This is a genomic window from Pseudomonas sp. ArH3a, from assembly GCF_022648765.1.
GTDB lineage: Bacteria > Pseudomonadota > Gammaproteobacteria > Pseudomonadales > Pseudomonadaceae > Aquipseudomonas.
This window is the reverse complement of record NZ_CP080330.1, coordinates 4472026-4695709: the sequence shown is the minus strand read 5'-3', so window position 1 is coordinate 4695709 and position 223684 is coordinate 4472026. Positions and strand designations below refer to the sequence as shown.

General features: G+C 60.3%; 225 protein-coding genes, 5 tRNA genes and 6 pseudogenes (2 of these 236 running past the window's edge). 148 read left to right on the top strand and 88 right to left on the bottom strand.

Annotated elements, in window-relative coordinates; translation table 11 throughout:
* The 13 genes from K0P33_RS21460 to K0P33_RS21400 form a co-directional block, all read left to right on the top strand.
* Nucleotides 1–599, top strand: partial view of a FimV/HubP family polar landmark protein gene (locus tag K0P33_RS21460; RefSeq protein WP_094953102.1) — the end only. The gene continues 1981 nt to the left of window position 1, outside the view; the window shows 599 of its 2580 coding nt (coding positions 1982–2580); the start codon falls outside the window, past its left edge; the stop codon is at nucleotides 597–599.
* A 231-nt stretch (nucleotides 600–830) separates the two neighbouring features.
* The gene (gene truA / locus K0P33_RS21455; RefSeq protein ID WP_242156093.1) at nucleotides 831–1655 is read left to right on the top strand and encodes a tRNA pseudouridine(38-40) synthase TruA; all 825 of its coding nucleotides are present in this window, start codon (nucleotides 831–833) and stop codon (nucleotides 1653–1655) included.
* A 64-nt stretch (nucleotides 1656–1719) separates the two neighbouring features.
* Nucleotides 1720–2352, top strand: a complete 633-nt coding sequence (locus K0P33_RS21450; RefSeq protein ID WP_242151250.1) for a phosphoribosylanthranilate isomerase — start codon at nucleotides 1720–1722, stop codon at nucleotides 2350–2352.
* Nucleotides 2353–2597: 245 nt separating this feature from the next.
* On the top strand, nucleotides 2598–3518 hold the full coding sequence (gene accD / locus K0P33_RS21445; protein WP_094953099.1) for an acetyl-CoA carboxylase, carboxyltransferase subunit beta: 921 nt from the start codon (nucleotides 2598–2600) through the stop codon (nucleotides 3516–3518).
* Complete coding sequence (gene folC, locus K0P33_RS21440; protein WP_242151248.1) at nucleotides 3515–4822, top strand: bifunctional tetrahydrofolate synthase/dihydrofolate synthase; 1308 nt, start codon at nucleotides 3515–3517, stop codon at nucleotides 4820–4822. The genes accD and folC overlap by 4 nt, the downstream gene beginning before the upstream one ends.
* Nucleotides 4806–5471, top strand: a complete 666-nt coding sequence (locus tag K0P33_RS21435) for an SPOR domain-containing protein (protein WP_094953097.1) — start codon at nucleotides 4806–4808, stop codon at nucleotides 5469–5471. Before folC ends, K0P33_RS21435 begins: the two co-directional genes overlap by 17 nt.
* A gap of 258 nt (nucleotides 5472–5729) precedes the next feature.
* Nucleotides 5730–6287, top strand: coding sequence for a CvpA family protein (locus K0P33_RS21430; RefSeq protein ID WP_003192538.1), 558 nt, complete (start codon nucleotides 5730–5732; stop codon nucleotides 6285–6287).
* A 41-nt stretch (nucleotides 6288–6328) separates the two neighbouring features.
* Nucleotides 6329–7834, top strand: a complete 1506-nt coding sequence (gene purF, locus K0P33_RS21425) for an amidophosphoribosyltransferase (protein WP_094953096.1) — start codon at nucleotides 6329–6331, stop codon at nucleotides 7832–7834.
* Between the two features lie 65 nt (nucleotides 7835–7899).
* Complete coding sequence (locus K0P33_RS21420) at nucleotides 7900–9111, top strand: O-succinylhomoserine sulfhydrylase (RefSeq protein WP_010566994.1); 1212 nt, start codon at nucleotides 7900–7902, stop codon at nucleotides 9109–9111.
* Between the two features lie 11 nt (nucleotides 9112–9122).
* Nucleotides 9123–9887 (top strand): SDR family oxidoreductase, encoded by a 765-nt coding sequence (locus K0P33_RS21415; RefSeq protein ID WP_242151246.1) that lies wholly within the window; start codon nucleotides 9123–9125, stop codon nucleotides 9885–9887.
* Between the two features lie 107 nt (nucleotides 9888–9994).
* Nucleotides 9995–10070: transfer RNA gene (locus K0P33_RS21410), tRNA-Val, on the top strand.
* 54 nt (nucleotides 10071–10124) lie between these two features.
* A tRNA-Asp gene (locus tag K0P33_RS21405) sits at nucleotides 10125–10201 on the top strand.
* Between the two features lie 104 nt (nucleotides 10202–10305).
* Nucleotides 10306–10382 (top strand) — tRNA-Asp (locus K0P33_RS21400).
* Nucleotides 10383–10578: 196 nt separating this feature from the next.
* On the opposite strand, the gene K0P33_RS21395 is transcribed toward K0P33_RS21400, so the two are convergent.
* Nucleotides 10579–11862 (bottom strand): FAD-binding oxidoreductase, encoded by a 1284-nt coding sequence (locus K0P33_RS21395; protein ID WP_094953093.1) that lies wholly within the window; start codon nucleotides 11860–11862, stop codon nucleotides 10579–10581.
* Nucleotides 11863–12046: 184 nt separating this feature from the next.
* Between K0P33_RS21395 and K0P33_RS21390 the strand changes: the two genes are divergently transcribed.
* Nucleotides 12047–12123: transfer RNA gene (locus K0P33_RS21390), tRNA-Val, on the top strand.
* Nucleotides 12124–12231: 108 nt separating this feature from the next.
* On the opposite strand, the gene K0P33_RS21385 is transcribed toward K0P33_RS21390, so the two are convergent.
* The 13 genes from K0P33_RS21385 to K0P33_RS21325 form a co-directional block, all read right to left on the bottom strand.
* Nucleotides 12232–13368, bottom strand: a complete 1137-nt coding sequence (locus K0P33_RS21385; RefSeq protein ID WP_242151244.1) for a tyrosine-type recombinase/integrase — start codon at nucleotides 13366–13368, stop codon at nucleotides 12232–12234.
* Nucleotides 13368–13556, bottom strand: coding sequence for a hypothetical protein (locus K0P33_RS21380; RefSeq protein ID WP_242151242.1), 189 nt, complete (start codon nucleotides 13554–13556; stop codon nucleotides 13368–13370). Before K0P33_RS21380 ends, K0P33_RS21385 begins: the two co-directional genes overlap by 1 nt.
* A gap of 47 nt (nucleotides 13557–13603) precedes the next feature.
* Entirely contained in the window at nucleotides 13604–14320 is a 717-nt protein-coding gene (locus K0P33_RS21375; protein WP_242151239.1) for a hypothetical protein, read from the bottom strand.
* Complete coding sequence (locus K0P33_RS21370) at nucleotides 14313–14480, bottom strand: hypothetical protein (protein ID WP_242151237.1); 168 nt, start codon at nucleotides 14478–14480, stop codon at nucleotides 14313–14315. The genes K0P33_RS21375 and K0P33_RS21370 overlap by 8 nt, the downstream gene beginning before the upstream one ends.
* The gene (locus K0P33_RS21365; RefSeq protein ID WP_242151233.1) at nucleotides 14477–14758 is read right to left on the bottom strand and encodes a hypothetical protein; all 282 of its coding nucleotides are present in this window, start codon (nucleotides 14756–14758) and stop codon (nucleotides 14477–14479) included. The genes K0P33_RS21370 and K0P33_RS21365 overlap by 4 nt, the downstream gene beginning before the upstream one ends.
* A complete protein-coding gene (locus tag K0P33_RS21360; protein WP_242151230.1) occupies nucleotides 14755–15489 on the bottom strand; it encodes a metallophosphoesterase in 735 nt (244 codons plus the stop codon). The genes K0P33_RS21365 and K0P33_RS21360 overlap by 4 nt, the downstream gene beginning before the upstream one ends.
* The gene (locus tag K0P33_RS21355) at nucleotides 15486–16220 is read right to left on the bottom strand and encodes a hypothetical protein (RefSeq protein WP_242151227.1); all 735 of its coding nucleotides are present in this window, start codon (nucleotides 16218–16220) and stop codon (nucleotides 15486–15488) included. The genes K0P33_RS21360 and K0P33_RS21355 overlap by 4 nt, the downstream gene beginning before the upstream one ends.
* Entirely contained in the window at nucleotides 16217–16648 is a 432-nt protein-coding gene (locus K0P33_RS21350) for a hypothetical protein (RefSeq protein WP_242151224.1), read from the bottom strand. The genes K0P33_RS21355 and K0P33_RS21350 overlap by 4 nt, the downstream gene beginning before the upstream one ends.
* Nucleotides 16649–16731: 83 nt before the next feature.
* Nucleotides 16732–17247: a Rha family transcriptional regulator gene (locus K0P33_RS21345; RefSeq protein ID WP_242151221.1), complete on the bottom strand. Its 516-nt coding sequence runs from the start codon at nucleotides 17245–17247 to the stop codon at nucleotides 16732–16734.
* Nucleotides 17248–17273: 26 nt separating this feature from the next.
* Nucleotides 17274–17549: a hypothetical protein gene (locus K0P33_RS21340; RefSeq protein ID WP_242151218.1), complete on the bottom strand. Its 276-nt coding sequence runs from the start codon at nucleotides 17547–17549 to the stop codon at nucleotides 17274–17276.
* Entirely contained in the window at nucleotides 17546–17917 is a 372-nt protein-coding gene (locus K0P33_RS21335; RefSeq protein WP_242151215.1) for a hypothetical protein, read from the bottom strand. Before K0P33_RS21335 ends, K0P33_RS21340 begins: the two co-directional genes overlap by 4 nt.
* A gap of 87 nt (nucleotides 17918–18004) precedes the next feature.
* Nucleotides 18005–18313 carry a LuxR C-terminal-related transcriptional regulator gene (locus K0P33_RS21330; protein ID WP_242151213.1) on the bottom strand — a complete coding sequence of 103 codons (309 nt, stop codon included), beginning with the start codon at nucleotides 18311–18313 and terminating at the stop codon, nucleotides 18005–18007.
* A gap of 159 nt (nucleotides 18314–18472) precedes the next feature.
* Entirely contained in the window at nucleotides 18473–19252 is a 780-nt protein-coding gene (locus tag K0P33_RS21325) for a helix-turn-helix transcriptional regulator (RefSeq protein ID WP_242151211.1), read from the bottom strand.
* A gap of 86 nt (nucleotides 19253–19338) precedes the next feature.
* Here K0P33_RS21325 and K0P33_RS31445 point away from each other — a divergent pair, with 86 nt between their 5' ends.
* The 15 genes from K0P33_RS31445 (at nucleotide 19339) to K0P33_RS21250 (ending at nucleotide 28403) form a co-directional block, all read left to right on the top strand.
* Nucleotides 19339–19632, top strand: a complete 294-nt coding sequence (locus K0P33_RS31445) for a Cro/CI family transcriptional regulator (protein ID WP_347341818.1) — start codon at nucleotides 19339–19341, stop codon at nucleotides 19630–19632.
* Between the two features lie 378 nt (nucleotides 19633–20010).
* Nucleotides 20011–20343, top strand: coding sequence for a hypothetical protein (locus tag K0P33_RS21315; RefSeq protein ID WP_242151208.1), 333 nt, complete (start codon nucleotides 20011–20013; stop codon nucleotides 20341–20343).
* On the top strand, nucleotides 20340–20636 hold the full coding sequence (locus K0P33_RS21310) for a hypothetical protein (protein WP_242151206.1): 297 nt from the start codon (nucleotides 20340–20342) through the stop codon (nucleotides 20634–20636). The genes K0P33_RS21315 and K0P33_RS21310 overlap by 4 nt, the downstream gene beginning before the upstream one ends.
* A complete protein-coding gene (locus tag K0P33_RS21305) occupies nucleotides 20633–20878 on the top strand; it encodes a hypothetical protein (RefSeq protein WP_242151203.1) in 246 nt (81 codons plus the stop codon). The genes K0P33_RS21310 and K0P33_RS21305 overlap by 4 nt, the downstream gene beginning before the upstream one ends.
* Complete coding sequence (locus tag K0P33_RS21300) at nucleotides 20875–21660, top strand: hypothetical protein (protein WP_242151200.1); 786 nt, start codon at nucleotides 20875–20877, stop codon at nucleotides 21658–21660. Before K0P33_RS21305 ends, K0P33_RS21300 begins: the two co-directional genes overlap by 4 nt.
* The gene (locus K0P33_RS21295; protein ID WP_242151197.1) at nucleotides 21657–22250 is read left to right on the top strand and encodes a hypothetical protein; all 594 of its coding nucleotides are present in this window, start codon (nucleotides 21657–21659) and stop codon (nucleotides 22248–22250) included. The genes K0P33_RS21300 and K0P33_RS21295 overlap by 4 nt, the downstream gene beginning before the upstream one ends.
* Nucleotides 22247–22474 carry a hypothetical protein gene (locus K0P33_RS21290; protein ID WP_242151194.1) on the top strand — a complete coding sequence of 76 codons (228 nt, stop codon included), beginning with the start codon at nucleotides 22247–22249 and terminating at the stop codon, nucleotides 22472–22474. Before K0P33_RS21295 ends, K0P33_RS21290 begins: the two co-directional genes overlap by 4 nt.
* Entirely contained in the window at nucleotides 22471–22893 is a 423-nt protein-coding gene (locus K0P33_RS21285; protein ID WP_242151191.1) for a GIY-YIG nuclease family protein, read from the top strand. The genes K0P33_RS21290 and K0P33_RS21285 overlap by 4 nt, the downstream gene beginning before the upstream one ends.
* Nucleotides 22890–23681 carry a helix-turn-helix domain-containing protein gene (locus K0P33_RS21280; RefSeq protein WP_242151188.1) on the top strand — a complete coding sequence of 264 codons (792 nt, stop codon included), beginning with the start codon at nucleotides 22890–22892 and terminating at the stop codon, nucleotides 23679–23681. Before K0P33_RS21285 ends, K0P33_RS21280 begins: the two co-directional genes overlap by 4 nt.
* Nucleotides 23668–24489 carry an ATP-binding protein gene (locus tag K0P33_RS21275; protein WP_242151185.1) on the top strand — a complete coding sequence of 274 codons (822 nt, stop codon included), beginning with the start codon at nucleotides 23668–23670 and terminating at the stop codon, nucleotides 24487–24489. The genes K0P33_RS21280 and K0P33_RS21275 overlap by 14 nt, the downstream gene beginning before the upstream one ends.
* Complete coding sequence (locus tag K0P33_RS21270; protein ID WP_242151182.1) at nucleotides 24486–25922, top strand: DnaB-like helicase C-terminal domain-containing protein; 1437 nt, start codon at nucleotides 24486–24488, stop codon at nucleotides 25920–25922. Before K0P33_RS21275 ends, K0P33_RS21270 begins: the two co-directional genes overlap by 4 nt.
* Nucleotides 25909–26472 carry a hypothetical protein gene (locus K0P33_RS21265; protein WP_242151179.1) on the top strand — a complete coding sequence of 188 codons (564 nt, stop codon included), beginning with the start codon at nucleotides 25909–25911 and terminating at the stop codon, nucleotides 26470–26472. Before K0P33_RS21270 ends, K0P33_RS21265 begins: the two co-directional genes overlap by 14 nt.
* Nucleotides 26469–26768, top strand: a complete 300-nt coding sequence (locus K0P33_RS21260) for a hypothetical protein (protein WP_242151177.1) — start codon at nucleotides 26469–26471, stop codon at nucleotides 26766–26768. Before K0P33_RS21265 ends, K0P33_RS21260 begins: the two co-directional genes overlap by 4 nt.
* Nucleotides 26768–27313: a hypothetical protein gene (locus K0P33_RS21255; protein ID WP_242151174.1), complete on the top strand. Its 546-nt coding sequence runs from the start codon at nucleotides 26768–26770 to the stop codon at nucleotides 27311–27313. Before K0P33_RS21260 ends, K0P33_RS21255 begins: the two co-directional genes overlap by 1 nt.
* 325 nt (nucleotides 27314–27638) lie before the next feature.
* A complete protein-coding gene (locus K0P33_RS21250) occupies nucleotides 27639–28403 on the top strand; it encodes a hypothetical protein (RefSeq protein WP_242151171.1) in 765 nt (254 codons plus the stop codon).
* Between the two features lie 87 nt (nucleotides 28404–28490).
* Here the strand turns inward: K0P33_RS21250 and K0P33_RS21245 are convergent, their stop codons facing one another.
* Nucleotides 28491–29039 carry a hypothetical protein gene (locus tag K0P33_RS21245; protein WP_242151168.1) on the bottom strand — a complete coding sequence of 183 codons (549 nt, stop codon included), beginning with the start codon at nucleotides 29037–29039 and terminating at the stop codon, nucleotides 28491–28493.
* A 105-nt stretch (nucleotides 29040–29144) separates the two neighbouring features.
* Here K0P33_RS21245 and K0P33_RS21240 point away from each other — a divergent pair, with 105 nt between their 5' ends.
* The 31 genes from K0P33_RS21240 to K0P33_RS21090 all read left to right on the top strand — a co-directional run bounded on the left by K0P33_RS21240 (nucleotide 29145) and on the right by K0P33_RS21090 (nucleotide 54120).
* Nucleotides 29145–29483, top strand: a complete 339-nt coding sequence (locus tag K0P33_RS21240; RefSeq protein WP_242156091.1) for an MFS transporter — start codon at nucleotides 29145–29147, stop codon at nucleotides 29481–29483.
* A complete protein-coding gene (locus K0P33_RS21235; RefSeq protein ID WP_242151165.1) occupies nucleotides 29480–29824 on the top strand; it encodes a hypothetical protein in 345 nt (114 codons plus the stop codon). The genes K0P33_RS21240 and K0P33_RS21235 overlap by 4 nt, the downstream gene beginning before the upstream one ends.
* 54 nt (nucleotides 29825–29878) lie before the next feature.
* On the top strand, nucleotides 29879–30055 hold the full coding sequence (locus K0P33_RS21230) for a hypothetical protein (protein WP_242151162.1): 177 nt from the start codon (nucleotides 29879–29881) through the stop codon (nucleotides 30053–30055).
* A 323-nt stretch (nucleotides 30056–30378) separates the two neighbouring features.
* The gene (locus tag K0P33_RS21225) at nucleotides 30379–30669 is read left to right on the top strand and encodes a hypothetical protein (protein ID WP_242151158.1); all 291 of its coding nucleotides are present in this window, start codon (nucleotides 30379–30381) and stop codon (nucleotides 30667–30669) included.
* On the top strand, nucleotides 30666–30857 hold the full coding sequence (locus K0P33_RS21220; RefSeq protein ID WP_242151155.1) for a hypothetical protein: 192 nt from the start codon (nucleotides 30666–30668) through the stop codon (nucleotides 30855–30857). Before K0P33_RS21225 ends, K0P33_RS21220 begins: the two co-directional genes overlap by 4 nt.
* Nucleotides 30857–31174, top strand: a complete 318-nt coding sequence (locus tag K0P33_RS21215; RefSeq protein ID WP_242151152.1) for an HNH endonuclease — start codon at nucleotides 30857–30859, stop codon at nucleotides 31172–31174. The genes K0P33_RS21220 and K0P33_RS21215 overlap by 1 nt, the downstream gene beginning before the upstream one ends.
* Before the next feature lie 140 nt (nucleotides 31175–31314).
* Complete coding sequence (locus tag K0P33_RS21210) at nucleotides 31315–31785, top strand: terminase small subunit (protein ID WP_242151149.1); 471 nt, start codon at nucleotides 31315–31317, stop codon at nucleotides 31783–31785.
* On the top strand, nucleotides 31782–33479 hold the full coding sequence (locus K0P33_RS21205; protein ID WP_242151146.1) for a terminase large subunit: 1698 nt from the start codon (nucleotides 31782–31784) through the stop codon (nucleotides 33477–33479). The genes K0P33_RS21210 and K0P33_RS21205 overlap by 4 nt, the downstream gene beginning before the upstream one ends.
* The gene (locus tag K0P33_RS21200) at nucleotides 33479–34879 is read left to right on the top strand and encodes a phage portal protein (protein WP_242151143.1); all 1401 of its coding nucleotides are present in this window, start codon (nucleotides 33479–33481) and stop codon (nucleotides 34877–34879) included. Before K0P33_RS21205 ends, K0P33_RS21200 begins: the two co-directional genes overlap by 1 nt.
* 14 nt (nucleotides 34880–34893) lie before the next feature.
* Nucleotides 34894–35781: a head maturation protease, ClpP-related gene (locus K0P33_RS21195; protein ID WP_242151140.1), complete on the top strand. Its 888-nt coding sequence runs from the start codon at nucleotides 34894–34896 to the stop codon at nucleotides 35779–35781.
* Nucleotides 35778–36989 (top strand): phage major capsid protein, encoded by a 1212-nt coding sequence (locus K0P33_RS21190; RefSeq protein ID WP_242151137.1) that lies wholly within the window; start codon nucleotides 35778–35780, stop codon nucleotides 36987–36989. Before K0P33_RS21195 ends, K0P33_RS21190 begins: the two co-directional genes overlap by 4 nt.
* A gap of 40 nt (nucleotides 36990–37029) precedes the next feature.
* Nucleotides 37030–37263 (top strand): hypothetical protein, encoded by a 234-nt coding sequence (locus K0P33_RS21185; RefSeq protein ID WP_242151135.1) that lies wholly within the window; start codon nucleotides 37030–37032, stop codon nucleotides 37261–37263.
* Between the two features lies 1 nt (nucleotide 37264).
* Nucleotides 37265–37606, top strand: coding sequence for a head-tail connector protein (locus K0P33_RS21180; protein WP_242151132.1), 342 nt, complete (start codon nucleotides 37265–37267; stop codon nucleotides 37604–37606).
* Complete coding sequence (locus K0P33_RS21175; RefSeq protein WP_242151129.1) at nucleotides 37606–37941, top strand: phage head closure protein; 336 nt, start codon at nucleotides 37606–37608, stop codon at nucleotides 37939–37941. The genes K0P33_RS21180 and K0P33_RS21175 overlap by 1 nt, the downstream gene beginning before the upstream one ends.
* Nucleotides 37934–38401, top strand: coding sequence for an HK97-gp10 family putative phage morphogenesis protein (locus tag K0P33_RS21170; protein ID WP_242151126.1), 468 nt, complete (start codon nucleotides 37934–37936; stop codon nucleotides 38399–38401). The genes K0P33_RS21175 and K0P33_RS21170 overlap by 8 nt, the downstream gene beginning before the upstream one ends.
* Before the next feature lie 5 nt (nucleotides 38402–38406).
* Complete coding sequence (locus K0P33_RS21165; RefSeq protein ID WP_242151123.1) at nucleotides 38407–38772, top strand: DUF3168 domain-containing protein; 366 nt, start codon at nucleotides 38407–38409, stop codon at nucleotides 38770–38772.
* A gap of 67 nt (nucleotides 38773–38839) precedes the next feature.
* Nucleotides 38840–39331, top strand: coding sequence for a phage tail tube protein (locus K0P33_RS21160; RefSeq protein WP_242151120.1), 492 nt, complete (start codon nucleotides 38840–38842; stop codon nucleotides 39329–39331).
* A gap of 9 nt (nucleotides 39332–39340) precedes the next feature.
* The gene (locus K0P33_RS21155; RefSeq protein ID WP_242151117.1) at nucleotides 39341–39676 is read left to right on the top strand and encodes a phage tail assembly chaperone family protein, TAC; all 336 of its coding nucleotides are present in this window, start codon (nucleotides 39341–39343) and stop codon (nucleotides 39674–39676) included.
* A gap of 29 nt (nucleotides 39677–39705) precedes the next feature.
* Nucleotides 39706–39960 (top strand): hypothetical protein, encoded by a 255-nt coding sequence (locus tag K0P33_RS21150; protein WP_242156088.1) that lies wholly within the window; start codon nucleotides 39706–39708, stop codon nucleotides 39958–39960.
* 51 nt (nucleotides 39961–40011) lie between these two features.
* Nucleotides 40012–40413, top strand: a complete 402-nt coding sequence (locus K0P33_RS21145) for a hypothetical protein (RefSeq protein ID WP_242151114.1) — start codon at nucleotides 40012–40014, stop codon at nucleotides 40411–40413.
* Between the two features lie 491 nt (nucleotides 40414–40904).
* A complete protein-coding gene (locus K0P33_RS21140; RefSeq protein ID WP_242151111.1) occupies nucleotides 40905–44378 on the top strand; it encodes a phage tail tape measure protein in 3474 nt (1157 codons plus the stop codon).
* The gene (locus K0P33_RS21135; RefSeq protein WP_242151108.1) at nucleotides 44378–44722 is read left to right on the top strand and encodes a phage tail protein; all 345 of its coding nucleotides are present in this window, start codon (nucleotides 44378–44380) and stop codon (nucleotides 44720–44722) included. Before K0P33_RS21140 ends, K0P33_RS21135 begins: the two co-directional genes overlap by 1 nt.
* Nucleotides 44723–44775: 53 nt before the next feature.
* Nucleotides 44776–45480, top strand: coding sequence for a phage minor tail protein L (locus tag K0P33_RS21130; protein ID WP_010564202.1), 705 nt, complete (start codon nucleotides 44776–44778; stop codon nucleotides 45478–45480).
* A 2-nt stretch (nucleotides 45481–45482) separates the two neighbouring features.
* Nucleotides 45483–46265, top strand: coding sequence for a C40 family peptidase (locus K0P33_RS21125; RefSeq protein ID WP_242151105.1), 783 nt, complete (start codon nucleotides 45483–45485; stop codon nucleotides 46263–46265).
* Complete coding sequence (locus K0P33_RS21120) at nucleotides 46262–46849, top strand: tail assembly protein (RefSeq protein WP_242151102.1); 588 nt, start codon at nucleotides 46262–46264, stop codon at nucleotides 46847–46849. Before K0P33_RS21125 ends, K0P33_RS21120 begins: the two co-directional genes overlap by 4 nt.
* 53 nt (nucleotides 46850–46902) lie before the next feature.
* Nucleotides 46903–50550, top strand: a complete 3648-nt coding sequence (locus K0P33_RS21115) for a DUF1983 domain-containing protein (RefSeq protein WP_242151099.1) — start codon at nucleotides 46903–46905, stop codon at nucleotides 50548–50550.
* Nucleotides 50551–51610: 1060 nt separating this feature from the next.
* Nucleotides 51611–52570 (top strand): phage tail protein, encoded by a 960-nt coding sequence (locus K0P33_RS21110; RefSeq protein ID WP_242149761.1) that lies wholly within the window; start codon nucleotides 51611–51613, stop codon nucleotides 52568–52570.
* Nucleotides 52570–52860: a hypothetical protein gene (locus K0P33_RS21105; RefSeq protein ID WP_242149758.1), complete on the top strand. Its 291-nt coding sequence runs from the start codon at nucleotides 52570–52572 to the stop codon at nucleotides 52858–52860. Before K0P33_RS21110 ends, K0P33_RS21105 begins: the two co-directional genes overlap by 1 nt.
* On the top strand, nucleotides 52857–53111 hold the full coding sequence (locus K0P33_RS21100) for a hypothetical protein (protein WP_242149755.1): 255 nt from the start codon (nucleotides 52857–52859) through the stop codon (nucleotides 53109–53111). Before K0P33_RS21105 ends, K0P33_RS21100 begins: the two co-directional genes overlap by 4 nt.
* Nucleotides 53112–53167: 56 nt before the next feature.
* A complete protein-coding gene (locus tag K0P33_RS21095) occupies nucleotides 53168–53593 on the top strand; it encodes a structural protein (protein WP_242149751.1) in 426 nt (141 codons plus the stop codon).
* A complete protein-coding gene (locus K0P33_RS21090) occupies nucleotides 53590–54120 on the top strand; it encodes a lysis system i-spanin subunit Rz (protein ID WP_242149749.1) in 531 nt (176 codons plus the stop codon). The genes K0P33_RS21095 and K0P33_RS21090 overlap by 4 nt, the downstream gene beginning before the upstream one ends.
* A gap of 710 nt (nucleotides 54121–54830) precedes the next feature.
* Here K0P33_RS21090 and K0P33_RS21085 read toward each other — a convergent pair.
* Nucleotides 54831–55142, bottom strand: coding sequence for a hypothetical protein (locus K0P33_RS21085; RefSeq protein WP_242151095.1), 312 nt, complete (start codon nucleotides 55140–55142; stop codon nucleotides 54831–54833).
* A gap of 73 nt (nucleotides 55143–55215) precedes the next feature.
* On the opposite strand from K0P33_RS21085, the gene K0P33_RS21080 reads away from it, so the two are divergent.
* From K0P33_RS21080 to pcp, 4 genes are all read left to right on the top strand, one after another.
* Nucleotides 55216–55641 carry a GNAT family N-acetyltransferase gene (locus tag K0P33_RS21080; RefSeq protein WP_242151091.1) on the top strand — a complete coding sequence of 142 codons (426 nt, stop codon included), beginning with the start codon at nucleotides 55216–55218 and terminating at the stop codon, nucleotides 55639–55641.
* Nucleotides 55642–55881: 240 nt separating this feature from the next.
* Entirely contained in the window at nucleotides 55882–56598 is a 717-nt protein-coding gene (locus tag K0P33_RS21075; protein ID WP_094952256.1) for a DUF969 domain-containing protein, read from the top strand.
* Nucleotides 56595–57545, top strand: a complete 951-nt coding sequence (locus K0P33_RS21070; RefSeq protein ID WP_094952253.1) for a DUF979 domain-containing protein — start codon at nucleotides 56595–56597, stop codon at nucleotides 57543–57545. Before K0P33_RS21075 ends, K0P33_RS21070 begins: the two co-directional genes overlap by 4 nt.
* Before the next feature lie 7 nt (nucleotides 57546–57552).
* Complete coding sequence (pcp, locus tag K0P33_RS21065) at nucleotides 57553–58191, top strand: pyroglutamyl-peptidase I (protein ID WP_242151089.1); 639 nt, start codon at nucleotides 57553–57555, stop codon at nucleotides 58189–58191.
* Between the two features lie 15 nt (nucleotides 58192–58206).
* Here the strand turns inward: pcp and K0P33_RS21060 are convergent, their stop codons facing one another.
* The 5 genes from K0P33_RS21060 to K0P33_RS21040 all read right to left on the bottom strand — a co-directional run bounded on the left by K0P33_RS21060 (nucleotide 58207) and on the right by K0P33_RS21040 (nucleotide 61895).
* Entirely contained in the window at nucleotides 58207–58431 is a 225-nt protein-coding gene (locus K0P33_RS21060) for a hypothetical protein (protein WP_094952251.1), read from the bottom strand.
* A gap of 209 nt (nucleotides 58432–58640) precedes the next feature.
* A complete protein-coding gene (locus K0P33_RS21055; RefSeq protein ID WP_242151085.1) occupies nucleotides 58641–60041 on the bottom strand; it encodes a heavy metal sensor histidine kinase in 1401 nt (466 codons plus the stop codon).
* Nucleotides 60038–60709 carry a heavy metal response regulator transcription factor gene (locus tag K0P33_RS21050; RefSeq protein WP_094952249.1) on the bottom strand — a complete coding sequence of 224 codons (672 nt, stop codon included), beginning with the start codon at nucleotides 60707–60709 and terminating at the stop codon, nucleotides 60038–60040. Before K0P33_RS21050 ends, K0P33_RS21055 begins: the two co-directional genes overlap by 4 nt.
* Before the next feature lie 42 nt (nucleotides 60710–60751).
* A complete protein-coding gene (locus K0P33_RS21045) occupies nucleotides 60752–61012 on the bottom strand; it encodes a DUF2790 domain-containing protein (protein WP_094952248.1) in 261 nt (86 codons plus the stop codon).
* Nucleotides 61013–61124: 112 nt separating this feature from the next.
* Nucleotides 61125–61895 carry an alpha/beta hydrolase gene (locus tag K0P33_RS21040; RefSeq protein ID WP_094952247.1) on the bottom strand — a complete coding sequence of 257 codons (771 nt, stop codon included), beginning with the start codon at nucleotides 61893–61895 and terminating at the stop codon, nucleotides 61125–61127.
* A 217-nt stretch (nucleotides 61896–62112) separates the two neighbouring features.
* On the opposite strand from K0P33_RS21040, the gene K0P33_RS21035 reads away from it, so the two are divergent.
* Entirely contained in the window at nucleotides 62113–62790 is a 678-nt protein-coding gene (locus K0P33_RS21035; protein WP_242151082.1) for an HAD family hydrolase, read from the top strand.
* 18 nt (nucleotides 62791–62808) lie between these two features.
* On the opposite strand, the gene K0P33_RS21030 is transcribed toward K0P33_RS21035, so the two are convergent.
* From K0P33_RS21030 to csrA, 3 genes are all read right to left on the bottom strand, one after another.
* Nucleotides 62809–63105 (bottom strand): hypothetical protein, encoded by a 297-nt coding sequence (locus K0P33_RS21030; RefSeq protein WP_094952245.1) that lies wholly within the window; start codon nucleotides 63103–63105, stop codon nucleotides 62809–62811.
* 93 nt (nucleotides 63106–63198) lie between these two features.
* Nucleotides 63199–63462, bottom strand: a complete 264-nt coding sequence (locus tag K0P33_RS21025; protein ID WP_094952244.1) for a hypothetical protein — start codon at nucleotides 63460–63462, stop codon at nucleotides 63199–63201.
* A 207-nt stretch (nucleotides 63463–63669) separates the two neighbouring features.
* Entirely contained in the window at nucleotides 63670–63864 is a 195-nt protein-coding gene (gene csrA / locus K0P33_RS21020) for a carbon storage regulator CsrA (protein WP_003192511.1), read from the bottom strand.
* 262 nt (nucleotides 63865–64126) lie between these two features.
* Between csrA and K0P33_RS21015 the strand changes: the two genes are divergently transcribed.
* Nucleotides 64127–64492, top strand: a complete 366-nt coding sequence (locus tag K0P33_RS21015; protein ID WP_094952243.1) for a penicillin-binding protein activator LpoB — start codon at nucleotides 64127–64129, stop codon at nucleotides 64490–64492.
* 111 nt (nucleotides 64493–64603) lie between these two features.
* Here K0P33_RS21015 and K0P33_RS21010 read toward each other — a convergent pair whose 3' ends face one another.
* The 3 genes from K0P33_RS21010 to K0P33_RS21000 form a co-directional block, all read right to left on the bottom strand.
* Nucleotides 64604–65296 carry an endonuclease I family protein gene (locus K0P33_RS21010; protein WP_094952242.1) on the bottom strand — a complete coding sequence of 231 codons (693 nt, stop codon included), beginning with the start codon at nucleotides 65294–65296 and terminating at the stop codon, nucleotides 64604–64606.
* 4 nt (nucleotides 65297–65300) lie between these two features.
* Complete coding sequence (locus tag K0P33_RS21005) at nucleotides 65301–65552, bottom strand: DUF1654 domain-containing protein (protein ID WP_094952241.1); 252 nt, start codon at nucleotides 65550–65552, stop codon at nucleotides 65301–65303.
* Nucleotides 65553–65705: 153 nt separating this feature from the next.
* Complete coding sequence (locus K0P33_RS21000) at nucleotides 65706–66794, bottom strand: asparaginase (RefSeq protein ID WP_094952240.1); 1089 nt, start codon at nucleotides 66792–66794, stop codon at nucleotides 65706–65708.
* Between the two features lie 495 nt (nucleotides 66795–67289).
* Between K0P33_RS21000 and K0P33_RS20995 the strand changes: the two genes are divergently transcribed.
* The 7 genes from K0P33_RS20995 to K0P33_RS20965 are packed head-to-tail and all read left to right on the top strand — an operon-like array spanning nucleotide 67290 to nucleotide 74257.
* Nucleotides 67290–68249, top strand: coding sequence for a sugar ABC transporter substrate-binding protein (locus K0P33_RS20995; RefSeq protein ID WP_094952239.1), 960 nt, complete (start codon nucleotides 67290–67292; stop codon nucleotides 68247–68249).
* A 57-nt stretch (nucleotides 68250–68306) separates the two neighbouring features.
* Complete coding sequence (locus K0P33_RS20990) at nucleotides 68307–69860, top strand: sugar ABC transporter ATP-binding protein (RefSeq protein ID WP_094952238.1); 1554 nt, start codon at nucleotides 68307–68309, stop codon at nucleotides 69858–69860.
* Nucleotides 69857–70834: an ABC transporter permease gene (locus tag K0P33_RS20985; RefSeq protein ID WP_094952237.1), complete on the top strand. Its 978-nt coding sequence runs from the start codon at nucleotides 69857–69859 to the stop codon at nucleotides 70832–70834. The genes K0P33_RS20990 and K0P33_RS20985 overlap by 4 nt, the downstream gene beginning before the upstream one ends.
* A 3-nt stretch (nucleotides 70835–70837) precedes the next feature.
* On the top strand, nucleotides 70838–71860 hold the full coding sequence (locus K0P33_RS20980; protein WP_242151079.1) for a LacI family DNA-binding transcriptional regulator: 1023 nt from the start codon (nucleotides 70838–70840) through the stop codon (nucleotides 71858–71860).
* Nucleotides 71861–71883: 23 nt separating this feature from the next.
* Nucleotides 71884–72801 carry a ribokinase gene (gene rbsK / locus K0P33_RS20975; RefSeq protein ID WP_242151076.1) on the top strand — a complete coding sequence of 306 codons (918 nt, stop codon included), beginning with the start codon at nucleotides 71884–71886 and terminating at the stop codon, nucleotides 72799–72801.
* A complete protein-coding gene (gene rbsD, locus K0P33_RS20970; RefSeq protein WP_094952234.1) occupies nucleotides 72798–73202 on the top strand; it encodes a D-ribose pyranase in 405 nt (134 codons plus the stop codon). Before rbsK ends, rbsD begins: the two co-directional genes overlap by 4 nt.
* A 26-nt stretch (nucleotides 73203–73228) precedes the next feature.
* Nucleotides 73229–74257, top strand: coding sequence for a nucleoside hydrolase (locus K0P33_RS20965; RefSeq protein ID WP_094952233.1), 1029 nt, complete (start codon nucleotides 73229–73231; stop codon nucleotides 74255–74257).
* Between the two features lie 34 nt (nucleotides 74258–74291).
* Here the strand turns inward: K0P33_RS20965 and K0P33_RS20960 are convergent, their stop codons facing one another.
* Nucleotides 74292–74504 carry a hypothetical protein gene (locus K0P33_RS20960; RefSeq protein ID WP_015884938.1) on the bottom strand — a complete coding sequence of 71 codons (213 nt, stop codon included), beginning with the start codon at nucleotides 74502–74504 and terminating at the stop codon, nucleotides 74292–74294.
* A gap of 172 nt (nucleotides 74505–74676) precedes the next feature.
* Between K0P33_RS20960 and K0P33_RS20955 the strand changes: the two genes are divergently transcribed.
* Nucleotides 74677–74982 carry a hypothetical protein gene (locus K0P33_RS20955; RefSeq protein ID WP_094952232.1) on the top strand — a complete coding sequence of 102 codons (306 nt, stop codon included), beginning with the start codon at nucleotides 74677–74679 and terminating at the stop codon, nucleotides 74980–74982.
* A 144-nt stretch (nucleotides 74983–75126) separates the two neighbouring features.
* Nucleotides 75127–75447 (top strand): I78 family peptidase inhibitor, encoded by a 321-nt coding sequence (locus K0P33_RS20950; RefSeq protein WP_242151073.1) that lies wholly within the window; start codon nucleotides 75127–75129, stop codon nucleotides 75445–75447.
* Nucleotides 75448–75521: 74 nt separating this feature from the next.
* Here the strand turns inward: K0P33_RS20950 and K0P33_RS20945 are convergent, their stop codons facing one another.
* Nucleotides 75522–75734 carry a cold-shock protein gene (locus K0P33_RS20945; RefSeq protein ID WP_003234260.1) on the bottom strand — a complete coding sequence of 71 codons (213 nt, stop codon included), beginning with the start codon at nucleotides 75732–75734 and terminating at the stop codon, nucleotides 75522–75524.
* A gap of 289 nt (nucleotides 75735–76023) precedes the next feature.
* Nucleotides 76024–76338 carry a hypothetical protein gene (locus K0P33_RS20940; protein WP_094952230.1) on the bottom strand — a complete coding sequence of 105 codons (315 nt, stop codon included), beginning with the start codon at nucleotides 76336–76338 and terminating at the stop codon, nucleotides 76024–76026.
* A gap of 368 nt (nucleotides 76339–76706) precedes the next feature.
* Between K0P33_RS20940 and thrS the strand changes: the two genes are divergently transcribed.
* The 9 genes from thrS (at nucleotide 76707) to K0P33_RS20895 (ending at nucleotide 84162) form a co-directional block, all read left to right on the top strand.
* Nucleotides 76707–78629 carry a threonine--tRNA ligase gene (gene thrS, locus K0P33_RS20935; protein ID WP_024076468.1) on the top strand — a complete coding sequence of 641 codons (1923 nt, stop codon included), beginning with the start codon at nucleotides 76707–76709 and terminating at the stop codon, nucleotides 78627–78629.
* The gene (gene infC, locus K0P33_RS20930; RefSeq protein ID WP_172979313.1) at nucleotides 78629–79180 is read left to right on the top strand and encodes a translation initiation factor IF-3; all 552 of its coding nucleotides are present in this window, start codon (nucleotides 78629–78631) and stop codon (nucleotides 79178–79180) included. The genes thrS and infC overlap by 1 nt, the downstream gene beginning before the upstream one ends.
* 60 nt (nucleotides 79181–79240) lie before the next feature.
* Nucleotides 79241–79435: a 50S ribosomal protein L35 gene (gene rpmI / locus K0P33_RS20925; protein ID WP_002553160.1), complete on the top strand. Its 195-nt coding sequence runs from the start codon at nucleotides 79241–79243 to the stop codon at nucleotides 79433–79435.
* Between the two features lie 29 nt (nucleotides 79436–79464).
* Entirely contained in the window at nucleotides 79465–79821 is a 357-nt protein-coding gene (gene rplT / locus K0P33_RS20920; RefSeq protein WP_053257052.1) for a 50S ribosomal protein L20, read from the top strand.
* A gap of 109 nt (nucleotides 79822–79930) precedes the next feature.
* Nucleotides 79931–80947 (top strand): phenylalanine--tRNA ligase subunit alpha, encoded by a 1017-nt coding sequence (gene pheS / locus K0P33_RS20915; protein ID WP_094952229.1) that lies wholly within the window; start codon nucleotides 79931–79933, stop codon nucleotides 80945–80947.
* Nucleotides 80948–80973: 26 nt separating this feature from the next.
* A complete protein-coding gene (pheT, locus tag K0P33_RS20910) occupies nucleotides 80974–83352 on the top strand; it encodes a phenylalanine--tRNA ligase subunit beta (protein WP_242151071.1) in 2379 nt (792 codons plus the stop codon).
* A 3-nt stretch (nucleotides 83353–83355) separates the two neighbouring features.
* On the top strand, nucleotides 83356–83658 hold the full coding sequence (gene ihfA, locus K0P33_RS20905; RefSeq protein WP_002553164.1) for an integration host factor subunit alpha: 303 nt from the start codon (nucleotides 83356–83358) through the stop codon (nucleotides 83656–83658).
* Nucleotides 83639–83995: a MerR family transcriptional regulator gene (locus K0P33_RS20900; protein ID WP_003219935.1), complete on the top strand. Its 357-nt coding sequence runs from the start codon at nucleotides 83639–83641 to the stop codon at nucleotides 83993–83995. The genes ihfA and K0P33_RS20900 overlap by 20 nt, the downstream gene beginning before the upstream one ends.
* 90 nt (nucleotides 83996–84085) lie before the next feature.
* Nucleotides 84086–84162: transfer RNA gene (locus K0P33_RS20895), tRNA-Pro, on the top strand.
* A 366-nt stretch (nucleotides 84163–84528) separates the two neighbouring features.
* On the opposite strand, the gene K0P33_RS20890 is transcribed toward K0P33_RS20895, so the two are convergent.
* Both K0P33_RS20890 and K0P33_RS20885 read right to left on the bottom strand, forming a co-directional pair.
* Nucleotides 84529–86304: a sensor domain-containing phosphodiesterase gene (locus K0P33_RS20890; protein ID WP_242151068.1), complete on the bottom strand. Its 1776-nt coding sequence runs from the start codon at nucleotides 86302–86304 to the stop codon at nucleotides 84529–84531.
* Nucleotides 86305–86974: 670 nt separating this feature from the next.
* A complete protein-coding gene (locus tag K0P33_RS20885; RefSeq protein WP_242151065.1) occupies nucleotides 86975–87196 on the bottom strand; it encodes a hypothetical protein in 222 nt (73 codons plus the stop codon).
* A 123-nt stretch (nucleotides 87197–87319) separates the two neighbouring features.
* On the opposite strand from K0P33_RS20885, the gene K0P33_RS20880 reads away from it, so the two are divergent.
* Together K0P33_RS20880 and K0P33_RS20875 are read left to right on the top strand one after the other, a co-directional pair.
* Nucleotides 87320–87721: a hypothetical protein gene (locus tag K0P33_RS20880; protein WP_242156087.1), complete on the top strand. Its 402-nt coding sequence runs from the start codon at nucleotides 87320–87322 to the stop codon at nucleotides 87719–87721.
* Between the two features lie 88 nt (nucleotides 87722–87809).
* Complete coding sequence (locus K0P33_RS20875) at nucleotides 87810–87983, top strand: hypothetical protein (RefSeq protein ID WP_242151062.1); 174 nt, start codon at nucleotides 87810–87812, stop codon at nucleotides 87981–87983.
* A 279-nt stretch (nucleotides 87984–88262) separates the two neighbouring features.
* Here the strand turns inward: K0P33_RS20875 and K0P33_RS20870 are convergent, their stop codons facing one another.
* Entirely contained in the window at nucleotides 88263–88574 is a 312-nt protein-coding gene (locus K0P33_RS20870) for a hypothetical protein (protein WP_242151058.1), read from the bottom strand.
* 196 nt (nucleotides 88575–88770) lie between these two features.
* On the opposite strand from K0P33_RS20870, the pseudogene K0P33_RS20865 reads away from it, so the two are divergent.
* Nucleotides 88771–89205 (top strand): annotated as a pseudogene (locus K0P33_RS20865) (putative metallopeptidase); the annotation flags it as partial.
* 3 nt (nucleotides 89206–89208) lie between these two features.
* Nucleotides 89209–89478, top strand: a pseudogene (locus K0P33_RS20860) (hypothetical protein); the annotation flags it as partial.
* Nucleotides 89479–89527: 49 nt separating this feature from the next.
* Here the strand turns inward: K0P33_RS20860 and K0P33_RS20855 are convergent.
* Entirely contained in the window at nucleotides 89528–90265 is a 738-nt protein-coding gene (locus tag K0P33_RS20855) for a GntR family transcriptional regulator (RefSeq protein WP_242151055.1), read from the bottom strand.
* A 213-nt stretch (nucleotides 90266–90478) separates the two neighbouring features.
* Here K0P33_RS20855 and K0P33_RS20850 point away from each other — a divergent pair, with 213 nt between their 5' ends.
* The 3 genes and pseudogenes from K0P33_RS20850 to K0P33_RS20840 form a co-directional block, all read left to right on the top strand.
* On the top strand, nucleotides 90479–91312 hold the full coding sequence (locus tag K0P33_RS20850; protein ID WP_242151052.1) for an amidohydrolase family protein: 834 nt from the start codon (nucleotides 90479–90481) through the stop codon (nucleotides 91310–91312).
* 30 nt (nucleotides 91313–91342) lie between these two features.
* On the top strand, nucleotides 91343–92641 hold the full coding sequence (locus K0P33_RS20845) for an SLC13 family permease (RefSeq protein ID WP_242151049.1): 1299 nt from the start codon (nucleotides 91343–91345) through the stop codon (nucleotides 92639–92641).
* A 199-nt stretch (nucleotides 92642–92840) separates the two neighbouring features.
* Nucleotides 92841–92978: pseudogene (locus tag K0P33_RS20840) on the top strand (PAS domain-containing protein); the annotation flags it as partial.
* A 262-nt stretch (nucleotides 92979–93240) separates the two neighbouring features.
* Here K0P33_RS20840 and K0P33_RS20835 read toward each other — a convergent pair.
* Together K0P33_RS20835 and K0P33_RS20830 are read right to left on the bottom strand one after the other, a co-directional pair.
* Nucleotides 93241–95232, bottom strand: a complete 1992-nt coding sequence (locus K0P33_RS20835; protein ID WP_242151047.1) for a methyl-accepting chemotaxis protein — start codon at nucleotides 95230–95232, stop codon at nucleotides 93241–93243.
* A gap of 325 nt (nucleotides 95233–95557) precedes the next feature.
* A pseudogene (locus K0P33_RS20830) lies at nucleotides 95558–95824 on the bottom strand (transposase); the annotation flags it as partial.
* A gap of 95 nt (nucleotides 95825–95919) precedes the next feature.
* On the opposite strand from K0P33_RS20830, the gene K0P33_RS20825 reads away from it, so the two are divergent.
* The 22 genes from K0P33_RS20825 to K0P33_RS20720 all read left to right on the top strand — a co-directional run bounded on the left by K0P33_RS20825 (nucleotide 95920) and on the right by K0P33_RS20720 (nucleotide 120311).
* Nucleotides 95920–98325 carry a TonB-dependent receptor gene (locus K0P33_RS20825; protein ID WP_242151044.1) on the top strand — a complete coding sequence of 802 codons (2406 nt, stop codon included), beginning with the start codon at nucleotides 95920–95922 and terminating at the stop codon, nucleotides 98323–98325.
* Nucleotides 98326–98653: 328 nt separating this feature from the next.
* Nucleotides 98654–99574: a Fe(3+) dicitrate ABC transporter substrate-binding protein FecB gene (locus tag K0P33_RS20820; RefSeq protein ID WP_242151039.1), complete on the top strand. Its 921-nt coding sequence runs from the start codon at nucleotides 98654–98656 to the stop codon at nucleotides 99572–99574.
* Nucleotides 99575–99576: 2 nt separating this feature from the next.
* Nucleotides 99577–100566, top strand: a complete 990-nt coding sequence (fecC, locus tag K0P33_RS20815) for an iron-dicitrate ABC transporter permease FecC (RefSeq protein WP_242151036.1) — start codon at nucleotides 99577–99579, stop codon at nucleotides 100564–100566.
* The gene (locus K0P33_RS20810; RefSeq protein WP_242151033.1) at nucleotides 100563–101531 is read left to right on the top strand and encodes an iron chelate uptake ABC transporter family permease subunit; all 969 of its coding nucleotides are present in this window, start codon (nucleotides 100563–100565) and stop codon (nucleotides 101529–101531) included. Before fecC ends, K0P33_RS20810 begins: the two co-directional genes overlap by 4 nt.
* 4 nt (nucleotides 101532–101535) lie before the next feature.
* Entirely contained in the window at nucleotides 101536–102327 is a 792-nt protein-coding gene (gene fecE, locus K0P33_RS20805) for a Fe(3+) dicitrate ABC transporter ATP-binding protein FecE (protein WP_242151028.1), read from the top strand.
* Between the two features lie 468 nt (nucleotides 102328–102795).
* The gene (gene gspE / locus K0P33_RS20800) at nucleotides 102796–104493 is read left to right on the top strand and encodes a type II secretion system ATPase GspE (RefSeq protein WP_242151025.1); all 1698 of its coding nucleotides are present in this window, start codon (nucleotides 102796–102798) and stop codon (nucleotides 104491–104493) included.
* A complete protein-coding gene (gene gspF / locus K0P33_RS20795) occupies nucleotides 104490–105686 on the top strand; it encodes a type II secretion system inner membrane protein GspF (RefSeq protein ID WP_242151022.1) in 1197 nt (398 codons plus the stop codon). The genes gspE and gspF overlap by 4 nt, the downstream gene beginning before the upstream one ends.
* A gap of 20 nt (nucleotides 105687–105706) precedes the next feature.
* Nucleotides 105707–106132: a type II secretion system major pseudopilin GspG gene (gene gspG, locus K0P33_RS20790; protein ID WP_242151020.1), complete on the top strand. Its 426-nt coding sequence runs from the start codon at nucleotides 105707–105709 to the stop codon at nucleotides 106130–106132.
* 7 nt (nucleotides 106133–106139) lie between these two features.
* On the top strand, nucleotides 106140–106565 hold the full coding sequence (locus K0P33_RS20785) for a prepilin-type N-terminal cleavage/methylation domain-containing protein (protein WP_242156085.1): 426 nt from the start codon (nucleotides 106140–106142) through the stop codon (nucleotides 106563–106565).
* On the top strand, nucleotides 106562–106894 hold the full coding sequence (locus K0P33_RS20780; protein ID WP_242151018.1) for a prepilin-type N-terminal cleavage/methylation domain-containing protein: 333 nt from the start codon (nucleotides 106562–106564) through the stop codon (nucleotides 106892–106894). Before K0P33_RS20785 ends, K0P33_RS20780 begins: the two co-directional genes overlap by 4 nt.
* Entirely contained in the window at nucleotides 106891–107499 is a 609-nt protein-coding gene (locus K0P33_RS20775; protein WP_242151015.1) for a prepilin-type N-terminal cleavage/methylation domain-containing protein, read from the top strand. Before K0P33_RS20780 ends, K0P33_RS20775 begins: the two co-directional genes overlap by 4 nt.
* Nucleotides 107496–108197: a general secretion pathway protein GspK gene (locus K0P33_RS20770; protein ID WP_242151013.1), complete on the top strand. Its 702-nt coding sequence runs from the start codon at nucleotides 107496–107498 to the stop codon at nucleotides 108195–108197. The genes K0P33_RS20775 and K0P33_RS20770 overlap by 4 nt, the downstream gene beginning before the upstream one ends.
* Nucleotides 108194–109186 carry a type II secretion system protein GspL gene (locus K0P33_RS20765; protein WP_242151010.1) on the top strand — a complete coding sequence of 331 codons (993 nt, stop codon included), beginning with the start codon at nucleotides 108194–108196 and terminating at the stop codon, nucleotides 109184–109186. Before K0P33_RS20770 ends, K0P33_RS20765 begins: the two co-directional genes overlap by 4 nt.
* The gene (gene gspM / locus K0P33_RS20760) at nucleotides 109161–109760 is read left to right on the top strand and encodes a type II secretion system protein GspM (RefSeq protein ID WP_242151007.1); all 600 of its coding nucleotides are present in this window, start codon (nucleotides 109161–109163) and stop codon (nucleotides 109758–109760) included. The genes K0P33_RS20765 and gspM overlap by 26 nt, the downstream gene beginning before the upstream one ends.
* Nucleotides 109757–110275, top strand: a complete 519-nt coding sequence (locus K0P33_RS20755; RefSeq protein WP_242151004.1) for a general secretion pathway protein GspN — start codon at nucleotides 109757–109759, stop codon at nucleotides 110273–110275. Before gspM ends, K0P33_RS20755 begins: the two co-directional genes overlap by 4 nt.
* Nucleotides 110276–110280: 5 nt before the next feature.
* Entirely contained in the window at nucleotides 110281–112404 is a 2124-nt protein-coding gene (gspD, locus tag K0P33_RS20750) for a type II secretion system secretin GspD (protein ID WP_242151002.1), read from the top strand.
* Nucleotides 112405–113163: 759 nt separating this feature from the next.
* A complete protein-coding gene (locus tag K0P33_RS20745; protein WP_242150999.1) occupies nucleotides 113164–115557 on the top strand; it encodes a TonB-dependent receptor in 2394 nt (797 codons plus the stop codon).
* Nucleotides 115558–115582: 25 nt separating this feature from the next.
* The gene (locus tag K0P33_RS20740) at nucleotides 115583–116548 is read left to right on the top strand and encodes an amino acid ABC transporter permease (RefSeq protein ID WP_242150997.1); all 966 of its coding nucleotides are present in this window, start codon (nucleotides 115583–115585) and stop codon (nucleotides 116546–116548) included.
* Nucleotides 116541–117314 (top strand): amino acid ABC transporter ATP-binding protein, encoded by a 774-nt coding sequence (locus K0P33_RS20735; protein WP_242150994.1) that lies wholly within the window; start codon nucleotides 116541–116543, stop codon nucleotides 117312–117314. Before K0P33_RS20740 ends, K0P33_RS20735 begins: the two co-directional genes overlap by 8 nt.
* Nucleotides 117315–117331: 17 nt before the next feature.
* Nucleotides 117332–118255: an ABC transporter substrate-binding protein gene (locus K0P33_RS20730; protein WP_242150991.1), complete on the top strand. Its 924-nt coding sequence runs from the start codon at nucleotides 117332–117334 to the stop codon at nucleotides 118253–118255.
* 11 nt (nucleotides 118256–118266) lie between these two features.
* The gene (locus K0P33_RS20725) at nucleotides 118267–119850 is read left to right on the top strand and encodes an FAD-dependent oxidoreductase (RefSeq protein WP_242150988.1); all 1584 of its coding nucleotides are present in this window, start codon (nucleotides 118267–118269) and stop codon (nucleotides 119848–119850) included.
* 26 nt (nucleotides 119851–119876) lie between these two features.
* Complete coding sequence (locus tag K0P33_RS20720) at nucleotides 119877–120311, top strand: RidA family protein (protein ID WP_242150985.1); 435 nt, start codon at nucleotides 119877–119879, stop codon at nucleotides 120309–120311.
* Between the two features lie 109 nt (nucleotides 120312–120420).
* On the opposite strand, the gene K0P33_RS20715 is transcribed toward K0P33_RS20720, so the two are convergent.
* From K0P33_RS20715 to K0P33_RS20705, 3 genes are all read right to left on the bottom strand, one after another.
* Nucleotides 120421–121560, bottom strand: a complete 1140-nt coding sequence (locus tag K0P33_RS20715) for a hypothetical protein (protein ID WP_242150983.1) — start codon at nucleotides 121558–121560, stop codon at nucleotides 120421–120423.
* A 137-nt stretch (nucleotides 121561–121697) separates the two neighbouring features.
* Nucleotides 121698–122204, bottom strand: a complete 507-nt coding sequence (locus tag K0P33_RS20710; RefSeq protein WP_242150980.1) for a hypothetical protein — start codon at nucleotides 122202–122204, stop codon at nucleotides 121698–121700.
* The gene (locus tag K0P33_RS20705) at nucleotides 122201–123115 is read right to left on the bottom strand and encodes an NAD synthetase (protein ID WP_242150977.1); all 915 of its coding nucleotides are present in this window, start codon (nucleotides 123113–123115) and stop codon (nucleotides 122201–122203) included. The genes K0P33_RS20710 and K0P33_RS20705 overlap by 4 nt, the downstream gene beginning before the upstream one ends.
* A gap of 186 nt (nucleotides 123116–123301) precedes the next feature.
* Between K0P33_RS20705 and K0P33_RS20700 the strand changes: the two genes are divergently transcribed.
* Nucleotides 123302–123790 (top strand): type VI secretion system tube protein Hcp, encoded by a 489-nt coding sequence (locus K0P33_RS20700; protein ID WP_242150975.1) that lies wholly within the window; start codon nucleotides 123302–123304, stop codon nucleotides 123788–123790.
* Nucleotides 123791–125149: 1359 nt separating this feature from the next.
* Here the strand turns inward: K0P33_RS20700 and K0P33_RS20695 are convergent.
* The 9 genes from K0P33_RS20695 to K0P33_RS20655 all read right to left on the bottom strand — a co-directional run bounded on the left by K0P33_RS20695 (nucleotide 125150) and on the right by K0P33_RS20655 (nucleotide 139003).
* Entirely contained in the window at nucleotides 125150–127660 is a 2511-nt protein-coding gene (locus K0P33_RS20695; RefSeq protein WP_242150974.1) for a fimbria/pilus outer membrane usher protein, read from the bottom strand.
* Between the two features lie 85 nt (nucleotides 127661–127745).
* The gene (locus K0P33_RS20690) at nucleotides 127746–128477 is read right to left on the bottom strand and encodes a molecular chaperone (RefSeq protein WP_242150971.1); all 732 of its coding nucleotides are present in this window, start codon (nucleotides 128475–128477) and stop codon (nucleotides 127746–127748) included.
* A gap of 74 nt (nucleotides 128478–128551) precedes the next feature.
* Nucleotides 128552–129154 carry a fimbrial protein gene (locus K0P33_RS20685; protein WP_094953713.1) on the bottom strand — a complete coding sequence of 201 codons (603 nt, stop codon included), beginning with the start codon at nucleotides 129152–129154 and terminating at the stop codon, nucleotides 128552–128554.
* 194 nt (nucleotides 129155–129348) lie between these two features.
* Nucleotides 129349–129996, bottom strand: a complete 648-nt coding sequence (locus tag K0P33_RS20680) for a response regulator (protein ID WP_094953712.1) — start codon at nucleotides 129994–129996, stop codon at nucleotides 129349–129351.
* A gap of 23 nt (nucleotides 129997–130019) precedes the next feature.
* Nucleotides 130020–133193 (bottom strand): hybrid sensor histidine kinase/response regulator, encoded by a 3174-nt coding sequence (locus K0P33_RS20675; RefSeq protein ID WP_242150969.1) that lies wholly within the window; start codon nucleotides 133191–133193, stop codon nucleotides 130020–130022.
* 83 nt (nucleotides 133194–133276) lie between these two features.
* The gene (locus K0P33_RS20670) at nucleotides 133277–134470 is read right to left on the bottom strand and encodes an EAL domain-containing protein (protein WP_242150966.1); all 1194 of its coding nucleotides are present in this window, start codon (nucleotides 134468–134470) and stop codon (nucleotides 133277–133279) included.
* Nucleotides 134457–137255: an ATP-binding protein gene (locus K0P33_RS20665; protein WP_242150963.1), complete on the bottom strand. Its 2799-nt coding sequence runs from the start codon at nucleotides 137253–137255 to the stop codon at nucleotides 134457–134459. Before K0P33_RS20665 ends, K0P33_RS20670 begins: the two co-directional genes overlap by 14 nt.
* Nucleotides 137256–137312: 57 nt before the next feature.
* A complete protein-coding gene (locus tag K0P33_RS20660; protein WP_242150960.1) occupies nucleotides 137313–138293 on the bottom strand; it encodes a fimbrial protein in 981 nt (326 codons plus the stop codon).
* Between the two features lie 23 nt (nucleotides 138294–138316).
* Nucleotides 138317–139003, bottom strand: coding sequence for a molecular chaperone (locus tag K0P33_RS20655; RefSeq protein ID WP_277933783.1), 687 nt, complete (start codon nucleotides 139001–139003; stop codon nucleotides 138317–138319).
* A gap of 207 nt (nucleotides 139004–139210) precedes the next feature.
* Here K0P33_RS20655 and K0P33_RS20650 point away from each other — a divergent pair, with 207 nt between their 5' ends.
* Nucleotides 139211–139732, top strand: coding sequence for a chemotaxis protein CheY (locus tag K0P33_RS20650; RefSeq protein ID WP_242150954.1), 522 nt, complete (start codon nucleotides 139211–139213; stop codon nucleotides 139730–139732).
* Nucleotides 139733–140040: 308 nt separating this feature from the next.
* On the opposite strand, the pseudogene K0P33_RS20645 reads toward K0P33_RS20650, so the two are convergent.
* A pseudogene (locus tag K0P33_RS20645) lies at nucleotides 140041–141065 on the bottom strand (IS110 family transposase).
* Between the two features lie 527 nt (nucleotides 141066–141592).
* Nucleotides 141593–142669 carry an aldo/keto reductase gene (locus tag K0P33_RS20640; protein WP_242150951.1) on the bottom strand — a complete coding sequence of 359 codons (1077 nt, stop codon included), beginning with the start codon at nucleotides 142667–142669 and terminating at the stop codon, nucleotides 141593–141595.
* Between the two features lie 131 nt (nucleotides 142670–142800).
* On the opposite strand from K0P33_RS20640, the gene K0P33_RS20635 reads away from it, so the two are divergent.
* Nucleotides 142801–143478 (top strand): ATP-binding cassette domain-containing protein, encoded by a 678-nt coding sequence (locus K0P33_RS20635; protein ID WP_094951524.1) that lies wholly within the window; start codon nucleotides 142801–142803, stop codon nucleotides 143476–143478.
* Nucleotides 143475–144266, top strand: coding sequence for an iron export ABC transporter permease subunit FetB (fetB, locus tag K0P33_RS20630; protein WP_094951525.1), 792 nt, complete (start codon nucleotides 143475–143477; stop codon nucleotides 144264–144266). Before K0P33_RS20635 ends, fetB begins: the two co-directional genes overlap by 4 nt.
* 141 nt (nucleotides 144267–144407) lie before the next feature.
* Here fetB and K0P33_RS20625 read toward each other — a convergent pair whose 3' ends face one another.
* The gene (locus K0P33_RS20625; protein WP_242150948.1) at nucleotides 144408–145460 is read right to left on the bottom strand and encodes an L-idonate 5-dehydrogenase; all 1053 of its coding nucleotides are present in this window, start codon (nucleotides 145458–145460) and stop codon (nucleotides 144408–144410) included.
* A 13-nt stretch (nucleotides 145461–145473) separates the two neighbouring features.
* Nucleotides 145474–146247: a glucose 1-dehydrogenase gene (locus K0P33_RS20620; RefSeq protein WP_242150945.1), complete on the bottom strand. Its 774-nt coding sequence runs from the start codon at nucleotides 146245–146247 to the stop codon at nucleotides 145474–145476.
* 147 nt (nucleotides 146248–146394) lie between these two features.
* Between K0P33_RS20620 and K0P33_RS20615 the strand changes: the two genes are divergently transcribed.
* The 5 genes from K0P33_RS20615 to K0P33_RS20595 all read left to right on the top strand — a co-directional run bounded on the left by K0P33_RS20615 (nucleotide 146395) and on the right by K0P33_RS20595 (nucleotide 150869).
* Nucleotides 146395–147267 carry a LysR family transcriptional regulator gene (locus K0P33_RS20615; protein WP_242150942.1) on the top strand — a complete coding sequence of 291 codons (873 nt, stop codon included), beginning with the start codon at nucleotides 146395–146397 and terminating at the stop codon, nucleotides 147265–147267.
* Nucleotides 147268–147371: 104 nt separating this feature from the next.
* Complete coding sequence (locus K0P33_RS20610) at nucleotides 147372–148004, top strand: glutathione S-transferase (protein WP_242150939.1); 633 nt, start codon at nucleotides 147372–147374, stop codon at nucleotides 148002–148004.
* 34 nt (nucleotides 148005–148038) lie between these two features.
* Complete coding sequence (locus tag K0P33_RS20605; protein WP_242150936.1) at nucleotides 148039–148959, top strand: LysR family transcriptional regulator; 921 nt, start codon at nucleotides 148039–148041, stop codon at nucleotides 148957–148959.
* 16 nt (nucleotides 148960–148975) lie between these two features.
* Nucleotides 148976–149860 carry a LysR family transcriptional regulator gene (locus K0P33_RS20600; protein WP_242150934.1) on the top strand — a complete coding sequence of 295 codons (885 nt, stop codon included), beginning with the start codon at nucleotides 148976–148978 and terminating at the stop codon, nucleotides 149858–149860.
* Nucleotides 149861–149939: 79 nt separating this feature from the next.
* Nucleotides 149940–150869 carry a pyridoxamine 5'-phosphate oxidase family protein gene (locus K0P33_RS20595; RefSeq protein WP_242150931.1) on the top strand — a complete coding sequence of 310 codons (930 nt, stop codon included), beginning with the start codon at nucleotides 149940–149942 and terminating at the stop codon, nucleotides 150867–150869.
* 60 nt (nucleotides 150870–150929) lie between these two features.
* Here K0P33_RS20595 and K0P33_RS20590 read toward each other — a convergent pair whose 3' ends face one another.
* Nucleotides 150930–151481, bottom strand: a complete 552-nt coding sequence (locus K0P33_RS20590; RefSeq protein WP_094951533.1) for a Dabb family protein — start codon at nucleotides 151479–151481, stop codon at nucleotides 150930–150932.
* A gap of 311 nt (nucleotides 151482–151792) precedes the next feature.
* Between K0P33_RS20590 and K0P33_RS20585 the strand changes: the two are divergent.
* Nucleotides 151793–152067 (top strand): annotated as a pseudogene (locus K0P33_RS20585) (hypothetical protein); the annotation flags it as partial.
* Nucleotides 152068–152286: 219 nt separating this feature from the next.
* The gene (locus K0P33_RS20580) at nucleotides 152287–152688 is read left to right on the top strand and encodes a Rid family hydrolase (RefSeq protein WP_094951534.1); all 402 of its coding nucleotides are present in this window, start codon (nucleotides 152287–152289) and stop codon (nucleotides 152686–152688) included.
* Between the two features lie 5 nt (nucleotides 152689–152693).
* Here K0P33_RS20580 and K0P33_RS20575 read toward each other — a convergent pair whose 3' ends face one another.
* Together K0P33_RS20575 and K0P33_RS20570 are read right to left on the bottom strand one after the other, a co-directional pair.
* Entirely contained in the window at nucleotides 152694–154115 is a 1422-nt protein-coding gene (locus K0P33_RS20575; protein WP_242150928.1) for an efflux transporter outer membrane subunit, read from the bottom strand.
* Nucleotides 154115–154909, bottom strand: a complete 795-nt coding sequence (locus tag K0P33_RS20570; RefSeq protein WP_242150926.1) for a helix-turn-helix transcriptional regulator — start codon at nucleotides 154907–154909, stop codon at nucleotides 154115–154117. Before K0P33_RS20570 ends, K0P33_RS20575 begins: the two co-directional genes overlap by 1 nt.
* Before the next feature lie 491 nt (nucleotides 154910–155400).
* Here K0P33_RS20570 and K0P33_RS20565 point away from each other — a divergent pair, with 491 nt between their 5' ends.
* The 3 genes from K0P33_RS20565 (at nucleotide 155401) to K0P33_RS20555 (ending at nucleotide 163280) form a co-directional block, all read left to right on the top strand.
* A complete protein-coding gene (locus K0P33_RS20565) occupies nucleotides 155401–161670 on the top strand; it encodes a non-ribosomal peptide synthetase (protein WP_242150923.1) in 6270 nt (2089 codons plus the stop codon).
* A 375-nt stretch (nucleotides 161671–162045) separates the two neighbouring features.
* On the top strand, nucleotides 162046–163017 hold the full coding sequence (locus tag K0P33_RS20560; protein WP_242150920.1) for a hypothetical protein: 972 nt from the start codon (nucleotides 162046–162048) through the stop codon (nucleotides 163015–163017).
* A 65-nt stretch (nucleotides 163018–163082) separates the two neighbouring features.
* Nucleotides 163083–163280 carry a hypothetical protein gene (locus tag K0P33_RS20555; RefSeq protein ID WP_242150917.1) on the top strand — a complete coding sequence of 66 codons (198 nt, stop codon included), beginning with the start codon at nucleotides 163083–163085 and terminating at the stop codon, nucleotides 163278–163280.
* Here K0P33_RS20555 and K0P33_RS20550 read toward each other — a convergent pair.
* The 3 genes from K0P33_RS20550 to K0P33_RS20540 all read right to left on the bottom strand — a co-directional run bounded on the left by K0P33_RS20550 (nucleotide 163261) and on the right by K0P33_RS20540 (nucleotide 167323).
* A complete protein-coding gene (locus tag K0P33_RS20550; protein WP_242150914.1) occupies nucleotides 163261–164778 on the bottom strand; it encodes a glycosyltransferase family 39 protein in 1518 nt (505 codons plus the stop codon). The genes K0P33_RS20555 and K0P33_RS20550 overlap by 20 nt on opposite strands.
* Nucleotides 164779–164803: 25 nt before the next feature.
* A complete protein-coding gene (arnT, locus tag K0P33_RS20545) occupies nucleotides 164804–166459 on the bottom strand; it encodes a lipid IV(A) 4-amino-4-deoxy-L-arabinosyltransferase (protein WP_242150911.1) in 1656 nt (551 codons plus the stop codon).
* A 186-nt stretch (nucleotides 166460–166645) separates the two neighbouring features.
* On the bottom strand, nucleotides 166646–167323 hold the full coding sequence (locus K0P33_RS20540; protein WP_242150908.1) for a histidine phosphatase family protein: 678 nt from the start codon (nucleotides 167321–167323) through the stop codon (nucleotides 166646–166648).
* Nucleotides 167324–167599: 276 nt separating this feature from the next.
* On the opposite strand from K0P33_RS20540, the gene K0P33_RS20535 reads away from it, so the two are divergent.
* From K0P33_RS20535 to K0P33_RS20520, 4 genes are all read left to right on the top strand, one after another.
* Nucleotides 167600–168268 (top strand): ABC transporter ATP-binding protein, encoded by a 669-nt coding sequence (locus K0P33_RS20535; RefSeq protein ID WP_242150905.1) that lies wholly within the window; start codon nucleotides 167600–167602, stop codon nucleotides 168266–168268.
* A gap of 1 nt (nucleotide 168269) precedes the next feature.
* Nucleotides 168270–170732 (top strand): FtsX-like permease family protein, encoded by a 2463-nt coding sequence (locus tag K0P33_RS20530; protein ID WP_242150902.1) that lies wholly within the window; start codon nucleotides 168270–168272, stop codon nucleotides 170730–170732.
* Entirely contained in the window at nucleotides 170722–171786 is a 1065-nt protein-coding gene (locus tag K0P33_RS20525) for a lipocalin-like domain-containing protein (RefSeq protein ID WP_242150898.1), read from the top strand. The genes K0P33_RS20530 and K0P33_RS20525 overlap by 11 nt, the downstream gene beginning before the upstream one ends.
* A gap of 261 nt (nucleotides 171787–172047) precedes the next feature.
* Nucleotides 172048–173493 carry a hypothetical protein gene (locus K0P33_RS20520; protein WP_242150895.1) on the top strand — a complete coding sequence of 482 codons (1446 nt, stop codon included), beginning with the start codon at nucleotides 172048–172050 and terminating at the stop codon, nucleotides 173491–173493.
* A 64-nt stretch (nucleotides 173494–173557) separates the two neighbouring features.
* On the opposite strand, the gene K0P33_RS20515 is transcribed toward K0P33_RS20520, so the two are convergent.
* The gene (locus K0P33_RS20515; protein ID WP_094951545.1) at nucleotides 173558–174229 is read right to left on the bottom strand and encodes a sterol desaturase family protein; all 672 of its coding nucleotides are present in this window, start codon (nucleotides 174227–174229) and stop codon (nucleotides 173558–173560) included.
* Between the two features lie 330 nt (nucleotides 174230–174559).
* On the opposite strand from K0P33_RS20515, the gene K0P33_RS20510 reads away from it, so the two are divergent.
* The 6 genes from K0P33_RS20510 (at nucleotide 174560) to K0P33_RS20485 (ending at nucleotide 181457) form a co-directional block, all read left to right on the top strand.
* Entirely contained in the window at nucleotides 174560–175483 is a 924-nt protein-coding gene (locus tag K0P33_RS20510) for a substrate-binding domain-containing protein (protein WP_242150892.1), read from the top strand.
* Nucleotides 175484–175547: 64 nt separating this feature from the next.
* Complete coding sequence (locus tag K0P33_RS20505) at nucleotides 175548–177056, top strand: sugar ABC transporter ATP-binding protein (protein ID WP_094951547.1); 1509 nt, start codon at nucleotides 175548–175550, stop codon at nucleotides 177054–177056.
* Nucleotides 177022–178014 (top strand): ribose ABC transporter permease, encoded by a 993-nt coding sequence (locus K0P33_RS20500; protein ID WP_094951553.1) that lies wholly within the window; start codon nucleotides 177022–177024, stop codon nucleotides 178012–178014. The genes K0P33_RS20505 and K0P33_RS20500 overlap by 35 nt, the downstream gene beginning before the upstream one ends.
* A gap of 26 nt (nucleotides 178015–178040) precedes the next feature.
* The gene (locus K0P33_RS20495) at nucleotides 178041–179120 is read left to right on the top strand and encodes an alcohol dehydrogenase catalytic domain-containing protein (protein WP_094951548.1); all 1080 of its coding nucleotides are present in this window, start codon (nucleotides 178041–178043) and stop codon (nucleotides 179118–179120) included.
* Between the two features lies 1 nt (nucleotide 179121).
* Nucleotides 179122–180654 carry an FGGY-family carbohydrate kinase gene (locus tag K0P33_RS20490; protein ID WP_242150889.1) on the top strand — a complete coding sequence of 511 codons (1533 nt, stop codon included), beginning with the start codon at nucleotides 179122–179124 and terminating at the stop codon, nucleotides 180652–180654.
* Between the two features lie 77 nt (nucleotides 180655–180731).
* Complete coding sequence (locus K0P33_RS20485) at nucleotides 180732–181457, top strand: SDR family oxidoreductase (protein WP_242150886.1); 726 nt, start codon at nucleotides 180732–180734, stop codon at nucleotides 181455–181457.
* Here K0P33_RS20485 and K0P33_RS20480 read toward each other — a convergent pair.
* From K0P33_RS20480 to K0P33_RS20410, 15 genes are all read right to left on the bottom strand, one after another.
* Entirely contained in the window at nucleotides 181454–182458 is a 1005-nt protein-coding gene (locus K0P33_RS20480; protein ID WP_094951550.1) for a LacI family DNA-binding transcriptional regulator, read from the bottom strand. The genes K0P33_RS20485 and K0P33_RS20480 overlap by 4 nt on opposite strands.
* 58 nt (nucleotides 182459–182516) lie before the next feature.
* Nucleotides 182517–183380: a LysR family transcriptional regulator gene (locus tag K0P33_RS20475; RefSeq protein WP_242150883.1), complete on the bottom strand. Its 864-nt coding sequence runs from the start codon at nucleotides 183378–183380 to the stop codon at nucleotides 182517–182519.
* A gap of 1136 nt (nucleotides 183381–184516) precedes the next feature.
* Nucleotides 184517–184792, bottom strand: coding sequence for a hypothetical protein (locus K0P33_RS20470; protein WP_176462947.1), 276 nt, complete (start codon nucleotides 184790–184792; stop codon nucleotides 184517–184519).
* Nucleotides 184793–184884: 92 nt separating this feature from the next.
* Entirely contained in the window at nucleotides 184885–186285 is a 1401-nt protein-coding gene (locus K0P33_RS20465; RefSeq protein ID WP_242150881.1) for an amidase, read from the bottom strand.
* On the bottom strand, nucleotides 186282–187550 hold the full coding sequence (locus K0P33_RS20460; RefSeq protein WP_094951318.1) for a Zn-dependent hydrolase: 1269 nt from the start codon (nucleotides 187548–187550) through the stop codon (nucleotides 186282–186284). The genes K0P33_RS20465 and K0P33_RS20460 overlap by 4 nt, the downstream gene beginning before the upstream one ends.
* A gap of 13 nt (nucleotides 187551–187563) precedes the next feature.
* Nucleotides 187564–188259: an ABC transporter ATP-binding protein gene (locus K0P33_RS20455; RefSeq protein WP_094951319.1), complete on the bottom strand. Its 696-nt coding sequence runs from the start codon at nucleotides 188257–188259 to the stop codon at nucleotides 187564–187566.
* A complete protein-coding gene (locus K0P33_RS20450; protein ID WP_094951320.1) occupies nucleotides 188259–189008 on the bottom strand; it encodes an ABC transporter ATP-binding protein in 750 nt (249 codons plus the stop codon). The genes K0P33_RS20455 and K0P33_RS20450 overlap by 1 nt, the downstream gene beginning before the upstream one ends.
* A complete protein-coding gene (locus K0P33_RS20445; protein WP_242150878.1) occupies nucleotides 189005–190015 on the bottom strand; it encodes a branched-chain amino acid ABC transporter permease in 1011 nt (336 codons plus the stop codon). Before K0P33_RS20445 ends, K0P33_RS20450 begins: the two co-directional genes overlap by 4 nt.
* 1 nt (nucleotide 190016) lies before the next feature.
* The gene (locus tag K0P33_RS20440) at nucleotides 190017–190877 is read right to left on the bottom strand and encodes a branched-chain amino acid ABC transporter permease (RefSeq protein ID WP_094951322.1); all 861 of its coding nucleotides are present in this window, start codon (nucleotides 190875–190877) and stop codon (nucleotides 190017–190019) included.
* A 58-nt stretch (nucleotides 190878–190935) separates the two neighbouring features.
* Nucleotides 190936–192138, bottom strand: coding sequence for an ABC transporter substrate-binding protein (locus tag K0P33_RS20435; protein WP_094951323.1), 1203 nt, complete (start codon nucleotides 192136–192138; stop codon nucleotides 190936–190938).
* 177 nt (nucleotides 192139–192315) lie between these two features.
* On the bottom strand, nucleotides 192316–193083 hold the full coding sequence (locus tag K0P33_RS20430; RefSeq protein WP_094951324.1) for an FCD domain-containing protein: 768 nt from the start codon (nucleotides 193081–193083) through the stop codon (nucleotides 192316–192318).
* 109 nt (nucleotides 193084–193192) lie between these two features.
* Entirely contained in the window at nucleotides 193193–193954 is a 762-nt protein-coding gene (locus tag K0P33_RS20425) for an alpha/beta fold hydrolase (RefSeq protein WP_094951325.1), read from the bottom strand.
* A gap of 102 nt (nucleotides 193955–194056) precedes the next feature.
* Entirely contained in the window at nucleotides 194057–195472 is a 1416-nt protein-coding gene (locus tag K0P33_RS20420; protein ID WP_094951326.1) for an efflux transporter outer membrane subunit, read from the bottom strand.
* Entirely contained in the window at nucleotides 195465–197438 is a 1974-nt protein-coding gene (locus tag K0P33_RS20415) for a MacB family efflux pump subunit (RefSeq protein WP_242150875.1), read from the bottom strand. The genes K0P33_RS20420 and K0P33_RS20415 overlap by 8 nt, the downstream gene beginning before the upstream one ends.
* A 1-nt stretch (nucleotide 197439) precedes the next feature.
* Nucleotides 197440–198612, bottom strand: coding sequence for an efflux RND transporter periplasmic adaptor subunit (locus K0P33_RS20410; RefSeq protein ID WP_094951328.1), 1173 nt, complete (start codon nucleotides 198610–198612; stop codon nucleotides 197440–197442).
* Between the two features lie 256 nt (nucleotides 198613–198868).
* Here K0P33_RS20410 and K0P33_RS20405 point away from each other — a divergent pair, with 256 nt between their 5' ends.
* The 4 genes from K0P33_RS20405 (at nucleotide 198869) to K0P33_RS20390 (ending at nucleotide 202940) form a co-directional block, all read left to right on the top strand.
* Nucleotides 198869–199351, top strand: coding sequence for a sigma-70 family RNA polymerase sigma factor (locus K0P33_RS20405; RefSeq protein ID WP_094951329.1), 483 nt, complete (start codon nucleotides 198869–198871; stop codon nucleotides 199349–199351).
* 119 nt (nucleotides 199352–199470) lie between these two features.
* Nucleotides 199471–200808: a SidA/IucD/PvdA family monooxygenase gene (locus tag K0P33_RS20400; RefSeq protein ID WP_094951330.1), complete on the top strand. Its 1338-nt coding sequence runs from the start codon at nucleotides 199471–199473 to the stop codon at nucleotides 200806–200808.
* A gap of 66 nt (nucleotides 200809–200874) precedes the next feature.
* Entirely contained in the window at nucleotides 200875–202095 is a 1221-nt protein-coding gene (locus tag K0P33_RS20395) for a putative DNA modification/repair radical SAM protein (protein ID WP_094951331.1), read from the top strand.
* Complete coding sequence (locus K0P33_RS20390; protein WP_242150870.1) at nucleotides 202092–202940, top strand: TIGR03915 family putative DNA repair protein; 849 nt, start codon at nucleotides 202092–202094, stop codon at nucleotides 202938–202940. The genes K0P33_RS20395 and K0P33_RS20390 overlap by 4 nt, the downstream gene beginning before the upstream one ends.
* Here the strand turns inward: K0P33_RS20390 and K0P33_RS20385 are convergent.
* From K0P33_RS20385 to K0P33_RS20350, 8 genes are all read right to left on the bottom strand, one after another.
* Nucleotides 202937–203377: a hypothetical protein gene (locus tag K0P33_RS20385; RefSeq protein WP_141240559.1), complete on the bottom strand. Its 441-nt coding sequence runs from the start codon at nucleotides 203375–203377 to the stop codon at nucleotides 202937–202939. The two genes, K0P33_RS20390 and K0P33_RS20385, sit on opposite strands and share 4 nt — an antisense overlap.
* A 114-nt stretch (nucleotides 203378–203491) precedes the next feature.
* Complete coding sequence (locus K0P33_RS20380) at nucleotides 203492–203989, bottom strand: Lrp/AsnC family transcriptional regulator (RefSeq protein WP_029296543.1); 498 nt, start codon at nucleotides 203987–203989, stop codon at nucleotides 203492–203494.
* 4 nt (nucleotides 203990–203993) lie between these two features.
* Nucleotides 203994–204833: an ATP-binding cassette domain-containing protein gene (locus K0P33_RS20375; RefSeq protein ID WP_242150867.1), complete on the bottom strand. Its 840-nt coding sequence runs from the start codon at nucleotides 204831–204833 to the stop codon at nucleotides 203994–203996.
* Between the two features lie 3 nt (nucleotides 204834–204836).
* Entirely contained in the window at nucleotides 204837–205550 is a 714-nt protein-coding gene (locus K0P33_RS20370) for an ABC transporter permease (RefSeq protein ID WP_242150864.1), read from the bottom strand.
* Complete coding sequence (locus K0P33_RS20365) at nucleotides 205547–206248, bottom strand: ABC transporter permease (protein ID WP_094951335.1); 702 nt, start codon at nucleotides 206246–206248, stop codon at nucleotides 205547–205549. The genes K0P33_RS20370 and K0P33_RS20365 overlap by 4 nt, the downstream gene beginning before the upstream one ends.
* 124 nt (nucleotides 206249–206372) lie before the next feature.
* Entirely contained in the window at nucleotides 206373–207152 is a 780-nt protein-coding gene (locus K0P33_RS20360) for an ABC transporter substrate-binding protein (protein ID WP_242150861.1), read from the bottom strand.
* A gap of 351 nt (nucleotides 207153–207503) precedes the next feature.
* Complete coding sequence (locus K0P33_RS20355; RefSeq protein WP_242150858.1) at nucleotides 207504–208550, bottom strand: ornithine cyclodeaminase; 1047 nt, start codon at nucleotides 208548–208550, stop codon at nucleotides 207504–207506.
* An 11-nt stretch (nucleotides 208551–208561) separates the two neighbouring features.
* A complete protein-coding gene (locus K0P33_RS20350; protein WP_242150855.1) occupies nucleotides 208562–209488 on the bottom strand; it encodes an arginine deiminase-related protein in 927 nt (308 codons plus the stop codon).
* 285 nt (nucleotides 209489–209773) lie between these two features.
* Between K0P33_RS20350 and K0P33_RS20345 the strand changes: the two genes are divergently transcribed.
* Complete coding sequence (locus K0P33_RS20345; RefSeq protein ID WP_094951339.1) at nucleotides 209774–210667, top strand: GNAT family acetyltransferase; 894 nt, start codon at nucleotides 209774–209776, stop codon at nucleotides 210665–210667.
* Nucleotides 210668–210803: 136 nt separating this feature from the next.
* Here K0P33_RS20345 and K0P33_RS20340 read toward each other — a convergent pair whose 3' ends face one another.
* From K0P33_RS20340 to K0P33_RS20320, 5 genes are all read right to left on the bottom strand, one after another.
* Nucleotides 210804–211823: a branched-chain amino acid aminotransferase gene (locus tag K0P33_RS20340; RefSeq protein WP_242150851.1), complete on the bottom strand. Its 1020-nt coding sequence runs from the start codon at nucleotides 211821–211823 to the stop codon at nucleotides 210804–210806.
* A gap of 225 nt (nucleotides 211824–212048) precedes the next feature.
* Nucleotides 212049–213428 carry a dihydrolipoyl dehydrogenase gene (lpdA, locus tag K0P33_RS20335; protein ID WP_242150847.1) on the bottom strand — a complete coding sequence of 460 codons (1380 nt, stop codon included), beginning with the start codon at nucleotides 213426–213428 and terminating at the stop codon, nucleotides 212049–212051.
* A 3-nt stretch (nucleotides 213429–213431) separates the two neighbouring features.
* On the bottom strand, nucleotides 213432–214697 hold the full coding sequence (locus K0P33_RS20330) for a dihydrolipoamide acetyltransferase family protein (RefSeq protein ID WP_242150844.1): 1266 nt from the start codon (nucleotides 214695–214697) through the stop codon (nucleotides 213432–213434).
* Nucleotides 214698–215756: an alpha-ketoacid dehydrogenase subunit beta gene (locus K0P33_RS20325; protein ID WP_053256985.1), complete on the bottom strand. Its 1059-nt coding sequence runs from the start codon at nucleotides 215754–215756 to the stop codon at nucleotides 214698–214700.
* A 1-nt stretch (nucleotide 215757) separates the two neighbouring features.
* Complete coding sequence (locus K0P33_RS20320; protein ID WP_094951343.1) at nucleotides 215758–216993, bottom strand: 3-methyl-2-oxobutanoate dehydrogenase (2-methylpropanoyl-transferring) subunit alpha; 1236 nt, start codon at nucleotides 216991–216993, stop codon at nucleotides 215758–215760.
* A gap of 194 nt (nucleotides 216994–217187) precedes the next feature.
* Here K0P33_RS20320 and K0P33_RS20315 point away from each other — a divergent pair, with 194 nt between their 5' ends.
* From K0P33_RS20315 to K0P33_RS20300, 4 genes are all read left to right on the top strand, one after another.
* Entirely contained in the window at nucleotides 217188–217670 is a 483-nt protein-coding gene (locus tag K0P33_RS20315) for an Lrp/AsnC family transcriptional regulator (protein WP_083357856.1), read from the top strand.
* Nucleotides 217671–217816: 146 nt separating this feature from the next.
* Complete coding sequence (locus tag K0P33_RS20310; protein WP_242150841.1) at nucleotides 217817–218053, top strand: hypothetical protein; 237 nt, start codon at nucleotides 217817–217819, stop codon at nucleotides 218051–218053.
* A 177-nt stretch (nucleotides 218054–218230) separates the two neighbouring features.
* The gene (locus K0P33_RS20305; RefSeq protein WP_263273547.1) at nucleotides 218231–219856 is read left to right on the top strand and encodes a methyl-accepting chemotaxis protein; all 1626 of its coding nucleotides are present in this window, start codon (nucleotides 218231–218233) and stop codon (nucleotides 219854–219856) included.
* Nucleotides 219857–219881: 25 nt separating this feature from the next.
* Nucleotides 219882–221105: an HD-GYP domain-containing protein gene (locus tag K0P33_RS20300; RefSeq protein ID WP_242150836.1), complete on the top strand. Its 1224-nt coding sequence runs from the start codon at nucleotides 219882–219884 to the stop codon at nucleotides 221103–221105.
* Here the strand turns inward: K0P33_RS20300 and K0P33_RS20295 are convergent.
* Nucleotides 221102–221965, bottom strand: coding sequence for an MBL fold metallo-hydrolase (locus K0P33_RS20295; protein ID WP_242150833.1), 864 nt, complete (start codon nucleotides 221963–221965; stop codon nucleotides 221102–221104). The genes K0P33_RS20300 and K0P33_RS20295 overlap by 4 nt on opposite strands.
* A 95-nt stretch (nucleotides 221966–222060) precedes the next feature.
* On the opposite strand from K0P33_RS20295, the gene K0P33_RS20290 reads away from it, so the two are divergent.
* Together K0P33_RS20290 and K0P33_RS20285 are read left to right on the top strand one after the other, a co-directional pair.
* A complete protein-coding gene (locus tag K0P33_RS20290) occupies nucleotides 222061–222396 on the top strand; it encodes a metalloregulator ArsR/SmtB family transcription factor (protein WP_017136253.1) in 336 nt (111 codons plus the stop codon).
* A 48-nt stretch (nucleotides 222397–222444) separates the two neighbouring features.
* Nucleotides 222445–223684, top strand: partial view of an FAD/NAD(P)-binding oxidoreductase gene (locus K0P33_RS20285; RefSeq protein ID WP_242150829.1) — the 5' portion only. It continues 5 nt past the right edge of the window; 1240 of the gene's 1245 nt are visible here — the first part of the coding sequence; the start codon lies at nucleotides 222445–222447; its stop codon lies off the right edge, out of view.

Below are 223684 nucleotides of genomic sequence, written 5' to 3'. Positions count from 1 at the left end.
CTTCACCTGCCGTGGTTCGCCCGGAGGATGAGCTGAGTTTTGAATCTGTCCTGCAGCGCCAGACCGAAGCCAAGACTGCCCCGGACGATCTGTCGGACTTCGACCTGGACCTGCAACTGGAAGCGCCGTCTTCCACCCAAGCTGACGACGATTTCCTTTCCGGCCTTGAAGAGCAGATGAAGGATGTGCAGGCGGCTCAGCCGCCGACGCTCACGCCCGCCGCGTTGGACGACTTGGACCTGCCGGAAGACTTCGACTTGTCCCTGGCTGACGAGCCGCAAGCACCGGCTGCAACCAAGCCGGATGCCTTCGCGTCTGAGTTGGATGACGTCAACGCCGAGCTGGATCGCCTGTCCCAGAGCCTGGAGCATCCGCCGATCGAGCCTTCGTTCACCGCTGAAGACGCCGCGTCGGGCGGTGATGAGCCGGAATTTGATTTCCTCTCCGGCACCGACGAGGTCGCCACCAAGTTGGACCTGGCCCAGGCCTACATCGACATGGGCGATGCCGACGGTGCGCGCGACATCCTTTCCGAAGTGCTGACCGAAGGCGATGAGGCCCAGCGTGGTGAGGCCAAGGAAATGCTCGGCAAAATCTAAGGTGCAACGCAGAACCAATGTGGGAGCTGACTTGCCTGCGATGCGGGCAACTCGGTTTATCTGTTACACCGCATTGATGCAATCGCAGGCAAGCCAGCTCCCACACATCAGGCCTTCGCATGGCTTGCAACAAAAGCGCCCCTCATATCTGCTCCGCCTTTATAATGGCCGCCTTTGCGCAACTCATCGGGCTCTCAGTTCTTGGCAAATATAGATAACGCGGCCGCCGAAATGGCAGCCGCAGGCTTTAATCGCATCGCCCTGGGCGTGGAATACAAAGGCTCGCGCTATCGCGGCTGGCAGCGCCAGGCCTCTGGTGTGCTGACGGTGCAGGAAACCCTCGAAAACGCGTTATCGAAGGTCGCCGATTCGCCGGTGTCGCTGATGTGTGCCGGGCGTACCGACGCCGGTGTGCACGCCTGCGGCCAAGTGGTGCACTTCGATACCCAGGCCGAGCGCACGATGAAGGCGTGGGTGATGGGCGCAAATATCAATTTGCCGCATGACGTCAGCGTCACTTGGGCCAAGGTCATGCGTGCGGATTTTCATGCGCGCTTCAAGGCCATCGCCCGGCGCTACCGCTATGTGATCTACAACGATCAGATCCGCCCGGCGCACCTCAATCAAGAAATCACCTGGAATCACCGCCCGCTGGACGCCGAGCGCATGGCCGAGGCCGCGCAGCATTTGGTCGGCGTGCATGATTTCAGTGCGTTCCGTGCCGGCCAGTGTCAGGCCAAGTCGCCGATCAAGGAAGTGCATCACCTGCGCGTGACCCGTCACGGCAAGATGATCGTGCTGGATATTCGTGCCGGCGCCTTCCTGCACCATATGGTGCGCAACATTGCCGGCGTGTTGATGACCATCGGCACCGGCGAGCGCCCGGTGGAGTGGGCGAAGGAAGTGTTGGAAAGCCGTGTTCGTCGTACCGGCGGGGTGACCGCGCACCCGTTCGGCCTTTATCTGGTGGATGTGGAGTACCGCGACGAGTTCGAATTGCCCGATCGTTTCATCGGGCCACACTTCCTCACAGGTTTCAGCGAACTTGGCGGCTGACGCCCGGAAAAGCTTTTGTTACCATCCGGGACTTTCTCGGTTCAACCCCTGAGGTTTCTACGATATGGCAGCCGTTCGCAGCAAGATTTGCGGGATTACTCGCATAGAAGACGCGCTGGCGGCTGTCGAGGCGGGGGCGGACGCCATTGGTTTGGTGTTTTATGCCAAGAGCCCGCGGGCTGTGAACGTGTTGCAGGCGCGGGCGATCATCGCCGCGCTGCCGCCGTTCGTGACCACCGTGGGCTTGTTCGTCAACGCCAGCCGTTGCGAACTCAACGAAACCCTGGATGCCGTGCAGCTCGACATGCTGCAGTTTCACGGCGACGAAAGCCCTGACGAATGTGAAAGCTACCAGCGCCCGTATATTAAGGCGTTGCGCGTCAAGTCCGGGGATGACATCGCTGCCGCATGTGCTGCCTATACTGGCGCTCGCGCAATCTTGTTGGACACTTATGTCGAAGGTGTGCCCGGTGGTACGGGTGAGGCGTTTGACTGGTCGTTGATACCCGAGGGCCTGAGCAAGCCGATCATCCTGGCCGGTGGGCTCAACCCCGCGAATGTCGGGGCGGCCATTGAGCGGGTCCGGCCGTATGCCGTGGATGTCAGCGGTGGGGTAGAGCAGGGCAAAGGCATCAAGGATCGCCACAAGATTCGCGCGTTCATGCACGCCGTGCGCAACAGCAGTGGCGCGATGTGACGGCTGGCAGTCTGCCGCCGTCCATAACTACCACTGTGTAAAACAGCACCGGCGCCGCCTGCGGGAGGCCCGGAAATGAAGTGGCAACCCTGCGCTGGCAGGTTGTCTGGAAGGCTGAGGGTACAGGCAGGAAATGGCCGGTCGAGCGTCTGACCCCGTCCAGTCTGTGTCATCGCCACATATGAATTTAGCTCAAGGGCATACGCGGGGCTGTGTTCAAGCCACCGGTACTGGAGAAAGAAAGCATGAGCAACTGGTTAGTAGACAAACTGATCCCTTCGATCATGCGTTCCGAGGTGAAGAAAAGCTCGGTTCCTGAAGGTCTGTGGCATAAGTGCCCCTCCTGCGACGCGGTGCTGTACCGCCCGGAGCTGGAAAAGACTCTGGATGTTTGCCCCAAGTGCAACCACCACATGCGTATCGGCGCCCGCGCCCGCATCGACATCTTCCTCGACGCCGATGGCCGTGCCGAGTTGGGTGCTGAGCTGGAGCCGGTTGACCGTCTCAAGTTCCGCGACGGCAAGAAGTACAAGGACCGCCTGACCGCTGCGCAGAAGCAGACCGGTGAGAAAGACGCGCTGATTTCTGTCAGCGGCAAGTTGCTGGGCATGCCGGTGGTGGTTTCCGCATTTGAATTCTCCTTTATGGGCGGCTCCATGGGTGCCATCGTTGGTGAGCGTTTCGTACGTGCCGCCAATTACGCCCTGGAAAACCGTTGCCCGATGATCTGCTTCGCCGCCTCCGGTGGCGCGCGTATGCAGGAAGCGCTGATCTCCCTGATGCAAATGGCCAAGACCTCCGCGGTGCTGGCGCGTCTGCGTGAAGAAGGCATCCCGTTCATCTCCGTGCTGACCGACCCGGTCTACGGTGGTGTTTCCGCCAGCCTGGCGATGCTGGGTGATGTGATCGTCGGCGAACCTAAAGCCCTGATCGGCTTTGCCGGCCCGCGCGTGATCGAGCAGACCGTTCGCGAAAAACTGCCCGAAGGTTTCCAGCGCAGCGAGTTCCTGCTGGAGCACGGCGCCATCGACATGATCATCGCTCGTGGCGAGCTGCGTCCACGCCTGGGTAACCTGCTGGCGCAAATGATGGGCCTGCCGACACCTGTGTACGTCGCGCCTAAAATCGAACCGATTGTTGTGCCGCCGGTGCCTGCAAACCTATGACCCAACGTACCCTGGGCGAATGGCTCGCCTACCTTGAGCAGTTGCATCCGTCAGCCATCGACATGGGCCTGGAGCGCTCGCAACAGGTAGCGGCCCGCCTTGGGTTGGGCCGGCCGGCGCCGCGTGTGATCACGGTGACCGGCACCAACGGCAAAGGCTCTACCTGCGCCTTTGTCGCTGCGCTGCTGCAAGCCCAAGGGCTGAAAGTCGGCATCTACAATTCCCCGCACCTGCTGCGTTATAACGAGCGGGTGCAGCTCAATGGCGTCGAAGCCACTGACGAGCAGCTCTGCGAAGCCTTTGCCGCACTGGATGCCGGGCGGGGTGAGATTTCCCTGACTTACTTCGAAATGGGCACCCTGGCGGCGTTCTGGCTGTTCGAGCGTGCGCAATTGGACGTGGTCGTCCTGGAAGTCGGCTTGGGTGGGCGGCTGGACACGGTCAACGTGGTGGATGCCGACCTGGCGCTGGTCACCAGCATTGGTGTTGACCATGCCGACTACCTGGGCAATACCCGTGAGTCGGTGGCCTTTGAAAAGGCCGGGATCTTGCGCCAGGGCAAGCCTGCGCTGTGTGGTGACCTGGACCCGCCGCAGCCCTTGCTCGACAAGGTGCGCGAGCTGGGTTGCCCGTTTTACTTGCGCGGCCGCGAATTCAATCTCGAGATCGGCGCTCAGCATTGGCGATGGCGTGGGCATGACGCGCGTGGCCAAGTGGTCGAATTACGCGATCTGCCGCTGCTGAACCTACCGATGGAAAACGCCGCGCTCGCGCTGCAAGCCTACCTGCTGCTGGATCTGCCTTGGCATGCCGAGCAGATTGCTGCCACATTGCTGGCAACCCGTGTAGTTGGGCGACTGGATCGTCGCACCTTCGAGTGGGAAGGCAAGCGCCTGAACCTGTTGCTGGATGTGGGGCATAACCCCCACGCCGCTGAGTACTTGGCGCAACGCCTGTCACGCACGCCGCCGGTCGGTCGTCGCCTGGCGGTGTTCGGGTTGTTGGTGGATAAAGACTTGGGCGGCGTAGTTGCGCCGTTGTTGGGCAATGTCCAGGCTTGGGCGGTCGCGCCGCTGGATACGCCGCGCAGTCGCCCGGCTGCTGAGTTGGAAGTGGCTTTGCAGAACCTTGGTGCGTCGGTGGCGTCGTATGCAAGCGTCACCGCTGCGCTTGAAGCGCAGTGCGCGGTGGCCACGGCCGAGGACGAGATTCTGTTGTTCGGATCATTTTATTGTGTTGCCGAGGCGCTAGAGTGGTTGGCCCGGCGCTCCACGGAGGAAGCTGCACATGGCATTACTGGATAGCGCGTACAAGCAGCGAATGGTTGGAGCCCTGGTGTTGGTGGCATTGGCGGTGATTTTCCTGCCGATGCTGTTTTCCCGCCAGGACGAACAGCGCCAGGTAGTGGTTGAGGCTCCGGCTACGCCCCAGGCACCGACGGTGCCTCAGGTTCAGGTTGAGCCGGTGGTGGTGCCCGATCCGCAAGCATTGCCTGAAGAGCCTGTGCCGAGCGATGAGGAGGTGGCTGCGCAGCAGGCGCCGACCATGCCGGTGCAGCCGAGTGTTCCGGTGGTCAAGCCGGCGCCTGCCCCAGCCGCCCCCGTCGTCGCTGCCAAGCCGGCCGCGCCAGCCCCTGCGCCCAAACCGGTGGCGCCGCAACCTGCCGCGCCGGGTAAGCCGGATGTGGGCCAAAGCCGCATCGACCCGAATGGCTTGCCGATCAGTTGGTCGATCCAGCTCGCCAGCCTGGCCAATCGTGATAGCGCCGAAGCCTTGCAGAAAAAACTGCGTACTCAGGGCTACAACGCCTATATCCGCAGTGCTGATGGCAAAAACCGGGTGTTTATCGGGCCGTTGATCGAGCGTGCCGAGGCGGACCGCCTGCGGGACTTGCTGGGTCGCCAGCAGAATCTGAATGGTTTTGTGGTGCGTTTCCAGCCTGAGCGCGGCTGAATAACTGCCAGCTTCTGATTGGAATGCAGGCCGAATGTGGGAGTTGGCTTGCCTGCGATAGCGGTGGCTCAGTCAACAGCGATGTTGGGTGCGCCTGCCTCGTCGCAGGCAAGCCAGCTCCCACATTGTTTTTTGGTGGTCTTGAAAGCGCGTTCGCTCTACACAACCCATTGATTTGCAAAGCACCCGCAATCACAGCTTACCGATAGCCCGGCGCTCTGCTAAAATGCGCCGCCTTATCCGTACGTAGGCTGCACTGTGCCATTTACCTGGGTTGATTGGGCGATCGTTGCAATCGTCGCCATCTCCGCATTGATCAGTCTAAGCCGCGGCTTCGTAAAAGAAGCACTGTCGTTGCTGACCTGGATCATCGCAGGAGTCGTAGCCTGGATGTTCGGTGGTTCACTGTCGGTTTACCTGGCCGGTTACATCGAGACACCTTCGGCTCGCGTCATCGCGGGCTGCGCCATCATGTTCATCGCCACGCTGCTGGTGGGGGCAATGGTCAATTATCTTATTGGCGAGTTGATACGTGTCACCGGCCTCTCAGGGACCGATCGATTTCTCGGCATGGCCTTCGGCGCCGCGCGTGGCGCATTGCTGGTGGTTGTGGCGGTTGGGCTGTTGAGCCTGGGGCCGGTACAGCAGGATTCGTGGTGGCAGGAGTCGGTACTCGTGCCAAAATTTCTATTGGTTGCAGATTGGTCCAAGAACCTCATTTTGGGGTGGAGCAGTCAGTGGCTGGCCAGCGGAATCAGCGTACCCGCTGATCTTCCGTTCAAGGAACACCTCTTACCGGCCAAAACGCCTCAGTAAGCTGTGTTCAGTCAAGATTCATTAAGTAGGGGTTGCGTCGCATGTGTGGCATCGTCGGTATCGTCGGTAAGTCGAACGTCAATCAGGCGCTGTATGACGCGCTAACCGTCCTCCAGCACCGCGGCCAGGACGCTGCCGGTATTGTGACCAGCCACGACGGCCGGTTATTCCTGCGCAAGGACAATGGTCTGGTGCGTGACGTGTTCCATCAGCGTCACATGCAGCGCCTCGTCGGGCACATGGGCATTGGCCATGTGCGTTACCCGACTGCTGGTAGCTCGACCTCGGCCGAAGCTCAACCGTTTTACGTCAACTCGCCTTACGGCATTACCCTGGCGCACAACGGTAACCTGACCAACGTTGAACAGCTGGCCAAGGAGATTTACGAATCTGACCTGCGCCACGTCAACACCAGCTCCGACTCGGAAGTGCTGCTCAACGTGTTCGCCCACGAGCTGGCCCAGCGCGGCAAGCTGCAGCCGACCGAAGAAGACGTGTTCGCTGCCGTGACTGACGTGCACAACCGTTGCGTCGGTGGTTACGCGGTTGTGGCCATGGTCACCGGTTACGGCATCGTCGGTTTCCGCGATCCGCACGGCATCCGCCCGATCGTGTTCGGCCAGCGTCACACCGACGAAGGCGTCGAATACATGATCGCCTCCGAAAGCGTGTCCCTCGACGTGCTGGGCTTCACCCTGATCCGCGACCTCGCGCCGGGCGAAGCGGTCTACATCACCGAAGACGGCAAGTTGCACACTCGTCAATGCGCTGTGGCACCAAAACTAACCCCGTGCATCTTCGAACACGTCTACCTGGCGCGTCCGGATTCGATCATCGACGGCGTTTCGGTGTACAAGGCGCGCCTGCGCATGGGCGAGAAGCTGGCCGAGAAGATCCTGCGCGAGCGTCCTGAGCACGATATCGACGTGGTGATCCCGATCCCGGACACCAGCCGTACCGCTGCGTTGGAACTGGCCAACCACTTGGGCGTCAAGTTCCGCGAAGGCTTCGTCAAGAACCGCTACATCGGCCGCACCTTTATCATGCCCGGCCAGGCTGCGCGCAAGAAGTCGGTACGCCAGAAGCTCAACGCCATCGAACTGGAATTCCGCGGCAAGAACGTGATGCTGGTGGACGATTCCATCGTACGCGGCACCACCTGCAAGCAGATCATCCAGATGGCCCGCGAAGCCGGCGCCAAGAACGTGTACTTCTGTTCTGCTGCACCTGCCGTGCGCTACCCGAACGTGTACGGTATCGACATGCCGAGCGCCCACGAACTGATCGCCCATAACCGTTCGACCCAGGACGTGGCTGACCTGATTGGCGCCGACTGGCTGATCTATCAGGACCTGTCGGACCTGATCGAAGCGGTCGGTGGTGGCAAGATCAAGATCGAGCAGTTCGACTGCGCCGTGTTCGATGGCAAGTACGTGACCGGTGATGTCGATGAGGCTTACCTGAACAAGATCGAGCAGGCGCGTAACGACTCGTCGAAGATCAAGACCCAGGCGGTCAGCGCGATTATCGATCTGTACAACAACTGAGTAAACACCGGCCCTGAGGGGCCGGTTTTGTATCTTAAATAAAGAATTGAGTAAGGAGTCGCAGCATGAGTCAGGAATGGGATGCCGGTCGCTTGGACAGCGACCTCGATGGCGTAGCTTTCGATACCCTGGCTGTGCGCGCTGGCCAGCACCGCACCCCGGAAGGTGAGCACGGTGACCCGATGTTCTTCACCTCCAGCTACGTGTTCCGCACCGCCGCCGACGCCGCCGCGCGTTTTGCCGGTGAAGTGCCGGGTAACGTGTATTCGCGCTACACCAACCCGACCGTGCGTGCGTTCGAGGAGCGTATCGCGGCTCTGGAGGGCGCTGAGCAGGCGGTGGCCACGGCGACCGGCATGGCTGCCATCCTGGCTGTGGTGATGAGCCTGTGCAGCGCTGGCGACCATGTGCTGGTGTCGCGCAGCGTGTTCGGTTCGACCATCAGCCTGTTCGAGAAGTACTTCAAGCGTTTTGGCATCGAAGTGGATTACGTGCCCCTGGCGGACCTGTCCGGTTGGGATGCGGCGATCAAGGCCAACACTAAATTGCTGTTTGTCGAGTCGCCGTCCAACCCGTTGGCCGAGCTGGTGGATATCGCCGCATTGTCCGAAGTGGCGCACGCCAAGGGCGCGATGCTGGTGGTCGACAACTGCTTCTGCACGCCTGCGTTGCAGCAGCCGTTGAAGCTGGGTGCGGACATTGTTGTGCACTCGGCCACCAAGTTCATCGATGGCCAGGGCCGTTGCATGGGCGGTGTAGTTGCTGGCCGCAGTGAGCAGATGAAAGAAGTGGTGGGCTTCTTGCGCACCGCCGGCCCGACTTTGAGCCCGTTCAATGCCTGGATCTTCCTCAAAGGCCTGGAAACCCTCAGCCTGCGCATGAAGGCCCATTGCGCCAATGCCCAGGCCCTGGCCGAGTGGCTGGAGCAGCAGGACGGTATCGAGAAGGTCCACTACGCAGGCCTCAAGAGCCACCCGCAACACGAATTGGCCCAGCGCCAGCAGCGTGGTTTCGGCGCCGTGGTCAGCTTCGAAGTGAAGGGTGGCAAAGAGGGCGCCTGGCGCTTTATCGATGCGACACGCTTGATCTCCATCACCGCCAACCTGGGTGATAGCAAGACCACCATTACGCACCCAAGCACCACCTCCCATGGTCGCCTGGCCCCGCAAGAGCGCGAGGCAGCCGGCATTCGTGACAGCCTGATCCGCATCGCGGTGGGCCTGGAAGATGTGGCTGACTTGCAGGCTGATCTGGCCCGCGGGCTGGCTGCCTTGTGATCGAGTGGTCCATGGAAGCTGCAGCGGCTGGTAACGGCCGTGTCGCACTGGTGACGGGCGCGGCGCGGGGCATTGGCCTGGGCATTGCCGCGTGGTTGATCAGCGAAGGCTGGCAGGTGGTGTTGACCGACCTGGACCGCGAGCGCGGCTCCAAGGTGTCCAAGGTGCTAGGTGACAACGCCTGGTTTATCACCATGGACGTGGCCGACGAAAAACAAGTCGCCCAGGGCGTTGCCGAAGTGTTGGGGCAGTTTGGGCGCCTCGACGCGCTGGTGTGCAACGCGGCGGTAGCCGACCCGCGCAATATCACCCTGGAAAGCCTCGACCTGGCGTATTGGAACCGCGTACTGGCGGTGAACCTCAGTGGGCCGATGCTGCTGGCCAAGCACTGCGCGCCGTACCTGCGTGCCCACGGCGGTGCCATCGTCAACCTGGCGTCGACCCGGGCGCGTCAGTCGGAGCCCGACACCGAGGCCTATGCAGCGAGCAAGGGCGGCCTGCTGGCCTTGACGCACGCGTTGGCCATGAGTCTGGGGCCCGAGGTGCGTGTCAACGCTGTGAGCCCTGGCTGGATCGATGCGCGTGATCCGGCGGCGCGGCGTGCCGAGCCTTTGACCGATGCCGACCATGCCCAGCATCCCGCGGGCAGGGTGGGCACGGTTGAGGACGTGGCGGCGATGGTGGCGTGGTTGCTGTCGCGCCAGGCGGGGTTTGTCACCGGGCAAGAGTTCGTGGTGGACGGCGGCATGAGCAAGAAGATGATTTACACCGAGTAGGGCGGGTAGCCGCCTTGAAGCTATTTTGTCTTTTTCAGAAAAACTTCAAGCAGGCTATTGACTTAGGTCTGCTACCTGCGTAAATTTCGCGGCCTCAACGAAGCAAAGGGTGATTAGCTCAGCTGGGAGAGCATCTGCCTTACAAGCAGAGGGTCGGCGGTTCGATCCCGTCATCACCCACCACTTCTTGAGAGTTTTGCCTTAGGGTAAGACGCAACGTTAAGGTTGCACCGACGCGCAGCGGTAGTTCAGTCGGTTAGAATACCGGCCTGTCACGCCGGGGGTCGCGGGTTCGAGTCCCGTCCGCTGCGCCATATTTCCAGGTTCGACATGTCGAGCTTGAGATTGAACAGCCAAGGCTGATCGATCAGATGTTTAAAGACCGTTGAGGGTTTACGCTCAACTGGTCAAGCGATACGCAGCGGTAGTTCAGTCGGTTAGAATACCGGCCTGTCACGCCGGGGGTCGCGGGTTCGAGTCCCGTCCGCTGCGCCATATCTGCATCAAGGCCCACTGAACGCCTTGAAGCACAAAGAAAGCCACTGGCTGACTTTGATCCGATAGCAAAGACCCTGGTCGAGAGACCGGGGTTTTTTGTGTCTGCGATTTGATAATGAGAACTGTGGGAGTCGGCTTGCCGGCGATGGCGTCTTCAAGATCGCCATCGCCGGCAAGCCGACTCCTACAGGTTTTAAAATCCTAATTTATCCCGCAAACCGTAATACCACGCGCCTAGCGCTGCGAACGGCGTGCGCAACAGTTGCCCACCTGGGAACGGGTAGTGCGGCAGGTCGGCAAACGCATCAAAACGCTCTGCCTGGCCTCTCAGCGCTTCCGCCAGTACCTTGCCTGCCAAGTGCGTGTACGTCACGCCATGGCCGCTGCAGCCCTGTGAGTAATAGATGTTGTCGCCCAGTCGACCGACCTGCGGCAGGCGCGACAGGGTTAGCAGGAAATTACCGGTCCAGGCGTAATCGATTTTCACATCCTTGAGCTGCGGGAAGGCCTTGAGCATCTTCGGGCGGATGATCGCTTCGATATTGGCCGGGTCACGCGCGCCATACACCACGCCGCCGCCAAAGATCAGGCGCTTGTCGCTGGTGAGGCGATAGTAGTCGAGCAGGTAGTTGCAGTCTTCGACGCAATAATCCTGCGGCAGCAACGTCTTGGCCAGCTCATCGCCCAGCGGTGCTGTGGTGATGACCTGGGTGCCACAAGGCATAGATTTGGCCGCCAGCTCCGGTACCAGGTTGCCCAGGTAGGCGTTGCCCGCGACGATGATGAACTTGGCCCTGACTTTGCCTTCGGCGGTGTGCACCACCGGGTTGGCGCCGCGCTCGATGCGTATGGCGGCCGATTGCTCGTAGATCGTGCCGCCCAGGGACTCCACAGCCGCCGCTTCACCCAGTGCCAGGTTGAGCGGATGAATGTGCCCGCCACTCATGTCCAGCAGGCCGCCGACATAGTTGTCACACGCTACAACTTCACGAATACGGCGTTCATCCAGCAACTCAAGCTGCGTATGGCCGTAGCGTTCCCACAGGCGCTGCTGCGACTCCAGATGGCCCATGTGCTTGCTGTTGAGGGCGGCGAACACGCCGCCGTCCTTCAAGTCGCACTGGATCTGATACTTGGCCACACGCTCACGAATGATTTTGCTGCCCTCAAACGCCATTTGCCCTAGCAACTGTGCCTGCTTTGGGCCAACGCTGCGTTCGATCACATCAATGTCACGGCTGTAGCTGTTGACGATTTGCCCACCGTTACGGCCCGACGCGCCAAACCCCACCTTGGCGGCTTCCAGCACCGTGACGCGAAAACCGTTCTCCAGCAGAAACAGCGCGCTGGAAAGACCGGTGTAGCCGGCACCGATCACGCACACATCGGTTTCGACTTCACCTTGCAGTACCGGGCGCGGTGGAACCGCATTCGCGGACGCGGCGTAATACGACTGGGGGTAGGGGGTGTTCGCCATCCTGGAACCTCTGTTTTATATTTTTTACGAGTGCCCAGATCCTACCTGAGTTGAAAATTGCCTGCCAGCCACCCGAAAACGACGGGCGTACCCCCGGCAAATAAATAATTCGCATATTCATAGGGTTAGCTGCAAAAAAGATGTTGACACCCCTCCACAATTCCGTAGAATGCCGCCTCACAGCAGGCACGTAGCTCAGTTGGTTAGAGCACCACCTTGACATGGTGGGGGTCGTTGGTTCGAGTCCAATCGCGCCTACCAAACAAAATCCGCTCTGCTGGGCGGTCTAGAGGGGTCATCGGAAACGGTGACCCCTTTTTGCTTTCTACGATTTGCAAAACTTTTGCAAAACTTTTGCAAAACCCCCACTCAAAACGCCAACTCGGCGCTCACTTCCACGTACTCGATCTGCTTCGCGTCGTGGCCATCTTGATAGTGCCTGGTCATCTTCTCGTCGGCGTGCCCCATGAGTGCCTGGATGTACATCTGTGGGAACTCCTGCTGCTCATAAAGCCATGCGCCCAAAGCGCGAATCTCGTGAAAAGTGGGGCGCTCACCAGTCGGCACGTTGTCGTAGGCGTGAGCCGCGTCACGGGCTTTACTGAACTCCTTGGTCAAGTAGTCAGGTGTGACAGAGGTCCAGTGGTCTTTGGCGTCGATCTGTTCGCGCCGGCGGGCCTTGGGCTTGTAGTGGATCAGGTACGGCGAGACGATTGGGGATCGCAGGCAATCACCAACAACATCGCGCAACGCAGCACCCATATTGATTTTCAGGTGCACTGGGTTTTCGTAACCCTGGGTTTTCCCTGGCGACACGGTGAGCGTGTTCTTCTCCATGTCGGCCGCTGACTTCAACCAGGTCACGATATCTTCCCGGCGCTGAAGGCTGGTCAAGGCCAGGCGGATTGCACGCTTGAGCCAGGGCGGCGTGGTCGCGGCGTTGACGATGGTGCTAAGCCCGTCCACGGTATGCCGCTGGCGCTTCTTCTCTGCCTCCTTCTTGACCAGGGTCAGATCGGCGTTGTTGCGCTCGGCCAGGCCCTTGGCTACCGCAAAGGCGAAGATCTGCACCCACAGCCCGCGGTGCTTCGTGTAAGCGTTGTTGCTGAAGTTGTCCAGGTACTCGGCCATAGCCAGCACGTCCAGTTGCCCGATAAGCCGGTCACCCAGATCCTGCCGGTATCGCTCGAGCTTGAACTTGATTTCCTCCAGGGTGCGCGCGGCATACGAACGATCAGGCAGCCACTCATCCCTGAAGCGCTTTATCAGGTTGCTCACTGTCGGCAGGCGGTCACCGGTCAGCATGGTGAGCAGTGCGCCGTCATCGACTATCAGGGCAGTCAGCTTAGCGTTAGCAGCCCTGGCCAGCTTCACAGCCTCATCCAGTGGCCGGTTGATGCTGGTCATCACGCCCGTGATCGGATTGCGATAGCGCCAGTACTTGCCGTTCGGGTAAAGGTTAGGTGGCAGCTTTCGATTCTTGAGCGTGCGGGGGCGTGCGGCCATTAGCCGATCTCCAGCATCTGGGCCAGCAGCGGATCAGTCGAGCCCATCACCACCGCCTGAAGGTCCACGAAATACATCCCGCCCTTGATCTCTCCGATCACCTCGCCATCCTCAATCCATTTTTTCAATTGCTGCACGCTCGGTTTTCCGCCGGCGTAGCGAAGCTTCCGATACTCGCTGACCTCCATCAGCCGAGGCAGCTTGGCAGTTATTTGCGCAATTACCCTGGACATATCTAACCCCCTTCGTGTCGCGACACGTTTTCGTTGTGCGTGTCTTGTGTCGCGTCACTTTCCTTAATCATCACTGCGTCGATATGAGCATCAAGTGATGCGATGCCAAACAGGCCAGCGAATACCGGCTCAATCCGCCGATACCGCGCCGCGTCCGCTTGATCCCTCCGCCATTCATCGCGCAGCGCCTGAGCCGCTGCGAACAGGGTTCCGTTCTCAGCCTTGAGCTTTTCGCGCTCGGCAACCACCGTCTTTACACGGGATGGTAGGTCGGCGAATCCGTGGCGCTTCAATGGCGCCTCGGGGCCGCGAACTTCGATTGCAGTGTTGCGGAGCAGATCGGAGAGGCGATCACAAAGGTCACCTGCTTCCTGCTCGTCAGCTGTCAGCTTCTCGATCTGATCACGCTGTGCGCGCAAAGCCGCGTCCGGTACCAGGGTGTGCCCCGGCAGGTCGCCGCCCAAGAACGCCAGCAAGGTCTGCGCCTCGCCGTGGTACATGTGGCGCTCGGCCTGGTTCTCGTCCAGGTCGTGCTCGCCATCGACAAATCGTTTGAGTAGCCCGGCCAGCGCCTGGCGCTCGACCAGCAAATCCTTGCCGCTAGACGTTAGCCGGCGGATCTGTGCAACCATCAGATGAACGTCGCCCATTCCTGGCGCTACGCCCTGCTCAGCATCCTTTTGAATCGCTTCAAGATCGCTATCTGCCAGGTTAATCATGATGGGCACCCCGCTGAAAGTGGTCAGCCAGCACCCGGCGCGCGTCAATGCCGCATGATGCCGACATTGCGTAGATCTGGCCAAATGTGGTTTCCCGGCGCTGCAGGGCGTTGAACAGCTCGATCAGACGCTGACCCTTGGTTCCGTTGCGGCGGGTCATAGCTGGAACCCCTTTTGCTGCGGGAGCGGGGTGGCGGTCAATTGTTCGTTTTGGCACATGGAAGCGGCCAGAGAAGCCCGTGCCGATTGGCTTTCGTCGGTGGTGCTGCTGGTGGGCTTCTGTAGGAGCGAACTGTCCGGCAGGCAACTGATGCCGGTGCCGGGGATGATCCAGCAGGTGACGCCGCGCATGCTGTCGTGCTGAACGTCGATGAGCTGCTCGCCGGCGGTGGCCTGGCCAACTACCAGCAGCAGGATTATGGTGATGATGGTTTTCACGGGCGCTCCTCCCAGTCCCAGTGCAGTTTCGGATTGACCGGCGGATAGCATTGGAGCGTGTGCAGATCGATCAGCGTGAAGTGGCCACCCATCCAGGCGCCGGTGTCGATGTGGTAGACGTTGCCGAGGATGGCCGGCTGGCGCACCGGGGTGTGGCCGACGATGACCGCCCGCACCCCACTGACGCCTTCATGGTTCTCGTCCGTGATGCGGCTTCGGGACCACTGGCAAACTGCGTCGACGTTTAGCAGGCCGGGCATCTGACCTGTCAGCGCGTCACGGAGCATCGACCATATGGGGAAGGGGCAGTCGGCGTGCAGGATTCCGACCAGGCCTTCGGGCGTCTCGACCTCGATCGCCACTGGCAGGTCCGCCAGCAGGGCGACGTAACACCCGCGCTCAACAGATGGCAGGCCCAGCATCCAGGCACCGCCGTTGGCTGCGTGGAGATTGCCAGCACGCCCGTCTGGGTCGAAGTGGTAGGCGTCATAGACCATTGCCTCATGGTTGCCCTGTACGGCGAAGAACCACGGCTTGGCCAGCCAGGTATCCACATCGGCAGATTCCGGCCCACGGTCAACCAGATCGCCCACGCTGAACAGCCGGTCGACGGCAGGGTTGAATCCGACTGCATCCAGAGCGGCCTGGAGCTTGGTGAAGTACCCGTGCACGTCCCCGACGGCGAAGTCACGCCCGGCGGTGTTGGCCTCGAATCGCTTGAACTTGTTCATGGTCGAGCCTCCCCGGCGATCATCGCCAACTGGGCCAGCAGGTCATCGGTGCGCCCGTAGAAGCGGCCGGTGTCCTCATTGATGAAGTGGCCCAGTACCTCAGCCACGGCCGGGCTGGCGGTCAATCCGCCCAGGTCGCAAACTGCTACGTTCGTAGCAATATCGGTCGATGGCTCATGCACAAAGGCGTCAACCTTGATCTGCATAACCTTCACCGGGCGAATGCCGTTGCAACCGCTGACCCAGTTGGTATCCGGCACCGCCCACGGGTACATGCCCATCAGCCAGGCCGTTGCGGCGTTCTCTTTCTGGGTGCTTGACCAGTACTGATGGGCGCAACGGAACGCCTGAGGCGCACCCTCACACATGCGATGGTTCCAGTCAGAGAGCTGGAGCAGGTTGCCGCGCATCACGTTCAACTCTTCGATGCTCGGGATATGCCAGCCCCAGGTGCCACGGATGTTCATGCCCAGCACCTTGGTGGCGATGGTGCTGCCCTCTGCGCTCATGGCCAGAGTGTTTGCCATGCCATCGAAGCGGTGAGTGGCTCCACGGATGCGTGGGCGCGGGCCTTCGTGATCCCACCAATGGGCGGAGGTTTCGAAGTCTTGGCCGGCGTCGATCAGCGCGTACTCGGCGCCGTCGAAGTAAATCCGTCCAGCGTAGAAACCGCCGGCGAACGGCTGGCCGATTGCGGGAAGGGCGGCGGGGGATGTCTGGCGGCGCTTCATGGGTGCAATTCCTCGAGGCGGGCCAGGCGAAGGGCGTTGTCGATCTCCATGTCCAGGTCGTGGCCGAAGTAGACGGTTTCGTCTCGGACGACACAGAGGTCTGTATCAACGTCAGTGATTCGATCTCGGTCACGCAGCCACTGGTACCGGCGGGCATCGACGATCATGTGTACGTGCGAGTCTATGTTGAACGGCTCGACGGATTGTCGCGAGGTAGGTGGGGTACCGATCACGCTCAAGGCTAAGCATGCTGTAGCGATCATCCATACGGACACGCCGAAAAATCCGGATACCACTTCAAACTCGGACGAGCTACCGATTAAGCCCGGCGCAAAATGGATAAGCCAAATGGCAGAGGCAAAGATATAGGACAGCATCACGATTAGAAGTAGGAAAATCCGCGCAGGTGTAACTCGCATAGACTTCATTTGCTTTCTCCAGGCAAGCCGAGGGCGTGCCGATAACTTGGCAATCAATAAAGTTTGAGGTGTTGCTTAGGTGTTGCTTGAACTTAGTGAAGTTGGAGTGAGCCTTGGCCGCTCTGTTCGAGAGCCATCATTTCACCCTCGATGATTGGCTTCTTGATCTGCCAGCGGCGCATGGTCTTGCCTGCGAAACTTGCCAGGCTCATTTCCTGTTTGTACTCCAGGCTTATATAGTTTCGGCGCTGCTCGTAGGACAGTGAGCGGAATGTCAGTTCATCCGTCATCCAGTTGAAGGCCTCAATGAACGCCTCTTTCCACGTACCAGCTTTCTTTCCGGTAAAACCCATTACCAAAAACATGAAGCCGTCTTTAGTCATGGTGAACATACGCTGAGCTTTGTTCTGCTCATTGATGTAAGAGGACTCCACAAAATTGCGGAGTCGAAATCCTTCAGAGCATTTGAGGTTGTCGATTGAGCGAAGAACGGTATCGTGCCGCTTGCCGAATTTCTCGGCGACCTTTAACGAATCGGTGGTCGGCTTCCCGTCGTGGGATTGCACCAACTGGCGATAGTCGTCTTCGGTCAAAATCAAATCGGTCATGTTTGCGCCTCCGACTGTGGACGTGATTAAAGGTAACCGTCTGCCGTGCGGGCCTTGACGATCTGGTTAACTTGATCGGGCGTGAACACCAGCGCCGACTGGAAGCCACTGGATGCAGTGCGTGCCCGCTTCGGCTCAAAGCCCAGGCGCATCACATAGCGCCGCGCCGCACTGCGATCCATTTTGATCTTGTCAGCCAGCTCTTTGAGCGTGGTCAGCTTCGGCGTTGAGCTTTCAACGTGAACGCTTGGCGCGGCCTGCTCGCTCGCTTCGGATTCAATCGCGATGGTTACGCTGATCATGGTTGCTGCCTGCTGCACGTAAGTCCGAGGCGGTTTTTCTTATGCTGTATAGCGTTGATGCTTCTACTCAAAGCTATTGCTATATCTCTATCGGCTACTGATGAATTGCACAGAACTCTCAATAGATTGATATCTTCAACACTCCATGACTTCCGCGACTTTTTCGCCTTAGCCCTGGTTTCTTGTCTCGCCGCAATAACAAATGGGCATGTAGATGTTCCCGATTCCTGAATGCGAATAGTCCTGCGTCGACGATCGGCAGCTTTGGCACCATTGAGTTTCCAGCGAGCCTGTGCAGCTTTGCCTTTATCGCTCTGATTCCAGGCTCTGATTTTCTCTGGTGTTCGTGAACTATTTGTTTTTTTCATTTCTGCCTCCGCGCCCGATCACGCAAATCCAAATCAAGTGACGCTTCGCACCGGACAACCACCTCGCCGAAGTGGCTCGCCGCTGCTTTAAGCGACGAACACGCCGGTGTTTTGGTTTTGGTCTTCGTGGCCTTGAGGTGAGGGGCTGGCTGCGCTTGCGAAGCTGATTAGGCCGCGACGAAAGGCTTCGCAAATTAACGCCGCCCGGTTACTAACACGTAGCTTGTAGAAAACACGCTCGATAGATTTTTTGGCGGTGCCGGGGGCGCAACCAATGACTCGGGCGATTTCCTTATTGGCCATGCCTGCGCAGACGGCGAGAGCGGCACGCAGCTCTTGTTCGGCAAGTACGCCGGTTGTGCCTTGGAGCCTGCCAAAATTGATAACCGTGCCCATCTTTTTTATCCACCATGTGCGTTGCTGATGGATAAAAATATAAGTAAATTTATAGAAGTGGGCAAGCAGTATTTTGATTTTTTTTGGTGCGTCTTCGATTTTCGTTAAATGACAGGCGAAAAAAAGCCCGGCGAACCGGGCTCCTATGGCGTGCTTCAGCTAGTAAAAAGATGCGCCCCAGAAGACGCGACCCATGACACGGATGCTGGCGTCTTCCATCTCGCGAACCGTGTATGTCTCGTCTGGATGTTCATAAGCGTTATAGCTTTTCATGCGGACGCCGCCGCCAGGCAGTCGGTAAAGCGCTTTTACCCTGATCTGACCGCCGTGATCTATCACGTACATGCGACCGTCAACCACTTGAGTCTCAAGCAAATGAGCAACCACAGTACCGCCATCCTGCAGTACTGGAATCATCGAGTTCCCAGAGATAGCTACAGCTACGACATTCTGAGGTAAAACCTCCTGTTTACTCAGTATCTCGTCATTGAGATCAAGGTGAAGTTTGACACTGACTTCGACAACCGTCTTCGACGGGTCGTGCGGGTCTTCAAGCTCAACAAGGTAGGGTATTTCCTCTGTAAGGAGCGTACCGGCCGAGGCAAGCCTACTAGCGCTCCTCACCTCTTCGAGCCTCTCGCGCAGCGCATTATTCAGCGCAGCATCATCTTCATGCTCTCCGCGCAGCATTTCTTGAAGCACACCACTTAAAGACGCTGAAAAATCTTCTGGGGAGTGCATTTCGCCTTCACCAGATGCCAACCAAGTGCTGTTAACTCCGCACGCCTGAGCTATCTGGATGAGATATGAGGATCTCAGCGTTTTTCCGGATTCTAGTTGACTAATCGCTGTCTGAGCGATGCCAACCGACTCAGCTAGGCCGGACTGGGTTAGCCCTGCTTTTTTCCGGGCAAGCTTAATTCTTTCGGATAGGTTCATCCGCTGATCCTATAAAGATACTTATGGGGTTGCAAAGAAGTTTGCTTCTGTGCAGTCTATAAAAAGACTTATCAGAGGCCTCCGTCATGGCTGAAAAAATCACTGCACTAATAAATTTCTTCGGTAGTCAGTCGAAGACCGGCGAAGCTCTGGGCGTCTCCCAGGCTACGGTTTCCTACTGGCTGTCAGGCTCACAAAAGGTAAGCCCCGAAAAGGCATTGCTTGCCGAAACCATCACCGATGGCGCCATCAAAGCCTCTTCCCTCTGTGACCTTATCGCTCAGGTCGAAGCTCGCCACAAGGTAGGTGAATCATCCCCTGAATTTCCGATCACCGCACCTGGGCCTGATGGCTCTGTATGCGCATCCAGTGCTTGCTAGGTAGGTACTGTGTGGATGAACAGCCTAATTAACGGACTTACTCGAACGGTCGGCCAAGATGATGCTGTGTATATCACTGATAAGGGATCCAATGCGGCGACGAGTAAGTGCGGTGAGTTCAGTGGATTCCAATTCCACAATTCCGCAACCTCAGCAACAGGCCATCGCCAGGGCCTGTTCAGCGACTTCCAATGGTTGGCTTTTGCCTGCCCAATGAAAAGGAATACGGCATGAGTCAGCACGCCCCATCCCAGTTTTTGTTGTCCGGCTAAATCGCAGGCAACAAAAAGGCCAGCTGTCGAGGCTGGCCTTCGTAAAACCATCGCTTGTGTCGAGCAAGCAACTTTAAAAACTTCTTCGTCTGTGGAGGACGAATCAATGCACCCAAAAAATAGCAACAATCAACCGGTAGCGCAAGACACCCTCACAACTGAGGTTGATTTTTGCAATACACCGATCAGCAACACCGGCACCCAAATGCTCCAAGTCGTTGCCGGCCTTGACTCCCGCGATGCGATCCAAAAGGCGCGCAGCCTCGCTTCTGGTCTCGGTCAGATCTGCCGGCACATGCACGACGGGCTGAACTACGGCGAGATGGTTTATTGCGACGGCATGGAAACCTTGGAGTTTGTCGCCGACAGCATCAGCGCACTTCTCTGGTCCGTCCAGAAAGGCCTTCCCTCCGAGATTGCAGAGAGGGAGCAAGCATGAATATCCCGGCGAATGAAATTAAGGAGCTGGCTGACGAAGCGGAGTTCCAGGTGCTGGCGACTATTGATATTTGCAACTGGGTTGCAGCCATCGCTCGCGCCATCGCTCGCGACGTTGAGACCGGCGGCGCTGATGTCCCGGTGCTGACGGATCTGGCGAAGCACTTCGACGATACAGGCGCCGGCAGTCTCAGCGCTGCGTTCGAACAATTCCGGCAGATTTCCATCCTGCATTCCGCGCCACAAAACAGCGAAACCGAAAACGTGGCGCGGGATTCGGAGGTGAAGCCATGACCAATCCTGCGAACTACAAAGCTGTTGCGAAGAGCATTGAAGAGACCTTGCTCGCTATCGGCCTGCTCTCCGACGTGCTGCTCAATAACGGCGGTTACAAGGGTGAGCCTGGCGATGTGGATAACCCAGCCCAGATCGGTGATCTGAACGAAAGCGGCATCCAGTCGGCAATCAAGCTTCTTGCAGAGTTTGCACATCGTGACTTCTGCCGCATGGCCACTGATATGGGGATTCCAGAATGACCATCGCCAAATTCCAAGGCGGCGATGCCGTCACCATGACCAGCATCGAACTGGTCGACTTCATCAACAGCCACCGCAAGCAGCAGTCTGAGCAGGCCGGCCTGGCGGTAGCCTTTACCGCCCTTCGCCATGATCACTTTATGGAGAAGGTGCCGAAGGTTCTCGGGCATGAGGGTCTCCCGAAATTTCGGGACACCCACCATAACGCTCAGAACGGCCAGGGCTACCCATGCTACCGCTTCCCCAAGCGCGAATCGTGCCTGATGGCTATGTCCTACAGCTACGACCTGCAGGCGGCGGTGTTCGACCACATGACTGATCTGGAGCAGAAGCTGGCCCGCCCGATGACCCAGGCCGAGATCACCGCAGCCAACGCGAACCACCTGGTGGCCGTAGAGCGTCAGCAGCGGGAGCAGCAGGTGGCGCTGGAGCGGATCGAGCGCCGCGTCGAGGACTTGAGCCAGACCGCCGTCTGGGATCACTGCCCGCAGAACTGCCAGTCGCTGACCCGCATCAAGGAAACCATGCTGGCGCGCCACGGGCTTTCCGGCGCCGTTGTCGACTACGTGCTGAAGGCTTGGCCGAACCAGCCGAACCCCGCCGGCATGGTCCGCAACGGCCATGAGGAAGCGCTGGGCTCTCAGTACCTGGTCTGGTCCAAGAGCCACGTCACGGCTGCCTTCCACCGGTTTGTTTCCGAATCCACCATGGTCACCGCCACCCAGGCGACCCACCCATATTTTGAGGGCCGGTTCCGCTTGGTCCAGAAGGTCCAGCCATGAGCAAAGTATTGAGTTTTCCACCGAGGGTGATGCCCGTGGAGCATATCGACGAGGCCCTCTTCGAAAAAAACAATGACGCCGCGCTGTTGTTGAAATGCTTCGAGGTCGTCAAGGACACGCTTGAGGTCATTAGCGAGCCCGAGTACACCATCGAGCAACAGGATGACACGCACATTGATCTGATCCGTGCGTTCTATGCGTTGAAGGTGCTGTTCCGGCGGAGGACGGGCCACGATGCAGACCAGGTTGCCAAAGACCATTTTGACGCAATGAGTCGCCACTTGCTGGGGGGCGAGCCGCGCCCAGAAAACAAAATCCCCGTCGTCGTGTACCCGGCGGAGTGCCTGCCTGACGAAGCGTTCGAAGGCCTGACCGTCCAGCAATTGGCTTGCGCGGCTTTCAACTACAGCGACCGCGTTCGGCGTCTGCTCAACGAGCACTCTCCGACCGGCCTGGCGCTTGACGAGGCCAGGACCTTCTCCATTGATTCCGCCACCGCGCTCCGCCTACTGGTATTGCGGCTGTCTGGCGGCTCACTGGAATCCATGGCCGAGCAGATCAGCCGCAAGCCAGGGGAGACTCTGCAATGACCACCACCAACCCTCTTGCCCCCCCCCAGAAACCCGCCACAGCCGAAGTGATCGCCGGCCCATGGCCTTGCTATTCCGGCTGCCGCCATCTGCCCGAGCGCGAACGCTGGGAGGTATACGGCCTTGCCAAGGCTGGCCGTGCAGCGCTGGAAGACAGGGGCATCGTCATGGATGAGGCCTACGACGACTTCATCACCCGGGTAACGCGGGAGTTGGGCCTATGAGCGACTGGGGATTCGTGTACATCCTTGGTAATCAGGCCATGCCCGGCATCTACAAGGTCGGCACTACCAAGTTTTCACCACATCGTCGGGCCGAGGAGCTTTCTCGCGGTACCGGGGTTCCTCATGAGTACGAGGTCTTCTATTACGCCGAACATTCCAATGCTGCAGCCTGGGAAAAAGCGGTTCATCTACAGCTTGCCGATCGACGCGTCTCTGAGCAGCGCGAGTTCTTCAAGGGGCCGCTCATCGACATCATCAAGGCTGTTGAGGGTGACGGTGAGCATTGCTCGGACTGGGATTCGGACGAGGCAAAAGAAGCTCGTTGGCCTGGGCGGATGTCGCAGAGCGATCCATTGTGGTTCGAGCGCCACCTGCATTCACCTGGCTATCTTGAACGCCTGCGGAGGGATCGCGCATGAGTATCCAGTCTATGGTTTGGGCCCTTGAGCAGCAGGAAATCAAAGATTCCACTTGCCGCCATGTCTTGCTGTGCCTGGCCAACTACGCAGGTAGCGACGGGCGCGGGGCTTTCCCTTCGGCGCTGACCCTTGCTACCGACACCGGCCTATCCGAGCGCACTGTGCGCTACAAGCTGGACGCCCTTGAGGCTGCCGGCCTGATCAAGCGCGGTAATCAGTCGATCGCGGCCGCTTACATCGACCGTCACGACCGTCGCCCTGTGGTGTATGACCTCATCGAAAAACGGGGTGCACCAGATGCACCCCGCTCCGAACGGGGTGCAGATGAAGACGCAACGGGGTGCAGCTCACAACAGAACGGGGTGCAGATGAAGACAGAACGGGGTGCAGCAGCTGCACCCAATACGTCATCTACCCGTCATCTATCCGTTAATAAACCAAAAGAAGGCGCAGACAAGTCTGCTGGTGCCCGAGGGAAGGTTGGGAAGTTCGATCCATTGACTGCCAAGCCGGCCAACGCATCTGAACAAGCCTGGGCTGACTTCTGCGAAATGCGGAAAGCCAAGCGTGCGCCGCTGACCCTTCGAGCATGTGAATTGATCGCCAAGAAGCTGGCCAACCATCCAGAGCCCGATGCGGTGCTGGATAAGTCAACCACCAGCAGCTGGTCGGACATCTACCCAGACTCGGTACTTCCTGGAGCAGGCGCCAAGGCCGGCAATCACCAAAGCGCCGTCCTCAGCGTGCCAACCCACACCCAGGAGATGTACCCCAATGACCGTTTCTAAATTCATCCTGGCGCCAGAACTGGCTGAAACCCGTGCGAAGTCGTGCGGTACTCCAGGGCATAACGCGTTCAAGCAGTCGCTGGTTGAGCAGTTCGACGGATCGTGGAAGCTGAGCACTTGCCCGGCATGCCGCTGGCAGGCGCTGTACAACACGCCAAAGGATCAGGAGGCGCACCTGCAGGCCGTGCTGGAGGTCGCTGCCGAGCGGCTGAATGAAGGCCTGATCGCTACCGGCATCACGCCGCGTTTTCGCAAGTGCACCCTGGGCAGCTACGTCACCGGCGACGACAAGGCCAAGCAGCGTGCACTAAGCATCTGCCGCAAGTACGCCGATAAGTTCGACGAGCATCGTGACGCCGGCCGCGCGCTGATGCTGATGGGCGAGATCGGCACCGGCAAGACGCATCTTGCCTGCGCAATCCTGCAGTGCATCGTCCGCCACGACGGCAGCACAGGCCTGATCGTCACCGCCGAGTCGATCACCCAGGCGGTGACCGATAGCTTCCGCAATAACTCTGGGCCGTCCAAGACGGACCTGATCAACGAGCTGGCGTCTGTCGACCTGCTGGTGATCGATGAGGTGGGTATGCACACCGCGAAGCCCGGGAAGGACTTCACGCCCAGCCTGCTTCACGAAGTGATCGACCGCCGTTACCAGTTGATCAAGCCCACCATCCTGATCAGCAATCAGAAACCGGAGGATCTGCACACCTTCATCGGCCCGCGGGCTGCTGATCGCCTCCGCGAAAATGAGGGCCTGCTGGCGCCGTTCACCTGGAAGTCGGCGCGGTCGGGAGGTTTGGCATGATGGATTACCCTGAAATTGATGAGTCTCCATCGTCCTACCAGCAGGTTCCCGACTCGGCGCTCTACAGCCATGAGGCGGAATACGCGCTCATCGGCAGCATGATCCAGCAGACAGATCTGATCGATGAGGCAGGGGGGAAGCTGTCCGTTGCGGATTTTCACCACCCTGCATGCGCCGAGTTGTTCGAAGTGGTGCTAGGACTACGCTCCAGAGGTCGCGCAGTGGACGTTGTGACCATATGCGAAGCTCGCCCCTACCTTGCCGATCGTCAGAGCTCTGTGGCGGTTGTAGGGATTCTGGTGCAGAACACACCGAGCACCGCGAACTTTGACGAATACGCCCGGGTCGTCAAGCAGCGCTCTGTGGCACGCCGGGTTATCGCCGCCGCGAGAATCATGAGTCAGCGCTTGATTGACGGTGAGGCGCTTGACGAAGTGATGAGTCAGGGCCAGCAGGCTTGGGTATCACTTGAGGCGGAGGGTCTCGACTCGCGCCGCCGTTACCGATTCATCAAGGACATCCTTCCCGAAGCCATCGATGGCGTTGACCGCCGTTTCAATCGGACGGCAAGCCTTGGGTTCGATACAGGGCTGCCGTCGCTTGATGAGTTCATCCCAGGTATCTGCCCTGGCCACGTCGTGGTGGTGGCGGGAACGCCCGGTAGCGGCAAGACCACCCTAGGCCTGGGCATCGCCGAGCGTGTCGCCCTAGTCAAGAACGAGCCGGCGCTGGTGTTCTCGCTGGAAATGACGGACGTCGAGCTGACGAACCGCTCGCTGGCCTCGGTCGGCAGTGTCCAGCTCAAGCACATCAGCGAAGGCCACTCGATGACCGATGCTGATTGGCCTGGCCTTACCTCGGCGGTCAACAAGCTGATGGATGCCCCGCTGATCATGTGCGACGACTCTTCGCTGACCCTGCGGGATATTCGCCAGATCTGTCGGACAGTGAAGCGCGAGCACGGACTGGCGTTCGTCGCCCTGGATTACATCGGCCTGGTCAACGGCGAAACCAAAGCGGCAAGCCGGTACGAGACGGTCACCGAGATCAGCAAAGGCCTGAAGCGCCTGGCAAAGGAGTTGGGTGTGCCGATCGTGGTGCTGGCCCAGCTCAATCGCGGCCCGAGCAATCGCCCCAACAAGCGCCCGACCAAAAGCGACCTGCGCGACTCAGGGCAGATCGAGGCCGACGCCGACGTGGTGATCCTGGTGCATCGCGACGACGAATCCGACGCAGGCAAGGCCGGGGTTACTGAACTGATCGTCGACAAGAACCGGCACGGCCCGACCGGTTCGTGCCGCGTCCAGCACCAGGGTGCATACCACCGGTTTGTGGAGCTGATCGGCAACCCATATCCGTCAGAGGAGGAAGTCGAGATGGGGCGTCCGCTCGCCAGTCGCTTCAAGGGGAGGAAGAACGATGAGAAGTTTTAAGCTGATTGACCGCCTGCTGGGTCGGAAGCCAGAAGTCGAGAAGGCCTATGCAGAAGCGTTGCGTGGCCAGCCGTTCACGCTGGAGCCCGGCATAAAGATTATCGAAGCCCCTCAGTACCCCGAAGCCGAACGCATCGCCGCGTCGATCCGTGACTATCCCGAGGACTGGGCGTGGACGATTAAGGGTTACAAGCTGATTCACACCCCCAGCGGGTTCGTGCTGTGGGTGGCCAACCAGGACTACGGCCTGGCCGAGGTTTACAGCAACGGGGGAAAAGGCGACTTCTCCAAGCCCGAGCAGGCAATCATCTGGCCCGCGGTCGAGGCCTGGCTGGCGCGGCACAAGGTCGGGTTCACCGGGCGACTGCCGAAGCCCAAGATCAGCGGCGGTCACGGTTCGTTCGGTTGTTACGCTGATGGGCTGCCCTGGATGGGGCTCGGCGCATCGCCCAATGAGGCATATCGAGCATGGCGTCACGCGATATCGGCCCAGGCGCGCAATGACATGAAGCCAAACGAATATCTGCAAGTACGGAGTGCCACTCTATGAGTAACGTCACGGCGGCATTGCCGCGCAAGAGCCTGCTGGAACATGAGCGCAAGTTCCTGAAAATCGCCGGGGATGGCCTGGCCCAGGAGAAGGTCGGCGGCGCGCTGGCATTGGCCTGCCTTCTGGATATGGTCGCCAGCTGGCACGCCACCCGGGTCAATATCGAGTTTGGGGATTACTGCAAGCGCTGGGTTGCCGAGGGGAACGCCAAGAGCAAATCGGCTGACAAGCTGCTGCGCAATATCCTTGGCCTGGACGACAACCCACCACCACGTCGAATCCGGAGGGCTGCCTGATGAGCGTGTACCGTGATGCTGCACACTGCATCAGCCGGGTGATGTCGATCGAGATTCACGACGGCACGAAGAAGGCGTCTTGGCAGCGCAAGTACAAGGCGACCTTCGACGACGAGTTGCTGGGCGGTTCGATAAGCGATGACCTGTCGCCGGAGGAGCGCCTGACGCAGGATTCAATGACCAGGGCGACCCTCAAGCGAGCCTTGCCGGATATCCAGTGGCAGGCGCTGGCGGGCAAATACTCGATCAACCAGGATGAAGTGCGAGCTGCCGCTGCCTACCTCACGCCCAGGGTTGTCAGTCCGGCGCACCAGTTGTTCAAGACCAAGTGCGTGATGGCCTGGATGATCCCGGAGCGCCGCAACGGACTGCCTACATCGTTCTACGTGCTGCACAGTTGGGATGCTGACGGCACACCTGAGAGGACGCTACGCCGATGGAGATCGATCACCAAGGCGTGGCTGGATGATCAGGTGAGCTCCGCACACTTCGCGGTCGAGGCGTTGCTGGAGGAGCGTGGCTTGTTGCACCGCGAGGCTGCTTGACAGTGGCCGAGTGACCGCGTAGATTTCGAACCTGCGGTTTGGTGCATCACAGGATGACAACCAAACAAAGAAAGCCCGGCCATTGAGTCGGGCTTTTTTATGCCCAGAATTTATGCGAGAGCGTGGAGCCATAGCCAGGGTGGGCCTTCGGGCGGGCCTGGACGCGGTATCGCCGGTAGTCACGCGTTACGAAAGAACACCGGCAGCTTGAGCGGCTCATTCCATTGCTATTGGGGACGGTTCAAGCGGACGGCGTGGAGAGACACGCAAACCTATTTCGAGGCTCGCCATATCGGCGGGCCTTTTTTGTTCCTGGAGCACAGCAATGATCGATCCTCAAATCCATTCACTGATTGCCCAGGTTCAAGCGAACACCGCCTGGATTGACGCCGAGTCCAGTGGGCGAAGGGTTGCCGACGAGGTGCTGGGTAAGCGGATCGATGCGTTGGAAGCTGCCATTGGCGGCCAAATCCAGAGCGTCGACTACGTGCCGGGTGTGTCCGGTCTGAAGATCGACCTGAAGACAGGCGAGTTCGAACTGAACTCCTGCACCTTCGGCAGCGCGGCCAAAGTGCCTGAGCGCCAGATGGTGTCGGTCGAGGTGTCCAGCTGGAGCAAATACGACTTGCCCAAGAACGCCGCCAACCTGCTCCAGTTCATGCAGGCCGAACTGCAAAAGGTTCCGGAAGAGTATCGCCATGCCGCCGAGTTCGAAGAGTTCGATGCGAGCTACGGCGATGAATCGTTCAATGCTCGCCTGTTCCTGAGCTACTCCCGTCTCGAAACCGAGGAAGAGCTGGCTGATCGCCTGGCTAAGGCGAAAGTGGCCGGCACACGGGTCAGCATTAAGAATGGTCTTTTGACCATCAGCCATGATGGTGTTGTGCGGTGCAAGATCGGCAATCTGGGCCAGCCTGAACCCTTCAAAGTTGAAGGCGACCAGGTCCTCCTCAGTAAGGTCTTTGTCGATGATGGTTCGGTCGAGAAGGCTAACGTCGGCGACCTGATGGGTTCGAACCTCGCTGACCAGGTCAAGGAGTTGATCCGCACGGAACTCATGCCAGGCGGTTTGCTCTGGCGCCGCCGCTAATCCATTCCTTCACTCCCTCACCGGGAGGATGTCAGCAGAGACAGAGCTGGAGGCCGTCCGCTTCCAACTCAATCCGGAGGGTGATCGCTATGGGTGATTTAGGATCTTTTCAAGGAAAACGGTTTGGCGGGCCAGTTCCTCACGCATTTGTGCTTCATCTGGAGCCTGAATGTAAAACTGAATGTCCGCCGTATACGCATACACTTGCTCCTCCTTCAGCCAGTGATTACGCAGCCGCAACTCAAAAGGAATGGCACCATCTGGGAACTGATCACTGCGAGCCAGCGACGTTACGATATTGCGGGACACGATTAGATATGGGTCAGGCACCTCCGCCCACTGACGATTCCTGAAAATAATCGCAACGTACATCGATCGCGTGATGCCGGCTTCAGTCTTCTTTGTTGTGTGCGCGCAGCGGAATGTTTCGAAGTCCTGTCCAGGCCCGTTTATAGCGCGGATTAAATCTTTCAGTTCCGGCTCGCCTTCTAGCTCGGGAATCTCATTGATCCGGTCTGGCTCTTTTGATAGCCAGATCATTGGATGGTGACCGCCCTCCAGATCCGTGGCATAGGGCAGATTCCTATGGCCGGTGGTGAAGGTGATTTGAATACTTGCTGTTTTGTCGCTTTCCATGAGCTGCGTGCGTCCGTCTGGTGTGGAAGCGAGACGATAGCACGGAGCCATATGCCCGCCACTGAGCGGGCTTTTTTATTCATCATGCCCCACGGAGTCGAGCGCATGGAGTATCTACAGCGCCTGCTCGACAAGATCGACAGGTTCGAATTGTTGATTGCGGGCCTGATTGGGGCCGTTGTTGCGAGCTGGTGGCACAAGGACGACTTGTCCGACTGGCGCGCCTGGATGGTGTTCTTGATTACGGGTGTTGCCTGCTCTCTGTACCTGACGAGTATGGTCAGTGCCTACCTGAATGTCACTGAGCCGAAGATCGTCGCCGGGATTGGGTTTCTCCTGGGCACGTTCGGCGGCTCGCTTCTGGCCGCAATCAATCGTGCCATCAAATCCGCTGACCTCTGGGCGCTCATTCGCCAACGGTTCGGGGGAGGCAATCCACCATGAATCTTGAACTGATCAACTCCATCGCCTGCGGCCTGATCGCGTTTTGGGCGACCTGGTGCGTACTGAGCGGGAAGGTGAGGGACGGCATCCTTGGGAAGCTGATCTACACCACGATCGCCATCACTGGCTTCGTTGTCTCGGTGCGCAGCCAGAACATCTTCTTCGGACCGACCACTGCCGGGCTGACGCTGCATGTCGCCCTGGCCTTGGCCGGTGCCCGCCATATCTTCATGGTGACTTACTGGCAGCCGGTGAAAGCCTGGCTCTGCCGCACGCTGCACTGTGAGCACTGCATGGGTTGCCCGAAGGCGCCTGAAGGTATCGAGCGGCGCAAGCAGTAATCCGCGCCACGTTTTCGAATGCGCCAAATCGTGGCGCGAGACAAGGATCACACCATGAGCACAGTCAGCGCCGAGTACTACCAGATCAAAGGCATGGTCAGTGATATGCCCGCCGATGAGCAGGCCGAGGTCGCTCGTGTTGAGGCTCTGGTGATTGAGCTGGCCAAGTCGTCTCAAGCTGCCGCGCTCGGTGTGATCCTGGGTTCCATCAAGCTTTCGCTGGAGGCGTGACCATGACTCACGGTTACAGCAACCCGGTGTGCAAAGGTGATTGGCGTCTCGGCACTGCCTGCGGCACTTGTGCTCGCTGCATCATCACCAAGCCCACACCGCCACCCACTACTGAGTGGCATGGACGCAAGGTAAAGCCCGCACCACCACCCATGCGCACACCACTGCCCGCATCGATCATCCCAGCCACTGGCTCAATGCTGTTGGTGCTGGTGTTCCTCGCTGGTGTAGCGGTAGGCGCCAAGATGGTAGGAGGTTGGTGATGGCTTGCAGTGGATGCGCCGCCCGGCGCGAATGGATCAACAAGTGGAGCAAGATTGCATATGAACGAGCCAAAGAATTCCTTGAGCGTGGTCACGATCCTGCCTCCGCCGAACCAGAAGCCAGGCAGCGCCCAGATGGTACAGGGCACGAAGGTGATGCTGAGCGACGGCAGTGAGCTGACAGGCGTGACCGGCGTCACCTTGAAGGCCTGTGCGGGCGGAGTGTGGGAAGCCACCATCACTTTACTGCCTAAGATCATCCAGCCAGTGAGTGCCGAGGCACGCATCATCCAGGTAGATGTCACTGACCTGCAGTCGCAGTCACGCACTTATTCACAGGCAGCGCGATGAATACGCCACTTGCCCAGTTCTTTCAGGACAGCCTGGAAGAGCAGAAGAAGCAGACGGCAATCCTCGAGCGCATGGCGGAGCAACAGCTACTACTGATCCAGGCACTGGCCGCCGAGCAGGATGATCAAGACCCTGATGCGCTGGCTACCACCTACATGGACGGCACGCCAGTACGCGGGCTGCCCTGATGGCCAAGATACCCAGCCTCAAGTCCAGGCTCACGCCGGTCACTACACGCAAGGTCTCGTCTGTGGCTGATGTCGCAGGTGCTGATAGCTGGGGGTCTGGACGAGGTGGTAGGCCATGGCGCCGTAAGCGTGAGGCGATCCTGATCCGTGACAACTACAGCTGTCGGGTGTGTGGGCTGACCACCAAAGACCTTGAGGTTGACCACATCATCAACGTCGCCCAGGGCGGCACCGATGACGACGGCAACCTCCAGGCGATCTGCATCCCATGCCACAAGGCCAAGACGGCTCGCGAGTCATCAGCTCATCGAGGTTGATGCACGTAATTGGCGTGCTTCATCGGGGCGTTGGCGTGCTACAGAGGGGAGGGGTGGGTCAAGAGTTCACGACCTTTTGTCTCGGACACCACTCCCTCTCTCACGCGCGATTTTTTTCCCTTTTTTAAAGGTTTTTGTTAATGGCGTTAACAAATAAAAAACGCCGTTTTGTCGAATCAAAGGCTTCAGGTGCCTCGAATCGCGAAGCGGCGGAGGCGGCTGGATACGCGGCCGCCAGCGCTTCGGCTGCTGGATCGAGACTCGCAAAAGACCCTGATGTTGTTGCTGCTCTGGAGAAGTTAAAGGCCTCTCGAAATGTTAAAGGCTCTCCAGCTGTATCTGAGCCCGGCGGCGAACAGGTCGAGGGCGAAGAAGAGGGCTTGGTTGATCTGCCAAACACGGATGACCCTCTTGTATGGCTGCTGGCTCTCATGAACGAGCCCAATGCGAAAATCTTCGACCGGCGAAACGCCGCTCAGTCGGCACTCCCGTATTTCCACGGCAAGAAGTCGGGTATGGGGAAGAAGGAGCAAAAACTCGAAGATGCCGCAAAAGTTGGAGCGAACAGCAGGTTCGGTTTGCGCGAACGTCACTTGAAGGCCGTTAAATGAAAACATGGACCACCGCCTGCCCTGAGTGGGAAGACCGTATCGTGCAGGGGCAGTCGCTGGTCCCGCTTGAGCCAATATTTCCTGACCAGGCCGAGGATGCGCTGGACGTGTTCGGCAATCTCCGGATGGTCGATGCTGACGGTAGCCCGTTGATGTCTGACACCTGTCGGGCATGGGTTCTCGACCTGGTGGCCGCGCTATTTGGCGCGTACGACGCAGAGGCCGGCCGCCGGCTGATCACCAATTACTTCCTGATGGTGAGCAAGAAGAACGGGAAAAGCACGATCGCCGCCGGGATCATGCTCACCGCGCTGATCTTGAACACGCGACCGTCAGGAGAGTTCCTGATTCTGGCACCCACTAAGGAGGCTGCCGACAACGCCTTCAAGCCAATCAGAGACATGATCGATGCCGACGATGACCTGAAGGCTCGGTTCCATGTGCAGGAATACAACCGGATCATTACCGACCACCTGAACAAGGCAAACTTGAAAGTTGTCGCTGCAGACTCCGCGACGGTCACTGGCAAAAAAGCTACTGGTGTTTTCATCGACGAGCTTTGGGAGTTTGGCAAGCAGGCCAAGTCGGCCAAGATGCTCGTAGAGGCGACTGGCGGACTGGCTTCTCGGCCTGAAGGCTTCGTGTTCTATTGCACCACTCAATCCGATGAGCCGCCTGCTGGAGTGTTCAAGGCAAAACTTGACTACGCCAGGAACGTCCGTGACGGGAAAATTGAGGATCGCCGTTTCCTCCCCGTGATCTACGAGTTCCCGCAAGAAATGATCAAGCAGGGCGAGCACCGGGACCTGGCAAACGCGCATGTCACCAATCCCAATTGGGGGCTGTCCGTTGACCAGCAGGTTATTGAGCAGAAGTACCAAGAGGCCCAGGCGGAAGGTGAGGGCGCCATTCGCGGGTTTCTCGCAAAGCACCTTAACGTCGAGATCGGGCTGGACCTTCGTTCTGATCGCTGGGCTGGCGCTGATCACTGGGAGGCCGCTGGCGACAAATCGCTGACCTTTGATGAACTGTTGCGGCGTTCAGAAGTGATCGTGGTGGGTATCGATGGTGGCGGGCTGGATGACCTGCTGGGGCTTAGCCTGATTGGTCGCGAGCGCGAAACACGGCGCTGGCTGCACTGGTCGCACGCATGGGCACACAAGATCGCGCTGGACCGCCGAAAAGATATTGTTTCAAACCTGCTCGGCTTTGAAGCAGATGGCGATCTGACCATTGTTGATCGTCCCGGCGACGATGTACTGCAGGTGGCTGACATCATCTGCGAGGTTCGTGACGCAGGCCTCTTGCCGGACAAGCAGGCAATTGGTGTCGACTCAGCTGGCATTGGCGACATCATTGACGAACTGACCACTGAAGAGCGTGGCATAACCATGGAGCAGATCGTTTCGATCTCCCAGGGCTGGAGGCTCAACGGTGCTATCAAGACTACTGAGCGCAAGGTGGCCGGCGGTGAGTTCATTCACGGCGGCACACGGTTGATGGCCTGGTGTGTAGGCAACGCCAGAACGGTCGCAGTAGGTAACGCGATCGCGATCAACAAACAGGTAAGCGGCTCGGCAAAGATTGACCCGCTGATGGCTACCTTCGACGCAACAACGCTCATAGCACTGAACCCGGTGGGTTGCGGTGACCTACAGGGCTTTTTCGATAATCCAATTATGGTGGGGCTTTGATGGCGCGCGAAAAGAAACCCGGGCGAATCAAGGCCACTCTTCAAAATTGGCTTGGTGTGCCCATCGGCTTAAAGGATGGCTCGTTCTGGCAGGAATGGTTCGGCAGTTCGGTTAGTGGGCAGCACGTATCGGTTGATAAGGCCATGCAGCTGTCCACGGTATGGGCCTGCGTCCGCTTGCTCTCGGAGTCGGTATCGACCTTGCCGCTGAAGCTGTACCGGCGTCTTCCGGATGGCTCAAGGGCGCCGGCGACTGACCACCCCCTGTATCGGCTGCTGTGTCGGGTTCCGAACTCGGAAATGACACCGCAGCGCTTCATGCTGCTGGTGGTGGCCAGCATCTGCCTTCGCGGCAACGCTTTCGTCGAGAAGAAAATGTTGGCGGGCCGGATCATCGCGCTGGTGCCGCTTCTGCCGCAGTGCATGCGGGTCAAGCGACAGGACAATGGCCGGCTCGAGTACACCTACACCGAGAACGGTGTCGAGCGTGACATCCCCGAAAAAACCTTGATGCACATCCGCGGCTTTGGCCTGGATGGCGTGTGCGGGATGCTGCCCGTTACCACCGGCAAGGAGATCTTCGGATCAGCCATGGCGGTAGAAGAGGCCGCTGCCAAGGTCTTTGCTCAGGGCATGCAGGCCTCCGGGATTCTCTCCAGCGACAAGACGCTCACCCCGGCACAGCGCGAGCAGTTGCGCAACAGTCTCGGTTCCTTCATGGGCTCCAAGAACGCCGGCAAGATCATGGTGGCCGAGGCGGGGCTGAAGTATCAGGGGATCACGATGAACCCCGAAGCATCGCAGATGCTGGAATCGCGCTCGTTCAGCATTGAGGAGATGTGCCGTTGGTTCCGTGTGCCGCCGTTCATGGTTGGGCACATGGACAAGCAGTCCAGTTGGGCCAGCTCTGTGGAGGCGCAGAACCTGCACTTCCTCACGAACAGTCTGCGCCCGCTCCTGGTGAACATCGAACAGGAAATCACCAGATGCCTGATTGGCGAGGCTGACGCTGACGAATTCTTCGCTGAATTCGCCGTAGAAGGCCTGCTTCGTGCGGATAGTGTCGGCCGCGGGGCCTGGTACAACACAGCACTGCAAAACGGCTGGATGTGTCGCAACGAGGTACGTCGGCTGGAGAACTATCCACCGATTCCCGGCGGAGACACGTTCACTGTTCAGTCGGCGCTCGTGCCGCTCGACCAGCTCGGGAAGCAGTCTGCAGGTATGTCTCCGGCGGCCACCGCCTTCATGTTGCGCATCACCGCTGCAAATCAGAGTGGCGACAAGGAAGCGATCAAGGAGGCGTTCGAGCTGGCATCCAAGGCGCTCGACACCGGAAACCCCGACGGGCCAATGATGGCTCACGCACTGATCTCGCTACCGCGGCTTCTGGCCGCTTGATCCTGGAGCAACCAATGACCCTAAAGACCATTCCGGCGGCGCCGGAGGCTCGGCCGCGCGCGCAGATCCACTGCGACCTGACGCCGAAGGCCTTGGAGCGGTGGAACCCATCGATCAAGGCGGCGAGCACTGACGACAACTCCATTACCATTTATGACCCGATCGGGTTTGACTGGTGGACCGGCGAAGGCGTTACGGCAAAGCGGATCAGCGCCGCGCTGCGATCAATCGGTGACAGCGATGTAACTGTGAAGATCAACAGCCCGGGCGGCGACGTGTTTGAAGGCCTGGCCATCTACAACCTGCTGCGCGAGCACAAAGGCAAGGTAACGGTGCAAATCCTCGGCCTGGCAGCCTCGGCCGCGTCGTTCATCGCAATGGCAGCGGATGAAATCCAGATCGCTCGTGCCGGCTTCTTGATGATCCACAACAGCTGGACCATGGCCGCCGGTGACCGTAACGACATTCGAGAGGTGGCCGACTTCCTCGAGCAGATCGACGGAACACTCGCCGATATATACGCGGTCCGCACCGGTGACCCCATTGAGGCTATGCGCAAGCTCATGGACGTCGAGACCTGGATGGGCGGCGCTGCTGCAATCGACGCCGGTTTTGCAGACAGCCTTCTGGCATCTGACGCCGCAGTCGAGGACGCCAGCGCATCAGCGCCGCACCAGGTTGCTGCCCGCCGTATGGACCTGATCCTCGCAAAACAGGGCATGCCGCGCTCCGAGCGCCGCGCCCTTATTCAAGAACTCAAGGCTGGTACGCCTGGCGCTACTACCTCCGGCAAGCAGAACGCTGCCGCAACCCCGGCCAACCTGGCCGACCCCATTGCCGAACTACAGGCCGCACTTTCGCGGTTCTCGGCAGCAGCTATTCAAACCGGAGAAAAACCATGAGCGACACTACTGCCGAGCTGTTGAAGAACGTCTCCAACGAGCTCAAGAAGGCCACTGACGAATTCAGCAAGCAGGCTGAAAACGCACTGACCGAAGCAAAAAAAGCTGGCAATTTGTCCAACGAAACCAAGGCCGCTGTCGATGAGATGGCCCTGAAGTTCAACAGCCTGACCGAAGCCGAGAAGCAGCTCAAGGCCCAACTCGGCGAACTGGAGCAGGAGTTCGCCCGAATTCCTACCCAGGCAGCTGCCGCTCAGCGCGAAACCCTCGGCGGCACCGTGATCAAGAGCGAAGCTCTGGCCGAGTTCGCAAAAAGCATTCAAGGCAACCGCCGTGTCAGCGTGCCGGTTCACGCCGCGTTGCTCAGCACTGGTGTTGCTGAGGGCGTAGTTGAGCCGCAACGTTTGCCTGGTATCGATGTGATGCCGAAGCAACGACTGTTCATCCGTGATCTGATCGCGCCCGGCCGCACCACCTCCCCGGCGATCTTCTGGGTTCAGCAGACCGGCTTTACCAACGCAGCCCGCGTTGTCGCCGAAAACACCCAGAAACCGTACAGCGACATCCAGTTCAATACCAAGATCACGCCGGTTACCACCATCGCGCACATGTTCAAGGCGTCGAAGCAAATCCTGGATGACTTCGCCCAGCTGCAATCGACCATCGATGCAGAAATGCGCTACGGCCTGAAATACGCCGAAGAGTCGGAAATCCTGTTCGGCGATGGCACTGGTGTGCACCTGCACGGCATCGTGCCGCAGGCTGAAGCTTATTCGGCAGCATTCGAGCCTGACGCGATGACTCAGATCGACCAACTGCGCCTGGCCATGCTCCAGTCTCAGCTGGCGCGCCTGCCTGCGAGCGGGCATGTGCTCCACTTCACCGACTGGGCGAAGATCGAACTGACCAAGGACACTCTGGGTCGCTACATCATCGGCAATCCACTGAGCCTGGCCGGCCCTACATTGTGGGGTTTGCCAGTTGTCGCGACCGAACTGGCAGCGTTCCTCGGCAAATTCTTGACCGGTGCCTTCCAGACCGGCGCGCAGATCTTCGATCGCGAGGACGCCAACGTGGTGATCTCCACCGAGAACGCCGATGACTTCGAGAAGAACATGATCTCGATCCGTTGCGAAGAGCGTCTGGCACTGGCCGTTAAGCGTCCGGAAGCGTTCATCTACGGCACCTTCGCTACTCCAACTCCTTGATATATAGGGGCCGCCCAGGCGGCGGCCCTCGGAGGTCGAAATGAAACTGAAGACCCTCAAGCCGCTTTACCTGGGCGGCAAGACGCTGACGGAGGGATCGCTGTTCATCACAGATGAACAGCACGGCCGCCAGCTTCTGCAAAAAAACTACGCCGTGGAGTGCGATGACGACGGTGAGCCGCTGGTAGATTTGACCGAGCAGGAAGATTCGACGGGTCCGCTGACCAGCGAAAAGGCGGCAGGCAAGCCAGGCGGAAAGAAGAAAGGTTCCTGACATGACGGTTATCCCGATCGATGTGGCCATGCAGCACCTACGGGCTGAAAGCGAGGATCAGAGCTATGTCGAGCTGGTGCTGGAGGCTGCCGAAGACAGTGCGGCGCAGTTTTTGAACCGGCGTTTCTACGCTGATGCTGATGCGCTTGCTACCGCCGTGCTGGCTGGAGACGCCGGTACCGATCCGATCCTGATCAATCCGTCTATCCGGGCAGCCTGCCTGCTCATCGCTGGCAAGCTTTACAACTCGCGAGAGGATGCGGTCACGGGCGTATCTGTCACCGAGCTCCCTGCGGGATCTCAATCGCTGCTGATGCCATATCGCATCGAGATGGGTGTGTGATGAGGGCTGGCGATCTGCGTCACCGCATCAAGTTCCAGAAGCTGGTAAGCGGAATGGACCCCGAAACCATGGAGCCTATAGAGGCTTCGTGGGTTGACGTTGCCACACTGTGGGCGGCGGTTAACCCGCTCAGCGGTCGCGAGTTCATCCAGGCCAAGGCCGCCCAGTCCGAGGAGGTCGGCCGGATAGTGATCCGGTACCGATCTGACATCAAGGCGGCCATGCGCGGAATCGAGGGTGACAGGGTCTACAACATCCAGGCAGTTCTACCCGATCCAAGGTCAGGCCGGGAGTATCTGACCCTGCCTTATTCTGAGGGCGTGAACGATGGCTGACGAGATCAGGTTCAACCTGCAGGGCCTTGATGGCGTTGTGCAGAAGATGCGCGGTTTGGCGCCCAAGCTACAACGCTCCGGGCTCAGGAAAGCCGCCAGGCGCGCCATGAACATCGTCCGGGACGCTGCTCGTGATGCTGCCAAGGCCATCGACGATCCGGAAACCAAGGAAAAGATCTGGAAGAACATCATCACGCAAGAGGCTACCAAGCAATCGCGCCGAGAGGGCGGTGTGGTGATGCGTGTCGGCGTTAGGGGTGGTGCGGGAGCAAACCAGCACAGCAAGGATGCCAGCGGCAACCCTGGCGGCGACACAAGGCACTGGAGGTACATTGAGTTCGGCACCCAGTTCACGCCGGCGGCGCCTTTTATGCGGCCAGCTTTCGCCAACAACATCGACCCGGTCACCAGCCGTTTTGCATCTGAGCTGATGAGTGAGATCGATACTGCATTGAGGTAAACCTGATGTTTGCGCCAATCAATGCGGTGTGCGCTGTCGACCCAGGAGTTATCGCGCTTTTGGGTAGCCCTCCGCAGCGCCTCTACTCATTCGGCGAGGCTGCCCAGGACACAGCAAAGCCTTATGCCGTCTGGCAGGCCATCAGCGGCAGCCCTGAGAACTATCTCGCTGGCCGGCCAGATGCCGACGCGTACACATTGCAGATTGATGTGTACGGCGCGACTGGAGCGTCTGCGCGAGCTGTTGCCAAGGCAATCCGAGACGCGATTGAGCTGAAGGCCTATGTCGTGAGTTGGAATGGCGAGTCGAAAGACCCAGTCACCAAGGTGTACCGCTATAGCTTCGACGTGGACTGGATAGTCCAGCGATAAAGATTCAACCCAACCAAATCACCCCGCCAAGTGCGGGTTTTTTTATGCCCTACATTTGGAGAAAACTATGTCGATTTTGACTCAGGGTACCCAGGTTTTCGCCTTGGTCCCGCCGCTGACCGGTCCCGGCCCGAAGACCGTAATGGCCATCGAGTGCGCCACTTCCTTCGACCCGGGCGGCTCGCCAGCCGAGCAGGTCGAAGACACCTGCCTTGAATCCCAGGAGCGCAGCTACAAAAAAGGCCTGCGCACCCCTGGTCAGGCATCGCTTGGGCTCAACGCTGACCCCAACAACGCGAGCCACATCCGACTGCACCAACTCTCCGAAACCGACGGTGACACCACCATCAAGTGGGTTGTTGGCTGGTCTGACGGTGTTGCGCCGCCGACCCTGAACACCGCTGGCGACGATTTTGAGTTGCCGGAATCTCGCACCTGGTTCGCTTTCCAGGGTTACGTTGCCGACTTCCCGTTCTCGTTCGCTCAGAACGCCGTGGTGGCTTCCACCGTGTCCATTCAGCGTTCCGGCGGTTCCGCCTGGATTCGCAAAACCGCTTAAGGGGCTCGCATGAACCTGGCTCAACTGAAAAAGAAAGGGGGCGTCATTGCTGACGCCCTCGTGCAGCGTGAAGTCGAGTGGAAACACCTCGACGCCAAGGGCAAAGAGGTAGCCGACAAGTTCAAGGTGCACATTCGGCGCCATGCTTTCGGGGTGATGGAGGCCATGTTCGCCGGCGGTGAAGCGGAGCGTTTCAAGAACGCCCGCTACCTGTCGGCGAGCATCATGCTGGGCGACACGGGCAACGAAGAGCTGCCGTTCGAGGACGCTGTAAACCTCGACTCCAGTCTCGGCGTGGTGCTGCTGCAGGCCGTGAATGAGGTCAATAACCCGGTAAAAAACTGACCCCCGCCGATGAGTTGTGGCACGAACTGGTGCTCAACGGAGTCGGCGGGTGCACCATCGCAGAGGCCAAGGCTAACATCTCATACGCTGAGGTGCTGGCATGGGCTGCATATCGGGATAAGTACGGATCGCTGAACCTGGGCCGGCGACTGGAGTTCTCCGGCGCGATCGTGGCGCTCCAGGTCAACCGAATGAACGGAGGCAAAGCAGAGCTCATCGATTTCATGCCGCATGTCTCGCGGTCAGAGGTGAGTCTGGAGCAGGCCATGGAGGAGTGGGCGTGATCACCGCCAAGGATGGTGGTAGATTGCCTTTCTCTTGTATGGAGCGGACACATGATCAGGATATCGCTATTACTTACGGCGCTGTTGCTTGCCGGCTGTCAAACCTCACCTATCAGCCCGAACGATGCTGATAAGGTTTCTGCCGACAGGATATATGCGTATTCAGGGTCGGGCGAATCCCAGCTTTTGATAACGCGTGACAGCGGTTTTTTTGGCGCGGCATGCAGTCATAGAATTTTTATAGATGGAACGCTTTCAGCTCTGATTGGGTCGGGCGAAGTCGTGACTTTCGGCTTGAAAGCGGGAAAGCACGTGGTGTCTATCAAACCGAGCGCCGCTTGTGGCGGCGGCGCCCTGGTAGAGCGGGAAGTAGACTTGCCGCGTGGCGAAATGGTCCGACGTCGAATTTCAATCGGTCCGGGTGGCATTGACTTCTCACCCACTGCGTTTTGATTGCGCATCCACCGGAGCAACGACCATGCAACTGGCAATACTACTGGTCCTGATTGTTATCGCGGTGATTCTTGCGCCTTGGTTGCTGGGGGTCATCGCAGTGCTAGCGGCAGCGTATGGGGTTTGGTTGGTCGCTGGGATCATACTAACCGCTGCTTTTGCCCTAATCGGTCTGGTCATTTACATAGTTAGGATTAGTTTTGCGCCGCGCGATAAAATTTCCAGTAGTTCCGAGTTCAAGATCGCCGAGGCAAACAGGCTGTATCGAGAGAGGGAGTCACTACAGCGTGCAGCAGATGCTGAATCTGAGTTGAAATCTAGAGAAATCCTGGCGCGGACCAATTTGGCGCGCACTATGGTTTGCAAAAACTGCAGCGAATCAATAAAAAAGAACAGCTTGTACTGTCCGAACTGCGGGAAGCCCCCGATATAGGAAGTCTGCTTTTTTAAAACCCACTCTGGTGGGTTTTTTTATGTCTGGAGAAAAGTAAATGGCATCTCGATCGCTCGGCACGCTGACCCTGGATCTGATCGCCCGCATTGGCGGTTTCCAGCAGGGCATGGATCGGGCTTCCCGGTCTGTAGCCAGCACCGGCGCCGCCGCTGATGCCGCATCTGCACGCATCCAGGCCCTACAGGGTCAGTTCCTGTCGCTTTCCAGTATTACATCAAAGATTGCCGGGCCTCTGGCGGCTGCCTTCAGCGTAAATAGCGTGTATCAGGCCACCGAGGCCTATAGCTCTCTCACAAACCGTCTCAAGCTTGTAACGAGCGGCTCGGACGAGCTCGTGAAGGCTCAGAAGGCTGTGTTCGATATTGCACAAAGCTCTCGACAGCCTTTGTCGGCGACCGCGGAGCTTTATCAGCGGATTGCCACAAACCAATCTGCCCTCAAGCTATCTGGAGAGGGTGTTGCTGGGGTTGTTGGGACTATCAGTAAGACTCTGGCGATCTCTGGCGCATCAGCGGAAAGCGCCAACGCCGCACTCATCCAATTGGGTCAGGCTTTTGCATCTGGCGTGCTGCGCGGCGAAGAGCTGAACTCTGTCATGGAGCAGGCTCCGGCCCTGTCCCAGGCAATCGCGGCGGGCATGGGCAAAACAGTCGGCGAACTCCGGACCATGGGGGCGGCTGGCGAGCTGACAGCCAAAGCGGTAGTAAGCGCATTGCAAAGCCAAGCTGGCGCGGTTGACACCCTCTTCGCCAAGACTGCAACGACCATCGGCAACAGTTTTACTGCCATCAGCAACTCCATGACCAGGTTCGTCGGCGAGCTTGATCAGGCGACTGGCGCAAGTTCAAGAGTTGCAGCTGAATTTGTCGGCCTGTCGAAAGCTATAGATAACGGCCTTCCAGCAGCGATGAGCGCGGTAACCAAAAACTCAGAGGCGCTTTCCCAGGCACTGACTACTGGGCTTTACGTTGCGCTAGGTCGAGTGGCTGGAGGGTATGCCGCACTGATTCCGGCAACGATTGCTAAATCTATGGCGACCGCGCAGGAGGCCAAGGCAAGTTTGGCGGCCGCTTCTGCTGCTACAAGAAAAGCCGAAGTTGATTTGGTCTCCGCCAAAAATGCCGTTCAGGTCGCCATGCTGAATAGGCGGCTGGCTGTAACGGTCACTGAGGTCATGATTGCAGAAAACGCCTTGAGCGCAGCGAAGGCCAAGGCACTAGCGCTGACTGAGCGTCTAACCGTCGCAAGGGGCGCGGAAGCTGCGGCTAACGTCCTTGTCACAAGCACATCAACCGCGGCAGGTATTGCCATGGGGCTCGCCACAAGGGCCGCCACAGCACTGACTGCGGCTGGGCGCGGCCTACTTGCCCTGATGGGTGGTCCGGTTGGGTTGCTGTTCATTGCCGGAGCAGTCGCTCTTTCATTTGCAGATTTCAGAAGTAGCAGCGATAAGGCAAGGGAGGGCTTGGAGCAGCTCAGAGGGCCAATGGATGATGTTATTGCTCGCTTTAAGGCGATGACCGAAGAGCAGAAAGCGGGTGCAATGGTCCGCTGGAGTGAAGCGCAGGTTGAGGCGGTTAAAGCTGCAAAATCGGAGCTTGATACACTTCAGGCAACCCTAAAAAAGGGCGTTCTTGGTTCCGACTCCCTTTCGTTGCCCGCGAGGATTGCCGGTTCGAGTAGTGATCAGACTATCCAGCGAGCAAAGGCGTACAAAGAGCTGAGCGATCGCATCGAGAGCGCTGCGAGAAGCGGGCAATCCCTGATTCCTATCCTCGAAGAGGCCGGGAAAATTCCGGGCGTGTCACCCAAGTTGGTGGACGAGCTAAAGAAGCGTGCCGAAGCCTGGTCGACGCAAGATCAGGTAGTCAAGGAGTCGGTAGAGCGTCAGCGAGTTCTAAGTGGTGAGATGGGTAAAACGGCAGCAGCCACTGCGACCAGCACTCAGGCCGCAACCGGTCTTACGGCCGCTGGCGAGAAGTACCTGAAAACCCTGCAGGGCCAGGTCGGAGCACTGCAAGACAATAACGACGCCGTCAAAGAAGCGTCGCGCTACCTTGACGAGCACAAAGACCTGTCGGAGGCTGATCGGGTTGCAATTATGTCCGCTGCCCATGCGAAAAAGGCAGCAGCAGAAGCAAACAAGGCGGCAACTGCCGAAATCAAAAGCAACACCTCGGCGATCAAGACCAACCTCAAAACTTTCGAGGATGCTCAGGAAAACTATAAACGCCAGATCGCCCTGATCGACGAATCCTCCGGGAAGCGCAAAAGCGCCACCGAAGTGGATAAGTTGGCGTTTGAGATTGCCAGCGGAAACTACGCAAAACTCAGCGATCAGCGGAAGTCGGAGCTTTCTGGCCTGGCTGCCGAACTGGACGCTAAAAAGGCCTTGGTCAAGGCCAACGAGGACGCTGCCAAGCTTTCGGCGCTGAAGTTTAATCTCAGCGAGAGCAACCAGTCGGCCAAGGACGGGTTTGACCAAGAGTTGGCGGGAGCCGGGCAGGGCGACGAGTACAGGGCCCGGCTCAAGGAGTTCCTCTCGATTGATCAGGACTTCAACAAACAGCGCCGGGAAATGTACAAGGAGTACAAAGAGGCAACGCTGGCCGGTGATCCTGATGCAGAGGAAAACTACAACAAGGAAACCGCGCTCCTCGAGGAAGCTCTGGCAGAGCGAATTGTCATCCAGCAGGACTACTACAACCAACTCGACGAAGCTCAATCGAATTGGATGGATGGGGTCAGTGATGCCTGGCAGAACTATGTAGACGCCGCGACAAACTATTCGGCGATGGCGGCGGAGGCAACGACCTCGGTGCTTGATGGCGCGAAAAGCGGTCTGAGCACCTTCCTGTCTGATGTTGCGAGTGGTGCTGAAACCGCAGGCGATGCGCTGGGCAACCTGGTTGCCGACTTCGCAAAGTCAACGCTACAGGCGCTCTCTGATATGGCGGCTCAGTGGCTGGTTTATCAGGCTGTGCAGTTGGTGGTGGGCAAAACTACCCAATCGACCGCATTGGCCGGAATGGTTGGCAATGCCCAGGCGGCTTCGTTCCAGGCCCAACTGAACGCTTACGCGTCCACGGCGGGCATCCCGCTTGTTGGTCCCGCGTTGGCTCCAGCCGCCGCCCTTGCCGCTGCGGCTGCTACGGCGCCTATGGTTGCTGGAGTTGCTTCGGCGGCCATGGTGGGTATGGCGCACGACGGCATGGGCAGCATTCCCAAAGAAGGCACATGGCTTCTGGATGGTGGCGAGCGTGTGGTCGCGCCCGAGCAAAACAAGGATCTGACCAACTTCCTCGCCCGCCAGACAGCGGTCACTGACTCTTCCGGTGGCGGTGGTGGTATTCACATCAATGCACCCGTCACCGTCCAAGCCCAGCCAGGCATGAGCGGAGATGATGCTCGAAAACAAGGTGAAGCAGCCGGCCAAGGCCTGGTCTCTGAAATTCGCCGAGTGCTTCAAGGTGAAATGGGGCAGGGCGGCTTGCTCTGGAGGCGAGTCTGATGGCGGAAACATTCAGCTACTGCGTTCAACTGGGCGGCGACGGAGAGATTGACCAGCGCACATGGGAGAACGATTTCGGCGATGGGTATACCCAGGCTGGCGGCATCGGCATCAACACCAAAAGCGAGAACTGGAACCTGACGCACTCTGGCGTCATGGCTCCCGGTGAGGAGTTGCTGAAGGTGCGAGATTTCATCGACCGGCACGAAGGTTACAAGGCGTTTATCTGGACGCCGCCGGGCGGGGTGCAGGGCCGATATCGCTGCAAGGGCTACAAGTCCAAGCCGCTGGGCGCTGGCCTGTGGACGCTATCGTTCACCTTCAAGCAGACCTTCACGCCTTAACAGCAACCATCAACGACCCCGCCAAGTGCGGGGTTTCTTGTTTCTGGGGCCCTATGAATTACAACACCGATATCCAAAAGCTTGAGCCGGGCAACCAGATCAGGCTGTACGAGCTGGACGCTACGCGCCTGGGCGGCCTTCTCTGGCGCTTCCACGGTCATGCTCATGAAGGCGACATCATCTGGCAGGGACAGCTGTATTCGCCGCTCCAGATCGAGGCGAAGGGCTTCGACATCCGCGGGGATGGTCGGCCAGCAACACCCACGCTGCAGGTAGACGATGAGCTGGGCGGCGTGCGCGGGGCGATCACTGCCCTGTGCTTCCAGTTCCGCGACCTGGCCGGCGCCCGGGTGAAGGTGATCGAGACTTTCCGCCACTTCCTGGATGCCGCCAACTTCCCCGACGGCAACCCAGAAGCCAGCAACCAATCGAAAACGAACCTCTGGTTTATCGAGCAGAAGACCGAGGCGCTGCCGAGCATCTCGGTCACGTTCTCGCTGTCCAGTCCCACGGATATGGAAGGGCAGATGCTTCCATCCCAGCAGATCACCAAGCTCTGCCGGTGGGCCTGCCGTGGCGGGTACCGGCAGGAGGCCTGTGCCTACACCGGCACAGCGATGTTCGACAAAAAGAACCAGCCTACGGATAACCCGGCGCTGGACCGCTGCGGCGGCTGGTGGAGCAGCTGCAAGCTTCGGGGCAATACCCGCCGGTTTGGTGGGTCCATGGGCGCGAGCCTTATCGCAAGTTCGAGGTAGCGATGCGCATCAATCAAAAATTGCAGGACGAGATCCGCGCGCACGCCGAGCGTGTCTATCCGGTCGAGGCGTGCGGTGTCCTGATCAAGTCGGCTGTCGGGCGCGAATACGTGCCCTGCGGGAACCTGGCCACCACGCCGCGCGAACACTTCCAGATCGATCACAAGGACATGGCCCAGGCGGAAGATCGGGGTGAGGTGCTGGCGATCATCCACAGCCACCCCGACAAGGCGCCGACGCCGAGCATGGCCGACCGCGTCAGTTGCGAGCTGCATGAATTGCCTTGGGGCATTGTCGGATGGCCCGGCGGTGACTTCGAGTGGTTCAAGCCTTCGGGCTTCCAGGCACCGCTGCTGGGTCGGGACTTCTCCCATGGGCTGCTTGATTGTTGGGCGGCGTGCCGCGACTGGTATGCCCGGGAGGCGGGCTTGCAGCTGCCGAACTTCGAACGTTCCGATCTCTGGTGGGAGGAGAAAGACGGCCCGAGCCTCTACGAAGACAACTTCGCGGCCACCGGTTTCTACCAGGTTAACGAGGCACGGCGTGGCGACATGCTGGTGTTGCAAATCCCAACCCCGGGCCGGGAGTGCTACTTCCCCAATCACGCGGTGATTTACCTGGGTGATGAGCCGGCGCTGACCAGTGAGCCAGCGCCGAAGCTGGGCGGGTCAGGCCCGTTCATTTACCACCACATGCCAGGCCGCTTGGCGGCCCGCGAGATCTACGGCTGGTCGATGGCCAGCCGCGTCAAACTTATTCTCCGGCACAAGGACTACCGCCCATGACCATGCGCACCATCAAGCTCGGCGGGGTGCTGGGCAAGAAGTTCGGCAAGGAATACCAGCTCGACCTGTACGGAATCCACGATGCCACGGCAGCGCTGTGCGCTATGAAACCTGGCTTTGAGAAGTTCATGCGAACAGCTCATGAGCGCGGCATGGTCTTCGCGGTGTTCGTCGATGAGCGCAACGTCAGCCAGCAGGAGCTTGAGCTGGTTGGGCGTACCGAGGGTGATATCCGTATTCAGCCGATCATCCAGGGAAGCAAGCAGGCGGGAATGTTTCAAACTCTGCTCGGGGTGGTACTGATCGTGGCGGGCCTGTTCACTGGTGGTACTACCTCTGCGCTTGGCCTGGGCTTGCTCGCAGCCGGCGCCGCTGTTGGCCTGGGCGGCGTTGTGCAAATGCTGTCCCCGACCACCAAAGCAAATGCTGAGGGCAAGAACGACGACGGAAACAACCCCAGCTACGGCTTCGGCGGAGCGGTAACCACTATCGCTCAGGGCAATCCATACCCGCTGCTTTACGGCGAGCGGGAGATTGGCGGCGCCGTCGAGTCTGGCGGGATCTACACCCAAGACAACATCTGATCGTTCCACCTTAAACAACCCGCTTCGGCGGGTTTTTGCATTCTGGAGGGCGCATGAGCGCAGTAGCAAAGAAGCAGCGCCGTGTCGTACCACGCAAACGCCGCGCCGTAATTGGCAGCAAGGGCGGCGAAGCCAAGCAGAAGCAGCCAAGCGTTGCCCTGAACGGTGTTCCATCGATCTCTACTGCGCGAATCGTTTATATGTGGAGCTGGGGGCCTATCGTTGGGCCGGTCGATGGTTTGCGTTCGGTCAAGCTGAATGGCACTCCTGCCCAGGCTGCTGACGGCACGATCAATTACCCCGGCCTGAAATGGCAGTTCCGCTCGGGCGAACTGAACCAGGACCGGCTTGAGGGGATCACGGAAGCCAGCAACGAGATCGACGTCAAGAAAGAGCTGCTCTACGGCACCCCTTGGCTGCATACCATTACCAACTCTGTTATCGACGCAATCCGGCTTCGGCTCAGCTGGCCGGCTCTGCGCCGCCAAGACGCATCGGGCAACATCGACGGTGTGCGTATCGATTACGCCGTGGATGTTTCGACCGACAACGGGCCCTATGTTGAGGTATTGGCTACTGCGGTTGATCGCAAGAACGTCACAGAGTACGAGCGCGCCCACCGCATTGAGTTGCCCGCCGGTAGCCGCTGGACGATCCGCGTACGCCGCTTGACTCCGAATGCTAACTCCGACCTGGTCGCTGACCAAATGATCGTTAAGGCCATTGCTGAAGTAGTGGACAGCGATCAGGAGTACCCGCTGACATCCGTCGGGTGCGTTGAGTATGACGCCCAAACCTTCGGCGGGGATATCGCCAAGATCGCCGTGCTGATGCGCGGCCGCATCATCCGCGTGCCTGCCAACTACGACGCCGCGACCCGCACTTACGCGACGTCAGGCACCGGTACAAGCAATGGTATTTGGGACGGCACCTTCAAGGAGGCTTACACCAACAATCCGGCGTTCATTTTCTACGACCTGGTGCTCGACCCCTATTACGGTCTCGGCAACAGGATCGACGCAACCATGGTTGATCGCTGGTCGCTGTACCGCATCGCGCAGTACTGCGATCAGATGATTCCAGACGGCAAAGGCGGCATGGAGCCGCGCTTCACTTGCAACCTGTATCTCCAAAAACAGGCCGAGGCGTACGCGGTGCTGCAAGACCTGGCCTCGATCTTCCACGGCTTGGCCTACTGGGACGGCAGCCAGATCGTGGTCAACGCCGATATGCCGGGAGACCCGGTGTACACCTACAACCAAACGCAGATACTCAACTCGGGAGCCATCAAGTACGAGGGCACCCGTGCGCGTGACCGGCACAGCTTATACACGGTGTCGTGGGACAATCCGGACCAGGGCTTCGAGACGGACAAAGAGCCGGTCTTCGACGATGAGGCCATGGTCGAGCTTGGCGGAATTGTGCGTGAAACGTCGATTGACGCCATTGGCTGTACATCCCTTGGCCAAGCCCAGCGCGCCGGACAGTGGGCAGCGCTCACGGAGAAACTGCAAACCCAGGGGGCCGTCTTCCGTGTCGGGCTCGACGGCGATATCCCCAAGCCTGGACAAGTTATCGCCGTGGCTGATCCCATGCTGGTCGGCCGCAACAACGGTGGCAGGATATCGGCGGCGGCTGGCCGCGTGGTCACGCTGGACCGCGATACCGTGGTGCCGGTCGGCGCGCGGCTTATGGTCAACCTGCCAAGCGGAAAGTCAGAGGGGCGGGTGGTCAAGTCGGTCTCCGGCCGGGACGTGACGCTGATGGCTGATTTCAGCGAGCAGCCTCAAGCGGAGGCAGGGTGGATTCTGGACTATGAGGACCTGAAGCTGATGCAGTTCTACGTCCGCAACGTGACGCGGCCGGAGTGGCACCAGTTCCAGTTCGAAGTGATCCAGCACGACCCGAGCAAGTTTGACGCGATCGACAACGGCGCCGTGGTCGACATCCGCCCGATTACCGGTATTCCAGCGGGCAGTCAGGACGCTCCGGCCCGGGTGATGCTCAGCCAGCACGTTGTCATCGAGCAGGGGATTGCCGTGACGGTCATGTCCATCGCCTGGGACGCCGCGCCGGGCGCTGTGGCTTATGACGTCGAATGGAAGTGGGGCGCGCGCGAGTGGATCACCTTGCCGCGCACGCCTGAGCAAATGGTCGACGTGCGTGGGATCTACGCCGGGCAGTATATGGCCAGGGTTCGGGCGGTGAGCGCGCTCAATGTGTCCTCGATCCCGGCCACTTCGGCACTGACCAATCTGGAAGGAAAGGTCGGCCTCCCGCCTGCGGTGGCGTTCCTGACCACCACCAGCGAGCTGTTCGGGATCAGCATCAAGTGGGGCTTCCCACCAGGTGCAGAGGACACCCAGCGCACAGAAGTCTGGTATGGGCCTGCGAACGATCTTGGAGCCTCTACCAAGCTGGCCGACCTGTCATACCCGCAGGCCGACTACCGCATGCAGCAGCTACAGGCAGGTGCAACGCTGTTCTTCTGGGCGCGGCTTGTGGACCGCACCGGCAACATCGGGCCGTTCTATCCCGTAGTGGGCGGCGTCATGGGGCAGGCCAGCTCAGAAGCCAGCCCAATCCTTGAACTGCTCACCGGCAAGATCACCAAGACCGAGCTTGGCGAGGATCTGCTCAGCGACATCGAGAAGATCCCCGGCCTGCAGGATCAAATCGACGCGCTTGACGACATCCTGCTGTACGACGCTGCGAAAACCTATGTCGCTGGCGACACCGTGCGCCAGGGCCCGCGGCTTTATCAGGCCATTGCCAGCGTGCCGGCCAACAAGCCACCACCGAACGCTACCTACTGGCTGGACGTGGGGCAGACGGTTGGCTCTGTCGGCGCATTGGCGCAACAGGTCGCACTGAACAAAACCAGCATCGAAACCGTTGACGGTAAGGTTACTGCGCAAGGCTCAACGCTGAATGTGCTGCGCGCAGCTACTCGGGATGACAGTGGTAGCGGTGCGAAGGCAGATGCGTTGAAAGGCTGGGCCAGCACTGCAGCAATTGCTACTCAAGAAAAGGTCATCGCCTCAAACGAAGAAGCATCGGCACAGCGCCTCACAACCGTGGATGCCAAGGTCAACCAAAACGCCGCCAATGTGACGCTTCTGGAAAGCACGGTAGCCAACAACAAGCAGGCTTCAGCCCAGCAAATCAGCCAAGTCAATGCGGAGGTGGCTACAGCTAAAGATGGCGTCGCCACAAACAAGGCTGATATTCAGCAGACGGCATCAGCGCTTGCAAAAACCAATGGTGACCTGGCGACCATTTGGTCGGTGAAGATGGAAACCACGGCGGGCGGGCAGAAATATGGGGCGTCGTTCGGCCTGGGCCTGCAGGTCGATCCATCCGGGGTGTCTTCGCAGTTCGTGGTCAGGGCTGACACATTCATGTTGCTGAACTTGAACAACGGCACTCCTGTGTCGCCGTTCTCGGTATCTGGCGGCCAGACGTTTGTCAGTTCGGCGTTTATCCAAGACGGCACGATCACCAACGCCAAGATCGGCGAGTACATCAGCTCCACCAACTATATCGCCGGTCAGCAGGGGTGGATTCTCAAGAAAGACGGAACGTTCGAAATCAACGGGATTGTCCCCGGTCAAGGGCGATCCATGATGACGAACAGATCGATGCGTTTTTGGGACGTGAACAACGTCAAGCGCGTTCAAATCGGAGATCTGACCGAATGAGTGCAGGCATGAGGGTGTGGGGGGCGAACGGTGTACTACAGCTGGATGAAAACTCATTCACCGTTCGCGTGATTTATTCAGCAGTAGTTCAAAAAGTAGCAGGGGAGGCAAGAAGTAGGTTCATCTCCATACCTGGCGCTACACCAGCATCATGTGCGGCAATCTGTCTACCAAGCACTGGCTCTTGGAGCGGTAGCTCGAATGGGCAAGACGCCAATGTCTCTCAGTACGATGCTCAAGTTGTCTCGGGTGGGGTAATTGTGTGGTTTGGAAATCGCAATATGCCCGATGGGAGATTAGGAGTATCTCCACAAAGATTATTAGTGTTGAGGTATAGGTAATGTCCTATGGATTAAGATTTACCAATAACTCAGATGTCGTGACTCTTGACTCTGAGTTTTCTAGGCTCGTAGTGCTTTTCTCTGCAAGGTACGTAGGGAGTGCAACTTTTCCCTATCCTATAACCTCGGCTGAGCCGCCGTTGATTTTTGTAAGGCCGGACAGCAACGCGGTATTTCAGTGGATTAGAATTACCGGATCACCTGGAAACTGGACGGGCTGGGTAAACTCCTCATCTACCGGCATTGCGGGTACTTATTTCCTAGCAGCCTACCAGGCTCGAGAAACCGAGACTTATGGTATGCGGCTATGGGATGGCAGTTCGAAACTTTTATTTGATAGCGGTACACCCTGTGCGCAGTTTACGAGTGTAGTTGCCGGCTGGAGTTTTCTAGGGGCTACAAACACTTCCGTAGGTAGGTGGTCGTTTAATTGGTCTACCACCGCCCCACTAAGTAGTGGCGACTATATGCTGATAAACACAATCGCTATGGACCTTCCGGGAGGCAGCACTTACTCTAAGCTGAGCTGCTCCTGGGACTATGCAAATAACAGGGTTTTGGTTTTGCTGCAGAATATCGGCGATTACAACGGTAGCAGTTTTTTTCTACCATTATTATTTGCAAAACCAGTTTCATAGACTGGGCGCGCACTCAAAACTTGAGCGGGTTTTTATTGCCTGGAGAAAAATATGGTTTGGCAAAGAGCAGGGACAGTTGCAGTGCAGAATGGCAGCAACACTGTCGTCGGCACGAACGTAGATTTCGCCGCCAGCAGCCGGAATGGCGATTCATTTGTTGGCCCAGACGGGGCGACGTACGAGCTGGCGAACGTCGCAAGCTCCACGGTGATATCGATCCTGCCGCCTTACAAAGGTCCGACAGTCAGTGGCGCGGCGTACGCCATCATGCCCGTGCAGGGCTACGACAAGATGCTTTCTGACGCCTTCAATGCGCTGAACAATCAGTTTGGGGCGAAGCTGGCGGCGCTGGGTACCACTGGCAACTACGACATTCTGCCCGTGGTCAAGGGCGGCACCGGCAGCAACAGCGCATCTGGCGCGCAGTCGAGCCTTGGGCTTAAAGATGCCAGCGCGGCGCTATTGCTTGCAAACCTTGGGATAAGGGGGAGCGCAACAGGGTTCGGTATAAACGGTTTATATGTGGGATGGAATGGTGAGAGTGCGTCGGGGTCCGCGAACTTCATCGTAAACCGAGGCGGGGGCCTTGGGGGTTTCAGCTTTCGCAGTGTTAACAGCAACAATACGGAAAGCGGCCCGATCACGACGTTGTCTTATGAGGGCGTCCTCAACGTTCCCGGGGGGATTCAGCTAAACGGAAAGAACTTGGTTGAGCGAGGCTCGAACGCAAACGGTGACTATGTCCGACTAGCTGACGGCACTCAGATCTGCTGGAAGCGCATAACGACGGACGCTTCAAGCAACGCAATCGGGGCGATTTACGGCAGCGGTGCTTTCGGCGCAGGCCCGTTCCCAGCATCCTTTACCGAGATCCCCAAGATTGTCCATTCCGGGTACATCGCCTCTGGCACAGTCAATGCGATGTGGTCGTCTTGCTACAGCACGCCTTCGCAAACTAGCTGGGGTAACTATCGGATGCTGTCCGCTGGCTCCTACGGGGCGGGTTACATTGATGTTGTAGCAGTGGGGAGGTGGTTCTGATGATTATAAAGTTTTCACCACAGCGCAGAGACGATGAACTTACAGTCAGCAAACGAAGTGATGTGCTGACCATCAATGGAGAGCGCTTCGATTTTCGAGAGCTGCCAGAGGGCGCTGTTTTGCCGGCTTCGGCAGTTGAGTGCGAGTTTGTCGTAGGCGATGTCACGCGAAAAAATGGCGAGCTGATTGTTACGCTGCTTTTGCCTTACGGCCCTGATGCAACCGAGGCAGCAAAATTCCCCGCCGATATCGTCAGCCCGCCTGACGGAAACGTGAGTCTTCCCCAATGAAAAACATTGATTTCAGCAAGATGGTGACTGTCGAGCAGCGCGAGAAAGAAGACCGCCGGGCAACGCTTGAGGCTGTTTTGGCTTCTCGCCGGGCCGCGTACCTGGCCGAATCTGATCCGCTTCGCCTGGAGGCTGACTACGACGCAATGAGCCAGGGCCGTGAACCGGACTATGCGAAGTGGTTTGCGTCGGTTGCAGCCATCAAGGCGCGCTTCCCGCTTCCAGCGACCGATGACACTACCGATTCCTGATCAGCAACAGCACACCACGGCCGCCTTGTGCGGTTTTTTTTCGCCTGGAGAAAAGTATGCCGACCACAGAAACTCGAGGGGTGCGGAACAACAACCCTGGAAATATTGACTACAACCCGGCCAACGACTGGAAGGGTCAACTCAAGCCAGACCTAGCTATTGAGAAGCGCTTTGCCCGGTTCGACACGCCTGAGAACGGTATCCGCGCCTTGGGTAAGGCGCTGCTGACCTACCAGCGTAAGCATGGGCTGAAGACGGTCAAGGCCATCATCAGCCGCTGGGCGCCATCGGTGGAGAACGACACGGCCGCCTATGTGCGCGCGGTTGAGGCGAACACCGGGACCCGCCCGGGCGCCGAGGTGGACCTTTCGCAGCCCTTGGTGATGTCCGGTTTCGTCAAGGCGATCATCCATCATGAAAACGCGGGGTATGCCTATCCCGCCGCCGTTCTGGCTGAAGGCGTGCGGCGGGCGCTGGCATGACGCCGGTGCAGAAGCTGGTCGGTCTGGCTGTGCTGGTTCTGGTGCTGATGGCCGGCGTCTGCGGCGTGACCTGGCAGGTTCAGGATTGGCGCCTGGGCAAGAAGCTCGCCGAGCAGATCGCGGAGCAGCGCATTGCGCACCAGAAAGACCTGGACGCAATCACCGGCGAGGCCTGGCGTCAGCAGGCCGCCGAGCAGGACAAGCGGCTGGCCACCGAGCGGCAGCTCGCCACCCTGGACCAACAACACACCAAGGAATTATCCGATGCTCAGCGCAACCAGGCTCTTCTGCGTGACCACCTTGCTACTACTGAGTTGCGGTTGTCAGTCCTTCTCGACGCCACGGATCCAGCCAGTGGTTGCAACGTGCCTGCCGCCGCCGGCACCGTCGGCTTGGTTCATGCAGCCCGTAGAGCCCAACTTGACCCAGCGCATGCTCAAAGAATTATCGCCATCACCGACGACGGGGATAACGCCGTGATCGCGTTGCATGCCTGTCAATCGTACGTTAGGGCGATCAATCGCTGACCTACATTCGTGGGTGTGAAAATCAACATGGCTGATTCCGCAGTTTGTCAACGGGGCTTCATGGCGATTCGCCCGATCTGTCAACCTGCGCAAAATCGCAAGTTGGCTGCTCACGACAAAATCGACGCAAAATATTCCGGAAATTATTCCTGGTGATGCCTACGGTTTGGATTTGGTGTTCGTCGGCAGGACGCCGGGGGAGGATAATCCTGTAGCAATATACAGCGCTAAGTTATTGATTCTTATAGGGCGTTATCGGCGTTTTTAGGGTTGCTGAAAATACCGTGATTCTCTTTGCTATCAATAGCTTAGGATCGCATCACGGTCACCTTGACATGGTGGGGGTCGTTGGTTCGAGTCCAATCGCGCCTACCAAACAAAATCCGCTCTGCTGGGCGGTCTAGAAGGGCTCACCGAAAGGTGGGCCCTTTTTTGTTGTCTGGAACTCAAGCAAAGCTTCGCCAAGCCGCTTTACGGCTCGCTTTAACGCGGGGGATTTGCTCAACAGAACAGCGTAGCCACCGATAACAGGCAGATGATTTGCACCACCATCTGGCAGCGTATCTCACCATTCGTTGTCGCCATATACATTTGTCCGGCGTACATAGTGGCTACCTCATTGTCGGCAATTCTTCATCGGCATTAGTGCCGTGCTCGATGCGCAGAAACGCGCAGTGGCTCTATTGAGTATAGGTCCGTAACAGGATTCGTCACGAATGAGCCGATTTAACGCGATTGAGCACACTGTCCCCGGCCTGCGTCGGCAAGCGATACACGTCAATCAACCCCAGTATCCCAGCCAGCGCCACGCCGACGAACGCCACCCGAAAATCCCCGGCGCCAGCCTGTATCTCATGCCCGTTCATCGCGATGGACGCGCGCAACAACAGCGCCGCAATCGACACGCTCAAGCCCATGACCTGTTGGAACGCCATGCTGAACAGCGCCGACGCCTCGCTCGTGCGGGCTTTGGGCTCATCGGCGAAGCCAATCCGGGTCAGTCCTGGGCTCGCACGTTCCAATCACCGTGCCTGCATTGCCAGCGTCGGATTGGGCATACTGGCGTGCAACTGAATTCAACCCAGGGAGCTTGCAATGGAATTGGCAATGGAGGTGTCGTTCGACGTCACGGCAGAGGAGCGTGAGGCCATCCTCAAACCGCTGAGGGCCTATAACCTCAGCCATACCGGCGACATGGCGTTTGAAACGGTCGGGATTTTCTTGCGCGACCCCGCCACCCAGGAAGTGGTCGGTGGCCTCTACGGGAAGATTTCCCACGGGTGGCTGTTCATTGAGCTCTTGAGCATCCCCGACCAGATGCGCACACAAGGTACCGGCACGCGTTTGATGTGCGCCGCTGAAGACCTGGCCCGTCAGCGGGGATGTGTCGGGATCTGGCTGGACACCTTCAGCTTCCAGGCGCCGGGGTTCTATCGAAAGCTGGGCTTCAGCGAGGTTGGCCACATTGCCGATTACCCACCGGGCCACCAACGGTATTTTTTCCAAAAACGCCTGGCCTGAATCCCGTGCGGCGCCAGATCACCTGGCGCCATTCATCCACAAAATTTATTGGTTTGCAGCAACAATTTTTCTTGTTGGACACCTCCCGCCCCCAAGCAGCACAGTTGCCGCCACTGACGCTCGACCTTCAAGGTCAACAATAAAAACCGCGCCGGGCTGCACGCCACTTTCATGCTGTGAACGCTTTGTTCACATCCTGCTGCAATGGCGCCGCAACGCGCATTCAAGGACCTCATCGTCATGCAAACTGTTGTGAACCTATGGCCGTTGATCGGCGTGCTTGTCATCGTGGTTGGCTTCGTCTTGCGCTTCAATCCGCTGCTGGTGGTCACCGCTGCTGCCATCGTCACCGGGCTCGCCGCGCACTTTCCGTTGGAAAAAATCCTCGCCAGCATGGGCGATGGTTTCCTTCAGACCCGTGCCTTGCAACTCATCCTGTTATTGCCCCTGGCGGTCATCGGCCTGCTGGAGCGCCATGGCCTGCGCTTGCATGCGCAGAACTGGATTGCGCGCTTCGAGCGCGCCACGGTCGGGCGTTTGTTAATCATCTACTTGTTTGTGCGCGAGTCCACGGCGGCCATGGGCCTGACCAGCCTGGGCGGACATCCGCAGATGGTACGGCCACTGCTGGCGCCGATGGCCGAAGGTGCGGCAGAAAAACGCTACGGCAAGTTGCCGGACAAGGTGCGCCACAAGGTGCTGGCCATGTGTGCGGCGACCGATAACGTCGGGCTGTTTTTCGGTGAAGACATCTTTGTCGCCTTTGGCGCGATTGCACTGATGCACACCTTCCTGTTGGGCTCGGGAATTGATGTGGAGCCGTTGCACATTGCGGTGTGGGGCATCCCGACGGCGATTTGTGCGTTTATCATCCATGCGATTCGCCTGCATCGATTTGATCGAAGGCTCACCCGTGAGATGACACCTGCTGCCGCCCCAGTGGAGGCTGCGCAATGATCATCTCTATCCAATACCTGTACTGGCTGGCCGGCGTTTTGTTGCTGATTACCGCGGGCATGATTCTGTTCGATCGAACCCATCCAAAACGCTGGTCCACCGCCTTGTTCTGGTTGCTGTTTGCCATCCCGTTCTTGGTCGGTGAGCGCCTGCCATCGGTGGTGATTGGTGCCGGCGTGGTAGTGATGGCATTGATTGCGGGCCTGGGTGGCGTTGGCCGTGGCAAGCACATCGAACTGCATGACAAAGCATCCCGTGCGAGTGCCGCCCGCCTGGGGCACAAATTGTTTATTCCGGCGTTGGCGATTCCCTTGACCACGGTGATTGGCTCGGTGCTGCTCAAGCACACTGAAATTGGCGGCGTGCCGCTGCTGGACCCCAAAAACACGACGTTTGTATCCTTGGGCATCGGTTGCCTGATCGCGCTGGGCCTGGCGTGCTGGCTGACCCGCGACACTCCTGTGCAAGCCTTGCGCGAATCCCGACGTCTGACTGAAGCCCTGGGCTGGGCCATGGTGTTGCCTCAAATGCTGGCAATGCTCGGGTTGTTGTTCAATGAAGCCGGCGTCGGCACGGCTGTCGCCCATGTCACCACCACCTACATCAATCTGGATTTCAAGTTGGTAGCGGTGATGGTTTACGTATTGGGCATGGCGCTGTTCACCGTGATTATGGGTAATGGTTTCGCGGCTTTCCCAGTCATGACCGGCGGAGTCGGTGTGCCGGTGCTGGTAGGTATCTATGGGGGTAACCCGGCGGTGATGGCGGCGATCGGCATGTTCTCCGGCTACTGCGGTACGCTGATGACGCCAATGGCCGCCAACTTCAATATCGTCCCGGCGGCGTTGCTGGAGTTGCCGGATAAGAACGCGGTCATCAAGGCTCAACTGCCGACTGCGTTGATGATGCTGGTGGTCAATATTGTCCTGCTCTATCTGTTGATGTGAGGCCAAGATGCAAACTGTGTTGTTGACGGGCTTCGAGCCCTTTGATCAAGACCTGATCAACCCCTCCTGGGAGGCCGCGCGCCAGTTGGATGGCGTGCAATTAGGCGGGGATGTGCAAATTGTTGCGCGTCGACTGCCCTGTGCATTTGCCACGGCGGGAGACTGCCTGACGCAGTTCATCGCCGAATTGCGCCCGGTGATGGTGATTGCCACGGGGCTAGGGCCCGGGCGTGGTGATATTTCGATTGAGCGGGTGGCGATCAACGTGAACGATGCCCGCATCCCCGACAATTTAGGGGAGCAACCTATCGACACAGCGGTGATAGTCGGAGGGCCGGCGGCCTACTTCACTACGTTGCCGATCAAGGCGATGGTCAAGGCGGTGCGCGAGGCAGGCATTGCTGCATCGGTGTCGCAGACGGCCGGGACATTCGTGTGTAATCAGGTGTTTTACCTGTTGCAGCATGCGCTTGCCGGTACGGCTATACGCAGTGGTTTTATCCATGTGCCACCCAGCCCGCCGCAAGAGGTTTCGGCGCAACCTTCGATGGCGCTGGTGACGTTGGTTGAAGGTTTACGTGTTGCGGTACAGGCGGCCTGGGACACGCAGGTCGATATTCTGCAAACCGGTGGGCAGGTCAGTTGACCTGCCGAACTGATCTTAGCTGGCCAACAGTCGGGTCAGGCCAAAGGTAATGGCGCAGGCCAGCCCCGTCATTGCGAACGCAGTGGCCACGTACCATTTGATCAGATTCAGCTCCGTTGTCGCCAGGTCCGCTCGGGTGGCGAAGTGCTTTTCAAACGAGTCTGCTTTGCTTGAAACGGCGAATAGCTTCTCTTTCATGTCAGCCAGCCCCTTCTCCAATAAACCCAAGCGTTTTTCCATACCTGAACCTCCGTCATTGCCTCCGCCGGCTCTACCTTGAGCCGGGATGTTCAGCGCTTTCGTCCCACCGAGTTGATAGTGTTTTCTCTCCAAAGCATTACACCTGTTCAAAATGTGAGATAGCGCTTGGGAAAGAAGAATAGTCGGAGTCGACGCTCATTGTGAGCGACAATTTTTTGCAAAATAACACACGGTTCTGGTCGGGGCTTTCAGGCTTCCCGCCTCGGGAAAAACAACTCAAAACAGGTCACCCCCGCCTGGCTGGTGACGCTGTAACGACCGTTATGCAATTGCATGATGGTGGCAACAATCGATAACCCCAGCCCATTGGACTGGGCTGAACGTTCCCGTGATTCGTCTACCCGGTAGAATCGCTCAAACAGTCTGGGCAGATGCTCGGCGGGGATGGTTTCGCCCCTGTTGCTGACGCTCAGGCTGATGCCTTCTACAGTGGGCGTCGCTCGAATGACCAGCTCCGAACCCGGCGCGCCGTATTTGATGGCGTTGGCACACAAGTTTGCCAGCGCCCGGCGCAACAGCATCGGTTCGGCCCAGATCAACCCTTCGCCCTGCGCGAGAATGCTGATATCCACATCGCTCGCCAACCCGTCGAAGTAGTCAGCCATCCGTTGCACTTCATCCGCCGCACTGAGTTCCTGGCGCTGGCGCAGGGCGCTGGCCGGGTCGGTGCGGGCAAGGAACAGCATGTTGTCGAGCATCCGCGCCAATCGTTCGAGCTCTTCGACGTTGGACGCCAGCAGTTGCTGGTAGCTCTCGATAGTGCGGCTCTGCTGCAAGGCGACTTGGGTTTCGCCCAGCAGGTTGTTGATCGGCGTGCGCAGTTCGTGAGCCATGTCGGTGGACACCTGGCCCAGTTGCACAAAACCCTTGGCCAGCCGCTCGAGCATGGTGTTGAACGAGTCGATCATCGGCAGCAGCTCTTTCGGCGCGCCGTGGCTGTCGAGGCGTTCGGCCAGGTTGCCTACGCCGATGCCTTGGGCGTGTGTGGCCAGGCGCCGCAATGGCAGCAGCCCACGGTACACCAGCAGGTAACCGACTAAGGCGAGGATGACCGCTGCGATGCTGGCCAGGACAAACACGCTCAAGCGATAGTTGGCGAGCATCGCGGTGCGTTCGGTCATCAAGCGCCCGGTGGTGACCTGCAGGCTGCCAAGGTCGCCCGAGTCGATGGAGGCGGCCACGGTGGCGAAGGGTACGCCGTTCACGCCGGGTAAATGGTGCACGTCGGAAAAGCCCAGTTCATGGTCTTTTGGCACAGGAGGCACGGACGGCATGTCGATGTTGCCTGGGTTAACCAGCAGCAATGGCTTCTGGCCGGGCGCCGCGATGCTTAGCACCGACTCGCTGTTACCCAGCATGTTCTGGAACAGCTCCGGCTTGGTCTTGATCAGGTCCAGGGTGTTGCTGTCGTTGAGTAGGTTGCGCAACTGGTCGGCGCGATAGATCAGCGCCGCGTCGTCACGCTTGATCAGTTCACGCTCAAGCTCGCGGTACAGCGTCACGCCCAGGGTGGCCAGCAGGGCGAAGGCGAGCAGGGCGAAGATCAGCGCCAGGCGCAGGGTCAGCGAATAGTGGCGGCGAGTGTTCATGGCTGCGTGTCGAAGCGGTAGCCAATGCCGCGCACGCTGTGGATCAACTTGAGCTGGAACGGGTCATCGATTTTCAGGCGCAGGCGCCGCACGGCGACATCGACCACATTCGTGTCGCTGTCGAAATTCATGTCCCAGACGCGCGAGGCAATCATCGAGCGTGACAGCACTTGGTCTTGATGGGTGGCGAACAGGTGCAGCAGGGCGAACTCCTTATTGGTCAGGGTGATGCGCGTACCGGCGCGGGTGACGCGACGTTTGAGTACATCGATTTGCAGGTCGGCGATGTGAAGGTGTTCTTCTTCGCGGCTCGGGCCGCGACGGGTCAGGGTGCGCAAGCGCGCGACCAGCTCGGCGAAGGAGAACGGCTTGATCAAGTAATCGTCGGCGCCCAGTTCCAGGCCTTTGATGCGGTCGGCGATGTCGTCACGGGCGGTCAGGAACAGCACCGGCGTGTCGGCTTCTTTGCGCAGGCGGCGCAGCACTTCCCAACCGTCCATTTTTGGCATCATTACATCCAGCACGATCACGTCGAATGGCGTTTCCAGCGCCTGGTGCAACCCGTCCACGCCATCACGGGCAAGGCTCACGGAGTAACCCAGTTCCTGCAGGCCGTTGAGTAAGTAATTGCCGGCCTTGGGTTCGTCTTCGACTACGAGGATGTTCATGGGAAATGCCCTGGTGCTGTGCGTGGCGCAAGTGTAGCCCGATCAATTGTCACTGGCGCAACCGGTGCCCTGTACCTGGTAGTCCAGCACATGTTCACGGCCTTGGTGGTCGAGGTAGTCGAGGCGGGCGGGGACGATGCCGCATTGGCCGTAGGTGTCGGTGCTCGACAGCACTTTATCGACGTCCAAGTGCACGAAAAAACCGGTCTTGTCGTGGATCACGCTCGTGGCAGGGGTTGTGTCGGCGGCAAACGCGGAACCGCTGGCAAGCAAAGCGGCAAAGCCTAAGGTAAACAGTTTCATGGCAGTAGCTCTCTTTAAGGGTTGGCTGCCGGGTCTTGGCAGTGAGTTCACAGTAACCAGGCGCCCCAAACAGCCAACCAACAGGATCATGACAAGTTCGTAATGAAGGGATTTAAGGTTGGCGACCGGACGCTTCGAGGATCAGGTCGGTGATTTCCTTGGCGTGGGACACCAGCGACAAGTGGCTGGACGGCAGCTCGAGGGTGGTGGCGTTCATGCGTTTGGCGAGGAAGCGTTCCAGGTCTGGGCTGATGGTCTGGTCGTTGCTCGACACGGCGTACCAGGACGGCTTGGTGTGCCAGGCGGCGTTGACGGTGCGGCCGCTGAACAACGTCTTGGTGATCGGTTGTTGCACGGCGTACAGCTCCAGCGCCTTGGCGCGCGGCACGTCGGCGGCGAAGTACTTGAGGAAGGCGTCCTGGTTCAGGGTGAGGTAGCCGTTGTGATCCTCCACGCCGGCACGCACTGGCATGGTCGGGTATTGGGCGGAGAGTGCGACGAAGTCTTCGTTGGCGTCCGGCGCGCGGGCGGCGACGTACACCAGTGCGCTGACCTTCGGGTCGACCCCGGCGTCGCTGACCACGGTACCGGCGTAGGAATGGCCGACCAGCACGGTAGGGCCGTCCTGTTGGTCCAGCACGCGGTGGGTGGCGGCGACGTCATCGGCTACCGAGGTCAGCGGGTTTTGTACGGCGGTCACGTGCAGGCCGGCAGCCTGGAGCCGGGTGATCACCTCGGACCAGCTTGAACCGTCAGCCCAGGAGCCGTGGACCAGCACTACGTTGTTGGCTTTGACCGGCGAGACCGTGCTGGCCATGGCGGTACCGGTGCCCAGTATCAACAGGCTGGCGGCGATCAGGCAGAGTTTGCTGGCAGGTTTCATGGCTTGGACCCTTTTCATCAGTGGGAAGCGGCGTCAACCGGTGTAGGTGACTGAGGACTCCACTGTATGAAGTGAGGGTGCTGATAAGACTTACAGCTTCATTACAAGCGTGTAATGGATTGGAATGGGTATTCGTGCTCAGCGTTTACAAGCACGGAGGGGAGCCGTAGATTGCATCGGGGTCAGCATTTGTTACCGATTAAAAGGAAGCCAAGCAGTGTCCAGTCCCGGTCCAGCCGTATTTACCCAACGTTTCCGCGCCTTCCTGTTCGATATGGATGGGACCCTGCTCAACTCTATCGCTGCTGCTGAGCGGGTGTGGAGCATCTGGGCTGAACGCCACGGCCTGGATGTGGTGGCCTTCTTGAGCACTATTCATGGTGCGCGGGCCATCGATACCATTACCCGTCAAGCGCTTCCCGGCGTCGATCCTGAGGCTGAAGCGCAGTGGATCACCGAGGCGGAGTTGAATGATGTCGAGGGTGTTGTTGCGCTTCCCGGCGCCATCGAATTTTTAAACCGTTTGCCCGGCGATCAATGGGCGTTGGTGACCTCTGCGCCCAAGGAGCTGGCCTTACGCAGGCTGCACGCTGCGGGTATTTCCCCGCCGGCGGTGCTGGTCACGGCCGAAGATGTGGGGCGCGGCAAGCCGGACCCGGCCTGCTATGTGCTGGGCGCGCAGCGTCTGGGCGTACCCGTGCAGGACTGCCTGGTGTTCGAGGATGCGCCGGTGGGCATTCGAGCAGGGGAGGCGGCGGGAGCGACGGTAGTGGTGGTGACTTCGACGCACCTGACGCCGATGGTCACACAGCATGCTGCTATTAATGGGTATGAGCAGGTGCAGGTCCTGCGCGATGGTGACGGCATGCTGTGTTTGCAGAACGTCGCGGGCTGAAACGAAAAAGCCGAGCCGTTACCGGTCTTTGCCTTCTTGCGAAGAGGTGTGATCAGGTGAAGTTTGCAGCCGGTTGCTGCGCATTCCCTGGCGCGACATCACCCTCTCCCTGAGGATTTCATTGGCAAGCCGGGCAATCGCTTCGACGCCGTGATAATGCGCGCGCACGGTTCCGGTAATCGCAAAATGGTCGGTCTGCGGGCCACTCAGGATGGCCGAGAGTGTGCTGTCGGCGTGGAGCGTACAGGTGATTTTGTAGCTGGGCAGACGGGCTGCCAGTGCAGATTCGATCTGGGATTTGCTGAGGGTATCCATCTGCTTAATGCCTATGACTGATCGTGCAAGCCCAAGCACAGATCTTGCTACGGGGCTGTAAATGCCGGCGATTTGATAGCGTGTTACCGCCCATCAGCCTACAGACTTTTGATGTGTGCGGTGATCTGCTCGCTGGCACAATTTGCGTTGGATGGTCACCTGTATTGGCTTTAAACAGAACACAAACAGGTAGCCGCACAAGAACAGCGTCAGGTCCAGCCAGGGGGGAGCGTCACTGGCACTTGTACCTTCAATCTCGTACCTCAAGCCATATTCCAGGCCTGCAAAAACCAGCGCGATCAGCAGTGCGATCATCCAGGAATGGGTGACAAAGTGTTGCATTGAGGTGCGCCTCATCGACGTACTCCTGAGTGCGCTCAGATGTCGGCAGAATGGGTCACAAGATTTGGCTGTGCAGCCCGCCACAAGTTTCAGGAGTGAAGAAGGTTTCATCTTGTACTGACGATGAAGAGACGAGGCTCTGGGCGCAAGAAAGCGCTAAGAGGCCGAAAGGGTCTTCGCCAGCCGTTACAGTGAACGAAAAGGCTGGCTACTGAGGGCGCTTCAAGGCGTCTGGTTTTTGTCCGGTGCAGTCAGGCCGGCCTGGATGCGCTGGTAAATCTCCTCGCGATGCACGGCAACGTCCTTGGGTGCGTTGATGCCGATTCGTACTTGCTGGCCGCTAACGCCCAGGATGGTGATCGTAATGTCATCACCGATGTTTATGCTTTCACCGACTTTGCGGGTGAGTATAAGCATGGACTTCTCCTTGATTACTTTTAAGGACACATGTTTCAGACAGGGCAGGTGTCGGATGTGTGTAGCTTACTGCTAAGCGCTTCCCTGTGACTGCCTCTTTTAGGACGCATAGAGGCGACATTAATTCCCATGCCGGCATCATACAGGTCTGCGATACATCATTCGCATTGTTTAAGCCAACGTTTATGACGGCCAGAATAGACAGTGAATGATAAAGTTGCCTCTTTATCCTTAAAGGAGCAGCGCAGTGCGTAAAGTAGCGATGGCAATGGCGGTGTTGGCATTGGCTGGTTGCGGTGAAGGCAAACCTGTCGAAGCGCCCAAGGCCAAGCCTGCCGTGACTGAAAGCCAGCCACAAATCGGTGCGATTGCCGCTCAGGAATGGGACGTTTGGGTCGGGCCGCCGGACCACAAGCTGCAGGCACTCACTGACCTGACCGCCTGGTTGCTGGAACATGGGTTCAATTTTTACATCGTAAAGGTAGACGGCAAGGATGAGGTATTGCTGGGGCCGTTCGCCAGCAAGGCCGAGGCCGAAGCCAAGCAGGCGCTATTGACCGAAAAGCTGGCCCGCGCCAAGAAAAACGACACCGAGTCGCAGGTTATCGAGCACAAGACTGCGCAGTAACGTAGGGGCTGGCCATTGTAGGAGCCAGCTTGCTCGCGAAAAGCTCAAAGCCGCCGCGTTTATCCAAGATACGCGCGTTATCGTTGACGTCTTTCGCGCGCAAGCTCGCACCTACACGCCGCAGGCCTTCAGGTTCACTGCGCCGACAAACTCATTGCCACGCCCCATTACACAAGCCACCGTTTGGTTGCGCTGGCGTTCCCAGGCTTGCACCGGGTAAGTCTTGTTCCAAGCCTCGTACAGTTGGCGATCCTGTTTGGACAGGCGCAGGCCGTATTGTTTGCTCATGTAGAAATACGTTCGGGCAATCATCCCGCGAATGGATGGGCGCGGCATGACCTTCTTGGCCTTGAAGTCCACCTGGGTCAGGCATGAGCCGTACTGACCGCGTTGAACCGGCAGCCAGCCAAAACTGAAGTTGTTACGGTCGCCATTAACCTCACCGATGCTCGGCACCAAGTTGTGCAAGTCCGCTTCGGCGCGCTTGAACACGTCATCAACGCGCGTACAGTTTTTGCGCCCACCGTTCTGCCAGCACTGGCGCTGGTGCCCGATCTGCCAGGCCGGGACGATATGCTCCCATTCGATACGTGCGGCGCGGTTGGCATTTTTGCGTGGGATGTAACCGCAGGCTTTCAAATTCACCCGGTTGCCGGTGTATTTGCAGCCGCAGTAAAACTCCGTGGATTGTGGGGCGTAGAGCTTCCAGGCGACTTTCTTGGCTTCGCTGAAGGTTCGAGGCGCCTGGGCGTTGGCGCTAATGGCAAAAAACAAACAAAACAAAGCAGTCAAGCGGGCACTCATTGAATCAATCTTCCTTCGGCACAACCCAGAAAATTTGCACGCCGCCGTCGTCCCGATAGGCGAGGGTGACGTTGTCGTTCTCTGCAATTTCTTCCAGCAAGCGCGCCCATTCCTCTTCCGGTTCCTCCGGCAAACGGAAGATCAACGCTGCCTTGGCTTTCTGGGCATTGGTCGAATTGATGATTTTTTGCACGCGAACGGCCAGGCTTGCGTAGGCATCAGGTGGGGTTGGTGCTGCGGAAGAGGACTTTGCCACGGAGCATTCCTTAGTTTGCTGTATGTGTATACAGTATTTAACTATGAGGAATTTCGCAACTGCTTAAAATTCAAGACATTCGAGGGCGGCTGTAGCGGGGCGGTGTGGGGAGATAGAGGCGAGTAAACTCGCCCCTACAGGTGCCACCAGGAATCAATATTCCCAGAACATCCGTTGCAGCTCTTTGCTGTCCTGGGTCTTGGTCAGGGCAACCATCGCCAGAATCCGCGCTTTCTGCGGGTTCAAGTCATGGGCAGCCACCCAGTCGTACTTGTCGTCAGGCTGTTCGGCATTGCGCAGTACGAAACCGCCGGCATTCACGTGGGAAGAGCGAATGATCTGCACGCCTTGCTTGCGCAGTTCCTGCAGGGCAGGCACTACCTTGGAAGACACCGAACCGTTGCCGGTACCCGCATGGATGATGGCTTTGGCGCCGGCCTGGGCCAGGGCCTTGACGGCGGTGTCGCTCACGTTGCCGTAACCGTAGGCGATTTCCACGTCCGGCAGGCTCTTGATGGTCTTGATGTCGAATTCAGAATCCATGGTGTGGCGCTTGGCAGGCAGGCGGAACCAGTAGGATTTGCCTTCAACCACCATGCCCAGTGGGCCCCATGGGCTCTTGAACGCTTCGGTCTTGATGTTGATCATCTTGCTGACGTCGCGACCCGATTGGATCTCGTCGTTCATGGTGACTAGCACGCCCTTGCCGCGTGCATCTTTGCTGCTGGCCACGGCCACGGCGTTGTACAGGTTGAGCATGCCGTCTGCCGACATCGCGGTGCCTGGGCGCATCGAGCCGACTACCACGATTGGCTTGTCGGTTTTTTCCACCAAGTTCAGGAAGTAGGCGGTTTCTTCCAGGGTGTCGGTACCGTGGGTGATGACGATGCCGTCCACGTCCTTGTTGTCGGCCAGTTCAGCAACACGGCGACCCAGTTGCAGCAGGTTTTCATTGTTGATGCTTTCGGAAGCAATTTGCATCACTTGCTCGCCGCGCACATTGGCGATCTGGCTAAGCTCAGGAACACCGGCGATCAACTGCTCGATGCCGACTTTGGCCGCCTGGTAGGTAGCGCTGTTGGCGGCGCTGGCGCCGGCCCCGGCAATTGTGCCGCCGGTGGCGAGAATCACCACATTGGACAGTTTGGTCTTGGTTTCAACGTCCTTTGCCTGGGCGGCAACGGGGAACAGCAGCAGGAGGGCGAGGGCGCCCGGAACAAAGGTCTTCAGTGCAGATTTCATTATTTTTCTCTCTGGCTTTTGATGAGTGCTGTAGCCGGTTCATCTAGAACACCCGGGCAGTTCTGAACGCCGCCGAGGTGCTGAGAAAGAGCAGGATTTGTACCAAGCCGATTGTGTCTGTAAATATAATTTAACGTGTTGATTTAAAACAATTTATGTTGATTTTTCAGATTGATCGGAAAGACGCCTGTCCGGCTTTCCGAACGACAAGACAGTATTACGTTCGGTTGTCCGAAAACCACGATGGAATATCGACAGGTTGTGTATGACCTGGGTGTCACGGCCTGTCGCTTTAGAGAACGACTGGGGGAGGGCGATGTTTAATCAGATCAATGGTAGGGCGTAGGTGCAGAGGCCAAAGGGCTTGGATGAAAGACGTTTTTCACCCGTTGACAAATCTCGGCAAGGTTCTCATAGTTTGAACAACGCAAACGTTTGCGAGATGTTTCATTGTGCAAGCGTTGCTCACAATAATCATAAGATCGGAGTGAACCCATGAAGCTGCCATTTGCTGGACGTCTTCTTGCTGTCGCTGTGCTTGCTGCCGCATCCGCTGCTCTACCTATTTCCTCTGCATTTGCTGATGACGCCGCCGCCAAACCCAAGGTCGGCCTGGTGATGAAATCCCTCGCTAATGAATTCTTCGTCACCATGCAGGACGGCGCCAAGTCCTATCAGAAAGAACACGCCGCCGACTTTGACATGATCACCAACGGCATCAAGAACGAAACCGATACCAGTGCACAGATCGATATCGTCAACCAGATGATCCTCGCCAAAGTAAACGCCATCGTGATCGCCCCTGCCGACTCCAAGGCATTGGTGACCGTGCTGAAGAAAGCCTCCGATGCCGGCATCAAGATCGTCAACATCGACAACCGCCTGGATCCGGACGTACTGAAAAGCAAAAACCTCAATATCCCGTTCGTAGGCCCGGACAACCGCAAAGGCTCCAAGCTGGTGGGTGACTACCTGGCCAAACAACTGGCCTCGGGCGATAAAGTCGGCATCATCGAAGGTGTACCGACCACCACCAACGCCCAACAGCGCACCGCAGGCTACAAGGATGCGATGGACGCCGCAGGTATGAAGATTGTCTCCACCCAATCGGGCAACTGGGAAATCGACCAGGGCCAGAAAGTCGCGTCTGCCATGTTGAGCGAATACCCGGACCTCAAGGCACTGTTGGCCGGTAACGACAACATGGCGCTGGGCGCTGTCTCTGCCGTACGTGCAGCGGGCAAGGCCGGCAAAGTGCTGGTCGTGGGCTACGACAACATTGAAGCCATCAAGCCGATGTTGCAGGACGGCCGGGTCTTGGCGACCGCCGACCAGGCCGCTGCTCAGCAGGCCGTGTTCGGTATCCAGAACGCGCTCAAGCTGGTCAAGGGTGAGAAAGTCGATGCCAAAGATGGCGTGATCGAAACCCCGGTCGAACTCGTTCTCAAGAAGTAATCCTGGCAGTACCCAACAGCGCCCGCTCGTCCTGAGCGGGCGCCTGGAGATTTTCCTATGTCATCTTCCGCCCCGAACGCTGTCCTCTCGGTCAGCGGTATCGGCAAGACCTATGCCCAACCGGTTCTATCCGACATCACCCTCACGCTCAATCGCGGGGAAGTGCTGGCGCTGACCGGTGAGAACGGCGCAGGTAAAAGTACGCTGTCGAAAATTATCGGCGGGCTGGTCACGCCGACCACCGGGCACATGCAGTTCAATGGTCAGGATTTCCGCCCCGGCAGCCGCACCCAGGCTGAAGAGCTGGGCGTGCGCATGGTCATGCAGGAACTCAATCTGCTGCCAACACTGACCGTGGCCGAAAACCTGTTCCTGGATAACCTGCCCAGCAAATGTGGTTGGATCAGCCGCAAGCAATTGCGCAAAGCCGCGATCGAGGCTATGGCCCAGGTCGGCCTGGATGCGATCGACCCGGACACCCTGGTTGGCACCTTGGGCATTGGCCATCAACAAATGGTCGAAATCGCCCGCAACCTGATCGGCGACTGCCATGTTCTGATCCTCGACGAGCCCACGGCGATGCTGACCGCGCGTGAAGTCGAAATGCTCTTTGAGCAAATCACCCGCCTGCAGGCCCGCGGCGTGGCGATCATTTATATTTCGCACCGGCTGGAAGAACTGGCCCGTGTCGCCCAGCGTATTGCGGTATTGCGCGACGGCAAGCTGGTCTGCGTCGAGCCGATGGCCAATTACAACAGTGAGCAACTGGTCACCTTGATGGTTGGTCGCGAGTTGGGTGAAAAAATCGACCTGGGCCCGCGCACCATCGGCGGTCCCGCCTTGACCGTGAAAGGGTTGACCCGCTCGGACAAGGTTCGCGATGTGTCCTTTGAAGTGCGCGCCGGTGAGATCTATGGCATCTCCGGCCTGATCGGCGCTGGCCGCACTGAGTTGTTGCGACTGATCTTCGGCGCGGACCTGGCGGACAGCGGCACTGTCGCCTTGGGTTCGCCAGCCAAGGTGGTGAGCATCCGTTCCCCGGTGGATGCGGTCGGCCATGGCATCGCCCTGATCACCGAAGACCGCAAAGGCGAAGGCCTGCTGCTGACCCAGTCCATCAGCGCCAACATTGCCTTGGGCAACATGCCGGAAATCTCCGGCGGCGGTGTGGTGAACAGCCGCGACGAAACCGCCTTGGCCAAGCGTCAGATCGATGCCATGCGCATTCGCAGCTCCAGCCCGGCGCAGCTGGTGTCCGAGCTGTCGGGCGGCAACCAGCAGAAAGTCGTGATCGGCCGTTGGCTGGAGCGCGATTGCGCGGTGATGCTGTTCGATGAACCGACTCGGGGTATCGACGTCGGCGCCAAGTTCGACATTTATGCCTTGCTCGGCGAATTGACTCGCCAGGGCAAAGCGCTGGTGGTGGTCTCCAGTGATCTGCGGGAACTGATGCTGATCTGCGACCGCATCGGTGTGTTGTCCGCCGGGCGCCTGATCGAGACCTTCGAGCGCGACAGCTGGACCCAGGACGAATTGCTCGCCGCCGCCTTTGCCGGCTACCAAAAACGTGACGCGCTGCTCAATGACGCAGTGCTTAGGGAAACCCCATGAAAACCACAACTTCCCCCGGTAAAACCGGCGGTAACTTCTACGGCCTGGGCACCTACCTGGGGCTGGCCGGCGCTTTGTTGGCGATGATTGCGCTGTTCTCGGTGCTGAGCGACCACTTCCTGTCCTATGACACCTTCAGCACCCTGGCCAACCAGATTCCGGACCTGATGGTGCTGGCGGTGGGCATGACGTTCATCCTGATCATCGGCGGCATCGACCTGTCGGTAGGTTCGGTGCTGGCATTGGCCGCATCGGCGGTCAGTGTGGCGATTCTCGGCTGGGGCTGGAGCGTTCTGCCGGCAGCGCTGCTCGGCATGGGCTGCGCCGCGTTGGCTGGCACCATCACTGGCTCGATCACCGTGGCTTGGCGCATTCCGTCGTTCATCGTGTCGCTCGGTGTGCTGGAAATGGCGCGTGGCGTGGCCTACCAGATGACCGGCTCGCGCACCGCCTATATCGGTGACTCGTATGCCTGGCTGTCGAACCCGGTTGCCTTCGGGATTTCACCGTCGTTTATCATCGCCCTGCTGGTGATCATCGCCGCTCAGTTGGTGTTGACGCGCACGGTGTTTGGTCGCTACCTGATCGGTATCGGCACCAACGAAGAGGCCGTGCGCCTGGCCGGGATCAATCCAAAGCCCTACAAGATCCTGGTGTTCAGCCTGATGGGCCTGTTGGCCGGTGTGGCGGCGCTGTTCCAGATTTCGCGCCTGGAAGCGGCGGACCCGAATGCCGGCTCCGGCCTTGAACTGCAGGTGATCGCCGCTGTGGTCATCGGCGGTACCAGCCTGATGGGCGGGCGCGGTTCGGTCATCAGTACGTTCTTCGGTGTGTTGATTATTTCGGTATTGGCCGCCGGCCTTGCGCAGATCGGTGCCACCGAGCCCACCAAACGCATCATCACCGGTGCTGTGATCGTGATTGCTGTGGTCCTCGACACCTACCGCAGCCAGCGCGCCAGTCGGCGGGGCTAAACCATGGCAACGATCAAGGATGTGGCAGCGCTTGCAGGTATTTCCTACACCACCGTGTCGCATGTGGTGAACAAGACGCGGCCGGTCAGCGAACCTGTGCGGATCAAGGTGGAGGCGGCGATCAAGCAGCTCGACTACGTGCCGAGTGCGGTCGCGCGATCGCTCAAGGCCAAGACTACCGCCACCATCGGCTTGTTGGTGCCCAACAGTCTGAACCCGTATTTTGCGGAGTTGGCCCGGGGGATCGAGGATTACTGCGAGCGTAATGGCTATTGCGTGATCCTCTGCAACTCCGACGACAACGCTGAAAAGCAGCGCAGTTATTTGCGCGTGTTGCTGGAGAAACGCATCGACGGCTTGATCGTCACCTCGGTGGGGGGCGACGACAGTGGCCTCGCCGCCGGTTTGAGTGCGGTGCGCACGCCCATGGTGATCGTCGACCGTGCGCTGGACGGCATTGATGTCGACCTGGTGCGCATCGACCACGAGGAGGGCGCTTACCTCGCGACCCGGCACTTGCTCGAACTCGGTCACCGCGACATCGCCTGTATCGGTGGCCCCGGCCACACCCGCGTGGCGCAGATGCGTTTGGCGGGGTATCACCGCGCGCTGCGTGAGGCGGGCGTGGAAGTGGCGGCGAATCGCACCTTGGAAAGCGACTTCACCAGCACCGGCGGATATGCGGCGGCGGTGCAGTTGCTGTCGGAAAATTCGCCCAGCGCGATATTCGCCAGTAACGATATGATTGGTTTCGGCGTGTTACGTGCCGCGGCCGAGCGCAATATTCGCGTGCCTGGCGAGCTGTCGGTGATCGGGTTCGATGATATTCAAATGGGCCGTTACGTGTACCCCGCGTTGACCACGGTCGGGCAGTCGATCGTGCAACTGGGCGAGACGGCCGCCGAGCTTTTACTGCGACGAATTGCAACACCCCAACTGCCGATCGATCAACGCATCGTGACGCCGAGTATTGTTTTGCGTGAGTCGACGGCGCCCTTTGCCGGTGTGTTCGCCCAATACCGCTGAACCGAATTGATGAGTAATGATGTATGCCCGCAAAAGTAGTGGTAATAGGCAGCTTGAACATGGACCTGGTCACCCGCGCCAGCCGGTTGCCACGCGCCGGTGAAACCCTGATCGGCCAAACGTTTTCCACCGTCCCCGGTGGCAAGGGCGCTAACCAGGCGGTGGCTGCGGCGCGTCTTGGGGCGGATGTGGCGATGGTCGGCTGCGTCGGCACGGACGCCTACGGCACCCAGTTGCGCGAGGCTTTATTGGTTGAGGGCATTGATTGCCAGGCTGTGAGCACCGTCGACGGTTCCAGCGGCGTGGCGCTGATTGTGGTGGATGACAGCAGCCAGAACGCGATTGTGATCGTGGCTGGCAGTAACGGTGAGCTGACCCCCGACTCGTTGCAAGTCGCTGATGCGGTGTTACAAGCCGCCGAGGTGATCGTCTGCCAGCTGGAAACCCCGCTGCACACCGTAGGCCATGCCCTGAAACGCGGTCGTGAATTGGGCAAAACGGTGATCCTTAACCCGGCGCCGGCCAGTGGCCCCTTGCCTGCCGAGTGGTACGCCTCGATCGATTACCTGATTCCCAATGAAAGTGAAGCCAGCGCATTAAGTGGCGTGACGGTCGACTCCCTCGACAGTGCCAAGGTCGCCGCAACGCAGCTGATCAAGGCGGGTGCCGGCAAGGTCATCATCACCCTCGGTGCTCAGGGCGCGTTGTTTGCCGATGGCCAAGGTTTTGAGCATTTGGTGGCGCCCAAGGTCAAGGCGGTGGATACCACGGCTGCCGGCGACACCTTTGTCGGTGGTTTTGCCGCAGCGCTCGCCAATGGCAAGAGCGAAGCCGAGGCCATCCGCTTTGGCCAGATGGCGGCAGCCTTGTCCGTGACTCGCGCCGGTGCGCAACCCTCTATTCCTACGCTGCACGACGTGCAAGGTTTTGTGCCCTCATGAAAAAGACACCTCTGCTCAATATTGCCCTGTCGCGCGTGATCGCATCTCTCGGTCACGGCGACATCCTGGTGATCGGCGATGCCGGCCTGCCTGTGCCGCCAGGTGTCGAGCTGATCGACCTGGCGCTAACCCAGGGCATTCCCGACTTCATCAGCACCCTGCGCATTGTGCTCAGCGAAATGCAGGTGGAAAGCCATGTGTTGGCCGAAGAAATCCTGCTCAAGCAACCGCCTGCGCTCGCCGAACTCAACAGCCTGACTGAGCAGGCAGCCCTCGGCGAGCGCCGTCTGGTCAGCCATGAAGAATTCAAGCAACTGAGCCGCAAGGCCCGCGCCGTGGTGCGCACTGGCGAGTGCCAGCCTTATTGCAATATCGCGCTGGTGTCCGGCGTAACCTTCTAGAGTTCCCCTACGACAAGGAGTGTTTCATGCAACGTGGTCTTCCAACCCTGAAAAACCTGTTTCGGAGTGTCCTGCTTTTGTCCGCGCTCACTGCAGCCAGCGCCCATGCGGCGGAAAAAATCGACCTGATCATCGACACCGACCCAGGCGCCGACGATGTGGTGGCGTTGCTGTTTGCAATGGCCTCACCCCAGGAATTGAGCATTCGTGCACTGACCACCGTCGCCGGTAACGTGCGCCTCGACAAAACCTCCCGTAACGCGCGACTGGCCCGTGAGTGGGCAGGGCGCGAGGATATTCCGGTGTACGCAGGCGCACCCAAACCGATGCTGCGCACGCCGATCTACGCCGAGAACATTCACGGTAAGGAAGGTATCTCCGGCGTTGCCGTGCACGAGCCGAAAAAAGGCCTGGCTGAGGGCAATGCCGTTGATTACCTGATCAAGACCCTCAGCACCGCCAAGCCGCACAGCATTACCATCGCCATGCTCGGCCCACAGACCAACCTGGCATTGGCGCTGACCCAGGCGCCGGAAATCACTCAAGGCATCAAAGAAGTGGTGGTGATGGGCGGTGCGCACTTCAACGGCGGCAACATCACGCCGGTGGCTGAGTTCAACTTGTTCGCGGACCCTATCGCGGCTGAGATCGTGCTCAAAAGTGGCGTCAAGCTGACTTACCTGCCGCTGGACGTGACCCACAAGGTGCTGACCAGTGACGCGCGGATGAAACAGATCGCCGACATCAAGAACAACGCGAGCAAAGTCGTTGGCGATATTCTGAATGAATACGTCAAAGGCGATATGGAGCACTACGGCATCCCAGGCGGCCCAGTGCACGATGCCACGGTCATTGCCTACCTGCTCAAGCCTGAGCTGTTCAGCGGGCGTGAAGTGAACGTGGTGGTGGACAGCCGTGAAGGCCCGACCTTCGGCCAGACCATCGTCGATTGGTACGATGGCCTGAAACAACCGAAGAACGCGTTCTGGGTTGAGAACGGCGACGCCCAAGGCTTCTTCGATCTGCTGACCGAGCGCCTGGCGCGTCTGAAGTAATGAGTTTGCCGGTCGGCGTTCGCCGGCCGGTTCTTTATTCGCGCTCGGGGTTGTGAGCGCCCATGTGATCGGCCGGGTATTTCTCGAATATCTGGCCGATGAACGCCTGAGCGGCCTGAGTGCCGAGCTCTTTGACCAGCAGGTCGATTCCAATGATTGCCAACTCCTCCGGGCTTCCGGGGCTGTAGGAGCTTTGTCCTTGGGGCCACTTGGCTTTGATGTCGGCTTGGAGGGTAACAGTGGTCATGGGTGTCTCGCGGAGTTGGAAGTACTGGGCAGTGCGCTAAAACGCGGTTCTTACCGGGGCAGTTAACCATTTTTGGCGGGCGTATGGCACTGCTACTTAGGCATGAGATGCTTCGGGATGAGGCAGACGCTGTGCGACACTGTGCCTCAATTTAATTGCCGGGGAACGCCAGGTGCAGATCGATTTGAAAAACCCCGAGAACCTGACGCTGGACGCTGTCCGTCAGCTGCTGGCCAGTGCCAGTGACGATGAACATACGCAGTTGCGGGTCACTAAGGCCGGTGTCGCCTACATTTCTTCAGGGGTGGTGGGTGGCACTGATATTGGAGGCTTGCTGTTTCGTCTTGAAACCTGGGCCAAAGGTTCTGGTTACGTCGGTAACGTCGCGGCCAGCGATGAAGTCTGGGTCATGCAGATTTTCAACGCGCTCAAGCAGAACTGGCCAACACCGCCGTTCGACTACATCGACATCTACTGAATACGTTCATATCTGGTGACGATTGACTGAGCGAATGCTCGCCCTGAGTCAGGCAGACTTGCCTACGGGCGATTTACGTCTTGAAACCAATCTGCCAGATCGCTGTCGCACGATCTCTGTCCATTTTTAATCATAGGAGGCTTCATGCCTTGGAAGCTCGCATCATTCGGTACTTTGTTGGCAGCACTCGCTTTGGCGGGTTGCAGCACCCCAGGTGCCTCTGAGCCAGCCAAAGACGCCGCCGTGACCGATGCCGGTCATAGCCGCTGTGAGTCGAAAGCTGCCGAGTTCGCGATCGGCCAGAAAGCCTCGCCTCAACTGCTGGATCAGGCGCGTACCCGTGCCGGTGCGCAGAACGCGCGGATCCTCAGGCCTAGCGACATGGTCACCCTGGAATACCGCTCAGACCGCCTGAACCTGAGCACCGACGATAACTTGGTGATCACGCGGGTCAACTGCGGCTGAGCACCTCGCGGCTTTTGCAACGCGCATAAAAAACCCCGTCACATGGACGGGGTTTTTTTTAGCTCAGCGGAGAATTACTCGCCGCGAACCTGTGCAGCTTGCATACCCTTTTGGCCTTTCTCAGCCACGAAGGAAACGGTTTGGCCTTCTTTCAGGCTTTTGAAACCGTCGCTTTCGATAGCTTTGAAGTGTACGAACAGGTCGTCACCGCCACCTTGAGGAGTGATGAAGCCGAAGCCTTTTTCATCGTTGAACCATTTAACGGTGCCGGTTTGGCGATTAGACATGGTGTATCTCCAAGAAACATATATTTTCAGTAGTGCTGTGCTGCTCAGGCCAACTGGGCACACCGAGCTATCATAGTCGAAATGTTCGACTTGGGAGCCCCCCCAAGGCATTGTTTGCTAATCAATAGCGTTGCGTTTAGTGCTTTGGTCGGCTGAAAGCCCCGAACTACGGGGCTTTCGCGCGAAATATCAGCTGTTAAAAAAAGCCGTAAAAGCTGCGTAATTTGTGAGAAATAGCAGTTTTCAGGCGGTTTTTTCAGCACGGCGACCGTCTGATCAGTGGTCGATCTTACTTTTTCTTCACCACTTTGCAGGACGAAATGGCCGCGACAGCTTTGTTTTTAAGCTGCGGGCTGGCGTTCTGGTTGGTCATGAGCTCTTTGATTTCTGCAGTGCTCAATTCGGCGTTGATCTTGTCCGCGCCACATTCGCAATGGTCTTTGGCGGTTTTGGCGTCTACGTTCTGGCTGGCAGCTGCGCTGCAGTCTTTGACGAAGCTGTCACGTGCGCCCGCTGGCCAGTTCGACGGGGCAGCGGCCTGCGCGCCGAGGGAAAGAATAGTCAGGGATGCGGCGAGAGCGAGGGATGAGGTGAAACGCATCATGTGGATGCTCCTTTGGGTCGAGGACGAACGGCGATTCTCGGGGTGTTTGAGGCGTGGCGTACAGCTCAAGTTCACTTTTGCAGCTATAAAGCCTGGAATTTGTCTTTACACAAGATAGCGTCGGCGCGATGACCGTTCATCTGTGCTAGGATCTTGCGCTTGGCTAAATCCGGGCGTGCCAATTGCCGCCTTGCCATGTTTCTTTTTAGCTCACTCCAGTCACTCTGGTTCGATTATCGGTTGGCCGAAAGGCTCCTGCCGCTGTAAGGCAGGCGTTCAGCAATGAACGGCCTGGTGTTGGATCTTGTACTGGCTCATCCCAACCCACGTGACCTTTGGTAGGGGTCACCACTAGGAGAGGAGGCGCCATGCCAACTATTACTCTTCCCGACGGCAGTCAACGTTCATTCGATCATTCGGTTTCAGTCGCCGAGGTCGCCGCATCCATTGGTGCAGGCCTGGCCAAGGCCACCGTGGCCGGCAAGGTCGACGGCAAGCTGGTTGACGCCAGCGACCTGATCACCTCAGACGCCAGCCTGCAAATCATCACGCCCAAGGATCAAGAGGGGCTGGAGATCATTCGCCACTCTTGCGCGCACCTGATTGGCCATGCGGTCAAGCAGCTGTACCCGACGGCGAAAATGGTCATCGGCCCGGTCATCGATGAAGGCTTCTATTACGACATCGCCTACGAACGCCCTTTCACGCCGGACGACCTGGCCGCGATCGAGCAGCGCATGCACGCGCTGATCGAAAAAGATTACGACGTGATCAAGAAGGTCACCCCGCGCGCTGAAGTGATCGACGTGTTCACTGCTCGTGGCGAAGACTACAAGCTGCGTCTGGTGGAAGACATGCCGGACGAGCAGGCCATGGGCCTGTACTACCACGAAGAATATGTCGACATGTGCCGCGGTCCGCACGTGCCGAACACACGCTTCCTCAAGTCGTTCAAGCTGACCAAGTTGTCCGGTGCCTACTGGCGCGGCGACGCAAAGAACGAGCAACTGCAGCGGATCTACGGCACTGCCTGGGCTGACAAGAAGCAGCTGGCGGCCTACATCCAGCGCATCGAAGAAGCCGAGAAGCGCGATCACCGCAAGATCGGCAAGCGCCTGAACCTGTTCCACCTTCAGGAAGAAGCGCCGGGGATGGTGTTCTGGCACCCGAACGGCTGGACCCTGTACCAAGTGCTCGAGCAGTACATGCGCAAAGTGCAGCGCGAAAACGGCTACCTGGAGATCAAGACTCCCCAGGTCGTTGATCGCAGCCTGTGGGAGAAATCCGGGCACTGGGCCAACTACGCCGACAACATGTTCACCACTCAGTCGGAAAACCGCGACTACGCCATCAAGCCAATGAACTGCCCGTGCCACGTGCAGGTGTTCAACCAGGGCCTGAAGAGCTACCGCGAGTTGCCGATGCGCCTGGCCGAGTTCGGTGCCTGCCACCGTAACGAGCCATCGGGTGCACTGCACGGCATCATGCGTGTGCGCGGCTTCACTCAGGACGACGCCCACATCTTCTGCACCGAAGAGCAGATGCAGGCTGAATCCGCTGCGTTCATCAAGCTGACCATGGACGTTTATCGCGATTTCGGTTTCACCGAAGTCGAAATGAAGCTGTCCACTCGTCCGGAAAAACGCGTCGGTTCCGACGAGCTGTGGGATCGCGCCGAAGCTGCACTGGCCGCAGCCCTAGACAGCGCGGGCCTTGCGTACGATTTGCAGCCGGGTGAGGGCGCCTTCTACGGTCCTAAAATCGAGTTCTCGCTGAAAGATTGTCTTGGCCGTGTCTGGCAATGTGGTACTTTGCAGCTCGATTTTAACCTGCCGATCCGTTTGGGAGCCGAATACGTCTCCGAAGACAACAGCCGTAAACACCCGGTTATGCTGCACCGGGCGATCCTCGGCTCGTTCGAACGGTTTGTCGGGATCCTGATCGAGCACTACGAGGGTGCATTCCCCGCGTGGCTGGCTCCGACCCAGGCAGTGATCATGAATATCACTGATAAACAGGCCGATTTTGCTGCTGAAGTTGAAAAAACTCTCAACGAAAGCGGATTTCGTGCCAAGTCCGACTTGAGAAATGAAAAGATCGGCTTTAAAATCCGTGAGCATACTTTGCTCAAGGTTCCCTATCTTTTGGTTATCGGAGATCGGGAAGTCGAGATGCAGACTGTCGCTGTGCGTACTCGTGAAGGTGCTGACCTGGGCTCGATGCCCGTCGCCCAGTTCGCTGAGTTCCTCGCGCAAGCGGTTTCCCGGCGTGGTCGCCCAGATTCGGAGTAATTATTATTAAGCGTGAAATGAGACAAGATAAACGAGCTGCACCGAAAGCCCCGATCAACGAGAATATCTCGGCACGCGAGGTTCGGTTAATTGGCGCTGACGGCGAGCAGATTGGCATCGTCTCGATTGATGAAGCGCTTCGTATTGCTGAAGAGTCCAAATTGGACCTGGTGGAAATCTCCGCCGACGCAATCCCACCCGTTTGCCGGGTGATGGACTACGGCAAGTCGATCTTCGAGAAGAAGAAGCAGGTTGCCGCAGCGAAGAAGAACCAGAAGCAGATTCAAGTAAAAGAAATCAAGTTTCGTCCAGGGACGGAGGAAGGGGATTACCAGGTAAAACTGCGCAACCTGGTACGTTTCCTGAGTGATGGGGACAGGGCCAAGGTATCCTTGCGATTCCGCGGCCGTGAGATGGCCCACCAGGAGCTGGGGATGGAACTCCTCAAGCGGGTTGAAGGTGACCTGCTGGAGTACGGTTCCGTCGAGCAGCATCCTAAGATGGAAGGACGCCAGCTGATTATGGTCATCGCCCCGAAAAAGAAGAAGTAATCAACAGGGCACGGCAGGCCTTCTGATTATGTTTATCAACTGAATGCGGAGTATCCGAACATGCCAAAGATGAAGACTAAAAGTGGTGCTGCTAAGCGGTTTCTGAAAACTGCTAACGGTATCAAGCACAAGCACGCTTTCAAGAGCCACATCCTGACCAAAATGTCGACCAAGCGTAAGCGTCAATTGCGCGGTAGCAGCTTGCTGCATCCGTCTGACGTGGCAAAAGTCGAGCGCATGCTGCGCCTTCGTTAATTTTGGATCAAGAATAGAGGAAGTAACTCATGGCTCGTGTAAAGCGTGGCGTCATTGCCCGTAAACGTCACAAAAAAATTCTGAAACTCGCTAAAGGCTACTACGGCGCACGCTCACGCGTATTCCGTGTTGCCAAGCAAGCGGTAATCAAGGCAGGCCAATACGCCTACCGTGACCGTCGTCAGAAAAAACGTCAGTTCCGCGCTCTGTGGATCGCTCGTATCAACGCTGGTGCACGTGTTAACGGTCTGTCCTACAGCCGTTTCATCGCTGGCCTGAAAAAAGCGTCCATCGAAATCGACCGTAAGGTTCTGGCTGAACTGGCCGTGAACGATAAAGCGGTGTTTGCTGCGATTGTCGAGAAAGCTAAAGCCACCTTGGCTTAAGTACCCCCGACAGTCACCTTGGGTTACTCCTGTAGCTCAAGGTGGTAAACGTCATAAATAGGGGAAGAGCCTTCAAGCTCTTCCCCTATTTTGTATCTGGAGTCTGTACATGGAAAACCTGGACGCGCTCGTCGCTCAAGCTCTCGAGGCTGTGCAAAGCGCTGAAGATATCAATGCCCTGGAGCAAATCCGGGTTCACTACCTTGGCAAAAAAGGTGAATTGACTCAGGTGATGAAGACCCTGGGGAATTTGCCGGCTGAAGAGCGTCCGCAAGTCGGTGCGCTGATCAACGTCGCCAAGGAGCGTGTCACTGAGGTTCTCAATGCGCGCAAGGCGTCGCTCGAGGAGGCCGATCTTGCGGCCAAGCTCGCCGCCGAGTCCATTGACGTGACCTTGCCTGGCCGTGGCCAGGCCTCGGGCGGTCTACATCCGATCACCCGGACTCTGGAACGTATCGAGCAGTTCTTCACCCACATCGGCTACGGCATTGCCGAAGGCCCTGAGGTCGAAGACGACTATCACAACTTCGAGGCGCTCAACATCCCAGGCCATCACCCGGCCCGGTCGATGCACGACACCTTCTATTTCAACGCGAACATGCTGTTGCGCACCCATACCTCGCCGGTACAGGTCCGCACCATGGAAGCGACCAAGCCGCCGATCCGCATCGTCTGCCCAGGCCGTGTGTACCGTAGCGACTCCGATATCACCCACTCGCCGATGTTCCACCAGGTTGAAGGCCTGCTGGTTGATCGCGATATCAATTTCGCCGACCTCAAAGGCACCATCGAAGAATTCCTGCGGGTGTTTTTCGAGAAAGAGCTGGCGGTGCGTTTTCGTCCATCGTTCTTCCCGTTCACCGAGCCGTCCGCTGAAGTCGATATGGAATGCGTGATGTGCAGCGGTAAAGGCTGCCGTGTCTGCAAACAGACCGGCTGGCTGGAAGTGATGGGCTGCGGCATGGTTCACCCCAACGTACTGCGCATGTCCGGGATCGACCCGGAAGAGTTCTCGGGCTTTGCCTTCGGCATGGGCGTTGAGCGTCTGGCCATGCTGCGTTACGGCGTGAACGACTTGCGTCTGTTCTTCGACAACGACTTGCGGTTCCTCGCGCAATTTCGCTAGTCGTAACGAATCTTTAGGAGAGCAGGATGAAATTCAGTGAACAATGGCTGCGTGGCTGGGTAAGCCCGCAGGTAGATCGCGACGAGCTGGTTGCTCGTCTGTCGATGGCCGGTCTTGAGGTCGATAGCGTTACGCCGGCCGCCGGTGTTTTCAGCGGTGTGGTCGTGGGCGAAGTGCTGAGCACCGAGCAACATCCCGATGCCGACAAATTGCGTGTGTGCCAGGTCAGCAATGGCGCGCAGACTTTCCAGGTCGTGTGCGGTGCGCCAAACGTGCGCCCGGGCCTGAAGATTCCGTTCGCCATGATCGGCGCCGAACTGCCGGGCGACTTCAAGATCAAGAAAGCCAAGCTGCGTGGCGTTGAGTCCAACGGCATGCTCTGCTCACAGGCTGAGCTGCAAGTGGGCGAGGGCAACGATGGCCTGATGGAGCTGCCGGCCGACGCGCCAGTGGGCCAGGACGTTCGTGTCTACCTGGAACTGGAAGACGCCAGCATCGAGGTCGACCTGACCCCGAACCGTGGCGACTGCCTGTCCCTGGCGGGTCTGGCGCGTGAAGTGGGTGCGCTGTACAACGCCCCCGTCACTCGTCCCGTGGTTGCCGCCGTACCCGCTGTGCACGACGAAGTGCGCTCTATCGAAGTGCTGGCACCCAACGCTTGCCCACGTTACCTGGGCCGCGTGATCCGCAATGTCGACCTGTCCAAGCCAACCCCACTGTGGATGGTTGAGCGCCTGCGTCGCGCCGACGTACGCAGCATTGACGCCGCCGTCGATATCACCAACTACGTGATGCTCGAGTTGGGCCAACCGCTGCATGCGTTCGATCTTGCCGAAATCAACGGCGGCATCCGCGTACGCATGGCCGAAGAAGGTGAGAAGCTGGTACTGCTCGACGGCCAGGAAGTAACCCTGCGCGCTGACACGCTGGTGATCGCCGACCATTCCCGCGCACTGGCCATTGCCGGCGTGATGGGGGGCGAGCACAGCGGCGTGTCCGCGACCACGCGTGACATTTTCCTTGAAAGTGCGTTCTTTGATCAGATCGTCATCGCTGGCAAGGCCCGTTCCTACGGCTTGCACACCGATGCTTCGCACCGCTATGAGCGTGGCGTGGACTGGAAGCTGGCCCGTGAAGCCATGGAGCGCGCCACTGGCCTGCTGCTGGAAATCACCGGAGGCGAAGCTGGCCCGATCACTGAAAGCGTGAGCGAGCAGCACCTGCCGTCCGTTGCACCGATCACCCTGCGCGCCAAGAGCGTCGAGCAAATGCTCGGTCTGGTGATCGAGCCTGCTCAAATCGAGCAACTGCTGTCGGCGCTCGGCCTGGGTATTTCCGCTGGCGGGGAAGGGCAGTGGCACGTTGAAGTGCCAAGCTATCGTTTCGACATCAGCCTGGAAGTCGACCTGATCGAAGAGCTGGCCCGCCTATATGGCTACAACCGCCTGCCGGTTCGCTACCCGCAAGCGCGTCTCGCGCCGCAGCCTAAAGCAGAAGCGCGTGCGCACCTGCCTGAACTGCGTCGTTTGCTGGTTGCCCGTGGCTATCAGGAAGCGGTGACCTACAGCTTCATCGACCCGAAACAGTTCGAACTGTTCAACCCGGGCGTAGAACCGCTGCTGTTGGCCAACCCGATCTCCAACGACATGGCGGCCATGCGTTCGTCGCTGTGGCCGGGCCTGGTGAAAGCACTTTCCCACAACTTGAACCGTCAGCAAGACCGCGTGCGCATGTTCGAAAGCGGCCTGCGTTTCGTCGGCCAACTCGACGGCCTGAAGCAAGAGCCGATGCTGGCTGGCGTGGTGTGCGGCAGCCGCCTGCCGGAAGGCTGGGCACAGGGCCGTGACGGCGTGGATTTCTTCGACGTTAAAGCGGATGTGGAAGCGGTATTGGGCTTCGCCGGCGCACTCGACGATTTCACCTTCGTGCCAGGCAGTCACCCGGCGTTGCACCCGGGCCAGACCGCGCGTATCGAGCGCGAAGGGCGTTTGGTAGGCTTCGTCGGCGCCATCCACCCGGAGCTGTCGAAAACCCTAGGTCTGGACCGTCCAGTGTTCGTTTTTGAGCTGGTCTTGGCTGAAGTTGCATCGGGCAAAATGCCTAAATTCAGCGAGTTGTCGCGCTTCCCTGAAGTGCGTCGTGACTTGGCCCTGATCGCCGACCGTGAAGTGGCCGCCACTGCCGTTCTGGATGTAATCCGTGAAAATGCAGGGGAATGGCTGACAGACCTCAGGCTATTTGACGTCTATCAGGGTAAAGGCATTGATCCGCATAGAAAAAGCCTTGCAGTTGGCTTGACCTGGCAGCATCCATCGCGCACTCTTAATGACGATGAGGTGAATACCACGACACAAAATATCCTCACCTCGCTCGAACAAAGGTTGAACGCCACGTTAAGGAAGTGACGTATGGGGGCTTTGACGAAAGCTGAGATGGCGGAACGTCTGTACGAAGAGCTGGGTCTGAACAAACGCGAAGCCAAGGAATTGGTCGAGCTGTTTTTTGAAGAAATCAGGCACGCTCTGGAAGACAATGAGCAGGTCAAACTGTCCGGTTTCGGCAACTTTGACCTGCGGGACAAACGCCAGCGGCCTGGCCGCAATCCAAAAACGGGAGAAGAAATCCCGATCACGGCTCGCCGTGTGGTCACCTTTCGTCCAGGGCAGAAGTTGAAGGCCCGAGTTGAGGCTTATGCTGGAACCAAGTCATAACGACGAGCTACCCGTCATCCCAGGCAAACGCTACTTCACCATTGGTGAAGTCAGCGAGCTCTGTGCGGTCAAACCGCACGTGCTGCGCTATTGGGAGCAGGAGTTTCCTCAACTCAACCCCGTCAAACGCACCGGGAACCGTCGGTATTATCAGCGCCAGGATGTGCTGATGATCCGACAGATCCGTGCGTTGCTGTACGACCAGGGGTTCACCATCAGCGGCGCACGCCAGCGTATGTCCGGTGATGAAGCCAAAGACGACACCACCCAATACAAGCAAATGATCCGTCAGATGATCTCCGAACTCGAAGATGTGCTGGTTGTTCTGAAGAAGTGATACAAGCTTTTAAAATACTTCCACATTTCAAAAGCTTGCGGTATATTCCGGATCGCTTCGTAGCGAAGCGAACCCAGTAACACGCCTAGTCGGGGCGTAGCGCAGTCCGGTAGCGCACTAGCATGGGGTGCTAGGGGTCGAGTGTTCGAATCACTCCGTCCCGACCATTATTCCTGAGTAAAATCAGACACGTGAGCCGATCAGATAGATCGGCTTTTTTGTGTCTGCGCAAAATTGGCGCAAAACTACCCGGTGATTTCGCTGATATTCAGGTCCGGAATCGCCTCCGACCAGATAATTTTCTCGTGGTCTCGCTGGTAGTACAGACATTACCAATTGGGACAACGACGGCAAACCAGAGTCGCCCCGGTACCTCTGGCGCTGACAGTGGCACAGGAACTGCTTGATGCAGAGTGAAACCTTTGCTGCGTAGCACATTGCTGTAGCAGCGAGGTGAGACGGATGCTATCTGAGAAAACCTTCATTGATGGGGCGGGAGCTCAAGCACGCTACCCGCCGGATCATTCGGCCTATCAAGAGCCGGTGCTGAAGCCGCCTTGTTCCAGCCATTTTTCCAACAAACTCGCCTGCAGAGGCTTAGTGATCAGGTACCCTTGAGCCTCTGTACAACCCCAGCTAGTAATGAGATCAAGGATGTTGTCGGTCTCAACGCCCTCTGCTACGACTCTATACCCCAGCCCCCTTGAGAGTTCGATCAGCGTCTTAACTAGTTGTTTGTCTTTTTCATTCGTGTTGATGTTGCTAATCAGTGACTGGTCGAGTTTTACCGTATGTATCGGAAGTTGACGCAAGTATGTCCAGTTACTATAGCCAGTACCAAAGTCATCTACGGAAATCTCAATTCCCAATCCGCGCACGCGCTCTAGCTGTTTAATAACCATCTGAGGATCTGATATGAGCATGCTCTCGGTGAATTCAAGCTCAATACTTTCCGGGTAAAGGTCTCCGTTTTGCATGTGTTCTATAATTTTTTCTACCAATTTTGAGTTTTCAAGGTCGCTGACGGTCACGTTCATAGCGACTCTTAACTCAATGCCTCTCGTTCTCCAATCTTTCGTTTGGTCCACTACCGCATCAAGCACCCAGAAAGTTATTGACTGCATTAATGCAGTTTTAACGGCGAGAGGTATAAACTCTGCCGGACTAATCGGGCCGAGTGTCGGATGATTCCACCGGATCAACGCTTCTACGCTTTCGCACGCGAGGCTGGGCAAATTGACTTTCGGATGGAACACTAGACTCAGTTGCTCGGTAGATCGAACTGCATCCGGTAGAGAACTCAATAGTGCAAACGCGCGTTGCTGGGCTGCATCCAGTTCAGCCTGGTAAAGCGACCATCCCAAGTTTCTTGCTCTCGCATCGTCAGCTGCCCCAACCACCAAGCGCAGCCAATCCTTCTCTTCTGCATCGGCAATTTCCAAAACTCCTATGCCTGCCTGCATAAGTATTGGAATGTCTTGACAGTCAACCGGCGTTTCAAAGCTCGAAAGAATTTTTAAGCAGAGATCTTCAACAGGTTCGCGAGCATTGAGAAGAAAGCCAAAGCGGGTGGGGCTGATTTTGTACAAAAGTAAATTTTTTGGTAACAAAGACAGGAGTCGAGCCTTTACATTAAGCATTAGCAATTGCGCAAAACTATAGCCAAGTGCTTTTACTACATCATTCAAAAATTTTGGTGAGATAATATCTACGGCATATAGGTTCTGTGGTATGCCGCTAGAGCTCGCTTGGCGAATATCTTCTTCAAGTCGGAGCCGGTTAAATAGTCCAGTAGGCTGGTCTATATAGTTACGGGAGCGTAAGCCCACAATCCGCATCACGACCAGTTGAGCAAAATAAACGAGCATTCCGGCGTCTCGTTTGCTCATAGGCCCTCTTGGCGAGGTGTCAATTACGCATAGACTGCCTAACGAGAAACCGTCACTTGTGAGAAGTGGTGCGCTAGCGTAATAGCGAATGAAGGGGAGGCCTGTTACCAAAGGGTTATCTTTGAAGTGATCGTCCTTTTGCGCATCCAAGATCTCCACAGGCTCTCTATCACGCAGTGAGTGCGCGCAGAACGAAGCGCTCCGTGGTGTTGCGCGCTGTTCAATCCCTATCCGAGCCCTGAACCATTGTTCGTGCTTGTCAACGATCGAAATCAATGCGATCGGAGCGCTGAAGTACTCAGATGTCATTGAAATCATCTTTTCGAAGACTTCGTCATCTTGGTCATTTTGCGGGCAAAGGTCCGCAACGCGTCGTAAGCGTTCAGTTTCGTAGTCAGGGATGGGAGCGTCTGCGTCCATGATTAACCTCGTGTAACACTGTCCTGTGGCTAGACGTTATCAGACCCCTAAAAAGTCGTCATTTGCCTCCGAAGCGTCTAAGAACTATAGCTGCAATCTTGGGCCATCGGCGGCTATCTGTTTTCTGCCAGCCTTCAGGAGGAAAGAGACCGCAAGATCTCGCCCCTCCTTGTAAACAGCACGAAATACACCTGGGCTACTGAAAAAATGTTGCAACAAGTGAGAAAGCATTTACCCATGCTGTCGATCTTGCGCGTTAGGGATTGATACTGAAGCCCGGCCAATGAGTAGGGCTTTTTTGTAGGTGCTTGAAGGGACTCTGGTCATGGGGATTTCTGCACAAAGCATCGCCGCCGAACTCATGGGGCAGGTCGAGAAGCTCCTACCGGCGCGTCCTCTAGTGAGCGGTGGATTTCATCATTTTGTTATCCGAGCGTCGGTAACCGCTGAGGTAAGTCCTACGATGTCGTCCGAAGCCTTCGATATTTTTCTGTGCAAACTTGCAGACGAGTGTCGTGAGTGGTCAGTCGAAATCAGTGGCAGCTTGGACGATTTGGTGATCACTTTCTCTAGGTGAGCCCACGGGTAATTGAACCCCGATTTTTAAGAACAAATCTATGCGAAAAGCCCGGAAATGCGATCCAGGCTTTTTTGGGTCCCTCATTCAGGTTTAAGCATTGTCGCGGCCATCGCCGGAAGGTTCGCCCGTTTTGCTAGGCCAATTGCGATGGCAATCAATCACGGACACATCTTCTCCTTGCGCGTGCATGCGACGCAGGTAAGACACTGGTCGTACGTCGCTTGATTCAAAAGGAGACCATGTGCAGACAGCATGGTCGCCATGCTCTTTTATCGATTCGTTGAGTAGCCTGATCAATTCGCTGGCTTTCATAGGATTCCATGCCTTATTGGATCTGGATTGTTCGCTCCGCGTACCTGCCTCGACAATAGCACTCAACTAACAGCCCGCCACTGCGCGGGCTTTTTCTTTTTCATGCCCTACGAAGTCGAGCGCATGGAGTATCTACAGCGCCTGCTCGACAAAATCGACAGGTTCGAATTGTTTATCTCGGGCCTGGGTGGCGCTGTGATCGCCAGCTGGTGGCATAAGGACGACTTGAACGACTGGCGTGCTTGGATGATCTTCCTCATCACCGGCATGGCCTGCTCGATCTATTTGACGAGCATGGTCAGCACCTACCTGGGTGTGACCGAGCCGAAGATCGTCGCCGGCATTGGTAAGGCGCATCGCTTTCGCATAGTCCGCTTCAAGGTCATCGGGCAGCGATTCACAATCCAGCTTGGCTGTAGCCATCAGTTGGGGCTTCGTCGTAGCTGTAGCGGGAGGCCTGCGCAGCCATTGCCGGGCCAGCGAGAAGTAACGCACAGAGATATAAGCGTCCGTGCATTGGTTTGAAGTCTCGAAATGTCAAAGTTAGCGGAGTATACCCGGCCAATGGGCGACACGTTTTCGGATGCGCCAAATCGTGGCGCGAGGTTTTCAGATGAACAACGTCACCCGCCTGCGCCACGCGCTCCCGATGAGCCAGGACAGCAACAAGGCCCTGACTGATCTGGATAGCGCCATCGCCAAGGCAATCGACGCAGCAAGGGCTGCTGGATCGCCTCAGGGCTTAGTTGTCGCTGAGTTGCGCGGACACGCCTACGCGCAAACCTGAATCATGGTGAATTGAGGTTGGTAGCAGTACCAGAGTGATGAGGATTATTGCTCGGATGGACTTTCGCATAGGTAACACCTGTTTAAGTGGGACACCTACACATCTTCCAGACTAAGGCCTTTCAAATCACCTCAACTAAATGCAGTTACTGATACCTCGCTTTCAGCCACTACTTAATCAGACCGAGACAATTTATGACATCTAAGCAACCTGACTGGGAGGCAATCGAACGTGCCTGCCGGGCCGGGCTGAGAGTCGGCGGGCCTGAGAGGCCTCGTTTTACTTCACGTATTTGACGGTTGCGCTAACCAGCAACTGGTCGTTGACCGTAACCTTGCAAAAGCGCTTCGAAACTGTTTTGTTATCAATCGCGAGTGTGGGGGCGCATTGCAAGAACACCTTTTTACCCTTCCAGTCCTGAGCTACACCAGCAGTCGTTGCGCTCGCATACTCTTTCATGAATTTGCGATTCCAAGGTCCGAAATACACCTCCGGTTCGCCGCCTCCGAAGAAACCAGATTCCTGCGTGGCGCAGATCGTACCTTCTACCCTTTCGCCGTCGATGATATTGGCGTCGGTATAGCAATTCATCAGGCCGTTCCAAGCGTCTAGATCTACTGGCCCCCTGTTAACCCAGGTAGAGGCAGTAACGCATCCTGAGAGGGTTGCGACTGCGAGAGCGCTAAGGCAAATGCATTTAATACGAGACATTGAATTGAGCTTCCTTGCTTTTTGAAGCCGTCACCAATACCCGTAACACGCCACAATTTCAAGTTCAGGGTGATCCATGGAAAGGCCATACCCACCATCGTCACTTCTTGAGCTGTCCGAGCTTTCCGACTTTGGCATCCGACTGACTCCGGCTCCTGATGTGTGGGAATGGCTTCAGGCCGAGATCCTTGCCGCCACCGGCAGCATTCACAACGAAGATCACGCCCATCTACTGGATGCAGACATTCGGATCATGTGGGCGTCGTCGAGCTTCGAGAAGCAGGGCAGAACAGTCCTGGGCCAGGCCGAACGGGTAGCGTTCCGCGCCGGCGGCTGGCAGAAAGCCCGGATGGAGCAACAGATGCGTGATTGGTTCGGCGATGTGCCGGCCTTCATCATCGCCCTGGCTACTGACTACTGCGCCGAGTGCAACGACCTTGAGTTCTGCGCACTCATCGAACACGAGCGCTATCACCTGGCTCACGCGACCGACAAGTACGGTCAACCAGCATGCAAGGTGGATGAATTCTTCAACCGCCGCACCGAGCGCTTGCGCGGTGACTACGATAAATAGCTTAAGGCCATCAGCGAGCGCGCTGAGAAGGCAGAGTCCTTCGCTGCCAAGTTCCAGGGCAAAGTCCTGGGCGATTCGGTACGTGGTGCTGCACTGAAAGCCGGCGCGCTGCCCGAAGCAACCGACGACATCATCCTGCGCGCCAAGGGCATGTTCACCCTTAACGAAGATGGCGATGCGGTCGCCGTTGATGAGTCCGGCCTGGTCATCCTCGTAAAGACGGCAAGCGTTGCTGCGCCGGGCCGCCTTGCCACTGGGTTCATGAGATATCGATCTGGTACCTGAACCCCTCGGCCGCTGCGCGGGAAATTCGGTATTCGAGCGGGGAGCGGTCATAGCCCAGGGCGGTGCGCTCGATGGTGACGACCGGGGCGCCTTCTTTGATCGAAAGGATTTTGGCGATGGCCCGGTCGGCTTGCTCCACGGTGAGGGTCTCGGTCGCCGAGCCGATACATTGGCCGCATTGGGTTTCATAAAACGGGTAGAGCAGTTTGCCGAAGCTTTCGGAATTAATGTCCAGCAATGCGCCGAACCGTGTGACGGGGAGCCAGATATCCTCGTGAAACAGTGTGCGGCTTTCAACCATCCGCAGCCGCTCCAGGTGCACGACGTCTTCGTCGTCCTGCAACTTCAGTGCTGTTGCCACCGGCTGTGAGGGTTTTTGCCGGTTCTTTGCCAGGATGCGGCTGGTCGGTATTTCGCGCCCACCCGCGGCATTCACTTGCCTGAAGAATCGCGCCAGTGAGGCATCGAAGTTGGGGCGGCGCACGTAGGTGCCACGGCCCTGGCTGCGCAGGAGCAGGCCTTCATTGACCAGCGTGTCCACGGCCTTTCGTACCGTGCCGATGGCCACACCATAGTGTTTGGTGAGCTCGGCCTCCGTGGGGATGGGCGAGCCTGGCATCCATTCGCCAGTGCCGATCTTGGCGAGCATTTCTTCTCGCAGGCGCTGATAGAGCGGCAAGCGCTCGTCGTATCCGAGGGTAGGGGTGTTCATTTTTCTTTGATTCCTTTTCGGCATGCGGAGCCACTTTATCACCTGCGTGAGGTTTGACAGATATCTATCCCTGAATATATGGTGATCTAGTCATATATATGAATTTGCGGCGTCTACACACATGCTGACGATGACAGATTGGGCCAAAGGGCCTGGTTTCTCAGGGGCGGCAGGTGATTTGCCATAACAACAAACGATCGGGGTTATCTGTTTATGACCAGCCTTCACCCGCCTGCCTTCACCGGTGTGGACACGCACGCCCACGTCTTCCTCCAGGATCTGCCGATGGTTGCCAACCGTCGCTACAGCCCGCGTTACAACGCTTTGGTGGAGCAATACCTGGATCACCTGGATCGCCACGGTTTTTCACACGGCGTGTTGATTCAGCCGAGCTTTCTGGGCACCGACAATCACTTCATGCTCGACGCGTTGCGCCGTTATCCGCAGCGCTTGCGTGGGGTGGCGGTGGTGGATGTCGACGTCAGCGAAACCCAGTTGGACGAATTGGCCGAAGCCGGTGTAGTCGGCATCCGTTTGAATCTCATTGGTAAGGCGCTGGCGGATTACAGCGGCCCAGCCTGGAGCGCTCTGTTCCAGCGGTTGGCGCTGCGGGGATGGCAAGTGGAAATTCAGCGCGGCATCGATGACCTGGCGCTGATCGTATCGGCCATCAGGGCCTGCGGTGTCACCGTGGTCATTGATCATTTCGGCCTGCCGACGGGGGGCATCAATGCCGGGCACCCCAACCATCAGGCGTTTCTTGAGTTGCTGAACGATGACGGGGTGTGGCTCAAGCTGTCCGCCGCGTACCGCAGTCAATCCGATCTGGCCCAGGCATCGCATGCGCTGGCTCTGGTGCGCGACGCGAGTGGCGGTCTCCAGCGACTCGTCTGGGGCAGCGATTGGCCCAACACTCAGTTTGAACAGCAGACGGACTATGCCCGGCAAGTGGCTTTCCTCGAAGGCTTGCTGCCGGACGCGACCGAGCGGGCGCATGTGCTCAAGGACAACCCAGCGAAGCTGTTTGGCTTCGACATTTCACGCTAAACGATCAATAACAATAATAGGACTTCCATCATGATGAGCCTGCTCGTCGTCGCGGCAATCGTTGTCGCCGTCGCCCTGGGTTACAAGACCAAGATCAACATCGGTCTGTTCGCCATCGCTTTTGCTTACCTGATCGGCTGTTACGGCATGGGGTTGAGCCCGTCCGAAGTCATCAGTCTGTGGCCGCTGAAGATTTTCTTCATCATCTTCTCGGTTTGTCTGTTCTACAGTTTTGCCACCGTCAATGGCACGCTTGAAAAACTGGCGGAGCATCTGATTTATCGATGCCGGTCGATGCCTCAACTGTTGCCGTTCGCGGTCTTCTTCACGGCAACCACCCTCTCGGCGATGGGGGCGGGCTACTACACAGTGCTGGCGTTCATGGCGCCCATCACGCTGCTGCTGTGTGAGCGCACCGGGATGAGCCTGATCACGGGCGGCATGGCGGTCAACTATGGCGCCTTGAGCGGAGCCAACTTCGTCTCCAGCCAGAGTGGTATCATTTTTCGTGGCTTGATGGCCAATGCCGGCATCCCGGAAAACGAGGCCTTTATCAACGCCGCAGCGATTTTCGCCAGTACCCTGGTGATACCGCTGGCGGTGATTTCGGTATTGGTGTTTCTCACCGGCCACGGCAAGGCGATGAAGGCGTGCGCTTATGCGGCCGCCGTGCCGACGGCGCTGAACCGCGAGCAGAAAGCCACCCTGTGGCTGACGTTGGCGATGATGGTGATCGTGCTGGCGGCGCCCATCGCGCAAATTGTCTTCCCGGACAACTCCACGGTGAGCTTCATCAATTCGAAGATGGACATCGGTTTGATCGCCAGCCTGTTCTCGGTGATCGCGCTCTTGCTGAAACTGGGCGACGAACGCAAGGCCATGGCGTCCGTGCCCTGGGGCACGTTGATCATGATCTGCGGTGTGGGCATGCTGATTTCGGTCGCGATCAAGGCTGGGACCATCGACTTGCTGGCATCGTGGATGGGCAATAGCATTGCGCCGATCATGGTGCCGATTGTCTTCGGTGTGGTGGCGGCGTTCATGTCGCTGTTCTCCAGCACGCTGGGGGTGGTGACGCCGGCGCTGTTCCCGTTGGTGCCACCGCTTGCCACGGCACTGGGGCTCGATCCGATGATCCTGTTCGTGGCCATCGTCGTGGGCGCTCAAGCCACCGCCATCTCGCCGTTCTCCTCGGGTGGCAGCTTGATATTAGGCTCATGTACCACGGAGCAGAGCCGCAGCTCACTGTTCCAGCAGCTCCTGTTTCGCGCAGCGCCTCTTGGCTTTGTCGCAGCACTGGTGTTCAACACTGTCCTGACGTTCGTCTAAGCACGGCTCTTCACGGCCCGGCGCCTTTGCCGAGCCGATGCGTTTGGCACGTCGATCAACCAATAGGGAAAAATGACCCTCATTGATGAGCTGGGAAGTGTGCAGGCCATCCGATAACGGTCAAATCGAATGGGATTGCTTGCCGCCGCCCATCACGTTAAGGCTTTGATCGCGCTATCTGAAGCGGACACTGAAGCCCATGCCCGTTGATTTACGAGCGCTCTATCCAAAATTGATCCACCTGAAGCTGGACACGGTGTTCGTCGTCGACCTGGGCAACCAGATTGCGTTTGTCAGTGACGCCTGTGAGGCACTGCTGGGTTATCGCGCCGAGGAATGGAGGTTATTCAGCCGAGTGTTGGTAACCCCCCTGTCACGTGCGTTCTCCTGCGCTGGGTGGGTGGTCCTTGGATAAGCAGTAAGCTTGCGTTGCTCCTTCATCTAATCACTCCAGGCCTACAGAGCTGGGCAGTCGAGCCTTTCCCGGCGCCTGCAAGGGTGCTTAGGTGTCAACGCCAACCAAAAAGGGACCTCCAGAGGGGCACTTTTACATTGGCGGTAACACTTAGGACTCAACACGGGCGGTTCATGCGCCCATATCACTGACGGCTCATGCCCCCCAGGCGCAGCGACAAGTCCTGCATGCCCTGGCTGAGGGTGCTTAGGCTGGCCGCGTCGCGGGCGCCTTCCTCGCTGGCGGTATGGATGCGCACGGCCAGCTCATTGATTTCCTGAGTCACATGGCTCTGTTCCTGGGCCGCCACGGCAATCTGCTGCGTGCGCTGAACGATATCGTCGAAGCCGAGCACCGTGGTGCCCAGCGAGGTCGCCAGCAGATCGGCCTGGGCCACCACCGAGCGGGTACGCTCCTGGCCGGCGACCATGGTGCTGACGGCGGTGACCGAAGCCTGGCGCAATTCGGCGATCATCTGTTGGATTTCGTCCGCCGAAACCTGGGTGCGTCCAGCCAGGGTGCGCACCTCGTCGGCCACCACGGCGAAGCCGCGGCCCTGTTCGCCGGCCCGGGCGGCCTCGATGGCGGCATTGAGCGCGAGCAGGTTGGTCTGCGCGGAGATCGACTTGATTACGTCGAGTACTCCGCTAACCCCTTCGATATCCTGGCCGAGGCGGGTGATCGCGGTGGCCACGCTGCCGATGTCGCTGCTCAGGGAGACGATGGCCTGGCTGTTCTGGGTCACGTGGCCCTGGCTTTCGCGCGCTGTACGGAGGGATTTCTCGGCAGTGTTGGAACAGTCGCTGGTGGTGTGTGCGACCTCCTGGGCACTCGACGACATTTCCGTTACAGCGGTGGCGAGCAAGGTGTTGTCCAGGCGTTGGGTCTCCGCCCGCTCGGCCATGACTACCGACAACCGCGCAACGTCGTCGGCTTGGCGTAGCAGCTTCGAGGACTCATCGGCAATGGTGCGTAGCATCTGCCGGAGGCTGCCGGCGTAGCGGTTGACCGCGCCGCGCAGCAGGCCGATTTCATCCGCACGCAGAATATCCAGCTCGGCCGCGCCGGCGCCTTGCTGCTCGCCCAGACGGTTGATTTGCAGAGTGGTTTCGTCGATCTGCCTTAGCAGCGTGCGCCCCGCTAGCCATGCCAAGCCGAAAATAAGCAGCAGCACTGGTACCAGGGTAGTGAGGATGTCGATGGTCAGGCGGCTGGCGATCGCGGTCATCTGCGCTTTCGGCGTGACTAGGCCAATCACCCAGCCACTGGCGTTGATGCGCGTCAGGCTGACGTAGCCGGCCGAGCCGAGTCGGCTGTCGTCCTCAATGGCGAAGGTATGCGCCTGCTGCTGGCCGGTCTTGCGCCATTGCGTCACGTTGTTGAACCATGGCGCGCTGTTCAGCAAGCCGGTTTCGTCAGCTACAGCCTGACCTTGGCCGACTGGGAAATAGAGCACCTTGCCCGAGGTGTCCAGGGCGAAGGCATAGCCGCCGGTCACGTTGCCGTTTGCCTTGAGAAAGTCTGCCAGGCCGGTGAGGGTCAGGTCGATGGTGGCGACCCCGGCGAAGCGCTGGTCGCGGGTGTAGCCAATGGTGCAGGTGGTCATCAGGATCTTGCTGATCGGGTCCTCATAGGCGTCCGACCAATTGCAGTGACCATCTTTGCCGGTCTTCCCCTGGGCGTACCAGTCGGCTGCATGGTAGGCCTCGGCCTGTGGCGCGTTGTATTCCTCGGAGTAGCCCAGGCTGCCCTGGTTGCGCGCCCAGTAGAAGCTCCGCCTTTCGACCCCGGGAGTGAAGGCATTCGGCTCGGGCCAGAGGCCACCGCCGGCCACCGCCGTGTCGCCCTGGGAATCGATGATGCGCGCAAGGCTCGGCTTGACCAGCTCCACGTCGTTGGGCAGGGTCGCGCCGAGGCTGGCCATGGCACCCACCCGTCCGTCGATTTCGGCTAGCTTGATGGTCAACTGGCGCGCGATGGCCACCGCCGATTGCTGCGCGCTCTGGGTATTCGACGCGATCAGCTTGGGCTCGCCACTGAGCACCATCACCGCGTAGATGGAGCCGGCGGTGACCAGCACGATAGCGCCCATCGCCAAGCTGAAGCGCGACATGACTTTTACAGGCAGCAGGCGCATGGCCGTCTCCTTGGGGAGTAAGAGAACCGGCGCCCTAGGCGAACGGCAAACACAGTATCATCTGGAACTATCGGCGCCTTACCAGGAATCATGAGGGCGCCGGACCAATAAACTGCACCTTTGGACGGTCATCAAGCCGCCGTGTCCGCCAATTCAAGGCCAGTTGATCGATACCCTTGCGGCCGCTGATCAGTGGCCCGATCGCGCAAGATATTTATCTCTACTTCGCAGGCTTGACCGAAACGACCTCAATGAACCTCTACTTTTTTCCGTGCCATCTTCGTCGCGTCCAGTTCAGCCTGAAGCGTGCTTAACGTATCGGCCTCGTGCGCTTGGGCTTTTGCTTTTTCTCAGTCGTCGTTGGCACGGTTTGCAACGCCTGAAGCTCTGCTTCAACCGCCGCGATATCGGTATCAATCAGGTCATCTAGCAGGCTGGCCTGCTCAGGATTCATCTGCTCGCTACGCTTGGCAAACTTCAATCGCTTGAGTTGGGTGATCTCGTGAGTCAGTTTCTCAATGACCGTTTGATCGCGGTTGATCTTCTTGCTCATTGTCTCGACTTGCGAGAGCACCAGCGCCCTTAGCTCGATACTTCACCACCGGTAGAAAAACTATCGAAGGCTGTCCCTTTTTTTCACCTCGCCTGTCATTCCAGGTAAGAGAATTAAATCGAGAGCTTCCGCCAATGCCCGCCGTCTCACCCTTGCGCCTGCGCCCGCTGCTGAACCTGAGCCTGATGCTAAGCCTCAGCGCCAGCCCGTTGTTCATCCCCCTCAGCTATGCCGAAGACAGCGCCGCTCGCCGCAGCTACCAGGTTCCGGCGGGCAGTCTCAGCTCGGCGTTGACCCGTTTTGCCGGGCTTTCGGGTGTCAATCTGTCGGTGGACCCAGCGCTGGTCAGCGGTCGCAGCAGCAGTGGCTTGGTTGGCGAATACGGCGTGGAGGAGGGCTTTGCGCGTTTGCTGCAAGGCTCCGGCCTGCAGCTGCAACCGATGGGTGATCAGGCCTACATGCTGGTGCCAGTGCCGGAGGACAGTAGCCTGCAATTGGCGCCAACGTCGATCGTCGCCACCACCGGGCTTGAGGGCGGCGATACCTACGCGGGCGGCCAAGTGGCACGCCGTGGCTCGCAAGGCCTGCTCGGTTCGCGGGATTTCATGGAAACGCCGTTCAGCATGACCACTTACACCGAGGAGGCGGTGAAGAACCAGCAGGCGCGCACCCTCGGCGACCTGATCGCCAGCGACCCATCGGTGCGCGCCACCAACCCGGCCGGTGGGCGTTATGAGCAGTTCACCATTCGCGGCTTCAGCCTGTTCAACAGTGATGTGGCCTACAACGGCCTCTACGGCGTATTGCCGACGTACACCATCGACATGGAAATGGCCGAGCGCGTCGACATTCTCAAAGGCCCCAGCCAGTTGATCAATGGCATCTCACCGCGCGGCAGTGTGGGCGGTGGGATCAACGTGGTGCCCAAGCGCGCCACCGACAGAGACATCAACTCGTTCACCGGCACCTGGGCCTCCGGCAGCCAGGCGGGCGGCGCGGTGGATGTGGGCCGGCGTTTTGGCGAGGACAATAAATTCGGCATCCGTTTCAATGGCGTGAAGCAGTCCGGCGATACCGAATGGGATCACCAGAGCGTCGACCGTGAGATGGCCGTGTTAGGCCTGGATTTTCGTGGCGAACGCCTGCGCCTTTCCACCGACATCGGCCACACCGAACGCGACACCGACGCCCCGCAGGAGCGCGTGCAGGTCGGGCCGAATGCCAGGGTGCCGAGTGCTAACGACGTGCGCCGCAATTACGCGCAATCCTGGAGCAAGGCCAGCACCAATGACACGTTTGGCACTGTTAACGGCGAGTTCGACCTCAGTGACAGCGTGATGCTCTACGGCGGCGTGGGCGCGCGTAAAAGTAATCACGACTTCCTGCGCCACGCGGTATCCGTCACCAATAATGCCGGGGGGTTCAGCGTGCAGCCGCGTGATTTCACCCGCGACGAAAACGTGCGGACCGCCACGGCGGGTGTGCGCAGCTGGTTCCACACGGGGCCCGTCAGCCATGAGTTAAACTTGGCTGCCAGCTATTTTTATATGGACTTTGAAAACGGCGGTGCGCGCTATGCGTCAGCGCCGAGCAACCTCTACAACCCGGTGCAAACCCCCACGCCGTCGCGGCCCACACGTTTCGACGCCAAGGTCTACACCGAGAATAAGTTCAGCGGCGTGGCACTCTCCGACACCCTGGGCTTCTTCGACGACCGCCTGCTGCTGACCCTTGGCGCGCGCTGGCAGCGGGTGAAAGTGGACGACTGGAGCGACAACGTCAAAGGCGACACTGCCTATGACGAGGAAAAAATCTCGCCATCGGGCGGCATCCTCTTCAAAGCCACCGACAAGTTGTCGCTGTACGCCAACTACATGGAAGGCCTGAGCCAGGGCAAGATCGCACCGTCTACGTCGATCAACGAAGATGAAATCTTCCCGCCGTTTATCAGCCGCCAGGTCGAAGTGGGCGCCAAATATGACGCCGGGGCCTTTGCCCTCACCGCCGCCGTGTTCCGCATCAAGCAGCCCGCCTATGAAACCAACGCCACCACGCGGGTGTTCGGGCCCAATGGCAAGCGCCAGAACGACGGGGTGGAAGTCAGCGTGTTCGGTGAGCCACTCAAGGGCTTTCGCCTGCTCGGTGGCGTGATGTACATCGACAGCGAACTGACCCACACCACCAACGGCACCTACGACGGCAACCGCGCACCGGCCACGCCCAAGTACAACGTCAACCTGGGGGCTGAATGGGATGTGCCGACGCTCGAGGGTTTGACCCTGACCAGTCGCGGCATTTACTCCAGCTCGCAGTACCTGGACCAGTCCAACGTCAAGCAAATCGATGCCTGGAACCGTATCGACGTGGGCGCGCGCTACGCCTTCAAGGTCGATGACAAGCACATCACCTTGCGGGCGAATGTCGAGAACGTCGCCGATAGACGCTACTGGAGCTCGGCCGGGGCCTCGGATGACAGTGAGCCGGGCTTGACTCTGTCGACGCCGCGTACGTACCTGCTCTCGGCCACCGTCGACTTTTAACGGCGCAATCTGCAGGCTTCTTGTGGCGAGCGAGGCTGTCGTGGCGAGCGGGCTTGCCCTAATGCCGTTCAGTTAAGCGCAGATCCCCTGTGGGAGCGGCGGTGCGACGATTTGACTTGCCCGCGAAAGCGGTGGGTCAGTCAACATCCATGTTTGCTCGGCCGACGTCATCGCGGGCAAGCCCGCTCGCCACAGAATGTGCGCAGCGGCTGTAAATGAAAAAGCGTTAATAAGAATGTTTTTTGATTGCATCGCCCCGATATGGAATAGTACCCGCCGTTTTCCCCAGCCGGTCTAGCTGGGATGTTCCAACGCCGAGGTCCTTGTCATGCGAATGCTGCGCTCCATCCCGACCCTTGCCGCCTGCCTCCTGGCGTTTTCTTCAAGCGTGTTAAGCGCTGCCCCCATCGACCTCAATGACGGCCAGCACGCGGTGCACTTGCCGGATGCGCCCAAGCGCGTGGTGGTGCTGGAGTTTTCCTTCCTCGACAGCCTCGCCGCCGTTGACGTCACCCCGGTCGGTGCCGCCGACGATGGCGATGCCAACCGCGTATTGCCGCGTGTGCGCCAGGCCATCGGCCAGTGGAAATCCGTGGGCCTACGCTCGCAACCGAGCATCGAGGAAATCGCCCGGCTCAAGCCGGACCTGATCGTCGCCGACCTCAATCGCCACCAGGCGCTGTACAGCGACCTGTCGAGCATCGCGCCGACGTTGCTGTTGCCATCGCGCGGCGAGGACTACCAGGGCAGCCTGAAATCCGCCGAGCTGATCGGCAAGGCGCTCGGTAAAAGCCCGCAGATGGAGGCGCGCATCGCGCAGAACCGTGAGCACTTGCAGGCAATCGCCAAACAGATCCCCGCGGGTGCCAGCGTGCTGTTCGGCGTCGCGCGCGAGGACAGTTTTTCCGTGCACGGCCCGGACTCCTACGCCGGCAGTGTGCTGGAGGCTATCGGCCTGAAAGTGCCGTCGGTACGCGCCAAGGCCGCCCCCACCGAATTTGTCAGCCTGGAACAACTGCTCGCGCTGGACCCGGGCTGGTTGCTGGTGGGTCACTACCGTCGCCCAAGCATTGTCGACACCTGGAGCAAGCAGCCGCTGTGGCAGGTGCTCGGTGCCGTGCGCAATCACCACGTCGCTGAAGTCGATGGCGACAGCTGGGCACGTAATCGCGGTGTCTTGGCGTCTGAGCAAATCGCCGAAGATGCCTTGGCCATTCTCAAGGGCGGCAAAGCCGTATTGAGCCAATAAGCATGGGGCGAAGTCTCGCGGCGGCAAGCATTGTGCTGCTGGGCGCCTTGCTGTTCTGGCTGTCTTTGTACAGCTGGTCACCGTTCACCATCACCGCAGCAGATGCGTGGAATGGCCTGGTTCATCAGGGCAGTGTGGGCGGCAATATGGCCTATATCGTCGCCCAACTGCGGGTGCCTCGGGCCGTGTGCGCGGCATTGGTGGGTGCCTGCCTGGGCCTGGCCGGTGCGCTGATGCAGGGCATTACCCGCAACCGCCTGGCCTCGCCGTCGCTGTTTGGCGTGACGGCGGGTGCGGCGTTGGGGTTGGCGTTGTTCTCGACCGGGTTGGTCGCGCCACCCTTTGCCGGTGGTGCGTTGTTGATGACCTGCCTGGGCGGCGCATTAGCCTGGGTCACCGTGTTCAGCCTTGGCGGTGCGTGGTCGCCGACCACCGCCCAAGGTCGATTGGTATTGGCCGGCGTGGCTGTCGCCGCATTGTGCGCAGCGTTGACCCGGCTCACGGTGATTCTGGTCGAGGCCCAGGCACAAAGCGTGCTGAACTGGCTGGCTGGGTCGTTAGCCAACGTCGGCGCGGCCCAGGTGCAATTGCTCTGGCCTTGCACCCTAATCGGCGGCCTGTGGGCGCAGTGGTGCGCGCCGCGCTTGAACCTGATCAACCTCGGCGAAGACGCCGCACGCTCGTTGGGCGTCGGCATTGGCAGCCTGCGCTTGCAGGTGTTTATCGCCAGCCTGTTGCTGGTGGGTGCGAGTGTCTGCGCCGTCGGCCCGATTGGTTTCGTCGGGCTGATCGCGCCGAATATCATTCGGCAATTTCTCGGCAATGACTACCGCTGGCTGATTCCACTCAGTGCGGCGTTGGGCGGGGTGATCGTGCTGGGCGCCGACTTGCTCAGCCGCGCCGTGGCCTTTCCAGTGGAAACGCCCGCCGGTGTGGTCACCGCACTGATCGGCGCGCCGTTCTTCCTCTTTCTGGCCAGGCGCGCGTTATGACTCAGCCACGATTACGCCTGTGGCTGCTGCTCGGTGGGTTGCTGGTCGCGACCTTTATCAGCCTCAGCGCCGGCACCGTATGGCTCACGCCGCAAACGGTGCTGGAGCGTCTGCTGGCCCACAACGCCCTCGACTTCGAAGTTTGGAACCATCGCCTGCCGCGCAGCCTGATCGCCATCCTCGCCGGTTGCGCATTCGGCCTGGCCGGGGCGATTGTGCAGGGTGTGATTCGCAATCCACTGGCCTCGCCGGAAATCCTCGGCGTCACCCAAGGCGCCGGGCTGGCGCTGACCGTGGCGATCATCAGCTGGCCGCACCTGCCGATTGCCTGGCTGCCATTGGTGGCGTGTCTGGGGGGTGCCGGTGGCGCCTTGTTGCTGGCGCTGTACAACACCGGCGTGAGTTTTTCCGGGGTACGGTTTGCGCTGTCCGGTGTGGCGATTGCGGTGACTTTATCCAGCATCACCGAGTTCCTGATCCTGTCCCATCCGCTGGACATCAACACCGCCTTGCTCGCCCTGACCGGCAGTTTGTGGAGCCGCAACTGGCACCATGTCGCGTTGGTGCTGCCGTTCCTGCTGCTGATCCCGCTGGGCCTGTGCCTGGCCAAACCGCTGAACCTGATTGCCCTTGGCGACGAAGCCGCCCACAGCCTCGGCACCGCACTGACTCGCACACGCTGGTTGGCGATGGCCTGCGCGGTGGTGCTCACCAGCCTGGGCGTCGGGGTGATCGGGCCGATTGGATTTATCGGCCTGGTCGCGCCGCACATGGCGCGGCGGCTGGTGGGCGGGCATCACCAGTACCTGCTGCCGGCCGCCATGCTGATCGGCGCGCTGTTGCTGGTGCTGGCCGACACCCTCGGGCGCACGTTGATCGCGCCCAGCGAAATCCCTGCGGGGGTTCTCACGGCGGTGATTGGCGCGCCGTATTTTCTTTGGTTACTGGCACGGTTCAAGGGCTGATGACATGAGCATTCTACAGGCACATCAACTCGACATCGGCTACGGCGCCACGCGCATCGTGCAGGGTTTGTCGTTCGCACCGCCAGCGGGTCGCGTTACTGCACTCATCGGGCCGAACGGTTGCGGCAAGTCCACGTTGCTCAAGGCCTTCGCGCGCATCCTCAAGCCCACCCAGGGCGAATTGACCTTGGACGGCCAAGCCTACGCCAGCCTGACCTCCCGCCAGTTGGCACAGCAGATCGCGTTTTTGCCCCAAGTGCTGCCGGTGCCGGAAGGTGTCAGTGTGCGCCAACTGGTCGCTTACGGCCGCAGCCCACATAACTCGCTGTGGGGCCGCCTGAGCGGCAGCGATCAATCCCATGTGACCCAAGCCATGCAGCGCCTGGAACTGGACGCCCTGGCCGACCGCGCCCTGGCCGACTTGTCCGGCGGCCAGCGCCAACGCGCCTGGCTGGCCATGGTGCTGGCGCAGAACGCGCCGGTGGTGTTACTCGACGAGCCCACCACCTACCTCGACATCAGCCATCAGGTCGAACTGCTCGACCTGATGGGCGAACTGGCCGCCGAAGGCAAAACCGTGATCACCGTGCTGCACGACATCAACCAGGCCTGCCGCTACGCCGACCACCTGGCGGTGATGCACGCTGGCAAGCTGGTCGCCGACGGTGCGCCGGCCCAAGTGATCAGCGCCGAACTGATGCGCCAAGTGTTCGATGTGCAAGTGCAGATCATGCAGGAGCCGGTGGCCGGCACGCCGATGTGTCTGGTGGAGAAGAGCACCCGCCCTCAAGCCTGACGCAATTCAAAATGTGGGAGCTGGCTTGCCTGCGATCACGGTGTATCAGTCACTGAATACATGAACTGACATGCCTTCTTCGTGAGCAAGCGCGCTCCCACATTTTTTGACCTCAGTTGCCAAGTTTTGATGTTGTTCCGGTTGAGGGCGAAGTTCAGCGCTTGAATAGGTTGGCGTGTCGTTTGATTGAGCGTGAGAGTGCCTGAATAACTAGCGAAGTGGCTAATTGCAACTAGCCAGCCCCGGTTCTCGTCTGCGAGGCCTGTAAATCAAGGGTTGTACAGGAAAGCCAGGACAGCCCCAGCCTATTCATTTCAGTTTGTTTCCCGCCTTCCGGAACTAGACTTGCAACTTCCAGTCGATTAACCCAGTTAACTCCGACTGCGGCGTGGCGAACTAATGGCACTGTTTTCGCAATGCCACTAGTTCCAAATAGCCATACTTTCTCGCAACTAGACACCCCACATCATGTCGTCAACACCCACCGATGCCTGCCATTTGCAGATCCCGCACACCGACCACGTGTGCGCGTGGCTGATGCGGCACGCTGGGTTGAAAACCGTCGACCTGGAGCGTGCTCGGCGTTTGTCCACGCACGGCAGCGACTTGGTTGGGTTGCTCACGCGCCTGGGGTTGGTCTCGGAACTCGAACTGGCTCGCGCCTGGGCCGACCTGCTGGGTGCGCCGCTGTTGCTGGCCGATGCCGCGCCGCCGTTGCTCGACCCGTTGCCCGTACTCACCGAACGTTTTATGCGCCACTACCAAGTGGTGCCCATGGGCTGGGCCCACGGTGGTCTGCGCGTATTGGCGGCCAACCCGGCGCAACTCTATCCCTTTCAGGCCCTGGCCTACGCCTGCCAGGTGCCGGTGTGGCTGGCCATCGGCCCGCGCACTGAAGTCGACACGCTGATCGAGCGCTACTACGGCCAGGGCCGCTCCGCCATGGGCACCTTGATCGAAAACCTCGATGAGCAGGGCGGCGCGCTGGAGGATATCGAACACCTCAAGGACATGGCCTCCGAAGCGCCGGTGATCCGCCTGGTCAACCTGATCCTGCAGCGCGCGGTGGAACAGCGTGCGTCGGATATCCATATCGAGCCCTTCGAAAACCAGCTCAAGGTGCGCTACCGCATCGACGGCGTGCTGCACGACGCCGAGGCGCCGCCGGCCAGTTCGTCGGCGGCGGTGATCTCGCGGGTGAAGATCATGGCGCGCCTGGACATCGCCGAACGGCGCCTGCCCCAGGACGGGCGGATCATGCTGCGCATCCAGGGCAAGGAACTGGATTTGCGCGTGTCCACGGTGCCCACCAGCTTTGGCGAGTCGGTGGTGATGCGCCTACTCGACCGGCAAACCGTGCAGTTCGACTTCCAAAGCCTGGGCTTTGACGGCCAGCGCCTGGCGGCGTTTCTCGACCTGCTCGAACGCCCCCACGGCATCCTGCTGGTCACCGGGCCCACCGGTTCCGGCAAAACCACCACGCTCTACACCGCGCTTTCGCGGCTCAACACCGCCGAACGCAAGATCATCACCGTCGAAGACCCGGTGGAATACCAGCTCGAAGGCATCAACCAGATCCAGGTCAAACCCGCCATCGGCCTGGACTTCGCCGGCGCGCTGCGCGCCATCGTGCGCCAGGATCCGGACGTGATCATGATCGGCGAAATCCGCGACCTGGAAACCTGCCGCATCGCCATCCAATCCTCGCTCACCGGCCACCTCGTGCTCTCCACCCTGCACACCAACAGCGCCGCCGCGAGCATCACGCGGCTGCTGGACATGGGCGTGGAAAGCTACCTGATCGCCTCGACGGTCAGCGGCATTCTCGCCCAGCGCCTGGTGCGGCGCCTGGACCCGGCGACCCGCGTGGCGTTTGCAGCACCGCCGGAATTGATCGAGGAACATGGCCTGGATCGCTTGACCGACCAACGCCCGATCCTGCTCTACCAAGGCAGTTACCACGGCCGCAGCGCAATCACCGAACTGCTGGTGATGAACGACGAACTGCGCAGCCTGCTGACGCGTCACGCCGACGCCGCCACCCTGGAGCAGGCCGCGCGCCGCGCCGGTTTGCGCACCTTGCATGAAGAAGGCTTGCGCCAGGCGCTGGCGGGCATTACCTCATTGGAAGAAGTGCTGCGCGTGACCCGTGGAGACGGCGCGTGAGCCGCTTCAAGTTTCGCGCGTTGGACAGCCAGGGCGTGGCCCAGAGCGGCACGCTGCAAGCCCAGGACCAAGCTGCCGCCATCGCCGTGCTGCACAAGCGCGGCTTGTTGCTGCTGCACATCGAAGCGGCCGGCAGCCCGAGGTTGCGCAACACGCGCGGGCAATTGAAGGGCGCCGCATTGGTAAGTTTTACCCAACAACTGGCCACCTTACTGGGCGCTGGTCAGCCGCTGGAGCGCTCGCTGAGCTTGCTGCTCAAGCAGCCCGGCCAACCCCAGGTGCGCGCGCTGATCGAGCGCATCCGCGACCACGTCAAGGCGGGCAAGCCGTTATCCGCCGCGCTGGAGGAGGAGGGCGAGAGCTTCTCGCCGCTGTACCTGAGCATGGTGCGCGCCGGTGAAGCCGGTGGCGCGCTGGAAAGCACCTTGCGCCAACTCAGCGACTACCTGGAGCGCAGCCAGTTGCTGCGCGGCGAAGTGATCAATGCGCTGATCTACCCGGCGTTCCTGGTGGTCGGCGTGTTGGGTTCGCTGGCGCTGTTGCTGGCGTACGTGGTACCGCAATTCGTGCCGATTTTCCAGGATTTGGGCGTGCCGATCCCGCTGATCACCGAGGTGATTCTCGCCCTTGGCCAGTTTCTTGGTGCCTATGGCTTGGTGCTGCTGGCCGCGATCATCACGGCCAGCTGGCTGGTGGCGGCACGCCTGCGCGATCCGCTGCGGCGGCAACGCTACGACCGGCGCCTGCTCGGCGTTCGCGTGATCGGCCCGCTGTTGCAACGGGTCGAAGCGGCCCGCCTGACCCGCACCCTCGGCACCTTGCTCAGCAATGGCGTGGCGTTGCTGCAAGCGCTGGTCATCGCCCGGCAAGTTTGCACCAACCGCGCCCTGCAGGCCCAGGTGGCGGAGGCGGCGGAATCGGTAAAAGGCGGCGGCACCCTCGCCAGTGCGTTCGGCGCTCAGCCGCTGTTGCCGGAACTGGCCCTGCAAATGATTGAAGTCGGCGAACAAGCCGGTGAACTGGACAGCATGTTGCTCAAGGTTGCCGAGGTGTTCGACGTCGAGGCCAAGCGCGGCATCGACCGCCTGCTGGCCGCGCTGGTGCCGTCCCTGACCGTGGTCATGGCCGTGCTGGTGGCGGTGATCATGCTGGCGATCATGCTGCCGCTGATGAGCCTGACCAGCAACATATGAACCTTCAAGGAGCTATACCGATGAGACACCTTCAGCCCAGATCAGCACGCCGCCAACGCGGTTTTACCTTGCTGGAAATGCTCGCGGTGATCGTGCTGCTGGGCATTGTCGCAACCATCGTGGTGCGCCAGGTCGGCGGCAATGTGGACAAGGGTAAGTACGGCGCGGGCAAGGCGCAACTGGCCGGCTTGAGCATGAAAGTCGACAGCTATGCACTGGACGTCGGCGCACCGCCCAACAGCCTGCAACAGCTGGTGGACAAGCCCGCCAATGCTTCCAGCTGGGCCGGGCCCTACGCCAAGCCTTCCGAACTCAAGGACCCGTTCGGCCATGCCTTCGGCTATCGCTACCCCGGTGAGCACGGCGCCTTCGACCTGATCTTCTTCGGCCAGGACGGCCAGCCGGGCGGCGATGGCTACAGCGCCGACCTGGGCAATTGGGAATAACCTCGCCATGACCCAGCGCGGCTTTACCCTGCTGGAGATGCTGGTGGTGATCCTGTTGATCGGCCTCGCCGCCGGGTTGTTGGGGCTGGGTGTGCGCCAGGGTTTGCAGGTGGCCAAAGAGCGCCGCGCGGTCGGGCAGATGGTCGACGCGCTGCGCACCACGCGGGCCTTGGCGGTGGTCAGCGGCGCGGCGGCGCGCACCGAGTTTGATCTGCAACAGATGACGTTCCAGGCGCCGGGCCGCGCGCTGCAACGCTGGCCGTCTGAGCTGAGCATGACCTTGCACAGCGCCGAACAGGCCGGCTCCGCCTTCGAGTTTTACCCCGACGGCAGTTCCACCGGCGGCCATCTGCTGTTAGCCAATGGCACTCGGCGTTGGCGCATTGACGTTGGTTGGCTGACCGGCAGCGTGCAGTCCAAGGCGCTGCCATGAAATACCAAACGGGCTTCACCTTGCTTGAAATGCTCGCCGCGCTGACGCTGATGGCGGTGGGCAGCACGGTGTTGCTGGTGGCTTTCGGCCAAAGCGCACGTTCGCTGGCGCAAGTCGCCCATAGCGACCGCCTCACCCACGCGGCGCTGACTGTGTTCGATCAGGAGGCGGCGGGGCCGCTGGCCGAGGGTGTCAGCCAGGGCAATCTGGATGGCATCCGCTGGCAACTGACCAGCACCCGCCAACAGCCCCGTGTATTTCGCCTCGACCTGATTGTCAGCGAAGGGCCGCACCACGCTCGTTTCAGTACCTTGAAGGCCCGCCTGTGAAGCGCCGCGAGCAGGGCTTCACCTTGCTGGAAATCCTCGTGGTATTGAGCTTGCTGTCGGTGTTGCTGATGCTGGTGGGCGGCGCATTGCTGGGCGCCAATCGCGCGGTGGCCAAGGCCCAGCGCTACACCACCAGCCTGGATGAGATGCGCGCCGCCCAGCAGTTTTTGCGCACGGCGATCAGCGAGGCGCTGCCGTTGGACGTCACCGAAGACGACAGCCAAACGGACGGTTTTTTTCTTGGTACACCCGAGCGCTTGCAGTTCGTGGCGACTTTGCCGGGTGTACTCGGTGGCGGGATTCAGCGGTTCACCTTGCAACAGCGCGAGCAGCAATTGCAGGTGGCGTTTTCTCAGCTGGAATCCCACACCAACATCGCCCGCAGTGAGCCGCAAGTGCTGCTGAAAAACGTCGCGGGTTTACAGTTCAGTTATCGCGGCGTATCGCCGCTGGGCCAAGCCACAGGATGGATTAGTGAATGGCCATGGCCCAGGCGATTGCCAGCAGCGGTGCGCATCGCCGCCAGCCTCGACGGCCCGCTGCCGTGGGTCACCCAGGTGATTGCCCTGCGCCTGAACCTTTCCAGCGGAGCGCTCGAAGAATGAAGCGCCAACGCGGCGCGGCGCTGTTGCTGGTGCTGTGGGCGCTGGCCTTGCTCAGTGTGTTGCTTGGCGGCCTGGCCGGTTGGGTGCAGCTGGAAAGCCGCCAGGCCCTGTGGCTGCGCCAGCACACCCAGACCCTGCTGGCTGCCGAGGCCGGTATCGCCCTGGCCATGGCGGATCGGCACTGGATCGCCGACGGCCGTGACATCCCGCTGACCTTCGACGACGCCCAGTTGCACGTCAGCCTGCGCAGCGAGCGCGGCAAGCTGTACCTGATCAACGCCGAGGCGGATGACTTCATGCGCCTGGCCCTGGCCTGCGGCGCTACCCAGGCCCAGGCCGGCCAACTGCTCAAGGCCCTCGAGGCGCGCCGCAAGCAGGGCTTGCCGCCGTTTCGGGTGCTTGAAGAAGTGCGCCAACTGCCCGGCATGACGCAAACGCTGTACAGCCAATTGCTGCCGGAAATCACCTTGTGGAGTGACCTGGATCGCCCCGATCCGGCCTTCGCCAGCCCGCTGATGCGCAAGGCGCTGAACCTGCCGCACCAGAACGCTGAAGGCGCTGACCCAGGTGTTGTGCTGATGGTCGACAGCCGCGCACAGCGCCCCGGCGGCTATCAGGCACGCCTGCAAATCACCGTTTTATTGAGCCCCTCGGAGGACAGCGCGCAACCCTACCGGGTGCTGCGTTGGCAAGAATGAATCGACTGGAACCCATCGCCCGGCACTGGCGCGGCAGCCAGCTGCAACAAGGCTGGCGCCTGTGGCTCGCGGAACTGCGCGCCTGTGTGCCGAATTGGCTGGCGCTGCACGAGCCGCCAGAGCAGATCTACCACTGGCCCTTGAGCGAACCTGCCGTACCCGGCAGCACGCGCCAGGTGCTGATGCTCGCGCCCGACGCCGTGCTGTTGCAAACCGTGCAACTGCCGCTGGCCGCTGCGCGCAACCTGACCGCCGTGGTCGGTTACGAGCTGGATCGCTACACCCCCTTCGAGGCTGACCAGCTGTACTTCGTCGCGCGCCAGGAGCAACGCACCGCCACGCATCTGCAGGTCACGCTGGTGGCGATCCTGCGCGAACAACTGGACCAGATCCTCAGCGACTGCGCCGCCCTCGGCGTGCACCCTCATCGGGTGGATGTGAACCACCTGGGCATCGACTTGCTCCCGGCGCCGCTGCGCCCGCGCCAACGGCCCACCGGCAAAGGCCTGCAACGCAGCCTGCCGTGGCTGTGCGGTGCCTTGTTGATCGCGGCGATGCTGCTGTGGCTCAACGACCGCCAGCGCGTGCTCGACGCCATGCACGCCAGCGTACAGCAGCAAAAAGCCCAGGTCGCCGAGGTGCACGCCTTGCGCCAACAACTGCTCAACACCCGCGGCGCGGCGCAATACCTGACCCGGCGCAAACTGGCGCAGCCGCCCTTGGCCGCGTTGCTCAATGACCTCACCACCTGCCTGCCCGCCGACACCTGGCTCGACCAGTTGGACGTCAAGGACGGCGAGATTTCCTTCTCCGGGCAAAGTGCCAAGGCCAGCGCGCTGATCACCCGCATCAAGGGCTGCCACAGCCTGGAAAACGCCCAGTTCGAAGGGGTGATTCAACCCGACGCGCGCACCGGCAAAGACCAGTTCGCCTTGCGTGCCCACCTACGCCAGGAGGCCGCCGATGCGCCGACCCCTCACACCCCGTGAACGTCGCGGCGCGGCCTTACTGTTGCTGGCCGTGGTCGTTGGCGCGGCCTACTGGCTGTTGATCGACAGCTGGTTCGCCGGGCCCCTGCGTGACATGGGCGAACAGGCCGAGCAATTGCGCGAGCAGCAGCAACGCTACGCCGGCGTGGTTCGCCAAGGCGATGCGCTGCGCCAGCAACTGCAACAGGCCCGCCAGGACCCGGCCAGTAGCACCAGCTTGTTGCCGGGGGATGACCCCGACGTGGTGGCCGCCGACCTGATGCAGCGCCTCGCCGACCTGATCAACAGCCACGCCACGCTCGGTGGCGGCTGCAGCCTGACCCAACGTAAGCCGATCACCCCGGAGCAGGATGAAGGCGAGCCGTATCGCCAGGTCAAGGTCAGCCTCACGCTCAACTGCGCGATTGAGCCGCTGGAAGCGGTGCTGCATGAGCTGGAGTACCAGCCGCCGTTTCTGTTTGTGGACGAACTGCGCATCCGCCGTGGCCAGCAGGCGCCGGCCTCGGGTGGTGCGGGAAAACTGCTGGTGCACCTGCTGGTGCGCGGCTATCTGCAACCGCAGGTGGCGCGATGATCGGCGCGTTGCGCCCCTTGGAATGGGGCCTGCTCGGCCTGGCCGGGTTACTCGGCGTGTTGATGGCGGTCATCCTCAGCAGCATCGGTGATGAACCGCAGTGGCTGCCCGAACCGGCCGCCCGCGCGCATCCTTCGGCCAGTGTGCAAGTGGCGCCGAACGTGGCGCTGGATAGCCTCGCCGCCACCTGGCAGGCGCCGCTGTTCAGCCCTGATCGCAGCCCCGATAGCGTGGTCGGCAAGGCGCGGGTTTCGAGCCTGGCCAACCTGACCCTCAGCGGCATCATGATCACCGACAACCTGCAAATGGCGATGCTCAAACAGGCCGATGGCCGCCCGCTGACGGTGCGCCTGGGCCAGACGCTGCCCAACGGCTGGCGCCTGGAACACCTGACGCCGCAATACGCCCGTTTTGCCCTGGATGGCCGCACACACACCTTGAACCTCTACGCCAAGCGCCTGCCACCGCCGTCCACCCGGCCCCCGATTACTCTTCCCCGCGAGCCCTTCCCTTGATCGACATGCGCACCTCAACATTTTGCCTGGCCACCGCCCTTGCACTGGGCGGCTGTGGCGCCTTGCCCGACCGCCTCGACCCGGACGAAGATCTGCTGCGCGAAGCCATGCAGGGCACCGGTTCGCAACGCCCGCCGAGTGAGGCACCTGCGCCCGAAAGCCCCCAGCCTGCGGTCAAGTCAGCGCCGCAGCGCCAGGTGATCCGTGGCAACCAGCAGTTCGTGCGCCCGCCCGGCGCAACACCGAGCGCGAAGGAGCAGGGCGGCGACATCGTGTTCAACTTCGCCGACCAGCCAATCGAAGCGGTGATCAACAGCGTGATGGGCGACCTGCTGCACGAGAACTACAGCATCGCCCAGGGCGTGAAAGGCAACGTCAGCTTTTCCACCTCCAAACCGGTGGATAAGCAGCAGGCGCTGTCGATTCTGGAAACCCTGTTGTCCTGGACCGACAACGCGATGATCCGCCAGGGCCAGCGCTACGTGATCCTGCCCGCCGACCAGGCTGTGGCGGGCAAGCTGGTGCCGCAGATGCATGTGGCTGCGCCGTCCAGCGGCCTCTCTGCGCGCTTGTTCCCACTGCGGTATATCTCCGCCACCGAAATGCAAAAACTGCTCAAGCCGTTCGCCCGCGAGAATGCCTTTTTGCTGGTGGACCCGGCGCGCAATCTCCTCAGCTTGGCTGGCACCCCAGAGGAGCTGGCTAACTATCAGGAGACCATCGACACCTTTGATGTGGACTGGCTCAAGGGCATGTCCGTGGGGGTGTTCGGCCTGCAACGCGCGTCGGTGGCCGAGTTGATGCCCGAGCTGCAAGCCATGTTTGGCCCGGACAGCGGCATGCCGTTGGCGGGGATGTTGCGCTTTCTGCCCATCGAACGGACCAACTCGGTGGTGGCGATTTCTTCGCAGCCGCAGTACCTCAGCGAGGTGGGTGACTGGATCCGCACCATCGACGAAGGCGGCGGTAATGAACCGCAGATGTATGTGTACGACGTACGCAACATGAAGGCCTCGGACCTGGCCAAGTACCTGCGGCAGATCTACGGCAATGACGCGATCAAGGACGACACCCCGGCCAAGGTTGCGCCGGGGTTGCGCACCACCACCTTGTCATCGCTCAACAGTAACGCTGCTGGTATGCAGAACACGCCGGCGCCTGCCTCAGAACCTGAGCAAACGCCTGAAGTCGCCGAGCCTGCGCCGGATAAAAGCCTTGAGGCCGGTACGCGTATTACTGCGCAGAAAAGCAGTAACCAACTGCTGGTGCGCACGCGTGCGGCGCAATGGAAAGAGATCGAGGCGGCGATCAAACGTCTCGATAATCCGCCCCTTCAGGTGCAGATCGAGACGCGCATTCTTGAGGTCAAGTTGACCGGGGAGCTGGACCTTGGGGTGCAGTGGTATTTGGGGCGGCTGGCGGGGAATTCCTCGAGTAAGACGGTGGCGAATGCGTCCGGCAGCCAAGGCGCGTTGGGCGGTGGCGGGGCGGGGTTGGGGGCGTCGGATTCGTTGTTCTATTCGTTTGTCAGTGCCAATTTGCAGGTGGCGTTGCATGCGTTGGAGACTAATGGGCGTACGCAGGTGCTGTCGGCGCCGTCGTTGGTGGTGATGAATAACCAGCCGGCGCAGATTCAGGTGGGGGATAACATTCCCATCAGCCAGACCACGGTGAATACCGGCAACGCCGATTCCACGTTGAGCAGTGTTGAGTATGTGCAGACTGGGGTGATTCTGGATGTGGTGCCGCGCATCAATCCGGGGGGGTTGGTGTATATGGATATTCAGCAGCAGGTCAGTGATGCTGAGAGTCAGAGTGGTACGAGTGATACGCCGGTGAATCCGCGTATTTCGACGCGGTCGGTGTCGACGCAGGTGGCGGTGCAGAGTGGGCAGACGGTGTTGTTGGGGGGGTTGATCAAGCAGGACAACGCTGAAAGTGTCAGCGCCGTGCCGTATTTGGGCAAGATTCCTGGGTTGCGGTGGTTGTTTGGTAATACCAGCAAGTCCAAGGATCGGACGGAGTTGATTGTGTTGATTACGCCCAGGGTGATTACCAGCAGCAGCCAGGCGCGGCAGGTGACGGATGATTATCGGCAGCAGATGCAGCTGCTGCGGCCGGCAAAATGAAGTGAAGGAACGCGGTAGAAAATGTGGGCGCTGGCTTGCCTGCGATGGCGGTAGCTCGAGTACATATCCGTTGCTGCGGTAACGGCGGCCTATGGTTCCGCTCTTGCAGCCAGCCCTTTCAAGGTCTTTGATAAAATGCCCCAAAACTCCAGTCAAGGTGACGAAAGCGATGTGGGCAGAAGTTCTAGCGCGGTTTGAGAAAAAAGCACCGACCAGTGTCATGACTAGAGTGATATTGGAACAGGCTGTTCCTGCCGAATGGGTCGATCAGGTGTGACGATCGTTCCCACGCTCTGCGTGGGAACGCCGCCCTGGACGCTCCGCATCCTGCTTTTGGCGCACGGTTTAAGTGGTGCGCAAGGGTGACGCGCAGCGTCACAGGAGGCACCCCCACGCAGAGCGTGGGAACGATCAAGACATTATTTATTTGAATAAAAATATTAATAAATAATGAAAGTAGAGAATATTAGCTTATGCCCAAATAGCATTATATTTTTAAAATCCATTCCGTTATGTTTGATCGCAACAGCCTACCCCTGACCTCGGATGGTACCCAGCGTGATTCAGATTCTGCGCGCCATAACCGGGCAATGACCCCGCGGCAGAATCGTTGGAAGGAGTTCAACGTATGTTGCCAATTCAAACCTCTCGCTTGCCCCACACCTAGTTTCCAATCGCCGACACACCCTGGAAAAAACCGAGCACCGCGCACGATCGCGCGACTGCCCGACTTCGCGATCTGGAAAGTATGGAGTGGCCATGAAACACGTTTTACACCCCACCACCGCACTGGCGCTGGCCCTGCTGGCAAGCACGGCCCAGGCTCAGGACGACAGCACCCTGTCCACCGTGGTGGTCACCGGCAACCGGGGCGCCGAGCAGCGCACCGTCACCAGCAGCCCGGTGCCAATCGATGTGGTCAGCGCCAAGCAACTGCAAAGCACCGGCAAGCCCGGTTTGATGGAAGCCCTGAGCGCGGTGATCCCGTCGCTGACCCTGCCGGAAAAAACCGGTTGGGACGCCAGCGGCATTGCCCGTGCTCCCAACCTGCGTGGCCTGAGTGCCGCCGAAGTGCTGGTGCTGGTCAACGGCAAGCGCCGCCACACCAGCGCCACCTTGAACATCAACGGCATCAACACCGGCGCGGCCCCCGCTGACCTCGACTTGATCCCGATCAGCGCCATCGACCATGTAGAAGTACTGCGCGACGGCGCCGCCGCTCAATACGGCTCGGATGCCATCGCTGGGGTGATTAACGTGATCCTCAAGGCCGACACCAGCGGCACCTCGGTGACCAACGTCGGCCAAGGCTACGACGGCAAGAAGCAGACCGTGCAGCAAAGTCTCAACAAGGGTTTTGAAATCGGCAACGGCGGCATTGTGCAGTTGGCCCTGGATGCGCGCAGCCAGAACGACGACAACAAGGCCAGCGCCAACGGCTACACCTATGAACAAGCCTACGGCCTGGCAGGCAAATCCACCTATGGCGGCTACGGCACGCCCAAGACCAACCTGCTGACCCTGGGCTACAACGCCGAGCTGCCGATTGATGACAGCTTGAGCCTGTATTCCTTCACCACCTACTCGCGGCGCAAGGCCGAGCAGGGGCAGAATTTCCGCTTGCCGACCATCACCAACACCATCACCACCGGGCCGAATGGCTACCCGGCCGGGTACACGCCGACCTGGTACATCGACGAGGACGATTTCCAGGCCGCGTTCGGCGGCAAAGGCACCGTCGGCGCGTGGGACTGGGACCTGTCCACCACCTACGGGCGCAACGAAGCGGAGCAGGGCACCACCCACAACCAGAACCCGTCGCTGGGCGAGTACACGCCGAACAGCTTCACCTCCGGCACCTGGATTTCCACCGAACTGACCACCAACCTCGACTTCAAGCGCGGCTTCGATGTCGGCCTGCAGAAGCCGCTGGACCTGTCCTACGGCTTCGAGCATCGGCGCGACACTTATGAGGTGCAGGCCGGTGACTACGCGTCCTATGCCAACGGCGGCTACTGCGTGGCGCCGGGCAATTGCGCGTCGTCCGGGGCCCAGGTCACCAACGGCATTTCACCCGATGAAGAAAGCAGCGCCTCGCGCAACAGCCTCGCCAGCTATGTCGATGTAGGCTTCAACCCCTTGCCGGACTGGTACGTCGGCACCGCGTTTCGCTATGAGCATTACAACGAAGGCGTCGGCGCGACCCGCAGCGGTAAGCTGACCACGCGCTACGATTTCACTCCGCAGTTCGCCGTGCGCGCCACGGTCAGTAATGGCTTCCGTGCGCCGTCCCTGGCCAACAGCCTGTTCAGCGCGCGCTCGACGACCTATGGCGTGGTTGACGGCGTGTATCAGTCGATCAACTACGGCGTGCTGCCAGTGGGTTCGGCGGCGGCCAAAGCCCTTGGCGCACAAGAGTTGAAACCCGAGCGCTCGACCAACTTCAGCCTCGGTTTCACCCTGACGCCCACCGACCGTTTGAACTTCACCGCCGACGCCTACGTGATCAACCTGCGTGACCGCATCACCCTGACCGGCACCTTGCTCGGCCCGCAAGTCACCCAGGTCCTGCAGAGCAACGGTATCAACTCCACCTCTGGCGGCCAGTACTTCATCAACGGCGCCGACACCCGCACCAAAGGCGTGGACCTGGTCAGCAACTACAACCAGGACATCGGCCAGTACGGCGCGTTGAAATGGACGGCAGCGTTCAACTGGAACCAGACCAAGATCCTCAACTACAAGGCATCCACCGACATCCTCGGTACGTCCTACGATTTGATGGACCGTCAGGCCCGGGGCCTGATCACCGATGTGCAGCCCAAGACCAAGCTGATCCTGGGCGGCGACTGGAGCATCGACCGCTTCAACCTCAACCTGGCCTTGACCCGCTACGGCTCGTACAAAGAGGTCAACGTCTCCGCCGACCGTAGCCTGGACCGCGTCTACAGCGCCAAGTGGATCACCGACCTCGACCTTGGCTACAACCTCACCAAAGACCTGAACATCGCCGTCGGCGCCAAGAACCTGTTCGACGTTTACCCCAAGAAACAAGGCGTGCCGAGCCGCACCATGCTCGCCAGCTACGGCACGTATTCGCCCTACGGTTTTACCGGCGGGTACTACTACACCCGGCTGACTTACGCCTTCTAAGGCCGCTACCCGCGAGGAATAGAACATGCCCATTGTCGCCAAAACCTATGACCTGATCGAAGATGTCAGCCCGGTTCCCCAGCGCCGCGTCGCAACGCCCATCAAGGCTCTGCACGTGGTGCCGGCCCGACACCCGTGGCGCTGGGCCGGGTCGATTTTCGCCGCGCTGGTGCTGCTCGCCATCGTGCATTCGCTGGCCACCAACCCGCGTTGGGAGTGGGGCGTATTCGGCCAGTGGTTCTTCTCGCCGTCGGTGCTGCGGGGCCTGGGCCAGACGCTGTTGCTGACGCTGCTCAGCACGGTGTTCAGCATCATCCTCGGTACCGCGCTGGCCCTGGCGCGGTTGTCGGGCTCGCCGCTGCTGGCGGCGTTGGCCTGGGGTTACATCTGGTTTTTCCGCTCGATGCCGGCGCTGCTGGTGCTGATCATCCTCTACAACTTTGCCTACCTGTATGACCACATCGTGCTCGGCGTGCCGTTCACCAGCGTGGTGTTCGCCGAATGGTCGACGGTGGATGTGCTCAGCCAATTCACCGTGGCGGTGTTGGGCCTGAGCCTGATGCAAGCGGCCTACGCGGCGGAGATTATTCGCGGCGGCCTGATCGGTGTGGATGCCGGCCAGCATGAAGCGGCGTCGGCCTTGGGTTTGCCGGCCTCGCGACGCATCTTCCGGATCATCCTGCCCCAGGCGCTGCGCTCGATTTTGCCCTCGGGTTTCAACGAAATCATCGGTCTGGTCAAGGGCACGTCCATCGTCTACGTGCTGGCCTTGCCGGAGCTGTTCTACACCGTGCAGGTCATCTACAACCGCACCCAGGCGGTGATCCCGCTGCTGATTGTGGCGACCGTGTGGTACCTGATCATCACCACCGTGCTGACCAGCGCCCAGTACTACGTCGAGCGTCATTTCGCCCGTGGCACCGCGCGCGTGCTGCCGCCGACGCCGCTGCAACGTATCCGCCGCTGGCTCAAGGAGAAAACCCATGAGTGACGCACGCGCCGGGCGCATCCAGATCCAGGGCGTGGGCAAGCGCTTTGGCAACCAGCAGGTGCTCAACGACATCGACCTGACCATCGACCCGGGCAAGGTCACGGTGATTCTCGGGCCCTCCGGTTCGGGCAAATCCACCTTGCTGCGCACCATCAACCACCTGGAGAAGATCGACAGCGGGCACATCACCATCGACGGTGAATACGTCGGCTACCGGCGCAAGGGTGACCTGCTCTACGAATTGAAAGAACGCGAGATCCTCAAACGGCGCATCGACGTGGGCTTCGTGTTCCAGAACTTCAACCTGTTCCCGCACCTCACCGCCTGGGAAAACATCGCCGAGGCGCCATTGGCCCACAAGCGCTGGAGCAAGGCCGAGGCGCAGGCCAAGGCGTCCGAGCTGCTGGCCAAGGTCGGCCTGGCGGACAAGGTCGATGCCTACCCGCGCCAGCTTTCCGGTGGCCAGCAACAGCGCGTGGCCATTGCCCGCGCCCTGGCGCTGGACCCCAAGGTGCTGCTGTTTGATGAGCCCACCTCAGCCCTCGACCCCGAATTGGTGGGCGAGGTGCTCGACGTGATCAAGGGCCTGACCCAACTGGGCGTGACCCTGGTGATCGTCACCCACGAGATCGGTTTCGCCCGGGAGGTGGCCGACCACGTGGTGTTTCTCTGCGACGGCCAACTGATCGAAGAAGGCCCGCCCGAACAGATTTTCCGCCAACCCCGACATCCCCGCACCGTGGCCTTTCTCGGCAAGGTGCTTTAGTTCAAGGAGAGACCGCCATGTTCATCAATACCGCCCGTGTGGCCCTGCTGGCGCTTGCTGTCAGCACTGCGCAAAGCGCATTCGCCGTGCAACAGGTCGACCTCAGCCCCGACCGTGTGCGCATTCATGTACCGCGCAACGAAGCGGCCATCGCGCAGATCCCGCCGGGCTTCAAGTTCGCCCAGCCGGGCAAGTTCACCGTGGCCGTGTCCGGCGTGGCCGGGCCACCGTTGGCGCTGCTGGCCAATGACGACAAGACCACCATCGGCAGCGAGGCCGACACCGCGCAGTTGGTCGCCGACAGCCTTGGCCTTCAACTTAACGTGGTGCAGACCAGTTGGGAGGATTGGCCGCTGGGCGTCAGCTCAGGCAAGTACGACGCGGTGATCAGCAACGTCACCGTGACCGAAGCACGCAAGAAACGCTTTGACTTCGCCACCTACCGCCAGGACGTGCTCGGGTTTTATGTGAAGAGCACCAGCAAAGTCACCGAGATCAAACAGGCTTCGGACATTGCCGGGCTAAAGATCATCGTCGGCTCCGGCACCAACCAGGAAAAGGTCCTGCTGGCGTGGAACGAGGCGAATGAAAAGGCCGGCATCAAACCGGCGCTGTTGCAGTACTTCGACGACCAGGCCGCCGCGCAACTGGCGGTGCAATCGGGGCGCAGCGATGCGCTGTTCGGGCCCAACTCGGTGTACGCCTACTCGGCGGCGATCACCGGTGGCATCAAGCGCGTCGGCACGGTCAATGGTGGTTGGCCGTTGAAGGCCGATATCGCGGTGACCACGCGCAAAGACAATGGCTTGGTCCAGCCGATCCACACCGCCCTGGAAGGCGCGATTGCCGGTGGCCAATACGAACAGGTGCTGCAACGTTGGGGCCTTGATATTGAGCGCGTCGACAAGTCGCTGATCAACCCACCGGGCCTGCCGGACTAGGAGTGGCGAACATGGGACTGACACGACGTGAAGCGCTGTCGAGCATTGCCGCTGTGGGCGGTGAGCAGGCAGTCAAGGATGCGCTGGCGGTATTGGGTTTGGGGCCGTCGTCGCATCGGCGCCCGCAACCGCTGAAACTTAAGGCCGGCCTGGGGCAGGGCACTCGTGTGCTGGTGTTAGGCGCGGGGATTGCCGGGCTGGTCACTGCGCTGGAACTGACCCGCGCTGGTTTTGATGTGCAAGTGCTGGAAGCAAGGGATCGGGCTGGCGGGCGCACCTGGACCCTGCGCAATGGCGACCGTGTGGACTACAAGGACGGCCGCACGCAAACCGTGGCCTTCGATCCGGGCCTGTATTTCAACGCTGGGCCTGCACGTATTCCCAGCCAGCACCGCACGATCCTCGACTACTGCAGCGAACTGGGCGTGCCGCTGGAAGTGCTGGTCAACAGCAGCCATGGCGCCCAGGTGCGCCCGGACCTGCAACAGCCGGCATTCACCGTCGGCCAGGCGATCAACGATGCGCGTGGACACCTCTCCGGCTTGTTGGCCAAGGCGGTGCAGCGCGACGCACTCGATGACGTATTGAGCGGCGAGGAACGCACGCGCTTGCTGGCTTTCTTGCAGGTCTATGGCGACCTGTCGCAAGAGCTGGCCTATGAAGGCAGCTTGCGCGCCGGTCACCTGGAATCGCCCGCGCACCCCGGTGCATTGCCCGCCAGCCGCAGCCCATTGGCGCTGGATCGCTTGCTGCATCCCGAGCTGTGGGGCGCATTGCTGCACACTGAGTTCCCTGAGTTCTCAGCGACCATGTTCCAACCGGTCGGCGGCATGGACCGCATCACCGACGCCTTCTACCAACGCGTCAACGAACACGTGCAACTGGGTGCCCAGGTGCGCCAAATCCGTCAGTCGGACGACGGCGTGGCGGTGACTTACCACGACACGCACAGCGGTCGCGAACAGGTGGTGCGCGCCGATTATCTGGTCTCGACATTGCCGCTGCCGCTGCTGGCCAAACTCGACACCGACTTCAGCGACCCGATCAAGGCTGCGTTGCTCAGCACCCGCAGCGATCAGGCCACCAAAGTGGCATGGCAATCGCCGCGCTTCTGGGAAACCGACTACCGCACCTACGGCGGTCTGTCATGGATCGAGCACCCGGCGCGATTGCTCTGGTATCCAAGTAACGACCTCAACACCCGCGAAGGCTTGCTGGTGGCCGGTTACGTAACGGGTGAGGGCGCCGACGTGTTTGGCGCGCAAGCGTTCGAGCAGCAGTACGCCACCTCCAAGGAGGCCGTGGAGCTGTTGCATCCGGGTTATTCCAAACACCTGCGCAACCCGCTGGCGGTGTCTTGGGAACAGATTCCCTACAGCGAAGGCCCGTGGCTGCAACGCGAACACTTCCCGGCTGACGCCAGCAGCTTGTTGGAACAAGCCCATGGCCGCGTGTACTTCGCCGGTGACGGCCTGGTGCAAAGTGGCGTGGGTATCTGGCAGGAATCGGCGGCCAACTCGGCGCGGCATGTGGTTGCGCAATTGGCTGAACGGGTGACTCAACAACGAGATATTGCGGCACTTGCCGCGTCATAAATAGCCGCCTTTAAGGGAGCAACACCATGAGCGACAGCATTCAGCGTACCAGCGTCGGCGATTTTCCAATCTCGCAAACCGTCACCGTGCCGGCCTCTGCCAGCCTGATTTTCGTTAGCGGCACCTTGCCCGATCTGGCCGACGCGCAGGCCCCGGCAGGCACGCCTGCGGCGTATGGTGATACCGAAGTGCAAACGGTGTCGGTGTTCAACAAACTGCGCAAGATCCTTCAACAGCAAGACCTGGACCTGGGCGATATCGTGCAGTTGCGGGTGTTTTTGGTCGGCGCCGAAGAGACCGCCGGCAAGCTGGATTTCGCCGGGTTGCAGCGCGGTTATACGCAGTTCTTCGGCACGCCTGAGCAGCCGAACAAACCGGCGCGCACCGCGTTGCAAGTGGTGGCGTTGCCGTTGCCGGGGGCGTTGGTGGAAGTCGAAGCGATCGCGGCCCGTACGGCGTAATTGTTTGCAGTGAGCAGGTTTATTGTGGCGAGCGGCCCCGCTCGCCACAACAAGTCCGGCAGACACAACAAGCCCGCTTGCTACAGGAGCATCATTCGTTGGCAGATGCCTAGGCACCCTTGCCGGGCACTTGCCAGATCTGCTCGCGCACCGATTCGCCGAGCCACACCATGCCATGCATGAAGGTATCGCGCTCCTGTGGCGTGGTGAGGGGGAAACAGGCGTAGTGCGTGTGCGCCATGACCCTGAGTTCTTCGGCCCACGCCCGCTTTTCCTGCTCATTATCGAGGTTGCAGCCCTCAAGGACGTGGGCTGGCATGAAGGTGCTCAACTCCATGGGCAGCGCATCGCAGGTGCCCAGGCGTGCGTTGATCGTGGAACTGCAGATTTCTACGGTCAGCCCGCTAATGCCCTTGGCCAGGAGCTTTTTCAGTGGCTTGATCTTATTGTTGGCGGCGAAATTCGTGGATTTGAGCAGGGTGTTGTAATGCGGCTTGAAATGGTTGATCAAGGCGGCTTCCGCCAGCGTAATCACCTCATCGCGATTCAAACGCACACTGCGCAGCCGCTCGAAATGCTCCGACTCCTCCTGCTCGCTGGCCACAGGCTCAGCATTGAAGTCACCGCCGTTGCTGATCATTGTCCTGCCGTGCTCGAATCGGTAGAGCAAAATCGACACCTCCAGCTCCGGGCTGTTGGTCGAGGTTTCTGCGAGGATGCGTTGCAGGGTGGTGTGGTTCAACAGCCGGTCCACCGCCGTACGCGCGTGAACCTTGCCGATGCCCTGGCCGACATAGAGCACGTTCATGTCCCGATGGTTCGCTTGCAGGGCACTGGTCGCGTTTGCCACCACGATATGCGCGGCGGTGGTCATTTGCCGTGAGGTCGAGAGGATGGTCAGGTGCGTACCGTTGGGCGCGACGATCACCTGTTCGATGTCATCCTGATCGTCATGCCCGATGCGCGGGATGTCATAACGGAAGGGGATCGACTGCACGCCCTGTTCGTCCATCACGATAAAACTGCCGTGCGCTGATCGACCGAGCAGGTACAGGTCATCAGGGTTGATCAGCACCCGCCGCCTGGCGGTGATCAGGTAGATATTGCTGCCGGCAATCGTCTCTCGGAAATGGCCATCGCCCTTGGCGCGGTAGAGGTCGGCGGGCGTCAATACCGACGGCGGGCTGGAATAGAGATGGGTTGCCCCTTCGGCAGAAAACTGTCGAATGATCGAGTCCATGTTGGTCATTGTTCCGTCCTTGCGGGGCTGCGCGCAACGGCAGCGTCGCGCCGCAGTTTGTCAAAAATGCGGGGCCATGGGCACTGACTGAATGGATAGGTATTCAGTTTCTGCGCGTGGGATGTGCACATGAATGGGGCCAGGGCTTACCACCATTTCCAGCGGCCCTGGTTTTTTAGGGAGGTGATGATGGCTTCGCGTTTGTGGCGGATTTCTACCATCTTGTGGCGTAGTTCGCGGCAGCGGTTGCTGTTGAGGATCAGTAGGCCGGTCAGCGGGCCGAGGAGTGTCATGGAGTAGAGGTAGACGTTGGGGCCGTAGGCAATGGTGGGCAGTGATACCAGCAGGCATATGAGGTATATCGCGACGTTTAGCCAGGCCCACTGTATGCGCCCGTACAGCACTTGGTATTTGGCAATGGCAAATACAGCGCCAAGTCCGGCCGCGCCGAAAAAAGATGTCTTGGTCGCAAAGCCTATGGGGTACGTCGAGAGATAAGTGAGCATTGCAAGGATCGCCGCCAAGGCGATCGAGAAACACCCGAGAAGCGCATCGCCCCAGATTATCGGCATATAGCGCTTGAGTAATTGCCAAGGATCTTCAATGAACGCAGCTGAGTAATAGTGGTTTTTTTTCTCCGTCCGGTTGTTCATTGATTGATTTCCTCGTAAACACCCAAGGCCAATGTTCTGACGTTTCCGGATATTGTACTGCTGGTGAGGCTCAGCGAAGCGGCTGCTGCATCCATTATATGGGCGGCGGTTGCCTGTTGTATCTGTGTAGCACTTATACGTTTTGGCAGATTTCCAGCAGCTTTTTCAAGCTTCAGCTGTTTGAATGTTAGGCTCGGATCGCGGATTCTGAGCAACTCATCGTTCAGTTTCTTGCGTTCTTGCCGGGTGAGGCCTTTGAGTACTTGGCGAGTCGTTTTTCCGGTTACTTTTGTGGTTGTAGTGACTACTTTCACTGTGACCATTGCCGATGTGGCAACGCCTAGCAAAGCAACACCGTCCAGCACGACTGTCGCAGCCTGATACCAAGTTTCGTTATCCAAGTAGTCATTAAACTCAGGAAAGGCTGCCTCTGACCCGGTTCGTATAACACCAGAGATGCATTGAGCGGTACTCGCAACGACTGCTGCTTTCCCGATGAATGAAATCACCGAACTGGCTCCGGCAGTGAAAGGCATCAATGCAGTCCCGCTCGCAACCACCAACCAACTCAACAGTACACCCGTACACGCCACCGTAGTATTCAGCGCCTCCTTCATCAGCTCCGACTCCCGCGGCTCATGCTCCAACATCCGCTTGAACTCCGCAGGCCCGACGTAGCGAGGCGCCTCACGCAACACCACCTTCTTCGGCACTACGCTGCACACCGTCTGAAACTCACGCAGTACCACCACGTTAAACACTTCGTCGATATACACCACGCCCGCACCAATCAGCGCCGGATCAGCGTCAATGGCGAAGAACAACTTACGTAGATCAATACTGCTTTCAATGCGCTGACGCGTAGTGCGGTGGGCCGTGGGGAATCCATCTTTCAACACGGAGGCCGTCATCCTTAACTCCTGGTTTTTGCGGGAGCCCAGAGCGTAAAGACGTGCACGCATCTATGAATGTCGGAAGGTTCGCCAATTCACGTCGGGTGCGTCTCTATCATGCTTTGGCGTCTTGCGTGCGCCGTGGCGGCTGAGGAAAAGTGCGCCCCGCGTCACTACCGACGCACACCAAGGCAGGGAGCAAACATGGCCGTCGATATGTTTTTAAAACTGGGCGATATCAAGGGCGAATCCAGGGATCAAGCCCATCGCGACGAGATCGATATCACCCACTGGGCCTGGGGAATGTCGCAGTCGGGTTCGATGCACAGCGGTACGGGCGGCGGTGCGGGCAAGGTCAATATTGCCAACCTGAACCTGACAAAGCCGCTGGATAAATCCAGCCCTAACCTGATGATGGCCTGCGCCAGCGGCAAGCATTATCCGGACGCGAAACTGGTGGTGCGCAAGGCGGGAGGCGCGAGCCCGGTGGAGTATCTGGTGATCACCCTGAAGGAAGTCATGGTGGTGTCCTACAGCAGCAGTGCTGAAAACGGCGCCGATGTGTTGCAAGACAGCTTCGCCCTGAACTTCGCCACCGTCGACGTCAGCTACCAGCCGCAGAAAGCCGACGGCGGCAAGGACGGCGGGCCGGTGAAGTTTGGCTGGAACATCCGGCAGAACGTGAAGGCCTGAGGCCCAGCCAACCCTTATTCTTCCAACTGCAGCGTATCGGTAGCAGCTTAGCCAATGTGGGAGCGGGCTTGCCCGCGATAGCTGTCTGAAGGTCACCGAATGCATGAGCTGACACACCGTTATCGCGGCATAGGTATCTACGCAACTTTTTGTGTGTGATGGGTTTAGGTAGATTGAGTACATATCCGTTGCTGCGGTAACGGCGGCTTATGGTTTCGCTCTTACAGCGAGTCACTTTTTTACAAACGCCTAAAAAAGTAACCAAAAAACGCTTTGCCCCACCACTCGGTGCCTCGCTAAGGCTCGGCATGCCCGCACGCAGGCTTGAATCCGTGGGCCGCCGCGATGGGCCATCCTTGGCCCAGCGCGGCTAACCCGGCGTCCTGCCGGGTTACCCACGGATTCAAGCCTGCGTTCGGCCATCGTGGTTAACGGGGCCTGTCAGATCAAAAGCAGATCAAGATCAAAAGCAAGAGCACGGCGGCCTAGTAGCCGACCTGAGTGGTTGAAGCAAAAGCAGGGCAACAGCAAAGCAGCACCACTTCTACCTGATGAAATGAGTTCCAAATGTGGGAGCGGGCTTGCTCGCGAATGCGGTGTGTCAGTCAACTCACTTGTATCTGACCCACCGCATTCGCGAGCAAGCCCGCTCCCACAGTTTTGACCGAGTTCAACTGCCAGCACCGCAGTGCTCTGCTTTTCTGTGGGAGCTGGCTTGTCGGATCGCCGCACCGCTGCGATGCAGACAGCTCGGTCTATCAGTGACACACAGTTGATGCCATCGCAGGCAAGCCAGCTCCCACATTTGATTGAGTTTCAGCTTCCACTATCAGGTCGGCTGTCAGGCAGCCTCGGCTTTGCTTTTGATTTGCTTCAACCACTCAGGTCGGCTACTAGGCCGCCGTGCTCTTGCTTTTGATCTTGATCTGCTGTTGATCTTGATCTTAGGCGCCCCGTTAAACCACGCTGGCCGAACGCAGGTATTACGGAGCGGGTAAACCGGCAGGACGCCGGTTTAGCCGCGATGGGCCAGGGACGGGCCATCGCGGCGGCCCGCGGAGTAATGCCTGCGTTCGGGCACACCGAGCCTAGGCGAGGTGCCGAGTGGTGGGGCAAGAGCCCTTTTGGTTACTTTTGGCTGGGCCGGCATTCCGGGCTCTTTTCCAAAAGTGACCCGCCGTAAGGGCGGAACCCATATCAGCCAATACCGCAGCAACGGATATGTACCCAGCGGCCCCGTGACAACCACAGCACTCACCCCGTAAAAAAGATGTGTAGATACCTATGGCTATCGAAGGCAAGCCCGCTCCCACATTTGGATTTTTATACATCAGAGAGAGGGTGTAGATATCGCCCCCTTCAAGGCGTGCACACCAACGCCTGGCGCTCATAGTTCAGCGCTTTATTCTGCGGGGGCAACGCATAGGTTGCACTGCACTGCTGCTCACCCCACTTGATAACCAACGTGCCCTGATCCTCCTCCACCAACGCCAGCGCATTGCCATTCGGGTCCGCAATCGCCAGTTGCTTGCCGTTCGCGTCCTCCAGCGAAGCCCCAAACGACAGCGGCTTGCGCTGCGCATCAAACAACTCAAACAACACCCGCCGCCCGGTGGTGCCGCTGTAGTGCGCCACCACGATTGCGCCACGGCGCGGCACCACTTGTTGGGTGGCGTTGGTGATTTCCACATCGCCGCCCAGGTCGCGGGTGTCCAGGCTCACCCAGTTCACCCGGTAGGGCTGGGCGTTGGGGATTACCGCGTAGCCGTTGTAGCCGGTCTCTACACCGCTGTAGCTGCTGATTTTTGCCCCGGAGATACCCGGCACTTCGGCCAGCGCGAAGGTCTCGCTGACAGTCTGCCCCAGGTTGATGCCGCCTGCGTGAGCGACCACGGAGCCTGCGAGGTTGAGGTTCTGTGAGTTGTAGCCCTGGCCCTGGCTGTAGCCGAGGCTGACGTCCGCTACCGAGGTGCGGCTGTTGATGTTCGCCGAGCCGGAATCGCCGCTGGTGTCGCTGTGGCCGGCCTGTACCGAATAGAACGTGTCGCTGGTGTCGGCGACGTAACCATTGATGCCCGCCTGGGTGGTGGTGTCGCCATGCTGCCGGCTGGTGGTGACAAACGCCCGTGGCGCGCGGGCCTGGCTGCCCAGCGGGAAGGAAATCGACAGGTTCACCTGGGTGTCGCTGCTCGGCTGGCCAAAGGTGACGATTTGCTTGGTGCGCGTCACGCCGAGGTTGTAGCTCAGGTCGCCCCAGTTGCTGGTGTAGCCGGCGGAAAAACTCTGCGAGCCGCCGCGGTTCCAGTAGCGCTGGTCGCTGGCGTTCACGTACACGCTGCCGAACTCGCTGTTGCGCCCGATACTCTGGTTGATGGTCAGGTCGGTGCGGGTTTTCGAATGGCCGGTGCGCACGCGCACATCCTGGCTGCTGTCTTCGACATGGTCGGTGAGGGTGCGGTAGCCCTCGGTGGAGTAGCGGTACGCGGCCAGGGTGAAGTTGGTGTCGGTGCCGGTAAAGGTTTTTGCATACAGCGCCCGCACGCTGCTGCCCTGGGTGGTTTTGCCCTGCGCCTTGCTGGAGGAGTGAGTGGTGTCCAGCGAGAAGGCGCCGAACGAGGTGTTCTTACCGGCGCCGATGGACAGCGCGTTGTAGTCCTCGCTGGTCTGCAAGCCGACAATCGCGCTGAGGTTGCTGGTCAAGCCGTAGGCCAGGGTGCCGCTGAGAAAACGCGGAGTCGCCAGGCCGTCCGCGTTGCTTTTGAACGTGCCCGCCGAGAGGCTGTACTTCACCTGACCTTCACGCACCATGATCGGCAAACTGGAAAACGCCTGCATCGTCACGCGGCGCGTGCCGTCGGCTTCGATCACGGTGATTTGCAGGTCGCCGTTGGAGCCGCTGGGGTAGATGTCGTTGATCTCGAACGGCCCCGGTGCGACGTTGGCGGTGTAGAGGATGTAGTCGTTCTGGCGGATTTCCACTGTCGCGTTGGTCTGCGCCACGCCACGGATCACCGGCGCATAACCGCGCTCGCTGTCGGCGCGCATGCCGTCATCGGAGGCGAGCTTGAGGCCGCGATAACGCACGCTGTCGAACAGGTCGGTGTCGGAGAAAATCTCACCGGCGCTGAACTGGCCCTTGATCGCGGTCACGTCGTGTTGCAGGTACGTGCGGTTGCTGGTGTAGGTGTTCGAACGCCCGGTGCCGCCGCTCAGGTTCGACTCGTTGCGCAAGCGCCAGGCGCCCAGGTTGATGCCGTTGCGCAGGCCGAGGTTATTCGAGATGCGGGTTTTGTAGTCGCCTGCAGTGCGGCTGCTGTTGAGCTGGTAGTTGACGAACGCGGCGGGCACGCCTTCATCCCATAACTGCGGGTCGACGTAACCGCGCAGGCCACGCTGCATGGCCACTTGCGGGATGCTCGCCATCAAACGCAGGCGGCTGCTGTCGTAGCGCACGCTGGCGTCCTCGATCATCTCAGAGAGGGCGTAGCAATCCTGCGGCTGCTGCGGGTCGATTTTGCCTTCGGCCTGCAAACGGTGCATGTCAACGCCCAACTGCTTGAGCAAATCGAGGGTCAGGCAGGCTTCGACCCGGCCGTTTTTCGGGTTGCGCTTGAAGTCGATGTCGCGCCGGCCCACCAGTACTTCGTTGCTGTACAGGTCGACGCGGTAATTGCCCGGCAGCACGCTGTTTGCCGAGAGCAACTGCTGCAAATCGACCGATGACTGGGAGCCTTGCAAAAAGGTGGTGTTGAAGGTTTCCGCAGCCTCGTCCGCCATTGCCCAGGCCGGCAGGCTGGCGGCAATCGCAAGCGACAGCGTCTTCAACTTCAGTGCGCCACGCGCGGGCCTGTTACTGGAAAGAAAAGACATGCGAAGACCTGTGACATCCCTGATTGGCGAACAGGCGGGCACGCAAACACGCACGCGAAGTGAGCCTGTGGGTTAGAGAAAAGGCTTAGGGTTTGAGGCGTGATTCAGTCGCGTGCGCGGCGACGCCTGACAGGGGAGCGGTGTAGTGGTTCTGCGCGCCGTAGTCATTGATGCTGGAAAACGACAGTTGCACCGAGCCAGCCGCGGGTGGCGTCTTGAGCGGGAACTGTTTTTCCTCGCCGGGCGCGATCATGGTCGAATCGCTGGCCAGCTGCGCCTGCACCTTAATGTCGGCCATGGACACGTGGTACAGCGTCGGGTTTTTCACCTGCAACAGGGTCTGTGCGCCGTGCTTGGCCAGCGACCATTCAAGCTGTGCAGGGGCCTGCAACGCACTGCCGGTGAGGCCAGCAGGGCGGTAAAAAATCTTGATGCGTTGGCGGATGGCCAACTGCAAGGTGTTCTCGGCCTCACTGGCCTTGGGGATTTCCTGCACATTCAGCCACACCACCGACTCGCGGTCCGTGGGCATGCCGGTGCCTTCGTACAAGATGCGCAGCAGTTGCTGTTCCTTGGCGAATACGCGGGCCAATGGCGGGGTGACGGCAAACGGTGCGCGGCTGGCGCTGGCGTCGTTCATGTCGACCCAGGATTGAATCAACACATCCTGGTTGCCGTTGCGCACGGTGATGTTGGCTTCTTTGTGGTCGCCATCAAATACGATACGGGTGGCGTTCAATGAAATGCTGGCGGCGGCCTGGGTAGCCATAAGCATGCCCAGCAGCCCCAGGCTTGCGGCGATATAACGAGGCAGCATGAGGGTTATCCGGTGTAATCAAAGAGAATGGCGAGGCCGTTTGGCCTCGCGCGATCGGTGCTCGGGGCGCCGAGTTACTCGTATTGCAGGATGAACGGCAGGGTGGCATCACCGCGACCGGCGGTGGATGCACCGGCGGCACCCGTGGTGACGTAGGCAGCCGCGAAGCTCAGGGTGGCGTCGCCGCCCGCAGTGCCTTGGCCGTGCATGGCGCTTTCAATGCGTGCGGTGCTTGTCGAGCTGAGGTCGATCAAGGTGCCTGTGCTGTCGAGCAGGGCGATACCGACGTTTTGCGCGGTAGCCGAACCTGGGTTCAGGGCCAATACTTTCTTGCCGTTGACCAGACCCGAACCGCCATTGTTGGCATCAAAGATCATCGCGACTTTGGTGCCCTGGTTGCAGTTGACGTTCAGGTTGAAGTCTTTGGCGGTCACACGGCCGGCGGTTGGGTTTTCCGCAGTGCCCATGTCCTTGATCGAAACGTTGCCCATGTCCACCGAAATAGTGCGGTCAGAGTTGGCGCCGTCTACCGAGCAGGCGTCGTTGTTGATCACGCCGGTGAAGGTGATTTTACCGCTGCCGCCCAGGGTAGGCGTCGGTACCGGATCAACGGCAAATGCACTGCCGGAAGCGGCGATAATGGCCGAGGCGATAACAGCCAGGGAAAACTTCTTCATGATGATGTCCGTAAGTGTTAGTTGGAAAATGCTGTTGTTGAACTGCGAGGAAAGAATAAGAGGCGAGGCGCTGCGAGCGAATAAGACGATTCTTATAAGCCGCGCTATAGACGGGTTAGTTGCACCGCAAGGCAGGTGGGGAACCAGCAAATAAAGGGCCAAGCCATTGCCTGGGAATGGCTTGCACGTTGTGCTTAGTTGAAGATGTTGCGCGCCAGGCAATAGGCGAGAAGGTCCTGGTCGCTGCTCACTTCCAGTTTGCGCATGGCGGATATTTTTTGTGCACTGATGGTCTTTGAACTGCGGTTCTGGCTGCGTGCAATATCACTCACGCTCATGCCGGAAATAAACAAACGCAGGATCTCGAACTCTTTGGGCGACAAGCTGGTAAAACGCTCGTCGATGGCCGTGAGGGTCTCGATCACCGAGGTCTTGGGCGGCTCCAGGCTGCGATAGGCGCTCTGTTGTGCAATGGCCTTGAGTGCCAGTTGAATCTCGGTGTGCAACTGGCTTTTCTGGATGATGCCGACCACGCCCAGCTCTTGCAGGCGAGTGAGGATAAGGTGATTGGAGATCATCGTCAGGATCAGGATCTGCACCTGCGGAAAATGCCGTTTCAGGTACTCCACCAGCTTCAGGCCATCACCATAGGGCGAGTCGCCCGGCATGTTGTAGTCGGTGATCACAATGTCGGCGCCCTGATGCTGCAACAGCTCGATCAGGCCCGCCGAACATACCGCTTCGCCCACGACTTGAAAGCGTGTGTCGCGCTCCACCAGCTCGCGTACCCCAAGCAGCACGATTGGGTGATCGTCCGCGATAACCACGTTGAATTTTTTCATAAAGGGCCGTCCGTAGTGCCAGTTCAAGTGAGGGAAGTGTGCCCGGGCTGGAGAGTTTCCAGGACGGCCGACAGTCGCTGCATCACAGTCTTCACCTTGAGCTCAAGTGAAGTGTCGAGGCTGCCGCGGTTCAATGCGCTTTCCAGTTCGATGCAGGCCTGGGCCAAGTCGAGCGCCTGCACCGCGCCCAAAGCGCCGGAGGCCGAATGCAGCAGCTGGCCGAGGGTGCGCGCGTCGCGCTGCGCCAGTGCCGCGCCGATCCGCTGCAAATCCTGCTGCACGCTGCTGATGAACAGCGGGCGCATCTTGTCCGACAGCTGCACGCTGTCGTCGAACGTCTCGGGCGGTGGTTCCACCGGTGGCTTGACTTTGCACTGCTTGACCAACTGCGCGCGCAAGGTTTGCAGACTCAAAGGTTTGACGATCCAGGCATTCATGCCCACCGCCAGGCAGCGCACGCCTTCTTCGCGCATGGCGTTGGCGGTTACGCCGATAATCGGCAACTGCCGGTCATGCGCCCTGAGGGCCTTGGTCAGTTCATAGCCATTCATCAAGGGCATGTTCACGTCAGTCAGCACCAGGTCGAACGCCTGCGGTTGCCACAGTTGCAGCGCCTGTTCACCGTTGGCCGCAAGGGTCACCGAGCAGCCGAGCGCCTCCAGTTGTTCCTTGATGATCGCCTGGTTGACTGGATTATCCTCCGCCACCAGGATGCGCAGCCCCAGCCGCCCTGCGCTTTGCGGTAGGGCGGCCGGCGGATGCTCGTGCTTGTCGTGCTGCGCCAACGACACGGTGGCGGCAATGGCGCGCACGTCGTGCATGTCCACAACCCAGCCCTGTTTCGTGTGCCGTGGCGGGGTGTGTGCGCCCGGCATGCACAGCACGCGTTGGCCGGGCCAGGGGCGGGGGGGCTCATTGGGCAGCACATCGACCAGCACCGCGTGGCGGCTGTCCTGTTCGGGCGTGGACGCCGCCAGGGCTGCCGTAATACCCAAACGATTGAGCCAGTCACACAGCGACTGCGCCAACTCACGCACCGGCGCCTGCACATACACAGGCGTTGGGCTGGGTTCGATCAGCGGTGTGTTGGTCAGGGCACCGCTGCACAACGGCAGGCGTATTTTCAGGGTAAAGCTGCTGCCCAGGCCCGGTTCGCTGACCACCTTGATTTCACCGTCCATCATCTGCGCCAGCCAGCGGCAAATCGACAGCCCCAGCCCGGCGCCGCCTTCACTGGCGGTGTCCGGTGCCTGGTAAAACACGTCGAACAGCTTGGCCTGCTGCGTTTCGGGAATGCCCACACCGGAGTCTGTGACCTGCCATTCGAGGTCGACGTTGTCGGCGTCGAATGTGGTCACTCTGGCGCGAATGACCACGCGTCCGATATCGGTGAACTTGATGGCGTTGCTCACCAGGTTATTGAGGATCTGGCGGATACGCATCGGGTCGCCCATTACACAGTCCGGCAGCTGCGGATCGATGCAGCTATAGAGTTGCAAACCCTTACGCTGGGCGAAGGCGGCGTAGGTGTGCAACGTGTCTTCGAGCATGTCCAGCGGGCAGAACTCCACGGCTTCAATCGCCATTTGCCCGGCCTCGATTTTCGATACGTCCAGCACATCGCTGATCAACTGGAACAGCGTGGCGGAGGAACGCTGGATCGTATGCAGGTAAGTTTGCTGATGGGGGTCCAGGTCGGTCAGGCCGAGCAGTTCCAGCGTGCCGAGCACGCCATACAACGGGGTGCGAATTTCATGACTCATGGTCGCCAGGAACAGCGTCTTGGCCTTGTTGGCGGCATCGGCGGCGCGGCGGGCGTCCTCCAAGGTCTGGGCGTCGTCGATATGCCGAGAGATGTCGTTGAACGCATACAGGCGCACGTCCTCGGCCTGATAACGGGTGGAGACAAAGCCGACTTGCAAGTGCCGGCCTTCGATCTCAAGGTGCGTTTCGCCGCTCTCGGCGCTGTCGTGCATACCGGCCAGGGTGGCCACCAGGTGTGCAGTGCCCGGCCATTGCTGGGCGCGTTGGTTCTCGATCAACACCTTGGCGTCGCTGCGCCGTACCACACACAAACCGGTGGGGGCGGTGTCGATAATCACGCGGCTGAACGCCACGCTTTCGGCAATCCGTTCGTGGGCCAGGCGCGCCGGCGCGATAACCTGGCGCCGGTACCAGCGGCTGCCGGCCCAGCCCAGGGTAATCAGGCTGCCGAGCAGCAGCGCCAGGGTGCTCAACGGCCACAAAGCCGAATGAAAGAAGTGTGAGTAGTTCAGGCCATAGATCGCGCTCCAGGGCTGGGCGCCCGCCTGGGTAATCTTGAATTCAAAGCCGTCTGCGTTGAAGTGCACGCCATCGCTGAGCGGCGCTCCCACTTCGGGGCCGATCAACCGGTTGCCATCGGGGGCAATCAGGGTAAAGCGGTCAAATGCCGAGTGTTCCAGGGCGCGTTGCACGTCGTCGACCTGAGCCATGTCGAGCAGGGTGCCGACCACCGCCTGGCCCTGGCCGTCGAGGGGCAGGCCGATGTAAGCCAGCAGGTGCTCGGACCCGGGGCCTGCCTGCCAGTACACGCGGTTCTGTTCCAGTGGTTGTGGCGTCTGCTCAAGGGTTTGTTGCACTGCGTTAACCAGCGCCACCAAGTTGCCGGTTTCCTCGGTGCTTTCCCGGCGCTGGTAGCCCACCGACGGTACGGTGATGGCGTAGTTCGCCTGGCGATTGAGCAGAAAGGTTTGCGGCGCCTCATACGGCGATGACGACCAGAAGGCGCTGAAATAACTAGTTAGGTGCGCGCCCAGGGCAAATATCTGCGGCCGGGTGGCGGGGCTGACCTGTTGTTCATCGAATTTGACGCTGAACGGTACCGAAAACGAATACTTCTGGCCTTCGTACAGCGTGCGGTGGTTGTCGACCATGCGGCTTTTCAGGCTGACATGAACCTTGGTGGCGCGCAGCAGTTCGGCCTGGATGCCCGGGTGTGTCAGGCTCTTGAGGTACGACTCCTGTTCCGCCAGGTTCTCCATCAGGCGCGCGAAATGAAAGCGTGTCGCGCCGTAGCGGGTTTCGACCCCGCGTTGCAGTGACCAGTAGTTGGTCAACACCAACAGTAACGCGATACCGAGCAGCACCATCAGCCCTTTGTTCAGGCGCAATGAGCTGCGGGTAAAGGCTTCGAGGACCGCATTGTTGTGCTTCATCAGGGGTTTCCGCAAGCGCAGGATAAATCGGCACAGGATGGAGCTTACTCCTTACTATCGAACAGATAATCCCTGGCCGCCAACTAGTGAGATGTCGCGGGGCCATCATTGTTCAGTAGTTGTTGAAATTGTTCAGAAGAAACCGCGTGAGAAATCAGGAAACCCTGCACCTGATTGCAGTCAATCTTGCGCAGCAGGGCCAGTTGCTGCGGTGTCTCGACACCTTCGGCGACCACGGTCAGGCCGAGTTTGCGGCCCAGCGCGATAATGCTCGCCAACGCCTGGGCCATCCCTTCGTTGTCGTGGCAGCCCTGCACCAGCGACTGGTCGATCTTCAATTCGGTAAACGGCGTGGACACAAGATTCAGGTACGAGCTGTAGCCCTTGCCGAAATCATCCTGCGACAGGCCGAAGCCCTTGATGCGCAGGCGGCAGGCGCCGGCGTAGAAGTTGCTGATGTCCTGGGGCACCGAGCATTCCATCAGCTCGAAGCAGATCATTCCCGGGATGCCGTCGTGGTGCAGCACAAATTCCAGCAGGCGGTCGGCCAGGTCGTGGCTGTTGAGCAGGTGGGTGGGCAGGTTGATCGATACCGGGATTTCGTAGCCACGCTGGCGCCAGCGTTCCTGGGCGTGGATCGCCTGCTTGAGCACCACCCACAATAGTCGCTCCTCCAGCTCGAATGCCTTGATCGCCGGCAGGAACGCAGCGGGCAGCATCACGCCTTGCTCGGGGTGCATCCAGCGCACCAGTGCTTCGGCGGCGACAATGCGCCCGTTGGCCAGGGACTTTTTCGGCTGGAACCAGGCTTGGAGCTGGCCTGAGCTCATGGCCTGGACCAGGGTGTGGCGGTCGATGTCCAAGTGTTCGGGCAATGCCGGGGAGGGCTTGCGCACGCTGTTCCTGAGCTGGTCCACCAGGCTGCGCAGGGCGTCGGCGGCGACGGGCTTGGAGATCAGCCCGATCACTTCCACATCGAGGTTTTTCGCCACCAGGCTTGCCGCCATCAACATACGCCGCGACGCCGCGCTCATGATCGCCAGCGCCGGTTTGCAACGCAGGCTGGCCAGGCACTGGATAAATTGCACGCCGTCCATGCCGGGCATCAGCAGGTCGGTCAGTACCAAGTCGAAATCGCGCTTACGCAGACGCTCCAGTGCTTCTTTGCCGTCCTCGGCGGTTTCGAGCATGAAATCCCCCAACTCACTGAGCAGGTGCTGCAGGTAGACGTGCTGCAGGGGATGGTCCTCAACGATCAAAATACTAAGGGGCTTCATGGGTGATCCGTGCATAAGGCGCCAGGGAGTTGAATAGAGCCCGCAACGCAAAGGGTTTGACCAGGCAATGGTTCATGCCGGCGGCCAGGCACAGGTCGGCCTCGCCGCGCATGGCGTTGGCGGTAGCCCCGATAATCGGCAACGGGCAGCCCTGGCGGCGCAGTTCGCGTGCCAGGTCATAGCCGTTGATGTGGGGCATGTTCACGTCCGTCAACACCACGTCGAAGTTGCCGGCGGTGTACAGCTGCAACGCTTCCTGACCATCGGCCGCCAGCTCCACGGTGCAGCCGAGTTCTTCGAGTTGGTCACGCAAAATCAGCTGGTTGATGATGTTGTCCTCGGCCACCAGCAGGTGCAGGTTGAGTTTGTTCAGGTCACTCTGGCGCGTCTGCTCACCGGCGCGGGCCACCCACAGCCCTTGGGCCTGGCTCACGGCCTGATGAATTGCGCCGAGGTGGTTGAGGTTGACGTGCCAGGCGCCGGCTTCGGCCTCCTGCGCGGTGCAGGCGTTACTGCTGACGTGGATCACCGGGCCCGGCCACTCGGGTGCCAGCAATGGGTCGACACTGCCGGGGTGCACTTGCAGCAGCAGATGGTTTTCCGGCAGCGTCGGCAGGCCGGCCTGGGCGCGAGCCCCCCAGCGGCGCAGCCAGCCGCTGATGGAGTGCGCCAGCTCTTGGATCGGCGACACCACGTAAATGGTCTCGGCCAACAGCGGGGTCATCGGTGGGGTCGGTGCTTCCTCCAGCGGCAGGATTAGACTGAAACTGCTGCCCAGCCCCAGTTCGCTGACCATGCGGATATTGCCATTCATCAATTCGGTCAGACGCTGGCAGATTGGTAAGCCCAGGCCGGTGCCGGCGACCACGTTAGTGTTGCCTTCGCTCTGGTAGAACGGCTCGAAAATCATCGCCTGGTCTTCCTGGGCGATGCCTTTGCCGGTGTCTGAAACCTGCCACAACAGGCTTGAGCGCTCGCCATCGCGGCCAAGCACTTTGACCCGCAGCACCACGCGCCCGTAGTCGGTGAACTTCACCGCGTTGTTCAGCAAATTGTTGAGAATCTGGCGGATGCGCGTCACGTCGCCGATCAGCCGCTCCGGCAACTTCGGGTCGAAGCAGGCATACAATTGCAGACCCTTGCCCTGGGCGGCTGCGGCGTAGCCCTGGATGATTTCGTGGACGAGGTCCAGCGGTGAAAACTCGCTCATTTCCAGCGCCAACTGCCCGGCCTCGATCTTCGACACGTCCAGCACGTCGCAGATCAGTTGCAGCAGGGTCGAAGATGAGCCTTCGATGGCATGCAGATAGTCTTTTTGCTGGGCGTCCAGTTGCGTGCGTGCCAGCAATTCCAGGGTGCCGAGCACGCCGTATAGCGGCGTGCGGATTTCATGGCTCATGGTCGCCAAGAACAAGGTCTTGGCCGCGTTGGCGGCGTCTGCCGACTGCCGCGCTTCTTCCAGCGCCGCCTCGACTTGCTTGCGCGCACTGATATCGCTGAAGGCGCAAAACAACACGTCCTCGCCCCTGTAGCGGGTCGGCGCGCTGCTCAGGTACAGGTGGCGGCCGTCGATGGTTTCAAAGTAATCGCTGCGTTCGGACGGTTCACCGGCGTAGGCCTGCTCGATCCAACCAGCGCGCAATGCCTTGCACTCCGGGCCGTTGCCCAGCCATTGCTGGGCCAGGGTGTTTTCCAGTACCACCTGGCCGTCGGTGCGGCGCAGCACACACAGCGCAACGGGCGCGGTCTGGATCACATCGCGGCCGAACGCCTCGCTCTCGATCAACGCCTGGATGCGGTGGATCGAGGGAATGATGAAGCGCTGGTCGACCCGACGCATCACCAGCCAGATCAGCGCCAGACTGAACAGGCAGAACAGCAGCGAACCCAGTAGCTGTTTCCACAATCCGTTGACCACCGCGCGCAGGTCGATGGAGTACATCAACTGCCAATCCGAGGATTTCAGGTGTTTGCGGATCACCAGGTGATCGGGCAGCAAACCGCTGCCGACAAAGCCGAAGAAGCTTTCTTCGCCGGGCCGCAGGTGTTGCTGGCGTGCCTGCGTGTCATCGCTGTTGGTAAACACCAGCGTGCCTTGGGCGTTGAGCATCATGAACTCGCCAGCGCTCTGGTCGCTGAGGGTTGAGGACACTTCGCGGCTTTCCATTTCCAGGCCCAGCCAGCCGGAAGTGGGGTCTTGGCGGTCCAGGCGGATGAAAATATACAGGTGCGAATGGTGCTCGGTGCGGTCGCTCAGCCACAGCTCGCTGAGCATGGCCGGGTCGCTGTGCTGTAGGGCTTTGAGGCGGTTGAGCATGCACTTGGACATCGGCAGCACCTGCGTGGTCGCGTCGTACAGCCGCACCACTTGCGGGTTGGGGCCGGCGTTCACATAAAGCAGGTTGAGCTGCTTGGCCTTGAGGTAGTCGCGCATGCGCGCGGTCAGCCAGATGCTCCACTGGTTGCCCGGCGTGTCGCCCAGTTGCAGGTGTTGTTCTTCCGGCGAAGAGAGGTAAACCCTGGACTGCTTGCGTACCGCCGACAGGCTCAGGCTTTCGAGCAAGGCTTCGCGGTTGGTGAAAAAGGTGTGGGCTTCGGCGATAGCGCTGCTCATGTAGCCGCGGCGCTGGGAGATATCGTTATTGAAGGTCGACAGCAGAAAGGTATACACCCCGCTCAGGATGCCGATGAGCAGCACGGTCGCGAAAATACGAAGCAGCCTTCTGGCTGCTTCGGGTCGGGAGAGGACGGGGTTGATTTGGAGCAGATAACTTTTCAATCGCATCGGCGGACTTTAAGCGTCGACCTTTGCGCGTGGCATAAGACGATCCTTAAAAACCCGCTACTTGTAGTACATATCCACCACCACCGCGGCGTCGAATGCGCCGGGAATCGGCAGGGTGCGCCACTTCAGGTCAGCACGAAATTCATCGTGGCTCTGGCCCAGGCCCATCAGCTCCTGCAGGGTGAACCAGTTGTTGAACGGTAACGGTTGCTGGCTCTCGGCGCGGGACAACGAGATGCCCACCGATTTGTTGTTATCCGGCACCAGCAAGCCGTTAATCACGCTGCCGCCGCCCGGCGTGGTGGCGAAGCGTGCGCTGACGGTGTAGGGCGTGTCGCAACCCTTGCGCAGGTTCAGGCTGAAGTTCGCGGTGCTGGCGACTTCACCGATTGAAAACTTACGCGAGGGCATAGGGAAGTTGACCACGCTGGGGGTGATGGTCAGCTCGGGCGTGCAGGGCACGAAGCGGATGCCGTTCATGCCGGTGACCACGTAGTTGAAGTTGCTGTTGGGCCGTGAGTTGAGCCCGCGCACGCCGTCGAGCTGGAACACGCGGTACGAGGTCAGGGTACTGGCCTGGCCGCTGGGTGGCGTGGGGTCGTACTTCTCGATGTACACGCTGAAGTTGAGCGTGAAGCGCGCCTTGTCCCAGCCGATGCAGTTGGAGGTGCAGCCGCGGTCGGAAAAAAAACCGGTGCCGACCTTGCCGGTACTTTGCGTAATCGGCTGGTTGTTATAACGAATGCCCACGCGGATACCCGTTCCGATGCTGACGTTGCCCGGGTTGACGTAGAAGTACACTTCTTCGCGGCCGACTTTGTAGTCGTCCTTGCAGATCACATTGGTGGAGCGCGGGCCGGACTCCCAGATGATGCTGCCGTTGGGTGCATCGGCAGCTACCGCCAGCGCGGTGCCTAGTGCCTCTTGGGTAATGATCGAGCCGGTGCCGTCTTCACGGCAGGCCAGTGCGTGGCTGGTCGCGGGCAGGACCGCGCAGGCCCACAGCAGCATGGGTAAAAAGCGTTTGGTCAGTGACATTGGTGTAAATACCCCGCGAATCATCAGTTGAGTGCCGCGCGATGGCGGGCCTGCAAACCGATATCGGTGATTTCGGTGAAATGGAGGGTGGTGCCCTTGGGCAAGGGGCTTGGCACGGTCAGGGTTTTGCTCTCGTACGGCTTGAGCAGCAGGTAATCGCTGAGCGCCTCGTTGTCGGTTTGCAGGTTCACCAGCGACAGGTGAAACGCGCTGGGGTTACGGACCGTGACGGTGCGCCCGTCGCCGCTGCTCCACACCAACTGCTGCACCGCTTCAGCCGAGCCACCTTGGAGCGCGGGCGGCCGATAGAACAGCTTGAGCCGCTGGCGTATCGCAAATTGCACGCTGTTGGGGTCTTCGGGCTTGAGCGGGATTTCCATGATATTCAGCCAGAACAGCGATTCACGATCGGTGGGCAAGCCTTCACCGGCATACAGGATGCGCAACTGGTGATGCTCGCCGGCACCCAGTTGCACCAGCGGCTCGGTGGCGGCAAACGGCACGGTGCGCTCGCCGCCTTCGTCCTCGCCGGTGATCCAGGTTTGCACCACCACCTCACGCGGTGCCTGGTTGACCACGCCGATGTTGGCTGCCTTGTCCTGGCCAAAATAGATCAGGCGCGTACCTTCGATCTTCAGCGCGGCGCTGGCAGGCGGCGGTGCCAGGGCCAGCAGCCCGCAGGCTAAAATCACCATTCTGAGTAGAAACATGAGCAAGGATGGATTCCATGGGAGCGTGTGGGAACGCAGCCCATGGTAGGGGGCGGGTGGGGCGAGGGCTTTCAGGCGATTCTTAAAAGTGGGCAGGTGTACCCCGTTGCCGTTTCAGAATCGCCTTAAAGTCAGGTTTCACCCCTGACGGGTAACGTGTTCAGCGTTGAATGATCGACGCGGATGCCCACCTGTCAGGTTTACCCTATGTCCAATAAAGCGTTACGCCTTCTGATTGCCGATGCAGACCTGCTGCAACGGATCAAGATTGAGAAAATGCTCAACCAGTTGGGCTATTACCGCATCGCCCCCTTGAGCTCGTTCGACGAGCTGCAGGCGTTAACACGCGTGGACGGCGTAGCGTTTGACCTGTTGATTATCAACACCGCGCTGGTGCACTCGCGGCAGGTCAACCTGTTGAAGTACTGCCACGACAACCCGCTGATTCGCCACACGCTGATCTATGACGGGCAATGCGCGCAGAGTTCGGTGGTGTCGGTATCGGTGAGCCAGACCCTGCACCTGTCGTTGTCACAATCGCCGGACTTCAACTCCCTGCGCCGCTGCATGGAGATTGTCGACCCGGACCATAGCCTGCCACCCGTTGAGCGGCCGACACTGCGCGCCGTCGACAGCCGCGTCAGCCACCTGTCGACGGCGCCGCGCGGCCTCTACCAGGGCGACCCGGCGGTGATAGCGTGTGCGGTCGGGTTGTCGCCCAAGCGCTGAGCGCTATGGCGCAGCATCAGCCACGCCAGACGGGCAGGTGGTCGTCGCCCAGCTCCCACATCTATGGTTACCCCCTTTTCTGCAATACTGTCTTTGATGGCGTGTATGGCTTGCTTTCATCTATTCGGCGTCTGAGTGGGGTATTGGCCCCGCGCCTCGATGAGAATTGATGCCCAACGACCCTAATTATTTGGACGGCCTTTCAGCCGTGTGGGAGCTCAGGGTTGTCGTCAGGCCGGTTGGCCGTTCACGTCATCTGTTATCCAGCATCGCAAAACCAGGTGGGTGGTGCTTGGGTGACAGCAGGGTCAAGCGTTCATCGCGCTTGGCCCTGCATCAAATTCAGTGTGGTTTGCCGCGATCGACCAAGCGATTCTTGCCAGCTTGTTGGCTAGCGCGCAGACCACTAAATTGGAGTGCCGATGGCCTGCCAGCAGCTTGCGAACCCAATCGGCCAAACTCCCTTTTGCTTATCCAAGTGCATCAAGTAGATACGGGCACATTGAACAAACAAGCGTCGCTGGTTTCGATCTCCGCGCTTGCTGATGCCCAAAAGTACGGTTTTACCGCCAGTAGAATGCTGCTTTGGCACAAGTCCTATCGAGGCTGAATAGCCTCGACCACATTTGAACTGCTTGCCATCGCCCAACTCCGCAGCCAAGACGCTGGAGGTGATCGGGCCAACGCAGGGAATTGTCATCAAACGAGAAGCCAGATCATCTTCAGCGACTTGGCTCTCAACTTCTTTGTCGAGAACCTTAACCTGACGATCCAGGTAGACGTAGTGGTCATACAGCCCTTGCAGCAGCTTTTTGATCAGCCCATGAAATGAGGCTGTTTCGAGTAACGCGGGCACCTCTTTGACTGATTTAAAGCCCGGTGCCAAGCTGACACCCACCTCCAAAAGCCCTGCATGAATTCGATTAACGGCGGCTGTGCGTTCCTTGATAAGCGAGTCGCGGACCGAGTTGAGCATGGCCAACGCTTGCTGAGCTTGGGTTTTACTGGTACGAAACGCATCGTTGGGCGACTAGCTGCCTCACAAATCGCTTCGGCATCAGCGAAGTCGTTTTATTGCTTTTACGTAAGGGCGCACGAGATGAGGAGCAATAAGTTTGGGGGTGTGTCCCAGCATGGCGACTTGTTGCGCCATGAAGTGGGCGCCGCCGCAGGCTTCCATCACAACAGTACAAGGCTCGATGGAAGCTAAATGCTGGAGCAATCCTGCTCGATTAAACTTTTTGCGCAGCAGTACATGGCCACGCTCATCTTGTTCGTGAGCGTGATAGCTGTGCTTACCAAGGTCAACGGCGGTGATGTCTACTTTGCTCATGGCTGCGGTCTCCGATAGATCCCCCTGTGAAAGCTTAGTGGGCGTTCACAGGGGGCGGCGGGGGTAGCCATCTCATTATTTGATTGAGTTTCAGCTTCCAGGATCAGGTCGACTGTCAGGCCGCCTCGGCTTCGGCTTGCTTTTGATCTGCTTTTGATCTTGATCTTAGGCGCCCCGTTAAACCACGCTGGCCGAACGCAGGCATTACTCCGCGGCGGCCCGCGGAGTAATGCCTGCGTTCGGGCACACCGAGCCTAGGCGAGGTGGCGAGTGGTGGGACAAGAGCCCTTTTGGTTACTTTTGGCTGGGCCGGCATTCCGGGCTCTTTTCCAAAAGTGACCCGCCGTAAGGGCGGAACCCATATCAGCCAATACCGCAGCAACGGATATGTACCCAGCGGCCCCGTGACAACCACAGCACTCACCCCATATACCTATGCTGCGATGCGGGCACCTCGGTCTGTCAGTGACACACAGTTGATGCCATCGCGGGCAAGCCCGCTCCCACATTTGAATAGCTGTCGTCCCTTACTTATCTGTTCTGGCATCCATGGTCTTTTGATGCTCAGCCAGGAACGGTTGCTCCGCCGGGTCAAAGCGGTCAATCCCGGCGGTAAAACGATGCCAGTATGGATACAACGGCTGGCGACGGGTCACCGCTTCGATACGTGAAGACTGTTCTTCTGTGAGTTTCAGTTCGGTCGCCGCGAGGTTGTCGCGCAGGTGTTCTTCGGTGCGAGCGCCGACGATCAGCGAGGTAATGCCCGGGCGATCCTTGAGCCACGCCAGGCACGTGCGCGCGACCGACACGCCATGCTCATCGCCCACGGCGGCGAGAGTTTCGATGATGTCCAGCGCACGTTCCTGGTCATGTACATAGGGTTCCGGCCAGCCGCTGCCCTGGCGGGTATTGGCCGGTGGCTTGTGCCCGCGCCGGGTCGAGCCGGTCAGCAGGCCTTCGCCCATCGGGCCCCACACCAGCGTGCCGATGGACTGGTCGAGCGCCAGCGGCAGCAATTCGTACTCGGCCTCGCGGGATTCGGGCGTGTAGTAAATCTGCTGGGTGATGGGTTTGAGCATGCCGTGAAGCTCAGCCTTGCCCAGGGTTTTCATCATCTGCCAGGCGGTGAAGTTGCTGGTGCCGAAGTAGCGAATCTTGCCCGAGCCAACTAACAGCCGCAGCGCTTCGAGGGTTTCCTCGATCGGCGTCAGGCCGTCCCAGTTGTGCAATTGGTAGAGGTCGATGTGGTCGGTGCCCAGGCGCTTCAAACTGGCTTCGCAGGCGCGGATCAGGTGGTAACGCGAGGAGCCGGAGTTGTTCGGGTTGTTGTTCACGGGGCTACGGCCCTTGGTGGCCAGCAGGATGTCGTGGCGCTTGTCGCCCAAGGCTTTTCCCACCACTTCTTCGGCTAGGCCGTGGGAGTAGAGGTCGGCGGTGTCGACCATATTTACCCCGGCGTCGAACGCGATGTCGAACATGCGCTTGGCCTGGGGCACGTCCACCGAACCGCATTTTTCGAATTCGGCGCGACCGCCGAAGGGCACGGTGCCCAGGATGATTTCGGATACCAGCAGGCCCGAATGGCCCAGTTGTCGGTAGAGCATGTCGCCTCCTGTTTTACGTTGCACGTGAAGGTGTGAACGACATGAAGGGCGATAGTTTGAATTTTTTCATGAAATCTTCGTGCACCTGCCGCACCATTGCACCAACAGGATTTAAGAGGAACACCGCGTCCATGAGCGCACTGATAGAAACCCGCGCCCTCACGCGCCGGGATGAGCGCCGCCAAGTGGCCTTGCTCCACCCCACGGATTTCACCCTGAACCGCGCCGACCGCGTGTCGATCACCGGCTCGTCCGGCTCGGGTAAAAGCGTGTTCCTGCGCGCGCTGGCGCTGCTGGATGCGCCCAGCGCCGGGCAGATTTTGTGGAATGGCCAACCAATCGCCAATGCAGAGATTCCCCACTACCGCAGCCACATCAGCTACTTGTCGCAACGCCCGGCGCTGCTTGAAGGCACGGTGGAAGACAACCTGCGTTTTCCCTTCAGCCTCAAGACCCTGCGCAAGCGCAGCTTCGATTTGCAGGCCGTCACCACGCTGTTGGAGCATGCCGGTAAAGCCCCGGACTTTCTGCAGAAAAACGCCGGTGACTTGTCGGGCGGTGAGTCCCAGGTGGTCTCGTTGATTCGCACCTTGCAACTGAACCCCGAAGTGCTGTTGCTCGATGAACCTACTGCCGCCCTCGATCCCACGTCATCGCGTGATGTGGAAGCGCTGATCGACGCCTGGTTTGCCGGCGATAACTCGCGCGCTTTCATCTGGGTGTCCCACGACCTCGACCAGGCCCAACGCATGAGCGCCATCCACCTGCACATGAGCGCGGGCGTGCTGAGTGGAGCGGCACAGCCATGAACTATCAAAACCTCACCGCGCTGGACATGGGCATCGCTGCCTCGCTGATCCTGATCAACGGCGCGCTGTCATTGCTGTTGCGCCTGGGCCTTGGTCGACAATTGCTGTGGGCGGCGGTGCGCACTGTGGTGCAACTGTTGGCCATCGGTTATCTGCTGGGCTGGGTGTTCGAGTTCGCCTACTGGTACGTGGTGCTGCCGCTGATGTGCGCAATGACCTTGATCGCCGGCCTGTCGGCGGCGGGGCGTGGGCGCAGGACCTATCGCGGGCAACGGGTCGACAGCATCCTGTCGGTGTGGGGCAGCTCGTGGCTGGTCACGGCGGTGGGTTTGTTTGCGGTGATCCGCATCCACCCGTGGTACGAGCCGCAATATGCGATTCCGATTTTGGGGATGATCCTTGGCAACACCCTGACCGGTGTGTCCTTGGGGATTGAGCGTATGACCCAGGAACTGACCTCCGGGCGAAATACCATCGAGATGATCCTGGCGCTCGGCGGTTCACGCTGGGAAGCCGCCCAGGAAGCGATTCGCCAGGCGGTGCGCGCCGGGATGATCCCCACGTTGAACCAGATGACCGTGGTCGGCATCGTCAGCCTGCCCGGCATGATGACCGGCCAGGTGCTGGCGGGGGAGAGCCCGGTGGACGCAGTGCGGTATCAGATCGTGATCATGTTTCTGATTGCCGCGTCGTCGGCGCTGGGTACGGTGGGAGCGGTGCTGCTCACGTACCGGCGGCTGTTTTCTACGAGCCACCGGTTTTTGCGCGATCGTCTCGAAGAACGCTGACAGAGCAGCCAACTCAGCTCAAATGTGGGAGCTGGCTTGCCTGCGATAGCGGTGTATCAGTCGCCGAATAAGTTGACTGAACCACTGTTATCGCAGCCTCGCTAAAGCTCGACAGCTCCCACAGGGTTTAGCGGGAAGGCTTCAATCCAAATCCGCCACACCAAAATCCAGCACCACTTTCATCGCCTGAGTCTTATCCGCCGCCAACTCAAACGCCTTGACCGCCTCGCCAAACGGCACGGTATGGGAGATCACCGGGCGCACATCCACGATCTGACGATTGAGCAAGTCCACCGCCTGGGCAAACTCCGAATGGAAGCGGAACGTGCCACGCGTATCAATCTCGCGGCTGACCAGCAGATTCAACGGCAACGACACATCACCGCCCAAGCCCACCGTCACCAGGACGCCACGTGGGGCGATGCATTCCAGGCCGTTGCGCAGAGCCTGGGCGCTGCCGGAGACTTCGAACATCACGTCGAAGTAGCCCTTTTCGGCGCTGTAGCGCTTAAGCGCATCGGCGCCGTCGGCAAGGTTGTGGGTGCGTGTGGCGCCCATTTTTTCGGCGCAGGCGAGGGCGCTGGCGGACAGGTCCACGGCCACGATTTCACCGGCACCGGCGGCGCGCAGGCTGCCAATCAGCAGGTTGCCGATGGGGCCGCAGCCGGTCACCAACACGCGTTTGCCGAACACCGCGCCGGCACGTTGAATCGCGTGCAAGCCCACTGACAAGGGCTCGGCCAGTGCACCCTCGGCGAGGCTGACGTGGTCGGCCAGTCGATGGGCCTGATGGGCCTCGATCACCAAGCTCTGGCGAAACGCGCCCTGGATATGCGGAAAGGGCATCGCGCTGCCGTAGAAACGCATGTTCAGGCAATGATTCGGCAGGCCCTGGTGGCAATACCGGCAACCGCCGCACGGGCGTGATGGCGACACCGCAATGCGCTGGCCAGCCTTGAACAACCCGGCCTCGCTGCCCACGGCGTCGATCACCGCCGACACTTCATGGCCGAGCACCATCGGCTCGCGCAGGCGCACGGTGCCGAAACCGCCGTGCTGGTAGTAGTGCAAATCCGAACCGCAGATACCGCCACGGGCGATGCGTACGCGCAGTTGGTCGGGGGCGAGGGTTTGCGGTTCGTCCAGGGGATCGACCCGCAGGTCTTTTGAGGCATGGCAAACGATAGCGTGCATAAGGCTCTCCGGGTTACAGCGACGCAGTAATACCACCGTCGACGTACAGAATATGACCGTTGACGAAGCTGGCGGCGTCGCTGGCCAGGAAGACGGCAGCGCCGGCCAACTCGGCCACGTCGCCCCAACGGCGGCTTGGCGTGCGTTGCTCCAGCCAGTCGCTGAACGCGGGGTTGGCCACCAGGTTGGCGTTGAGTTCGGTCTTGAAATAGCCAGGGCCGATGCCGTTGATCGTTAACCCATGCGGGCCCCAATCGATGGCCATGCCCTTGGTGAGCATTTTTAACGCGCCTTTGCTCGCCGCATACGGCGCGATCCCCGGGCGCCCCAATTCACTTTGCACCGAGCAGATATTGATGATGCGCCCACGTTTGCGCGGGATCATCACCCGTGCCACGGCCTGGCCAACGAAGAATGCGCTGTCGAGGTTGGTGCTGATCAGCTCGCGCCAGTGCTGCTCGCTGTAGTCTTCCAGCGGGCCACGGCGTTGCATGCCGGCATTGTTGACGAGGATTTCCAGTGGCCCCAGGCGCGCTTCGATATCGGCCACAGCGGCCTGGGTCGCCGCGCTGTCGGTCACGTCAAACGCCTGGGTGTGCACCTCCAGGCCCTCCAACGTCAGCGTGGCCGCTGCATCGCGCAAGGTGCTGCGGTTGCGCCCGTTAAGCACCACCCGCGCACCGGCCTGCGCCAGGCCACGGGCAATCGCCAGGCCGATACCGGCGCTGGAACCGGTGACCAGCGCGAGCCGGCCATCGAGGCGGAAGGTGTCTAAAACGCTGTGCATGAGGCGGCTCTCCTGGCGTGCTTAGTGTTATAAGCAAAACCGTTTTAGGGTTGCTTGGATGGGCTTCACTTCACTCCTGCGAGGGCTGCAGGTCCAATGTTCATTTATGATTGAGTGATCAAATTCTGTGATAACCAGGAAGGCTTTATGGAGCTAAAGCACTTGCGCGCCTTTGTGGTGCTCGCCCAGGAGCTGCATTTCGGCCGCGCGGCGGTGCAGCTGTCGATCGTGCAACCGGCGCTGAGCATGCAGATCAAGTTGCTGGAAAGTGGCCTGGGTGTGCGCCTGCTGGATCGCAATCGCCACTCGGTGACGCTGACTGAAGCGGGGCGCGCGTTCCTGCCTGAAGCCCAGGCCACGTTGCACCAGGCTGCGCGGGCGGCGGATGCGGCGCGGGCGTCCAGCCGTGGCGAAATCGGCCGGGTGCGCCTGGGGTTTGTGTCTTCGGTGCTGCCGCAGCTGTTGCCGGCGTTGATCCGCGCGGTGCATCAGCGCTACCCGCGTATCGAGCTGGAACTCAAGGACATGCCCGGCCCCGATCAAGCCGCGGCCTTGAAAAACGGCCAGCTGGATTTCGGCCTGATGCGCCTGCCCGCCGCGCACCCTGGCGTGCAGACCCGCGCCGTATTGCGCGAAAGCTTTTGCGTGGCCTTGCCCATCGATCATCCCTTGGCGGCCCAGGAAACACTCCAGCCCACGGATTTGCTCAACGTGCCGGTGTACATCCTCGCGCGGCGTTACGCGCCGGGGTTTTACGACGAGTTTATCCACGCGTTGGGCATCACCCTGGACATCGCCTCGGAACTGGGCGAGTTCACCACCATGCTTGCGCTGGTCTCGGCAGGGCTGGGCGTTGGAGTGTTGCCGCAGCAAGCGGCGCGGGCATTGCCGGCCAATTGTGTGTCGCGGCACTTGGAACTGGGGGCGTATCAGGCCAGCACCGGGCTGGCCTGGACTGAGTTGGACAGCGCAGTGAAAACCACGTTGTTTAATCTGATCGTGGAATTATTTGGCGAATGATTGTTTCACCCGGTGAAATACTGGATTGTAAATCCTGGTGATTCCATCGATCAGGGCGGCGGTAGACTATGCCAGGCCTCGATCCCCCACCTTTGGAGCCTTTCATGTCTCAGCCTGCGATCAAACTCTATGGTTTCCCGCTGTCCGGCCACTCTCATCGGGTTGAGCTGATGCTGTCGTTGTTGGGCTTGCCCAAGGAATTTATCTTGGTGGACCTCAAGCAAGGCGTCCAGAAATCCCAGGATTTTATCGCCAGCCTCAACAGCTTTGGCCAGGTGCCCGTGATTGACGACAACGGCACCGTATTGGCCGATTCCAATGCGATCCTAGTCTACCTGGCGAACACCTATGGCAACGGCCAGTGGCTGCCGACCGATCCTGTCGGCCAAGCATGCGTGCAGCGCTGGCTGTCGGCCGCTGCCGGGCAACTTCACGTTGGGCCGGCTGCGGCGCGACTGGCCGTGGTGTTTGGCGCCGATGTTGATACCGTCACCGCGATCAACCACTCTCACGCCCTGTTGAAGTTGGTGGAGCAGCAACTGAGCCAAAGCCGCTTCCTGGCCAGCGAACACCCGAGCATTGCCGATATCGCCTTTTACACCTACGTGGCCCACGCGCCGGAAGGCAATGTGTCACTGGCCGACTACCCTCAAGTGCGCGCCTGGCTTACCAGCATTGAAGCATTGCCGGGCTTCGTGGGCATGCCGCGCACGGCCGTTGGCCTGCAAGCACAGTAATGTGAATACCCTGTAGCTATTAGAGTGAACGCCGATGGACCGATTTCATGAAATGCAGGTGTTTCTCGCGGTGGCCGAGGAGGAGGGCTTCGCCGCTGCTGCGCGCCGCCTGAACACTTCGCCGCCGAGCGTGACCCGGGCCATCGCCGCCATGGAACAACGCATCGGCACTCAACTGCTGGCACGCACCACCCGCAGCTTGCACTTGACCGAGGCCGGTCAGCGTTACCTGGAAGATTGTCGGCGTATCCTCGCCGAATTGGATGAAGCTGAAGAAGCCGCGGCAGGCAGTTATTCCATCCCCTGTGGGCACTTGACGGTGACCGCGCCGGTGCTGTTCGGCGAGCTGTATGTGGCGCCAGTGCTGGGCGATTACCTGGACCGCTTTCCCCTGGTGAATATCAACGCCTTGCTGGTCGACCGCGTGGTCAACATGACCGATGAAGGCGTCGACGTGGCCGTGCGTATCGGCCATTTGCAGGAACCGGGGCAGCAGGCGATCAAGGTCGGCGAAGTGCGCCGAGTGGTGTGCGCCGCGCCCGGTTATCTCGACCAGCACGGGCGCCCGTCGCGGCCTGAGCAGCTGCGTGAAGCGAAGGTCGTCACCCCGTCCTCCAGCCAGTTGGTGAGTGAATGGCGGTTTGTCGACGGCGGCCAGCCGCTGACGGTGCCCATCGAACCGCGTTTGGTAGTCACGGCGAACAATGCCGCGATTAACGTGGCGCGGCTGGGTTGGGGCGTGACGCGGGTGCTGTCCTACCAGGTCGCGGCTTCGGTGGCGGCAGGGGAGCTGGAGATCGTGCTGGAGGATTTTGAGCCGGCGCCGCTACCGATCCAGGTGGTGTTCCTCAAGAGCGGCCGCGTACCGGCCAAGGTCCACACCTTTGTCGACTTCCTCACCCATCGCCTCGGGCAGGACGCGGCCCTGAACCCGGCGATGAAGCAGCGCGGCTGATGGAGCGACGCGCCTAATGGAACGTTATCGCGACATGCAGCTGTTTGCGGCGCTTGCCGGGCAACCCAGCCTGGCTTCGGCGGCGCGTCATGCGCAGGTCTCTGGCCCGACTTTGGCCCGCGCGATTGCCCGCCTGGAAGCACGCCTGCACGTGCCTTTGCTGCTGCGTACGACGCAGGGTGTGAGCCTGACCGAGGCGGGCAACGCCTACATGACCGACTGTGTGCGCCTACTGGCCGCCGTGGACGCCGCCGAGGCCTCGGCCAAAGGCTTGCACGTGCAGCCCCAGGGCAATCTGCAGGTATTTTTGCCGGTGCTGTTCAGCCGCTACGTGATGGCGCCGGTGTTGGCGGCTTACATGGCCCGTTACCCTGACGTGCGTCTCGTCGCCCGCTATCACGACTATTACCCCAACCTGCACGAAGAGGGGCTGGACGTGGCGGTACTGGTGGGCGAACTGCCCAGTTCGTCGCTGATCGCCCGGTCGGTGGGGCAGGTGCGGCCTATCCTTTGCGCCAGCCCCGGCTACCTCGCCACTCATGGTGAGCCGATGCACCCCGATGACCTCAAGCGCCACCACCTGATCGCCAACGCCGATCGGGTGCACTGGGACTTTCAAGGTTATTCACTCAAGACCCGCGCGCGCCTGAGTTGCGCCACGGTGCAAGGCACGATCAATGCGGCCGTGCACGGTGCAGGGTTGATTCGCTGCCTGAGCTACCCGGTTCACGAACATCGGGTGAGCGGCCAATTGCGCCGCGTGTTGCCAGCCTTTGAAGGGCCGCCGTTGCCGGTGCACGTGGTCTACCGCGAGGGCCGCAATGCGCCGATGCGCGTGCGCAGTTTTGTCGACCACTGCGTGGCGGCGCTGCGTGAACATCCGGCATTTCAGTTGGCGTAATAGTGGATTGCCTGGCGTGGGTATTCTCTCGATGGGTGGCTGAGCTTAGCCTGGGCCCATCCACTATGAGGTGATCGCCATGAACCTGATCGAACAATCCCCCTGGCATGCCGGCGAACGGCAGATGCAGGAAAGTGCCGGCGTTGCCGAGCGCATGGCAGTGGTTGGGCCCAAGGTGATCCGTGATCATTTGCCGGAACAGCATCGGGATTTTTATCCGTTGCTGCCTTATCTGGTGCTCGGTGCGGTGGATGCACAGGGCATCCCGTGGGCGACACTGCTGGAAGGCGCGCCGGGGTTTGCCCATTCACCGGATCCGCAGACGTTACAGGTCGACAGCATGCCGTCCAAGGGTGACCCGGCGCTGCCTGCAATACTCCGTGGCGGGTCTGTGGGCCTGCTGGGCATCGACCTCAACACCCGGCGCCGCAACCGCATGAATGGCCGCATCGGCCGCCTCGATCACGAGGGTTTCTCGGTCGACGTGGTGCACACGTTCGGCAACTGCCCCAAGTACATCCAACTGCGCCCGGTCGATGCGATTGCGCGTAAACCCGGCACCCTGGCCGAGCGTTCCAACAGTCTGGATGATACGGCACAGGCCATGATCCGAAACGCCGACACCTTCTTCGTCGCAAGCTTCGTTGACGTGCAAGGCCAACGTTCGGTAGACGTCTCCCATCGCGGCGGCAATACCGGTTTTGTGCGCGTCGACGGCAACGTGCTGACCATCCCTGACTTCGCCGGCAACCTGTTCTTCAATACCTTGGGCAACCTGTCGGCGAACCCGGTGGCGGGGTTGTTGTTTATCGATTTCGAGTCGGGCGACGTGCTGCAGATTGCCGGGCGCACCTCACTGATCCTCAGCGGCCCCGAAGTGGCGGCGTTTGAGGGCGCGCAGCGGTTGTGGACGGTGACCGTTGAACATATGGTGCGCCGCCCGGCGGCATTGGCGTTGAGGTGGCAGTTTGCAGGGTTTTCGCCCCATAGCTTGGCGATGGGGAATTAATGCCAGGCCAGCGAACACGCTCGATCTAGTGTCTCATCCACCCCTGTCTGCGCGCGCCGATCAGTGCTTGTCAGCGGCAAAGTCGAAGACCAGTACGCCCTGTTGGCCTTCGGCAAGCAGTGGGCCGACAAACGTTTTGAATTCGGCATGCTTAGGGTCGTAGTACTTCGCGTCCTCTACAATCGGCGCCCCCACATAATAATTTCGATCACCCTCGGACTTGAAGCGCACCACGAAGGCTTGTTCAAACCCATGGTCTACACCTTCGCCGCTGTTCTGTTTGCCGGTGATGATGGATGTGATGTAACGCTTGCCTGACCGCTTGGCGATCTGTTCAAGCGCCAGAAAACGTTTTTTGACCTCGGCTTTTTGTTTGTCGGTGACCGTATCTTTATAGCGAAACAGCACGATATGTTCGACGCGGCCGGGTTTGTAACCCGGTGCAGTAAAGCGTTTAAGACCCTCGCGCGTTATTTCAGCCTGCAGTGTTTGTCTCTGGGTGGCGGCTTGAGCATCAGGCGCCGGCGTTTGTGCGAATGCTGCGTTGGTACCAAGCAGCAGCCCTGCGGTGAACAGTGTGGTTTGAAGAGTGTTACGAACAAAACGAATCATGGGGTCGTATCCTTATATTGGGTTGCTTCAATGTTGGCCATTGGCACTGTCTAATCTTGAGTACTGCCTGTGACACCTCACACTCTTCAGGACTGGCGCCGTGTGGCAGCGTATGACAGAGCTGTTAACCAGTTGGTCGGATGAAATCCGAAACCTGTGTAAGAGTAGTCTGTGTGGCGGGTGACGTAGGGCACAGCCCTGGCCGACAATCGCGATCACCCGCGCGGGGTCTACACCAGCCCAGTGGCGATGTATTGGTCGCCGAAAGCAATCGCCCGCCGATGCCTGAAAGCGCCACCGATGGCGGTGCCGGCCTGACCTTCTCCGATGCGTGTGGCATGCCGGCGGCGTTTGCCAATGGTGTGTTTGTCGGTGAGCACGGTTCGTAGAACCGCAACCCGCTGGCACGCCCATCGACTTCCTGACTGGTTTTCTCAACGCCGCAGGTGAAGCTCAAAGTCGGCCAGTGGGAGTGACCCTGGACGCACAGGGCGCGCTGCTGGTGGCGGATGACGTGGGCAATAAGGTCTGGCGGGTGACCCAACGCCGCCGCACCGCTGCGATGGCATCAACGGTGTCTCGCTGATAGACCGAGGTGTCTGCATCGCAGGCAAGCCAGCTCCCACAGCAAACCAGAGCACTGCGGTGCTGGCAGTTAAACTCGCTCCCACAAGGGACCACCGCTCTATTCAGCGACGGTATACGCCCGACACAGTTCTGCCAAAATGTTGCTGGATGTTGAACCGTCAGATTGAGCAAAGCCTATGGGTTAGCCTTGTTTTCCCACCGACAACAAGGACTCGTCATGCAACGTAAGGTCATCAACCCCACAACGGTATTCAACTCCCTGCAATACGGCTTCAGCCAGGCTATCGAAGTGCCTGATGGTCGGCGCATCCTGCTTTCCGGCCAGGTGGGTGTGGATGCCGAAGAGCGAACCGTCGGGCCTGGTATCGCCGAGCAAACCGCCACCGCGTTAGACAATATCGAAAAGGTGCTGGCCGAGGTCGGCGGCGATCTGGCCCATGTGATCATGCTGCGGCTGTACATCGCCGAGCCTGCGCGTGATCAGCAGGAGCCGATCGCGCAAGCCCTTCGCCAGCGTTTCCCGCACAACCCGCCGCCGTCTTCATGGATCATCGTCAGCGGGTTGTCGTTGCCGCAGTGGTTGATCGAGATTGAAGCGGAGGCGGTGATTGCGCATTAATCACCTCAGCGCCGTGACAGCACCGACGCATCCCCCCATGCGCCACCCAACGCCGTATACAGGTTCACCTCCGCCACCAACTGCGCCAACCGGTCCACAATCAGCGCCTGTTGTGAACTGAACAACGAACGCTGTGCATCGAGAAACGTCAGGTTGCTGTCCACGCCGCTGCGGTAGCGGTGTTGGGCCAGGTCGTAATAAGCCTGGTTGGCGGCGACGAAATCGCGTTGCGCCTCCAACTGGTCGTTGAAGGTTTGGCGGGCAGCGAGGCCGTCGGCGACTTCCTGAAACGCTGTCTGGATCGACTTTTCGTACTGCGCCACGCTGATGTCTTTTTGCAGTTTCGCGTAATCGAGGCTGGCGCGCAGGCTGCCGGCGTTGAAGATCGGCAGGTTGATCTGCGGCTGGAAGGTCCAGGTGCCCGAACCACCCTTGAACAGCCCCGACAGCTCCTTGCTCGCGCTGCCGGCATTGGCGGTGAGGGTGACCGAAGGAAAGAACGCCGCGCGGGCCGCACCGATATTCGCGTTGGCCGCCTGCAGTTGATATTCGGCCTGGAGGATATCCGGGCGCCGTTGCAGCAGGTCCGAGGGCAAACCGGCCGGCACGCGCGCCACCCAGTCAGCGGCGAGTGGCCGCGATGGCAGGTTTTCATCCACCGGGCCGCCCACCAGCAGGGCGAGGTTGTTGAGGTCTTGGGCGACTTGGCGTTCGTAACGGGCCACGCTGGCGCGGGTGCTTTCCACGGCCGTGCGCGCTTGCACCACGTCCAGCGCTGAAGCCTTGCCCGCGTTTTTGCTGCGGCTGGTGAGTTGCCAGCTGTGGTCGTTGGCTACCAGCGTCTGCTGGGCCAGGGCCAGCAGTTCCTGGTCGGCGCGCCAGGTCAGGTAGGCATTCGCCACATTGGCCACCAGGCTCAGTTGCGTGCTGCGCCGTGCTTCTTCGGTGCCAAAATACGTGAGCATCGCCTGTTCGCTGAGGCTGCGCACACGGCCGAACAGGTCCAGTTCATACGCGCTGAGCCCCAGGGTGGCGGAATAGTTGGAAGTGATCGCGGACTTGCCCGTGCCAGTCACGCCCCCCGGCAACTTCTGGCGTTTGCCGGCACCGCTGGCCGACACGGCCGGAAACAGGTCTGCACGTTGGATCCGGTACTGCGCCTGGAAGGCCTGCACATTCAGCGCCGCGACACGCAGGTCGCGGTTGTTGACCAGTGCCGCGCCAATCAGCTGTTGCAAGGCCGGGTCGTGGAACAGCTGCTGCCAGTCCGGTGTAACCGCCACGGTACCGGCCTGCGCCAGGCTGTAGACCCCGCCTTGGGGGTACTGCACAGGCACCGGCGCCGCCGGCCGTTGGTACTCGGGGATCAACGAACAGCCGCCGAGCATCCAGGCCATGCTTACGCTGGTGAGCATCCATTTATTCATCAGGCGCCAACCATCCATTTGGCCAAACCATGCCGGCCACTCACGCCCAACTTGGCAGCAGCGCGCTTGAGGTAGGTTTCGATCGAGCTGTTTTTCACGCTGAGTTTTTCCGCCATTTGCGGCACGGTGCCGCCGGTCAACAAGCCCAGGCACACCTCCTGCTCGCGCGCCGACAGGGTGATATCGCTGAGGGACAAACGCTTGTAGAACTCGCGCTGCAACTGCGATTGCTCAAGTGGGTTGTGGGCCGGCTCAATCGCGTTGTGCGACGCCTGGCGCAGGATCTGCGCATGCCGCTCCATCAGCGGCAGCAGGGTGTCTGACAGGCATTTGAGAAACGACAATTCGGCCAGGGAAAACCCCTGCTGGGTCGGCAGGCGATAGAACGAAATCACACAGCGGCGATTGCCCTGGCGCGAAACCAGGTTGCACTGGTGCGAACTGCCACGCGGGTGTTCGCTGTTGGTCTTGGCCTTCAACTGGATCAACAGCGGGTCCTGCATGCGCAGCATTTGCCGCAGCAGTGGGTGGTCCCTCAGCGGGTGTGCAGCCTGCGGCGCAGACACATCCTTTTTCAGCCCGGCACTGCCTAGCAGCTTGATCTCGCGCACGCTGTCGCGCAGTTCATCCAGGGTCCATTCACTGAGGTCAACCAGATGAATGGGCACCCACTTGTCCACCAAATGCAGCATGTTGGCAGCGAAGTCTTCGTGGCCGCTGTTTGAAATCAACTCTCCCATTTCGGCATAAAAATGCGGGCTGTGGGTGTCGCCAATACTACGGGTCAGACTCATAGCCATCTCATCCTTGATGTCGAAAACCGTCAACGGGCACCCTGGGTCCGCGTCGGGTCGCTCCGTACTGCTTGAACGTTACTCGGCGTTCGAGATTTTATTTAGCCATAGGGATTTGTCCTACGTATGTAGCGGAAACGAGGGACACAAGTTGACATAAAAACCACGTCATTAATTCGACGTTTCTGACGGGGTATTCCGCCTACGAAAAGCGCAGTGGATTTTTTATAGTGAATTAACTAGTTGATTAATAATGAGAAAATAATTTAATGGCAATCGTTCGGCGAGCTGGACATCGGCCAGATATAGCCAATCTCCTACAGCCCTTTAATCGTTTCAGCAATGAACCTTCAGCCAAGCCCATTTCCATCCGTTTGGATGTCCGGGTTTCGGGTGACAGACAGCCCCCGACCCCCATGCTCAAATCCGGCACATTCGTCGTAATGGGCCACCCTGCGCGGCCAGTGCCTGACACCCATGAGAAGGATCTTATGCAGCATTCCGCAAGCTTGCCGGCCAGCTTCCCCCTCACCGCCGCCCAACAGGACATCTGGCTCGACCAGATGCGTGTGGGCGACTCGCCGCTGTACAACATTGGTGGTTATTTGGATATTGCCGGTGCCATAGCACCGGACTTGATCCAACGCGCCGTCGAATTGCTGGTGGCCAAGCACGACGCGTTGCGTACCCAGCTGCACACCGACGCCCACGGCTTGCCCCGGCAAACCTTCGCCCCGGCGTTGGCGGTAGAGGTGACGCAGCACGACTTCTCCACCCGGCCCGACCCGCAGGCGGCAGCCCAGGCATGGATACAGGTGCAAATGGCCCGGCCCTATGCCATGGCCGGCGAGCCGCTGTTTGATTGTTTCCTGTTCAAGCTCGACGAAGACCACTACCGCCTCGGCATCCAGGCCCATCACCTGATTCTCGACGGCTGGGGCTTTGGCCAAATGGTGCAATCCCTGGCGCGCCTCTACACCGACCTGCAACACGGTCGGCAACCGGAGCCGCAGGCGCCGTCCTATATCGACTTTATCGACTCCGACCAGCACTACCTCCAATCCGCCCGTTACGCCCGCGACCGCGCCTATTGGCTGGACAAATACCAGCAACTGCCCGAGCCGTTATTGACGCCCCGGCACACCGCCCAAGCGCCGAGCAACACCTTCGTGGAAGCGTTCCCGGTGGCGCTGCTCAACCGCATGGAGCAAGTGGCCAACCGTTACCAGGCCTCGGCGTTCCATGTGTTGCTGGCGGCGATGTACGTGTATTTCACCCGCACCAGCCAGCGTGATGAGTGGGTGGTGGGGCTGCCGATTCTTAACCGCTCCAACGCGCGGTTTCGCGCCACTGTGGGCTTGTTCACCCAGGTCAGTGCGGTGCGTTTTCAATTCAGCGAACAGCTGTCGTTCAGCGCATTGGTGCGCGGCGTGCGCGACCAGCTCAAACAGGATTTGCGCCATCAGCGTTTTCCTTTAAGCGAGATGAACCGGGAGCTGGGCCTGCGCCGCAGCGGGCGCGGCCAGTTGTTCGACCTGTCGGTGTCCTTCGAGCAGGACGACCACGACCTGCGTTACGGCCAGGTGCAGGCCCGGGCGATCAAGGTGTCCAACCACCATGAACCGCTGCCGATTGCTATCCACCTGCGCAGCAACCGTTACCAAGCCACCGCGTGCCTGCACTGCGTGTACAACGAGGCGTACTTCAAGCACGACGAAGTGCAGGCGTTGGCACAGCGCTTTAGCTGGCTGCTGGAGCAAGGGCTGGAAAATACTGCGTTGACAGTCGCTGAGTTTTGCCTGGTGACGCCGGCCGAACAGGCGCAGTTGCAGCAGTGGAACGCCACCGCGCAGCCCAACGCTGCCACGCAAACCCTGCACGGGCGGATCGAAGCCCAGGCCACGCGTACACCGGATGCCGTAGCGGCGGTGTTTCAGGGCCGGCAACTGACCTACACCCAACTCGACCAACAAGCCAACGCCTTGGCCCAGCAACTGCTGGAGCACGGCGTACAGCCGGATGACCGCGTGGCGATTGTGGCCCGGCGCGGGCTGGACACTTTGGTCGGGCTGTTGGCGATCCTCAAGTCCGGCGCCTGCTATGTGCCGGTGGACCCGGCCCATCCCGCCGAGCGCCTGAACTATTTGCTGCACGACAGCGCCCCCGTGGCGGTGCTGACCCAGCAGGATTTACTGCATCGCCTGCCTGCCTTGGATGTTCCGGTGCTCCGCCTGGGCGGCCCGGCCGTGTACCTCGCCAACAGCCCGCGCGTCGCGGTCACGCCGTCCAATCTTGCCTATGTGATCTACACCTCCGGCTCCACCGGGCTGCCCAAGGGCGTGATGGTCGAGCACCACAGCGTGTTGAACCTGGTGGACTGGCACTGCCAGGCGTTCAACCTGCACGCGGGCAGCCACACCGCCAGCCTGGCCGGGTTTGGTTTTGATGCGATGGCCTGGGAAGTCTGGCCGGCGTTATGTGTAGGCGCGACGCTGCACTTGCCGCCGGCACAGGATGACGCGCTGGACCTTGATGCACTGCTGAGCTGGTGGCGCGCGCAGCCGTTGGAGGTGTGCTTCCTGCCGACACCGGTGGCCGAGTACGCGTTCAGCCAGCGCCTGGATCACCCGACCCTGCGCACCTTGCTGATCGGCGGCGACCGCCTGCGCGCCTTCCCTCGGGCGCAGACCTTCGAGGTGATCAACAACTACGGCCCCACCGAAGCCACGGTGGTCGCCACTTCCGGGCGTGTCGAGGCGGGCCGGCCGCTGCATATCGGCGCGCCTGTGGCCAATGCCAAAGTCTACTTGCTGGATGAGCATCAACGCCCGGTGCCCATCGGCGTGGCGGGGGAGTTGTACGTCGGTGGCAAGGGTGTGGCGCGGGGTTACCTGAATCTGCCTGAACTGAGTGCCGAGCGTTTCCTTGAAGATCCCTTTAATGATGGCCGCATGTACCGCACCGGCGATCTGGCGCGGTGGCTGCCGGACGGCAACCTTGACTACCTGGGCCGCAATGACGACCAAGTGAAAATCCGTGGCGTGCGGATCGAGTTGGGCGAAATCGAAGCCGCGTTGGCCACCCATCCGGCGCTCAAGGAAGCCGTGGTGCAGTGTCGCGAAGGGCAATTGCTGGCCTGGTTTATCGAGCAGCACAGCGTTGATATCGAAGCGCTGCGCGCCCATCTGCAAGCCTCGTTGCCGGACTACATGCTGCCTGTCGCCTATGTGAGGCTAGACGTGTTGCCCCTCACCGCCAACGGCAAACTCGACCGCAAGGCTTTGCCTGCACCCACGCAAGCCGCGTTCGTCACGCGCCTATTTGAAGCGCCGCACGAGGGCGCGGAAACCACCCTGGCGCAGATCTGGACCGAGCTGCTGCAGGTTCAGCAGGTGGGGCGCCACGACCATTTCTTCGAACTGGGCGGGCACTCGCTGCTGGCCGTGCAACTGGTGCAGCGCATGCGTGATGCCGGGTTGCGCGCCGACGTGCCGGTATTGTTCGGCCAGCCGACCCTCGCGGCGCTGGCAGCAGCCAGTGTTGGCCGCGAAGAGCAGGTGCCAGCCAATCGAATTCCGCTGGGTTGCACTCACATCACGGCAGATAAGCTCGCGCTGGCCGAGCTGGATCAGGCCAGCCTTGATCGCATCGTCGCGGGCATTCCAGGAGGGGCCGCCAATGTGCAGGAAATCTACCCGCTGGCGCCGTTGCAGGAAGGCTTGCTGTATCACCACCTCACCGACGAACGCGATCCGTACCAGCAACACGCGATGTTCAGCTTTGCCAGCCGCGAGCAGTTGGATGCGTTTGCCCAAGCCTTGCAACAGGTGATCAACCGTCACGACATCCTGCGCACCAGCCTGGTGTGGGATGCCCTTGAGCAGCCGATGCAAGTGGTATGGCGCGAAGCGCAGTTGCGGGTTGAACCCCTGCGCGCCCAGCCTGCACCGCTGGATTTGCGCCAGGCGCCCTTGATGGCCCTGGACTACGCCGAAGAACCGCACAACCAGCGTTGGATTGCTAAGTTACGCTTCCATCACCTGGTCAACGACGCCACCTCGACCACCGTGCTGGTGGATGAAATCCGCGCCCACCTGCTCGGCCAGCAGGCGCAACTGCCGGCGCCGGTGCCGTATCGCAACGTGGTCGCGCAGACCCGTTCACCGGCGCGTCAGGCTGCGCACGAGGCGTTCTTCCGCGAGCGCCTGGCCGATATTGACGAGCCGACTCTGGCGTTCGGCTTGCAGGACCGCCAGGTGGATCGGGCTGAAATTGAAGCGTTCGAACAGCCGCTCAGCGAGTCCCTCAACCAACGCTTGCGGGCGCAGGCGCGAGCCTTGGGTGTGAGTGCGGCCAGCCTGTTTCACCTGGCCTGGGCGCACGTGCTCAGCCGCGTCGCGGGCCGCGATGACGTGGTGTTCGGCACCGTACTGCTGGGTCGTTTGCAGGCGGGCGAGGGCGCCGACCGCGCGTTGGGCATGTTCATCAACACCTTGCCGTTGCGCGTGCGCCTGGCCGGGCAAACCGTGCTCGATGCACTCCACGACACCCACGTGCAGCTCAGCGCCTTGCTCGCCCATGAACAGGCCTCGCTCGCGTTGGCTCAGCGTTGCAGCAGCGCGTCGCCGCTGTTCAACAGCCTGCTCAACTACCGCCACACCTCTGCCGACACAGACTTGAACCTGGTGCCGGGCATTGCCTTGCTCAGCAGCGAAGACATCCTCAGTTACCCGCTGATGCTCACCGTTGACGACATTGCCAGCGGCTTTCGCCTCAAGGCCAAGGCGCCGCGCAAGGTCGGCGCAGAGCGCCTGCTGGGCTACCTCGACACGGCCTTGCACGGCCTGGCGCATGCACTTGAACACGCACCCAGCACGCCATTACGCGCCGTGCAGGTGCTGCCTGCCAGCGAACTGCACAGGCTATTGGTGGACTTCAACGCCACCGACACTGACTATCCCGAGACCCTCACGCTACCGGCGTTGTTCGAAGCCCGCGCGCGGCACATCCCGCATGCCATCGCGGTGCAGGCTGGCGAGCAACAACTGACTTACCGCGAGCTGAACGACCGCGCGAATCAGCTCGCCTTCCACCTGCGTGAGCGCGGGGTGCAGCCGGATTCGCGGGTGGCGCTGTGCGTCGAGCGCGGGTTGGATCTGGTCGTCGGTTTGCTGGGGATTCTCAAGGCGGGCGGCGCCTATGTGCCGCTCGACCCAGGCTACCCACGCGAGCGCCTGGCCTACATGCTCAACGACAGCCAACCGGTGGCGCTGCTGGTGCACGCCGCCACCCGCGAGCTGCCAGGCGAGGTGTTTATCCCGGTGATCGATTTTGACCACAACGGCTGGAGCCAGGCGCCCATCGGTAATCCTTCGGTGCCCGGCTTGACCGTCGCCAACCTGGCCTACGTGATGTACACCTCGGGCTCCACCGGCACGCCAAAAGGCGTGATGATCGAACACCGCGGCCTGGGCAACCTGATGCGCTGGGGCTCCCAGCTGTGCCCAAATGCCGAAGGCGGCGCCTTGTTGCAGCGTGCGCCGTTCAGCTTCGACGGCTCGGTGTGGGAACTGTTCTGGCCGCTCGCCAACGGTATGCGCCTGGTGCTTGCACGGCCCGATGGGCATCGTGAACCGGCTTACCTGGCGCAGGTGATTCGCGAGCAGCAGGTCACGGTGATCAAGTTCGTGCCGGCGATGTTGCAGCAGTTCCTCGAGCTGGAAGAGTCGGCCTTGTGCACCAGCCTCACCGACGTGCTGTGCGGCGGCGGCGAACTGACCCAAGCCCTGGCCCGTGGCGTGCAGGCGCGCTTGCCCAAGGTGCGTTTGCACAACGTCTATGGCCCTACCGAAGCCACGGTGGACAGCAGCGCCTGGACCTTGGAACCCGGCGAGCCTGTGCCTGCCCTGCAACTGCCGATTGGCCGGGCGATTAACAACACGCGTCTGTATGTGTTGGACGACCACGACGCGCCAGTGCCGATGGGCGTCAGCGGCCAATTGCACATCGGCGGCGTTGGCGTGGCCCGGGGTTATTTGGGCTTGGAGCAGATGACCGCCGAGCGCTTTATCGACAGCCCGTTTGTGGCCGGTGACCGGCTGTACCGCACCGGCGACTTGGTGCGTTACCTGTCGGACGGCAACCTGGAGTTCTTGGGGCGCAATGACTTCCAGGTCAAGCTGCGCGGCGTGCGGCTGGAGCTGGGTGAAATCGAGTCACGCCTGGCGGCGCACCCGGCATTGCGTGAAGTGGCGGTGCTGATTCGTGATGAGCGTTTGGTGGCGTACTTCACCCTGCGTGGGCAAGCGCCGGGCCTGGATGCCTTGCGCGCCTATGTGCTGGAGCAATTGCCGGAATATATGGTGCCGGCGGCCTTTGTGCAGCTTGATGTGTTGCCGCTCAACCCAGCGGGCAAACTCGATCGTAAGGCACTGCCCGAACCTGGGTTTGATGCAGTGGTCAGCCGGGCTTATGAAGCGCCCGTGGGCGAATTGGAAACCTTGATGTCAGGCATTTGGGCGGATGTGTTGAAGCTGGAGCGGGTAGGGCGGCATGACCACTTCTTCGAGCTGGGTGGGCATTCCTTGCTGGCGGTGAATCTGGTGGCGCGGATGCGTAAGGCTGGGTTGGAAGTGGATGCGCGGACTTTGTTCAGCCAGCCGACACTGGCGCAGCTCGCGGCTTGCACTGCGACACAGGTGCAACAGGTGGAAGTGCCTCAAACCGCCATCCCTCAACTCAACCGACGCCGCCGAATTTGAGTACTGGGCATGGCCAATGTGGGAGCTGGCTTGCGTGCGATGCAGGCACCTCGGTGTATCAGTGACACACCGTTGATGCCATCGCAGGCAAGCCAGCTCCCACATTTTTTTACAGTGTTTAGGTAGCAGCTCACCACAATTTCGAAGATTCAAGTCTTCTTTCTGCAATTAAAAGAGACACAGCTTACTGGCCCTTTACAAACCATGACCAAATGCCACTAACCCCAAGGTACACACTGATGAATCAGCCGAGGGTATGGAGCATTCGCAGGCGTAAAATCCAGTCGTACATTCAGTGGAACCACCTTCAGTGTCCTGACCACCGCACAGACAGCTATCACCGATAGCTCGGCGTACCCGTCTGGACGCCGCAAGATGTTGATCAAGAAGGTGCATATGACCCTGTCCGTTAGTAATTCTCAGCCTCAAGGCTTTTATCATCACGCGCATAAAACCAGCCACCCCAATGCGCAAACCCCAACGTTAACCTTCGATACAAACCCCGTTCGTACGGTGTCTACACTCTCGCCAAAGCCCCCGGCAGTGCTAGGTGAACTCAACGTGTCGAACCTGCCTTCGCGCGAGGAAGCCAGGCCCGCGGATGATCATCGCTCAGCAATGGAGGTCTACTACGACAACCCAATTTTGAGCCGGGGAATACTCTCGGCGAGTTGGGATAGAAGTGCGCAAGGTCAGGCGCGCAGGGCTACATTGATTGATGATCTGAAGGGGCAGGTGGGTGACTTTAGCTCCGACAATACTGACCCCCAATCTCGTGCTGACGCCATGTTTCGCCTGGCACGTGTGGTTAATTACATTGATAACGATGCCGGCGTAGAAAGGGTCGGAAGCGCGCGGATTGGAGATGGTTTTTTGGACACTGTCGGCTCCCATCGTTCTTCCTCCGAAGCGGGCCGCCTGATGGCGTTCGGTAGGCGTGGTTATGACGCGCTGGAGAGTTTTTCCATCGGCCGAGCGATTGATGACAAGCGCACGGTGGAAGAAATTACAGCGGGCCCTTTGTTCAAGGGGCTTTACGCGGCCCTGAATGATGAAGAACTGGACGCCTTCAAGTCGCGAGTAGGCGGGGATTGGGAGCGCGCCTCTCTCCCTCCTTCCGTCAGAGCTGATCTTGCTGCTACTGCAGAGCGAGTGCTGCAAATCATCGACAGAAAAGGTGGCGAAGAGTCGACCCCCGATAACGGCAAGATAGATGGTCTGTCAATTTGGGTTCCCCTTATTTCTGAAGCGTTTCTATCGAGCGTCCATTACACGCGCCCGGGCTCTGAAGCGGCCCGGGTGGGACAGTTCGCCAATAAAGGTTTTTCCGCTTTACACCAAAAGTAATAGCGCTCTGCGGGTGGAGGCTTTGATAGTCACCGACGCGTACCAACCCCACGCCGGCCCACAAGTTGGCTGACACTGCCAGCTGCCGCGTGCAGAAGTTCGGCGGTGCGTGCGTAGTGGGCGTCGTGTTCGCGAAGGTCGCCCTGGGCGCGTACGGCCACCCACTGAGGTTGGAAAAACCGCAGGCGGTGCTGGCGGCGTTCCACACACTGATGAATGCCCGTGGCCTTCTGATGGGGCCTGTCAGCGTGGCACAGGAATGAATGCCACGCTGCCGCCTGAACGTTTCTGAAACAGCCGCTCGCCATTGTCCGGCTGCGTGGTAATCACCTTGTGATCCGCGCCCAGGTAGGCCAACGGCGTCGGGTCGTCCTTGGAGTACTGCGCGACGATGATGGTGTGCTGCGGGTCAAACCCCTGGCCGCTGGTTTTTACCAGCCAGGCCATGAGTGCGGCGCTGTCGCCCTGGCGCGGGAAGTCTTGGTTCTCGCTCACGTAGTAGAACGGTTTGCCGCCATTTTGCAGGTACATCGGCAACTTGTTATCGACCTCCACCAGCACCATCTGCCATTGATTCCACGGCGCGCTTTTCACCGCCTCGGCTTGCACATCCTCGGCAAAGCGGGTTACGCCGCCATTGCCGGTGGTCCAGGGGTAGAGCACGCCCAGCAGCAACAGCAACAACCCGGCGGTGATGCCAAAACCCTTTTGCCAGCGCGGCCAACTGGCCGGTTTTTTCTGCAGGCGTTCACTCAGCCACCAGGCGCCCAACAATTGGGCAAACGGTACCAGCGGCAGCACGTAGTAACTGCGGCGGCTGCCGCTGGCGGTAAAGAACACAAACAGCAGGCCCAGGCCCCATACCAGCCAGCGCACGTTGGGTGGCGTTTGGCGCCAGTGACGCAGCGCCAGCCACACGCCGAGCAGCCAGCACGGCGCCCAGGGCAGGGTGTAGGCGGGCAGGTAGATCAGGTAGGTGTAGATCGGCCCCATATGGTCGAACGGGTCGAAAAAACGCACCACGTTTTCCTTGAACACCAGGTCAAGGCCGCTCTCGCCGTAGGTCGGCGCCCCATACACATGCGACAGCACGAAGGGAATCGCATAGAACGCCGCGGCAATCAGCATCGCCAGCAGCAGGCGCAGGTTGAGGTGGCGTTTGTAGCGGTGTTCGCTGAGCAGGTGCGGCAACAGCACCAGGCCCGGCAGCACAAAGCCGATCAAGCCTTTGAACAGCGACGTCGCCGCCAGCAGCAGAAAAAACACCGTGTAGCGCCCCAGCCGGGTGTCATCCGGCCCGCGCCAATACCACCACACCGACGCCAGCACGCCACACACAGTCAGTACATCGGCGGTGGCGACCCGCGCCCAGAACAGAAAGTAGAAGGTGGTGGCCAGCATCCAGCCGGCGATCAGCCCGGTGCCTTTACGAAACAGGCGTTCGCCGATCAGGTACACCAGCCAGACGCTCAACCACGCCGCGATCACCGACGACAGGCGCAGCGACCACGGGCCAAGCCCGCCCATCAGGTTGGCAGAGGCGGTGATCAGCCAGTAGGACGGCAGCGGCTTGTCGTAGTACGGCGCGCCTTTGAGATAAGGGTCGAAGTAGTCGCCACTCTGCAACATCTGCAATGCGATGTTGGCCCACCGAGTTTCCGGCCCCCACAGGTCGCGACTGCCCAGCCCCAGCAGCAGAAGCAGCGCCGAGACGCCCAGCAGCAGCACCAGGGCGCCGCGTTCGGTTTTCCAGAAACTCATGGGCTTACTCGCCGTGGGCGTAACGTTAAGGAATTTTCGGGTAGATGATCAGTAGCATGGCGCCTTTGCGATAGCGCTTGCCTCCCGGCGGCAATTGCCCTTCTTCGCGATGCTCGCTGGTGCTTCTGACGCGCATCAGCACCCCGACCGAACCTTGCTGGCGCGCATCGGCGAGCCAGGTCTGAATGCTGTCCAGATCGACTTTGCGGTGCACCGAATCCGCATATTTGAGGCCGTAGCTCAGTTCGCCCCGGGTGTCATAAAAAGCCACTTCAGGCCGCCGCAGTCGCCAGGACAATGCGGACGCCGAGCCCAGTTCATTGCTGATAAGAGCATGGGTTTGTTGCAGTTCATCCAGATGCTGGAGGACGAACTGATCGGGCATTGCGGTATCCGTGACTTCTTCCGGCATGCCAGCCGGCAGCAGGGCGACCAGCAAGCCGATGCCCAGTGCGGGCATGGCCCACAGCGTCAGCGGGCGGAAGGCTTGCAGCACGTTGGCCAGTATCCAACCCAGCAGCACGATAAAGGTCAGGGACAGGCTGTACATCTCAGCGTGGCTGTTGCTGTACAGCGGGTCATCGATTTGCAGGTAAATCAGTGCCGCCATCGCAGCCACGCCGATGGCGAGGTTGAGCAGGCCGTTGACCCGCAGGGCGCGGATTTTGCCGCGGTTGATCAGGTCGGTCACGGCATGGCCCATCAGCAACGCCAGCGGCAGCAGGCACGGCATGATGTAGGTGGGCAGCTTGCCGTTGCTCAGGCTGAAAAAAACCAGGGGCAGCAGCAACCACAAGCCGAGGAAAATAATCGCCGGCTGGCCTTTGTCTTTCCAGGCCTTGAGCGCTGTGCTTGGCAACAACGCCGCCCACGGCAGGCACGCCACGACCATGATCGGCAGGAAGAACCACCAGGCCCGCGCATGCTGTGCTTTGTCGGAGGAAAAGCGGCGGATGTGCTCGTGCCAGAAAAAGAAGCGCCAGTAGTCCGGTTCCTGCAGATGAATCGCCCACACCCACGGCAGGCACAGCAGCAGCGCGACCCCAATGGCGATCGGGCCGTAGCGCAGCAATTCACCCAAGCGTCGCTGCCAAAGCATGTACGGCACGGCAATCAGCACGGGCAACAGCCAGGCCAGAAAGCCCTTGGTCATAAAACCCATGGCGCAGGCCACGCCCAGCACTGCCCAGGCGCCCATCCGGCCACGCGAGGTGCGGTTGTCCAGCGCAAACCACAGCGCAACCAGGCTGAGGTTGACCCATAAGGTGAATTGCGGGTCGAGGTTGGAGTAACCCGCTTGCCCGGCCACCAGCCCAAAGCTCATGTAGAGCAGGGCGCAGGCGAAGCTCTTGCGTGGGTCGTTCCACAGGCGGCGTGCGATGAGGTAAGCCAGTATCACGCTCAGGCCGGTGGTCAACGCCGAGGCGATGCGCACGCCGAACAGGTTTTCGCCAAACACTGCCTGGCCAAGGGCGATCAGCCAATAGCCGGCAGCGGGTTTTTCGAAATAGCGCACACCCATGAAGTGCGGTGCGACCCAGTTGCCGCTCAGGAGCATTTCCTGGCTGATCTGGGCGTAGCGGGTTTCATCCGGGGTCCATAAACCGTGCAGGCCCATGGGCAATAGATAAAACACGGCGAAGGCCAGTAACAATAGCGGTAAGGGTTTCAGGCGGGTCATGAAAACGTCGCTCCTTGACGTTTAAAGGTGAAGTAAGGGGGCAGGTTAGTAAGAGTAGAAAGGATCACAAAGTTCACTAAGTCGATGAAAGTATTCATGACGTCCAGAAGTAACAGGTGCAACTAAACTTGCCAGAGCAGGCCTGTCGTATTCCTGAACATGGGACGTGATATATGTAAAAAAGTGTTAGAGCTTTTTCAGTACGGCGGCCCAGGCTTGGCTGTTCATGATGCCCAGTGTCTCGAACTTGCCGTTGGTTTTTACGCGTATGAACAGGGCGCTGCCGTACTGAGGGAACGCCGCGCGGGGGAAGCCCAGCGTGGTTTCGAAATCGGCGATACAGCCACTGTGGGTGACAAAAACCAGGTTGCGTGCGGGCTGTTTGTGGCTGAGCAGTTCTTCGCCCATGTCCTTGCCGCAGATAGCTTTTTCGCTGGTAGTCAGATCGGCTGCTTTGCCGAACATAAACTGCGAGGTCTGAACGGTGCGCAGGGCGGGGCTGGCAAGCACATCGCTGTAGCCCATGCCCAGCTTCGTAAAGGCCTTGCCCAGCTCTTGGGCGCGTTGAGTGCCTAAGACTGTCAGGCCTTCAGGTGAACCGAAGCAGGGGTTTGTCGAGCGGTCGCATCGCTCTTCGTGGCGCACCAGCACAATCAGGTCGCCGTCGCGCCAGGCGGGCAGCACTTGTGAGGTCAGCAAGCGATTGCCGACGCCCAGGTCACGCGGCGATGACGGCCACATCAGGAAAGCGGTGAGCAGCAGGGCAATGACGGCGAGACCCGCCCACCACTTTTGCATTTTTTTGAAATAGCCCCGGCGTGAGCGCGGTTTGGTCAGAGTAAGGTCAACCACATCATTCACCATGGGCACTGTCAGCAGTGTTTTTTATTAAGTAGGCGCAACGCATTGACGAATTCCCATAAGGGAATGGGAGGCTGTCACAGGGCTGCTGTCTTTTTGCTGAACATCTGGCGGTTAAAAGTTGCCGTGGCTGGCAACTAATAAGTTGCCGAGTATCGGCGCGTGGCGGGCAATTTAGAGGGGCGAGGGTGGGCAAGCAGTGAAATCCATGTGAAAAATTTGCGTAGGGCCGACGGTCAGCCGTTATGCTCGTTCGGAGTCCTTCGAACGAGCGTTCTTATGTTGCAGGTGCAAGGTGTCCTAAAAAGCTACGCCACCCCGCAGGGCCCGCTTGCAGTGCTGGCGGGCGTTGACTTGTTCCTGGGTGAGCGTAGCAGCCTGGCGCTGATGGGCGAGTCCGGCAGCGGAAAAAGCACATTGCTGCATCTGGTGGCCGGGCTTGATCAGGTGGATGGCGGCAGCATTCAGGTGGGCGAGCAGCGCCTGGACCAACTCAGCGAAGCGCAGCTGGCCCACTGGCGGCGGACTGAAATCGGCCTGGTGTTCCAACAGTTCAACCTGATCGGCAGTTTGCGCGTGGACGACAACCTGGCATTCCAGGCGCGGTTGGCGGGGCGCTTTGATCCGCAGTGGCAGGCGCAGTTGGTGGAGCGCCTGGGGTTGGGCGATTTGCTCAGGCGCTATCCCGAGCAACTGTCCGGCGGCCAACAGCAACGGGTTGCGGTGGGGCGTGCGTTGGCGTCGCGCCCTGGCTTGCTGCTGGCCGATGAGCCGACCGGCAATCTCGACGAAGCCACCAGCGATGAAGTGCTGCAACTGTTGCTCGACCTGTTGCGCGACAGCCCCACCAGCCTGTTGATGGTCACGCACAGCCCGCGCATCGCCGCGCGCCTGGACCAGCAAGTGGTGTTGCACCGCGGTCGTGTCGTGCCTGCGGACGCGCGCTGAGATGGCGGTGTTTTATTGGGCGTTGCGTGCGCTGATCAGCCATTGGCGGCGCCACCCGGTGCAGTTTTTCAGCGTGCTGACCGGCCTGTGGCTGGCGACCGCGCTGTTGACCGGTGTGCAGGCCCTTAACAGCCAGGCGCGGGACAGTTATGCACGCGCCAGCCAACTGATCGGCGGTGAGCCGCAAGCCAGCCTGAGTGCGCCAGACGGCGCCAGCTTCCCCCAAGCACTGTTTGCCGAGCTGCGCCGCGCTGGTTGGCCGGTGTCGCCGGTGGTGCAGGGCCGGTTGCTGCTCAAGGGGCATGAAGCACAACGCCTGCAGCTGATGGGCATCGACCCGCTGTCGTTGCCCGGCGGCGGCGCGGTGGCGGGGCAGCGCTTGAGCCAGGCGCAAATGCTGGCTTTTTTCAACCCGCCGGGGCGTACCTGGATCGCACCGCAAACCTTGTTGGCCCTGGGGTTGCACGAAGGTGAGCAACCGCTGACCGCGAGCGGGCAGGCCTTGCCGCCGTTGCAGGCTCAACCGGACATGGCGCCGGGCCTGTTGCTGACCGATATCGGCTTCGCCCAGTCGCTGCTGGAAATGCCCGGCCAACTGTCGCGCCTGCTGCTGGACAAGGCCTTTGCCGCCCGCCATCCCACACCGCCTGCCGCGCTGCAACTCAAGCAGGGCGAGGACAACAACCTTGCGCGCCTCACCGAAAGCTTTCACCTGAACCTCGACGCCCTGGGCTTTTTGTCGTTTGTGGTGGGCTTGTTTATTGTGCACGCCGCCATCGGCCTGGCACTGGAGCAACGCCGTGGATTGCTGCGCACCTTGCGTGCCTGCGGGGTCAGTGCGCGCATGCTGATCCTGAGCCTGGGCGTCGAACTCGGCGTGTTGTCGTTGCTCGGTGGCGTGCTCGGCGTCGCCAGCGGTTACCTGCTGGCCAGCCTGTTGCTGCCGGATGTGGCCGCCAGTTTACGCGGCCTTTACGGCGCCGAGGTGCCGGGCCAATTGAGCCTCAGCCCATGGTGGTGGATGGCCGGCTTGGGCCTGAGCCTGCTCGGCGCATTGCTCGCAGGTGGCAGCAGCCTGTGGCGGGCGGCGCGTTTGCCGCTGCTGGCGCTGGCCAATGCCCAAGCCTGGCATGACGCGCACGGGCGCTGGCTGCGGCGCCAGGGTTGGGTGGCGGCGACCGCGCTGGTGATCGCGCTGCTGGCGCTGTGGCTGGGCGACAGCCTGGCTGCCGGGTTTGTGTTGATGGCGGCTTTGCTGTTGGGGGCAGCGCTCGGTTTGCCGGTGGTGCTCAACGGCCTGCTGACGGCGGTGCTCGGGCGTAGCCGTTCAGTGCTCGGTCAGTGGTTTTTGGCCGACTGCCGCCAGCAGTTGCCGGCCTTGAGCCTGGCGCTGATGGCGTTGCTGCTGGCCTTGGCGGCGAACATCGGTGCAGGTTCGATGACCTCGGGCTTTCGCCAGACCTTCAATAACTGGTTGGAGCAACGTCTCACGGCCGAGCTGTACCTCAACCCGCAAACCCCGGCCCAGGCCGAGCAGCTCAGCACCTGGTTGGCGCAGCAACCGCTCGTGCAAGCGGTGCTGCCCACCTGGCAGGTCGCGGTGCAGTTGCAGGGCTGGCCGGCGGACGTGTTCGGCGTGGTCGACGACCCCACTTATCGTCAGCACTGGCCGTTACTGGAGCGCGTGAGCGAGCCTTGGGACCAGTTGCTGCAAGGCGACACGGTGATGCTCAGCGAACAACTGGCGCGGCGCTTGAAGGTGCGACTCGGCGATGCGGTCGTTATTCCCACGCCTGAGGGCGTGTGGTCACCCAAGGTGGTGGGGGTTTACGCCGACTACGGCAACCCCAAAGGCCATCTGCTGGTCAATGCCAAGCACCTGCTGGCGCACTGGCCGGGGCTGACACCGGCCCGCTTCAACCTGCGGGTGCTGCCGCAGAATGTGCCGCCGCTGGTGCGCGAGGTGCAACGTGCGTTTGCATTGGAAGACAGCCGCATCGTCGATCAACAGCAACTCAAAGGCTGGTCGAGCCAGGTGTTCGAACGCACCTTTGCCGCAACGGCTGCGTTGAACAGCCTCACCCTCGGTGTCGCCGGGGTGGCGTTGTTTATCAGCCTGCTGACCCAGAGCCAAAGCCGCCTGGGCCAACTCGCACCGCTGTGGGCGCTGGGTGTGACGCGTCGGCAATTGATGGTGCTCAACCTGGGCCAGACCTGGCTGCTGGCGGTGCTGACCTTGGTGTTGGCGTTGCCGTTGGGCCTGCTGCTGGCGTGGTGCCTGGACGCGGTGATCAACGTGCAGGCATTCGGCTGGCGCCTGCCGTTGCAGGTATTCCCGTGGCAGCTTGCGCAATTGTTGGGGCTGGCGCTGCTGGCCACCTTGCTGGCCTCGGCCTGGCCGCTGTGGCAGTTGTACCGCAGCCGCCCGGCGGATTTGCTGAGGACGTTTGCCAATGAAGATTAAAGCGCTGCTGTGGGCTGCTGTGTTGCTGCTGACGGCCTGTGACAAGGCGCCAGCGCCGCCAGAAAGCTTCGCAGGCCTGGGCAACGATGCCGCGGACTTTGCCCAGGTGGTGCCCGGTAAAGTGTTCAGCTTTCCTGAGGATCACGGCCCCCATGATGGCTTTCGCATCGAGTGGTGGTACGTCACCGCCAACCTCAAGGACGCCCAAGGCAATGTGTTCGGCGTGCAATGGACGCTGTTTCGCAACGCGCTGAAGGCGGGGCCGACGCAGCCCGGCTGGCACGACTCCACCATCTGGCTTGGCCACGCCGCCGTGACGTCCGCCACCCAGCACTACGCCGCCGAACGCTTCGCCCGTGGCGGCATCGGGCAAGCGGGGGCCCAGGCCGTGCCATTCAATGCCTGGATCGACGACTGGAATTTCGTCACCCGCCCCGGCGCCGTGAGCGCCTTGGCGGATATGCAACTCACTGCCTGCGGCCCGCAGTTCGCCTACGACTTGCACCTGACCTCCAGCCGCCCGTTGGTGCTGCAAGGCGATAACGGCTACAGCCGCAAGTCCGATCAGGGGCAAGCGTCCTACTACTACAGCCAGCCATTTTTTACCGCGACCGGCAGCGTCAGCATCGACGGCAAGACCTACCAGGTCAGTGGCCCCGCCTGGCTCGACCGCGAATGGAGCAGCCAACCTCTGGCGGCCAGCCAAACTGGCTGGGACTGGTTTTCCCTGCACCTGGACCGTGGCGAGCAGTTGATGCTGTTTCGGGTGCGGCAAAAAGACGGCGCGGGTTACCTGACCGGCACCTGGATCGACCCGCAGGGCCACACCCAGACCCTGCGCAATGAAGATATTCAGCTCACACCCTTGTCCACCACCGCCATCGACGGGCGTCCTGTCCCTACGCGCTGGTCGCTGAAAATCCCAAGCAAACACCTGGATATCACCCCCCAGGCCGTCAACCCGAAGGCGTGGATGAACCTGAGCATCCCGTACTGGGAAGGGCCCGTGCAGTTTGAAGGTGGCGTGGGCTATCTGGAGATGACGGGGTATTAAACGCGCCTTTTTGTAGGCGCTGTTTCTCTGCCAGGCGGGCAGCAACTCTGGGGACGAAACCGGCGACGCGTCAGGTTTAGTCGCATGGGACTAATGATTGATAGGGGCTTTAGAAGACGTTCGTTTTTCTGCACCTATTTTTCCAGGCGACTATTTTTTTCAAAAAAAGCACTGTTCATTTATCCAGTAGTGTCCTACATTTCACCCTAGGTGACCGGATGTCACCTGAGCTTCAATTTTTTAACTATGGATGGATAAAAAATGAAATCGAAAAAAGCCTTTATGCTGGGCGCGGCCATGGTGGCCTCCTGCTTCGTTTCGGCCTTCGCCCTGGCCGAACCAAGCCTCCCGAAACTCAGCGCAGAAACGCTCAAGCAGGCCGTGGGTAACGCGCTGAACCCCGGCGGTACGCTGGAGTCGATCCAGGTCTCGGACGCGCTCAAGCAAAAGCTCAACGCGGCGAAGGCCGGCAAGGCCAAGGCGCCTGCGAGCAAGGCGGCCCCCAGCAACGTGGCGGTCGACACCAAGGTTGGCGAGTTGAAGAAACCCGACCAGGCGCAAATGAAAGACGCTGCGATTGCTGCATTCACGCCGCTGTTTCCAACCCTGGATATCAACACGCTGTACACCCTTACCGGGGTGGAGACCGGTGCGCAAATCGCCTACCACTTCAACCTGCCGAAAAACGCGCGGGTCCAGGTACAGTTGCTGAACCAGAGCGCCGGTACCGACATGTCATTGACCCTGTTCCACGATGATGGCCAGGGTAACCTGACGCCATTGGGCACCTCCGATAACGCTGGCAATGCCGATGAATACCTCAACGGTGTGCTGGCGGCCGGTGACTATTACTGGTTCATGGTGGCCAATACCGCGAGCAACTCGCAGTTCAGTTTCGGCGTGGCGGTGGATAGCAATATCGATGCTTATGAACCCAACGACACCCCGCAAACCGCATTTGCGCTGCCGGATGGGTTGAACCAGGTGTCGGGCAACCTCGATAGCGTCAACGATGTCGATTACTTCGACTTCACCTCGTTGCGCGGCCAAGGCGTGGGTATGTTCCTCGGCGATGACGGCGCGGGCACACGCAACCAGTGGATTTTCGAGCGCTTTGATGGCAATAACTGGGTGGAAGTCCCGCAAGGTTCCACCTCGACTTACCCGAACTTGACCCCGGGCTACACCGTCAAGGTGCGTGTGCGGGCCAACCCGGCGGTAGCACTGAACCCGCAGGCGCAATATAAGTTGAGCCTGGGTTCGGCGCCACGCCTGGACCAGTACGACGTAAACGGCGACAACGTGGTGCGCATCCCCAGCTCGATCTACCAACTGGCCACCCAGGCGGCGCGCAGCCTGAGCTGGAGCACCCGATGGTCTGACAGTACCGGTGCACCCTTGCGCGGTGTCACCCCGGTACTTCGGGTCGACAAGCGCTTCAGTGGCCCCTACAACTGGGTCAATTACGAGGCCAGGACCGGCATCACTGGTGCAGCTTCGGGCAATGTCGACCTGGGCACTTGCTCCGGCGACTACCACGTGGTCTACCCGGACAGTGGGTCCGGCCAGACGTACAACTGGGATACCTGGTTCAACGAGGGTGGCTGGCGCATCGAGCTCAAGGAGTTTCCGGGTGTGGGCGTGGGCGGCAATATCTCGCAGTACGTCAGCCTGGGTCATATCTGCAGCCAGCGCATCGTGCGCTGATCGATTGACTTGAGTGAGGCAGGGGGCAGTCCATTTGGACTGCCCCTTTTTCGTTGGTGAGCGCCTACTTTGAGTTGTCGCGTGGGGCAGGCTCCCAGTGCAGGGTGCCGAACAGGTAATCCATCAGCGGTAGCACGATATTGAAATTGCGCCCCTGCATCAGCTCGCGCCGATGATGCAGGGCGTGCAGTTGGTGCATCTGGCGAATCCAAGGCAGGCGTGCCACGCGGTGTTCGGCGGGCAGGTGTTCGCAGGCGTGGAACACTTCGTAAAGCAGATAGCCCAGGATCATGCACCCGGCAAACAGCCCGGCGACGTTCGGGCTCAGGTGTTTGAGCAGCCACCAGGCGGGGAAGGTGATAGCCAGGCTATGCAGCACTATCAGCCAGGCGGGGAACAGGATCACGCGCCAGTCCCGGGGGCTGTCGTAGGTCATATGGCCGGGGGTGAAGAAGCTGTGATGGTCGCCGGTGTGGCGCGCGTAAAACAGTTTGGCGAGGGCGTGTTTGTGGTGGCCGAGGTGGCGGTGGACGAGGTAGATACACAGGTTGAAGAACACCAGGGTCAGGGGCACCGTCAGCCACTGGAGTGGGGTGATGTGTTCGGTGGAGGACCAGGCCAGGGTGATGCAGAAAATGCCGTAGCCGAGCACGAAACAGGCGTGGAGCCATGGGTTGTAATGGGGATTCACGTTGGCGCGATAACGGGCGCGGAAGGTCTCGGTAGGGTGGGCCATGGCGGTCAGCTCGGTGTTTTTTGTTAGAGGGTGAGCTTAGTTGGTGGTGGGGAATGTGCGAGTTTTTGCCGGCTACGCGATCAAAGGTGGGAGCTGGCTTGTCGGGTCGCCGCACCGCTGCGATGCAGGTACCTCGGTGTACCAGGCATAGCGAGTGGATGCCATCGCAGGCAAGCCAGCTCCCACATTTGATCAGGGTGGGCCAGGAAGGGTATCCAGCCCCGGGCGACCAATGGGGGCTTGCACAGCCTCCATTTACTTGCTAGTTTCTCGCAAAATGTTATCGATAACATTTGCTCTAAAAATAAAAACAAAACAGAGAACTACGCCATGAAAATGCTCCCGAAGACCCTGTGTTTACTGGCTGTTAGCATCACCCTCGGCTCTACCTCCCCAGCGTTCGCCGACGCCGCCAAACCCATCCGTATCGGCGCCTCCTTCCAGGAAATCAACAACCCCTATTTCGTCACCATGAAAAACGCCCTGGAAGAAGCCAGTGCAACCATCGGTGCAAAACTGATCATCACTGACGCTCGCCACGACGTGTCCAAGCAAGTCAGCGACGTCGAAGACATGCTGCAAAAAGGCATCGACATCCTGCTGATCAACCCCACCGATTCGGTCGGCGTGCAGTCGGCGGTCAAATCCGCCCACGCCGCCGGTGTGGTGGTGGTCGCGGTAGACGCCCAGGCCGACGGCCCGCTGGACTCCTTCGTCGGTTCGAAGAACTTCGACGCCGGCTTCCAGGCCTGTGAATACCTGGCCAAGAATATCGGCGACAAAGGCAACATCGCGATCCTCGACGGCATCGCCGTGGTGCCGATCCTCGAGCGTGTGCGCGGCTGCAAAGAGGCCGTGGCCAAGCACCCGGACATCAAAATCGTGAGCATCCAGAACGGCAAGCAGGAACGTGACCAGGCGCTGACCGTCACCGAAAACATGCTGCAGGCCCAGCCCACGCTCAAAGGCATTTTCAGCGTGAATGACAACGGCTCCCTCGGCGCGCTCTCGGCCATCGAAGCCAGTGGCCTGGACGTGAAACTGGTGAGCGTCGACGGCGCGCCGGAAGCGATCAAGGCGATCCAGAAACCCGGCAGCAAGTTCATCGCCACCTCGGCGCAATACCCGCGCGACCAGATCCGTCTGGCCCTGGGCATCGCCCTGGCCAAGAAGTGGGGCTCGCAAGTGCCCGCCACCATCCCGGTGGACATCACCTTGATCGACCAGGCCAAAGCCAAGGACTTCAGCTGGTAAATCGCCCAGGCCCCATGTGATCCGTGGGGCCTAGGTCATTCCTTCTGAATACGAGGTCGGTGGTATGAGCAGTCTTCTCAAGCTGGAAAATATCTGTAAGCGTTACCCGGGCGTACAGGCCCTCAAGGCCATCAACTTGCAAGTGGAGCGCGGCGAGATTCATGCTTTGCTCGGCGAAAATGGCGCGGGCAAGTCGACCCTGATGAAGATCCTCGGCGGTGTCGAACATCAGGACGAAGGGCAGATCCTGATCGACGGCCAGGCGCAGCAGTTCGCGACCTACCGCGATGCGATTGCCGCCGGTATTGGCATCGTGTTCCAGGAGTTCAGCCTGATTCCCTACCTCACGGCGGTGGAAAATATCTTCCTCGGCCACGAGTTGAGCAATCGCTTCGGCCTGCTGCGCAAGCGCGAGATGGTCGAGGCGGCCGAGGCGTTGTTCAAGCGTTTGGGCGTGAGCATCGACCTGCAATGCGCGGTCAAGCACCTGAGTGTGGCCGAGCAGCAGTTTGTCGAAATTGCCAAGGCCCTGGCCCTGGATGCGCGCCTGCTGGTGCTTGATGAGCCGACCGCGACGCTGACGCCCAGCGAAGCCGAGCTGCTGTTCGAGATCATGCGCGAACTCAAGCGCCAAGGCGTGGCGGTGATTTTTATCTCTCATCACCTTGAGGAAATCTTCCAGGTTTGCGACCGCATCAGCGTATTGCGCGACGGCGGCAATGTCGGCGTAACCGATGTGGCTGACAGTGACATCGACCGCCTCGTCGAGATGATGGTCGGCCGTCGCCTGGAAAGCAGTTTTCCGCCCAAACCGACCACAGCGCGTGGCCCGTTGTTACTGGAGGTCAAGGACATCCAACTGGTGCGTAACGGCCCCCACAACAGCTTCCAACTGCACAAAGGCGAGATCCTCGGGTTTGCCGGTTTGGTCGGTTCCGGCCGCACTGAACTGGCACTGGGCATGATGGGCGCGCTGCCCTCAGTCAGCAAAGAGGTGTGGCTGCGTGGCGAAAAAGTCACCCTTGATGACCCGGCCCAAGCCCTGGCCCACGGCATCGGCCTGCTGCCCGAAAGCCGCAAGAGCGAAGGCTTGATCACCGATTTCAGCATTCGCGAAAACATCTCCCTGAACAACCTGCCCAAATACCAGAATGCCTCGGGGCTGATCGACAAGGCCAAGGAGTGCGCCAGCGTCGAAGACCTGATGCGCCAGCTGTCGATCAAAGCGCCCAGCGGCGAGAGCCGAGTGTTCAACCTCAGCGGCGGCAACCAGCAAAAGGTTGTGATTGCGCGCTGGATCAACCACCACTGCGACGTGCTGGTGTTCGACGAACCCACGCGCGGCATCGACGTCGGCGCCAAGGCGCAGATCTACGCCTTGATGCGCAGCCTCACCGAACAGGGTTACGCCATCATCATGATTTCCTCTGAACTGCCCGAAGTCATCGGCATGTGCGACCGCGTCGCCGTGTTCCACAAAGGCGCCATCGTCAAGGTACTCGAAGCGTCTGCCGTCAACCCACAAGAGGTCATGCGCCATGCAACAGGGGGCTCAAGTGAATACGTCCATTAACACCGGCGACACCGGCCGGCTGCGCCTGCACCTGGCGCGGCTGGTGCGCTCGCCGGCCTTCTATCCATTCGTGGGGCTGGTGGTGGTGACCCTGGTGATGATCCTCGCCAGCGACACCTTCCTGACCACCAGCAACCTGTCGAACATTGCTCGCCAGGTGTCGATCAACGCGATTATCGCGGTGGGCATGACCTGCGTGATTCTCACCGGTGGCATCGACTTGTCGGTAGGGCCGGTGATGGCGCTGTCCGGCACCTTGACCGCCGGTTTGATGGTCGCGGGCCTGCCGCCGGGCCTGGCGATTGGCGCCGGGATGCTGATTGGCGTGGCCTTCGGCATCGGCAACGGGCTGTTCGTCGCCTACCTGCACATGCCGCCAATCATCGTCACCCTGGCGACCATGGGCATCGCCCGTGGCCTGGGCCTGATGTACACCGACGGTTACCCGATTTCCGGGTTGCCGGAGTGGTTCGGCTTCTTCGGCCGCCAACGCCTGTTCGGCATCGAAGTGCCGATCCTGATCATGCTCATCACCTACTTCGCCGCCTACGTGCTGCTGCAGCACACGCGCATCGGCCGCTACATCTATGCCATCGGCGGCAATGAAGAAGCGGTGCGTTTGTCGGGCGTGCGCGCGGCGCGCTTCAAGCTGCTGGTGTATGGCATCAGCGGCCTGACGGCGGCGATTGCCGGGTTGGTGCTGACCTCACGCTTGATGAGCGGCCAGCCGAATGCCGGCGTGTCGTTCGAGCTGGATGCGATTGCTGCCGTGGTACTCGGCGGCGCCTCGATTGCCGGCGGGCGCGGGGTCATCGTCGGCACCTTGCTCGGCGCGATGTTGCTCGGCGTATTGAACAACGGCCTGAACATGCTCGGCGTATCGCCCTACGTTCAGAGCGTGATCAAAGGCGCAATCATTTTGCTGGCGATCTTTATCAGCCGTCAGCGCCATAAATAAACTCATCTGACTACAGGACTGCACCCATGGACAAGCACACCGAAATGCAAGCCGTCGTCTGCCACGGCCCCAAAGACTATCGCCTGCAGCGCATCAGCAAACCCCAGGCGCGCCCCAATGAACTGGTGATCCGCATCGCCGCCTGCGGCATCTGCGCCAGTGACTGCAAATGCCACTCGGGCGCGGCGATGTTCTGGGGCGGCGATAACCCGTGGGTCAAAGCGCCCGTAGTGCCGGGCCATGAGTTTTTCGGCTATGTGGTTGAAGTGGGCGAGGGCGCCGAGGAGCACTTTGAAGTCGCCGTCGGCGACAAAGTGATCGCCGAGCAGATCGTGCCGTGCGCCAAGTGCCGCTTCTGCAAGTCGGGCAAATACTGGATGTGCGAAGTGCACAACATCTTCGGCTTCCAGCGTGAAGTGGCCGAAGGCGGCATGGCCCAGTACATGCGCATTCCCAAGACCGCCATCGTGCACAAAATTCCCGAATCGGTGTCGCTGGAGGACTCGGCGCTGGTGGAGCCGATGGCCTGCTCGATCCACACCGTCAACCGCGGTGAAATCCAGCTCGATGACGTGGTGGTGATTGCCGGTGCCGGCACGCTCGGGCTGTGCATGGTCCAGGTCGCCGCATTGAAGACGCCGAAAAAACTGGTGGTGATCGACATGGTCGACGAGCGCCTGGAGCTGGCCAAGCAATTCGGCGCCGACGTGGTGATCAACCCATCGCGCGACAACGCCCGCGAGATCATCAACGGCCTCACCGATCATTACGGCTGCGACGTGTACATCGAAACCACCGGCGTGCCGGCCGGTGTGACCCAAGGCCTGGACCTGATCCGCAAGCTCGGGCGCTTTGTCGAGTTCAGCGTGTTCGGCGCCGAAACCAGCGTCGACTGGTCGATCATCGGTGACCGCAAGGAGCTGGACGTGCGTGGCGCGCACCTCGGCCCGTATTGCTACCCGATCGCCATCGACCTGTTCGAACGCGGCCTGGTCACCTCCAAAGGCATCGTCACCCATGACTTCCCGCTGGATAACTTTGCCGAAGCGTTCGAGCTGGCCAACTCGACCAAGTCGATCAAGGTGCTGTTGAAACCGGTGATTTGAAATGAATTATGTGATGGGTGTGGACATAGGAACCCAGAGCACCAAGGCGCTGCTCGTGGATGCTCAAGGCACGATCATCGCCCAGCACAGCCAGGGGTATCGAGTGGATACCCCGAAAGTGCGCTGGGCCGAACAATGGCCGCAGGTCTGGCTGGAGGCCGTCGAGGCGTGCGTGGCGCAGTGCATGGCCAAGGCCGGCGTGGCCGCGCAGCAGGTCAAGGCACTGTGCATCAGCAGCCTGTACGGCGGCTCGGGGATTGCCGTGGATGCGCAGATCACGCCGCTGCACCCGTGCCTGATCTGGATGGACCGCCGCGCCGGCGAGCAGGTGGCGTGGGTGCGTGAGCATGTGGACCTGGAACGTTTGTTCGCGGTCACGGGCAACTCGGTGGACAGCTACTACGGCTTCACCAAGATGCTCTGGCTCAAGCAGCATCAGCCGCAAGTGTGGGCAGAAACACGTTACCTGCTGCCGCCCAACAGCTATATCAACTGGTGCCTGACCGGTGAGCTGGCGGTGGACCACAGCAGCGCCGGCAATATTGGCGGCGTCTACGACGTGGCGCAACGGCGCTGGTCCGAGGAGATGCTGGCGGCACTCGAGATTCCGTTGGCGATGATGCCCGAGCGGCTGGTGTATTCCGGTGAAGTCGTAGGCGGGCTGCTGGAAACCTGGGCTACGCGCCTTGGTTTACAGGCGGGGACGCCGATTCTTGCCGGTGGCGTCGATGCGGCCATGGCAACGTTGGCGGCCGGTGTCACGCAACCGGGCAACCACGTGGCGATGATCGGCACCAGTATGTGCTGGGGCTACCTGAACCAGCAGGTGGACGCGCGTCACGGGTTGGTGAGCATGCCGCATGTCTACAACGGCCACCGGGACCTGTACATCTTTGGCGGCGCGATCACCGCCGGGGCGTCGGTCAGTTGGTTTCGCGAGCAGTTCTGCCAGGCCGAGGAGCAGCAGGCCAAAGCCACCGGGCAGGACAGCCTGGTGTTGCTGGAGCAGAGCGCGATGAAGGTGCCGGCGGGCAGCGAAGGCTTGTTGTTCCTGCCGTACTTGATGGGCGAACGCAGCCCGGTGTGGGATGACCGCGCCAGCGGCAGTTTTGTCGGGCTGAACCTGTACCACAGCCGCATCCACCTGTACCGCGCGGTGCTCGAAGGCGTGAGTTTCGCCCTGCGCCACAACATCGACGCCGGCACGCAAGGCGCCCACTCGCTGGACCCGCGCCTGATTGTGGTGGGTGGCGCGAGCCATTCGGATTTGTGGATGCAGATTATTGCGGATGTCACCCGCTACCCGGTCTACACCATTGTGCAGGAGGTGGAAGCGGCGCTGGGCGCGGCGTTGCTGGCGGCGCATACGGTGGGGTTGGTGAGTGACGGGCAGATGGAGACGGGCTGGGTGCAGTTGGAACTGCGCGCGCAGCCCAAGCGCGAGAATGTCGCGGTCTATGACCAGGCGTTTGCGGCGTATCTAAAGCTGTATCCAGCCCTCAAACCCATCATGCACAGCCTGCAAAACAACTGAAACAACGCGGTCCAGAAATGTGGGAGCAGGCAAGCCAGCTCCCACAGGGGATCTTCATTGCCTATGGAATAGTGACCATGAACGCAGCCTTCAACTTCACCCACCAGCGCATCCTCGTCACCGGCGCGAGCAGTGGCATCGGCCACCAAATCGCCCTGCAACTGATCGCCAGCGGCGCCGAGGTCTTTGCCCTCGGCCGTGACGCCAAGGCCTTGGCCAAACTGGGCTGCAACACGGTCTGTGTGGACATCGCCGACAGCGCCGCGCTCGACAAAGCCCTGCATGACCTGCCGCCACTGCACGGCCTGGTCAACTGCGCCGGCATCTCGCGCTTGGAACCCGCCGCGGCGATCAGCGCTGATGCTTTCGACCCGGTGATGCAGGTCAACGCCCGCGCCGCCGCCCAGGTCGCCAGTCGGGTGGCGGCCAAGATGATCGAAGCGAAAGTCGCCGGCAGCATCGTCAATGTCTCCAGCCAAGCCTCATTGGTCGCGCTGGACGATCACCTCGCCTACTGCGCCTCCAAAGCCGCACTGGACGCGATCACCCGCGTGCAATGCGCCGAATGGGGCCGTTTCGGTATACGCGTCAACAGCGTTAACCCCACCGTCACGCTCACACCCATGGCGACCATGGCCTGGTCCGACCCGGCCAAGCGCGACCCAGCGCTGGCGGCCATTCCGTTGGGGCGTTTCGCTGAAACCGTGGAAGTCGCACTGCCGGTGCTATTCCTGCTCAGCGACGCCGCGAGCATGATCAGCGGCGTAAGCCTGCCGATTGATGGCGGCTACACCAGCCGCTAGCCGTTTTCCAAAACGCCTGTGATCACCACTTTGTCCCGTGGTTTGTACGGATCTTCCAGGCGATCAAGCAGCAGGCGTACCGCGCTGCTGCCGGCCAAGGAGGCGTCGTGGGCCACGCAGGCGATGGGCACACCGAAGATATCGGCGAAGGGCAGGCGGTCAATGCCGCAGATGGTCAGGCTGTCGTGGGGGATGTTGTGCATGCGCAAGGCGCGCAACGCGCCGAGGGTGATCAACTGGTTGAAGCCCATGATCGCGTCCGGCGCCGTGTGTTCGGCCAGGTAGTCGAGGGTGTGCAGGTACGACGGCATCAGCGTGTAGTCGCCGGCCTGCACTTCAACCTGAATATGCGGATGGTCGGCGAGCACTTCGCGCAGGCCCTTGAGGCGCTCCACAGTGATACGCGAATGCGCGGGCCCGGTCAGCACCAGCAGGCGCTTGAGCTCGGGTGTCTGGCGCAGCAGGTAGTGCGCGGCCTGGATGCCGCTGTGGTAGTTGTCGAGCACCACACGGCTGAACGGGCTGTCGTGAATCGTACGGTCGAGCAGCACCACCGGGGTTTTGCCGTTGCCCAGGCGCTCCAGGTAATCAGGCTGGTAGCTCGGCTCATCGGAGACCGGCGACAAGATGATCCCCGCCACGCGGTAGCCCAGCAGGGTGTCGACGGCTTTGCTTTCCAGTTCTTCGAGCTCGTCGGTGTCCACCAGCATGATGGTGTAGCCGTGCTGTTTGGCCTCGCGGGAAATCGCCTTGATCATTTCGCTGTAGAACGGGTTGTCCACCGACGCCGTGATCACGCCGATGATCAGGCTTTCACTGCGCTTGAGCCCACGGGCAAAGGCGTTCGGCACGTAATCCAGCTCCCGCGCGACTTCGAGAATGCGCGCCAGGGTGGCGGGTTTGACCAGGTCGGGCTTGCTCAGCGCGCGGGACACCGTGATGGTGGTCATGCCGACCCGTTTGGCGATGTCGCTGATGGTGACGGACTTTTTCTTGTTCATCGCTAAGGCTGCAAAAGGAAACATCCGCAGGCTAGCATGCGCGCAGGTGTAGGGTGATTCAAATCAGCGGGTCCCAGCGTTGTGACCAGTCACTTTCGGCTTTGACCACATCGCGCAGCAACGCCAGTGCCTGTTGCAACACCGCCGAATCCCGCGCCCGTGAGTACACCAGGTAAGTCGGGAAACTGAACTCCGGCGCCTTCGGCACGCGCTGCATCACGCCGCTGTCCAGGTAGCTTTGCACCACGCGCGTGCGGAAATAACCGGCGCCGCCGTTTTCCAGGATGTACTGCAAGGCTAGCGGCCCGAGGTTGAAACTCAGCGCGGCGCGGGCCTTGTCGGGTAGGGCGGCGTCATGCTGCTGGCGAAACCCTGGGCCCCAGTCGATGTAGACGTACGGGTCGGGTTTGCTCACCAACTGCACCAGGATCAGTTTTTCTTCCAGCACCTGCTCTACCTGCAACCCTGGCCAGTATTGGGGTTGGAACACTAGGGCGGCGTCGAGCACGCCCAGTTCCAGTTGGCGCAGCAGGTATTCGCCTTCGCGTACTTCGGTACGCAAGGCGTGCCCCGGGATATGTTCGCGCAGGGCTTGGGCCCAGCCGAGCATCAGTGGGTTGCACAGGCTGACCTCACCGCCGATATGCAGCACATTGCGGTAGCCGTCGGGCAGCGGTAGGTCACGTTTTGCGGCTTCCCAGGTTTGCAGCAGCTGGTTGGCGTAGACCACAAAGGCCTCGCCGTCGGCGGTCAGGCGTGCACCGGCGCGGTTGCGGATGAACAGCGTGCTGTTGAGCTGGCTTTCGAGGTTTTTCACGCGTGCGGTGATGGCGGTCTGGGTGACGTGCAGTTTCTCGGCCGCTGCGGCCAGGCTGCCGCAGCGGGTTATTTCGAGGAAGGTGCGTGCCAGTTCGATGTCCATGAAGCCCCCGGGGATGAATGGGGGGCATTGTAGTGGAATGTGTTCAACGCTGTGGGAGGTGGGTTGCCTGTGATGGTGCTTCTTTAGGCGGATTGAGTACATATCCGTTGCTGCGGTAACGGCGGCTATTGGTTCCGCCCTTACGGCGGGTCACTTTTGGAAAAGAGCCCCAAAAGTAACCAAAAGGGCTCTTGCCCCACCACTCGGTGCCTCGCCTAGGCTCGGCATGCCCTCACTCCGGCTTGAATCCGTGGGCCGCCGCCATGGGCCATCCTTGGCCCATCGCGGCTAACCCGGCGTCCTGCCGGGTTACCCACGGATTCAAGCCTGCGTTCGGCCATCGTGGTTTAACGGGGCGCCTAAGATCAAAAGCAAGAGCACGGCGGCCTAGTAGCCGACCTGAGTGGTTGAAGCAAAAGCAGGGCAAAAACAGAGCAGAGCAGAAGCAGAGCACCACCCTATCTAGCTGATGTAATGAGATCCCAATGTGGGGGCGGGCTTGCTCGCGAAGGCGGTGGGTCAGTCAGCTCATATGTAACTGCCCCACCGCCTTCGCGAGCAAGCCCGCTCCCACAATTTTGACCGAGTTTAGCTGCCAGCACCGTGGCACTCTGTTTTTCTGTGGGAGCTGGCTTGCCTGCGATGCAGACACCTCGGTGTATCAGGCATAGCCAGTTGATGCCATCGCAGGCAAGCCAGCTCCCACATTAGATTGAGTTCAGTTTCAAATATCAGGTCGGCTGTCAGGCCGCCTCGGCAGTGCTTTTGATTTAACCTCTCAGGTCGGCTACTAGGCCGCCGTGCTCTTGCTTTTGATCTTGATCTTGATCTTAGGCGCCCCGTTAAACCACGCTGGCCGAACGCAGGCTTTGGAGCGTGGGTAAACCGGCAGGACGCCGGTTTAGCCGCGATGGGCCAAGGATGGCCCATGGCGGCGGCCCACGGTCCAAAGCCTGCGTGAGGGCACACCGAGCCTAGGCGAGGTGCCGAGTGGTGGGGCAAGAGCCCTTTTGGTTACTTTTGGGGCTCTTTTCCAAAAGTGACCCGCCGTAAGGGCGGAACCCTACGAAGCCGTTACCGCAGCAACGGATATGTACTCAATCTACCCAAAAATTCAGCTAAAGATTACCTGACCGTCACTGAAAACCGACGGACCAGCTTTGCGTCGTCTGGTCTTCATGACGCTGCTCCAGGTCATGTTCATACGTGCAGCGTGGGCCCTTGCAGTTGTACTCGAATGTCACCGGCGGCTGGGTCGTAACCGGGAACAACGATTTGGCCGTCGCCGGTGCAGCCTGTGGCGCAGCCTCGGTGGCAGGGGCTTCGTAGGTCAGGTCCAGCGCTGTGGCGTGGGCCATGGCCGGCAGGATGGCGAGCACTGCACTCGCCAGAACGGTCCTAGTGAATAGCATCAGAAACAATCCGCGCAACAAAATTGAAGCGCGAATTATAAGCCAGATCCAACCACAGATGCACAGCGCAACCCGCGGTCGAAAGCCACAGTTCAGAGCACGCACGGTGCTTCAAGGTGGTCGGCGGGGAACGCCTTTGCATAGGCCTGGCACACCCGCAGCACCTGTTCATCCGCAAACCGCGCGGCCACCACATGCAGGCCCACCGGCAAGCCATTCGCCGCCAGCCCGCACGGCACCGACGCCGCCGGTTGCTGGGTGAGGTTGAAGGGATAGGTAAACGGCGTCCATTGCATCCACTCAGTCATACCCGAACCCGGCGGCACGTTGTGCCCAGCCTCGAACGCGGTGATCGGCATCATCGGCGAAACCAGCACATCGTAATGCTCGTGGAACGCGGCCATCCGCGCGACCAGTGCAGCACGCGCTTCGAGGGCGTCGTTAAAGTCGCCCAGGCTCAGGTGCTCGCCGCGTTGTGCAATGCGCAGCAGGCCCGGGTCCAGCAGCTGTTTTTGCGCCTCGCTCATCGTGCTGGTCAGGCGTGCGGCGCCGGCGGCCCATAAGGTACTGAACACCTGCAGAGGGTCACTGAACCCCGGGTCGATCTGCTCGACATGTGCGCCCAGTTGCACCAAACCGTCAACCGCTTGGGCGACGACTTTGGCCACTTGCGGATCGACATCCACATAACCGAATGTGGGGCTGTAGGCCACACGCAAGCCTTTCAAATCTGTACCTGGGGTGAGCCATGGCGTGGTCCGTGGCGCGCCGATCAGGCCATCGCGCGCATCCGGCTGCGCGACGGTTTGCAGCATCAGCACGGTGTCTTCCACCGTGCGGGTCATCGGCCCCAGGTGCGACAGAATGGTCATGGAACTGGCTGGCCATTGCGGCACATAGCCGAAGGTCGGCTTGATGCCGAAAGTGCCGGTAAACGCACACGGAATCCGAATCGAGCCGCCGGCATCGCTGCCCTGGTGCAGCACGCCCAGGTTCAACGCCGCCGCCGCCCCCGCGCCACCGGATGAGCCACCCGCCGTGGTGCGCGTGTCCCACGGGTTGCGGGTGATGCCGTACAGCGGGTTGTCGGTGACGCCTTTCCAGCCGAATTCCGGGGTGGTGGTCTTGCCCAGCAACACCGCGCCGGCCTTGCGCATCAAGGCTGAGAAGGGCGCATCCACGTTCCACGGCCCGTCGGCGGATGATGTGCGCGAGCCCTTGCGGGTGGGCATGCCGAGCGTCAACGTCAGGTCTTTGATGGATGCAGGCACACCGTCCAGCGCGCCGCAGGGTTGACCCTTGAGCCAGCGTTGCTCCGAGGCGCGCGCAGCGTTCAATGCGCCTTCCGGATCGACATGGCAGTAGGCGTTCACCACCGGGTTGTAGCGCTCGATACGCAGCAAAGCGTCTTCGGTGACCTCCACCGGCGACAGGCTCTTGTCACGAAAATGCTGCAGCAGTTGCACCGCTGTCAGTTGCCCCATCTCACTCATGCCAGCTCCCCCTGTGCCGCGTTGACCATGGCGCGCAGCAACACCGCGCAGCCTGCCGCCAGGTCATCCGGCGCAGCGTTTTCGATTTCGTTGTGGCTGATGCCGCCTTCGCACGGCACAAAAATCATCCCGGCCGGGCCGAGTTCGGCGACGAAAATCGCGTCATGCCCGGCGCCGCTGACGATGTCCATATGGCTCAAGCCCAAAGCTGCTGCGCCATCGCGCACCGCGTTGACGCAGGCCGGGTTGAAGTCCAGCGGCGGGAAGTCGGCGGTGGGCGTCAGTTCAAACGTCAACCCATGCCGGGCAGCGGTGGCTTCGATCACGCCGCGCACTTCATCGACCATGGCCTGCAGCTTGTCGGCATGCAGGTGACGCAGGTCGAGGGTCATGTGCACCTGGCCGGGAATCACGTTGCGTGAACCGGGGTGCAGGCTCAGGCAGCCAACGGTGCCGCAAGCGTGCGGTTGTTGCTGATGGGCGATACGGTTCACCGCGCTGACCACCTCGGCGGCGCCGACCAGCGCGTCCTTGCGCAGGTGCATGGGCGTGGGGCCGGCGTGGGCTTCGACGCCGGTGAGGGTCAGGTCGAACCACTTCTGGCCCAGGCAACCCATGACCACGCCGATGGTGGTGGCCTGGTCTTCCAACACCGGGCCTTGCTCGATGTGTGCCTCGAAATATGCGCCCACCGCGTGGCCGAGCACCGCGCGCGAACCGGCATAGCCGATGCGCTGCAGTTCGGCTCCCACCGACAGGCCTTGCTCGTCGAGTTTGTCGAGGGTGTCCTGCAAGTCGAACTGACCGGCAAAGACCCCGGAGCCCATCATGCACGGCGGGAAGCGCGAGCCTTCTTCGTTGGTCCACACCACCACTTCAATCGGCGCTTGGGTCTCAATGCCGAGGTCATTCAAGGTGCGGATCACTTCCAGCCCGGCCATCACCCCGTAGCAGCCGTCAAACTTGCCGCCGGTGGGTTGGGTGTCGATATGGCTGCCGGTCATCACCGGGGGCAGGGCGGGATTACGACCTGCGCGACGGGCGAAAATATTGCCGATGGCGTCGACACTCACGCTGCACCCGGCCGCCTCGCACCACTGTACAAACAGGTCGCGGGCCTGGCGGTCCAGATCGGTGAGCGCCAGACGGCACACGCCGCCTTTGACGGTAGCGCCGAGTTGGGCCAGGTCCATCAGCGATTGCCACAGGCGGTCGCGGTTGATCAGCGGGGCGTTGCTCTGGAGCGGTTGCGCAAAACTATTCATGGGCAGTCTCCGGTCAGGCGCTCAGCGCCAAGTAGCGGTTCTTGATCGTCGGGTCGGCGCGGAACGCAGCAGCACTGCCCTCGTAGACCACGCGGCCTTGTTCGAGTACGTAATGGCGGTCGGCGAGCTTGTCGCAGACCATCAGGTTCTGTTCCACCAGCAGCACCGGCAGGCCGTCGTCCTTGACCTTGCGCAGGATCTTCACCAGCTCGTCGACGATCACCGGCGCCAGGCCTTCGGTGGGCTCATCGAGGATCAGCAGCTTGGGGTCGTTGAGCAGCGCGCGGGCGATGGCGAGCATCTGTTGCTCGCCGCCGGAGAGGGCGTGGCCGGCGTTTTTGCGCCGCTCCTTGAGGCGCGGGAACATGCCGTACACATCTTCCAGCTGCCAGCGGCTGGTCTTACGCACGGCGATGCGCAGGTTTTCTTCGACGGTGAGCAGGCGGAAGATCCCGCGATTTTCCGGCACCAGCGCCAAACCCCGGCGGGCGATTTCAAAGATCTTTTGCCCCACCAGCGCCTGGCCGTTGAAATGAATCTGGCCCTGGCGCGGGCAGATAATCCCGAGGATGCTGCGCAGTGTGGTGGTCTTGCCGGCGCCATTACGCCCCAGCAACGTCACCAGCTCGCCGGGGTTGACGGTCAGCGACACGCCTTCCAGCACATGGCTCTTGTCGTAGTAGGAATGGATGTTTTCGACGATCAGCATCAGGCAGCCTCCCCAAGGTATGCAGTGCGCACGCGCTCATCGGCGCGCACAAATTGCGGCGTGCCTTCCACCAGGATCTGGCCGTGGCTCATCACGGTGATGCGTTGGCTGATGGACATGACGATGCTCATGTTGTGTTCGATCAACAGCACCGTGTGGTCGCGGCCCAGGTCGCTGATCAGTTGGGTCATGATCGGGATGTCATCGATGCCCATGCCCGAGGTGGGCTCGTCGAGCATCAACAGTTTGGGCTTGGAGCAGATCGACATGCCCACCTCCAGCACGCGTTGCTGGCCGTGGGACAACTCGCCAGCCAGGGTGTCGGCGCGGGCGGTGAGCTGCAGGCGCTCCAGTACCTGGTCGGCCATCTCCAGGTGTTCGCGTTTGCTGTCGACCCGGCGCCAGAAATTCAGGGCGCGCGCACCGTCGCGGCCTTGGGCGGCCAGGCGCAGGTTCTCGCGCACGCTGAGGTTCTGGAACAGGCTGGTGAGCTGGAACGAGCGCGCCATGCCCAGGCCGACGCGGGCGTGAGCCGGTTTGCGCATCAGGTTCTTGCCGTCGAAATGAATCGCCCCGGCGGTGGCCTGGCGTTCGCCGGTGAGGCAGTGGAACAGGCTGGTCTTGCCCGCGCCGTTGGGGCCGATGATGGTGTGGATGGTGCCGGCTTCGACCTTGAGGTTGACGCCGTTCACCGCATGGAACGCGCCGTAGGCCAGCGCCAGGTTTTTGGTTTCCAATAGGATGCTCATAGCCCTTGCTCCTTGGCGACAACGGCGGTTTTGCGACTGCCACGTACGCGTTCGAACAGCGACGACAACCCGCCCCACAAGCCACCGCGCATGAAGATCACCACCAGGATCAGGATCACCCCCAACAGCATCAGCCAGCGCGGCCACAGGTCGGAGAGGAAATCCCCCAGCAGCACGATGGAACCGGCGCCCAGCAAGGAGCCGAACAGCGAGCCGGTGCCGCCGACGATGGTCATGATCAGGATGTTTTCGGACATCGCCAGGTCGATATTCGACAGCGGCACAAAGTGCAGCAGCATCGCGTACAACGCCCCGGCAATCCCGGTGACCGCGCCGGACAGCACGAACACCAGGATCTTGAAGTGTCGCGTGTCGTAGCCGATCGCCGAGGCGCGGGTTTCGTTTTCGCGGATCGCCATCAAGGTGCTGCCGAACGGCGAGGCGATCACCCGGCGCGCGCCGATAAAGATCAGCAGGAACAGCACCGCGACAAAGCCGTAGAACGCGCGGGCGTCGGCCAACGACAGCAGCACGGTTTCACCGATGCGGATTTCCGGGCGCGGCACGCTGAGCAGGCCGTTGTCACCGCCGGTCCAGTCGCTCAAGGTGTAGGCGACGAAGTAGGCCATCTGGCTGAACGCCAGGGTCAGCATCACGAAGTAAATGCCGGTGCGCCGAATCGCCAGGGCGCCCACCAGCAACGCCAGGAACCCACCGGCCACGGCGGCGCCGAGCAGGGCGGTGAACAGGCCCAGTTGCAGGTGGATCATCAGCAGCGCTGCGCAGTAGGCGCCGGCACCGAAGAAGATGCCTTGGCCGAAAGACAACAGGCCGGTGTAGCCCAGCAACAGGTTGCAGGCCAGGGCGGCCATGGCGAAGATCAGGATTTCGGTGGCCAAGGTTGCCGAGGGCAAGATCAACGGCAAGCCGATCAGCACCGCCAGCACCCACAGCAACATGGCTTTGGACTGGGTTTTAGCAAAGGGCAGGGGTTTTTTTTCGCTCATGTCAGGCTCTCCCAAACAGGCCGTAAGGGCGTACCAGAATCACCACGGCCATTGCGCCGTAGATCATCAGGCTCGCGCCTTGGGGCCAGAGTGTGGTCATCAGGCTTTGCACCACGCCCACCAGTAAACCGCCGACCAGCGCGCCGCTGAACGAACCCATGCCGCCGATTACCACCACCACGAAGGCCACGCCGAGAATCTCCGGGCCGACGAAGGGTTGCGCACCGCGCAAGGGCGCAAACAGCACACCGGCAACGCCGGCCAGGGCCACGCCGAGGGCGAAGGTCATGGAGAACAGGCGCAAGATATTGGTGCCCAGCAGCGACACGGTTTCAGTGCTTTCACTGCCGGCCCGCACCAGGGCGCCAAAGCGCGTGCGTTCCAGCAGCAGCCACAGGCCCAGGCCGACCAGCCCGGAGAACACAATGAGGAACAGGCGGTAGTAGGGGTAGACGAAGTCGCCGACCACTAGCACGCCGCGCAGCAGTTCCGGCACGGCGACGCTTTTACCGACCGGGCCCCAGATCATCACGCTGGCTTCCTGGATGATCAGTGCGATCCCCAGGGTCACCAGGATCTGGAACATGTGCGGCAGGTGGTAAATTCGCTGGATCAACACGCGCTCGATCACCCACGCCAGTGCGGCCACCACCAGCGGCGCGATCAGCAGCGCCAGCCAGAAGTTGCCGGTGAGGCTTACGGCGGTGTAGCAGATGTAGGCGCCCAGCAGGAAGAACGCGCCGTGGGCGAAGTTGACGAAGTTGAGCAGGCCGAAAATGATCGTCAGCCCGACGGCGATCAGGAAGTAGATCATCCCCAAGCCAAGGCCGTTGAGAATCTGGAACAGGTAAAGATTAAGCATGCAGGAACCCTCAGCAGGACGCTGCTCGCGCAGCCCTGCGGTGCACTGTTTCAGGGGATCAGGCGAGCGTGCAGCCCGTCGCCTCGACCGGCGGGAACGACTGGCCGGCGCTGAGCACTTTGGCCAGGTCGTCCTTGTCGGCCATGTCGCCGGCGGCTTTGCCGATCATCAGGTAGTAATCCTTGATCACCTGGTGGTCGCCGGCACGGATTGATTCCTTGCCGGTCGGGCCGTCGAAGCTCAGGCCTTGCATGGCCTTGGCCACGGTCGGGCCATCAACGCTGCCGGTGGCGATGATGGTGTCGAGCATGACCTTGGTGCTGATGTAGTCAGCAGCCAGCGGGTAGGTAGGGTTGATGCCATATTTGGCCTGGGTCAGCTTGACCAGTTCGCGGTTGAGCGGGCTGTCGACCTGGTGCCAGTACTGCGCGCCGAGGTACACGCCTTCGAGCACGTCGCTGCCCAGCTCCTGGAACTGGTCGAGGCCGGCAGACCACACCAGCAGCACTTTCATGCGCTCCTTGATGCCGAAGTTCACTGCCTGGCGCAGGGTGTTGGACGACTGGCTGCCGAAGTTGAGCAGCACCAGCACGTCAGGCTTGGCGGCGATGGCGTTGGTCAGGTAACCGGAGAACTCCTGCTCTTGCAACGAGTGGTAGCTGTTGCCGACGTGCTCCAGGCCGCTTTCCTTGAGCACGGTCTTGGCGCCTTCGAGCAAGGCCTCGCCGAACACGTATTGCGGGGTGATGGTGTACCAGCGCTTGGCGTCCGGCAGCAGCTTGATCAGCGGCACGATGGTTTCGCGAATCGCGCCGTAGGTGGGCACCGACCAGCGAAACGTCGCGCTGTTGCAGTCCTTACCGGTGACTTCATCGGCACCCACCGGGGTCATGAACACGCCGCCGACCTTGCTGACTTCCTTGGCCACCGCCAATGCCGATGACGACAGCGTGCAACCCTGGAAGAACCGCGCGCCGTCCTGCTGGATGGCCTCCTGCACCTTGCGCACCGCCCTGCCGGCGTTGCCTTCGGTGTCGATGACTTTGTAGTTCAGCGCCCGCCCGAGAATCTGCGGGTGTTGTTCCACCGCCAGGCGCGAACCCATGTCGGCAAACTTGCCATAGCTGGCAAAGGCGCCGGACATGGACTTGAGGCCGTAAAAGGTAAAGGGCTCGGCGGCGAATGCAGAGCGCACACTCAGCGGAAGGCTGAGCGCGGCGGCGGCGGTGAGACTGGCTTTCAACAACGTACGACGCTGCATGGGGTGACTCCCTGGTTTAGTTATTGGCAGGAGCGGCAATGGCGATACGGTGGAGCAGGGCCTGTGGGCAGGCCTTTTATTGGATAAGGCGATTTATTGGGCGACTCGGTCAAATGTGGGAGCTGGCTTGCCAGCTCCCACATTGATTGGGTTTGCACAGGTGGATCTGTGGTGTTCTTAAGAGTGATCAAACTCCAGCAAAAAGTGCGGGCTGACCTCGCCTTCCAGCGCAGTCATGTGGTGTTCGGCATCGCACATGTGTTCGTGCATCAAGCTGCGCACCGCGCATTCATCACCCGCGCGAAAGGCGCTCAGCAACTGCTTGTGGTAGTCGAGGTTGGCCGCGTCGAACTGCTTGCGCTTGGGTTTGTAAGCTTTTTTCAGCACCACCAGATCGCGCAGCAAGTCGTTGAGAAACTGCGCCATGAAACTCAGCAGCGGGTTGGGGCAGGCCTTGGCCAGCAGGTTGTGGAACTCCAACTCTGCCAGGCGTTGTTCGCGCTGGCCGGCTTCGCTGTCTTCCGGCGCGCTGCAAAAATCCACGTTGTCTTGCAGGGCCTGGTAATCCTCTTCGCTCAGGCGCCCGAGCACCGACACCGCCAGTTCCACTTCGATGACCTTGCGCAGCTGGTACACCTGCTCGCCATCCAGATGTTGGAAGTGCAGGTAGTTACGCAACGCGCGGCTGGCGGGCTCGGTGCCGGCCTGGTTCAAGTAAGCCCCGCCACTGGGGCCGGTGCGCGTGCTCACCAAACCTTCCACTTCCAGGGCCTTGAGCGCCTCACGGGCTGAGCCTTTGGAGCACTGGAAGCTTTCCATCAGCTCGCGCTCCGTGGGCAGGCGATCGCCGGGTTTCAAGGCGTCGGTGACGATCGAGCGCTTGACCGACTCCACAATCACATCGGAGAGCTTCTGGCGTTTGCGGCGCAAAGGGCGGCTGAGCATGGTGGTCTATTGATCCTATTAATGCGGATTAATAGCACTTAATAACGATTGGGCGAGAGCGTCAACGCAGGGTGTCGTTTTCGGCATTAAGAGGTCGTAAACGCGGTGACTATTCCCAGCTGCCGAGGTCGAGGCAGCGTGTGGAGGCGGGTGGCTGTTTGCCGGACACCAGGAAATCGCCCACCCAGCGGTTGACGCACCCGGCGGTGGCGGTGCCGGGCTTAGTCGAGTCCTTGAGCAGCAATTGCTCGACGCCGGTGGGCGGTGGCTCAGCTCGCCCGGCGTTGACCAAGACCATGCGTGCGACGCGCTCGGGAAACAACGCCGTATAGCGGCTGCCGAGCCGGGTGGCATCGGCGTTGCCGAGGTAGTTGAGCTGCGCCTCGCCCAGTTGTGCGCGTACAAATTCCATATCTCGCGCAGCTTGCTCGACTCCGGATTCCTCGCTCAGGTCGCGGGCGCTCAGTTCAATCACGTCATAACGGTTGGTCAAGGTGCGATAGGCCTGGGTGGCGTAGGACTCCCAGCGGCTGACCAAATGGATGGCAAAGGTAACGCCTTGGCCTTTTTGCGGCTCGCCGGCCTGGATGAACACCACGCCTTCGCGGTTGAGCGGGTGCCGGGCGCCGACACGGGTCAGGGCCAGGCGCACGTTGCCGCGCTTGGGCGCGGCATAGTCGCGGGGCACGCTCACGCTGCCGCATTGGGTGCGATCCAGCACCTCGGGGTCCGGTTGGTGAAAGGCGGGGAAGGGGCAATCCAACAGCCAGTCAATCGCGGTGGGCGCGATCAGGGGCTCGGCAAACCCCCGGCCTGCGATCAGCCAGAGGCAGAGGCACGCCAGGCTTTTTACAAAAACGCTGGGTTTCATCTAGAGGTACCGGGCAGACGTCTGAGGACGGCTTTTTACCAAGTACCAGGGGTAGACGAATGTAGGTTTATTAAACGGTTTGTGTAGGAAATCGGAGTTTTGTTATCGGGTGTCGGCGTTCCAGCCGCCGCCTAATGCTTTGTACAGCGCAATGCTGGCTTGCAGGCGTGACAGCCGCAGTTGCACGTTCAAGTCCTGGGCCGCGTACAGCGTGCGTTGGGTTTCCAGCACAGTCAGCAAATCTTCGGCACCCGCCTGGTAGCGGCTTTCGGCGATCTGGAAGGCGGTCTGGGCCTGCAGCAATTCTTCGGCTTGCCATTGGCGCTGCTCATCCAGGCGCGTGATGCTGCTGAGGGATTTCTCCACGTCGGCAAAGCCATTGATGATTGCGCCGCGATAGGTTTGCAGCAGCTCGTCCTGGCGCGCGCGAGCCTTGTCGCGTTCGGCGCTTAAACGGCCATTGTTGAAAATCGGCGCCACCAGGCCCGAGGTCAGGGTGTAGAACGGGCTGCGTAAAATGTCTGCGGCCTTGTCCGAACCTGAGCCCAGGGTCGCGCCCAAGGTCACTGTGGGCAGCATCGCCGCGCGTGCCACCGTGACGTCGGCACTGGCCGCGGCCAGCTGTGCTTCGGCCTGGGCCAGGTCAGGGCGACGGCTCAGCAGTTGGCTGGGCACGCCCGGGCCAATGGTCGGCCAAGTCAGCGCCTGGAACGGCTCGGTACCCAGGTTGAGGGCTTGCACGGGCTGGCCGAGCAGGGCGGCCAGCGTGATCTGCGATTCTTGCGCCACTTGCTGAATCAGCGGCAGTTGCCGTTGCTGGCTGGCCACCAGGCTTTTCTGTTGGGCCAGTTCCAGGGCAGTGGCGGAGCCGGCATCGAAGCGGGTTTGCACCAGGTCGAGCACATTGCGCGCGTTCGCCAGGTTCAACGCGGCGATCTGTAGTTGTTGGCGTGCAGCGAGGGTTTGCGCGTAGCGGTCGGCCACGTTGCTGAGCAGGGTTAGCTCTACCGTGGCCTGGTCGAATTCGCTGGCGCGCAGGGTTTGCACGGCGCTATCGCGGGCGGCGGCGCGGCCACCCCAGAAATCCACTTCATAGCTGGCCGTCAGATTGGCGCCGAAGCTGTCGACGGTCTTGTCGCTTTGCGTGGCATCCAATGTCGAGTTGCCGCTGCCGCGCAGCAGCTTTTGACGGCTGGCGGTGAGGTTGAAATTCACCTCGGGTAACAAGGGCGCGCCGGCAATCACGGCACTGGCCTGGGCCTGGCGCACCCGCGCCATGGCGGCGGCCACGTTATAGCTGTCACGCCGCGCCTGATCGATCAGGCGGTTGAGTTGCGGGCTGCCGAATTGTGTCCACCAGCGCTGGTTGGTCGCCTGGGCTGCCTCTCGCTCGGCGTATTGCCACGCAGCAGGCGGCGCAATGCCGCTGTCGACGGCAGGCGGGTTACCGGCGCAGGCGTTGAGCAACAGGCACAGGCTGAGCACCGACAAGCGCGGTGTGAGGGTTTGTTTATTCACTGGTCAACGCCTTAACCGGATCGAGCCGGGCAGCTTTACGGGCCGGCATAAAGCCGAATACGACACCGGTGACCAGCGCACAGCCAAATGCGCCCAATACCGCCACCAGGGAAAACTGCACGGCCACTTCGGCCAGCACCAGCACGCCGCCGACCAGCAGCGCCAATGCGACGCCGCACAGACCGCCGACCACCGAGAGCATTACCGCCTCGGTGAGAAACTGGCGCAGGATGTCGCGCTGACGCGCACCGGTGGCTATGCGAATGCCAATTTCGCGGGTGCGTTCACGCACGGTCATCAGCATGATATTCATCACGCCGATCCCGCCCACCAGTAGGGAAATTGCCGCAATCGAACCGAGCATCAACGACAGCGTGTTCGCCGTGCGCGCCTCGGCCTGGATCATCGCCGCACTGTTGGTCAACTGGTAGTCACGCTTGCCGTTGTGCAGTTTGAGCATCAACTGGTCGATAGCCTGTTCGGCCTCATGCACCTTGCGCGCATCGGCGGCGGCAATTACCACGTATTCAGGGTTATAGGTGCCGAACAGGCGCACGCTGGCGGCGGTGTAGGGGATGGCGACACGGTCGTCGCTGTCTTCACTGCCGGAGCTGGAGCCTTTTTCCGCCAGCACGCCAATGATCTGGAATGGCACGTTTTCGATCAAGATGTATTGGCCAAGCGGGCTGGCGACGTTCTTGAACAGTTTCTCGCGGATACGATGGCCGATCACCGCGACCGTAGCCCCGGCCCGTTCGTCGGCCGCAGTGAAGTAGCTGCCCTCAACCACCGGCCAGTTGAAAATCTCCGGGAAGTTGACGTCATTGCCGCCCACGTACGCCAGGTAGTCCAGGTTGCCGAAGCGCACCCCGGCGTAGCTACCGTTGACCGGCATGATGCGCTTGACCTGGGGCAGTTCCGCCAAGGCCGCGACGTCGTTGAGGGTTACGATACCCGGCGGCGTACGCGGGTTAGGCGATGAACCACTGAGGTAGATGATGTTGGAACCGAACGCGCCCATCTGCGCCATGACCTGGCGCTTGCTGCCTTCGCCCACCGCCAGCATCACCACCACCGACGCCACGCCGATGATGATCCCCAACAGCGTCAGCGCGGTGCGGAAGCGGTTGATCCACATCACCCGCCAGGCCGCTTGCACCGCGTCCAGCAGTTCGGCTTTCCAGGCGCCGTTGTGTTCGGCCCCGTCGGCCAGGCGCTGGCGCAGGTCCACGGCTTGCAGTGCGTCGCTGTTGGCCGTGACGGGCACGTGGGTGTCACTGCGCGCTGAGTCGCTGATGATCAGGCCATCGCTGATCTCGATGATGCGGTTGGCGTGCGCCGCGACTTCGCGGTCGTGGGTAATCAAAATGACCACGTGGCCCTGGCTTGCCAGTTCATCCAGCAGCAGCATCACCTCGGCGCCGCTGTGGCTGTCGAGGGCACCGGTGGGTTCGTCGGCGAGGATGATATGCCCGCCGTTCATCAGTGCGCGGGCAATCGAGACGCGCTGTTGCTGGCCACCGGAGAGCTGGTGTGGGCGGTTGTTGGTACGGTCAGCCAGGCCCAGGCGGGTGAGCAGGGCCTTGGCGCGGGCGTGGCGTTCGGCGGCGCTGATGCCGGCATAGATCGCCGGCATCTCGACGTTTTCCTGGGCCGAGCCCGACGGGATCAGGTGGTAACCCTGGAACACGAAACCAAAGGCTTCGCGGCGCAGCCAGGCCAGTGCGTCGCTGTCCAGGTGCGCGACGTTTTCCCCGGCGAACAGGTAGTCGCCCACGGTGGGGCGGTCGAGGCAGCCGAGGATATTCATCAGCGTGGATTTGCCGGAGCCCGAGGCGCCGACGATGGCGACGAACTCTCCGGCATGGATCGACAGGTCGATCCCGCGCAATACATCGACCTGCGGGCTGTCGCCGCCGCCGTAAGATTTGCAGATGTTCTTGAGTTCAATCAGCGGCGTGGTCAAATCAACCTCCGCTGCCGTCGGCCGGGCCGATCAGCAGGTGATCGCCTTCGTTCAGGCCGTCCAGCACTTCTACCCGCAGGCGGTCGCTGATGCCCAGGCGCACTTCGCGTTCCTGGATGGCGCCGTTTTTGGCCACGACCCGGGCGATCTGCTTGTCGCTGCCTTGGCTGCCGAGCAGGGCGGCGACCGGCACAGTAAGGGCGTCCTTGACTTGGCTGGCGACGAAAAACACCTGGGTGGTCATCTCGGCCATCAACGCGTTGTCGCTGTTGTCCACGTCCAGCAGCACGGTGTACAGCACTACGCGGCCGCTGCCGGTTTTGCTGGTGCTGTTGGGGCTGCCATTGCCCTGGCTGGCTTCATTGAGCGGCTTGGGCGGGATCGGCAGGATCTGGCGCACGGTGCTGGTCCAGCGCCGTTTGCCGCCGGCGAGGGTGGTGAAATAGGCGCTCATGCCTGGTTTAACGTGGCCGATGTCGGCTTCGGACACCTCGGCCCACACGGTCATCGGCGACAATTTGGCGATGCGCAGGATCAGCGGCGTCTGTTGCTGGGCGTTGAGGGTCTGGCCGACCCGCGCGTCCACCGCCACCACGGTGCCGCTCATGGGCGCGTAGATGCGTGTATAGCCCAGCTCAGCCTCGTCACTGCGCAGGCTGGCCTGGGCCTGGCGGATCTGCGCCTGGAACATGTCGACCCGGGCCTGGGTGGCAGTTAGTTCGGCCCTGGCGGTTTGCACGTCTTCTTCGCGGGTGGCGTTGCCTGCAACCAGGCGTTGCTGGCGCTGGTATTTCTGGCGGGCGAGTTCGTGCTGGGCTTTCTGTTCCTGCAACTGGGCCTTGAGGTTTTCAATGGCGTAGCGGCTGGCATCGAGCTTGGCCTGTTGCGTGGCGGGGTCAATTTCCACCAGCAGCTCGCCTTCCTCGACGTGGTCACCCGCTTCCACGTGGATCTTGCGGATCTGCCCGGACGCCTGGGCGCCCACGTCGACATACCGGCGTGGTTGCAGGGTGCCCAGTGCGGTGACGCTGTTTTCAATGTTGCCGCGGGTTACGGTGACCGTGGGCAGGCTGTCGCGGCCCGGCGGCAGCACTTGCCAGGCCACCACCGCAAGGATGGGGAACAGGCACGCGACAACAAGCAGGGCGCGTCGGGCGGGGCGAGGGCGTTTCATGCATTGGTTCCAGCCAGGAAATTGAGGCCGCATTGGCGGAGGGCTGACAGTTATACGAGAAAATTGCCCGAGAATTTAGGTGTTTACATACGCGGTAACAGCTCTATCGAATAAAAAAATCGTACGTTGATGCAAGACTTCTTTAAAACTAGATGAGAATTACTATAAATTGCACGTACTCAAACTGCCATCATTCATGGCCTGCCTTCTTTAGCACTCAAGGATTAGATGCCGCCTACCCTGGCGGCCGGGAGTCATGTTGGAAAACTACTATCGCGAGCTGGTGTGTTTCCTCAACGCCAAGCTGGGCAACCGTCAGGTGGCCGAGGATGTGGTGCATGACGCTTATGTCCGGGTGCTGGAGCGCGCAAGCGACACGCCGATCGACCAACCGCGCGCGTTTTTGTACCGCACGGCACTTAACCTGGTGATCGACGGCCACCGGCGCAACGCTTTGCGCCAGTGCGAACCCCTTGAGGTGCTCGATAACGAAGGGCGTTTCGCCCCCAGTTCACCGCATGTCAGCCACGATCAGGGCCAACGCCTGGAAATGCTCGAACGTGCCCTGGCCGAACTGCCGGCGGCCTGCCGCGACAGCTTCCTGCTGCGCAAACTCGAGGGCCTGTCCCACCTGCAAATCGCCGAGCGCCTGAGTATTTCCCGCAGCGTGGTGGAAAAACATATCGTCAACGCCATGAAGCATTGCCGGGTGCGCATGCGTGAGTGGGAAGCGCACTGATCAACGATCAGTTAAATTTTATTTCATTGTCCTCGTTTCCTATCAACACATGACCTGTTGTTCAGGTCTTGAAGGTATTCCCGCCCCACCGCCAAGGGGCTTATCCAGAGGACACTGGAATGACACAGGCAATTGCTTCGCCCGCGGTTCACGACCTGATCGGTATCGGTTTCGGCCCTTCGAACCTGGCGCTGGCCATCGCCCTGCAGGAGCGCGAAAAAGCCCAGGGCAAACTGGACGTCCTGTTTCTCGACAAACAGGCCGACTACCGCTGGCACGGCAATACCCTGGTGACCCAGAGCGAGCTGCAGATTTCGTTCCTCAAGGACTTGGTGACCTTGCGCAACCCCACCAGCCCGTACTCCTTCGTCAACTACCTCAAGGCCCACGACCGGCTGGTGGACTTCATCAACCTGGGCACCTTTTACCCGTGCCGCATGGAGTACAACGACTACCTGCGCTGGGTCGCGGGGCAGTTCCAGCCGCAGGCCAGCTATGGCGAGGAAGTGCTGGCCATCGAGCCGATCCTGCATCAGCAACAGGTTGAAGCGTTGCGCGTGATCTCCCGGGATGCGCAGGGTGACCAGCATGTGCGCACCACCCGTTCGGTGGTGGTCAGCGCCGGCGGCACACCGCGTGTACCCGAAGCGTTCAAAGGCCTCAAGGATGACGGCCGGGTGTTCCACCATTCCCAATACCTGGCGCGTATGGCCCAACAGCCGTGCGTTGAAGGCAAGGCGATGCGCATTGCAATCATCGGCGGTGGTCAGAGCGCGGCTGAAGCCTTTATCGACCTCAACGACAGCTTCCCATCGGTGCAGGTCGACATGATCCTGCGCGGTTCGGCGCTCAAGCCCGCCGATGACAGCCCGTTCGTCAACGAAGTGTTCTCGCCGGCGTTTACTGACCTGGTGTTCCAGCAAGTCGGCGCCGAGCGCGAGCGCCTGGTGGCTGAATACCAGAACACCAACTATTCGGTGGTGGACCTGGACCTGATCGAGCGCATCTATGGCATTTTCTATCGCCAGAAAGTCTCCGGCGTTGCTCGCCAGGCTTTCCGCACCATGACCGTGGTCGAGAAAGCCAGCGCCAGCCCGCTGGGCATCGAACTGGCCTTGCGCAACAACGCCAGCGGCGAGACCAGTGTCAGCCATTACGATGCCGTGATCCTGGCCACCGGCTACGAACGCCAGATGCACCGCGAACTGCTGGCACCCTTGGAAGCCTACATGGGCGACTTCGAGGTGGCGCGCGACTACCGCATCGTCACCGACGAGCGCTGCAAGGCCGGCATCTATATCCAGGGCTTCAGCCAGGCCAGCCATGGGTTGAGCGATACCTTGCTGTCGGTACTGCCGATTCGCGCGGATGAGATTGCGGCGTCGTTGTATGAGCATGACCGTCACCGTGGCAAAGCGCGTTCGGTGCAGGACGTGTTGCTCGCCACTGCGAGCTGACAGGCAACACTTGTGACATCGGGGGCTCGCTGATACTGTACAAAAAACCAGTATCGGTAGCCCTCCATGCAATTGATCGAAAAACTCAGCATCCTCGCCGACGCCGCCAAGTACGACGCTTCCTGCGCCAGCAGTGGCGCGCCCAAGCGCAGCTCCGAAGGCAAAGCCGGCCTGGGTTCGACCGATGGCATGGGCATCTGCCACAGCTACACCCCCGACGGCCGTTGCGTGTCGCTGCTCAAGGTGTTGCTGACCAATTTCTGCCTCTACGACTGCCAATACTGCGTCAATCGCCGCTCCAGCGACGTGCCCCGTGCACGTTTCAGCCCGGAGGAGGTGGTCACCCTGACCCTGGATTTCTACCGGCGCAATTGCGTCAGCGGGCTGTTCCTCAGTTCCGGCATCATCCGTTCGGCCGACTACACCATGGAACAGTTGGTGCGGGTGGCGAAACTGCTGCGCGAAGAGCATGACTTTCGCGGCTACATTCACCTCAAGACCATTCCCGAAGCCGACCCGGCGCTGATCGCCGAGGCCGGGCGCTATGCTGACCGGCTCAGCGTGAATATCGAACTGCCCACCGATGCCAGCCTGCAAACCCTGGCGCCGGAGAAGCAGATCGTTTCGATCAAGCAAGCCATGCAGACCATTTATACCGGCGAGCAAACCGTCCTCAACGAGCCACGCGCGCCGCGTTTCGCTCCGGCCGGGCAGAGCACGCAGATGATTGTCGGCGCCGACGACACCGACGACAGCACCATCTTGCATGGCGCCGAAGCGCTGTATGGCAACTACAAGCTGCGCCGCGTGTATTACTCGGCGTTCAGCCCCATCCCCAACAGCCCGAAAAGCGTGCCCCTGGCCGCGCCGCCGTTGATGCGCGAACACCGCTTGTACCAGGCGGACTTTCTGCTGCGTAGTTACGGCTTCAGTGCCAACGAACTGTTCCAAGGGCCGGGCCATCTGGCGCTGGATATCGACCCCAAGCTGGCCTGGGCCCTGGAGCATCGCGAGGTGTTTCCCCTGGATCTGAACCGCGCCGAACCGACCTTGATCGCGCGAATCCCCGGCATCGGCCTGCGCACCACTCAGCGTCTGGTGGACCTGCGCCGCGAGCGCAAGATCCGTTTCGAAGACCTGGCGCGCATGCGCTGCGTGCTGGCCAAGGCCAAGCCGTTTTTCATCACCAGCGACTACCACCCGCAACAGGCCGAGAGCACCAGCGTGCTGCTGCGCGAGCAACTGCGCGATCGCCCGCAGCCACAGCAAATGGGGTTGTGGGGATGATCAGCCTGGAATGCGACAACCTGTTCAGCACCTGGCGTGAGCAGGCGCGCTGGCTGCTCAGCCATCAGGTCGACCCCAGCAAAGTAAGCTGGGGTGAGGTGCACGTGGCGGACCTGTTTGCCACCGACGAGTCCATTCCTGAAGAGCTTGGGCCGTTCCAGGCGCGGATTCCCAAAGCCTTGTTGGAACTGCTGGAATCGGCGGCTTGCTATCACGGCGATCAGCGTTGGAGTTTGCTCTACGAGGTGTTGTGGCGGGTCAGTCATGGCGACCGTACGGCCATGCTGGCAGGTGACAAACTGGGCAGCGAGTTACAGCGGCGGATCAAGCAGGTCAGCCGCGAAGCCCATCACTTGCATGCATTTGTGCGGTTTATTGCCGTGCCCGCAGAGGCTGGCCCTGAGCTGCCGGAGTACGTGGCCTGGCATGAGCCGGCCCACGACATATTGAAATCAGCCAGCCAGCACTTTATCGGGCGCATGGGCCGCCATCGCTGGATGATCGCCACGCCGTTGGATGGGGTTTACTACGATGGTGAGCAGTTGATTCATCAACGGCAGTGCCCCGAGGCGTGGCAGCAACTGGCGCAAAATGTCGAAGACCCGCATAGCGCCATGTGGCTGACCTACTACAGCCACATCTTCAACCCGGCGCGCTTGAACCCCAAGGTAATGGAGGGGCACTTGCCCAGCCGGTTCTGGAAGAACTTGCCGGAGGGTAAGTTGATCCCGGGGTTGATCAGTGAGGCGCGGACGGGCAAACAGAAGGATGGGCAGGCGAAGCTTGTAGGCGCCAAGCCTGGTAAGCGAATTGCGAACCCTATCAATGCGGGAGCTGTTGTTTAGTTCGTGCGCGGGGTGGGGCTTTGCGCGGGAGGGCTGATGAACTGCTTCAGCGGCGAATCCAGGTCATCGGTTTTAACCGGCGGGCGAAAGTCTTGAGTGCTGGCAGGTATCACATTCTTCAATGCGTAATCGGCGCCGGAAGGTTGAGTGCCTGAAGGGGTGGGTTGGCTTGCAACGCCAGGCAGCTCTTTCAGGCAGTTCTCTTTCTCGATGCCCTCCGGGAAATCACGACAGGCCTGTTCGCGGTTTTTGCGAATACACCGTTCTCGTTCTGCAGGCACCAGGCGATTCTGACAAGAAGCCCCCGACAATATCCCGACGACTACCTTAAACCACGCGGCTGAAGCGTCGCTGCCGGCTGGGGCTGCCTGAGCGGCAGGCGAGAGGAGGCAAGTGAACAGTGCGCAAATCAATAATGACGTTTTGATGGTGTTCATCCTTGAAACGGCCAATCAGCAGTAAGCTCGGTATAGCATCGTGGTGTTTCAAACTGCAACATGATGGTCGTTCCCACGCTCTGCGTGGGAGCGATTTATAGCGATGGACGGTGTTCAGGCCAGCTCAGTCGCGGTGTTTTTGACCACCGCCAACTCCGGATGCGCCACCAACTTATCAATGTGCAACTCGTCATTATTCAACCACGTCTCCGTCAGCACCCGGTAATGCTCCATATCGCGGCAGCGCATGCGCAGGCTGTAGTCGAACGGCCCGCTGATCAGTTGGCATTCGAACACCTGCGGGCAAGCTTTGACGCACGCCTCGAAAGCCTTCTGCGCCGAGCGCCCGCTCTGATTGGACAAGGCCACCAGCACCAGCAGCGACAGCCCCGGCGAGACCATCTGCACATCGATGATCGCCCCGTAACCGCGAATCACGCCGCGTCGTTCCAATTTGCGCACCCGTTCCAGGCAGGGCCTGGGCGTCAAATGCACCAGCGACGAGAGTTTTTCGTAGGTGATACGCCCTTGGTGCCGCAACACGTCGATGATGGCCTCATCGATGCGGTCCAGCGCAGGGGAAGAGTGGGGTCCGTTGGCCTTGGTATCCATGAGTTCACTTCAAACGATTGGAAAGAAATTGCTGCAAGCGCTCGCTGCTGGGGTGGTCGAGAATCTCGGCGCCGCCTTGCTCCTCGACACGGCCCTGGTGCAAGAACAGCACTTGGCTGGACACCTGGCGGGCAAAGCCCATTTCGTGGGTGACCATCAGCATGGTACGACCTTCCTCGGCCAACGTCTGTATGACTTTGAGGACTTCTCCTACAAGTTCAGGGTCCAGCGCTGACGTTGGTTCGTCGAACAGAATGATTTCCGGCTCCATCGCCAGCGCCCGTGCGATGGCCACGCGCTGTTGCTGGCCGCCGGAGAGAAACGCCGGGTATTGGTCTGCCACACGGCCCGGTAAGCCGACTTTGTCCAGGTACATGCGCGCGCGTTTTTCTGCCTCGGCCGCGCTGACATTCAGCACGCGGCGCGGGGCCATGGTGATGTTTTCCAGCACGGTCATGTGGCTCCATAGGTTGAAGTGCTGGAACACCATGGCCAGGCGCGTGCGCAGGTTCTGCAATTGCGCCTGCTGCGGCGCGCGGGTGCCGGCGCGGCCTGGCTGCATTTCGATGCTGATGCCGTCGAGAGTAATCACCCCGGCGTCTGGCTGTTCGAGAAAGTTGATGCAGCGCAGCATCGTGCTTTTGCCCGAGCCGCTGGCGCCGATTAGGCTGATCACATCGCCCTGGCGCGCATTGAGGGACACGCCCTTGAGCACTTCGTGGTCGCCGTAGCGTTTGTGAATGCCTTCGACCTGGAGCTTGATCGCGGCCGTGTGGGCGACGGTTTGTGCAGAAGGCGCTACATCAACAGGATAAGTAGCCAGAGCCTGCGCGGACTGATTCATGGGTTAGCCTCGGGTAGGAACAAGAAAACGCATCCAGCGACGTTCGGCCAGTCGAAACAGGCCCACCAGTGCAAAGGACAGCAGCATGTAGAGCAGGGCGGCGATGCCGAACGCCTGGAACGTCAGGAACGTCTCGGCGTTGGCGTCGCGGGCCACCTTGAGGATGTCGGCGACGGTGGCGGTGAATGCCAGGGAAGTGGCGTGCAGCATCAGGATCATTTCATTGCTGTAGGCCGGCAACGCTCGGCGCAACGCGGCGGGCAACACCACAAACAGGTTCAGCCGCCAGCCGTGTAGACCGTAGGCGCGCGCCGCCTCGATTTCGCCATGGGGAATATTGCGGATCGCCCCGGCGAAGATTTCCACGGTGTAGGCACAGGTGTTCAGCACAAATGCCAGCAGCGTGCAGTTCAGCGCATTGCGGAAAAACTGGTTGAGCAGAGCGTTGTCCTGCACCACTTCCAGGCTGTACAGCCCGGTGTAGCAAATCAGCAATTGGATATACAGCGGCGTGCCACGAAACAGGTAGGTGTAGACCTCCACCGGCCAGCGCAGCCAGAAGTGCTCCGACACGCGGGCCAGCGCCAGTGGGATCGACAGGGCAAAGCCTGCGACCACCGAGATGATAAACAGCCATAAGGTCATGGCCACACCGGACAACCCCGCGCCATCGCTGAACAGGTAGGCCAGGCCGTATTGCTGGAACAGTTCGATCATCGTGCCATCCCCTTGATGCCGAGGTTATAGCGCCGCTCGAGGCGCTTGAAGATGCGGTTGGAGAGGGTGGTGATCACCAGGTACACCAGGCCGGCAAGGATCAGGAAATACAACGGTTCGTTGGTGCTCTTGCCGGCGTTTTGCGCGGCTTTAACCAGGTCCGACAGGCCGATGATCGACACCAGTGCGGTGGACTTGAGCAGCACCAGCCAGTTATTGCCCAGGCCCGGCAGGGCAAAGCGCATCAGTTGTGGGAACAGCACCAGGTGAAACCGCTGCCAACGGCTCAAGCCGTAGGCGGTCGCGGCTTCCAGTTGGCCTACCGGCACGCTGAGGATCGCGCCACGGAAGTTCTCGGTGAAATACGCGCCGTAGATAAAGCCCAGGGTGATCACCCCGGCGGTAAACGGATCGATTTCAAAGTAGTCCCAGCCGAACACTTCGCTCAGGTCGTTGAGCCACAGTTGCAGGCTGTAGAAAATTAGCAGGATCAGTACCAGGTCCGGCACGCTGCGGATCAGTGTGGTGTAGAGCGTGGCCGGCACGCGCAGCCAGTTGACGCTGGAGAGCTTGGCGCCGGCGGCGATCAGGCCCAGGGTGAGGCTTAGTGCCAGCGCCAGGAACGCCAGCTTGACCGTCATCCAGGCACCCTGGGCGAGCATCGGGCCGTAGCCTTGCAGGTTGAGGAGTTCGTTCATGGGGGGTATCTCTAAAGGACGCAGACATTCCCCTGTGGGAGCGGGCTTGCTCGCGAAGGCGGTTTATCAGGCACACATTCAGCGACTGACACTGCGCATTCGCGAGCAAGCCCGCTCCCACAGGTTACTCGTTGTAGATATCTTGATCGCCGAAGTACTTCTTCTGGATCTGCGCATAAGTGCCATCGGCCTGGACGGCGGCGATGCCTTTGTTGATCAGCGCGCGTAGCTCAGCGTCGTTCTTGCGCAAGCCCATGGCGATGTCCAGGGGCAGGGTCGGGTCCTTGAAGGCCGGGCCGGTCTTGAAGTCGGCGCCTTCAGGCTTGGACAGGAAGTTGAGCTGCGCTTCGAGCTTGTCGGTGAGGGTGGCATCGAGGCGGCCGTTCTGCAGGTCGGCGTAGTTCTGCTCCTGGGACTGGTACGCCTTGATCTGGGCGCCGAGCTTGGCCAGGTGCGCCCGCGCGTAGGCTTCTTGCAGCGAACCTTGCAGCACGCCGACTTGCTTGCCTTTCAGGGATTCGGGGGTGTCGCCGAAGTCGGCGCTTTTACGGGTGATCACCGAGGTGGGGCTGAGGAACAGCCGGTCGGTGAAGTCGATGACTTTTTCGCGCGCCGGCGTCACGGCCATGGAGGACATGATCGCGTCGAACTTGCGCGCGCGCAGGGCTGGGATCATGCCGTCGAATTCGTTGTGCACCCAGGTGCATTTGACGTCGAGCTTGGCGCAGATGGCGTTGCCCAACTCGATATCAAAACCTTGCAGGCTGCCGTCGGCGGCTACGGATTCGAAGGGAGGGTACTCGGGGAATACGCCGAAGCGGATTTCTTTCCAGTCTTGGGCGTGGGCGGCGCTGGCGCACAGTGGCAACAGCAACGCAGCGAAGAGTGATCGCAGTGGAGTCATGGGGCGTCCCTATATTTTGTAATTGATGTCAGGGCAGTTATTGGATAAAGCAACGTTCTTTCGGTGTGGCTTTTGTTGTTGTGAAGGCGTTTTTCTGTGGCGAGGGGGCAAGCCCGCTCGCCACAACACGCCCGCCTGGCACAACAGGTGTGTTCAGCGCAGTGAGTCTGCTGGGCACAGAGAATGCTTCATGGTAGTGCGTTTTTTGTGTCGTTTACCCCGTGCATAAAGCGCGAATTGCGCTGTTAAAAAGCGCAATGCAGCGGAATCGGCTGCGGCATGCGCTGAATCGGCTTTTCAAGGTGTAAGTTGTGGCCCGCCCTGGGCGCAAAGCGGCAGGCCAGAGCGGTCTCAGGCGCGCTTTTTCTGCTGTGCGCGCGGTTGTTGCGCCAGGCGTGCGAACAGGTCTTTCGGGTCGGCCAGGTCCGGCACCAGCTCAAGCGTGCTGCCGATATCCAGTGCCTTGGCCACGTCGAGCACGTAACGCAGCGCCGAGTAGTCTTCGATGGCAAAACCCACCGAGTCGAACAGGGTGATCTGGCGCGCGTTTTCGCGGCCGGGTTGCTGGCCGTTGATGACTTGCCACAGCTCGGTCACCGGCGAATCTACCGGCATGTGCTGGATCTCACCTTCGATGCGGCTTTGCGGTTCGTACTCGACGATCACCCGGGCGCGTTCGACGATACGTCGGTCCAGCTCGGTCTTGCCCGGGCAGTCACCGCCCACGGCGTTGAGGTGCATGCCGGGCTCGATCATTTCATCCGTCAGAATGGTCGCGTAGGCCTTGTCCGCCGTCACGGTGGTGACGATATCCGCACCTTTCACCGCTTCGGCCACGCTGCCGGCCAGGATCACCTTGATCGCCGGGAACGCCTTGAGGTTGGCCGCCAGCTTGGCGGTAGCCTTGGCGTCGATGTCGAACAGGCGAATCTCGTTGATGCCGAGCATGGCGTGGAAAGCCAGGGCCTGGAATTCACTCTGCGAGCCGTTGCCGATCAGCGCCATGCTGCGGCTGTTGTCGCGCGCCAGGTAGCGGGCGACCAAGGCTGAAGTGGCTGCGGTGCGGATCGCGGTGGTCAGGGTCATTTCCGCCAGCAGCACCGGCTTGCCGGTGTCCACATCGCCCAGGGCACCGAAGGCCATCACGGTGAGCATGCCGGCCAGGGTGTTTTTCGGGTGGCCGTTCACGTATTTGAAGGCGTACAGCGAGGCGTCGGACACCGGCATCAGCTCGATCACGCCGTCCGGCGAGTGGTTGGCCAGGCGCGCGCATTTTTCGAAGTCCTGCCAGCGCAGGTAGTCGGCGCGGATGTACTCGGCCATTTCCGTGATGCAGGTTTGCAGGCCTTTTTGCGAGACCAGGTAGCAGAGGTCGTTGACGTCGATATAGCGGGTCATGGCAAGACTCCTTATTGAAATGAGGGGCGGGCGGGCAGGTGCACTTCCGCCAGCATGCAGCGGGCACTGCCGCCGCCGATGCGTTCGATGTTGTCGATGTTCACCACCACCGGCCGTGTGTGGCGTTCCACATGCTGGCGCTGGGCTGGTTGCAGGGCCCCCCAGGCGCTGGCGGACATGACCAAAAGCGGCTGGCCGTCGCGGTCATGGACTTCGAGCATGTTGCCGGCGAAGGCTTCCAACTGGTCGAAGTCGAGGGCGAGGATGTCTTTGCCGGTATCGCGCAGGGAGCGTTCCAGGCCCAGGCGTTCGTCGGCGTCAGGCAGGGCTTGCAAGCACACCACCGAGAGGTCACGGCCGACGCTCATCATCACGTTGCTGTGGTAGATCGGCGCGTGATGGCGGTCGACGGCGTGGAACACGCAGAGTTGGTAGTCGAGGCGGTCGGCGAACTGGCGCAGGGCGTCCTGGTGGGTGCGCCCGGAGTGGCAGGCGTAGCTGATGCGGTGTTGGCGGTCGAGCACCATGCTGCCGGTGCCTTCGAGGAAGATGTTCTGTTGTTCGAGGTGGCTGAGGTCGATGGTGTCTTTGATCGCAAAGCGCTGCTCCAGTACGTGCAGCACACCTTTGTTGCGCTCCAATCGTCGGTTCTGGCCTTCCATCGGGTACAGCACCAGGCTGCCGTCGGCATGGCTGCTCCACCAGTTATTGGGGAAGATCGAGTCGGGCGTGTGAGGCGCCGGGGTGTCCTGCACCACCAACACTTCCACGCCGTGTTGGCGCAGGGTGTCGACATAGCGGTCGAATTCTTCCAGCGCTTTGTGCTGTGCGCTGAGTGGGTCCAGGGGCGGGCGTTGGAAGCGGTTGTTGATCGCGGTGTCCGGGTTGAAAGCAAAGCGCGCCGGGCGAATCATCAGGACGGTGTTTGTTGTTTGCATGGGTGCACGGGTCCATGGGGGCTGAGCTGTGGGGGTATTTTGTGCGTTGTGATGGGGGAATCCCGGCTGAAACAGCGGGGCGGCTCAGCCGGGAAAGCTGAAAAGTGGGGTGAGGCAGCCGAATCGGCTGTCAGGGTTGGAATGAGGTCAACTGTGGGAGCTGGCTTGCCTGCGATAGCGGTGTATCAGTGCCATATTCTTGGCTGGCACACCGCCATCGCAGGCAAGCCAGCTCCCACATTGGTATTGTTGGGGCTGTTATAGCGCTGTCCGTCAGGAGGAATCATGTCTACCGCCGTTCGTCTCGCCCAGGCAGCCGATGCCGAGGGGATCAGCCAGGTCATCCTGGCGGCCTTGCACAGCAGTAATGCGCGGGATTACCCGGCGGATGTGATTGCGCGGGTGGCGAGCAACTTTACCCCGGACGCCGTGCAGGCCTTGCTCCAGCGGCGAGTGGTGCTCGTGGCGACTCAGGGTCAGGTGATCGTCGCCACTGCCGCGCTTGATGGCAATGTGGTGCGCTCGGTGTTTGTGAACCCGGCGCTGCAAGGGCAGGGCATTGGGCGGCTGCTGATGATTGAGATCGAACTGCGTGCCCGGGAAGCCGGGGTGACGGTGTTGAGTGTGCCGTCTTCGCTGACCGCCGAGCCGTTTTATACAAAGATGGGCTTCCACACGGTGCGCGATGTCTATCACGGTAACGAGCGCACGCTGGTGATGGAGAAGGCGCTGTTATCCCGCCACCCCATCGGGCCGTATCGTGATCGTCAGCACCGTGCGCAAGTGGTGGCCCTGTGGCAGGAGGCGTTTGGGTATGACACCGCGCACAACCTGCCGACGTTGGCGATTGATAAGAAGCTGGCGGTTAACGATGGGTTGTTTTTCGTAGCGACGGATAAAAAAGCCGTGATCGGCACCCTTCTCGCAGGCTACGACGGGCATCGTGGTTGGCTGTATTCGGTGGCGGTGCACGCTGACTATCGGCGTCACGGCCTGGGCTCCTCGCTGGTGCGGTATGCCGAGCAGGCGTTGACGGCGTTGGGGTGCATGAAGATCAATTTGCAGATTACTGGCGGCAATGATGGGGTGGCGGGGTTCTATGAGGCGTTGGGATATGGAGTGGAGCCGAGGATTAGTATGGGTAAGAAGATAGCCGTGAACATCCCCAAGGATGTGTGAGAACACCGAAATCAACTGTGGGAGCTGGCTTGCCGGCGATGGCGGTGCATCAGTCAACTTATTGAGTCACTGATAGACCGCCATCGCCGGCAAGCCAGCTCCCACATGGGTTTTGTGGTGTTGCTGGCGTTTGGGCTTAGACCTTGACGATCCAGCCTGCTGGCGCTTCGACGTCACCGGTTTGCACGCCGGTCAGCTCTTTGTAGAGCTTCTGGGTGATCGGGCCGACTTCAGTTTCGCTGTGGAACACGTGCAGTTTGCCGTTGTACTGGATGCCGCCGATGGGCGAGATCACAGCGGCCGTGCCGCAGGCTCCGGCTTCCTTGAACTGATCCAGTTTGTCGATGAACACTTCGCCTTCGACCACTTTCAGGCCCAGGCGGGACTGGGCCAGTTCGATCAGCGACAGGCGGGTGATGCCTGGCAGCACCGAAGGCGACTTCGGCGTGATGAACTGGTTGTCGTGGGTGATCCCGAAGAAGTTGGCCGAGCCGACTTCTTCGATTTTCGAATGGGTCATCGGGTCCAGGTAGATCGCATCGGCGAAACCGGATTTTTTCGCTTCGGCACCCGGCATCAGGCTGGCGGCGTAGTTACCACCCACTTTGGCGGCGCCGGTGCCTTGTGGCGCGGCGCGGTCGAAAGTGGAGATCTGGAAGTTATGCGGCACCAGCCCGCCTTTGAAGTAGGCGCCGACCGGGATGGCGAAGACCGAGAAGATGAACTCCGGCGCGGTACGCACGCCGATGTTGTCACCGGTGCCGATCACGAACGGGCGCAGGTACAGCGCGCCGCCGCTGCCGTACGGCGGGATGAACCGCTCGTTGGCCTTGACCACTTGTTTGCAGGCTTCGATGAAGTCTTCGGTGGGCACGTGCGGCATCAGCAGGCGTGCACAGCTGCGCTGCATGCGGGCGGCGTTCTGGTCCGGGCGGAACAGGTTGATTGAACCGTCCTTGCAGCGGTAGGCCTTGAGGCCTTCAAAGCATTGCTGGCCATAGTGCAGGGCCGTGGAGCCCTCGCTGATGTGCAGCACGTTGTCGTCGGTCAGGGTGCCGGCTTGCCATTCGCCGTTTTTCCAGACCTGGAGAAACCGCTTGTCGGTCTTGATGTAGTCAAAACCCAGCTTGTCCCAATTGATGCTTTCGTTACCCATGACACCCTCTATCTCTGGTCAACCGCCTGGTCGAAGACAGGCTTGTCGGTTTTTTTTCTGGATGGGCGCAACAATACTGCATTATTGGCCGGTGTGGGAGCAGGTGGGTGGGCCGTTCAGTCTGTGTGTTGGCTGATCCACCGCTATCGCAGGCAAGCCAGCTCCCACATTTGGAATGCATTCCCGTGTGGGAGCTGGCTTGCCTGAGATGGCCTCACTGTAGTTTTACAGGTGCAGCGCGTGGCCCAGGGCCCTTAAGGCCGCCTCTTGTACAGCTTCGCCGAGCGTTGGGTGGGCGTGGATGGTGCCGGCCACGTCTTCCAGGCGCGAACCCATTTCCAGGCTCAGGCCAAAGGCCGTGGACAGTTCGGACACGCCAACACCTACCGCTTGCCAGCCGATGATCAGGTGGTTATCACGGCGAGCGACCACACGCACGAAGCCGGTTTTCGACTCCAGCGTCATCGCCCGGCCGTTGGCCGCGAACGGGAAACTCGACACGATGCAGTCCAGGCCCGCCGCCTTGGCTTCATCCGGGGTCTTGCCGACCACCACCAGTTCCGGATCGGTAAAGCACACGGCTGGAATGGCCGCCGGGTTGAATTCGCGGGTTTTACCGCTGATCAGTTCGGCGACCATCTCGCCCTGGGCCATGGCCCGGTGCGCCAACATCGGCTCGCCACTCAGGTCGCCAATCGCCCAAACATTGCGCATGCTGGTCTGGCAACGGCTGTCGATCTTGATCGCCGCGCCGTTCATGTCCAGGTTCAGCGCTTCGAGGTTCCAGCCTTGAGTGTTGGGTGTGCGACCGACGGCCACCAGCACTTGATCAGTTTCCAGCGACAAGGTGTCGCCATTCGGATCGCGCACTTGCAGGCTGTTGTTCTCGAAACCGGTCACGCTGTGCTTGAGGTACAGCTTGATCCCCAAGTGCTTGATGGATTCAGCCACCGGCAGCGTCAGTTCGCCGTCGTAAGCCGGCAGGATGCGCTCCTGCGCCTCGACCACACTGACCTCAGCGCCGAGCTTGCGGTAGGCAATGCCCAGCTCCAGGCCAATATAGCCGCCGCCCACCACAACCAGGCGTTTGGGCACGCGGGTGGGGGCCAGCGCTTCGGTGGAGGAGATGATCGGCCCGCCAATTGGCAGCATCGGCAGGTTGACGCTTTTCGAGCCGGTAGCCAGCAGCAAGTGTTCGCACTGGATACGCTGGTCGCCGACATCAATGGTCTTGCCATCGACAACCTTGGCCCAACCGTGAATCACCTGCACTTTGTGTTTTTTCAACAGTGCGGCAACGCCGCTGGTCAGGCGGTCGACGATGCCGTCTTTCCATTCCACGCTTTTGCGGATGTCCAGGGTCGGCACGTCCACTTCGATGCCCAGCTGCGAACCCTGGCTGTGGTGCACGGTTTGCTGGAACTGCTCGGCCACATGGATCAAGGCTTTCGAGGGGATGCAGCCGATATTCAGGCAGGTGCCGCCCAAGGCCTGGCCTTCCACCAGAATGGTCGGGATGCCCAACTGACCGGCGCGAATCGCCGCCACATAACCGCCAGGGCCGCCGCCGATAATCAGCAACGTGGTGTGTAGTGTCTGAGACATGCCTTACTCCAAAAACAGGCTGGCGGGTTGTTCGAGCAGGCCGCGAATGGCCTGGATGAATTGCGCCGCGTCCATGCCATCGACCACGCGGTGATCGAAGGAGCTGGAGAGGTTCATCATCTTGCGGATTACGATCTGGCCCTTGATCACCATCGGCCGCTCAACAATGCGGTTGACGCCGACGATGGCCACTTCCGGCAGGTTCAGCACGGGTGTGCTGACGATGCCGCCCAACGCGCCCAGGCTGGTCAACGTAATGGTCGACCCCGACAGCTCATCGCGGCTGGCCTTGCCATTGCGCGCGGCGCTGGCCAAACGGGTGATTTCCTCAGCATTGCCCCACAGGCTGCGGGCTTCGGCATGGCGCACCACCGGCACCATCAGGCCCACGTCGCTCTGGGTGGCGACCCCCACATGCACCGCGCCGAGGCGGGTGATGACCTGGGCTTCGTCGTCATAGCGCGCGTTGATCTGCGGGAAGTCCCGCAGCGCCACGACCATGGCGCGCACGATAAACGGCAGCAATGTCAGCTTGCCGCGTGCAGCGCCGTGTTTCTCATTGAGGTGCACGCGCAGCTCGTCGAGGGCAGTGACGTCGATTTCTTCCACATAGCTGAAATGCGCGGCGCGCCGGGTCGCGTCCTGCATGCGCTGGGCGATCTTGCGGCGCATGCCGATCACTGGGATCTGTTCTTCGTCGTTGCGTTCGGCGTAGGGGTTGGCAGCGGTTTTAGTTTGCGCCGGACTCTGGAGCAAGAAAGCCTCCAAATCTTCGTGCAGAATCCGGCCCGCAGGACCAGAGCCCTGCACCAGGCGTAACTGAATGCCAGCATCCAGCGCGTGTTTCCGCACGGCAGGCGAGGCCAATGGGCGTTCGTCGGCTTCACGGGCCACGGGTGCTTGAGCCGCCACCACTGGCGCGGGCTTGCTTGGCGCCGGCGCGGGTTTGGCTTCAGCAACCAGAGCGGGTGCAGGCGCAGCTTTTGCCGGTGCAGCCACCGCCGGTACATCTTTGGCGTTACCCGCGCCTTCCACTTCAATGCTGATCAAAATACTGCCCACGGCCATGACTTCACCTGGCTCGCCGCCGAGGGAAATCACCTTGCCGTGCACCGGCGAGGGAATGTCCACCATCGCCTTGTCGGTCATCACATCCGCCAGCACTTGGTCTTCAACCACCAGGTCGCCAACCTTTACATGCCATACCGACAGTTCAACTTCTGCGATGCCTTCGCCAATGTCCGGCATCTTGATAATGTGCGTGCCCATTCAGACCTCCATGACCCGTTTCAACGCCGCGCCCACGCGGGACGGCCCTGGGAAATACGCCCACTCTTGCGCGTGCGGGTAGGGGGTGTCCCAACCGGTGACGCGTTCGATCGGCGCTTCCAGGTGGTGGAAGCAATGCTCTTGCACCAGCGCCACCAGCTCGGCGCCAAAGCCGCAGGTGCGGGTGGCTTCATGCACCACCACGCAACGGCCGGTCTTTTTCACCGACTTGACGATGGTTTCCAGGTCCAGCGGCCACAGGCTGCGCAGGTCAATAACTTCGGCGTCGATGCCGGTTTCTTCGGCGGCAACTTGCGACACATACACGGTGGTGCCGTAGGTCAGCACGGTGACGGCCGAGCCCGGGCGCACGATGGCGGCCACGTCCAGCGGCACGGTGTAGTAACCGTCCGGTACTTGCGCTTGCGGGTGCTTCGACCACGGGGTTACCGGGCGGTCGTGATGGCCGTCGAACGGGCCGTTGTACAGGCGCTTAGGCTCTAGGAAAATCACCGGGTCATCGTTTTCGATCGAGGCGATCAGCAGGCCCTTGGCGTCATACGGGTTGGACGGCATCACCGTGCGCAGGCCGCAGACCTGGGTGAACACTGCTTCGATACTCTGGCTGTGGGTCTGGCCGCCATAGATACCGCCACCGCAGGGCATGCGCATGGTCAGCGGCGCAGTGAACTGCCCGGCCGAGCGATAACGCAAGCGCGCCGCTTCCGAGATGATCTGGTCGGTAGCGGGGTAGACGTAGTCGGCGAACTGGATTTCCGCCACCGGGCGCAGGCCGTAGGCACCCATGCCCACCGCGACGCCGACGATGCCGCTTTCCGAGATCGGCGCGTCAAACACCCGCGAGCTGCCGTACTTGTTCTGCAAACCTTCGGTGCAACGGAACACGCCGCCGAAGTAACCGACGTCCTGGCCGAACACCACCACGTTATCGTCACGCTCAAGCATCACATCCATGGCCGAGCGCAGGGCCTGGATCATGGTCATGGTGGTGGTGGTCATGGCGGTTTCCAGTTCAATACTGTTGTTGTGATCGTTCATGTCAGATCCCCAACTCTTGACGCTGGCGCTTCAAGTGCTCCGGCATCTCTTTATAGACGTCCTCGAACATGGTCGCGGCGCTTGGAATCTGGCCGCCGGCAAGGGTGCCGTACTGTTCGGCTTCTTTTTGCGCCGCAATGACTTCGGCTTCAAGTTCGGCACTGACCGCCACGTGTTCCTCTTCGGACCACTGGCCAATCTTGATCAGGTGCTGCTTGAGGCGGGTAATCGGGTCACCCAACGGGAAGTGGCTCCAGTCATCGGCGGGGCGGTATTTGGACGGGTCATCGGAGGTGGAGTGCGGGCCGGCGCGGTAGGTGACCCACTCGATGAGCGTTGGCCCCAGGTTGCGGCGCGCACGCTCAGCAGCCCAGGCGGAGGCGGCGTACACCGCGATAAAGTCGTTGCCGTCCACACGCAGCGAGGCGATGCCGCAACCCACGCCGCGTCCGGCGAAGGTGGTGGCTTCACCACCGGCAATCGCCTGGAAGGTGGAGATCGCCCACTGGTTGTTGACCACGTTGAGAATCACCGGCGCGCGGTACACGTGGGCGAAGGTGAGGGCGGTGTGGAAGTCGGATTCGGCGGTGGCGCCGTCGCCGATCCAGGCCGAGGCGATTTTGGTATCGCCCTTGATCGCCGAGGCCATGCCCCAGCCCACGCCTTGTACGAATTGGGTGGCGAGGTTGCCGGAAATGGTGAAGAAGCCGGCGTCTTTGACCGAGTACATGATCGGCAGTTGGCGACCCTTGAGCGGGTCGCGCTCGTTGGACAGCAGTTGGCAGATCAGGTCCACCAGCGGCACTTCGCGGGCCATCAGGATGCTTTGCTGGCGGTAGGTGGGGAAGCACATGTCGTCGATGTTCAAGGCCAGGGCCTGGGCGCTGCCGATGGCTTCTTCGCCAAGGCTTTGCATATAAAACGACATTTTTTTCTGACGCTGGGCGACGACCATGCGGTTGTCGAATATCCGCGTCTTGAGCATGGCGCGCATGCCTTTACGCAGAATCTCGACGGGAACGCCCTCGGCCCACGGGCCAAGGGCCTGGCCCTGGTCGTCGAGCACGCGAATCAGGCCCTTGGCCAGGTCGGCGGTGTCGGCAGGTTCTACGTCGATGGCGGGTTTGCGCACCAGGCCGGCGTCAGTGAGGCGCAGGTAGGTAAAGTCGGTCTTGCAGCCTGGGCGGCCCGAGGGTTCGGGAACGTGCAGGCGCAGTGGTTCGTACTGCTGAGTCATGGCTTCTACGCTCGATCTTGTGAATTTCTTGTAGTGGGCGCGCTAGCTGACAGTCAGTCTCCGGGTAAGAGAAATCTTGTCCTACAAACATCATAGGCGTGGCGTAGAAGAATATTTATCTCTGTTTCATTGCGCTCGCGATCATTTGAGGATAAAAAAACTGCATAACCATAATAAACAGGTGATTTTGTCTCATGCGCAAACTGGACCGTACCGACATCGGCATTCTTAACGCCCTGCAGGAGAACGCCCGCATCACCAACGCCGACCTGGCCCGCTCGGTCAACCTATCGCCCACGCCGTGTTTCAACCGGGTCAAGGCGATGGAGGAATTGGGCCTGATTCGCGACCAAGTCACGCTGCTTGACGCCGACTTACTCGGGCTGCACGTCAACGTGTTCATCCATGTGAGCCTGGAGAAGCAGAACGAACTGGCGTTGCAGCAGTTTGAAGGCGCGATCTCGGACCGGCCCGAAGTGATGGAGTGCTACCTGATGGCCGGCGACCCGGATTACCTGATCCGCGTGCTGGTGCCGACGATTCAGTCGCTGGAGCGCTTCATGATGGACTTTTTGACCAAGGTGCCGGGCGTGGCCAATATTCGCTCCAGCTTTGCGCTCAAGCAAGTGCGCTACAAGACGGCGCTACCATTGCCGCCAGGTGGCTTGATGGTCTGAGCGGCAGTAGACGGCGGCGGCGCCAGGGCTGCCGTGGCCGCTCTTGCCGTGCCCATTTTTAATTGACCTTAGTCAATATAAGTTGGCGTTTGTCCGAGTGTTCCCCTGCGCCTGCTAAGCTCTACTTTTAAAGGGCGGGACACGTCATGGACAATCAGCAATTAATATGCCGCGCGCTCTACGACTTTAATCTAACTCAGCTTTCCATTGTCGCAGCACTGGAAGACATGGCTGCGCTCATTGAAAATATAAGTTGCGTTTCGCCGCCGATCAGCGCCTCTTTAAAACGTCATCTGGAAACGGTCGGGCGAAACTGTGATCGGTCCTGTAATGCGATGTATTCGCTGCTCCACGAAGAAGCCAACGTCGAATTACCCAGCTGAAAACGCGCTTGGGTTGGGCGAGTTTAGTTTGTTAGCTAATTAACGGAAGTGTAAGAATTATTCTCATCCGAATAATAAAATTCTACGTGGACAGTCACATATTTTTCACACATGCTTCCCCACGATAGTAGCCATAGGCCATTTAACTAATTGAGCCCGGGCAAGAGGTGAGTAGAGATGTCCATGAGATCCTTGAAGTTAAACTTTCGTGCTGCCCTTTGTTTTGGCGTGGTGTGCATTCTGCTATTAATTCAGGGGGGCATGACGCTGGTAAAAATCGATACTGTTTATGCATCGACGGTTGAAATTGAAACCAACTGGCTGCCGAGTATTCGTCTGGCCGGGAAAATCGACTCGGCGCTGTATAAGCTGCGCCTGGAGCTGCGCAATTTTGCGATGGACGCCGCCCGGCAGAACCCAGGTTCACTGGAAAAAATACGAAGCCTGCGAGCAGACCTGATCAAGGTCGCTGAGAGCTATGCGCCCATGGTGTCGAGTCCCGAGGAGCAGGCCAAATATGACCAAGCCCTCAGTAGTATTCGAAGTTACGACCAGAAGGTCGACGCATTTCTTGGGTTCTCTTCCACGGCGTCCACTGAGCAGCTCGCGGTCTTCATGCGCGACACCCTGAGCCCCATTGCCTCAAAGGCGCAAGACTCGATCAACGAGCTGATCCAGTTGAATGAACGCGGGTCGCAGCAAGCGGTGCAGGTGGCCGCCAGCGAGCACAACGCGACGCGCCTGTTTACCTGGGCGCTGATGGCTGTTTCAGTGCTGCTGACGGTTGTAGTCGCCGGTCTGTTTGCCCGCAGTATTATTACCCCGGTACGTGAACTGCTGGTGTCGACCTCAAAGATCGCCGAAGGGGATCTACGCGTGGCCATTACCGTAGACGGCCAGGATGAGCTGACGGCGCTGCAGCAATCCACAGCTGCCATGCAGGTGAACCTCAAGAACACCCTGCAGCAAATCAGCGATGCATCCGGGCAATTGGCGTCGGCTGCCGAAGAGATGAGTTCGATCACCCGTGAGTCCAGTGCCGGCATTGAGCGCCAGAGCCACGAAACCGACCAGGCTGCCACGGCGGTTAATCAGATGACCGCCGCAGTGGAGGAGGTGGCCCGCAATGCGGTCTCGGCCTCCCACTCGACTCAGGACTCCCAGCGCTCGGCGAAAATCGGCCAGGAGCGTGTTACCCAGACCATTGCCTCGATCGAAAAACTCAGCGCCACGGTGCAGCAGACCGGTGTGGAAGTTGAAGGCCTGGCCAAGCAGGCGCAGGACATTGCACGGGTGGTGGAAGTGATCCGCTCGATTGCCGAACAGACCAACCTGTTGGCGCTGAACGCTGCCATAGAGGCGGCGCGGGCCGGTGAGCAAGGGCGCGGCTTTGCGGTGGTGGCCGATGAAGTGCGGGCACTGGCCCACAGGACTCAGACCTCGACCCAGGAAATCGAGCAGATGATTGCGAAGATACAAACCTGTTCCAGCGAGGCCGTAGCGTCCATGAGCATGAACCGCAATGAAGCGGTGGACTCACTGAAAATCGCCCACGAAGCCGGCCATGCCATCATTCAGATTACCGAGGCCATTGCCGATATCAATGAAAGGAACCTGCTGATCGCGACGGCTTCCGAGGAACAGGCCCACGTGGCCCGCTCGGTGGATCAGAACCTGATCAGTATTCGCGACCTGTCGATCCAGAGTTCGTCAGCCGCCGGACAGACCTCCATCGCCAGCCACGAGCTGTCGAAACTGGCGATAGACCTCAAGCAGATCGTGGCCCGTTTTTCGATAGCCTGAACCTGCACACAGTGAGGCATGGCCTATGTTGAAACGCATTCTTGTGTCGCAAGTGATCCTGGGCATGTACATCCATAAACTTGAGGGCGCCTGGATCAAGCATGGCTTTTGGAAAAGCCGTTTTCTCCTCAAACAAACCGAGGACCTGCAGCGTCTGCGGGACTCGCCGGTTCAAGGCGTATGGATTGATACACTCAAAGGCTGCGACGTAGCGCCGAGCGCTACGGTCGCGGTGACACCAGCGCCCACGGCGGGCAAGCCCCGCGAGGTACTGACCCGCCACGAGATGAAGGCGGAAGTGGCTCGCGCGGTAAAGTTGTGTGGGGTTGCCAAGCGCGCGGTGATCACCATGTTCGGCGAGTTGCGCATGGGCAAGGCGGTCGACCCCACCGAAGTCACTCAACTGGTGGACGATATTTCCCAATCACTGCTGCGTCATCCTCACGCCTTCATCAGCCTGGCACGCCTGAAGACCGCCGATGAATACACCTACATGCACTCGGTGGCCGTGTGTGGGTTGATGATTGCAATGGCGCGCCAGCTGCAATTGGAGCCCGCCCTGATCCAGGAGGCAGGGCTGGCAGGGCTGTTCCACGATGTCGGCAAGATGGCGGTTCCCGAAGCGATCCTGAGTAAGCCCGGCACGTTGACAGCGCTTGAGTTTGCCTCGGTGCGTCTGCATCCGGTACAGGGCGCAGACATGCTTCGCCAGTGCCCGCACATCAGCGCACTGGTGCTCGATGTGTGCTTGCATCACCATGAAAAATGCGATGGCAGCGGCTACCCCCACGGCCTGGTTCAGGACCAGATCAGCCTGTTTGCGCAAATGGGCGCAGTGTGTGACGTGTACGATGCGATCACCTCGGAGCGCCCCTACAAACATGGCTGGGGGCCTGACGAGGCGATACAGAAAATGGCGGAATGGAAAGGCCATTTTGATGCCCGGGTGTTCCAGGCGTTTGTCCGGTGCGTGGGCATTTATCCGGTCGGCGCCCTGGTTCGACTGGAGAGTGGCCGTATCGGCGTGGTCATCGAACAAAACCCTGGCGCATTGCTGACGCCGATCGTGAAAGTGTTCTTTTCCACGCGTTCCCGCTTGCCGATTACCCAGGTGGTGGTCAACCTGGCCAAACAGCCCGACAAGATCGTCGGCCGAGAAACTGCTGAAGCGTGGGGCTTCAAGCACCTCGACGAATTGTGGTCAGGGCTTGCGCGCGTCAAAGGGTCCTATTTCGATCAGCCGACTTAAAGTTGATTGAGCGGAATTTTCAGGTAGACCACGCCATTTTCCTCCGCCGGCGGCATATTCCCGGCCCGCACGTTCACCTGGATCGCCGGCAACAGCAGCGTCGGCATCCCCAGCCCGGCATCACGCGTGGTGCGCATTTCAACAAACGCAGCCTCATCCACACCGTCATGCACATGGATATTCCCCGCGCGCTGTTCCGCCACGGTGGTCAGGCACTTGGCCTCACGGCCTTGCGGCGGATAGTCATGGCAGACATACAGCCGGGTTTCATCCGGGAAGGCCAGCAACTTGCGCATCGACGCATATAACTGCCGCGCATCCCCGCCAGGAAAGTCGCAACGCGCAGTGCCCACATCGGGCATGAACAGCGTGTCGCCCACCAGGATCAACCGGTCGTCGATCAAGTAAGCCATGTCCGCCGGCGTATGCCCGGGTACATGCAGCGCCTGGGCCTTCACGTTGCCGATGTGAAAGATCTCATCCGGCGCAAACAAATGGTCGAACTGCGAGCCATCGACGCGAAATTCGGGCTCCAGGTTGAACAGATTCTTGAATACCCCTTGCACCTTGCTGATCGACTGACCAATGGCAATCTTGCCGCCCAAGGTGCGCCGCAGGTACGGCGCGGCAGACAGGTGATCAGCATGCGCATGGGTTTCCAGCAGCCATTGCACCTGCAAGCCGTGCTCACGCACAAAGGCTGTGACCTTGTCCGCCTGGGCCGTATGGGTGCGCCCGGAGGCTGGGTCGTAATTGAGCACCGAGTCGACGATAGCGCAGGGGCCGCCGTCAGTTTCATAGATGACATAGGTGAAGGTCGACGATGCCTCGTCCAGAAAATCTTGAATCAACGCTGGCATGGCGGCTGTCCCTCGGTGGTGAAAAAAATGGTTACAATCAATTTACGTTTACACATAATGTTTTGAGCTTAAGTGACAGAAAGGACCCGAAGCAAATGGAATCTACTCTGAGTGAAGGCGAAGTCGCCCAACTGCGCGCCTCGGCGTCCAAGGCCTGCTCCTTGCTCAAGGCATTGGCCAATGAGGACCGTTTGTTGATCCTGTGTCAGTTGACCCAGGGTGAGCGCAACGTTGGTGAATTGGAAACCATGACCGGCGTAAGACAGCCTACGCTGTCACAACAGTTGGGCATTTTGCGCGACGAAGGGTTGGTCGCTACCCGTAGGGAAGGCAAATACATTTTCTACGGGCTGGCCAGCCATGAAGTGATTCAAGTAATGAAGACCCTCTCCGGGCTGTACTGCGGTGCGGTCATCAAAAGCTGGGCGTGACGCCATCCGGCAGCGACCCTTGTGTGCATGTATAAAAAGGCGATTGACATGAACGACCAACACTGTGGCCCCACCATCAGTGGCGACATCGTAGTCATTGGCGGCGGTTCGGCAGGCATCGGCCTGCTGGCCAGCCTGCTCAAGCGTGATCCGCACCTGAACATCACCCTGATCGAGCCGAGTGAATACCACTGCTACCAGCCGGCCTGGACCCTGGTCGGCGGCGGCGCCTACGACGTCAAAAAGACCCGGCGCCCATTGGCCGACGTACTGCCCAATGGCGTCACCTGGGTACAGGCCGCCGTCACCGAACTGCTGCCCGACGAGCAAACCCTGGTGCTCGACAACGGCCAGCGCGTCACCTGGAACAACCTGATCGTGTGCCCCGGCCTGCGCCTGGCCTGGGAGAAAGTCGAAGGCCTGCAAGCCACCCTCGGCCAGCACGGCGTTACCTCCAACTACAGCTACGAGCACGCCGCCTACACCTGGCAGCTGGTGCAGCAACTCAAGAGCGGCAAGGCGATCTTTACCCAGCCTGCCATGCCGATCAAATGTGCGGGTGCGCCGCAAAAAGCCATGTACTTGTCCTGCGATCACTGGCTCAAGCAAGGCAATCTGAAAAACATCGATGTCGAGTTCGATCTTGCCGGCGCCGCACTGTTTGGCGTGGCGACCTTTGTGCCGCCATTGATGAAATACGTCGAGAAGTACAACGCGCGCCTGGCGTTCAACTCCAACCTGATCAGGGTGGATGGCCCGGCACGCAAGGCTTGGTTCGAGGTGAAGGACGCAGCGGGCAATGTCAGCGTTGAAGAGAAGTCCTTCGACCTGCTGCACGTGGTGCCGCCGCAAGTCTCCCCGGACTTTATCCGCCAAAGCCCGCTGGCCGACGCCGCCGGCTGGTGCGAGGTCAACCCCCACAGCCTGCAACACCTGCGCTACCCGCATATCTTCGGCCTGGGTGACGTGTGCGGCACCACTAACGCTAAGACCGCCGCCGCCGTGCGCAAGCAGATTGTGGTGGTGGCCGCAAACCTATTGGCCCTGCGCAAACAGGCGCCGCTGCCGCTCAAGTACGACGGCTACGGTTCCTGCCCGCTGACAGTGGAGAAGGGCAAGGTGGTGCTGGCCGAGTTCGGCTATGGCGGCAAACTGCTGCCGACCTTCCCGCTGGATCCGACCCAGGCGCGCCGTTCGATGTGGTTCCTCAAGGCCACGTTGCTGCCGTGGTTCTACTGGAACGGCATGCTTAAGGGCCGTGAGTGGCTGACCCGCCTGAGCAAGGTGG

Coding starts and splice junctions, on each gene's coding strand:
- truA (WP_242156093.1), top strand. CDS start 831: ATGGCAGCCGCAGGCTTTAATCGCATCGCCCTGGGCGTGGAATACAAA.
- K0P33_RS21450 (WP_242151250.1), top strand. CDS start 1,720: ATGGCAGCCGTTCGCAGCAAGATTTGCGGGATTACTCGCATAGAAGAC.
- accD (WP_094953099.1), top strand. CDS start 2,598: ATGAGCAACTGGTTAGTAGACAAACTGATCCCTTCGATCATGCGTTCC.
- folC (WP_242151248.1), top strand. CDS start 3,515: ATGACCCAACGTACCCTGGGCGAATGGCTCGCCTACCTTGAGCAGTTG.
- K0P33_RS21435 (WP_094953097.1), top strand. CDS start 4,806: ATGGCATTACTGGATAGCGCGTACAAGCAGCGAATGGTTGGAGCCCTG.
- purF (WP_094953096.1), top strand. CDS start 6,329: ATGTGTGGCATCGTCGGTATCGTCGGTAAGTCGAACGTCAATCAGGCG.
- K0P33_RS21420 (WP_010566994.1), top strand. CDS start 7,900: ATGAGTCAGGAATGGGATGCCGGTCGCTTGGACAGCGACCTCGATGGC.
- K0P33_RS21415 (WP_242151246.1), top strand. CDS start 9,123: ATGGAAGCTGCAGCGGCTGGTAACGGCCGTGTCGCACTGGTGACGGGC.
- K0P33_RS21395 (WP_094953093.1), bottom strand. CDS start 11,862: ATGGCGAACACCCCCTACCCCCAGTCGTATTACGCCGCGTCCGCGAAT.
- K0P33_RS21385 (WP_242151244.1), bottom strand. CDS start 13,368: ATGGCCGCACGCCCCCGCACGCTCAAGAATCGAAAGCTGCCACCTAAC.
- K0P33_RS21380 (WP_242151242.1), bottom strand. CDS start 13,556: ATGGAGGTCAGCGAGTATCGGAAGCTTCGCTACGCCGGCGGAAAACCG.
- K0P33_RS21375 (WP_242151239.1), bottom strand. CDS start 14,320: ATGATTAACCTGGCAGATAGCGATCTTGAAGCGATTCAAAAGGATGCT.
- K0P33_RS21370 (WP_242151237.1), bottom strand. CDS start 14,480: ATGACCCGCCGCAACGGAACCAAGGGTCAGCGTCTGATCGAGCTGTTC.
- K0P33_RS21360 (WP_242151230.1), bottom strand. CDS start 15,489: ATGAACAAGTTCAAGCGATTCGAGGCCAACACCGCCGGGCGTGACTTC.
- K0P33_RS21355 (WP_242151227.1), bottom strand. CDS start 16,220: ATGAAGCGCCGCCAGACATCCCCCGCCGCCCTTCCCGCAATCGGCCAG.
- K0P33_RS21350 (WP_242151224.1), bottom strand. CDS start 16,648: ATGAAGTCTATGCGAGTTACACCTGCGCGGATTTTCCTACTTCTAATC.
- K0P33_RS21345 (WP_242151221.1), bottom strand. CDS start 17,247: ATGACCGATTTGATTTTGACCGAAGACGACTATCGCCAGTTGGTGCAA.
- K0P33_RS21340 (WP_242151218.1), bottom strand. CDS start 17,549: ATGATCAGCGTAACCATCGCGATTGAATCCGAAGCGAGCGAGCAGGCC.
- K0P33_RS21335 (WP_242151215.1), bottom strand. CDS start 17,917: ATGAAAAAAACAAATAGTTCACGAACACCAGAGAAAATCAGAGCCTGG.
- K0P33_RS21330 (WP_242151213.1), bottom strand. CDS start 18,313: ATGGGCACGGTTATCAATTTTGGCAGGCTCCAAGGCACAACCGGCGTA.
- K0P33_RS21325 (WP_242151211.1), bottom strand. CDS start 19,252: ATGAACCTATCCGAAAGAATTAAGCTTGCCCGGAAAAAAGCAGGGCTA.
- K0P33_RS31445 (WP_347341818.1), top strand. CDS start 19,339: ATGGCTGAAAAAATCACTGCACTAATAAATTTCTTCGGTAGTCAGTCG.
- K0P33_RS21315 (WP_242151208.1), top strand. CDS start 20,011: ATGCACCCAAAAAATAGCAACAATCAACCGGTAGCGCAAGACACCCTC.
- K0P33_RS21310 (WP_242151206.1), top strand. CDS start 20,340: ATGAATATCCCGGCGAATGAAATTAAGGAGCTGGCTGACGAAGCGGAG.
- K0P33_RS21305 (WP_242151203.1), top strand. CDS start 20,633: ATGACCAATCCTGCGAACTACAAAGCTGTTGCGAAGAGCATTGAAGAG.
- K0P33_RS21300 (WP_242151200.1), top strand. CDS start 20,875: ATGACCATCGCCAAATTCCAAGGCGGCGATGCCGTCACCATGACCAGC.
- K0P33_RS21295 (WP_242151197.1), top strand. CDS start 21,657: ATGAGCAAAGTATTGAGTTTTCCACCGAGGGTGATGCCCGTGGAGCAT.
- K0P33_RS21290 (WP_242151194.1), top strand. CDS start 22,247: ATGACCACCACCAACCCTCTTGCCCCCCCCCAGAAACCCGCCACAGCC.
- K0P33_RS21285 (WP_242151191.1), top strand. CDS start 22,471: ATGAGCGACTGGGGATTCGTGTACATCCTTGGTAATCAGGCCATGCCC.
- K0P33_RS21280 (WP_242151188.1), top strand. CDS start 22,890: ATGAGTATCCAGTCTATGGTTTGGGCCCTTGAGCAGCAGGAAATCAAA.
- K0P33_RS21275 (WP_242151185.1), top strand. CDS start 23,668: ATGACCGTTTCTAAATTCATCCTGGCGCCAGAACTGGCTGAAACCCGT.
- K0P33_RS21270 (WP_242151182.1), top strand. CDS start 24,486: ATGATGGATTACCCTGAAATTGATGAGTCTCCATCGTCCTACCAGCAG.
- K0P33_RS21265 (WP_242151179.1), top strand. CDS start 25,909: ATGAGAAGTTTTAAGCTGATTGACCGCCTGCTGGGTCGGAAGCCAGAA.
- K0P33_RS21260 (WP_242151177.1), top strand. CDS start 26,469: ATGAGTAACGTCACGGCGGCATTGCCGCGCAAGAGCCTGCTGGAACAT.
- K0P33_RS21255 (WP_242151174.1), top strand. CDS start 26,768: ATGAGCGTGTACCGTGATGCTGCACACTGCATCAGCCGGGTGATGTCG.
- K0P33_RS21250 (WP_242151171.1), top strand. CDS start 27,639: ATGATCGATCCTCAAATCCATTCACTGATTGCCCAGGTTCAAGCGAAC.
- K0P33_RS21245 (WP_242151168.1), bottom strand. CDS start 29,039: ATGGAAAGCGACAAAACAGCAAGTATTCAAATCACCTTCACCACCGGC.
- K0P33_RS21240 (WP_242156091.1), top strand. CDS start 29,145: ATGGAGTATCTACAGCGCCTGCTCGACAAGATCGACAGGTTCGAATTG.
- K0P33_RS21235 (WP_242151165.1), top strand. CDS start 29,480: ATGAATCTTGAACTGATCAACTCCATCGCCTGCGGCCTGATCGCGTTT.
- K0P33_RS21230 (WP_242151162.1), top strand. CDS start 29,879: ATGAGCACAGTCAGCGCCGAGTACTACCAGATCAAAGGCATGGTCAGT.
- K0P33_RS21225 (WP_242151158.1), top strand. CDS start 30,379: ATGAACGAGCCAAAGAATTCCTTGAGCGTGGTCACGATCCTGCCTCCG.
- K0P33_RS21220 (WP_242151155.1), top strand. CDS start 30,666: ATGAATACGCCACTTGCCCAGTTCTTTCAGGACAGCCTGGAAGAGCAG.
- K0P33_RS21215 (WP_242151152.1), top strand. CDS start 30,857: ATGGCCAAGATACCCAGCCTCAAGTCCAGGCTCACGCCGGTCACTACA.
- K0P33_RS21210 (WP_242151149.1), top strand. CDS start 31,315: ATGGCGTTAACAAATAAAAAACGCCGTTTTGTCGAATCAAAGGCTTCA.
- K0P33_RS21205 (WP_242151146.1), top strand. CDS start 31,782: ATGAAAACATGGACCACCGCCTGCCCTGAGTGGGAAGACCGTATCGTG.
- K0P33_RS21200 (WP_242151143.1), top strand. CDS start 33,479: ATGGCGCGCGAAAAGAAACCCGGGCGAATCAAGGCCACTCTTCAAAAT.
- K0P33_RS21195 (WP_242151140.1), top strand. CDS start 34,894: ATGACCCTAAAGACCATTCCGGCGGCGCCGGAGGCTCGGCCGCGCGCG.
- K0P33_RS21190 (WP_242151137.1), top strand. CDS start 35,778: ATGAGCGACACTACTGCCGAGCTGTTGAAGAACGTCTCCAACGAGCTC.
- K0P33_RS21185 (WP_242151135.1), top strand. CDS start 37,030: ATGAAACTGAAGACCCTCAAGCCGCTTTACCTGGGCGGCAAGACGCTG.
- K0P33_RS21180 (WP_242151132.1), top strand. CDS start 37,265: ATGACGGTTATCCCGATCGATGTGGCCATGCAGCACCTACGGGCTGAA.
- K0P33_RS21175 (WP_242151129.1), top strand. CDS start 37,606: ATGAGGGCTGGCGATCTGCGTCACCGCATCAAGTTCCAGAAGCTGGTA.
- K0P33_RS21170 (WP_242151126.1), top strand. CDS start 37,934: ATGGCTGACGAGATCAGGTTCAACCTGCAGGGCCTTGATGGCGTTGTG.
- K0P33_RS21165 (WP_242151123.1), top strand. CDS start 38,407: ATGTTTGCGCCAATCAATGCGGTGTGCGCTGTCGACCCAGGAGTTATC.
- K0P33_RS21160 (WP_242151120.1), top strand. CDS start 38,840: ATGTCGATTTTGACTCAGGGTACCCAGGTTTTCGCCTTGGTCCCGCCG.
- K0P33_RS21155 (WP_242151117.1), top strand. CDS start 39,341: ATGAACCTGGCTCAACTGAAAAAGAAAGGGGGCGTCATTGCTGACGCC.
- K0P33_RS21145 (WP_242151114.1), top strand. CDS start 40,012: ATGATCAGGATATCGCTATTACTTACGGCGCTGTTGCTTGCCGGCTGT.
- K0P33_RS21140 (WP_242151111.1), top strand. CDS start 40,905: ATGGCATCTCGATCGCTCGGCACGCTGACCCTGGATCTGATCGCCCGC.
- K0P33_RS21135 (WP_242151108.1), top strand. CDS start 44,378: ATGGCGGAAACATTCAGCTACTGCGTTCAACTGGGCGGCGACGGAGAG.
- K0P33_RS21130 (WP_010564202.1), top strand. CDS start 44,776: ATGAATTACAACACCGATATCCAAAAGCTTGAGCCGGGCAACCAGATC.
- K0P33_RS21125 (WP_242151105.1), top strand. CDS start 45,483: ATGCGCATCAATCAAAAATTGCAGGACGAGATCCGCGCGCACGCCGAG.
- K0P33_RS21120 (WP_242151102.1), top strand. CDS start 46,262: ATGACCATGCGCACCATCAAGCTCGGCGGGGTGCTGGGCAAGAAGTTC.
- K0P33_RS21115 (WP_242151099.1), top strand. CDS start 46,903: ATGAGCGCAGTAGCAAAGAAGCAGCGCCGTGTCGTACCACGCAAACGC.
- K0P33_RS21105 (WP_242149758.1), top strand. CDS start 52,570: ATGATTATAAAGTTTTCACCACAGCGCAGAGACGATGAACTTACAGTC.
- K0P33_RS21100 (WP_242149755.1), top strand. CDS start 52,857: ATGAAAAACATTGATTTCAGCAAGATGGTGACTGTCGAGCAGCGCGAG.
- K0P33_RS21095 (WP_242149751.1), top strand. CDS start 53,168: ATGCCGACCACAGAAACTCGAGGGGTGCGGAACAACAACCCTGGAAAT.
- K0P33_RS21090 (WP_242149749.1), top strand. CDS start 53,590: ATGACGCCGGTGCAGAAGCTGGTCGGTCTGGCTGTGCTGGTTCTGGTG.
- K0P33_RS21080 (WP_242151091.1), top strand. CDS start 55,216: ATGGAATTGGCAATGGAGGTGTCGTTCGACGTCACGGCAGAGGAGCGT.
- K0P33_RS21075 (WP_094952256.1), top strand. CDS start 55,882: ATGCAAACTGTTGTGAACCTATGGCCGTTGATCGGCGTGCTTGTCATC.
- K0P33_RS21070 (WP_094952253.1), top strand. CDS start 56,595: ATGATCATCTCTATCCAATACCTGTACTGGCTGGCCGGCGTTTTGTTG.
- pcp (WP_242151089.1), top strand. CDS start 57,553: ATGCAAACTGTGTTGTTGACGGGCTTCGAGCCCTTTGATCAAGACCTG.
- K0P33_RS21060 (WP_094952251.1), bottom strand. CDS start 58,431: ATGGAAAAACGCTTGGGTTTATTGGAGAAGGGGCTGGCTGACATGAAA.
- K0P33_RS21055 (WP_242151085.1), bottom strand. CDS start 60,041: ATGAACACTCGCCGCCACTATTCGCTGACCCTGCGCCTGGCGCTGATC.
- K0P33_RS21050 (WP_094952249.1), bottom strand. CDS start 60,709: ATGAACATCCTCGTAGTCGAAGACGAACCCAAGGCCGGCAATTACTTA.
- K0P33_RS21045 (WP_094952248.1), bottom strand. CDS start 61,012: ATGAAACTGTTTACCTTAGGCTTTGCCGCTTTGCTTGCCAGCGGTTCC.
- K0P33_RS21040 (WP_094952247.1), bottom strand. CDS start 61,895: ATGAAACCTGCCAGCAAACTCTGCCTGATCGCCGCCAGCCTGTTGATA.
- K0P33_RS21030 (WP_094952245.1), bottom strand. CDS start 63,105: ATGGATACCCTCAGCAAATCCCAGATCGAATCTGCACTGGCAGCCCGT.
- K0P33_RS21025 (WP_094952244.1), bottom strand. CDS start 63,462: ATGAGGCGCACCTCAATGCAACACTTTGTCACCCATTCCTGGATGATC.
- csrA (WP_003192511.1), bottom strand. CDS start 63,864: ATGCTTATACTCACCCGCAAAGTCGGTGAAAGCATAAACATCGGTGAT.
- K0P33_RS21015 (WP_094952243.1), top strand. CDS start 64,127: ATGGCAATGGCGGTGTTGGCATTGGCTGGTTGCGGTGAAGGCAAACCT.
- K0P33_RS21010 (WP_094952242.1), bottom strand. CDS start 65,296: ATGAGTGCCCGCTTGACTGCTTTGTTTTGTTTGTTTTTTGCCATTAGC.
- K0P33_RS21000 (WP_094952240.1), bottom strand. CDS start 66,794: ATGAAATCTGCACTGAAGACCTTTGTTCCGGGCGCCCTCGCCCTCCTG.
- K0P33_RS20995 (WP_094952239.1), top strand. CDS start 67,290: ATGAAGCTGCCATTTGCTGGACGTCTTCTTGCTGTCGCTGTGCTTGCT.
- K0P33_RS20990 (WP_094952238.1), top strand. CDS start 68,307: ATGTCATCTTCCGCCCCGAACGCTGTCCTCTCGGTCAGCGGTATCGGC.
- K0P33_RS20985 (WP_094952237.1), top strand. CDS start 69,857: ATGAAAACCACAACTTCCCCCGGTAAAACCGGCGGTAACTTCTACGGC.
- K0P33_RS20980 (WP_242151079.1), top strand. CDS start 70,838: ATGGCAACGATCAAGGATGTGGCAGCGCTTGCAGGTATTTCCTACACC.
- rbsK (WP_242151076.1), top strand. CDS start 71,884: ATGCCCGCAAAAGTAGTGGTAATAGGCAGCTTGAACATGGACCTGGTC.
- rbsD (WP_094952234.1), top strand. CDS start 72,798: ATGAAAAAGACACCTCTGCTCAATATTGCCCTGTCGCGCGTGATCGCA.
- K0P33_RS20965 (WP_094952233.1), top strand. CDS start 73,229: ATGCAACGTGGTCTTCCAACCCTGAAAAACCTGTTTCGGAGTGTCCTG.
- K0P33_RS20960 (WP_015884938.1), bottom strand. CDS start 74,504: ATGACCACTGTTACCCTCCAAGCCGACATCAAAGCCAAGTGGCCCCAA.
- K0P33_RS20950 (WP_242151073.1), top strand. CDS start 75,127: ATGCCTTGGAAGCTCGCATCATTCGGTACTTTGTTGGCAGCACTCGCT.
- K0P33_RS20945 (WP_003234260.1), bottom strand. CDS start 75,734: ATGTCTAATCGCCAAACCGGCACCGTTAAATGGTTCAACGATGAAAAA.
- K0P33_RS20940 (WP_094952230.1), bottom strand. CDS start 76,338: ATGATGCGTTTCACCTCATCCCTCGCTCTCGCCGCATCCCTGACTATT.
- thrS (WP_024076468.1), top strand. CDS start 76,707: ATGCCAACTATTACTCTTCCCGACGGCAGTCAACGTTCATTCGATCAT.
- rpmI (WP_002553160.1), top strand. CDS start 79,241: ATGCCAAAGATGAAGACTAAAAGTGGTGCTGCTAAGCGGTTTCTGAAA.
- rplT (WP_053257052.1), top strand. CDS start 79,465: ATGGCTCGTGTAAAGCGTGGCGTCATTGCCCGTAAACGTCACAAAAAA.
- pheS (WP_094952229.1), top strand. CDS start 79,931: ATGGAAAACCTGGACGCGCTCGTCGCTCAAGCTCTCGAGGCTGTGCAA.
- pheT (WP_242151071.1), top strand. CDS start 80,974: ATGAAATTCAGTGAACAATGGCTGCGTGGCTGGGTAAGCCCGCAGGTA.
- ihfA (WP_002553164.1), top strand. CDS start 83,356: ATGGGGGCTTTGACGAAAGCTGAGATGGCGGAACGTCTGTACGAAGAG.
- K0P33_RS20900 (WP_003219935.1), top strand. CDS start 83,639: ATGCTGGAACCAAGTCATAACGACGAGCTACCCGTCATCCCAGGCAAA.
- K0P33_RS20890 (WP_242151068.1), bottom strand. CDS start 86,304: ATGGACGCAGACGCTCCCATCCCTGACTACGAAACTGAACGCTTACGA.
- K0P33_RS20885 (WP_242151065.1), bottom strand. CDS start 87,196: ATGAAAGCCAGCGAATTGATCAGGCTACTCAACGAATCGATAAAAGAG.
- K0P33_RS20880 (WP_242156087.1), top strand. CDS start 87,320: ATGGAGTATCTACAGCGCCTGCTCGACAAAATCGACAGGTTCGAATTG.
- K0P33_RS20875 (WP_242151062.1), top strand. CDS start 87,810: ATGAACAACGTCACCCGCCTGCGCCACGCGCTCCCGATGAGCCAGGAC.
- K0P33_RS20870 (WP_242151058.1), bottom strand. CDS start 88,574: ATGAATTGCTATACCGACGCCAATATCATCGACGGCGAAAGGGTAGAA.
- K0P33_RS20855 (WP_242151055.1), bottom strand. CDS start 90,265: ATGAACACCCCTACCCTCGGATACGACGAGCGCTTGCCGCTCTATCAG.
- K0P33_RS20850 (WP_242151052.1), top strand. CDS start 90,479: ATGACCAGCCTTCACCCGCCTGCCTTCACCGGTGTGGACACGCACGCC.
- K0P33_RS20845 (WP_242151049.1), top strand. CDS start 91,343: ATGATGAGCCTGCTCGTCGTCGCGGCAATCGTTGTCGCCGTCGCCCTG.
- K0P33_RS20835 (WP_242151047.1), bottom strand. CDS start 95,232: ATGCGCCTGCTGCCTGTAAAAGTCATGTCGCGCTTCAGCTTGGCGATG.
- K0P33_RS20825 (WP_242151044.1), top strand. CDS start 95,920: ATGCCCGCCGTCTCACCCTTGCGCCTGCGCCCGCTGCTGAACCTGAGC.
- K0P33_RS20820 (WP_242151039.1), top strand. CDS start 98,654: ATGCGAATGCTGCGCTCCATCCCGACCCTTGCCGCCTGCCTCCTGGCG.
- fecC (WP_242151036.1), top strand. CDS start 99,577: ATGGGGCGAAGTCTCGCGGCGGCAAGCATTGTGCTGCTGGGCGCCTTG.
- K0P33_RS20810 (WP_242151033.1), top strand. CDS start 100,563: ATGACTCAGCCACGATTACGCCTGTGGCTGCTGCTCGGTGGGTTGCTG.
- fecE (WP_242151028.1), top strand. CDS start 101,536: ATGAGCATTCTACAGGCACATCAACTCGACATCGGCTACGGCGCCACG.
- gspE (WP_242151025.1), top strand. CDS start 102,796: ATGTCGTCAACACCCACCGATGCCTGCCATTTGCAGATCCCGCACACC.
- gspG (WP_242151020.1), top strand. CDS start 105,707: ATGAGACACCTTCAGCCCAGATCAGCACGCCGCCAACGCGGTTTTACC.
- K0P33_RS20785 (WP_242156085.1), top strand. CDS start 106,140: ATGACCCAGCGCGGCTTTACCCTGCTGGAGATGCTGGTGGTGATCCTG.
- K0P33_RS20780 (WP_242151018.1), top strand. CDS start 106,562: ATGAAATACCAAACGGGCTTCACCTTGCTTGAAATGCTCGCCGCGCTG.
- K0P33_RS20770 (WP_242151013.1), top strand. CDS start 107,496: ATGAAGCGCCAACGCGGCGCGGCGCTGTTGCTGGTGCTGTGGGCGCTG.
- K0P33_RS20765 (WP_242151010.1), top strand. CDS start 108,194: ATGAATCGACTGGAACCCATCGCCCGGCACTGGCGCGGCAGCCAGCTG.
- gspM (WP_242151007.1), top strand. CDS start 109,161: ATGCGCCGACCCCTCACACCCCGTGAACGTCGCGGCGCGGCCTTACTG.
- K0P33_RS20755 (WP_242151004.1), top strand. CDS start 109,757: ATGATCGGCGCGTTGCGCCCCTTGGAATGGGGCCTGCTCGGCCTGGCC.
- gspD (WP_242151002.1), top strand. CDS start 110,281: ATGCGCACCTCAACATTTTGCCTGGCCACCGCCCTTGCACTGGGCGGC.
- K0P33_RS20745 (WP_242150999.1), top strand. CDS start 113,164: ATGAAACACGTTTTACACCCCACCACCGCACTGGCGCTGGCCCTGCTG.
- K0P33_RS20740 (WP_242150997.1), top strand. CDS start 115,583: ATGCCCATTGTCGCCAAAACCTATGACCTGATCGAAGATGTCAGCCCG.
- K0P33_RS20735 (WP_242150994.1), top strand. CDS start 116,541: ATGAGTGACGCACGCGCCGGGCGCATCCAGATCCAGGGCGTGGGCAAG.
- K0P33_RS20730 (WP_242150991.1), top strand. CDS start 117,332: ATGTTCATCAATACCGCCCGTGTGGCCCTGCTGGCGCTTGCTGTCAGC.
- K0P33_RS20725 (WP_242150988.1), top strand. CDS start 118,267: ATGGGACTGACACGACGTGAAGCGCTGTCGAGCATTGCCGCTGTGGGC.
- K0P33_RS20720 (WP_242150985.1), top strand. CDS start 119,877: ATGAGCGACAGCATTCAGCGTACCAGCGTCGGCGATTTTCCAATCTCG.
- K0P33_RS20715 (WP_242150983.1), bottom strand. CDS start 121,560: ATGACCAACATGGACTCGATCATTCGACAGTTTTCTGCCGAAGGGGCA.
- K0P33_RS20710 (WP_242150980.1), bottom strand. CDS start 122,204: ATGAACAACCGGACGGAGAAAAAAAACCACTATTACTCAGCTGCGTTC.
- K0P33_RS20705 (WP_242150977.1), bottom strand. CDS start 123,115: ATGACGGCCTCCGTGTTGAAAGATGGATTCCCCACGGCCCACCGCACT.
- K0P33_RS20700 (WP_242150975.1), top strand. CDS start 123,302: ATGGCCGTCGATATGTTTTTAAAACTGGGCGATATCAAGGGCGAATCC.
- K0P33_RS20695 (WP_242150974.1), bottom strand. CDS start 127,660: ATGTCTTTTCTTTCCAGTAACAGGCCCGCGCGTGGCGCACTGAAGTTG.
- K0P33_RS20690 (WP_242150971.1), bottom strand. CDS start 128,477: ATGCTGCCTCGTTATATCGCCGCAAGCCTGGGGCTGCTGGGCATGCTT.
- K0P33_RS20685 (WP_094953713.1), bottom strand. CDS start 129,154: ATGAAGAAGTTTTCCCTGGCTGTTATCGCCTCGGCCATTATCGCCGCT.
- K0P33_RS20680 (WP_094953712.1), bottom strand. CDS start 129,996: ATGAAAAAATTCAACGTGGTTATCGCGGACGATCACCCAATCGTGCTG.
- K0P33_RS20675 (WP_242150969.1), bottom strand. CDS start 133,193: ATGAAGCACAACAATGCGGTCCTCGAAGCCTTTACCCGCAGCTCATTG.
- K0P33_RS20670 (WP_242150966.1), bottom strand. CDS start 134,470: ATGAAGCCCCTTAGTATTTTGATCGTTGAGGACCATCCCCTGCAGCAC.
- K0P33_RS20665 (WP_242150963.1), bottom strand. CDS start 137,255: ATGCGATTGAAAAGTTATCTGCTCCAAATCAACCCCGTCCTCTCCCGA.
- K0P33_RS20660 (WP_242150960.1), bottom strand. CDS start 138,293: ATGTCACTGACCAAACGCTTTTTACCCATGCTGCTGTGGGCCTGCGCG.
- K0P33_RS20655 (WP_277933783.1), bottom strand. CDS start 139,003: ATGTTTCTACTCAGAATGGTGATTTTAGCCTGCGGGCTGCTGGCCCTG.
- K0P33_RS20650 (WP_242150954.1), top strand. CDS start 139,211: ATGTCCAATAAAGCGTTACGCCTTCTGATTGCCGATGCAGACCTGCTG.
- K0P33_RS20640 (WP_242150951.1), bottom strand. CDS start 142,669: ATGCTCTACCGACAACTGGGCCATTCGGGCCTGCTGGTATCCGAAATC.
- K0P33_RS20635 (WP_094951524.1), top strand. CDS start 142,801: ATGAGCGCACTGATAGAAACCCGCGCCCTCACGCGCCGGGATGAGCGC.
- fetB (WP_094951525.1), top strand. CDS start 143,475: ATGAACTATCAAAACCTCACCGCGCTGGACATGGGCATCGCTGCCTCG.
- K0P33_RS20625 (WP_242150948.1), bottom strand. CDS start 145,460: ATGCACGCTATCGTTTGCCATGCCTCAAAAGACCTGCGGGTCGATCCC.
- K0P33_RS20620 (WP_242150945.1), bottom strand. CDS start 146,247: ATGCACAGCGTTTTAGACACCTTCCGCCTCGATGGCCGGCTCGCGCTG.
- K0P33_RS20615 (WP_242150942.1), top strand. CDS start 146,395: ATGGAGCTAAAGCACTTGCGCGCCTTTGTGGTGCTCGCCCAGGAGCTG.
- K0P33_RS20610 (WP_242150939.1), top strand. CDS start 147,372: ATGTCTCAGCCTGCGATCAAACTCTATGGTTTCCCGCTGTCCGGCCAC.
- K0P33_RS20605 (WP_242150936.1), top strand. CDS start 148,039: ATGGACCGATTTCATGAAATGCAGGTGTTTCTCGCGGTGGCCGAGGAG.
- K0P33_RS20600 (WP_242150934.1), top strand. CDS start 148,976: ATGGAACGTTATCGCGACATGCAGCTGTTTGCGGCGCTTGCCGGGCAA.
- K0P33_RS20595 (WP_242150931.1), top strand. CDS start 149,940: ATGAACCTGATCGAACAATCCCCCTGGCATGCCGGCGAACGGCAGATG.
- K0P33_RS20590 (WP_094951533.1), bottom strand. CDS start 151,481: ATGATTCGTTTTGTTCGTAACACTCTTCAAACCACACTGTTCACCGCA.
- K0P33_RS20580 (WP_094951534.1), top strand. CDS start 152,287: ATGCAACGTAAGGTCATCAACCCCACAACGGTATTCAACTCCCTGCAA.
- K0P33_RS20575 (WP_242150928.1), bottom strand. CDS start 154,115: ATGAATAAATGGATGCTCACCAGCGTAAGCATGGCCTGGATGCTCGGC.
- K0P33_RS20570 (WP_242150926.1), bottom strand. CDS start 154,909: ATGAGTCTGACCCGTAGTATTGGCGACACCCACAGCCCGCATTTTTAT.
- K0P33_RS20565 (WP_242150923.1), top strand. CDS start 155,401: ATGCAGCATTCCGCAAGCTTGCCGGCCAGCTTCCCCCTCACCGCCGCC.
- K0P33_RS20560 (WP_242150920.1), top strand. CDS start 162,046: ATGTTGATCAAGAAGGTGCATATGACCCTGTCCGTTAGTAATTCTCAG.
- K0P33_RS20550 (WP_242150914.1), bottom strand. CDS start 164,778: ATGAGTTTCTGGAAAACCGAACGCGGCGCCCTGGTGCTGCTGCTGGGC.
- arnT (WP_242150911.1), bottom strand. CDS start 166,459: ATGACCCGCCTGAAACCCTTACCGCTATTGTTACTGGCCTTCGCCGTG.
- K0P33_RS20540 (WP_242150908.1), bottom strand. CDS start 167,323: ATGGTGAATGATGTGGTTGACCTTACTCTGACCAAACCGCGCTCACGC.
- K0P33_RS20535 (WP_242150905.1), top strand. CDS start 167,600: ATGTTGCAGGTGCAAGGTGTCCTAAAAAGCTACGCCACCCCGCAGGGC.
- K0P33_RS20530 (WP_242150902.1), top strand. CDS start 168,270: ATGGCGGTGTTTTATTGGGCGTTGCGTGCGCTGATCAGCCATTGGCGG.
- K0P33_RS20525 (WP_242150898.1), top strand. CDS start 170,722: ATGAAGATTAAAGCGCTGCTGTGGGCTGCTGTGTTGCTGCTGACGGCC.
- K0P33_RS20520 (WP_242150895.1), top strand. CDS start 172,048: ATGAAATCGAAAAAAGCCTTTATGCTGGGCGCGGCCATGGTGGCCTCC.
- K0P33_RS20515 (WP_094951545.1), bottom strand. CDS start 174,229: ATGGCCCACCCTACCGAGACCTTCCGCGCCCGTTATCGCGCCAACGTG.
- K0P33_RS20510 (WP_242150892.1), top strand. CDS start 174,560: ATGAAAATGCTCCCGAAGACCCTGTGTTTACTGGCTGTTAGCATCACC.
- K0P33_RS20505 (WP_094951547.1), top strand. CDS start 175,548: ATGAGCAGTCTTCTCAAGCTGGAAAATATCTGTAAGCGTTACCCGGGC.
- K0P33_RS20500 (WP_094951553.1), top strand. CDS start 177,022: ATGCAACAGGGGGCTCAAGTGAATACGTCCATTAACACCGGCGACACC.
- K0P33_RS20495 (WP_094951548.1), top strand. CDS start 178,041: ATGGACAAGCACACCGAAATGCAAGCCGTCGTCTGCCACGGCCCCAAA.
- K0P33_RS20490 (WP_242150889.1), top strand. CDS start 179,122: ATGAATTATGTGATGGGTGTGGACATAGGAACCCAGAGCACCAAGGCG.
- K0P33_RS20485 (WP_242150886.1), top strand. CDS start 180,732: ATGAACGCAGCCTTCAACTTCACCCACCAGCGCATCCTCGTCACCGGC.
- K0P33_RS20480 (WP_094951550.1), bottom strand. CDS start 182,458: ATGAACAAGAAAAAGTCCGTCACCATCAGCGACATCGCCAAACGGGTC.
- K0P33_RS20475 (WP_242150883.1), bottom strand. CDS start 183,380: ATGGACATCGAACTGGCACGCACCTTCCTCGAAATAACCCGCTGCGGC.
- K0P33_RS20470 (WP_176462947.1), bottom strand. CDS start 184,792: ATGCTATTCACTAGGACCGTTCTGGCGAGTGCAGTGCTCGCCATCCTG.
- K0P33_RS20465 (WP_242150881.1), bottom strand. CDS start 186,285: ATGAGTGAGATGGGGCAACTGACAGCGGTGCAACTGCTGCAGCATTTT.
- K0P33_RS20460 (WP_094951318.1), bottom strand. CDS start 187,550: ATGAATAGTTTTGCGCAACCGCTCCAGAGCAACGCCCCGCTGATCAAC.
- K0P33_RS20455 (WP_094951319.1), bottom strand. CDS start 188,259: ATGCTGATCGTCGAAAACATCCATTCCTACTACGACAAGAGCCATGTG.
- K0P33_RS20450 (WP_094951320.1), bottom strand. CDS start 189,008: ATGAGCATCCTATTGGAAACCAAAAACCTGGCGCTGGCCTACGGCGCG.
- K0P33_RS20445 (WP_242150878.1), bottom strand. CDS start 190,015: ATGAGCGAAAAAAAACCCCTGCCCTTTGCTAAAACCCAGTCCAAAGCC.
- K0P33_RS20440 (WP_094951322.1), bottom strand. CDS start 190,877: ATGCTTAATCTTTACCTGTTCCAGATTCTCAACGGCCTTGGCTTGGGG.
- K0P33_RS20435 (WP_094951323.1), bottom strand. CDS start 192,138: ATGCAGCGTCGTACGTTGTTGAAAGCCAGTCTCACCGCCGCCGCCGCG.
- K0P33_RS20430 (WP_094951324.1), bottom strand. CDS start 193,083: ATGCTCAGCCGCCCTTTGCGCCGCAAACGCCAGAAGCTCTCCGATGTG.
- K0P33_RS20425 (WP_094951325.1), bottom strand. CDS start 193,954: ATGAAACCCAGCGTTTTTGTAAAAAGCCTGGCGTGCCTCTGCCTCTGG.
- K0P33_RS20410 (WP_094951328.1), bottom strand. CDS start 198,612: ATGAAACGCCCTCGCCCCGCCCGACGCGCCCTGCTTGTTGTCGCGTGC.
- K0P33_RS20405 (WP_094951329.1), top strand. CDS start 198,869: ATGTTGGAAAACTACTATCGCGAGCTGGTGTGTTTCCTCAACGCCAAG.
- K0P33_RS20400 (WP_094951330.1), top strand. CDS start 199,471: ATGACACAGGCAATTGCTTCGCCCGCGGTTCACGACCTGATCGGTATC.
- K0P33_RS20395 (WP_094951331.1), top strand. CDS start 200,875: ATGCAATTGATCGAAAAACTCAGCATCCTCGCCGACGCCGCCAAGTAC.
- K0P33_RS20390 (WP_242150870.1), top strand. CDS start 202,092: ATGATCAGCCTGGAATGCGACAACCTGTTCAGCACCTGGCGTGAGCAG.
- K0P33_RS20385 (WP_141240559.1), bottom strand. CDS start 203,377: ATGAACACCATCAAAACGTCATTATTGATTTGCGCACTGTTCACTTGC.
- K0P33_RS20380 (WP_029296543.1), bottom strand. CDS start 203,989: ATGGATACCAAGGCCAACGGACCCCACTCTTCCCCTGCGCTGGACCGC.
- K0P33_RS20375 (WP_242150867.1), bottom strand. CDS start 204,833: ATGAATCAGTCCGCGCAGGCTCTGGCTACTTATCCTGTTGATGTAGCG.
- K0P33_RS20370 (WP_242150864.1), bottom strand. CDS start 205,550: ATGATCGAACTGTTCCAGCAATACGGCCTGGCCTACCTGTTCAGCGAT.
- K0P33_RS20365 (WP_094951335.1), bottom strand. CDS start 206,248: ATGAACGAACTCCTCAACCTGCAAGGCTACGGCCCGATGCTCGCCCAG.
- K0P33_RS20360 (WP_242150861.1), bottom strand. CDS start 207,152: ATGACTCCACTGCGATCACTCTTCGCTGCGTTGCTGTTGCCACTGTGC.
- K0P33_RS20355 (WP_242150858.1), bottom strand. CDS start 208,550: ATGACCCGCTATATCGACGTCAACGACCTCTGCTACCTGGTCTCGCAA.
- K0P33_RS20350 (WP_242150855.1), bottom strand. CDS start 209,488: ATGCAAACAACAAACACCGTCCTGATGATTCGCCCGGCGCGCTTTGCT.
- K0P33_RS20345 (WP_094951339.1), top strand. CDS start 209,774: ATGTCTACCGCCGTTCGTCTCGCCCAGGCAGCCGATGCCGAGGGGATC.
- K0P33_RS20340 (WP_242150851.1), bottom strand. CDS start 211,823: ATGGGTAACGAAAGCATCAATTGGGACAAGCTGGGTTTTGACTACATC.
- lpdA (WP_242150847.1), bottom strand. CDS start 213,428: ATGTCTCAGACACTACACACCACGTTGCTGATTATCGGCGGCGGCCCT.
- K0P33_RS20330 (WP_242150844.1), bottom strand. CDS start 214,697: ATGGGCACGCACATTATCAAGATGCCGGACATTGGCGAAGGCATCGCA.
- K0P33_RS20325 (WP_053256985.1), bottom strand. CDS start 215,756: ATGAACGATCACAACAACAGTATTGAACTGGAAACCGCCATGACCACC.
- K0P33_RS20320 (WP_094951343.1), bottom strand. CDS start 216,993: ATGACTCAGCAGTACGAACCACTGCGCCTGCACGTTCCCGAACCCTCG.
- K0P33_RS20315 (WP_083357856.1), top strand. CDS start 217,188: ATGCGCAAACTGGACCGTACCGACATCGGCATTCTTAACGCCCTGCAG.
- K0P33_RS20310 (WP_242150841.1), top strand. CDS start 217,817: ATGGACAATCAGCAATTAATATGCCGCGCGCTCTACGACTTTAATCTA.
- K0P33_RS20305 (WP_263273547.1), top strand. CDS start 218,231: ATGTCCATGAGATCCTTGAAGTTAAACTTTCGTGCTGCCCTTTGTTTT.
- K0P33_RS20300 (WP_242150836.1), top strand. CDS start 219,882: ATGTTGAAACGCATTCTTGTGTCGCAAGTGATCCTGGGCATGTACATC.
- K0P33_RS20295 (WP_242150833.1), bottom strand. CDS start 221,965: ATGCCAGCGTTGATTCAAGATTTTCTGGACGAGGCATCGTCGACCTTC.
- K0P33_RS20290 (WP_017136253.1), top strand. CDS start 222,061: ATGGAATCTACTCTGAGTGAAGGCGAAGTCGCCCAACTGCGCGCCTCG.